The organism is Rhodococcus sp. NyZ502, assembly GCF_041464245.1.
Classification (GTDB): domain Bacteria; phylum Actinomycetota; class Actinomycetes; order Mycobacteriales; family Mycobacteriaceae; genus Rhodococcus_F; species Rhodococcus_F qingshengii.
On the sequence record NZ_CP167155.1, the window covers coordinates 3,791,373 to 4,020,000 of the forward strand.

Annotated in this window: 197 protein-coding genes, 7 tRNA genes, 2 rRNA genes, 1 pseudogene and 1 riboswitch (2 of these 208 only partly in view); of the genes and pseudogenes, 90 read left to right on the plus strand and 117 right to left on the minus strand. The window is 63.1% G+C overall.

From position 1 onward, the window contains the following. Nucleotides 1-68, plus strand: the 3' portion of a protein-coding gene (locus ACBG85_RS17445) for a polyprenol monophosphomannose synthase (protein WP_003944487.1). 670 nt of this gene lie to the left of the window's left edge; only the last 68 of its 738 coding nucleotides appear in the window; its start codon lies beyond the left edge, outside the window; the stop codon is at nt 66-68. On the opposite strand, the gene ACBG85_RS17450 is transcribed toward ACBG85_RS17445, so the two are convergent. Continuing rightward, the gene (locus ACBG85_RS17450) at nt 43-849 is read right to left on the minus strand and encodes a helix-turn-helix domain-containing protein (RefSeq protein WP_054827649.1); all 807 of its coding nucleotides are present in this window, start codon (nt 847-849) and stop codon (nt 43-45) included. The two genes, ACBG85_RS17445 and ACBG85_RS17450, sit on opposite strands and share 26 nt — an antisense overlap. Nucleotides 850-987: 138 nt before the next feature. Here ACBG85_RS17450 and ACBG85_RS17455 point away from each other — a divergent pair, with 138 nt between their 5' ends. Together ACBG85_RS17455 and ACBG85_RS17460 are read left to right on the plus strand one after the other, a co-directional pair. Beyond that, nucleotides 988-1,353 carry a nuclear transport factor 2 family protein gene (locus ACBG85_RS17455; RefSeq protein WP_165638842.1) on the plus strand — a complete coding sequence of 122 codons (366 nt, stop codon included), beginning with the start codon at nt 988-990 and terminating at the stop codon, nt 1,351-1,353. 48 nt (nt 1,354-1,401) lie between these two features. Next, nucleotides 1,402-1,908, plus strand: a complete 507-nt coding sequence (locus ACBG85_RS17460; RefSeq protein WP_165638843.1) for a MepB family protein — start codon at nt 1,402-1,404, stop codon at nt 1,906-1,908. On the opposite strand, the gene ACBG85_RS17465 is transcribed toward ACBG85_RS17460, so the two are convergent. Then, complete coding sequence (locus ACBG85_RS17465) at nt 1,883-2,449, minus strand: dihydrofolate reductase family protein (protein WP_372024157.1); 567 nt, start codon at nt 2,447-2,449, stop codon at nt 1,883-1,885. The two genes, ACBG85_RS17460 and ACBG85_RS17465, sit on opposite strands and share 26 nt — an antisense overlap. 109 nt (nt 2,450-2,558) lie before the next feature. Then, on the minus strand, nt 2,559-3,950 hold the full coding sequence (locus tag ACBG85_RS17470; RefSeq protein ID WP_003944491.1) for a glycine--tRNA ligase: 1,392 nt from the start codon (nt 3,948-3,950) through the stop codon (nt 2,559-2,561). 198 nt (nt 3,951-4,148) lie between these two features. On the opposite strand from ACBG85_RS17470, the gene ACBG85_RS17475 reads away from it, so the two are divergent. Then, nucleotides 4,149-4,532 carry a metalloregulator ArsR/SmtB family transcription factor gene (locus ACBG85_RS17475; RefSeq protein WP_003944457.1) on the plus strand — a complete coding sequence of 128 codons (384 nt, stop codon included), beginning with the start codon at nt 4,149-4,151 and terminating at the stop codon, nt 4,530-4,532. 11 nt (nt 4,533-4,543) lie between these two features. Then, nucleotides 4,544-4,975 carry a Fur family transcriptional regulator gene (locus ACBG85_RS17480; protein WP_003944514.1) on the plus strand — a complete coding sequence of 144 codons (432 nt, stop codon included), beginning with the start codon at nt 4,544-4,546 and terminating at the stop codon, nt 4,973-4,975. Nucleotides 4,976-4,980: 5 nt separating this feature from the next. Here the strand turns inward: ACBG85_RS17480 and ACBG85_RS17485 are convergent, their stop codons facing one another. The 3 genes from ACBG85_RS17485 to recO are packed head-to-tail and all read right to left on the minus strand — an operon-like array spanning nt 4,981 to nt 6,990. After that, the gene (locus ACBG85_RS17485; RefSeq protein WP_019749000.1) at nt 4,981-5,403 is read right to left on the minus strand and encodes a YbjN domain-containing protein; all 423 of its coding nucleotides are present in this window, start codon (nt 5,401-5,403) and stop codon (nt 4,981-4,983) included. Further along, the gene (locus ACBG85_RS17490) at nt 5,400-6,218 is read right to left on the minus strand and encodes an isoprenyl transferase (RefSeq protein WP_003944543.1); all 819 of its coding nucleotides are present in this window, start codon (nt 6,216-6,218) and stop codon (nt 5,400-5,402) included. The genes ACBG85_RS17485 and ACBG85_RS17490 overlap by 4 nt, the downstream gene beginning before the upstream one ends. Then, nucleotides 6,175-6,990, minus strand: coding sequence for a DNA repair protein RecO (gene recO / locus ACBG85_RS17495; RefSeq protein WP_029255636.1), 816 nt, complete (start codon nt 6,988-6,990; stop codon nt 6,175-6,177). The genes ACBG85_RS17490 and recO overlap by 44 nt, the downstream gene beginning before the upstream one ends. Before the next feature lie 96 nt (nt 6,991-7,086). On the opposite strand from recO, the gene ACBG85_RS17500 reads away from it, so the two are divergent. Beyond that, nucleotides 7,087-7,836, plus strand: coding sequence for a TetR/AcrR family transcriptional regulator (locus ACBG85_RS17500; RefSeq protein ID WP_007731095.1), 750 nt, complete (start codon nt 7,087-7,089; stop codon nt 7,834-7,836). On the opposite strand, the gene ACBG85_RS17505 is transcribed toward ACBG85_RS17500, so the two are convergent. Beyond that, nucleotides 7,833-8,822, minus strand: a complete 990-nt coding sequence (locus tag ACBG85_RS17505) for a diiron oxygenase (protein WP_003944493.1) — start codon at nt 8,820-8,822, stop codon at nt 7,833-7,835. The genes ACBG85_RS17500 and ACBG85_RS17505 overlap by 4 nt on opposite strands. A 103-nt stretch (nt 8,823-8,925) precedes the next feature. Next, nucleotides 8,926-9,366, minus strand: a complete 441-nt coding sequence (locus ACBG85_RS17510; RefSeq protein ID WP_165638846.1) for a DoxX family protein — start codon at nt 9,364-9,366, stop codon at nt 8,926-8,928. 138 nt (nt 9,367-9,504) lie between these two features. Beyond that, a riboswitch (TPP riboswitch) is annotated at nt 9,505-9,598 on the plus strand. Here ACBG85_RS17510 and ACBG85_RS17515 point away from each other — a divergent pair. Both ACBG85_RS17515 and ACBG85_RS17520 read left to right on the plus strand, forming a co-directional pair. After that, nucleotides 9,589-10,380: a 3-oxoacyl-ACP reductase gene (locus ACBG85_RS17515; protein ID WP_214514257.1), complete on the plus strand. Its 792-nt coding sequence runs from the start codon at nt 9,589-9,591 to the stop codon at nt 10,378-10,380. Its footprint overlaps the riboswitch before it by 10 nt. Next, nucleotides 10,380-11,660, plus strand: coding sequence for an LLM class flavin-dependent oxidoreductase (locus ACBG85_RS17520; RefSeq protein WP_007731085.1), 1,281 nt, complete (start codon nt 10,380-10,382; stop codon nt 11,658-11,660). Before ACBG85_RS17515 ends, ACBG85_RS17520 begins: the two co-directional genes overlap by 1 nt. On the opposite strand, the gene dinB is transcribed toward ACBG85_RS17520, so the two are convergent. Further along, entirely contained in the window at nt 11,657-12,955 is a 1,299-nt protein-coding gene (gene dinB, locus ACBG85_RS17525) for a DNA polymerase IV (protein ID WP_372024159.1), read from the minus strand. The genes ACBG85_RS17520 and dinB overlap by 4 nt on opposite strands. Nucleotides 12,956-13,077: 122 nt before the next feature. Between dinB and ACBG85_RS17530 the strand changes: the two genes are divergently transcribed. Together ACBG85_RS17530 and ACBG85_RS17535 are read left to right on the plus strand one after the other, a co-directional pair. Continuing rightward, complete coding sequence (locus ACBG85_RS17530; RefSeq protein ID WP_081558026.1) at nt 13,078-13,539, plus strand: MarR family winged helix-turn-helix transcriptional regulator; 462 nt, start codon at nt 13,078-13,080, stop codon at nt 13,537-13,539. Then, the gene (locus tag ACBG85_RS17535) at nt 13,536-14,516 is read left to right on the plus strand and encodes a zinc-binding alcohol dehydrogenase family protein (RefSeq protein ID WP_372024161.1); all 981 of its coding nucleotides are present in this window, start codon (nt 13,536-13,538) and stop codon (nt 14,514-14,516) included. Before ACBG85_RS17530 ends, ACBG85_RS17535 begins: the two co-directional genes overlap by 4 nt. Nucleotides 14,517-14,525: 9 nt before the next feature. On the opposite strand, the gene ACBG85_RS17540 is transcribed toward ACBG85_RS17535, so the two are convergent. From ACBG85_RS17540 to kdpF, 6 genes are read right to left on the minus strand one after another with little or no spacing between them, the layout of a single operon-like run. Next, entirely contained in the window at nt 14,526-15,206 is a 681-nt protein-coding gene (locus ACBG85_RS17540) for a response regulator (RefSeq protein WP_003944545.1), read from the minus strand. Next, the gene (locus ACBG85_RS17545) at nt 15,203-17,743 is read right to left on the minus strand and encodes a sensor histidine kinase KdpD (RefSeq protein WP_341514418.1); all 2,541 of its coding nucleotides are present in this window, start codon (nt 17,741-17,743) and stop codon (nt 15,203-15,205) included. Before ACBG85_RS17545 ends, ACBG85_RS17540 begins: the two co-directional genes overlap by 4 nt. A gap of 7 nt (nt 17,744-17,750) precedes the next feature. Then, entirely contained in the window at nt 17,751-18,401 is a 651-nt protein-coding gene (locus ACBG85_RS17550; protein ID WP_050654653.1) for a potassium-transporting ATPase subunit C, read from the minus strand. A gap of 6 nt (nt 18,402-18,407) precedes the next feature. Beyond that, complete coding sequence (kdpB, locus tag ACBG85_RS17555; RefSeq protein ID WP_058039413.1) at nt 18,408-20,513, minus strand: potassium-transporting ATPase subunit KdpB; 2,106 nt, start codon at nt 20,511-20,513, stop codon at nt 18,408-18,410. Beyond that, a complete protein-coding gene (kdpA, locus tag ACBG85_RS17560) occupies nt 20,510-22,195 on the minus strand; it encodes a potassium-transporting ATPase subunit KdpA (protein WP_003944472.1) in 1,686 nt (561 codons plus the stop codon). Before kdpA ends, kdpB begins: the two co-directional genes overlap by 4 nt. After that, nucleotides 22,195-22,293 (minus strand): K(+)-transporting ATPase subunit F, encoded by a 99-nt coding sequence (kdpF, locus tag ACBG85_RS17565; protein ID WP_007731078.1) that lies wholly within the window; start codon nt 22,291-22,293, stop codon nt 22,195-22,197. Before kdpF ends, kdpA begins: the two co-directional genes overlap by 1 nt. A 329-nt stretch (nt 22,294-22,622) precedes the next feature. Between kdpF and ACBG85_RS17570 the strand changes: the two genes are divergently transcribed. Then, nucleotides 22,623-24,041, plus strand: a complete 1,419-nt coding sequence (locus ACBG85_RS17570; protein ID WP_058039412.1) for an amidase — start codon at nt 22,623-22,625, stop codon at nt 24,039-24,041. 4 nt (nt 24,042-24,045) lie between these two features. Further along, complete coding sequence (locus ACBG85_RS17575; protein WP_003944561.1) at nt 24,046-24,597, plus strand: TetR/AcrR family transcriptional regulator; 552 nt, start codon at nt 24,046-24,048, stop codon at nt 24,595-24,597. On the opposite strand, the gene era is transcribed toward ACBG85_RS17575, so the two are convergent. The 5 genes from era to ACBG85_RS17600 all read right to left on the minus strand — a co-directional run bounded on the left by era (nt 24,594) and on the right by ACBG85_RS17600 (nt 29,349). Next, complete coding sequence (gene era, locus ACBG85_RS17580; protein WP_003944451.1) at nt 24,594-25,511, minus strand: GTPase Era; 918 nt, start codon at nt 25,509-25,511, stop codon at nt 24,594-24,596. The two genes, ACBG85_RS17575 and era, sit on opposite strands and share 4 nt — an antisense overlap. A 24-nt stretch (nt 25,512-25,535) precedes the next feature. Then, complete coding sequence (locus tag ACBG85_RS17585) at nt 25,536-26,840, minus strand: hemolysin family protein (RefSeq protein ID WP_003944509.1); 1,305 nt, start codon at nt 26,838-26,840, stop codon at nt 25,536-25,538. Nucleotides 26,841-26,861: 21 nt separating this feature from the next. Beyond that, the gene (ybeY, locus tag ACBG85_RS17590) at nt 26,862-27,404 is read right to left on the minus strand and encodes an rRNA maturation RNase YbeY (protein ID WP_003944525.1); all 543 of its coding nucleotides are present in this window, start codon (nt 27,402-27,404) and stop codon (nt 26,862-26,864) included. 48 nt (nt 27,405-27,452) lie between these two features. After that, entirely contained in the window at nt 27,453-28,541 is a 1,089-nt protein-coding gene (locus ACBG85_RS17595; protein WP_372024165.1) for a PhoH family protein, read from the minus strand. 112 nt (nt 28,542-28,653) lie between these two features. Beyond that, entirely contained in the window at nt 28,654-29,349 is a 696-nt protein-coding gene (locus tag ACBG85_RS17600; RefSeq protein WP_007731067.1) for a TetR/AcrR family transcriptional regulator, read from the minus strand. A 128-nt stretch (nt 29,350-29,477) separates the two neighbouring features. Here ACBG85_RS17600 and ACBG85_RS17605 point away from each other — a divergent pair, with 128 nt between their 5' ends. Next, on the plus strand, nt 29,478-31,082 hold the full coding sequence (locus ACBG85_RS17605) for an MFS transporter (RefSeq protein WP_054187677.1): 1,605 nt from the start codon (nt 29,478-29,480) through the stop codon (nt 31,080-31,082). Here the strand turns inward: ACBG85_RS17605 and ACBG85_RS17610 are convergent. The 5 genes from ACBG85_RS17610 to hrcA all read right to left on the minus strand — a co-directional run bounded on the left by ACBG85_RS17610 (nt 31,074) and on the right by hrcA (nt 36,266). Continuing rightward, nucleotides 31,074-31,850 (minus strand): alpha/beta hydrolase family protein, encoded by a 777-nt coding sequence (locus ACBG85_RS17610; RefSeq protein WP_372024167.1) that lies wholly within the window; start codon nt 31,848-31,850, stop codon nt 31,074-31,076. The genes ACBG85_RS17605 and ACBG85_RS17610 overlap by 9 nt on opposite strands. A 14-nt stretch (nt 31,851-31,864) precedes the next feature. Next, complete coding sequence (locus tag ACBG85_RS17615) at nt 31,865-33,103, minus strand: Ig-like domain-containing protein (RefSeq protein ID WP_372024168.1); 1,239 nt, start codon at nt 33,101-33,103, stop codon at nt 31,865-31,867. Nucleotides 33,104-33,226: 123 nt separating this feature from the next. After that, entirely contained in the window at nt 33,227-33,988 is a 762-nt protein-coding gene (locus ACBG85_RS17620) for a 16S rRNA (uracil(1498)-N(3))-methyltransferase (RefSeq protein ID WP_003944495.1), read from the minus strand. Between the two features lie 2 nt (nt 33,989-33,990). Then, nucleotides 33,991-35,142: a molecular chaperone DnaJ gene (dnaJ, locus tag ACBG85_RS17625; protein WP_003944460.1), complete on the minus strand. Its 1,152-nt coding sequence runs from the start codon at nt 35,140-35,142 to the stop codon at nt 33,991-33,993. A gap of 80 nt (nt 35,143-35,222) precedes the next feature. Beyond that, the gene (gene hrcA / locus ACBG85_RS17630; protein WP_003944583.1) at nt 35,223-36,266 is read right to left on the minus strand and encodes a heat-inducible transcriptional repressor HrcA; all 1,044 of its coding nucleotides are present in this window, start codon (nt 36,264-36,266) and stop codon (nt 35,223-35,225) included. Between the two features lie 157 nt (nt 36,267-36,423). Between hrcA and ACBG85_RS17635 the strand changes: the two genes are divergently transcribed. Next, a complete protein-coding gene (locus ACBG85_RS17635; RefSeq protein WP_003944521.1) occupies nt 36,424-36,747 on the plus strand; it encodes a type II toxin-antitoxin system VapB family antitoxin in 324 nt (107 codons plus the stop codon). Nucleotides 36,748-36,750: 3 nt separating this feature from the next. Here ACBG85_RS17635 and ACBG85_RS17640 read toward each other — a convergent pair whose 3' ends face one another. Further along, a complete protein-coding gene (locus ACBG85_RS17640) occupies nt 36,751-37,371 on the minus strand; it encodes a hypothetical protein (RefSeq protein ID WP_372024171.1) in 621 nt (206 codons plus the stop codon). 35 nt (nt 37,372-37,406) lie between these two features. Next, complete coding sequence (gene hemW, locus ACBG85_RS17645; RefSeq protein ID WP_372024173.1) at nt 37,407-38,633, minus strand: radical SAM family heme chaperone HemW; 1,227 nt, start codon at nt 38,631-38,633, stop codon at nt 37,407-37,409. A gap of 502 nt (nt 38,634-39,135) precedes the next feature. On the opposite strand from hemW, the gene ACBG85_RS17650 reads away from it, so the two are divergent. The 7 genes from ACBG85_RS17650 to ACBG85_RS17680 all read left to right on the plus strand — a co-directional run bounded on the left by ACBG85_RS17650 (nt 39,136) and on the right by ACBG85_RS17680 (nt 46,374). After that, the gene (locus tag ACBG85_RS17650; protein ID WP_125051439.1) at nt 39,136-40,863 is read left to right on the plus strand and encodes a nitrite/sulfite reductase; all 1,728 of its coding nucleotides are present in this window, start codon (nt 39,136-39,138) and stop codon (nt 40,861-40,863) included. Further along, nucleotides 40,860-41,573: a phosphoadenylyl-sulfate reductase gene (locus ACBG85_RS17655; protein WP_042924073.1), complete on the plus strand. Its 714-nt coding sequence runs from the start codon at nt 40,860-40,862 to the stop codon at nt 41,571-41,573. The genes ACBG85_RS17650 and ACBG85_RS17655 overlap by 4 nt, the downstream gene beginning before the upstream one ends. Beyond that, complete coding sequence (gene cysD / locus ACBG85_RS17660) at nt 41,570-42,505, plus strand: sulfate adenylyltransferase subunit CysD (protein ID WP_007731054.1); 936 nt, start codon at nt 41,570-41,572, stop codon at nt 42,503-42,505. Before ACBG85_RS17655 ends, cysD begins: the two co-directional genes overlap by 4 nt. Further along, nucleotides 42,505-43,791: a sulfate adenylyltransferase subunit 1 gene (locus tag ACBG85_RS17665; RefSeq protein WP_020969973.1), complete on the plus strand. Its 1,287-nt coding sequence runs from the start codon at nt 42,505-42,507 to the stop codon at nt 43,789-43,791. The genes cysD and ACBG85_RS17665 overlap by 1 nt, the downstream gene beginning before the upstream one ends. Before the next feature lie 4 nt (nt 43,792-43,795). Then, nucleotides 43,796-44,551, plus strand: a complete 756-nt coding sequence (locus tag ACBG85_RS17670) for a sirohydrochlorin chelatase (RefSeq protein ID WP_054782398.1) — start codon at nt 43,796-43,798, stop codon at nt 44,549-44,551. A 94-nt stretch (nt 44,552-44,645) separates the two neighbouring features. Next, a complete protein-coding gene (locus tag ACBG85_RS17675) occupies nt 44,646-45,422 on the plus strand; it encodes a DUF998 domain-containing protein (protein WP_030536614.1) in 777 nt (258 codons plus the stop codon). Nucleotides 45,423-45,477: 55 nt separating this feature from the next. Next, nucleotides 45,478-46,374, plus strand: coding sequence for a universal stress protein (locus tag ACBG85_RS17680; RefSeq protein WP_372024176.1), 897 nt, complete (start codon nt 45,478-45,480; stop codon nt 46,372-46,374). Between the two features lie 125 nt (nt 46,375-46,499). Here the strand turns inward: ACBG85_RS17680 and ACBG85_RS17685 are convergent, their stop codons facing one another. From ACBG85_RS17685 to ACBG85_RS17710, 6 genes are all read right to left on the minus strand, one after another. Next, the gene (locus ACBG85_RS17685; protein WP_007731046.1) at nt 46,500-47,549 is read right to left on the minus strand and encodes a sulfate/molybdate ABC transporter ATP-binding protein; all 1,050 of its coding nucleotides are present in this window, start codon (nt 47,547-47,549) and stop codon (nt 46,500-46,502) included. Further along, nucleotides 47,546-48,352 (minus strand): sulfate ABC transporter permease subunit CysW, encoded by an 807-nt coding sequence (gene cysW / locus ACBG85_RS17690; RefSeq protein WP_003944503.1) that lies wholly within the window; start codon nt 48,350-48,352, stop codon nt 47,546-47,548. Before cysW ends, ACBG85_RS17685 begins: the two co-directional genes overlap by 4 nt. Next, nucleotides 48,349-49,197, minus strand: coding sequence for a sulfate ABC transporter permease subunit CysT (gene cysT / locus ACBG85_RS17695; RefSeq protein ID WP_030536617.1), 849 nt, complete (start codon nt 49,195-49,197; stop codon nt 48,349-48,351). Before cysT ends, cysW begins: the two co-directional genes overlap by 4 nt. Before the next feature lie 7 nt (nt 49,198-49,204). Beyond that, nucleotides 49,205-50,236 (minus strand): sulfate ABC transporter substrate-binding protein, encoded by a 1,032-nt coding sequence (locus ACBG85_RS17700; RefSeq protein ID WP_003944569.1) that lies wholly within the window; start codon nt 50,234-50,236, stop codon nt 49,205-49,207. A 196-nt stretch (nt 50,237-50,432) separates the two neighbouring features. Next, nucleotides 50,433-50,522, minus strand: coding sequence for an Ms4533A family Cys-rich leader peptide (locus ACBG85_RS17705; protein WP_309599318.1), 90 nt, complete (start codon nt 50,520-50,522; stop codon nt 50,433-50,435). Nucleotides 50,523-50,645: 123 nt separating this feature from the next. Beyond that, nucleotides 50,646-50,852 carry a hypothetical protein gene (locus ACBG85_RS17710; RefSeq protein ID WP_311093653.1) on the minus strand — a complete coding sequence of 69 codons (207 nt, stop codon included), beginning with the start codon at nt 50,850-50,852 and terminating at the stop codon, nt 50,646-50,648. An 82-nt stretch (nt 50,853-50,934) separates the two neighbouring features. Between ACBG85_RS17710 and ACBG85_RS17715 the strand changes: the two genes are divergently transcribed. Beyond that, entirely contained in the window at nt 50,935-52,893 is a 1,959-nt protein-coding gene (locus ACBG85_RS17715) for a glycoside hydrolase family 15 protein (protein ID WP_003944557.1), read from the plus strand. 57 nt (nt 52,894-52,950) lie between these two features. Here the strand turns inward: ACBG85_RS17715 and ACBG85_RS17720 are convergent, their stop codons facing one another. From ACBG85_RS17720 to lepA, 3 genes are all read right to left on the minus strand, one after another. After that, nucleotides 52,951-53,931 carry an ABC transporter substrate-binding protein gene (locus tag ACBG85_RS17720; protein ID WP_207624322.1) on the minus strand — a complete coding sequence of 327 codons (981 nt, stop codon included), beginning with the start codon at nt 53,929-53,931 and terminating at the stop codon, nt 52,951-52,953. 80 nt (nt 53,932-54,011) lie between these two features. Continuing rightward, entirely contained in the window at nt 54,012-54,941 is a 930-nt protein-coding gene (locus ACBG85_RS17725) for a nitronate monooxygenase family protein (protein WP_030536619.1), read from the minus strand. Between the two features lie 6 nt (nt 54,942-54,947). Beyond that, nucleotides 54,948-56,840 carry a translation elongation factor 4 gene (gene lepA, locus ACBG85_RS17730; protein WP_003944564.1) on the minus strand — a complete coding sequence of 631 codons (1,893 nt, stop codon included), beginning with the start codon at nt 56,838-56,840 and terminating at the stop codon, nt 54,948-54,950. Between the two features lie 72 nt (nt 56,841-56,912). Between lepA and ACBG85_RS17735 the strand changes: the two genes are divergently transcribed. Continuing rightward, complete coding sequence (locus ACBG85_RS17735) at nt 56,913-57,446, plus strand: type II toxin-antitoxin system PemK/MazF family toxin (RefSeq protein ID WP_372024180.1); 534 nt, start codon at nt 56,913-56,915, stop codon at nt 57,444-57,446. Nucleotides 57,447-57,476: 30 nt separating this feature from the next. Here ACBG85_RS17735 and ACBG85_RS17740 read toward each other — a convergent pair whose 3' ends face one another. The 4 genes from ACBG85_RS17740 to ACBG85_RS17755 are packed head-to-tail and all read right to left on the minus strand — an operon-like array spanning nt 57,477 to nt 61,802. Then, complete coding sequence (locus ACBG85_RS17740; protein WP_003944482.1) at nt 57,477-58,250, minus strand: aquaporin; 774 nt, start codon at nt 58,248-58,250, stop codon at nt 57,477-57,479. A gap of 59 nt (nt 58,251-58,309) precedes the next feature. After that, complete coding sequence (locus ACBG85_RS17745; RefSeq protein ID WP_007731033.1) at nt 58,310-59,140, minus strand: transglutaminase family protein; 831 nt, start codon at nt 59,138-59,140, stop codon at nt 58,310-58,312. A gap of 8 nt (nt 59,141-59,148) precedes the next feature. Beyond that, nucleotides 59,149-60,120, minus strand: coding sequence for an alpha-E domain-containing protein (locus ACBG85_RS17750; RefSeq protein ID WP_003944483.1), 972 nt, complete (start codon nt 60,118-60,120; stop codon nt 59,149-59,151). A gap of 56 nt (nt 60,121-60,176) precedes the next feature. Continuing rightward, nucleotides 60,177-61,802, minus strand: a complete 1,626-nt coding sequence (locus ACBG85_RS17755; protein ID WP_003944471.1) for a circularly permuted type 2 ATP-grasp protein — start codon at nt 61,800-61,802, stop codon at nt 60,177-60,179. Nucleotides 61,803-61,999: 197 nt separating this feature from the next. Here ACBG85_RS17755 and rpsT point away from each other — a divergent pair, with 197 nt between their 5' ends. Both rpsT and ACBG85_RS17765 read left to right on the plus strand, forming a co-directional pair. Beyond that, nucleotides 62,000-62,260 (plus strand): 30S ribosomal protein S20, encoded by a 261-nt coding sequence (gene rpsT / locus ACBG85_RS17760; RefSeq protein ID WP_003944567.1) that lies wholly within the window; start codon nt 62,000-62,002, stop codon nt 62,258-62,260. A 158-nt stretch (nt 62,261-62,418) separates the two neighbouring features. Next, nucleotides 62,419-62,844, plus strand: coding sequence for a hypothetical protein (locus tag ACBG85_RS17765; protein WP_209447727.1), 426 nt, complete (start codon nt 62,419-62,421; stop codon nt 62,842-62,844). A gap of 87 nt (nt 62,845-62,931) precedes the next feature. Here the strand turns inward: ACBG85_RS17765 and holA are convergent, their stop codons facing one another. The 11 genes from holA to ACBG85_RS17820 all read right to left on the minus strand — a co-directional run bounded on the left by holA (nt 62,932) and on the right by ACBG85_RS17820 (nt 74,463). Next, on the minus strand, nt 62,932-63,909 hold the full coding sequence (gene holA / locus ACBG85_RS17770) for a DNA polymerase III subunit delta (RefSeq protein ID WP_003944476.1): 978 nt from the start codon (nt 63,907-63,909) through the stop codon (nt 62,932-62,934). Further along, nucleotides 63,906-66,266 (minus strand): ComEC/Rec2 family competence protein, encoded by a 2,361-nt coding sequence (locus ACBG85_RS17775; protein ID WP_064689235.1) that lies wholly within the window; start codon nt 66,264-66,266, stop codon nt 63,906-63,908. Before ACBG85_RS17775 ends, holA begins: the two co-directional genes overlap by 4 nt. Then, nucleotides 66,263-67,141: a ComEA family DNA-binding protein gene (locus ACBG85_RS17780; RefSeq protein WP_050654644.1), complete on the minus strand. Its 879-nt coding sequence runs from the start codon at nt 67,139-67,141 to the stop codon at nt 66,263-66,265. Before ACBG85_RS17780 ends, ACBG85_RS17775 begins: the two co-directional genes overlap by 4 nt. Nucleotides 67,142-67,222: 81 nt before the next feature. After that, nucleotides 67,223-68,065, minus strand: a complete 843-nt coding sequence (locus ACBG85_RS17785; RefSeq protein ID WP_209447729.1) for a DegV family protein — start codon at nt 68,063-68,065, stop codon at nt 67,223-67,225. A 4-nt stretch (nt 68,066-68,069) separates the two neighbouring features. Further along, nucleotides 68,070-68,867 carry a diglucosylglycerate octanoyltransferase gene (octT, locus tag ACBG85_RS17790; RefSeq protein ID WP_124569244.1) on the minus strand — a complete coding sequence of 266 codons (798 nt, stop codon included), beginning with the start codon at nt 68,865-68,867 and terminating at the stop codon, nt 68,070-68,072. After that, on the minus strand, nt 68,854-69,528 hold the full coding sequence (locus ACBG85_RS17795; protein WP_075833651.1) for a histidine phosphatase family protein: 675 nt from the start codon (nt 69,526-69,528) through the stop codon (nt 68,854-68,856). The genes octT and ACBG85_RS17795 overlap by 14 nt, the downstream gene beginning before the upstream one ends. After that, a complete protein-coding gene (gene rsfS, locus ACBG85_RS17800) occupies nt 69,525-69,971 on the minus strand; it encodes a ribosome silencing factor (protein ID WP_003944502.1) in 447 nt (148 codons plus the stop codon). The genes ACBG85_RS17795 and rsfS overlap by 4 nt, the downstream gene beginning before the upstream one ends. 46 nt (nt 69,972-70,017) lie before the next feature. Continuing rightward, entirely contained in the window at nt 70,018-70,734 is a 717-nt protein-coding gene (nadD, locus tag ACBG85_RS17805; protein WP_003944462.1) for a nicotinate-nucleotide adenylyltransferase, read from the minus strand. Nucleotides 70,735-70,752: 18 nt separating this feature from the next. Next, the gene (locus ACBG85_RS17810) at nt 70,753-72,216 is read right to left on the minus strand and encodes a VWA domain-containing protein (RefSeq protein WP_209447730.1); all 1,464 of its coding nucleotides are present in this window, start codon (nt 72,214-72,216) and stop codon (nt 70,753-70,755) included. An 8-nt stretch (nt 72,217-72,224) separates the two neighbouring features. Further along, nucleotides 72,225-73,136, minus strand: a complete 912-nt coding sequence (locus tag ACBG85_RS17815; RefSeq protein WP_003944506.1) for a MoxR family ATPase — start codon at nt 73,134-73,136, stop codon at nt 72,225-72,227. A 40-nt stretch (nt 73,137-73,176) separates the two neighbouring features. Next, the gene (locus tag ACBG85_RS17820) at nt 73,177-74,463 is read right to left on the minus strand and encodes a glutamate-5-semialdehyde dehydrogenase (RefSeq protein ID WP_063316232.1); all 1,287 of its coding nucleotides are present in this window, start codon (nt 74,461-74,463) and stop codon (nt 73,177-73,179) included. 149 nt (nt 74,464-74,612) lie between these two features. On the opposite strand from ACBG85_RS17820, the gene ACBG85_RS17825 reads away from it, so the two are divergent. From ACBG85_RS17825 to ACBG85_RS17865, 9 genes are all read left to right on the plus strand, one after another. Continuing rightward, nucleotides 74,613-75,716: an NADH:flavin oxidoreductase/NADH oxidase gene (locus ACBG85_RS17825; protein ID WP_070161359.1), complete on the plus strand. Its 1,104-nt coding sequence runs from the start codon at nt 74,613-74,615 to the stop codon at nt 75,714-75,716. Nucleotides 75,717-75,959: 243 nt separating this feature from the next. Further along, on the plus strand, nt 75,960-77,402 hold the full coding sequence (locus tag ACBG85_RS17830; protein WP_003944479.1) for an MFS transporter: 1,443 nt from the start codon (nt 75,960-75,962) through the stop codon (nt 77,400-77,402). Further along, nucleotides 77,399-78,280, plus strand: a complete 882-nt coding sequence (locus ACBG85_RS17835) for a ribokinase (RefSeq protein WP_042450215.1) — start codon at nt 77,399-77,401, stop codon at nt 78,278-78,280. The genes ACBG85_RS17830 and ACBG85_RS17835 overlap by 4 nt, the downstream gene beginning before the upstream one ends. Before the next feature lie 53 nt (nt 78,281-78,333). After that, nucleotides 78,334-79,155 (plus strand): MerR family transcriptional regulator, encoded by an 822-nt coding sequence (locus ACBG85_RS17840; RefSeq protein WP_054826237.1) that lies wholly within the window; start codon nt 78,334-78,336, stop codon nt 79,153-79,155. 40 nt (nt 79,156-79,195) lie between these two features. Further along, a complete protein-coding gene (locus ACBG85_RS17845) occupies nt 79,196-81,295 on the plus strand; it encodes a DEAD/DEAH box helicase (RefSeq protein WP_030536630.1) in 2,100 nt (699 codons plus the stop codon). A 160-nt stretch (nt 81,296-81,455) separates the two neighbouring features. Continuing rightward, a complete protein-coding gene (gene ectA, locus ACBG85_RS17850) occupies nt 81,456-81,971 on the plus strand; it encodes a diaminobutyrate acetyltransferase (RefSeq protein ID WP_003944572.1) in 516 nt (171 codons plus the stop codon). 48 nt (nt 81,972-82,019) lie between these two features. After that, on the plus strand, nt 82,020-83,282 hold the full coding sequence (gene ectB / locus ACBG85_RS17855; protein ID WP_003944528.1) for a diaminobutyrate--2-oxoglutarate transaminase: 1,263 nt from the start codon (nt 82,020-82,022) through the stop codon (nt 83,280-83,282). Nucleotides 83,283-83,297: 15 nt separating this feature from the next. After that, on the plus strand, nt 83,298-83,696 hold the full coding sequence (locus ACBG85_RS17860) for an ectoine synthase (RefSeq protein WP_003944463.1): 399 nt from the start codon (nt 83,298-83,300) through the stop codon (nt 83,694-83,696). A gap of 9 nt (nt 83,697-83,705) precedes the next feature. Further along, nucleotides 83,706-84,638 (plus strand): D-isomer specific 2-hydroxyacid dehydrogenase family protein, encoded by a 933-nt coding sequence (locus ACBG85_RS17865; RefSeq protein ID WP_050654639.1) that lies wholly within the window; start codon nt 83,706-83,708, stop codon nt 84,636-84,638. Between the two features lie 44 nt (nt 84,639-84,682). Here the strand turns inward: ACBG85_RS17865 and ACBG85_RS17870 are convergent, their stop codons facing one another. Beyond that, entirely contained in the window at nt 84,683-85,204 is a 522-nt protein-coding gene (locus tag ACBG85_RS17870; protein ID WP_081305478.1) for a VOC family protein, read from the minus strand. 50 nt (nt 85,205-85,254) lie between these two features. Here ACBG85_RS17870 and ACBG85_RS17875 point away from each other — a divergent pair, with 50 nt between their 5' ends. After that, complete coding sequence (locus tag ACBG85_RS17875) at nt 85,255-86,112, plus strand: NAD-dependent protein deacetylase (protein ID WP_042450219.1); 858 nt, start codon at nt 85,255-85,257, stop codon at nt 86,110-86,112. On the opposite strand, the gene proB is transcribed toward ACBG85_RS17875, so the two are convergent. The 9 genes from proB to ACBG85_RS17920 form a co-directional block, all read right to left on the minus strand. Next, complete coding sequence (gene proB, locus ACBG85_RS17880; RefSeq protein WP_003944552.1) at nt 86,085-87,188, minus strand: glutamate 5-kinase; 1,104 nt, start codon at nt 87,186-87,188, stop codon at nt 86,085-86,087. The genes ACBG85_RS17875 and proB overlap by 28 nt on opposite strands. 44 nt (nt 87,189-87,232) lie before the next feature. Beyond that, on the minus strand, nt 87,233-88,684 hold the full coding sequence (gene obgE / locus ACBG85_RS17885) for a GTPase ObgE (RefSeq protein ID WP_003944579.1): 1,452 nt from the start codon (nt 88,682-88,684) through the stop codon (nt 87,233-87,235). 231 nt (nt 88,685-88,915) lie between these two features. Continuing rightward, the gene (gene rpmA, locus ACBG85_RS17890) at nt 88,916-89,185 is read right to left on the minus strand and encodes a 50S ribosomal protein L27 (protein ID WP_003944532.1); all 270 of its coding nucleotides are present in this window, start codon (nt 89,183-89,185) and stop codon (nt 88,916-88,918) included. Nucleotides 89,186-89,227: 42 nt separating this feature from the next. Further along, on the minus strand, nt 89,228-89,539 hold the full coding sequence (gene rplU, locus ACBG85_RS17895; protein ID WP_003944533.1) for a 50S ribosomal protein L21: 312 nt from the start codon (nt 89,537-89,539) through the stop codon (nt 89,228-89,230). Nucleotides 89,540-89,858: 319 nt separating this feature from the next. Next, nucleotides 89,859-93,107 (minus strand): translation initiation factor IF-2 N-terminal domain-containing protein, encoded by a 3,249-nt coding sequence (locus ACBG85_RS17900; RefSeq protein ID WP_372024188.1) that lies wholly within the window; start codon nt 93,105-93,107, stop codon nt 89,859-89,861. A 448-nt stretch (nt 93,108-93,555) separates the two neighbouring features. Continuing rightward, nucleotides 93,556-93,975 (minus strand): nucleoside-diphosphate kinase, encoded by a 420-nt coding sequence (gene ndk / locus ACBG85_RS17905; protein ID WP_003944527.1) that lies wholly within the window; start codon nt 93,973-93,975, stop codon nt 93,556-93,558. 18 nt (nt 93,976-93,993) lie between these two features. Then, on the minus strand, nt 93,994-94,434 hold the full coding sequence (locus ACBG85_RS17910) for a DUF4233 domain-containing protein (RefSeq protein ID WP_003944448.1): 441 nt from the start codon (nt 94,432-94,434) through the stop codon (nt 93,994-93,996). Beyond that, complete coding sequence (locus tag ACBG85_RS17915; RefSeq protein WP_030536635.1) at nt 94,431-95,870, minus strand: folylpolyglutamate synthase/dihydrofolate synthase family protein; 1,440 nt, start codon at nt 95,868-95,870, stop codon at nt 94,431-94,433. The genes ACBG85_RS17910 and ACBG85_RS17915 overlap by 4 nt, the downstream gene beginning before the upstream one ends. Then, nucleotides 95,867-98,548: a valine--tRNA ligase gene (locus tag ACBG85_RS17920; protein ID WP_039973213.1), complete on the minus strand. Its 2,682-nt coding sequence runs from the start codon at nt 98,546-98,548 to the stop codon at nt 95,867-95,869. Before ACBG85_RS17920 ends, ACBG85_RS17915 begins: the two co-directional genes overlap by 4 nt. A 172-nt stretch (nt 98,549-98,720) precedes the next feature. On the opposite strand from ACBG85_RS17920, the gene ACBG85_RS17925 reads away from it, so the two are divergent. Then, nucleotides 98,721-99,422, plus strand: a complete 702-nt coding sequence (locus tag ACBG85_RS17925) for a hypothetical protein (protein WP_019749074.1) — start codon at nt 98,721-98,723, stop codon at nt 99,420-99,422. Nucleotides 99,423-99,493: 71 nt separating this feature from the next. Here the strand turns inward: ACBG85_RS17925 and ACBG85_RS17930 are convergent, their stop codons facing one another. The 3 genes from ACBG85_RS17930 to ACBG85_RS17940 form a co-directional block, all read right to left on the minus strand. Then, the gene (locus ACBG85_RS17930; protein ID WP_030536637.1) at nt 99,494-101,527 is read right to left on the minus strand and encodes a S9 family peptidase; all 2,034 of its coding nucleotides are present in this window, start codon (nt 101,525-101,527) and stop codon (nt 99,494-99,496) included. A gap of 12 nt (nt 101,528-101,539) precedes the next feature. Next, on the minus strand, nt 101,540-102,154 hold the full coding sequence (locus ACBG85_RS17935; RefSeq protein ID WP_372024190.1) for a GNAT family N-acetyltransferase: 615 nt from the start codon (nt 102,152-102,154) through the stop codon (nt 101,540-101,542). A gap of 63 nt (nt 102,155-102,217) precedes the next feature. Next, complete coding sequence (locus tag ACBG85_RS17940; protein WP_030536639.1) at nt 102,218-103,225, minus strand: iron-siderophore ABC transporter substrate-binding protein; 1,008 nt, start codon at nt 103,223-103,225, stop codon at nt 102,218-102,220. A 121-nt stretch (nt 103,226-103,346) separates the two neighbouring features. Between ACBG85_RS17940 and ACBG85_RS17945 the strand changes: the two genes are divergently transcribed. Together ACBG85_RS17945 and fdhD are read left to right on the plus strand one after the other, a co-directional pair. Next, nucleotides 103,347-105,656, plus strand: coding sequence for an FdhF/YdeP family oxidoreductase (locus ACBG85_RS17945; RefSeq protein WP_372024192.1), 2,310 nt, complete (start codon nt 103,347-103,349; stop codon nt 105,654-105,656). Between the two features lies 1 nt (nt 105,657). Beyond that, on the plus strand, nt 105,658-106,527 hold the full coding sequence (gene fdhD, locus ACBG85_RS17950) for a formate dehydrogenase accessory sulfurtransferase FdhD (protein WP_064113167.1): 870 nt from the start codon (nt 105,658-105,660) through the stop codon (nt 106,525-106,527). Here fdhD and ACBG85_RS17955 read toward each other — a convergent pair. From ACBG85_RS17955 to aroQ, 3 genes are read right to left on the minus strand one after another with little or no spacing between them, the layout of a single operon-like run. Next, nucleotides 106,478-108,391 (minus strand): TIM barrel protein, encoded by a 1,914-nt coding sequence (locus tag ACBG85_RS17955; protein ID WP_372024194.1) that lies wholly within the window; start codon nt 108,389-108,391, stop codon nt 106,478-106,480. The two genes, fdhD and ACBG85_RS17955, sit on opposite strands and share 50 nt — an antisense overlap. Further along, on the minus strand, nt 108,388-109,266 hold the full coding sequence (locus ACBG85_RS17960) for a shikimate dehydrogenase (protein ID WP_136471181.1): 879 nt from the start codon (nt 109,264-109,266) through the stop codon (nt 108,388-108,390). Before ACBG85_RS17960 ends, ACBG85_RS17955 begins: the two co-directional genes overlap by 4 nt. Beyond that, entirely contained in the window at nt 109,266-109,715 is a 450-nt protein-coding gene (gene aroQ, locus ACBG85_RS17965) for a type II 3-dehydroquinate dehydratase (RefSeq protein WP_042923833.1), read from the minus strand. The genes ACBG85_RS17960 and aroQ overlap by 1 nt, the downstream gene beginning before the upstream one ends. A 127-nt stretch (nt 109,716-109,842) precedes the next feature. Here aroQ and ACBG85_RS17970 point away from each other — a divergent pair, with 127 nt between their 5' ends. The 3 genes from ACBG85_RS17970 to ACBG85_RS17980 all read left to right on the plus strand — a co-directional run bounded on the left by ACBG85_RS17970 (nt 109,843) and on the right by ACBG85_RS17980 (nt 114,339). Next, the gene (locus ACBG85_RS17970; protein WP_007730968.1) at nt 109,843-110,517 is read left to right on the plus strand and encodes a TetR family transcriptional regulator; all 675 of its coding nucleotides are present in this window, start codon (nt 109,843-109,845) and stop codon (nt 110,515-110,517) included. A gap of 71 nt (nt 110,518-110,588) precedes the next feature. Next, a complete protein-coding gene (locus ACBG85_RS17975) occupies nt 110,589-112,811 on the plus strand; it encodes a glycoside hydrolase family 3 C-terminal domain-containing protein (protein WP_372024196.1) in 2,223 nt (740 codons plus the stop codon). Between the two features lie 190 nt (nt 112,812-113,001). After that, nucleotides 113,002-114,339, plus strand: a complete 1,338-nt coding sequence (locus ACBG85_RS17980; RefSeq protein ID WP_042450291.1) for an MFS transporter — start codon at nt 113,002-113,004, stop codon at nt 114,337-114,339. Between the two features lie 117 nt (nt 114,340-114,456). Here ACBG85_RS17980 and clpX read toward each other — a convergent pair whose 3' ends face one another. From clpX to ACBG85_RS18005, 5 genes are all read right to left on the minus strand, one after another. Beyond that, nucleotides 114,457-115,737 carry an ATP-dependent Clp protease ATP-binding subunit ClpX gene (gene clpX / locus ACBG85_RS17985; protein ID WP_003944582.1) on the minus strand — a complete coding sequence of 427 codons (1,281 nt, stop codon included), beginning with the start codon at nt 115,735-115,737 and terminating at the stop codon, nt 114,457-114,459. 332 nt (nt 115,738-116,069) lie between these two features. Further along, nucleotides 116,070-116,732 carry an ATP-dependent Clp protease proteolytic subunit gene (locus ACBG85_RS17990; RefSeq protein ID WP_003944539.1) on the minus strand — a complete coding sequence of 221 codons (663 nt, stop codon included), beginning with the start codon at nt 116,730-116,732 and terminating at the stop codon, nt 116,070-116,072. Nucleotides 116,733-116,780: 48 nt separating this feature from the next. After that, entirely contained in the window at nt 116,781-117,368 is a 588-nt protein-coding gene (locus ACBG85_RS17995) for an ATP-dependent Clp protease proteolytic subunit (protein ID WP_007730960.1), read from the minus strand. 216 nt (nt 117,369-117,584) lie between these two features. Continuing rightward, a complete protein-coding gene (gene tig, locus ACBG85_RS18000) occupies nt 117,585-118,958 on the minus strand; it encodes a trigger factor (protein WP_007730958.1) in 1,374 nt (457 codons plus the stop codon). A 115-nt stretch (nt 118,959-119,073) separates the two neighbouring features. Then, nucleotides 119,074-119,147, minus strand: a tRNA-Pro gene (locus ACBG85_RS18005). A gap of 396 nt (nt 119,148-119,543) precedes the next feature. Here ACBG85_RS18005 and ACBG85_RS18010 point away from each other — a divergent pair. Together ACBG85_RS18010 and ACBG85_RS18015 are read left to right on the plus strand one after the other, a co-directional pair. Next, nucleotides 119,544-119,617, plus strand: a tRNA-Gly gene (locus ACBG85_RS18010). A gap of 192 nt (nt 119,618-119,809) precedes the next feature. Continuing rightward, entirely contained in the window at nt 119,810-120,583 is a 774-nt protein-coding gene (locus ACBG85_RS18015) for a DUF1542 domain-containing protein (RefSeq protein WP_372027872.1), read from the plus strand. On the opposite strand, the gene ACBG85_RS18020 is transcribed toward ACBG85_RS18015, so the two are convergent. Together ACBG85_RS18020 and ACBG85_RS18025 are read right to left on the minus strand one after the other, a co-directional pair. Beyond that, complete coding sequence (locus tag ACBG85_RS18020; RefSeq protein ID WP_003944531.1) at nt 120,580-121,377, minus strand: Fpg/Nei family DNA glycosylase; 798 nt, start codon at nt 121,375-121,377, stop codon at nt 120,580-120,582. The two genes, ACBG85_RS18015 and ACBG85_RS18020, sit on opposite strands and share 4 nt — an antisense overlap. A gap of 15 nt (nt 121,378-121,392) precedes the next feature. Then, a complete protein-coding gene (locus ACBG85_RS18025; protein WP_003944571.1) occupies nt 121,393-121,866 on the minus strand; it encodes a ribose-5-phosphate isomerase in 474 nt (157 codons plus the stop codon). Between the two features lie 100 nt (nt 121,867-121,966). Here ACBG85_RS18025 and ACBG85_RS18030 point away from each other — a divergent pair, with 100 nt between their 5' ends. Next, on the plus strand, nt 121,967-122,845 hold the full coding sequence (locus tag ACBG85_RS18030; RefSeq protein WP_269613734.1) for a M48 family metallopeptidase: 879 nt from the start codon (nt 121,967-121,969) through the stop codon (nt 122,843-122,845). Here the strand turns inward: ACBG85_RS18030 and ACBG85_RS18035 are convergent. Further along, nucleotides 122,833-123,456: a DsbA family protein gene (locus ACBG85_RS18035; protein WP_372024200.1), complete on the minus strand. Its 624-nt coding sequence runs from the start codon at nt 123,454-123,456 to the stop codon at nt 122,833-122,835. The two genes, ACBG85_RS18030 and ACBG85_RS18035, sit on opposite strands and share 13 nt — an antisense overlap. A 166-nt stretch (nt 123,457-123,622) precedes the next feature. Here ACBG85_RS18035 and ACBG85_RS18040 point away from each other — a divergent pair, with 166 nt between their 5' ends. Together ACBG85_RS18040 and pepN are read left to right on the plus strand one after the other, a co-directional pair. Continuing rightward, nucleotides 123,623-124,858: an NAD(P)/FAD-dependent oxidoreductase gene (locus ACBG85_RS18040; protein WP_081558050.1), complete on the plus strand. Its 1,236-nt coding sequence runs from the start codon at nt 123,623-123,625 to the stop codon at nt 124,856-124,858. Between the two features lie 65 nt (nt 124,859-124,923). Next, on the plus strand, nt 124,924-127,503 hold the full coding sequence (pepN, locus tag ACBG85_RS18045) for an aminopeptidase N (protein WP_030536648.1): 2,580 nt from the start codon (nt 124,924-124,926) through the stop codon (nt 127,501-127,503). Nucleotides 127,504-127,574: 71 nt separating this feature from the next. Here the strand turns inward: pepN and ACBG85_RS18050 are convergent, their stop codons facing one another. From ACBG85_RS18050 to ACBG85_RS18060, 3 genes are all read right to left on the minus strand, one after another. Further along, a complete protein-coding gene (locus tag ACBG85_RS18050) occupies nt 127,575-128,054 on the minus strand; it encodes a DUF5130 domain-containing protein (protein ID WP_003944512.1) in 480 nt (159 codons plus the stop codon). Beyond that, nucleotides 128,041-128,304 carry a hypothetical protein gene (locus ACBG85_RS18055; protein ID WP_007730943.1) on the minus strand — a complete coding sequence of 88 codons (264 nt, stop codon included), beginning with the start codon at nt 128,302-128,304 and terminating at the stop codon, nt 128,041-128,043. Before ACBG85_RS18055 ends, ACBG85_RS18050 begins: the two co-directional genes overlap by 14 nt. 146 nt (nt 128,305-128,450) lie before the next feature. Beyond that, nucleotides 128,451-129,149, minus strand: coding sequence for an HNH endonuclease (locus ACBG85_RS18060; protein ID WP_372024203.1), 699 nt, complete (start codon nt 129,147-129,149; stop codon nt 128,451-128,453). A 182-nt stretch (nt 129,150-129,331) separates the two neighbouring features. Here ACBG85_RS18060 and ACBG85_RS18065 point away from each other — a divergent pair, with 182 nt between their 5' ends. Next, complete coding sequence (locus ACBG85_RS18065; RefSeq protein ID WP_003944464.1) at nt 129,332-129,739, plus strand: globin; 408 nt, start codon at nt 129,332-129,334, stop codon at nt 129,737-129,739. Nucleotides 129,740-129,743: 4 nt separating this feature from the next. On the opposite strand, the gene ACBG85_RS18070 is transcribed toward ACBG85_RS18065, so the two are convergent. Beyond that, nucleotides 129,744-130,172: a cupin domain-containing protein gene (locus ACBG85_RS18070; protein WP_228401110.1), complete on the minus strand. Its 429-nt coding sequence runs from the start codon at nt 130,170-130,172 to the stop codon at nt 129,744-129,746. 170 nt (nt 130,173-130,342) lie between these two features. Between ACBG85_RS18070 and ACBG85_RS18075 the strand changes: the two genes are divergently transcribed. Beyond that, a complete protein-coding gene (locus tag ACBG85_RS18075) occupies nt 130,343-131,941 on the plus strand; it encodes a glycoside hydrolase family 13 protein (protein ID WP_058039386.1) in 1,599 nt (532 codons plus the stop codon). A 27-nt stretch (nt 131,942-131,968) separates the two neighbouring features. Here the strand turns inward: ACBG85_RS18075 and ACBG85_RS18080 are convergent, their stop codons facing one another. The 7 genes from ACBG85_RS18080 to ACBG85_RS18110 form a co-directional block, all read right to left on the minus strand. Beyond that, the gene (locus ACBG85_RS18080; protein ID WP_030536651.1) at nt 131,969-132,655 is read right to left on the minus strand and encodes a hypothetical protein; all 687 of its coding nucleotides are present in this window, start codon (nt 132,653-132,655) and stop codon (nt 131,969-131,971) included. Continuing rightward, nucleotides 132,648-133,067 carry a thioesterase family protein gene (locus ACBG85_RS18085; protein WP_003944573.1) on the minus strand — a complete coding sequence of 140 codons (420 nt, stop codon included), beginning with the start codon at nt 133,065-133,067 and terminating at the stop codon, nt 132,648-132,650. The genes ACBG85_RS18080 and ACBG85_RS18085 overlap by 8 nt, the downstream gene beginning before the upstream one ends. Continuing rightward, the gene (locus ACBG85_RS18090) at nt 133,064-137,911 is read right to left on the minus strand and encodes an NAD-glutamate dehydrogenase (protein WP_064689251.1); all 4,848 of its coding nucleotides are present in this window, start codon (nt 137,909-137,911) and stop codon (nt 133,064-133,066) included. Before ACBG85_RS18090 ends, ACBG85_RS18085 begins: the two co-directional genes overlap by 4 nt. A 99-nt stretch (nt 137,912-138,010) precedes the next feature. Then, on the minus strand, nt 138,011-138,430 hold the full coding sequence (locus tag ACBG85_RS18095; protein ID WP_003944475.1) for a thioesterase family protein: 420 nt from the start codon (nt 138,428-138,430) through the stop codon (nt 138,011-138,013). A gap of 4 nt (nt 138,431-138,434) precedes the next feature. Continuing rightward, the gene (ettA, locus tag ACBG85_RS18100) at nt 138,435-140,114 is read right to left on the minus strand and encodes an energy-dependent translational throttle protein EttA (RefSeq protein ID WP_007730925.1); all 1,680 of its coding nucleotides are present in this window, start codon (nt 140,112-140,114) and stop codon (nt 138,435-138,437) included. A 166-nt stretch (nt 140,115-140,280) separates the two neighbouring features. Further along, the gene (locus ACBG85_RS18105) at nt 140,281-141,459 is read right to left on the minus strand and encodes an acyl-CoA dehydrogenase family protein (RefSeq protein WP_372024208.1); all 1,179 of its coding nucleotides are present in this window, start codon (nt 141,457-141,459) and stop codon (nt 140,281-140,283) included. Between the two features lie 95 nt (nt 141,460-141,554). Continuing rightward, nucleotides 141,555-143,372: an ABC transporter ATP-binding protein gene (locus tag ACBG85_RS18110; RefSeq protein WP_372027873.1), complete on the minus strand. Its 1,818-nt coding sequence runs from the start codon at nt 143,370-143,372 to the stop codon at nt 141,555-141,557. A 106-nt stretch (nt 143,373-143,478) separates the two neighbouring features. On the opposite strand from ACBG85_RS18110, the gene ACBG85_RS18115 reads away from it, so the two are divergent. Further along, complete coding sequence (locus tag ACBG85_RS18115; protein WP_003945320.1) at nt 143,479-143,937, plus strand: MarR family winged helix-turn-helix transcriptional regulator; 459 nt, start codon at nt 143,479-143,481, stop codon at nt 143,935-143,937. A gap of 4 nt (nt 143,938-143,941) precedes the next feature. On the opposite strand, the gene ssb is transcribed toward ACBG85_RS18115, so the two are convergent. Both ssb and ACBG85_RS18125 read right to left on the minus strand, forming a co-directional pair. Next, nucleotides 143,942-144,355, minus strand: coding sequence for a single-stranded DNA-binding protein (gene ssb / locus ACBG85_RS18120; protein WP_020908245.1), 414 nt, complete (start codon nt 144,353-144,355; stop codon nt 143,942-143,944). A 182-nt stretch (nt 144,356-144,537) separates the two neighbouring features. Continuing rightward, the gene (locus tag ACBG85_RS18125) at nt 144,538-146,673 is read right to left on the minus strand and encodes a cytochrome c oxidase assembly protein (RefSeq protein ID WP_372024211.1); all 2,136 of its coding nucleotides are present in this window, start codon (nt 146,671-146,673) and stop codon (nt 144,538-144,540) included. 97 nt (nt 146,674-146,770) lie between these two features. On the opposite strand from ACBG85_RS18125, the gene ACBG85_RS18130 reads away from it, so the two are divergent. From ACBG85_RS18130 to ACBG85_RS18155, 6 genes are all read left to right on the plus strand, one after another. After that, nucleotides 146,771-146,846: transfer RNA gene (locus ACBG85_RS18130), tRNA-Arg, on the plus strand. Nucleotides 146,847-146,964: 118 nt separating this feature from the next. After that, entirely contained in the window at nt 146,965-147,123 is a 159-nt protein-coding gene (locus ACBG85_RS18135) for a hypothetical protein (RefSeq protein WP_003945304.1), read from the plus strand. A 452-nt stretch (nt 147,124-147,575) separates the two neighbouring features. Then, on the plus strand, nt 147,576-147,719 hold the full coding sequence (locus ACBG85_RS18140; RefSeq protein WP_372024214.1) for a hypothetical protein: 144 nt from the start codon (nt 147,576-147,578) through the stop codon (nt 147,717-147,719). 1,131 nt (nt 147,720-148,850) lie between these two features. Next, nucleotides 148,851-153,443, plus strand: coding sequence for a DUF5979 domain-containing protein (locus tag ACBG85_RS18145; protein WP_372027875.1), 4,593 nt, complete (start codon nt 148,851-148,853; stop codon nt 153,441-153,443). 127 nt (nt 153,444-153,570) lie between these two features. Beyond that, nucleotides 153,571-153,714, plus strand: coding sequence for a hypothetical protein (locus tag ACBG85_RS18150; RefSeq protein WP_197492819.1), 144 nt, complete (start codon nt 153,571-153,573; stop codon nt 153,712-153,714). A 66-nt stretch (nt 153,715-153,780) separates the two neighbouring features. Then, nucleotides 153,781-154,596: a class E sortase gene (locus ACBG85_RS18155; RefSeq protein WP_058038880.1), complete on the plus strand. Its 816-nt coding sequence runs from the start codon at nt 153,781-153,783 to the stop codon at nt 154,594-154,596. 364 nt (nt 154,597-154,960) lie between these two features. On the opposite strand, the gene ACBG85_RS18160 is transcribed toward ACBG85_RS18155, so the two are convergent. Beyond that, complete coding sequence (locus tag ACBG85_RS18160; RefSeq protein WP_231915233.1) at nt 154,961-155,230, minus strand: putative quinol monooxygenase; 270 nt, start codon at nt 155,228-155,230, stop codon at nt 154,961-154,963. Between the two features lie 225 nt (nt 155,231-155,455). Between ACBG85_RS18160 and ACBG85_RS18165 the strand changes: the two genes are divergently transcribed. Beyond that, entirely contained in the window at nt 155,456-157,633 is a 2,178-nt protein-coding gene (locus tag ACBG85_RS18165) for a glutamine synthetase III (RefSeq protein WP_372024218.1), read from the plus strand. An 83-nt stretch (nt 157,634-157,716) separates the two neighbouring features. Here the strand turns inward: ACBG85_RS18165 and ACBG85_RS18170 are convergent, their stop codons facing one another. Then, nucleotides 157,717-159,051 carry a DUF4185 domain-containing protein gene (locus ACBG85_RS18170; RefSeq protein ID WP_372024221.1) on the minus strand — a complete coding sequence of 445 codons (1,335 nt, stop codon included), beginning with the start codon at nt 159,049-159,051 and terminating at the stop codon, nt 157,717-157,719. A 270-nt stretch (nt 159,052-159,321) separates the two neighbouring features. Between ACBG85_RS18170 and gdhA the strand changes: the two genes are divergently transcribed. The 4 genes from gdhA to ACBG85_RS18190 all read left to right on the plus strand — a co-directional run bounded on the left by gdhA (nt 159,322) and on the right by ACBG85_RS18190 (nt 163,327). Next, a complete protein-coding gene (gene gdhA, locus ACBG85_RS18175; protein ID WP_003945368.1) occupies nt 159,322-160,665 on the plus strand; it encodes an NADP-specific glutamate dehydrogenase in 1,344 nt (447 codons plus the stop codon). A gap of 484 nt (nt 160,666-161,149) precedes the next feature. Continuing rightward, a complete protein-coding gene (locus ACBG85_RS18180) occupies nt 161,150-162,409 on the plus strand; it encodes a CdaR family transcriptional regulator (protein ID WP_003945374.1) in 1,260 nt (419 codons plus the stop codon). 363 nt (nt 162,410-162,772) lie between these two features. Continuing rightward, nucleotides 162,773-162,916 carry a hypothetical protein gene (locus tag ACBG85_RS18185; protein ID WP_003945326.1) on the plus strand — a complete coding sequence of 48 codons (144 nt, stop codon included), beginning with the start codon at nt 162,773-162,775 and terminating at the stop codon, nt 162,914-162,916. A 243-nt stretch (nt 162,917-163,159) separates the two neighbouring features. Beyond that, nucleotides 163,160-163,327, plus strand: coding sequence for a hypothetical protein (locus tag ACBG85_RS18190; protein ID WP_003945367.1), 168 nt, complete (start codon nt 163,160-163,162; stop codon nt 163,325-163,327). 154 nt (nt 163,328-163,481) lie between these two features. Here ACBG85_RS18190 and ACBG85_RS18195 read toward each other — a convergent pair whose 3' ends face one another. The 3 genes from ACBG85_RS18195 to ACBG85_RS18205 are packed head-to-tail and all read right to left on the minus strand — an operon-like array spanning nt 163,482 to nt 166,082. Then, a complete protein-coding gene (locus ACBG85_RS18195; RefSeq protein WP_003945295.1) occupies nt 163,482-163,727 on the minus strand; it encodes a hypothetical protein in 246 nt (81 codons plus the stop codon). A gap of 13 nt (nt 163,728-163,740) precedes the next feature. Then, nucleotides 163,741-164,913, minus strand: a complete 1,173-nt coding sequence (locus ACBG85_RS18200; protein WP_003945297.1) for an acyl-CoA desaturase — start codon at nt 164,911-164,913, stop codon at nt 163,741-163,743. 35 nt (nt 164,914-164,948) lie between these two features. After that, nucleotides 164,949-166,082, minus strand: coding sequence for a ferredoxin reductase (locus ACBG85_RS18205; protein ID WP_372024227.1), 1,134 nt, complete (start codon nt 166,080-166,082; stop codon nt 164,949-164,951). A gap of 168 nt (nt 166,083-166,250) precedes the next feature. Here ACBG85_RS18205 and ACBG85_RS18210 point away from each other — a divergent pair, with 168 nt between their 5' ends. The 3 genes from ACBG85_RS18210 (at nt 166,251) to ACBG85_RS18220 (ending at nt 168,718) form a co-directional block, all read left to right on the plus strand. Further along, a complete protein-coding gene (locus ACBG85_RS18210) occupies nt 166,251-166,946 on the plus strand; it encodes a TetR family transcriptional regulator (RefSeq protein ID WP_081558060.1) in 696 nt (231 codons plus the stop codon). 35 nt (nt 166,947-166,981) lie between these two features. Next, nucleotides 166,982-167,821 (plus strand): alpha/beta fold hydrolase, encoded by an 840-nt coding sequence (locus tag ACBG85_RS18215; protein ID WP_003945355.1) that lies wholly within the window; start codon nt 166,982-166,984, stop codon nt 167,819-167,821. 75 nt (nt 167,822-167,896) lie between these two features. Then, nucleotides 167,897-168,718 carry an acyl-CoA thioesterase II gene (locus tag ACBG85_RS18220; RefSeq protein ID WP_083060078.1) on the plus strand — a complete coding sequence of 274 codons (822 nt, stop codon included), beginning with the start codon at nt 167,897-167,899 and terminating at the stop codon, nt 168,716-168,718. On the opposite strand, the gene ACBG85_RS18225 is transcribed toward ACBG85_RS18220, so the two are convergent. Further along, on the minus strand, nt 168,708-170,069 hold the full coding sequence (locus ACBG85_RS18225) for an MFS transporter (RefSeq protein ID WP_372024232.1): 1,362 nt from the start codon (nt 170,067-170,069) through the stop codon (nt 168,708-168,710). The genes ACBG85_RS18220 and ACBG85_RS18225 overlap by 11 nt on opposite strands. Nucleotides 170,070-170,197: 128 nt before the next feature. On the opposite strand from ACBG85_RS18225, the pseudogene ACBG85_RS18230 reads away from it, so the two are divergent. The 5 genes and pseudogenes from ACBG85_RS18230 to lysA form a co-directional block, all read left to right on the plus strand. Further along, a pseudogene (locus ACBG85_RS18230) lies at nt 170,198-170,722 on the plus strand (PadR family transcriptional regulator); the annotation flags it as partial. A 110-nt stretch (nt 170,723-170,832) separates the two neighbouring features. Beyond that, nucleotides 170,833-172,863: an NADPH-dependent 2,4-dienoyl-CoA reductase gene (locus tag ACBG85_RS18235; protein ID WP_007733329.1), complete on the plus strand. Its 2,031-nt coding sequence runs from the start codon at nt 170,833-170,835 to the stop codon at nt 172,861-172,863. Nucleotides 172,864-172,882: 19 nt separating this feature from the next. After that, on the plus strand, nt 172,883-173,686 hold the full coding sequence (cmrA, locus tag ACBG85_RS18240; protein ID WP_007733327.1) for a mycolate reductase: 804 nt from the start codon (nt 172,883-172,885) through the stop codon (nt 173,684-173,686). 172 nt (nt 173,687-173,858) lie between these two features. Further along, complete coding sequence (locus tag ACBG85_RS18245; RefSeq protein ID WP_372024235.1) at nt 173,859-174,296, plus strand: hypothetical protein; 438 nt, start codon at nt 173,859-173,861, stop codon at nt 174,294-174,296. Nucleotides 174,297-174,431: 135 nt separating this feature from the next. Beyond that, on the plus strand, nt 174,432-175,775 hold the full coding sequence (lysA, locus tag ACBG85_RS18250) for a diaminopimelate decarboxylase (RefSeq protein WP_054187164.1): 1,344 nt from the start codon (nt 174,432-174,434) through the stop codon (nt 175,773-175,775). Nucleotides 175,776-175,794: 19 nt separating this feature from the next. Here the strand turns inward: lysA and ACBG85_RS18255 are convergent, their stop codons facing one another. Continuing rightward, nucleotides 175,795-177,534, minus strand: a complete 1,740-nt coding sequence (locus ACBG85_RS18255) for a helicase HerA-like domain-containing protein (protein ID WP_372024238.1) — start codon at nt 177,532-177,534, stop codon at nt 175,795-175,797. 120 nt (nt 177,535-177,654) lie between these two features. Here ACBG85_RS18255 and orn point away from each other — a divergent pair, with 120 nt between their 5' ends. Both orn and ACBG85_RS18265 read left to right on the plus strand, forming a co-directional pair. Further along, entirely contained in the window at nt 177,655-178,254 is a 600-nt protein-coding gene (orn, locus tag ACBG85_RS18260) for an oligoribonuclease (protein WP_024487359.1), read from the plus strand. Nucleotides 178,255-178,338: 84 nt separating this feature from the next. Then, a tRNA-His gene (locus tag ACBG85_RS18265) sits at nt 178,339-178,411 on the plus strand. Nucleotides 178,412-178,703: 292 nt separating this feature from the next. Here the strand turns inward: ACBG85_RS18265 and ACBG85_RS18270 are convergent. Continuing rightward, entirely contained in the window at nt 178,704-179,114 is a 411-nt protein-coding gene (locus ACBG85_RS18270) for a MerR family transcriptional regulator (RefSeq protein ID WP_372024241.1), read from the minus strand. Nucleotides 179,115-179,169: 55 nt separating this feature from the next. Between ACBG85_RS18270 and ACBG85_RS18275 the strand changes: the two genes are divergently transcribed. Further along, nucleotides 179,170-180,132 (plus strand): oxidoreductase, encoded by a 963-nt coding sequence (locus tag ACBG85_RS18275; protein WP_372024244.1) that lies wholly within the window; start codon nt 179,170-179,172, stop codon nt 180,130-180,132. A gap of 134 nt (nt 180,133-180,266) precedes the next feature. Here ACBG85_RS18275 and ACBG85_RS18280 read toward each other — a convergent pair whose 3' ends face one another. After that, nucleotides 180,267-181,436, minus strand: coding sequence for an Ig-like domain-containing protein (locus ACBG85_RS18280; RefSeq protein WP_125052658.1), 1,170 nt, complete (start codon nt 181,434-181,436; stop codon nt 180,267-180,269). Nucleotides 181,437-181,804: 368 nt separating this feature from the next. Between ACBG85_RS18280 and ACBG85_RS18285 the strand changes: the two genes are divergently transcribed. From ACBG85_RS18285 to ACBG85_RS18295, 3 genes are all read left to right on the plus strand, one after another. Further along, a tRNA-Lys gene (locus tag ACBG85_RS18285) sits at nt 181,805-181,877 on the plus strand. Nucleotides 181,878-181,988: 111 nt separating this feature from the next. Continuing rightward, complete coding sequence (locus ACBG85_RS18290) at nt 181,989-183,419, plus strand: amidase (protein WP_372024248.1); 1,431 nt, start codon at nt 181,989-181,991, stop codon at nt 183,417-183,419. Between the two features lie 93 nt (nt 183,420-183,512). Further along, a tRNA-Lys gene (locus ACBG85_RS18295) sits at nt 183,513-183,585 on the plus strand. A 66-nt stretch (nt 183,586-183,651) separates the two neighbouring features. Here ACBG85_RS18295 and ACBG85_RS18300 read toward each other — a convergent pair. Further along, entirely contained in the window at nt 183,652-183,873 is a 222-nt protein-coding gene (locus ACBG85_RS18300; protein WP_003945299.1) for a DUF3618 domain-containing protein, read from the minus strand. A 145-nt stretch (nt 183,874-184,018) separates the two neighbouring features. Between ACBG85_RS18300 and bcp the strand changes: the two genes are divergently transcribed. Then, nucleotides 184,019-184,492 (plus strand): thioredoxin-dependent thiol peroxidase, encoded by a 474-nt coding sequence (bcp, locus tag ACBG85_RS18305; protein WP_007733290.1) that lies wholly within the window; start codon nt 184,019-184,021, stop codon nt 184,490-184,492. On the opposite strand, the gene ACBG85_RS18310 is transcribed toward bcp, so the two are convergent. Next, nucleotides 184,489-185,838: a dipeptidase gene (locus ACBG85_RS18310; protein ID WP_372024253.1), complete on the minus strand. Its 1,350-nt coding sequence runs from the start codon at nt 185,836-185,838 to the stop codon at nt 184,489-184,491. The two genes, bcp and ACBG85_RS18310, sit on opposite strands and share 4 nt — an antisense overlap. Before the next feature lie 290 nt (nt 185,839-186,128). Between ACBG85_RS18310 and ACBG85_RS18315 the strand changes: the two genes are divergently transcribed. Further along, the gene (locus ACBG85_RS18315) at nt 186,129-186,830 is read left to right on the plus strand and encodes a TetR/AcrR family transcriptional regulator (RefSeq protein WP_372024256.1); all 702 of its coding nucleotides are present in this window, start codon (nt 186,129-186,131) and stop codon (nt 186,828-186,830) included. A 58-nt stretch (nt 186,831-186,888) separates the two neighbouring features. Here ACBG85_RS18315 and ACBG85_RS18320 read toward each other — a convergent pair whose 3' ends face one another. Beyond that, entirely contained in the window at nt 186,889-187,287 is a 399-nt protein-coding gene (locus tag ACBG85_RS18320; RefSeq protein ID WP_003945362.1) for a holo-ACP synthase, read from the minus strand. A gap of 10 nt (nt 187,288-187,297) precedes the next feature. Continuing rightward, on the minus strand, nt 187,298-196,609 hold the full coding sequence (locus ACBG85_RS18325) for a fatty acid synthase subunit beta domain-containing protein (RefSeq protein WP_372024259.1): 9,312 nt from the start codon (nt 196,607-196,609) through the stop codon (nt 187,298-187,300). Between the two features lie 419 nt (nt 196,610-197,028). On the opposite strand from ACBG85_RS18325, the gene ACBG85_RS18330 reads away from it, so the two are divergent. Together ACBG85_RS18330 and ACBG85_RS18335 are read left to right on the plus strand one after the other, a co-directional pair. Then, nucleotides 197,029-197,745 (plus strand): hypothetical protein, encoded by a 717-nt coding sequence (locus tag ACBG85_RS18330; protein ID WP_372024262.1) that lies wholly within the window; start codon nt 197,029-197,031, stop codon nt 197,743-197,745. A gap of 73 nt (nt 197,746-197,818) precedes the next feature. Next, a tRNA-Leu gene (locus ACBG85_RS18335) sits at nt 197,819-197,900 on the plus strand. A gap of 57 nt (nt 197,901-197,957) precedes the next feature. Here the strand turns inward: ACBG85_RS18335 and ACBG85_RS18340 are convergent. Then, on the minus strand, nt 197,958-198,677 hold the full coding sequence (locus ACBG85_RS18340; RefSeq protein WP_372024265.1) for an aspartate/glutamate racemase family protein: 720 nt from the start codon (nt 198,675-198,677) through the stop codon (nt 197,958-197,960). Between the two features lie 210 nt (nt 198,678-198,887). Here ACBG85_RS18340 and ACBG85_RS18345 point away from each other — a divergent pair, with 210 nt between their 5' ends. Both ACBG85_RS18345 and ACBG85_RS18350 read left to right on the plus strand, forming a co-directional pair. Next, complete coding sequence (locus tag ACBG85_RS18345; protein ID WP_020970031.1) at nt 198,888-199,295, plus strand: hypothetical protein; 408 nt, start codon at nt 198,888-198,890, stop codon at nt 199,293-199,295. Then, nucleotides 199,292-199,672 (plus strand): DUF3817 domain-containing protein, encoded by a 381-nt coding sequence (locus ACBG85_RS18350; protein WP_003945334.1) that lies wholly within the window; start codon nt 199,292-199,294, stop codon nt 199,670-199,672. The genes ACBG85_RS18345 and ACBG85_RS18350 overlap by 4 nt, the downstream gene beginning before the upstream one ends. 60 nt (nt 199,673-199,732) lie before the next feature. Here ACBG85_RS18350 and rdgB read toward each other — a convergent pair whose 3' ends face one another. The 7 genes from rdgB to clpS all read right to left on the minus strand — a co-directional run bounded on the left by rdgB (nt 199,733) and on the right by clpS (nt 204,813). Then, nucleotides 199,733-200,341: an RdgB/HAM1 family non-canonical purine NTP pyrophosphatase gene (gene rdgB, locus ACBG85_RS18355; protein WP_064444087.1), complete on the minus strand. Its 609-nt coding sequence runs from the start codon at nt 200,339-200,341 to the stop codon at nt 199,733-199,735. A 3-nt stretch (nt 200,342-200,344) separates the two neighbouring features. After that, nucleotides 200,345-201,130 carry a ribonuclease PH gene (gene rph / locus ACBG85_RS18360; RefSeq protein ID WP_003945332.1) on the minus strand — a complete coding sequence of 262 codons (786 nt, stop codon included), beginning with the start codon at nt 201,128-201,130 and terminating at the stop codon, nt 200,345-200,347. 52 nt (nt 201,131-201,182) lie between these two features. Further along, entirely contained in the window at nt 201,183-201,941 is a 759-nt protein-coding gene (locus tag ACBG85_RS18365; RefSeq protein ID WP_007733274.1) for a cyclic nucleotide-degrading phosphodiesterase, read from the minus strand. 97 nt (nt 201,942-202,038) lie between these two features. Then, complete coding sequence (locus tag ACBG85_RS18370; RefSeq protein ID WP_372024270.1) at nt 202,039-202,698, minus strand: rhomboid family intramembrane serine protease; 660 nt, start codon at nt 202,696-202,698, stop codon at nt 202,039-202,041. A 92-nt stretch (nt 202,699-202,790) separates the two neighbouring features. Then, nucleotides 202,791-203,858 (minus strand): P1 family peptidase, encoded by a 1,068-nt coding sequence (locus ACBG85_RS18375; RefSeq protein ID WP_003945309.1) that lies wholly within the window; start codon nt 203,856-203,858, stop codon nt 202,791-202,793. Continuing rightward, the gene (locus ACBG85_RS18380; RefSeq protein ID WP_064444086.1) at nt 203,855-204,445 is read right to left on the minus strand and encodes a DUF2017 domain-containing protein; all 591 of its coding nucleotides are present in this window, start codon (nt 204,443-204,445) and stop codon (nt 203,855-203,857) included. The genes ACBG85_RS18375 and ACBG85_RS18380 overlap by 4 nt, the downstream gene beginning before the upstream one ends. A gap of 56 nt (nt 204,446-204,501) precedes the next feature. Further along, nucleotides 204,502-204,813 (minus strand): ATP-dependent Clp protease adapter ClpS, encoded by a 312-nt coding sequence (gene clpS / locus ACBG85_RS18385; protein ID WP_037132099.1) that lies wholly within the window; start codon nt 204,811-204,813, stop codon nt 204,502-204,504. A 121-nt stretch (nt 204,814-204,934) separates the two neighbouring features. Here clpS and ACBG85_RS18390 point away from each other — a divergent pair, with 121 nt between their 5' ends. From ACBG85_RS18390 to ACBG85_RS18400, 3 genes are read left to right on the plus strand one after another with little or no spacing between them, the layout of a single operon-like run. Beyond that, nucleotides 204,935-206,275: a nicotinate phosphoribosyltransferase gene (locus tag ACBG85_RS18390; RefSeq protein WP_030537905.1), complete on the plus strand. Its 1,341-nt coding sequence runs from the start codon at nt 204,935-204,937 to the stop codon at nt 206,273-206,275. Further along, complete coding sequence (locus ACBG85_RS18395) at nt 206,272-206,919, plus strand: nicotinamidase (protein ID WP_042925786.1); 648 nt, start codon at nt 206,272-206,274, stop codon at nt 206,917-206,919. Before ACBG85_RS18390 ends, ACBG85_RS18395 begins: the two co-directional genes overlap by 4 nt. 9 nt (nt 206,920-206,928) lie before the next feature. Beyond that, nucleotides 206,929-208,977 carry an ATP-dependent DNA helicase gene (locus ACBG85_RS18400; protein WP_064689273.1) on the plus strand — a complete coding sequence of 683 codons (2,049 nt, stop codon included), beginning with the start codon at nt 206,929-206,931 and terminating at the stop codon, nt 208,975-208,977. A gap of 68 nt (nt 208,978-209,045) precedes the next feature. Here the strand turns inward: ACBG85_RS18400 and glgP are convergent, their stop codons facing one another. After that, nucleotides 209,046-211,646 (minus strand): alpha-glucan family phosphorylase, encoded by a 2,601-nt coding sequence (gene glgP, locus ACBG85_RS18405; protein ID WP_372024273.1) that lies wholly within the window; start codon nt 211,644-211,646, stop codon nt 209,046-209,048. A 176-nt stretch (nt 211,647-211,822) separates the two neighbouring features. Here glgP and ACBG85_RS18410 point away from each other — a divergent pair, with 176 nt between their 5' ends. From ACBG85_RS18410 to ACBG85_RS18420, 3 genes are read left to right on the plus strand one after another with little or no spacing between them, the layout of a single operon-like run. Next, a complete protein-coding gene (locus tag ACBG85_RS18410) occupies nt 211,823-213,847 on the plus strand; it encodes an alpha-1,4-glucan--maltose-1-phosphate maltosyltransferase (RefSeq protein ID WP_234552673.1) in 2,025 nt (674 codons plus the stop codon). Next, the gene (gene glgB, locus ACBG85_RS18415; RefSeq protein WP_003945366.1) at nt 213,847-216,048 is read left to right on the plus strand and encodes a 1,4-alpha-glucan branching protein GlgB; all 2,202 of its coding nucleotides are present in this window, start codon (nt 213,847-213,849) and stop codon (nt 216,046-216,048) included. The genes ACBG85_RS18410 and glgB overlap by 1 nt, the downstream gene beginning before the upstream one ends. Further along, nucleotides 216,048-217,496 carry a neutral zinc metallopeptidase gene (locus ACBG85_RS18420; RefSeq protein WP_050656792.1) on the plus strand — a complete coding sequence of 483 codons (1,449 nt, stop codon included), beginning with the start codon at nt 216,048-216,050 and terminating at the stop codon, nt 217,494-217,496. The genes glgB and ACBG85_RS18420 overlap by 1 nt, the downstream gene beginning before the upstream one ends. Before the next feature lie 18 nt (nt 217,497-217,514). On the opposite strand, the gene ACBG85_RS18425 is transcribed toward ACBG85_RS18420, so the two are convergent. The 3 genes from ACBG85_RS18425 to ACBG85_RS18435 form a co-directional block, all read right to left on the minus strand. Further along, complete coding sequence (locus ACBG85_RS18425) at nt 217,515-218,411, minus strand: co-chaperone YbbN (protein WP_372027876.1); 897 nt, start codon at nt 218,409-218,411, stop codon at nt 217,515-217,517. 105 nt (nt 218,412-218,516) lie between these two features. Continuing rightward, a complete protein-coding gene (locus ACBG85_RS18430) occupies nt 218,517-218,879 on the minus strand; it encodes a DUF3817 domain-containing protein (RefSeq protein WP_007733255.1) in 363 nt (120 codons plus the stop codon). Nucleotides 218,880-218,979: 100 nt separating this feature from the next. Beyond that, a complete protein-coding gene (locus ACBG85_RS18435; RefSeq protein WP_007733254.1) occupies nt 218,980-220,173 on the minus strand; it encodes an acetyl-CoA C-acetyltransferase in 1,194 nt (397 codons plus the stop codon). A 107-nt stretch (nt 220,174-220,280) separates the two neighbouring features. On the opposite strand from ACBG85_RS18435, the gene mce reads away from it, so the two are divergent. Both mce and ACBG85_RS18445 read left to right on the plus strand, forming a co-directional pair. After that, complete coding sequence (gene mce / locus ACBG85_RS18440) at nt 220,281-220,754, plus strand: methylmalonyl-CoA epimerase (protein ID WP_007733251.1); 474 nt, start codon at nt 220,281-220,283, stop codon at nt 220,752-220,754. 40 nt (nt 220,755-220,794) lie between these two features. Next, nucleotides 220,795-221,853 (plus strand): hypothetical protein, encoded by a 1,059-nt coding sequence (locus ACBG85_RS18445; RefSeq protein ID WP_007733248.1) that lies wholly within the window; start codon nt 220,795-220,797, stop codon nt 221,851-221,853. Between the two features lie 7 nt (nt 221,854-221,860). Here the strand turns inward: ACBG85_RS18445 and ACBG85_RS18450 are convergent, their stop codons facing one another. Next, nucleotides 221,861-222,205, minus strand: a complete 345-nt coding sequence (locus ACBG85_RS18450) for an ATP/GTP-binding protein (protein ID WP_372024276.1) — start codon at nt 222,203-222,205, stop codon at nt 221,861-221,863. Between the two features lie 19 nt (nt 222,206-222,224). Then, on the minus strand, nt 222,225-222,899 hold the full coding sequence (gene nucS / locus ACBG85_RS18455; protein WP_007733244.1) for an endonuclease NucS: 675 nt from the start codon (nt 222,897-222,899) through the stop codon (nt 222,225-222,227). A gap of 42 nt (nt 222,900-222,941) precedes the next feature. Here nucS and ACBG85_RS18460 point away from each other — a divergent pair, with 42 nt between their 5' ends. Both ACBG85_RS18460 and ACBG85_RS18465 read left to right on the plus strand, forming a co-directional pair. Continuing rightward, on the plus strand, nt 222,942-224,534 hold the full coding sequence (locus ACBG85_RS18460; RefSeq protein ID WP_042452409.1) for an adenylate/guanylate cyclase domain-containing protein: 1,593 nt from the start codon (nt 222,942-222,944) through the stop codon (nt 224,532-224,534). Between the two features lie 142 nt (nt 224,535-224,676). Further along, nucleotides 224,677-225,303, plus strand: coding sequence for a dihydrofolate reductase family protein (locus tag ACBG85_RS18465; protein WP_372024278.1), 627 nt, complete (start codon nt 224,677-224,679; stop codon nt 225,301-225,303). Between the two features lie 281 nt (nt 225,304-225,584). Here the strand turns inward: ACBG85_RS18465 and rrf are convergent. Further along, nucleotides 225,585-225,701: ribosomal RNA gene (rrf, locus tag ACBG85_RS18470) — 5S ribosomal RNA — on the minus strand. A gap of 153 nt (nt 225,702-225,854) precedes the next feature. Further along, a 23S ribosomal RNA gene (locus ACBG85_RS18475) occupies nt 225,855-228,628 on the minus strand (it continues 361 nt past the right edge of the window).

Consider the following 228,628-nt stretch of genomic DNA (forward strand, 5'->3'; position numbering starts at 1 on the left):
GTCTCTCGGTTCAGTTGGAGTCTGCTCTGGTGCCGTGGAAGCTCAAGTTCGGCAAGAAGTCCCTGTGACCTCGGCGGCCGATCGAAAGTAGTCGGCCGTCTGCGTGTCCGACGGGTAGAACGATTCGATCGCAATCTCTGCGAGCGTGACGTCGCGCGGCGTACCGAACACGGTGGTGGTGCTGAACATCGCCAGTTCGGTATCGCCGACGCGTACACGCAACGGAACCAGCAGGGAATTCGCGCGGTCGTCGTGCCAGTCTCCGCCGCTCGGATAGGCGCGCAGCTCGTCGAGCAACGACGACAGCTGCGCATCCGCACTGACCTCCACTTCCCGAGCCAGCCTTGTGAGCAGGTGGGCCCGCCACTGCGCGAGGTTCACGATCCGCGGCGCCATGCCCTCGGGATGCAAGCTCAGACGCAATACGTTCACCGGTGGTTCCAGGAGGAAATCAGCGGCGCCCGCGGTCAAGATTCCCACGGCCTGGTTCCCGGCGACCATCTCCCACTGCTGATCGACCACCACGGCCGGATACGGGTCATGCGCGTCGATGATGCGATCGATGGCCTCACTCACCGCTGACATCGGCGCTTCTGCCAACGACTTCTGCGAGTACTCCGGCGCGTGGCCACTTGCCAGCAGAAGCGTGTTCTGTTGTCGTAGAGGAACATCCAGACATTCGGACAGGTGAAGAATCATGTCCCGGCTCGGCTTGGAGCGGCCGGTTTCGATGAAGCTCAGATGCCTGGTCGACACTCCTGCCGCCGCCGAGAGTCCCAACTGAGTGAGCCTTCGCCGCTCCCGCCACCGCTTGAGTTCGGAGCCCACGTCCATCGTCTCGAAGGTCATTCTTTCAAGTTAGCGACCCGAGGTAGCCGAGGCCATGACCTCAGAGGTAATCGACCCGAAGCAGTTTCGGAGGAACAGTGGTCTCAGCCGGCGAGGCCGCCGGACATTCACCACCGGAAACTGATCAAGGGAGCGACCATGAGCGACTTCGACGCAATCGCCGACGCCTACATCGACATGTGGAACGAAACCGATACCACCGCCCGTAAAGCACGGGTCGAGCAATTGTTCGCACCCGGCGGTCGCTACACCGATCCGCTCGCGGACGTCACCGGACACGATCAGATCGACGCGATGATCCACGCTGTGCAGCAACAATTTCCGGGCATGCACTTCACCCTCGTCGGACCGGTGGACGCGCACCACCGACAGGCCCGATTCGGTTGGGCTCTCGGCCCGTCGGGGGCCGAGTCACTGATCGACGGATTCGACGTACTCGAACGCGACGACGACGGCCGGGTGACGCTTGTCCTCGGGTTCCTCGACAAGGTGCCTTCGGCCTGAATCGGGACTACCACCGACAGCGTTCGTCACGAAGGCTGTCGGTGGTTCGTGGCATCATCGGTGCCGATGAACGCCGACGGATTTACCTGGTCCACACCGATTCCCGAGTCCGAGGGTGCTGAGTACGGCGCTCACACGTTGACCGTCAACGGCCTTCCCACCGTCTATCGAACCGCCAAGACGACGCCGACCAAGCTCGGTCAGTTCGTCACACTGTGGCGCCGTTCCGAGGCCGGGCCCATCCGCCCATTCGACGCCAGCGACCGCGTGATGCTGTTCGTGGTGAAGGTATACGACGAAGAGCATTCGGGGCACTTCGTCTTTCCCGTCGAAACCCTCGTCGAACACGACATCGTCTCGACGAACTTCTCCGGCGGTAAGCGCGCTGTCCGGGTCTATGCGCCCTGGGTTACGCCGACCAGCGCGCAAGCAGTCAGAACTCAGCGCTGGCAGATTCGGCATTTCGGCGAGTTCCCTGATGTACTCAGCTCGACTGTGTTCAGCTCAACTGCGTTCAGCTCAACTGCGTTCAGCTCAACTGATACGTCGCGATGATGACGCCTGTTGTCGTAGGGACGCTGTCGGTGAGGGTGAACTGAGCGAGCGCAGCTCCGTCGGGGAATAATCTGCGCCCGGTTCCGAGAACCAGCGGATGTATCAGCAGAGTGTAGGTGTCGACGAGACGCCGATCGGCCAAGGACGTGATCAAGTCGCCACTGCCCAGAATCACCAGATCCGGGCCCTCACTTTCCTTGAGCGTGGTGACCGCGTCGGCGGCATCGCCTTTCAACAAGGTCGAGTTCTTCCACGGCAGCGGTTCACCCAAAGTCCTTGAAACTACGTATTTCTGCGTGTTGTCGAGCACCTCGGTAAACGGATTGTCGGTCTGAAACGGCCAGTACGAGGCGAAGTTTTCGTAGGTTCTGCGTCCGAACAGCAACTCCGATTTCTTCGCCATCCCCTCCCCCATCTTCTGCGCCATGACGGAATCGTTGAAGGGTGCTGCCCACCCACCGTGCTCGAATCCGCCACGACGGTCCTCGTCCGGCCCACCAGGTGCCTGCATGACACCGTCGAGAGTCACGCTGTTGGTCACGCTGAGTTTTCTCATAACTTCGATCCTGCGCCTGAAGGACCATCGGGGAAAGAGAAAACGGGCGGTCCTTCTCGATTGAGAAGGACCGCCCGTCAGCTTCGAACGAGAATCAGGAGCCGATCAGCCGTGCGGCCAGGTAGCTTTCCACCTGATCGAGGGCGACGCGTTCCTGCGCCATGGAGTCACGCTCACGCACCGTCACAGCCTGGTCTTCGAGAGTGTCGAAGTCGACCGTGATGCAGAACGGTGTGCCGATCTCGTCCTGGCGACGGTAACGACGACCGATGGCGCCGGCGTCGTCGAACTCGACGTTCCAATTCTGACGCAGCTGCGCTGCAAGATCTTTGGCCTTCGGCGTCAGGTCCGCGTTACGCGAGAGCGGCAGAACGGCAGCCTTGACGGGAGCGAGTCGACGATCCAGGCGGAGCACTGTGCGCTTGTCGACGCCGCCCTTGGAGTTGGGCGCCTCGTCCTCGGTGTAGGCGTCGACCAGGAAGGCCATCAGCGAACGCGTGAGACCGGCCGCCGGCTCGATGACGTACGGCGTGTACCGCTCGCCCGTCGTCTGGTCGTAGTAGTTCAGCTCGGTGCCCGAGTGCTTGGAGTGCGTCGAGAGATCGAAGTCGGTACGGTTCGCGATACCTTCGAGCTCGCCCCATTCGCTGCCCTGGAAGTGGAAGCGGTACTCGATGTCGGTCGTGCCCTTCGAGTAGTGCGAAAGCTTCTCCGGCGCATGCTCGTACAGACGCAGGTTGTCCTTGTTGATACCGAGGCCGGTGTACCAGTCAAGGCGGTAGTCGATCCAGTACTGATGCCACTGCTCGTCCTCGCCCGGCTTGACGAAGAATTCCATCTCCATCTGCTCGAACTCACGGGTGCGGAAGATGAAGTTGCCGGGGGTGATCTCGTTGCGGAAGCTCTTGCCGATCTGGCCGATGCCGAACGGCGGCTTCTTACGCGAGGTGGTCAGCACGTTGGCGAAGTTCACGAAGATGCCCTGTGCGGTCTCGGGGCGAAGGTAGTGCATACCCTCTTCGCTCTCGACGGGGCCGAGGTACGTCTTGAGCATCATGTTGAAGTCGCGCGGCTCGGTCCACTGGCCGACGGTGCCGCAGTCGGGGCAACCGATGACATCCATCGAGACGTCGTCCGGGTTGTCGAGCTTCTTCTTCTCCGCGTACGCCTCCTGCAGGTGATCCTGACGGTGACGCTTGTGACAGTTGAGGCACTCGACGAGCGGGTCGTTGAAGACACCGACGTGACCGGACGCGACCCACACCTCGCGGGGCAGGATCACCGACGAGTCGAGGCCGACGACGTCCTCGCGGCTGGTGACCATGTTGCGCCACCACTGGCGCTTGATGTTCTCCTTGAGCTCGACACCCAATGGGCCGTAGTCCCATGCGGACTTGGTACCGCCGTAGATCTCACCGCACGGGTAGACCAGGCCTCGCCGCTTGGCGAGATTGACAACGGCTTCGATCTTGGACTTGGGTGCCACTCGATTGCTCTCCATCTGGGTAATAGATGCATGATTTTCGTGCGCTTTTCGCACCATCAGCCTATCTGGCGGCTGCCACGCACTTCCGTCCAAGGTTGACATGCATACTTGTGCATATCAAAATGAAAGTGATTTGCAATAATGTGGTGAGATGGCTATGCCCGGACATCATGATCTACCCCTCGAAGGAGCCTCGCTGTGAGCATTGCGGATACCGGCGATCTCCACAAAAGCCATGATCATTCCGACCTCGGACACACGCACGACCCGTTCGAAGCCGCACCGCCCGCGCCCGTGCCGCCCAAGGAAACCCTGGCGGCCGCCGGCGAAATTCTGCGGGCGCTCGCTGCACCCGTTCGGATCGCGATCGTGCTTCAGTTGCACGAGTCGGAGCGTTGCGTTCACGAACTCGTCGGAGCTCTCGGTGTCACTCAGCCACTCATCAGCCAGCATCTGCGCGTACTCAAAGCAGCGGGCGTCGTCCGCGGCGAGCGCAACGGACGAGAAGTTCTCTATCGACTCGTCGACGATCACCTCGCACACATCGTCGTCGACGCTGTCGCCCACGCCGAAGAAGGATGAGATTCCACCGCATGAACACCCCGGGCAGTACGACCTCGAAACGTGGACCGGCCACAGTCGGCGTTCGTTCCACGAAACAGCGCAGCGCCATCTCCGCCCTGCTCGACGACATCGACGAATTCAAGTCGGCACAGGAATTGCACGACGAACTGCGCAAGCGAGGTGAAGGCATCGGCCTGACCACCGTCTACCGCACGCTGCAGGCACTCTCCGACGCCGGAACCATCGACGTCCTACGCACCGACACAGGTGAGTCCGTCTACCGACGCTGCTCCTCCGGGCACCACCATCACCTGGTGTGCCGCAACTGCGGATTCACCGTCGAGGTCGAGGGCCCGACAGTCGAGCAGTGGTCACAGACCATCGCCGAGGACAACGGTTTCACCGAAGTGAGTCACACCGTCGAGATCTTCGGCACCTGCCGCGACTGCGCCGCCGCCTGAGAGCGTCAGGGAATCAAACCCTGCCGGGCGGTATCGGCACCGGTGAGCGCCAGTAGCAACATCGTGGTCAGTGCCTCGTCGTCCAGTCCGGCGGCAGGGAACGTGTAACGCAGGATGACGTCCGCCAGACTGCCGTGGCCGAACACCGCGATGGAGCCGAATTGGATGGTGCGATTTCGCTCGGCCACCTTGCGATGCAGTGCCGCGCTGACCGGTCGGTCCCATGCGAGAACGCACGTCATGGACAGCACGTCCAGACCCTCGGACAGATTCATCGCCTGGATGGAACACAGCGCGCCGGAGTACTGGAAACCCAGTGATCCGTCGGCAGCCACATCGACCGTCACGAAATGCGCCAGCGAGGCGGCCGCGCGTTCTTGTAGGCGGGCTGCTTCGTCGGTGGTGTCGGTCATGTTCTCCCCTGTCATTTGACGCCACCGAATCTACGGTCACGTGAGGCGTACTCGACGCAGGCGGCCCAAAGGTCGCGGCGGTCGAAATCGGGAAACAGCTTCTCCTGGTACACCATTTCGGCGTAGGCGGATTGCCAGATCAAGAAATTGGACGTCCGCTGTTCCCCCGACGGACGCAGGAAGAGGTCTACGTCGGGCATGTCGGGTTCGTCGAGGTACTTGGCAACCGTCGCCTCGGTGATCTTGTCCGGATTGATCTCACCGGCCGCGACACGCTTCGCGATTTCCTTTACCGCATCGGCAATTTCGGCCCGGCCGCCGTAGTTCACACACATGGTCAAGTTCATGACGGTGTTGTTCTTGGTCAGTTCTTCGGCGATCTCGAGTTCCTTGATCACGCTGGCCCACAGGCGTGGCTTACGACCGGCCCAGCGAACACGCACACCCATTTCGTTCATCTCGTCGCGTCGACGGCGGATGACATCACGGTTGAAGCCCATCAGGAATCGAACCTCGTCGGGACTGCGCTTCCAGTTCTCGGTGGAGAAGGCGTAAGCGGAGAGCCACTCGACACCCATCTCGATGCACCCGCAGACGGTGTCCATCAGGACAGCTTCGCCGCGTTCGTGCCCGGCGGTTCGGGGCAGACCGCGCTCCTGCGCCCATCGTCCGTTGCCGTCCATCACCAAAGCGACGTGGCGCGGGATCAGTTCGGTTTGCAGGATCGGCGGGGTTGCCCCGGACGGATGTGGGTCCGGTGGTCGGATCACCCGGTCAGCAGCAGAATCAAGCGGAGTTCGCGGTTCGCGTCGTCGAATCACGTGTTCCATCCTGCCTCACGGGCAAGTCGACCTCGACGGCTGCATGCGGCCTCGAACGCTCGATCAGCGGCAACGTCCGCAATTGGCGCTCGAGATGCCACTGCAGGTGTGCCGCGACCAGTCCGCTGGCTTGCGTCCGCAGCGTCGCGGGCGCCGAATCGGTACCCTCCCACTCCCCTCGGAGCAGGGCTTCCATCAAGTCGAGCACTCCGGGCGACGGCGTCGCAGCACCCGCCGGGCGGCAATAGGTACACACGGCTCCGCCTGCGGCGACATGAAAGGCCCGGTGCGGTCCAGGAGCACTGCAGCGGGCGCACTCTTCGAGGGCAGGCGCCCAACCCGCATAGCCCATGGCTCTCAACAAGAACGCGTCGAGCACGAACTCGACCGGTCGTGCCTGCTCGGCGATCGCACGCAGTGCTCCCACCGTCAATCGCTGAAGCTGCGGGGCCGGCGCGCGTTCCTCGCCGGCCAACCGCTCGGCAGTTTCGAGTACGGCGCAGGCCGTGGTGTACCGGCTGTAGTCGTCGACGATGTCGGTGGCGAATGCGTCGACCGTCTGCACCTGAGTGATGATGTCGAGATTCTTGCCCGGAAGTAGTTGCACGTCGATGTGAGCAAACGGTTCGAGTCTGGCACCGAATTTGGAGGTGGTTCGGCGGACACCTTTGGCCACGGCACGTACCAACCCGAACTGACGGGTGAGCAACGTGACGATGTGGTCGGCTTCGCCCAGTTTGTGCAGGCGCAGCACCACCGCCGTGTCTCGATACAACCTCACTCGACCAGTGTCCCACGTTGTACCGAGGACCGATCCCGATGCCGCGCCCGATGACAAGTCGGAAACACGGCAGGTCCGTCCGGATAGACTGGCGCGATGCCGAGCGACGCAATTGCGCAACCTGTCACTGCAGAGTTGACCGGTCGCGAAGCGCGGTGGGAGCGACACAACTCCGAGCGTCAGAAACGGATACTCACCTCGGCGGTCGAACTGATCGAAGAGCGTGCGGCAGGTGCCGAGGTGTCCGTCCAGCAGATCGCCGATCGTGCCGGCCTCGCCAAGTCGGTGGTGTACCGCCAATTCAGCGGCCGAGACGACCTCGATCGACGAGTCCGAGCGTTTGTGCTCGGACAATTTGCGGCGGCCCTGGACGCGTCGATGAGCATTTCGGTAGGCACTCTCGACCAGATCCTGACCCGAACCATCAGCGCCGTCGCCGAGTGGATCACCGAGCATCCGCGGATTCACGAGTTCATGGGTACCGGCCCCACCGACTACGACGACGAGAGCATCGACGCGATCAGCAGTCTGAAGGCCACAATCGCCGACTCCGCCCGCACCACTATCACCGAAGTCGGTCGATCCGTGGGGATCGACTCCTCACCCTTCGATTCACTACCGTTCGCAGTGGTGACAATGGTCGAGGGCACGCTCACCCACTGGGTCCGAAGCACCGATCCGAAGCCGAGCCGCGAAGAGATCGTCGCCGACCTCGCGAAATACACCTGGTACATGTTCGACGGCGTTGCCCGCTCGAGCGGACTACAGATCGATCCCCATGTCGAATTGTCCACGCTCATAGCCGAGCTGGTGTCCTCCGACGGAGGAACTTCGCGGCCGGACTAGATCCGGGTCTTGTCGGAACGCTTCGGCTCGCCGCGGTAGCGGGCGTAGTCGCCGTCGATGCGCAGCTTTCGCCACGCACGCTTCGACACCGGATTCATCAATCCGAGTTCGTCTGCCAGGGCTCGCATTTCGCCGAAGTAGTTACCCAGGATGCGGCGTGAATGCGGGCTCCCCCAGAAGGCGCTCTTCATCACCTCGTCCGGGATTCCGAATTCTTCGGCGAATTCCTTTGGCGGTGACATGATTTCACCCGCAAGCCAACGCATCGCGCCGGGGAAGGCGACCGATGTGATGGCTCGACTCGTACGACTGAGTCTGGGGACGTGATTGCGCAGGAACTCGTGAGCAAACGAGATGTGTCTCGCTTCTTCGGCGATGTGAATCTCCATGGTGCGGAGCATCGCCGGCGGCGTGTCCTTACCCTCACGGATGAGATCCTTCTGGAAGTGGTCGATCGGTTCTTCACCAGCCAGAATGCCGATGAAGAAGATGACCGGGAACTTTGCTCCCAGCACTCCGATGATCGGCGACAGCCGCCGGAACATCGGACGCATACCCGGCACGTCGATATCCATGCGATTGACGAGTTCCTGGAACATCTGGATGTGATTGCACTCTTCGGTCATCTCGTGCAGGCAGTACCGGAACTCAGGCGACTGGTTGGGTAGCGCCATGATATATTGCAGCATTCCCCGGATCAAGATGCTCTCGAAGGCCGAACCCACCTTGGTCACGTTCGCCTGACGCCACATTCCCATGGCGATTCGACGCTCCAACGACTGATCCTGGTACCACTGCGTCGCCCCGAGGGGGTCCGACACGGACGAGAGCACCCATCTCGGATCATGCGGATCGATCGCGAACTCTGGTGAATCCCAGTCGATGTCGAGATAGGGATCGAAACTGCGGGCAACTGAGCCCTCGGACAAAGTCTGCAGTACCTGGTGGTACGGCTTTTCCACTTCGATCGACGCTGACCGAGCCATCGGTGTCTCCTCACGGCCAGTCCGTCGATTGCAGTCGACGGACTTGAATGAGGTCAAACATAATGGGACACCGCGTCCCACGCAACCCCCTCGGGGGCCTATTTCAGGCCCGACGCAGCGGGATGATCTCGCGAACCTTCTCGTCCCGGAGATACAGTCCCGCCCACATGACGATTCCGGTGTAGACGGCAAACAGGGTCGTGCTCAGCAGAGGCTGTTCAGCTCGAAGGTTGGTCAACACCGCTCCCCCCAGGTAACCGGTGAGCAGAATCGCGCCGAGTATCGACGTTCGCGGAATCACGTACAGCGCAAGGCAGATCAGTTGCACCACCCCAGCCGTCAATGCCAGCGAGTCCGGCAACCCAAGTTCAGCCGACGCATCCTTGACTGTCTGAAGGTTGAGAATGTGGATAATGCCGTCGAAGAGCATGAAAACGACGAACAGCCCACTCAGGACGTATCCGAGCTTGCGAGCCGTGGCCGAAGGTGTCGTCGTCGTGGCGCTACCGGAAACAGTTTCGTTGTGGACGGGCTGGGTGGTCATCGGAATCTCCTGGGGCGAAGGCGAGCGGCCGGTTGCCACTTCGCTTGCAATTACGACTCCCGAGCGATCGAAAACTCATCGCGCCGGCCGTTACAACGCACCCGGCGTTCAGGACGATTCACCTCACGTGGTCTGATGGACGGTGACACGGGGTGCCGAAAAAGTCGGCTGAGATCAGACCCGATGAACCTGACCAGTTAGCACTGGCGGAGGGATGTCGACATGACCGAACAGCAATTTCAGCGCGCACTCAGCCTGGACGAGCAGATCGTTCTGATCACCGGTGGCGCCCGCGGGCTCGGCGCCGCACTGAGCCGAGCATTCTCCCGCTCGGGGGCCCGGGTGATCGTGAACTACAACAAGAGCCGTGACGCCGCCGAGACCCTGGTCACCGAACTGGGTGAGGATCGTGCCTTCGCAGTCCAGGCGGACGTGACGGACCGCAGTTCCGTCGACCAGTTGTTCTCCGCTGCACGCGAGCGATTCGACGCACCGATATCGACCGTGGTCGACAATGCACTCGTCGACTTCTCGTTCAACGGCGACGCCCGGCCGAACGCGGACACGATCACCTGGGCCGACTTCGACTCTCAACTACGCGGAGCCGTAGCCGGAACACTCAATACCACCCAGGCAGCCCTCCCCGGCATGCGCGAACTCGGCTTCGGCCGAATCATCACTGTCGGAACCAATCTGGTCCAGAATCCGGTAGTTCCGTACCACGACTACACCGCTGCCAAGGCCGCACTGTTGGCACTGACACGGACGCTGTCCGCCGACCTCGGTCCGGACGGGATCACAGTCAACATGGTCTCGGGCGGCTTGCTCCGCACCACCGATGCGAGCGCCGCAACACCGGAAGCCGTGTTCGACATGATCGCGGCAAGCACTCCCCTGCGCCGAGTCACCACGCCGGACGAATTTGCCGACGCTGCACTCTTTTTCGCCTCCCCATGGTCGCGGGCCGTGACCGGCCAGAACCTGGTTGTCGACGGCGGACTCGTCAAGAACTGATGGGCGCACAGCTGCGGATAGGTGCGTTCCTGCTCGGTTGCGGACATCACAGTGCGGCATGGCGTCATCGCGACTCACCGGTCGAAAGTCTCGGCGACATCACGTATTACGAGTCGCTCGCCCAGATCGCCGAACGCGGCAAGCTGGACGCCGTCTTCTTCGCTGACGGTCACAGTGTTCGCGAACCCGAGTCGGGTGCGTCGTGGTTTCTCGAGCCGATCACCGCATTGACTGCCATGGCACGAGCGACAGCGGACATCGGCCTGGTGACCACCATTTCCACCACTTTCTACACGCCGTTTCACGCGGCGCGACTGTTGGCCTCGCTCGACCACATCAGCGGCGGACGGGCCGGCTGGAACGTCGTGACCTCGATGTTCGACCAGGAGGCGCGCAACCACGGACTCGAGGCGATGCCCGATCACGCATCCCGATACGAACGAGCCGACGAATTTGTCGAAGTGGCCCTCGCATTGTGGGATTCATGGTCGGAAGACGCGCTGATTCTCGACCGGTCGGGGCGTTTTGCCGACGCGAACAGGATTTCTCGAATCGATCACGACGGCAAGCATTTTCGGGTGGACGGGCCGTTGACGGTTCCGCGCTCCCCGCAAGGCCGGCCGGTGTTGTTCCAGGCCGGGGCGTCCGAGCAGGGCCGCGATCTGGCGGCGCGTCGCGCCGAGGCAATCTATTCGGTTGCCTACGACTTACCCAGCGCACAGGCCTACTACGCGGACGTGAAATCGAGAATCGAGCGAGCCGGCCGGGATTCGAACTCTGTCGCCGTGATGCCGGGACTGGTCACCTACGTCGGCAGCACCGTCGCCGAGGCCAGGGCGAAGAAGGCCGAACTCGATCTCCTGCTGCCCACCGAACAGTCGATACGCCAACTCTCGTTGTTCACCGGACAGGATTGCGAGAACTGGGATCTCGACGGGCCCGTGCCCCCGTTGCCTCCACTCGAAGCGTTCACAGGGCCGCAGGGACGCTACGCCACTATTTTGCGGATCGTCGAGAAGGACGCACCGACTGTGCGGGAGCTCCTCGGGACGCTCGCTGCGGGTGGTGGTCACGCAACGATGATCGGAACACCGGAGTCGATTGCCGACGAGATGGGATCCTGGTTGAACGGCCGCGGTGCCGACGGTTTCAATCTGATGCCGCCGACCTATCCGCAGGGTCTGGAAGATTTTGTCGATCACGTGATTCCGGTGCTGCAGGCGCGTGGGTTGTTCCGTCGCGAATACGAGGGAGCGACTCTGCGAGAAAACCTCACCTAGTCCGGCAGTAGCGGCACCGACAGGTCCGGATCGCGTCCCAGGAGCACTCCCCTCGTGAGGGCCGCGGAGCCGAACTTCTTCCGGACACTGTCCATTGCCGAGTCGAGGGCGGCAGTGTCCGGACCCGCGAATCCTCGACCGTCGAAGGGCAATTCGAGTTGTTCGGCGCCGTCCCGATCCAGGTTGGAGACAGCGACACCGATCAACGTGATGCCCTTGTCCGCGATCATCGGTATCGCTTCGTCCAGCAGCACCATCGAGGCGCTCAGCAATTCCGCTGTGTCGGCGGTGGACCGGCGCAGCGTGTGAGATCGAGTTGCCCGCGTGAAATCCGCGAAGCGGAGCCGGAGCGTGACCGTGCGCCCCGTCCGCTGCGCCGAACGCATGCGTCGACTGACACGGTCGACAAGGGACATCAACGACGCATCGAGTTCTGCGCGGGGATGGGATCCGCGACCCAGCGCATGCTGAGCACCCATCGAACTGCGGCCACGATAGGCGCGGACGGGGCGCGGATCTCGATTGTGTGAGAGTGCGTAGAGATGGCGACCGGCGCCGCCCCCGAGAATCGAGACGATCGAGGATTCGTCGTGCCGAGCGATGTCACCCACCGTCACGATGTCGAAGTTTCGCAGCTTCTGGGCCGTGATCTTGCCGACGCCCCACAGCTTCTCGACCGGCAAGGGATGCAGGAACTCGGTCTCGCCCTCCGGCGGCACTCGCAGCAATCCGTCGGGTTTCGCGAATGCACTGGCGACCTTGGCCAGGAACTTGGTGCGTGCGATTCCGACCGTGATCGGTAGTCCGACCTGCTCGGCCACATCGCGTCTGAGGTTGGCTCCGATCTGCAGCGGGTTTCCCACGATCTTGGCGAGCCCGCCGACCTCGAGAAAGGCCTCGTCTATGGAGATTCCTTCGACCAGCGGCGACGTGTCGTGAAAGACGTCGAACACGTCTTTGCTCGCCTGCGAGTACGCCGACATTCGCGGAGGGACAACTATCGCCTGAGGACACAGTGATCGAGCCTGACCACCGCTCATGGCTGTGCGAACCCCGAACGCCTTGGCCTCGTAGCTTGCCGCCAAAACCACCCCACCGCCGACGATGACCGGCCTGCCGGCCAGAGTCGGGTCGTCGCGTTGCTCGACTGATGCGTAGAACGAATCGAGGTCCGCATGCAGGATCGTTGCGTCACCCGTGGGCCGACTACCGCCAGAACAGTTCCCGCCAGAACGAGTATCGCCGGGGTGCTCACCTGGCGTTTCTTGGTCCAGCGGTTCATATGACACGAACATATGTTCCCATGCCCCACCGACACTGCGTAAGGTTCGGAAATAGATTCCATGGAATTAATCACGAATCGGGCGTACGGTGAGAAAATGATTCCACGGAATGCATATCGGTTCGGAGTCTGCTCGTGACCAGATCAGCCCTGAGCAGGCACTTCGACAACCTCATCCGCTTCGAAACCGAACTGTGGACGGCCGTCGACCAGCGACTCCGAATCGAGCACGACCTGCCACTGAGTCGATTCGAGCCGATGCAGATCATCGACAGGCTCGGCTCCTGCCGGGTCTTCGACATCGCCGAGGCCCTCGCGATCACCGTCGGTGGCACGAGCAAGCTGGTGGATCGAATCGAAGCGGCTGGGCACTGCCGTCGAAAATCCAATCCCACCGACAAACGATCCTCACTCATCGAGTTGACACCCGAGGGCAATGAGCTGTTGCGGCGGGCGAAGGCAACGTTCGACGACGAATTGGAGCGCCGTCTCGGTTCCGTGCTGACGCCCGACGCTCTCGATCGGTTCGGCGCCACACTGGCCACGCTGCGTGAAGCCAACCGAATCCTGACACCGACCACGAAGGAAAAAGCATGACCGACACAATGCGCGCAATCGTGCTCGACGCCCCCGGCCCGCCAGAAGCATTGACTATCAGAGTGATTCCGATACCCGTGCCGATTGCGGGCTGGGTACTGGTCCGGGTGAAGGCTTTCGGCCTCAATCGATCCGAACTTCACACCCGCCTCGGCCTCGCCGAAGGCGTGACATTCCCGAGGGTGCTGGGCATCGAGGCCGTCGGCGAAGTGGTGAACTGCCCCGGCGGGGAGCTCACCGAAGGCCGGCAAGTCGCCGCCATGATGGGTGGGATGGGGAGGACGTTCGACGGCGGTTATGCCGAGTACACGTGCGTTCCCGTCAGTCAGGTCGTTCCCTTCTCGAGCGAACTGGACTGGTCGACAGTGGGAGCTGTTCCCGAGATGCTGCAGACGTCCTACGGCTCGCTGACGGTAGGACTGGACGCGAAATCCGGTCAATCCCTGTTGATCCGGGGAGGAACCTCCTCGGTCGGCATGGCAACCGCAGTCCTGGCGAAGCAGTGGGGACTCACTGTCCTTGCGACCACCCGAGATGCGAGCAAAGCGTCGTCGTTGACCGCGATCGGGGTTGACCACGTTATCGTCGACGACGGTGCTGTGGCCGGCCAGGTTCGAGACATCCTCCCGGGCGGTGTTGATCTGGCCCTCGAATTGGTCGGAACACCAACACTTCCCGACACGTTGCGCGCGACCCGCGTTCACGGCACCGTGTGTTTCACGGGAATGCTGTCCAACGAGTGGACAGTCAAAGACTTTTATCCGATCGACTACATTCCACGCGGAGTGCGATTGACCTCGTACGGTGGGGACGCGTCCGACCTGCCTGCCGACGTACTGCAAGACTTCCTCTCCGCTGTGGCGTCAGGCGAGGCGGTGGTACCGATCGACGAGGTGTTCGCGTTCGAGGACATCGCGCGAGCACATGCCAAGATGGAAGCCGGTACGGCACGTGGCAAATTGGTAGTTGTGCTCTGACCTGGCTTCTCACACCACGAATCGATAACCCATTCCTGCCTCGGTGATCAAATGCTTGGGGTTCGCCGGGTCATCCTCGAGCTTCCGACGAAGTTGAGCCAGGTAGACACGTAGATAGTGGGTCTCGGTGTCGTACGCCGGTCCCCACACTTCCCGAAGCAACTCCTTCTGCCCGACCAGCTTTCCGCGGTTGCGCACAAGCATCTCGAGCATGCCCCACTCGGTCGGAGTCAGGTGCACCTGTTCACCGCGCCGACTCACTGTTTTCGCAGCCAAGTCCACCGTGAAGGACGCGGTCTCGACCGACGGTTCCGAAGTGTCCGCCGCGGAGGTTCCCCGCCTCGCCGCAGCGCGCACGCGGGCCAGAAACTCGTCCATCCCGAAGGGCTTGGTGACGTAGTCGTCCGCACCGGCGTCGAGAGCCTCGACCTTGTCCGCGGAATCCGTGCGCGCCGACAGCACGATGACCGGCGCCGTGCACCAGCCACGCAGGCCGGCAAGCACTTCGGTGCCGTCCATGTCGGGCAGTCCGAGATCGAGTACCACGACGTCCGGTGGACGCTCGGCAGCAGCCCGCAAGGCACCGGCGCCCGTCGACGCGGTCACCACCTCGTACCCGCGCACCGAAAGATTGATACGCAGAGCTCGCAGAATCTGCGGTTCGTCGTCCACTACCAGGATTCGACTCATGATCCATTCCCATTCGTACCGGCCGCAGCCAACTCCACGATCATCGTCAATCCCCCACCAGGTGTGTCTGTGGCGCTGACCGTTCCGCCCATCGCATCGACAAATCCGCGCACCACGGAAAGTCCGAGGCCCACTCCGCCGGTGTTGTCGCGATCTCCCATCCGTTGGAACGGCTGGAACATCGTTTCGGCCTCACCTCGCGGAACACCTGGGCCCGTATCGGCAACACTGATCACCACACGATCACCGAGTTGCGCCGCCCCGACGCGCACCGGGGTTTCTCCCCCGTAGCGCAGAGCGTTGTCGACGATGTTCGCAATCACCCGCTCGAGCAGACCTTGATCTGCTTGCACTGCAACGGTACCCACGTCGACGACTACACTTCGAGCCCGCGAATCCGAGCGTCCACCGATGCCGAGGCCCAGCAACGCGCGGTGAACCACCTCGTCCAGATACACCGGCCGCAGCGTGGGTTTCACCACCCCGGCGGCAAGTCGGGACGAGTCGAGCAAGTTCCCGACCAGCGCCGTCAACTGATCCGCCGACTCCTCGATGGTTGCCAACAATTCAGCGGTGTCTTCGGGCGAGAACTCGATGTCGTCGCTGCGCAGACTCGACACCGCCGCCTTCACTCCGGCGAGAGGCGTTCGCAGGTCATGGCTTACCGCTGACAGCAGGGCTCGACGCAGTTGATCAGCCTCGGTGAGCGCGGCAGCCTTGCTCGCCTCGACTGTCAGTTTCTCCTGGCGGATCATCCCAACTGCTTGGTGAGCCACCACCGTCAGCACTCGTCGATCCCGCGCACTCAGGTCGGGCCCAGCCAACAACAGCGCGTATTCCCCGTCGTTGACCTCACAGACCGTATCCGCTTCGTCGTCCGTGGTCGGCGGCTGCGTACCCACGGCGGCGATGACTCCGTCGTCGTGATGAATGACGGAAACCCCTCGCTGGCGATAGATTTCGAGTGCCTTCGCCAGAAGTGTCGACAGATCCGCTCCGCGGAGAACTGATCCCGCGAACAGTGTGAGCAGTTCGGCTTCCTCGGATGCGCGCTTCGCCTCGCGGGCGCGTTTTGCTGCGGCGTCGACCAGAACGGCAACTGCCACAGCCACGATCAACAGCACGACAGTGGTGATGAAGTTGTCAGGTTCGGCGATGGTGAAGCTGTACCGCGGATCGGTGAAGAAGTAATTGAGCAGCAGTCCCGAGATCAGGGCCGACAATATCGCCGGGCCGACGCCGCCGAGGAGGGCGACCAGAACGACCACGACGAAGAACAGTGCGTTCTCGCCGTTGACCCCGGAGATTCGGTCGACGAGACCCATGATCGCGGCCGCGAGCGAAGGCACGACGAGCGCCGCAATCCACGACAGGACCCGGCGCTCCGAGCGCCCCAGCACCGAAATGCGTCGTCGCGCCGTCGCTTCCTCGTGCGTGACCATGTGAACGTCGATACCACCGGACTGCTGAACCACAGCAGCGCCGATCCCCTCGTCGAGGATGCGAGCCAGGCGGGAACGCCGCGACGTTCCCAGCACCAACTGTGTGGCGTTCTCCTCACGCGCGAACTCGAGGAGCGTCGACGGTACGTCGTCACCGACAACGGTGTGAAGCGTGGCGCCGACTCCGACAGCCAACGCGCGCACCTTGCCCATCTCTGGGGCCGAGACGCCGGTGAGTCCGTCACCGCGTACGACGTGGACCACCATCAGCTCGGCGCTCGACTTCGACGCGATTCGAGATGCGCGTCGTACCAGGGTTTCCGACTCCGGTCCCCCGGTCACGGCAACGACGACACGCTCGCGCGCTTCCCAGGTATCGGTGATCTTGTTCTCGGCCCGGTATTTCGCCAGTGCGGCGTCCACCTGATCGGCCACCCACAGCAGAGCCAGTTCGCGTAGCGCCGTGAGGTTTCCGCGTCTGAAGTAATTGCCCAAGGCCGCATCGACCCGTTCCGGTGAATACACGTTTCCGTGAGAAAGTCTGCGGCGCAGCGCCTCCGGGGTGATGTCGACCAGCTCGACCTGCGCCGCACTACGCACTACCGCGTCCGGAACCGTCTCCTGCTGAACCACGCCGGTGATGTGCGCGACAACGTCGTTGAGGCTTTCGAGGTGTTGCACGTTGACCGTGGACAGAACGTCGATCCCGGCTTCGAGCAGTTCCTGTACGTCCTGCCAGCGCTTGTGATTCTTGCTCCCTGGCGTGTTGGTATGTGCCAACTCGTCCACCAGGACAAGGGCCGGACGCCGAGCCAACACGGCCTCGACGTCCAGTTCCGGCATCCGTGTTCCGCGATAATCCACCAGCTTGGGCGGCACTATTTCGAGGTCTCCGATCTGCGCCGCGGTGCGGGCGCGGCCGTGTGTCTCCACGACGGCCGCGACCACGTCACAGCCACGATCTCGACGCCGATGAGCCTCACCGAGCATCGCGAAGGTCTTTCCGACGCCGGGCGCAGCGCCGAGGTAGATACGCAATTCACCACGTTTGCGTGCCCTACCGAAAGATTGACCGACCTTCTCCGAAGAACTCACGTGACAATCATCCACCAGTCGTCGGCGCAGCACACGTAGGTGCCGTCAATCCGAGTGCCAGGTTCAATTCCAGTACGTTGACTCGCTCGGCTCCGAGAAATCCGAGTTGCCGACCGTCGGTGTGCTCGGCCACCAAGTCCCGCACCTGGTCTTCCGAGATGCCGTTGTTCGCCGCCACCCTCGCGACCTGCAGTTGGGCGTACGCCGGACTGATGTGGGGATCGATACCCGAGCCCGAACCGGTGACTGCGTCGACGGGAACCGATGCAGGGTCGACACCCTCACGTGCCGCGATGGCTGCCCGGCGCTCGATGACGAATCCGGCCAGAATCTCGCTGCTCGGCCCCTGGTTGGACGGCAGTGCCGCAGCGGGATCACCGGTGGCAAACGGATCCTCGTCCGAAACGGATCCGACAACACGATTGTGGAAGAACGGGTCCTGCTGCCCTTCGGCGACCTGCGGATCGACACCCACCCAGGCACTGCCGACCACGCAACCGGCGGCATCGGTGACCGGTGAGCCTTCGGCAGATCCGGAGCTGATCCGGCTGACACCCCACACCGCGGCGGGATAGACCACACCGAGAACGACGGTGAGCGCGAGCAATACGAGCAAACCCGCCCACACCTGTTTGGCAAAACCGATAGTGAAACGCATGTCAGGTCACCCAATTCCAGGAATCAAACGTACGACGAGATCGATCAACCAGATACCGACGAACGGTGTGATCACACCGCCGAGACCGTAGACGAGCAGGTTACGTCCGAGCAACTGCGATGCCGTCGACGGTCGGTATCGAACACCCTTGAGTGCCAACGGAATCAAACCGATGATCACCAAGGCGTTGAAGATCACGGCCGAGACGATCGCCGATTCGGGGGTGGCGAGACGCATGATGTTCAACGCGTCCAGCTGCGGGTAGATGCCGCTGAACAAGGCCGGCAGGATTGCGAAATACTTCGCCAGGTCGTTCGCCAACGAGAATGTGGTCAACGCGCCGCGGGTGATCAGCAATTGCTTGCCGATTTCCACCACCTCGATCAGCTTGGTGGGATCGGAATCGAGATCGACCATGTTCCCGGCCTCTTTGGCTGCCGAGGTTCCCGTGTTCATCGCGACCCCGACATCCGCCTGGGCAAGGGCGGGAGCATCATTGGTCCCGTCACCGGTCATCGCGACGAGACGTCCGCCTTCCTGTTCCTTCCGAATCAGGGCCAGTTTGTCTTCCGGGGTGGCCTCCGCCATGAAGTCGTCGACGCCCGCCTCGTCGGCAATCGCCTTCGCGGTCAACGGATTGTCGCCGGTGATCATGATCGTGCGAATACCCATCGCCCGGAGTTCGGCGAACCTGTCAGCCATTCCCGGCTTGACGACGTCGGACAACGCGATCACGCCGAGGATCGAGATACTCTCACCTTGCTTGACGGCAACTACCAGCGGCGTTCCGCCGGCTTGGGCGATGTCGCCCACGGTGTCGGTCACCGCGGTCTCCGCGTGTCCACCACCACTGACGACCCAGTTCATCACCGCATCTGCTGCACCCTTTCGGATTTGGCGTCCGGAGTGGTCGAGTCCGCTCATCCGGGTTTGTGCCGTGAACGGAACGAACTCTGCGCGTTCCTCGTCCAGCGTCGGCTCGGCAGCAAGACCGAACTCCGCTGCGCACAGCTCGACGATGCTCCGTCCCTCGGGAGTTCCGTCGGCCAGGCTCGACAAGCGAGCTGCCGCAGCAAGATCGTCGGCGGATACACCGGGCGCCGGATGGAGTGCGGTGGCCCGGCGGTTACCGAAAGTGATGGTTCCGGTCTTGTCCATCAACAGGGTGTCGATGTCGCCCGCAGCTTCCACCGCGCGTCCCGACATCGCGAGAACGTTGCGCTGGACGAGGCGGTCCATGCCCGCGATACCGATCGCCGAGAGCAGCGCTCCGATGGTCGTCGGGATCAGGCAGACGAGAAGTGCGATCAGCTTGATCGGATCCTGCTCGTGCCCCGCGTACAAGCCCATCGGGCCGATGGCTACGACGGCGAGGAGGAAGATGACGGTCAACGACGCGAGCAGGATGTTGAGCGCAATCTCGTTGGGTGTCTTCTGACGTGAAGCACCCTCGACGAGCGCGATCATCCGGTCCACGAACGAACTGCCCGGTGCTGCGGTGATTTCCACGACGATGCGGTCCGAGAGAACCGTCGTACCACCGGTGACGGCGCACCGGTCACCACCGGATTCACGGACCACCGGCGCGGATTCACCGGTGATCGCCGATTCGTCTACGGAGGCAATACCTTCGACCACGTCGCCGTCGCCGGGGATGACCTCGCCGGCAACCACTATCACCCGATCGCCGACCACCAGTTCGGTGCCGGAAACCGATTCGATCGCACCGCTCATCGTGATCCGATGTGCTGTGGTGTCCTGCTTCACCTTTCGCAGGCTCGCCGCCTGCGCCTTGCCGCGCCCTTCGGCCACGGATTCAGCGAGGTTCGCGAAGATCACCGTGAACCAGAGCCACAGGGTGATCACCCAGGAGAACACCGAGGGATCGGCGATCGCCATGACAGTGGTGATGACGGAACCGACGAACACCACGAACATGACCGGGTTGCGGGCGAGGTGGCGTGGGTCGAGTTTGCGCACGGCCCCCGGCAACGCGGTGATCATCTGCCGCGGGTTGAAAACGCCTGCGTGTACTTGACGGGACTGCCCTGGATCAGCCTTGTCGGCGGCGTCTTGCGCTACCACGGGTTTCTCACTGATACGCACGGTCATTGAAGAGCCTCCGCTAGCGGGCCCAGCGCGAGGGCCGGGAAGAATGTAAGTGCAGCAACAAGAACGACGGTGCCGGTCAACAAACCGGTGAACATCGGTCCGGACGTCGGGAGGGTGCCGGCCGTCGGCGCCACCTTCTTCTGCGAGGCAAGAGCACCGGCCAAAGCGAGAACGAAGATGATCGGCAGGAATCGGCCGAGAAGCATGCAGATTCCGAGAGACGACTGGAACCAGTCGCTGGTGACCGTCAGACCGCCGAAGGCGCTGCCGTTGTTGTTGGAGGCGGAGGCGAAGGCGTAAAGCACCTCACTGAACCCGTGGATCGATCCCGGCGTGCCCGGATCTCCCCCATTGCCTTGATAACCGGTGGTAGAACCGAGGATGACGGTGATGGCGGTACCGATCAAGACCAGCGCGGGCATGACCAGAATCGACAGCGCCGCAAGGGTGATCTCGCGTCGACCCAACTTCTTGCCGAGATATTCGGGCGTGCGACCGACCAGCAGTCCGCCGACGAACACTGCGATCAATGCCAGCACAAGAATCCCGTAGAGGCCGGTTCCGACTCCACCTGGCGCAATTTCGCCGAGCAACATGTTGAGCAGGACCGCGCCGCCGCCGAGGGGTGACATGCTGTCGTGGGCCGAGTTCACCGCGCCCGTCGACGTTCCCGTGGTCGCCACCGCGAACAACGCCGATCCGGGGATTCCGAAGCGAACTTCCTTGCCCTCCATCATCGAACCAGCTGCTGTGGCGGCAACACCGCGTGCGCCGGATTCGGCAGCGAGCGTGACTGCGAGCAGCCCGCTCCACAGGATTCCCATCACTGCCAGCAGGGTGAGGCCTTGCCTACGATCCCCGACGAGAGTTCCGAACGTTCGGGTGAGGCAGACCGGAATCAACAGGATCGCCAGGATCTCGACGACATTGCTCAACGGGGTGGGGTTCTCGAACGGGTGCGCCGAGTTGGCAGCCAAGATCCCGCCACCGTTGGTGCCGAGTTCCTTGATCGCTTCCTGGGACGCGACGGGGGCCAGTGCATTGGTCACCGCATTGCCGTCGAGGCCGGTGGAGGCGAAACCGCTGTGGAACGACTGGATCACTCCCTGGCTCAACAGGATCAGGGCGATCACGAAGGAGAACGGGAGGAGGATGCGCAGAGAACCACGCGTCAGATCGACCCAGAAGTTGCCGATCTCGCCGCCCCTGGCCACCCGAATGAAGCCGCGAACCAATGCGATGGCCACCGCCATGCCGACCGCTGCCGAGACGAAGTTCTGCACCGCCAGACCGACGGGCTGAACGAAGTTGCTCATCGTCGTTTCCGGCGTGTACGACTGCCAGTTGGTGTTCGCCACAAACGAAATCGCGGTGTTGAACGCTACGGCAGGACTGACCCCGGACAGACCGTCACTCAGCGGCAGTACTCCCTGAATCCGTTGCAGGAAGTACAGGAACAATGCGCTGGCCAGCGAGAATCCGAGAACGCTTGCGGCGTAGCCGTACCACGTCTGCTCGGCCCTGGAGTCGATCCGACCGACGCGGTAGATCACACTCTCGACCCGAAGATCTCGCGTCGACGAGTAAACACGCGCCATGTAGTCGCCCACCGGAACGTAGGCGATTGCCAGAACGACGAGGACAAAAGCGATCTGCAGGCCGGCTGCAAGAGCGGGCGACATCAGAACCTCTCAGGATCTACGAGTGCAACGAGCAGGTAAATGACCAATGCCGCGGCGACGGCGATCAGAACCACGCTGACCACACCGGCAACCGTCATTTGGGAGCGCTCGCCTGTAGGGCGCGCAGTACCAGCGCGCACACGAGAAAACCGCCGAGAATCAGAGCAACGTAGGCCAGATCGGCCATGAGCTTCCCTCTTCGAAATCTTTTGCCGTGCTGCTGTGCATCGCAGCCATGACGCGCGGTCGCCCTCGACCGGATGCGCTCTCTCAGCTTCGACCTCCGGAAAGGCCGATTCCGCGTCTCTGACGATCCGCTTACGCACCGACCTGGCGTCTTGACGCGATCTTGACGCGAAACCGAAGTTCACTAATACTGAAACAAGTTACTGTTCGTTCGAACGAACAGTTTTGCGAAGGGAACCTGATGACTTCTCGAACCGACCACGATCTCGCCCCCGGTCTTGTCGACCAGGTTGCGAGTCTGGCCTCGGGCGCCACCTCGTCCGTCGCGGCCACCGAGGCAACGCTGAGCCGGATCGAGGCCACTCAGCCTCACCTCAATGCGTTCAAGATCGTGCGGCGAGAGAAGGCACTCGAGGAAGCTGCCGAGGCCGACAGACGTCTCGCACTCGGCGAGCGTCTGCCGCTACTCGGTGTGCCGATCGCAGTGAAGGACGACGTCGACATCACCGGCGAACCCACGGCCTTCGGTTGCCCTGGCGATTTCCCGGCCAAGACCGAGGACTCGGAGATGATTCGACGCCTCCGCGACGCCGGCGCAGTGATCGTGGGCAAGACCAACAGCCCGGAATTGGGCCAGTGGCCGCTCACGAGCGGTTCAGCCTTCGGTTACACGCGCAATCCGTGGTCGCGTCACCACACTCCAGGCGGATCGTCGGGCGGCACCGCCGCGGCCGTCGCCGCCGGATTGGTCAGCGCCGGAATCGGTTCCGACGGAGCCGGTTCCATCCGAATCCCCGCGGCCTGGACCAACCTCGTCGGAATCAAACCGCAGCGCGGGCGCATCTCAACCTGGCCCGACGCCGAAGCGTTCTACGGCCTGACGGTCAACGGACCGCTCGCTCGCACCGTCGCCGACGCGGCACTGCTGCTCGACGTCGCTGCCGGCAACCATGACGGCGATCTCCACAAGCCGACACCGGTCACCGTCAGCGACGCGGTGGGACGCGACCCCGGAAAACTGAAAATCGCGCTTTCCCTTCGCAATCCGTTCACCGCCACTCCCGTGAAGCTGGACCCGGAAGTGCGCCTGGCCGTGCATTCGATCGCCGACACGCTGCGGGAGCTCGGACACCACGTCGTCGTCGACGATCCCGCATACGGCCTGATCTTCGGCCTGAACTTTCTGCCCCGCTCACTCGTCGGGGTCCACGACTGGCTCGGACGCGTTCCCGACCCGACACTGGTCGATGCCAGAACACGCGGAAATGCCCAGAACGGCAAGCTACTTCGCGGCGCACCTCTGCGCGCGGCCCGCGCGGCCGAGCCACGGATGCGAAAGCGGATCGGAGCGATCTTCGACACCTACGACGTCGTCCTGGCACCCACGACGGCAACTCCACCGATCATGGCGACCGCGATCGACGGCATCGGTGGCTGGGACACAGACAAGGTCATGACCGGCGCCTGCCCGTACGCGTGGCCGTGGAACGTCCTCGGCTGGCCCTCGGTCAACGTACCGGCCGGATTCAGCAACACCGGCCTTCCCATCGGTGCGCAGTTGATGGGCAACGAGAACACCGAACCTCTGTTGGTCTCCCTCGCTTCACAATTGGAATCGGTCCTGCGTTGGGATCAGGTCCGCCCCGAGCCGTGGTGGTGACTCGATGAGTAACCGGGACGTCCGCGCGCGAATACTCGACGCCGTTCTGCACGTCGTCGGTACCGACGGCATCCCGGGTGTGAGCAACCGGCGCATCGCCGCGCAGGCCGGCGTCTCACTCGGATCGATCACGTATCACTTCGCCAGCCAGTCGGACATGCTCCGCGCTGCTCTGTCTCGTTTCGTGACAGACGAGACGACGCGCCTGCGCGCCTTGGCCGAGGAGTACCGCGACAAAGGTCTGAGCGTCGAGGACGCCGCGGCAATAGCCGAAAAGGTGACGCGAGATCTTTCGTTCTCGGCCGAGCGGATCGCGCCGTTCGAGATGTACATCGCCGCCGGGCGCGACCACGAACTCCACGAAGTCGCCGTCGAATGCTTCGCCGCCTACGACGATTTGACCGTCACGATTCTGACGGCACTCGGTGTACCTGATCCGGAGTCGATTGCATCGACGCTCGTCGCCGTCATCACCGGCCTCCAACTCCGACGCCTGGCCACCGGCGTCGACGAGCAGGACATCGGCGCGGCGATCCTCAGGGTCCTCCGGCCCTAGAAGCCCAGCCGGCCGAGCTGCTTCGGGTCGCGCTGCCAGTCCTTGGCGACCTTGACGTGCAGCTCCAGGAAGATCCGCACACCGAGCAGCTTCTCGATCTGCAGGCGCGCACTGGTACCGACTTCCCGCAGACGCGCTCCGCCCTTACCGATGACGATGCCCTTCTGACTGGGCCGCTCGACGTAGAGCAACGCATGCACGTCGAGCATCTCGCCCTGCTTCTCGGTGCGTCCCTCGCGCGGGATGACCTCCTCGATCACCACAGCCAGGGAGTGCGGCAATTCTTCGCCGAGCCCCTCGAGCGCAGCCTCACGGATCAGTTCGGCCATGAGCACCTCTTCGGGCTCGTCCGTCAGTTCCCCGTCCGGGTAGAAGGCCGGGCCCTCGTCCATCAGACCGGCGAGGACGTCGACCAGGATCTCGACCTGTTCACCCGACTTCGCGGACACCGGAACGACCTCGGATTCGGGGCCGAGCAGGGTGGACAGCGCGAGCAACTGCTTTCCGACGGCGTCGCGGCTGACCTTGTCGATCTTGGTCACGATGCCGACCAGCTTGGTCTTGGGCGCCATCTGACGGACCTGCTGCACGATCCAGCGGTCTCCGGGCCCGATGGCCTCGTCGGCCGGGATGCACAGGCAGATGACGTCGACCTCGGAGTACGTGTCGCGAACCAGGTCATTGAGGCGCTGCCCGAGCAAAGTGCGGGGCTTGTGCAGTCCAGGGGTGTCCACCAGGATGAGCTGCGCATGCTCGCGGTGAACGATGCCGCGAATCGTGTGGCGCGTCGTCTGCGGGCGCGAGGACGTGATCGCGATCTTGCTGCCGACCAACGCGTTGGTCAGCGTGGACTTGCCCGTATTGGGTCGACCCACGAAACACACGAAGCCTGACCGGAATTCGTTCTTGCTCATAACTGCTCCTCGCTGAACTCTCGCTCAGTCATCGGTGTCTTCTGTCTCTTCGTCTTCCGACGGCGGGATGCGCTGCACGAACACCGTGCTGATGCGTACCCGGCCTCGGCCCGTATTGGTTCCCTCGCCGCGCAGGATCAAACCGTCGTACTCCACTTCGGAACCGGGAAGTGGCACTCGGCCGAGTACGTATCCGATCAGCCCGCCGACGGTCTCCACCTCGTCGAGTTCGAGTTCGAGATCGAACAATTCACCGAGGTCTTCGATGGGAAGTCTCGCGGATACGCGGAACATTCCGTCACCGAGATCCTCGATGGGCGGCGTCTCGTCCTCGTCGTACTCGTCGGCGATCTCACCGACGATCTCTTCGATGACGTCCTCGATCGTGACGAGCCCGGCGATTCCGCCGTACTCGTCGACGAGTATCGCCATGTGGTTGCGGTCGCGCTGCATCTCGGCCAGCAAGCTGTCGAGCGGCTTCGAGTCGGGAACGAAGACGGCGGGCCGCATGACGTCGCAGACGTTGACGTTCCGGCCGCCGTCGGGCAGGTGGTAGGTCTGCTTGACCAGATCCTTGAGGTAGACGACACCGAGCACGTCGTCGACGTTCTCCCCGATGACCGGCAGGCGCGAGTGACCACTGCGGACGGCCAACGACGTTGCCTGCCCGGCATTCTTGTCGTTCTCGATCCACACCATGTCGGTGCGGGGCACCATCACCTCGCGCGCCGACGTGTCTCCGAGTTCGAAGACGGACTGGATCATTCGGCGTTCTTCGTCGGCCACGACGCCGCGTTCCTGCGCCATGTCCACGAGTTCACGCAACTCGATTTCCGACGCGAACGGGCCGTTGCGGAAGCCCTTACCCGGGGTCAATGCGTTACCCACGAGGATCAGGACGCGACTGATCGGCCCGAGCAGAACCCCGATCCACAGCAGTGGCAGCGACGCGGCCATCGCGATGGAGTACGCATGTTGGCGCCCAAGCGTTCTCGGTCCGACGCCGATGACCACGTACGAGACGAGAACCATGATCACCGCGGTGACGGTCAGTGCCCAGCCCAGCGAGAGGACGTCGATCAGGCCGCCCACGAGTACGACGGTGGCCGTGATCTCGCACAAAATGCGAAGCAGGACCATCAGATTCACGTATCGCGGACGATCGGTCAGGATGCGTTGCACTCGCGCGGCGCCGGCTCGCTCTTCCTTTGCCATCTCGTCGATCCGCGCCGACGAAATGGTGTTGAGCGCCGAGTCGACGGCCGCGAAGACACCACCGACCGGGACAAGAGCAATCGCCAGAACAAAGAGCGCTATGGCGCTACTCACTACAGAACCCCCGGATAACTGTTATCGGTCCACTCCGTCGACGAAACCGGTCTTACCGAGCAGCTTCTGATCGCGTTCGGCCAGTGCTGCTTCGCGGTCGATACGGCGAAGGTCTTCGTACCACTCTTCGAGGAGGCTGTTCTGCAAGCCGAACATCTCCTTCTCCTCTTCCGGCTCCGCATGGTCGTAGCCGAGAAGGTGCAACACACCGTGGACGGTCAGGAGGGCAAGTTCGTGAGCCAGTGAATGCCCGGCCTTGTCAGCCTGATCCGCGGCAAAAGACGGACACAGCACGATGTCGCCGAGCATCGACGGCCCCGGCTCGGGGGAATCGGGACGGCCACCCGGCTCGAGTTCGTCCATCGGGAACGACATGACGTCGGTCGGACCCGGCAGGTCCATCCAGCGAACGTGCAGATCCGCCATCGTCGCGGAGTCGACGAGAACCATCGACAGCTCGGCCGCCGGATGGACATCCATCCGAGCGATCACGAAACGGGCAACGCTGATCAACTCCGGTTCGGAGATGTCCATGCCCGATTCGTTCGAGACCTCGATGCTCATGTGCGACGCTCTTTCCTGGGAAAAGTAGGGGTTGATGCGTCGCTCAGCCTACCGTCGCGGTGAATGAGCATGTGCAGCGCGGCGCTGCGCCCGGTTTCCGACCGCCAACTCGCCGGACCGATCCGATTCGTGACGCTCGTAAGCGTCGACGATGTGAGAGACCAGCCGATGACGTACGACGTCGCTGCTGTCGAGAGTGGCGAAATGAATATCGTCGATCCCGGTGAGGATTTCGGATGCCGCGCGCAGACCCGAACGGGCCCCGCCCGGCAGATCGACCTGGGTCACGTCTCCGGTGACCACGATCTTGGAACCGAACCCGAGGCGGGTCAGGAACATCTTCATCTGCTCGGCCGTGGTGTTCTGCGCTTCGTCCAAGATGATGAAGGCGTCGTTGAGCGTCCGGCCACGCATGTAGGCGAGCGGAGCGACCTCGATGACTCCGGCCTGCATCAACTTCGGAATCGCCTCGGGATCCATCATGTCGTGCAATGCGTCGTGCAGCGGGCGGAGATACGGATCGATCTTCTCGTGCAGCGTGCCGGGCAGAAAGCCCAGTCGCTCGCCGGCCTCGACTGCCGGCCTGGTCAAGATGATCCGAGAGATCTGCTTGGCCTGCAACGCCTGAACGGCCTTGGCCATGGCGAGGTAGGTCTTGCCGGTACCGGCCGGGCCGACTCCAAACACGATGGTGTTCTCGTCGATGGCGTCGACGTAGCGTTTCTGGTTGAGGGTCTTCGGCCGAATCGTCTTGCCCCGACGCGAAAGAATGTCCAGGGAGAGCACCTCGGCCGGAGACTCGCCGACCTCGTTGGTGAGCATGCCGATGGTTCGTCGAACAGCGTCCGGGGCAATGGGCTGCCCCCGACCGGCCAGCGACGCCAATTCACTGAACACACGTTCTGCCAGCGCCACGTCTGCAGCCGTCCCCGACAAGGAGATGGTTCCGCCACGTACATGAATGTCGGCACGAAGCTCACGTTCTATCGCGGTGAGATTCTCGTCCGTCGCCCCCAGGATTTGACGCACGGTCTCCGGCGCCAGATCCATACTCGAACGGACGGTGCGCTCTGCGGGCAGAGCGCGCTCGGTGATGGTGGTTACACGGTTCCCGTCGAGTTCACTGTGTTCACTCACGTGGTGAATATGGCCTGCTTTCTGGTCCGATCAGCCCACTCGACTCGTGAGCCTCGATACTTCGAAGTCTAGCGCCAGAGTCGGACACGGCCCACTTGTTAATCGTCCCGGCCTAATCCTCGCGGCGACCGGACGGCAGCGATTCGCGGATCCACTCCGACGCTTCGGCGACGATCTCGGAGCTTCTGTCCGGACTGATACCCGCGATGACCAGGCACACGGCGGCAAAGGATTCGCCCGAGTCCGTGATGAGCCCACTGTTGGCCTGATCGAACAAAGTGATCGTGATCGCCTCGGTCATCGCTACCAGAGTCTCGGCCGGCAGGTATTTCGAGAAGGTTCCGTCACGCTGACCGCGCTCGACGACGCTGATACTCACGGCACGCGCGGGCTCCATCAGATCGAGAATCCGCTGCTCCCCCAACTCTTTGCGAGCAAAGCTGAGCAGCATCCGGAAGCGATCACCGACCGGCCATGACAGCAATGCCAGTACGGCAGTCGCCAGATCCGGGCGCTCGGGCGGCTCGCCGGCTTGGCTCAGCGCAGCTACGAGATCGGTCGACGCCTCGTCCACGATGCCGTTGATCAGCGCCTCTCGGCTGTCGAAATGCGCGTACACGGTTCGCCTGACCACACCGGCAGCCTTTGCGACATCGTCCATGCTCGCATCCGGATCAGCAGCGAACGCCGTGATCGCCGCCTCGATGATGCGATTGCGATTGGCCGCGGCCTGACTACGACGCTGCCGTCCGCCCGATTCGGCAGTTCCCGAAACGACTGTGCCCGAATGCGTCAACGCGCGTTCCACCTCTTTCGACTGCCCAACTGTGATCTAGGTCAATCATAGTTGCACATCGGTGTGCAAGTTATTAACTTACACATCAGTGTGCAAATAGATCGAGGAGTGTCTTCGATCATCAGGAACGGAGTCGCGTCATGACGACACTCATGAGCAAACCTGTCTCGGAGATGGACCAGCCGTACTCACGGCGGTGGGCCGCGCTCGGGGTGTTGTGCCTGAGTCTGCTGATCGTCGTGATGGCGAATACCGCGCTGATCGTCGCGGCGCCGGACATGACCAGAGACCTCGGCCTCACCAGCACGCAACTTCAATGGGTCATCGACGGCTACACCGTTCCCTACGCCGCATTGATGCTGCTGTTCGGCGTGATCGGTGACAAGTACAGTCGCCGCGGCGCACTTCTCGCCGGACTCGCCGTGTTCGCCGGCGGCGCCGTCTTCGGCAGCATCGCGGACACCACCAACGCCGTCATCGCGGCACGAATGATCATGGGCGTCGGCGCCGCGATCATCATGCCCGCGACGCTTTCGCTTCTGGTCGCTACCTTTCCCAAAGCGGAGCGATCACGCGCCATCGCGGCGTGGGCGGCGACGTCGGGTCTCGCGATTGCACTCGGTCCGCTGTTGGCCGGATGGATTCTCGACAGTCATTCCTGGAGCATCACTTTCCTGATCAACGTCCCGATCGCCGCAGTCGCTGCCGTCGCCGCCGTAATTCTGGTGCCGCCGAGCAAGGCCGAGCACCTGGGCCGGATCGACTGGATCGGCGGCGCACTCTCGGTGGTCACCATCGGCTCGCTCGTGTACTCGATCATCAACGGATTCCACTTCGGGTGGACCGGCGGACCCATCGGTGCCGCGGTACTCGCTGCGATCGGCCTCGTCTCGTTCGTCGTCTGGGAACTGCGTCACCCGCAGCCACTGCTCGACGTCCGTAAGCTCGGCCAGCGCATGGTCGGCGGCGCGACGCTCGCCGTACTTCTGCTGTTCCTGGCCGCCTTCGGCGCCATCTACTTCATCTCACAGCAGTTCCAGTTCATCCTCGGCTACGGCGCACTCGAAACCGGTGTTCGTTTGCTGCCCTTGGCAATTGCCGTTTCGATCGGCGCCGTTGTCAGTGGGCGGATCACTCCGCTGATCGGCGTCCGGGCGTCCATCGTCGGCGGCATGGTGGTCGCCGCGATCGGCGTTCTGATTCTCACGCAGGTCGACGGCGATTCGGGCTACTGGATGTTCGCAGTCCCACTGATCCTGCTCGGCCTGGGCATCGGTCTCAGCGAACCGCCGGCCACCGACGCCATCATGGACAACTTCTCCGAGGACGATCTCGGTGCTGCGGGTGGCCTCAACGACACCGCCATCGAACTCGGCGGCTCGCTGGGTATCGCGATCCTCGGCTCGATCCTCGCTGCGAGCTACAAGGATTCGATTGCCGGATTCATCGATGGAATGCAGGTTCCGCAGTTGACGGGCGAACTTGCGCAACAGGCCGCGTACGCGATGGAGGTGTCGGGCGAATCCGTCGGCGGCGCTTCGTTGGTCGCCGAAGAGATGGCAGGCAACCCGTTGGCTGCAGCTCAGGCAGGGCCGTTGCTCGACGCCGCAGGCAGTGCCTACGCCGACGCGATTTCGGCGGCCAGTTGGGCGGGCGGTCTTGCACTGTTCGTGGGGGCAGTTGTCGTGGCGTTCATCCTGCCGGGCAAGAAGGCCCCTGTGGAAGTAGACCCCGCGTCAGTCTGACGTGCCCGGAGCCAGCGGGTCTTCGGCGAGAACCAACTCGCGGGAGACCCGCCACGACTCGGTCGAGGGTGAGAGAAATGCGTCGTGTCCTTCGCCCTCGATCACACGCAGTGCCACGGGATCACCAGCCGCTTCCGCGGCTTTCGCGTACCGGGAGCTCACCTTGGCCGGCACCTGCAGATCGTCCGCACCCGTGACGCACACAACGGGGACGCCGATCGGCAATCGATGCTGCGGCGACGCACTGCGATACAGATCCGGGTCCGCGTCGAACGGAACGCCGAACAGATCCTCGATGAAGCTGATCCGTCGTCCACGCTCGCCTGCCGACGCCAGATCGAGTGCGGCCGCCTGTGCGATGACCCGTTCAGGCCGGGTGAACGTGTCCTTCTCCCCCGCCAGCCACACTGCAAGATGTCCTCCGGCCGAATGCCCGAGCAAGCGAATCTGATTCAGATCCAATTCGGCCGAGGACTTCGCGGCAACCAGTCCGGGGATTTCGTCGTACGCCGTTTTCACGTCGGCGGACATCTCCGGCCAACCACCGCCCGCCCCGAGACGGCGGTATTCGATGTTCCACACCGCGACGCCGTGCCGCGCGAGTTCGACGGCAAATGCGGTGCCCAGAGTCAATCCGTACTGCCCGCTCCAGAAGCCGCCGTGGATCTGCATGACGACCGGGATCGGGCCATCAGCGACTCCGTCGGGAACGTAGAGATGCCCGAACTGCTGCTCGTGTCGGCCGTACGGAATCTTGAATCGAGGCACCGAGGAAATCTATCTCAGGCGAGGGCGCTGCCTGCGGCCCAGTCTGCCCAGGAAAGGGTCCAGTCGCCGTTCTGCCACACCTCCAGCGGAGCGCCGCCGGTGTTCTTGATCTCGACGACATCTCCCGGCTGCGAGAAATCGAAGAACCATTTGGCATTGGCCGCACTGAGATTGAGGCAACCGTGCGAGGTGTCGGTGTTTCCCTGCGCCCAGACGGTGCTCTCCAACTCGTGAAGATAGATACCGTCGGTGCTGATGCGGGTGGCCCAGTTGATGGATTCCTTGTAGCCCAGGCGCGAGTTGATCGGCAGACCGTAGGTCGACGAATCCATGATGACGGGGTTGGCCTTGTCCATCACGGTGTACGTGCCGGGCTGGGTCCAGAACGAGAGCGTCGTGCCGCCGATCGTCTCGGTGCCGCCCATTCCCATCGAGGTCGGCATTTCCTTGATCACCTGACCGTTTTCGTAGACGGTCACCATCTTGGTGTTGTCGTCGGCGACCGAGACGTGGGAGTCGCCGATCTTGAAGGACACGGTGTCGTCCTGCTGGCCGTACAGTCCGTTGCCGAGCTGCTTGCCGTAGATGTTCGCGTTCACCGAGACCGTCGTGCCTGGTGCGTAGTAGTTCTGCGGTCGCCAGTGAACGTTCTGACCGTCGACCCAGTACCACGATCCCTGTACGGGCGGATCGGTTGTGACCAGCAGAGACTTCTCGGCCGCGGCCTTGTCACCGATCAACTCGTCGAAATGAACGGCGACGACGGTGCCGACACCGTACGTGCCACCGTCCGATATCGAGGCGCCACCGGTGGTGTTGATATACGCCCGGGTCTGGTTACTCGGCGCGACGGTGGTCAGCGTCGTGTTCTTGGTCGTGGCAACACCGTTCGCGTCGACGGCGTCGACGACCAGCTTGTAGGTCTTGCCGTATCCGAGTGGTTCGCTCGGTTTCCAGGACGTCTTGTCCGGCGTGGTGATACCGGCGACTTCCTTACCCTCGGGATTGGTCAGCGCGACGGTCGTCAGTGTTCCCTTCGCGACCTGGACCTCGATGGGGTCGAGTGGACTCACCGGAGTTCCGCCGTCCGCCGGTGTGACGGTGACGAGCGCCTCGCTGGTCGGAGTAGTGGTGACGGCGCTGCTGGAGGAACCCGTGTTGTCTCCGGTGGAGACCGTGCACCCCGCGACGAGCATCAACGCCGCCGCGGCACACACCGCTCCAACGATTCGCATATGCGCACGTGACGACATCTGGCCTCCTGAAATCCCCGAACCAACTCACGCCGAAGGCGACCCCCGACGTCTTTACGATAGTGCGCAAATCTGACACTTCGCTGAGCGCCGGATCCGATTCAGCTCGGGATCACAACAAGATCAGTGCAGTGGCCGTGGTCCCCAGCGATCGGTCAGCACTCCGATCGCGCCCAGAGCAACAGCCCCGGCGGTCGACGTGCGCAGGACCGTCGGGCCGAGAAGCACCGGAGTGGCCCCGGCCTCCGACAACGCGCTGATCTCCGAATCGTCCAGCCCACCTTCGGGACCGACAACCAGAAATACCTCGTCCGCGCTCGCCAGCGGCAAACCGGCCAACGGCGTCGTCGCCGATTCGTGAAGCACCGCAACCACAGCGCCACGGGCAACGGCGTCACGAACCAACGCGATCACCGCCGGCGTCTTGTGCAGTTCCGCAATTTCCGGGACGAACGCGCGTCTGGACTGCTTTGCCGCAGACACTGCCGCACTTCGCCAGCGTGCGACGCCCTTGGCGAGCTTGGGGCCCTCCCACTTGGCGACACACCGCAAGGACTGCCACGGGATCACCGCGTCGATCCCCGCCTCGGTCGCCAGTTCGACGGCCAACTCGGAACGCTCGGCCTTGGGAAGTGCCTGAACGAGGGTCACCAACGGCTTGGGCTGCTCGAGAACCTGAACGTCACTGACCAACAGTTCCAGGCGGTCCTTGCCGACGCTCGTCACCTCGGCGTCGGCTACCCGGCCACGGCCGTCGGCCAACACCAATCGCTCGCCGACGCCGATCCGGCGGACAGTGGCCGCGTGGCGACCCTCCTGTCCGTCCAGAACTGCGATTTCACCGACGCCGGGAACCGGGTCGAGAAAGAAGACCGTTGCGGCCACCGTCAGCGGCCGCTGAATGCTTCGCGAAGACGCGAGAACAATCCACCGCTGTTCTGCGAGGCCGTCGAGACAACCTCGGCCTCGTCACGATCGCGGAGCAGCTTGAATTCCTTGAGCAGCTTGGACTGCTTGTGATCGAGACGGCTCGGGATGACCACCTCGAGGTGAGCGTGCACGTCGCCGCGCACTCCCGACCGCAGTTTCGGCATGCCATGACCGCGAAGAACAGCAACGTGTCCGGGCTGGGTGCCTGGCTCGATGGTGATTTCCTTGGGGCCGTCGATGATGGTGTCGACGGTGACAGTCGTACCGAGCGCTGCGTCGACCATCGGAACGCGGATCGTGCAGTGCAGGTCTTCACCGTCTCGAACGAAGACATCGTGCTGCTGCTCGACGATCTCGACGTAGAGGTCGCCGGGGTGTCCGCCGCCCGGGCCCACTTCACCCTGCGCGGTCAAACGGATGCGCATGCCACCGGCGACGCCCGCGGGAACCTTCACGGTGATGTCACGCTTGGCCCGAACTCGGCCGTCGCCGCCACACTTGTGGCAGGGATCCGGGATGGTCTCACCGGCACCGCGGCACGTCGGGCAGGGACGCGAGGTCATGACCTGACCGAGGAACGAGCGCTGGATGGATTGAACTTCGCCGGCACCGTTGCAGGTCTCACAGCGGACAGGCTTGGAGTCGCCGTTGGTTCCGGCTCCGGTGCAGCTGTCGCACAGAATGGCCGTCTCGACGGTCACGTGCTTGCTGACTCCCGTCGCACATTCTGCGAGGGTCAGCTTGGTGCGAAGCAACGAGTCGGCTCCGGGCTGAACGCGACCGCGCGGCCCACGACCTGCGCCGCCACCGCCGCCGAAGAATGCTTCGAAGACGTCGCCGAGGCCGCCGCCACCGAATCCGCCGCCGAAGCCACCACCGCCGCCACCACCGGACTCGAGCGGGTCTCCGCCGAGATCGACGATGCGACGCTTCTCCGGGTCGGTCAGGACCTCGTAGGCCGTCGAGATCTCCTTGAACTTGGCCTGCGCCGCCTCGTCAGGGTTGACGTCCGGGTGCAGTTCGCGTGCCAGCTTGCGGTAAGCGCGCTTGAGCTCCTGGTCTGTCGCGTTCTTGTCGACGCCGAGCAATCCGTAGTAATCCCGTGCCACGTTGAGTCTCTCGTCCTTCTCTTACTTCTAGGTTTTCCTCAGTCCTCGCGAGGAGGCGTGCCGACGAATGTCGACGTCCGTCATCGCTCGGAGAGAACTTCGCCGATGTATCTGGCAACGGCGGCAACCGATGCAATTGTTCCCGGATAGTCCATCCGAGTGGGTCCGAGCACACCGACACCACCGAAAACGGTACCGGCCGCGCCGTAGCCAGTCGAAATCACGGAGGTTCCGCGCATCTGTTCGACCTGCGTCTCTTCACCGATCTGAACGGTGACCGTGCCGGAGTTCTGCGTCGCAGCGAGCAGTTTGAGGACCACTACCTGCTCTTCCAGTGCTTCGAGCACTGCGCGCAGCGAACCGGGGAAGCCGGCCAGACCGGAGAAATCGGCGGCGTTGCGCGTGAGATTCGAGGTTCCGCCCAGAACGAGACGATCTTCCGGATGTTCGACCAGGGTCTCGACCAGAACCGTTGCCGAGCGGATCACGGCGTCGCGAAGGTCGGCCGGAGACTCGTCGGCCAGTTCCGCCACGGCAATCGACGCGGCGGCCAGGCGCTTGCCTTCCAGTGCTCCGCCGAGAAGCGTGCGCAACCGGGAAAGGTCTTCGTCTTCGAGGACGTCTCCGAGTTCGACGATTCGCTGATCGACGCGGCCGGAATCGGTGATGAGAACGAGAAGCAGGCGCGCCGGCGTCAACGCGACCACCTCGAGGTGGCGAACCGACGACGCGGACAGCGACGGGTACTGGACAACCGCGACCTGACGGGTCAGTTGCGCGAGCAGTCGCACACCGCGGCGCAGAACGTCGTCGAGATCGACACCCGACTCCAAGAACTCGAGGATCGCTCGACGCTCGGGCCCGGACATGGGCTTGACGTCGGCGATGCGATCGACGAATTCGCGGTATCCCTTGTCGGTGGGGACGCGGCCGGAACTGGTGTGCGGTTGGGCGATGTAGCCCTCGGCCTCGAGGAATGCCATGTCGTTGCGCACAGTGGCGCTCGACACTCCGAGGTTGTGACGCTCGACCAGTGCCTTGGATCCCACCGGGTCCTGGGTGGAGACGTAATCGGCCACGATTGCACGTAAGACCTCGAAACGCCTGTCGTCGGTACTCGACATCGTTGCCACCTCCGTTTCCTGAAAAGAACGAACACCGACATTTACACATCGGTTTCCACTGGCAGTCTAATCGCCCGAGCGCCAGAGACGGCTGTTGCCCTTACTGTGGAGTGAGATCGGCGAAAGGTCGATCGCACAACCATGGACAAGGCGGCACATGATCTTCAAAGGCGTGATGGACGGCAAACCGTATCCCGATCACGGACTGTCTCTACGCGACTGGTCGAAGTTCCCTCCACGTCAGGTTCGACTCGACGAGATCGTGACCACCACGAAGGTCCTCGAACTCGATCGCCTGCTGTCGGAGGACTCGACCTTCTACGGCGATCTGTTCCCGCACGCAGTGCAGTGGCGCGGCACTCTCTACCTCGAGGACGGTCTGCACCGAGCGGTTCGTTCGGCCCTGCGAAACCGCGTCGTGCTGCACGCGCGTGTCTTCGACTTCGACGCGATGCCCGGTGTCATCGAGGGAGTCCGCTGACGCTCAGGCGATAGTCACGAGCAACGCAGGTGTCGTTTGCCCCGGCCAGGTTCCGGTGAGCGTCGCCGAGCCCGACACTCGATCTGCGTCGATCACTCTCACCACGGTCAATTCCAGATCTCCCGCGCTGATGATCGTGTCGGTGCCGACTGTCGAGCAGGTCACGGATTCGACTGCCGGTACGGAAGCGCCGGCCGTACCGCTGCCTACTACGTGAGCCGTCACGGGGATGCGATCGGCGGTGTCCGCGAAGACCAGTTCGACTCCGGCCCCACCGGTCAGAATCGCGGTCGCCACCGCGCTGACGTAGACCGGATCACAGCATGCGTCGTACACCCACCGTTCGCCGAGTACCGAATGATCCATGGTCGCGATCAGTGCGGCGTCCGCCCCGTCCAGCGGAGCACCACGATAAGTGAGCGGGACCTGAAGAATTCGACCGTCGGCAGAGCGCATCAGGTGCGTCTCGATTCCGACCTCACCGTCCGGGTCGTCGAAACGATAGGCGTCGACGCGTTCGAGCGTCGAACAGTCGACCGACCCGAGCCACGGCTGCTTGGGCACCCACGCTCGGAGCAGGTCGTTCTTGGACGGATTCAGCTGCGCACGATGAATGATGGCCACCACGGCCACATTACGCGGCGAAGGATGGTGGCGCGTCAGGTCAGGATCGTGCGAATCACCGCATCGGCGAGCAGGCGACCACGGTCGGTGAGAACCACGTGATCGTTCTCCATCACGGCCAACCCGTCGACTACCACCTGTTCGGCCGAAAGACGTTCGGATGCAGACAGTTCCGACAACGGAAGTCCCGTACGCAACCGTGCGGTCAGCATGACGCGCTCCATGTGTTCGTCCTCGGCGGTCAGTTCTTCGCTGCCGCCGACGGGAAGTTCGCCGAGCGCCAACTGTTCCGCGTACCGCGCCGGGTGCTTGACGTTCCACCACCGCACTCCGCCGACGTGGCTGTGCGCGCCCGGACCGGCACCCCACCAGTCACCGCCGTCCCAGTAGCCGAGGTTGTGACGACACCGGGTGTCACCGGAGTCCGCGGTTTCCGCCTTTGCCCAGTTGGAGACCTCGTACCACCGCAAGCCTGCCTCGGACAGGCGTGAATCGATTCGTTCGTACCGCGAGGCCAGCACGTCGTCGTCCGGGGCGGGCAGCTCGCCGCGCCTGACCTTGCGAGCCATGGCGGTGCCGTCCTCGACAATCAACGCGTAGGCCGAGACGTGATCGACATCGGCGGAAAGGACCGCATCGAGTGAGGCGTCCAGGTCTTGATCGCGCTCCCCCGGGGTTCCATAGATCAAATCGAGATTCACGTGCGAAAAACCAGCTGCGCGAGCCTCTTTCGCGGCAGCGACAGCGCGACCGGGGGTGTGCGTGCGGTCGAGGATCTTCAGAACGTGCTGGGCGGCCGACTGCATGCCGAGGGAAATCCGGGTGAATCCGGCACTGCGGAGAGCACCGAAGAACTCCGGCGACGTCGATTCGGGGTTCGATTCCGTGGTTACTTCGGCGCCGGACGCCAGGCCGAAGCTGCTCCGCACCGCCGACAGCACGTCGGCCAATCCGTCACCACCGAGCAGCGACGGCGTTCCACCGCCCACGAACACGGTCTCCGCCGCCGGGGCGCCCGTCATCTCGGCCGCGAGATCGAGTTCGCGCCGCAGACCTTCCAACCACGACTGCGGCGAGGCGGAAGTTCCGAGCTCTCCGGCCGTGTAGGTGTTGAAATCGCAGTACCCACACCTGGTGGCACAGAACGGGACGTGGATGTAGATCCCGAACGGCCGTTTCCCGACACCCTCGAGCGATCGCGCGGGCAAGGCGAAGGGCGTCGCCTCGCTCTGTCGAGTGGGAGTCGTGCTGGTGGCATTCACGCCTCCAGTGTCCCAGCATCCGGAACGCACACCTATTCAGCCTGCGATGCAGGTCGGCGTACGGCTTGAACTCGATATTTCCCCCGTTTTTCGTGGAAATACGCACCCGAGTCGGAATTATCGAGTTGACGTGGCACAATGGTCCGCATGACCGGACTCGGAGTGCGACTTGTGGCGCGTCGCCATGTCGACTTCAAGCGTGTGTGCAGCTCGTCGTGTCTGCACCTGTGTAGCTGTTGATCTTTCACTGATCTTCCAGCCTTTCCCGCTCATCTCCATCTGCTTCACCGAAACACTCTCTGCAGAGAAATGCCTTTTCAGGGACGCAGCTTCTCCAGCTGTTCGTTTTCGTGAGCACACCTGCCGGCCGCGAGCTTTCCGAGACCGAGGACAGCCCCCTCGATTTCCGACACGGACCGGTGCGTCCCGATCAGACACCGCCACAGTTCATCGATAGTGCGTGCCGCGTGCCGATCAACCGCCCAGATCCAGGAGTTCATCGATGACGTCGACCACCGACGCCGCCACACCCGCCGATTCGGCAGCTGCCGAAGCCCGGCCTGCACGCGCTGCGCGTCCCGCCAAGCGTCGCGCCGAAGGTCAGTGGGCCCTCGGTTACCGCGAGCCTCTCAACGCCAACGAGCAGGCCAAGAAGGACGACAACCCGCTCAACGTTCGGGCCCGCATCGAGAACATCTACTCCAAGCAGGGCTTCGACAGCATCGACAAGGGCGACCTTCGCGGCCGCTTCCGCTGGTGGGGTCTCTACACCCAGCGCGAAGAAGGCTACGACGGCACCTTCACCGGCGACGAGAACATCGACCTGCTCGAGGCCAAGTACTTCATGATGCGCGTGCGTTGCGACGCCGGCGCTCTCAACGTCGAGCAGCTGCGCACCATCGCCGGCATCTCGAAGGAATTCGGCCGGAACACCGCCGACCTGTCCGACCGCGAAAACGTCCAGTTCCACTGGATCGAAGTCGAGAACGTTCCGGAGATCTGGAAGCGCCTCGAAGCCGTCGGACTCAAGACCACCGAAGCGTGCGGTGACTGCCCCCGCGTCGTCCTCGGTTCTCCCCTGGCCGGCGAATCGCTCGACGAGGTCCTCGATCCCACCCCGGCGATCGACGAGATCGTTCGCCGCTACATCGGCGACCCCAAGTACTCCAACCTGCCGCGCAAGTTCAAGACCGCCATCTCCGGCCAGCAGGACGTCGTTCACGAGATCAACGACATCGCCTTCATCGGCGTGAACCACCCCGAGCACGGCCCGGGCCTCGACCTCTGGGTCGGCGGCGGACTGTCCACCAACCCCATGCTGGCGCAGCGCGTCGGCGCCTGGATTCCGCTCGACGAGGTCCCCGATGTCTGGGAGGGCGTCGTCTCGATCTTCCGTGACTACGGCTACCGCCGTCTGCGCGCGAAGGCCAGGCTCAAGTTCCTCGTCAAGGACTGGGGTATCGAGAAGTTCCGCGAGGTTCTCGAGACCGAGTACCTCGAGCGCCCGCTCATCGACGGCCCCGCGCCCGAGAAGCCCAAGCGCCCGATCGATCACGTCGGCATCCAGAAGACCCGCAACGGCCACAACGCAGTCGGTTTCGCTCCGATCGCCGGCCGCGTCTCGGGAGACATCCTGGCTCAGGTCGCCGACGCCGCGGAGAAGGCCGGCAGCGACCGGATCCGCTTCACTCCGTACCAGAAGCTGATCATCCTCGACGTCGCCGACGAGACGCTCGAGCCGCTCATCGCCGATCTCGACGCGCTGGGCCTTCCCGCCCGACCGTCACACTGGCGCAAGAACCTGATGGCCTGCTCCGGCATCGAGTTCTGCAAGCTCTCGTTCGCCGAGACCCGCAAGCGTTCGCAGGTGCTCGTGCCCGAACTCGAGCAGCGTCTCGCCGACATCAACAGCCAGCTCGACGTGCCGATCACCATCAACATCAACGGTTGCCCCAACTCCTGCGCTCGCTCGCAGATCGCCGACATCGGCTTCAAGGGCCAGCTCGTCGACGACGGTGAGGGGAATCAAGTCGAGGGTTTCCAGGTTCACCTGGGAGGCAGCCTCGGATTCGACAGCGCCTTCGGACGCAAGCTGCGCCAGCACAAGGTCACCAGCGTCGAGATGGGTGACTACATCGACCGCGTCGTACGTCAGTTCGTCAAGAACCGCAACGAAGGTGAACGGTTCGCCGAATGGGCAGTGCGCGCAGACGAAGGAGATTTGCGATGACAGTGGACATTTCGCGAGCAACTGCCGACGAGCTTCGGTCCATCGCCGAGCGCGGTGCAGTAGAACTCGACGGAGCCAGCGCGCAGGAACTGTTGCAGTGGACCGAGGACACGTTCGGTGACTCGTACATCGTGGCGTCGAACATGCAGGACGGGGTGTTGGTTCACCTTGCCGCACAGGTGCATCCGGGCGTCGACGTCCTATTCCTCGACACCGGCTACCACTTCCCCGAAACCATCGGCACGCGTGACGCGGTCGAGCAGGTGTACGGCGTCAACGTCATCAACGCTCGTGCGCTGGCAAGCGTCGCCGAGCAGGATGTCGCCGAGGGCAAGGATCTGTTCGCCCGTGATCCCAACCGCTGCTGCGCACTACGCAAAGTCGCGCCGCTCAAGCAGACACTGTCCGGGTACAGCGCGTGGGTGACCGGCATCCGCCGCGTCGAAGCGCCCACCCGCGCCAACGCTCCCCTGATCTCCTTCGACGAAGCCTTCGGACTCGTGAAGATCAACCCGATCGCTCCCTGGTCGGACGAGGAGATGCAGAACTACATCGACACCAATTCCATCCTCGTCAATCCCCTTGTCGACGAGGGATATCCGTCCATCGGCTGCGCACCCTGCACCAGCAAGCCAGCCCCCGGCAGCGATCCGCGTAGCGGTCGTTGGGCCGGTGCCTCCAAGACAGAATGCGGGTTGCACGCATCATGACAGTTGACTTGACACCTTCACGGCCTCAGCTCGACGGCACACAGTTCGATACTCTCGACGCCCTCGAGTCCGAAGCGATCCACATCTTCCGAGAGGTGGCCGGCGAATTCGAACGCCCGGTCATTCTCTTCTCGGGCGGTAAGGACTCCACCGTGCTGCTGCACCTGGCGATCAAGGCCTTCTGGCCTGCGCCGTTGCCGTTCACCCTGCTGCATGTCGACACCGGCCACAACCTGCAGGAAGTCCTCGACTTCCGCGACCACGTGGTGGCCAAGTACAACCTGCGCCTGCACGTGGCCAGCGTCGAGGAGTACATCGCGGACGGCCGCCTCACCGAGCGTCCCGACGGTATCCGCAATCCTCTGCAGACCGTGCCGTTGCTGGACGCGATCTCGGAGAATCGCTTCGACGCCGTCTTCGGTGGCGCTCGCCGCGACGAGGAGCGGGCACGTGCCAAGGAGCGGATCTTCTCACTGCGCAACGCTTTCGGCCAGTGGGATCCCAAGAAGCAGCGCCCGGAGCTGTGGAACCTGTACAACGGTCGCCACTCCCCCGGCGAGCAGGTGCGCGTCTTCCCGCTCAGCAACTTCACCGAACTGGACATCTGGCGTTACATCGCTCGCGACAACGTCGAACTCGCCAGCATCTACTACGCCCACCAGCGTCCGGTGTACCAGCGCGACGGCATGTGGATGACCCCCGGAGTCTGGGGTGGGCCGGCTGACGGCGAAGAGCTGCAGACCCTTTCGGTGCGATACCGCACCGTCGGCGACGGTTCGACCACCGGTGCTGTTCTCTCCGATGCGGCTGACAACGAAGCGATCCTCGCCGAGGTTGCGGCATCACGTTTGACCGAGCGCGGCGCGACCCGTGGCGACGACCGAGTTTCCGAAGCGGCCATGGAAGACCGCAAGCGAGAGGGCTACTTCTGATGAGCGATCTGCTCAGACTGGCAACTGCCGGCAGCGTCGACGACGGAAAGTCCACCCTCGTGGGCCGCCTGTTGTACGACACGAAATCCGTTCTCGCCGACCAGATCGACGCCGTGACCCGTGCGTCGGTGGACCGCGGTCTCGACACCCCTGACCTCTCGCTCCTGGTGGACGGACTGCGCGCCGAGCGTGAGCAGGGCATCACCATCGACGTGGCGTACCGCTACTTCGCGACCCCCAAGCGCACCTTCGTGCTCGCCGATACACCGGGCCACGTGCAGTACACCCGCAACACTGTCTCCGGTGCCTCGACGGCTCAGCTCGTGATCCTGCTGGTCGATGCTCGCAAGGGCGTCATCGCGCAGACTCGCAGGCACGCAGCGGTTCTCGCGTTGCTCGGTGTCCCGAAGCTCGTTCTCGCCGTGAACAAGATCGACCTCGTCGAGAACCCCGAAGAGGTCTTCACCTCGATCTCCGCCGAGTTCAACGAACTCACCAGCTCACTTGGCTGGGCAAGCGAAGACGTCGTCGAGATCCCGGTGTCGGCACTGCACGGTGACAACGTCGCCATCCGCTCCGACAAGACCCCGTACTACACCGGCCCCACGCTGATCGAGCACCTCGAGTCGATTCCGGTCGACGCCGAGCCACATCGCGTCGGTCTGCGTTTCCCGGTGCAGTACGTGATCCGCCCCCGCACCGCAGAGTTCCTCGACTACCGCGGCTACGCCGGTCAGGTCGCTGCCGGTTCCGTCGTGCCCGGCGACGAAGTGGTGATCCTGCCCTCGGGTACGCGCACCACCGTCACACGTATCGACACGGCCGACGGCGAACTGGACGTCGCCCACGCCGGACGCAGCGTCACGCTGATCCTGGCCGACGACGTCGACGTCTCACGCGGCGACACCATCGCATCGCCGTCCGACGCACCCGAGCCGATCGGCGAATTCGACGCCACTGTCTGCTGGCTGGCCGAGAAGTCGCTGCGCCCCGGTGCACGTCTGCTGCTCAAGCACGGCACGCGAACGACGCAGGCCATCGTGGGCAGCTTGGTGGAACGCTTCAACGAGCAGGACCTCACCACGGATCAGGGCCCGGACACTCTCGAGCTCAACGAGATCGGCAAGATCTCGATCCGGGTGGCCGAGCCGATCGTGGCTGACGACTACGCCGTCAACCGCCACACCGGCAGCTTCCTGCTGATCGATCCCGCTGGTGGAAACACTCTCGCAGCCGGCCTGGTGGGCGACGTCATTTCCGCTGTCGAATTGGGCGAGCGCGTCTAAGTCGATGGTTCCGCTCATCGCTGTTGCGCACGGCAGCCGTGACCCCCGTTCTGCTCGGGTGATCGCGGCTGCTGTGGCAGCTCTTCGTGAAGTCCGGCCAGACCTCGATGTCCGGCTGGCGTTCCTCGACCTCAATGCACCGTCCATCGATCAGGTCCTGGACGGAGTTGCACACGACGGCCACACTCACGCCGTTGTTGTTCCGATGCTGCTGGGCAATGCCTTCCACGCCCGGGTAGATCTGCCCGGACTCTTGGCCGCTGCCGCGACACGCCACCCCCAGTTGACCGTGTTCCAAGCAGACGTGCTGGGTCGCGATGCTCGGCTGATCGAGGCAGTACGCGAGCGAATTCTCGAAGTGGGTGCCCGGCCGGACGATCCGTCGGTCGGTGTCGCTCTTGCGGCAGTCGGCTCGTCCGACGCGCGCGCCAATGCCGCGACCGCAGAATTGGCGTCCACTCTCCTCGGCGGAACCAACTGGTCGGGCGTTCGAATCTGTTTCGCGACATCCGCGGAACCGACAGTTACCCAGGCGATCTCCGCACTCGAGCAGGACGGCGCCGAACGTGTTGTCGTCGCGCCGTGGTTCTTGGCTCCCGGCCTACTGACCGATCGACTCAGCGCTGCCGCAGCAACTGCATGTCCGCGCGCGCGTTTCGCCGACACGATCGGTGGGCACTCTCTACTGATCGAAACGATGATCGACCGTTACCGACAAGTCGCTGATGCACTACCCGGCCGTCTGGTCCGCTCCGCCTGATCCGGTTTCACAGGCCGTTATCAGATTGTTACCGTAGTGTTGGATCTGTCCAGCTCGCGAAGGTACCTCCTTCGCCTGCGAAACAGATCTTTGGGTGCAATCCCCTCAGAGCGCCGCGAGAGGGAACACCATCACTCACAATCTTCGCCTCGGCACAGCCGGCATCGCATGGGTCCTGTCGGTGCTCTACCTGCTTGTCGAAATCTTCACAGCCGGAGCATGGAAGACGCCGTACAGCTTCGCGCGCGACTCCATCAGTTCGCTGGGCGTGACGACATGCAGCGTGGATTCATGTTCGCCGATGCACGACGTGATGAACGCGGCCTTCATGATCCTCGGTGCGCTCACCATCCTCGGTGCGGCCTTGCTGCACAAGTACATTCCGGACGGTCGTGCGAAGAAGTGGATTCTCGGTCTTGCCGTCGTCGTTGCATTGAGCACCGCGGCCACCGGCCTCTTCCCGGCGAACGACGGGACCTTCGTTCATTGGACCGCCGTACTTCCCGGCTTCGTCGCACGTCATGCCGTTCTCGTCCTCATGGCAATTCAATTCTGGAAGCACAGCAAATGGATCGCAGTGTGGTCAGGGTTGTGCGCGGCTACCGGAATCGTCGGTGCCGTACTGCTTCTCGGACGAACCCTCACTTTCGGCCTTGGTGAACGCCTGACGCTGTACCCGCTGCCTATGTGGATGGCCGTCACCGGCGTCGCGGCCCTGCTCGCGTTGATGCGCCGAACCGTGTTGAAGAACGTGGAACTGACACTGTCCGGTAACGGATTCATCACCGCTCTGTTGTCGTTGCGCCCGCGTCGATCTCGCGCGGCAGTGCCCACCGACGTTCTCGCACCACGGGAGCTGACCGGTTTGTAGCGAACCGGGGGTGAGCAGGGACACACTGGTAAGGAGGCGACGCGAGGAGACTTCCATGACCAGTGCATCTGTTCGACACGGAATCGTGGCCGGTATCGACGGCTCGGCAAGCGCGGTCAACGCCGCGAGGTGGGCAGCTTCGGCTGCAAAGAGATTCGACGAACCACTTCGCCTGACCCACGTGCTGCCAGGACAACCCGAGTCCGGTGGCGGTACAAACGTCACCGACGAAGAGATGTTCGACCACCACCTTCGCGTCGAGGGTGCAAAACTGCTCGACGAGGCCGAGGACGCCATCCGCGATGATCACACCGACGTCACCGTCGAACGTGGCCTCGTGACCGGTACTCCCGCAACCACACTCGTCGAACTCTCGAAGTCGGCTCGCATCGTTGCACTGGGTCAGGCCGGCACCAGCGAAATGCAGTCCGTGTTTCTCGGATCCGACACCATTCGGATGGTCAACCGCGCGCACTGTCCCGTGGCCGTATTCCGCGGTACGGGTGATCACGCGATGGCCGACACCAGGCCCATCGTCGTCGGCGTCGACGGGAGCAAGCTCAGCGAACTCGCCGTCGCGCATGCCTTCGAGTTTGCCGCGTTCCTCGGCGCACCTTTGGTTGCGGTCCACACGTGGAACGAGCACGCCTCGCTGGGCGGGTATTCCGAAGCCAGGCGCTTCGTCGACTGGGGACCGTACGAACAGCATGAGCATGCACTGCTGTCCGAGTGCCTCGCCGGCTGGACGGAGAAGTACCCCGATGTCGAGGTCACCCGCAGTGTCCAGCGCAGCGGACCGATGAAGGCACTGCTCGAGCACTCGGCGGAAGCCCAACTCGTAGTCGTCGGTAGCCACGGCCGCAGCCCGTTCATGGCGTCGATAGTCGGTTCGACCAGTCAGAGCCTCATCCACCACGCCCAATGCCCGGTCCTCGTCTGCCGAGAGGGCTGAACTCGTCTCGCTGTTGCCCGGCCCCCAACTCTGAGCGAACGGCACTTTCGGCGCCATCAGGAGGCCGAAAGTGCCGTTCGCTCAAACAGGAGTGGGGGTACAACAGGTCAAACAGGGCGAGCGGGTCATACCTGGCCGACCACGCTCACCGTGACCGGCTCCTGCACCGGCGTCGACACCGGGGTCTCCGGCAGATCCGGCACCCGGGTAGCACGCGCGTACACCGTCTCCCCCGCCTCGAGGTGCAGCGCTGCACTGTCACCGCGCGTGACCTGAGCCGAGAAGAGCTCGCCGGTTGCCTCGTTGCGCAGGTCCACTCGAACCTCGAAGCCGAGATACACGACGCGCTCGACTGTTGCGCGTGTGACGCCGAGCGACTCGGCCGTTCCGGATTCCTGCGCGAGAGCCATGCTCGGATCCCGGCCGAGACGGATGTCATGCGGACGGACCAACTGCCCGTTGAGCTTCGCGACGGATCCGAGGAAGGACATCACGAAGTCGTTGGACGGGCGGTCGTACAGGTCGGCAGGTTCACCGATCTGCTCGATCCGCCCCTTGTTCAGCACCGCGATGCGGTCGGCGACGTCGAGAGCCTCTTCCTGGTCGTGGGTGACCAGGACGGTGGTGACGTGCACCTCGTCGTGCAGGCGACGCAACCACGTGCGCAGGTCGGCACGCACCTTCGCGTCGAGCGCGCCGAAGGGCTCGTCGAGCAGGAGCACCTGCGGATCCACAGCCAGAGCGCGTGCCAACGCCATGCGCTGACGCTGACCGCCGGAGAGCTGCGCGGGGTACCGATGCTGAAAGCCGTCGAGACCGACGATCCCCAGTAGTTCGTTGACCTTCTTCTCGATCTCCGGCTTCGGGCGCTTGCGGATCTTGAGCCCGAACGCCACGTTGTCCCGCACGGTCATGTGCTTGAACGCCGCGTAGTGCTGGAACACGAAACCGATGTCACGCTTCTGCGGCGACACGCCGGTGACGTCCTTGCCTGCGATGGTGATGGTTCCCGAATCGAGTTCTTCGAGCCCTGCGATCGAACGCAGCAACGTCGACTTTCCCGAGCCACTGGGCCCGAGCAATGCCGTCAACGAACCCGAGGGAATGTTGACCGTCACGTCGTCGAGCGCCGCGAAATCACCGTAGTTCTTGCGGGCCCCGGTCACTGTGATCATGTGGTGCTCCTCTTACGGTCCAGCAGCGTCATCAGCAACAGGACAATGATGGCGATGCCCATCAGCAGCGTTGCCGCCGAATACGCACCAAAGGTGTTGTGGTCGTCGATGTATCGCGAGTGCACCAGCAACGTCAGTGTCTGGGATACCCCCGGGAAGCCGGAAGAGACCATGATGACTGCGCCGAATTCACCGAGCGAACGCGCCACCGTCAACACGATTCCGTATGTCAGGCCCCAACGGATCGCGGGCAAGGTGATCCGCCAGAACGTCTGCCAGCCCGAGGCACCGAGCGTCGCGGCTGCTTGTTCCTGCTCGTCGCCGATCTCGTGAAGTACGGGTTCGACTTCCCGGACGACGAAGGGCAGCGTCACGAAAATCGTCGCGATCACCATGCCTGGCAAACCGAAGATGACCTTGAACCCCAACGATTCGATTCCGCCGAACCAACCGTTGGCACCCCACAGAAGAATCAACGACACACCGACGACGACGGGCGAGACCGCGAAGGGCAGGTCGACCACCGACTGCAGAACTCCGCGGCCCGGGAAACGCCCACGCACGAGTGCCAGAGCAGTGACGACGCCGAACACGACGTTGATCGGGACCACGATCGCCACGATGATCAGCGAAAGATTCAGCGCGGAGATCGCTGCCGGTGTCGTGATCGATTCGAGAAACGGGCCGATTCCGTTCTCGAACGTTCGCGTCAGGATCACACCGATCGGCACGACCAGCAACACGAACAGGTAGACGAGAGCGATGGTCCGCAGACCGATCTTCGATCCTCTGGACACGTTCATCGGGAACTCTCCTCACGTCGCTGTCCCCGCGATGCGAAGATTCGCAGGACGAACAGCGTCACGAATGCGATGGCCAGCAACGCTACCGAGACGGCAGCGGCGTTGGTCGGACGATCGATCTCGATCTGCTGCTGAATGTACTGCGACGTCATCTGTGTCACGCGTGGGATGTTGCCGCCGATCAGAACGACCGAGCCGTATTCACCGATCGCTCTGGCGAACGCGAGGCCCGCACCGGAGATGACGGCAGGCGCCAACGTCGGGAGAACAACCGAGCGAAAGATCGTCCAGTTGGAAGCTCCCAACGACGCAGCGGCTTCCTCGACTTCGCGGTCGACCTCCATCAGCACCGGCTGCACGGAACGGACGACGAACGGCAAGGTCACGAAGGCCAATGCCACGATCAGTCCGGGCTGAGTTGCATTGAGATGGATGTCGATCGGTGACTGCGGGCCGTAGAGGGACAGCAGCACGATCGATGCCACGATGGTCGGTAGCGCGAACGGCAGATCGATCATCGAGTTGACGATGCGCTTGCCCGGGAAGTCGTCCCGGACCAGCACCCACGCGATGATCGTGCCCATCACGACGTTGATCAATGCCACGATCACCGAGACCAACAACGTCACGCGCAACGACGCCAAGGCGACGGGTGCGGTGACGGCGTCCCAGAATCCGGAGATCCCCTCGTCGAACGCGGTGGCGGTCAACGCGGCGAGCGGAAGCAGAACGATGACGGAGAGCCACAGGGTGGCCACTCCGATTCCGAGCGGCCCCACACTCCCCGTGACCCGCGCGAGTTTTCGCCGACGAGCCACGGGGGTGGGGTCAATAGTGTCAGTCACGTCAGTCTTACTTGGTCGCGTTGTCGTAGATCACTGCGATCGAACCGGTGTCCTTGGTGAACAGAGCACTGTCCACGGCCTTCCAGCCGCCGAGGTCTGCAATGGTCCACAGCTTGGTCGGCTCGGGGAACTTGTCGGTGAACTTGGCAGCGACGGCGGGATCAACGGGACGGAATCCTGCTTCGGCCCAGAGCGTCTGACCCTCGGTCGTGTACAGGTAGTCCTTGAACGCGGTCGCCTTGTCGAGGACCTTGCTGTTCGAGATCACGGCAACGGGGTTCTCGATCTTGAAGGTCGTGGGCGGGGTGACGTGCTCGACCGGGTCGCCGTTGCCTTCGATGAACAGTGCTTCATTCTCGTAGCTGATCAGAACGTCACCGCTGCCCTGCAGGAAGGCTTCCGAAGCCTCGCGTCCCGACTTGGGCTGGATCTTGACGTGATCGTTGACCAAGGCGGTGACGTAGTCGAGCCCCGCCTGCGGGTTCTTGCCACCGTCGCTCTTGGCGGCGTACGGCGCCAAGAGGTTCCACTTGGCCGAGCCGGAGCTGAACGGGTTCGGCGTGACGACCTCGAGGCCGGGCTGAAGCAGGTCGTCCCAGTCCTTGATGCCCTTCGGGTTCCCCGGACGCGTCACGATGGTGACTACCGATCCGAACGGAATTCCGTTGTAGGCGTCCTGGTTCCAGTTCTGATCGACCAGACCGGCATCGACCAGGCGGGTGATGTCGGGCTCGACGGAGAAGTTGACGAAGTCTGCCTCGGCGCCGTCCTTCACCTTGCGCGACTGGTCGCCCGAGGCGCCGTAGGAAGGATTGAAGTTGACGTTCTTGCCCTCGTCGGTCGCCTGGAAGGCTGCGGTGAGCTTGTCGAAGCCAGGCTTCGGCACGGCGTAGGCGAACAGGTTGATCGTGCCGGCGCTACCGTCGCTGGCGGCGCTGTCACCACCCACGGTGTCGCTCGAGCCACCACTGCACGCTGTGAGTACCACGGCCCCCATGGTCGCGATAGCAGTGAGAAGTGTGCGGGAACGGCGTTTCATTGCAGATACCTTCCTGAAAGGACTGACAAACGAGGGTTGGTCAAACGACAAGTCCGAGACCTCTGGGGCTGATTCCATCGGGATGTTCAGACATGGAGAGCCGACGGGCGATGAGCCCTGAATCGGGGGCGCGAGTTACGCGCAGAGAAGTTCGAGTGGGGTGCGCAGCACCACCGGAGAGGTCGAACTCAGGAAATCAACAACAGGCGACGTCAGCGACGTCGAGCATGCCGACAGCAATCAACGCCAACTGGTGGCGGATTACGGGAGCTGTTGCTTCGGACACGCGGTGGACTTTAGCAGAGCACCGGCGCCCGCTCTAATCGGGAGAACTAACGGGTGAGAAGCCACGCGACGATCACGAGGAGAATCAGGGCTATCAGGGCGAGAGTGACCCGTGAGCGGGGCATCAGCTTTCCTCTACTTCTCGAGAATTCCTACGCAACCAGCCGAAGAGCGGCAGAGCGAGAACGGCGGCCAACGCGCGATCCAGACCGATGGCCACCAGGCGGCACAGCGGAACGACGACGACCAGGACCAACGCGACCTGCGGGATGAACGGGAGCCCCGCCATCCACAGCTCGAAGCTGTCCCACCAATCCGCAATCCGATCCACGCCAACACCCTATCCTTCGGACGATACGGTCCCGACAGCGTGTGGATTGGACGTGTGCCGATTCTGGCCGGATGATGGCCGAATGAGTGCTGACGACGAAGTGGTGCAGACGATTCCTCCCGCCTCCACGGGTCACCATCGAAGCAACTTTCCCCCGATCGACGACTATGCGTTTCTTTCCGATTGCGAAACCTCGTGCCTGATTGCCCGTAACGGATCTGTCGAGTGGATGTGCGTTCCCCGCCCGGACTCCCCCAGCGTGTTCGGTGCCATCCTCGACCGCAGCGCAGGCCATTTCCGTATCGGCCCCTACGGCCAGAACGTGCCGGCCGCTCGGCGCTATCTGCCGGGTGGACTCATTCTCGAGACCACCTGGCAGACCGAGACCGGCTGGCTCGTCGTCCGCGACGCCCTGGTTCTCGGTCCCTGGCACAACGTCGACAAGCGATCGAACACGCACAAGCGCACACCGACCGACTGGGATGCCGAACACACCCTTCTCCGTACGGTCAAATGCGTCAGCGGCACCGTCGAACTCGAGATGAGCTGTGAGCCCGCGTTCGACTATCACCGTGGCACGGCGAATTGGGAGTACACCGGAAAGGTCTACGAGGAAGCAACGGCAACGTGTCGCTCCGCCAAGCCCGGCGACCATCCCACTCTGCGCTTGACCACCGATCTCCGACTGGGTCTGGAAGGTCGTGAGGCACGGGCCCGGACGCGACTGGTCGAAGGCGACAACGTGTACGTCGCGCTCTCGTGGTCGGATCTTCCCGCGCCGCAGACGTTCGACGAGGCCGCCGACAAGATGTGGCAGACGTCCAAGTCCTGGCGTGAGTGGGTGACGATCGGCAAGTTCCCCGATCACCCGTGGCGCGGATACCTACAGCGCAGTGCGCTCACACTCAAGGGGCTCACCTACGCACCGACCGGAGCCCTGCTTGCGGCTTCGACGACCTCGCTACCGGAAACACCAGGCGGAGAACGCAACTGGGACTACCGCTACGCGTGGGTTCGCGACTCCACCTTCGCACTGTGGGGCCTTTACACGCTCGGGTTGGACCGTGAGGCCAACGACTTCTTCAACTTCATCTACGACGTGTCGAGTTCGGACAACGGTCAGCCGCATCCCTTGCAGGTGATGTACGGCATCGGCGGCGAGCGCACACTCGAGGAATCCGAACTCAACCATCTGTCCGGCTACGACGGCGCCCGTCCGGTGCGTATCGGCAACGGGGCGTTCGATCAACAGCAGCACGACATCTGGGGCACCATGCTCGACTCGGTGTACCTCCACATCCGTACCCGCGAGCGTGTCCCCGAAGCGCTGTGGCCGCTGCTCAAGAAGCAGGTCGAGGAAGCGATCAAGCACTGGCGTCAACCCGACCGCGGGATCTGGGAGGTGCGCGGTGAACCGCAGCATTTCACGTCGTCGAAGATCATGTGCTGGGTCGCACTCGATCGCGGCGCCAAGCTGGCAGAGATGCAGGGCGAGAAGAGCTTTGCGCAGCAATGGACGGCCATCGCGGACGAGATCAAGGCCGACATCCTCGCGCACGGTGTCGACTCGCGCGGAGTTCTGACACAGCGGTACGGCCACGATTCACTCGACGCGTCGCTCTTGTTGGCACCGCTGCTGCGCTTCCTGCCGGCCGACGATCCGCGCATCCGGGCGACGGTGCTGGCGATCGCCGACGAGCTCACCGAAGAGGGGTTGGTCCTGCGCTATCGCGTCGACACCACCGACGACGGATTGAGCGGAGAGGAGGGCACGTTCACCATCTGTTCCTTCTGGTTGGTGTCCGCCCTCGTCGAGATCGGCGAACTGGATCGCGCAAAGCATCTCTGTGAGCGCCTGCTCGGGTTCGCGAGCCCGCTCAAGCTGTACGCGGAGGAGATCGACGCGCACACCGGTCGCCATCTGGGTAACTTCCCGCAGGCGTTCACACACCTGGCGCTGATCAACGCCGTGGTCCACGTGATCCGCGCCGAGGAAGCTGCCGAAGCCGGAGCTTTCCAGCCCGCGCACAACGCAACCTAGACCCCCTGCTGTGCGCCTTTATTAACCGCCCGCGGTTAATAAAGGCGCACAGCAGGTCTAGCCGGCCACCGCTTCGAGCTGCGGCGTGATCGATTCGAGCGAGTACTTCAGCGACAGCGACGACGGAGTGTTCAGGCCGGCAACAGTCGGATAGTCGACGATGGCCAATCCGCCACCCTTGACTGCAGGCAGGTCGGCAAACCCCGGCAGCTTCATCATGTCGTCGAGCGACCCGCCGTTGGGCAGCAGCACCACGACGTCGGCGCTGAGAGCGTCGACCCGTTCCGGGCTGAGTATCAGCCGGCCACCGGTCACACCGGCCTCGTCGACCAGCTTGGGCGGCAACGACATTCCCAGACGCGTGAACAGTCCCGAAGCACCGTCCTTGGGATCAGCGACGATCACCAACTGCGACGTCGGGAAGACGTACTGCGACAAAAGAGCGGTCTTACCCTTCAGCCCCGGCAACCGCTGTGCGAGCGCATCGATCTGCCCGTTTGTCGCCTCGACGATCTCGTCGGCTCGCGACTCCTTGTCGAGAACCCGGCCGAGAATCTCCACCTGGTCCTGCCACGGATCGACCTGGACGTCGGACAGACCGGCAATTGTCGGAGCGATCTTGCTCAACTGGTCGAAATCGTCCTGATCGGCGACGGAGAACCCGCCGAGAATCAGATCGGGATCCAAGGCTGCAATTTCTTCAGCTTTGAGCGGGACACCGAACTGCTGGATCGCCGAGCGATCGAGTTCCTTCGCCGACGCGTCCACGCCACTCTCCCACGGGAACAGACCACGCTCGTCGCCCATCGGGCCGGCAGCCAGGTACCCCACCGGCTGGATTCCGAGTTCGAGCAGAGCGTCGAGCCACTGGGTGTCGGCCGCGACGATGCGCGTCGGCGTCCCGGTGATCGTGGTGGCGCCGAACTTGTGGTCGATCGTGGTGACCCGACCGCCCGCGATCTCGTCGGCGTCCGAGGACGAACATCCGCTGATACCTACGACCAGCGCTCCCAAGAGAGCCACCGCCGAAAACTTCATCGCACGCACGAAAATACTCCTCCACTAGTTAGCAGAGGCTTACCTTCTCATATGGGCCCCGGTTGTGTCCGACCTTGCTTTCAGGCGAAACGAGAGAGCAGACGCTCCGCATCGGCGCCGATGCGTCGAACCACGTCGCCGGCCGGATGGGTTCCGTGTACGAGTCCGACAGCTTCTCCGGCGTAGACGACTCCGCTGTGGGGATCCGACGGGTCGTACGCCTTCGCCAGCATTTCCTCATCGGCGTCGACTCCGTGCCAGGCGGCAGTGAACTCGTTGGCCACCGCGCGGCCACCCCACCGCTGCGGCCACGGTTGACTGCGCGCTCGGTCGAACACCGAGGTGTAAATCGTGTCGGCACTTCCGGCTTCGACGACGCGGTCGCGGGCATAGTCCGGCCCGACCGTCTCCGGGCTGGCGAGCAGCGCCGTTCCGATCATCACGCCTTCCCCGCCGGCTGCCAGGACTGCGGCCAAACCGCGGCCGGTCCCGATTCCGCCGGCCGCCAGTACTGGAAGTGATGTCGTTTCGAGGATCTCCTGCAGCAGCGGCAAGGTTCCGATTCGGCCCGTGTGACCGCCTGCCTCACCGCCTTGCGCGATCACGCCGTCGACACCCGCGGCCTCGACAATGCGAAGGTCTTCGAGCGTATTGATCTGTGACACAACGGGAATGCCCGCATCGTGGATTCGTCCGACATACGAGGCGGGATCACCGAACGACAAGGTGATCATGGTCGGCTCGACGGCAATCGCGGCGTCGAGCATCAACTCGTTCTCGGGCAGCGACCACGTCATCAGGCCGACGCCGAATTTTCCGCCGATCGACCGGGCCACCTCGGCTTCGGCCTCGATCCACTCCGGTGTGTTGTACCGAGCCGCGCCGAGCAGACCCAACCCGCCGGCCGCCGATACAGCTCCGGCGAGCGCGCCGCCCGCGCGCCCACCCATGGGCGCCCCGAGAACCGGGATTTCGATTCCGAACTCTCGGGACAACCAGGTGGTGACCATGCGCTCCTACTTCTTGGGCTTCTCGCCGACCGATTCCGACGTCAGGGCCGCCACGAATGCTTCCTGCGGCACCTCGACGCGACCGATGGTCTTCATGCGCTTCTTGCCTTCCTTCTGCTTCTCGAGCAGCTTGCGCTTACGGCTGATGTCGCCGCCGTAGCACTTGGCGAGAACGTCCTTGCGGATTGCGCGAATGTTCTCGCGCGAGATGATCTTCGCGCCGATCGCGGCCTGGATCGGAACCTCGAACTGCTGGCGAGGAATCAGCTCACGAAGCTTCGACGTCATGCGTCCGCCGTAAGCGCCGGCGTTGGAACGGTGCACGATCGAGGAGAACGCGTCGACCGCCTCGCCCTGCAGCAGGATGTCGACCTTCACCAGGTCGGCCTGCTGCTCACCGGCCTCTTCGTAATCGAGGCTGGCATAACCCTTGGTGCGGGACTTGAGGGCGTCGAAGAAGTCGAACATGATCTCGCCCATGGGCAGTTCGTATCGCAGCTCGACACGAGTCTCGGAGAGGTAGTCCATGCCGCCGAGCTCACCGCGACGGGACTGGCACAGCTCCATGATGGCGCCGACGTACTCACTCGGGGCGATGACGGTGCATTTGGCGACGGGCTCGTAGACCTCGCGAACCTTGCCTTCCGGCCAGTACGACGGGTTGGTGACGATGACCTCGGCCCCGTCCTCCATCACGACGCGGTAGACGACGTTGGGCGCGGTGGAAATCAGTTCGAGGCCGAACTCACGCTCGAGGCGGTCGCGGGTGATCTCCATGTGGAGCAGGCCGAGGAAGCCGCAGCGGAAGCCGAATCCGAGGGCAACCGACGTCTCGGGTTCATACGCCAGGGCCGCGTCGTTGAGACGGAGCTTGTCGAGGGCATCGCGCAGCACGGGGTAGTCCGAGCCGTCCATCGGGTAGAGGCCCGAGTAGACCATCGGCTTGGGATCGCGGTAGCCGACCAGCGGTTCGGTCGCGCCGTTGCGGGTGGTGGTGACGGTGTCACCGACGCGCGACTGACGGACGTCCTTCACACCGGTGATGAGGTAGCCCACCTCGCCGACGCCCAGACCGATACTGGCCTTCGGCTCGGGGGAAATGATGCCGACCTCGAGCAGTTCGTGTGTAGTACCCGTGGACATCATCGTGATCTTCTCGCGGGGACGGATCCGACCGTCGACCACACGCACGTAGGTGACCACGCCGCGGTAGGCGTCGTAGACGGAGTCGAAGATCATCGCGCGGGCGGGACCGTCAGCATCGCCGACAGGCGCAGGTACCTGCTTGATCACCTCGTCGAGCAGTTCCTTGACGCCCATACCGGTCTTACCCGAGACGCGCAGGACATCACCGGGCTCGCAGCCCGTGATGTGCGCGATCTCTTCGGCATAGCGGTCGGGATCCGCGGCCGGGAGGTCGATCTTGTTGAGGACGGGAATGATCTTGAGATCCTTCTCCATCGCCAGGTAGAGGTTCGCCAGCGTCTGAGCTTCGATGCCCTGAGCTGCGTCGACCAGCAGAATTGCGCCCTCGCATGCTTCGAGCGCGCGGGAGACCTCGTACGTGAAGTCGACGTGGCCGGGTGTGTCGATGAGGTGGAGGACGAACTCTTCGCCGTCGACGGTCCAGGGCAGACGAACGTTCTGAGCCTTGATGGTGATGCCGCGTTCACGCTCGATGTCCATACGGTCCAGGTACTGCGCACGCATCGCCCGCTCTTCGACCACACCGGTGAGCTGAAGCATGCGATCTGCCAGCGTCGACTTACCGTGGTCGATGTGCGCGATGATGCAGAAGTTCCGGATCTGCGCAGGATCCGTGAACGTCTTGTCGGCGAAGCTGCTGATGGGAGACCCCTTAGTCGGACCGGCACCGGCCCGGATCCGGGCCACTGTCAACCCTCAGGATATCCAAGTCTCGGCGCCGCCGTACCAGGGGTTCCCACGGGTGGGTGATTATGCTCGAACGCTATGGCAAGCATGTGGAAGCAGATCGGCAGAACCCTCGGCGCCCTCACGGTGGAGAAGGGCCCTGCGTTGCTGCGCCAGCTGCAGTCCTCCACGTCTCAGTCGTCTGCCTCGAAGCCGGGTCCGACAGGCCGCCCGATCGCCGCGCGAACGTCTCCGACCGCACATCGCGCCCGCAAGGTCGAGTACTCCCCCGACCTCGACGGCAAGGCCGATCCGGGCGAAATCGTCTGGACCTGGGTTGCCTACGAGGAGGATCCGACCCAGGGCAAAGACCGCCCGGTGCTGGTTGTCGGCCGCGACGGCGACACGCTGCTCGGCCTGATGTTGTCTTCGCAGAGTAAACGCGAGGGTGAGCGCGATTGGCTCGCAATCGGTTCGGGTCCATGGGACGGCGAGGGAAGGCCCAGCTGGGTCCGGCTCGACCGGGTGCTCGACGTTCCCGAGAGCGGGATCCGGCGCGAGGGCGCCGTCATGGATCACAAGAAGTTCGACGCGGTCGCGGCAAAACTTCGGGCCGACTTCAGCTGGAGCTGAAGCCGACCCGGACGATGGAAACAGTGTCGATCAGCTGTCCATACGGTTGAACCGTCCGAAGAGTGCTCGATAGATGAGTGCACCGAGCGCACCGCCGATGAGCGGGAACACGATGAACAACCACACCTGGCCGAGTGCACCGTCCTGGAACGGCGCGACAGCGAGGCTTCGAGCGGGGTTGACGGAGGTGTTGTCGATCGGGATCGAGATCAGGTGAATGACGGCCAGGGTGAAGCCGATGGACACCCCGGCGAGAGGCACGTCGGAGATCTGGTCGGTCGACGCGAGAACGACGAATACCAGCAGTGCTGTCAGCAGGATCTCGATGATCATGGCGGCACCGATGCCGTAGCCGTCGGAAACCACGTTTCCGAGAAGATTCTTCTCGGCAGACGGACTGTGTGCGCCCCAACCGTTTGCACCCAAACCGTCAGCAGCACGGTTGTACGCCGGGAGACTGTTGGCCACCGTGTAGATCACGACGCCTGCGACCAAGCCGCCGATCACTTGCGCGACAACGTAAATCGCCGCATTGACGGCTGAGATTCGCCCGATCACGAATTGGCCGAGAGTCACGGCTGGGTTGACGTGGCAACCGGAAATCGGGCCGATCGCATATACGAGGAACAGCAGGGTCAGGCCGAATGCGAAGGCAACTCCGAGGTTGCCGACTTTCGCACCTGCAAAGACGGCAGTTCCGACTGCGGAGAACACGAGCACGAATGTTCCCACCGCTTCGGCCGCATACTTCTTCACATCCGAGATCGGTTCGATCTCAGTCAATTCCTGTGCAGTTGGAGACATATTCCCACCTTCTTCTCATCGAACGGTAGTAATGCTCACGCGCCTAGATTTGCCGGACTTTACGCAAGCCTGGTGATCTCCACAACAACTTCGAGATCTGTGGAGCGTCCACCGGAAAAGATTCCCTTCAATGGCGGCACATCCGAATAGTCCCTTCCTATTCCGACCGAGACATGCTGTTCATTCACAGCTATCGCATTGGTCGGGTCGTATCCCCACCACGCGCCGGTCCACGCTTCGATCCACGCGTGCGATTCGCCGACCACCGTGTCCCCGACTGCCGCATCACGTTTGGGGTGGAGATAGCCGGAAACGTATCGACACGGTATTCCCATCGTTCGAAGCAATACCAAGGTCAGATGCGCATAGTCCTGGCAGACGCCTTTCCGTGCCGACCACGCCTCGACCGCCGACGTATGCACTCCGGTCGTACCCGGAACATATGACATTTCGCCGTAAACCCATTGCGACGCAGCCACTACTGCATCTTCAGGTGATTTATCTTTGCGCAATTCCTTGGCAATTGTCGCCAGCTTACGATCACGCGGAACATATCTCGTGAAACTCAGTTGTTCGTTGAATCGATCTTTAATCGCGTTTCCCGACAATTCATCCCAGTCGACGGTTTCCTCGGGCTGAACGAACGGTTCCGTCTCCACCACCGACAGTCCGGTCACTTCGAGTTCCGTGTGCGGGGCGTGCAAGTCGAAGGCGGTCACCGCGGTGCCCCAGTAATCGGTGTATCGGTAGGAACGTGTGGCCGGCTGGGTTTCGACGCGCGTGAGTATCACCGTCTGCCTGGTGTCGCCGCGAGGTGTCAATCGCGCTTCGTTGTACGACGACGTCACCGGGGCGTCGTACGCATATCCCGTGGTGTGCACGACCCTCATTCGCCAGCTCACAGCTCTCCCTCCACCGTCGACTCCGCATACGCGGCGCCGGCATCCGTCCACGCGACCCACGGCGCAGCGTGGAAGTACTGCAATGCAATTGCCTCACCCAGTTCGCGGCAGGTCTCCTGCCAACCGAGCAACCGTCCCTGCAGATCCTCGAGCAACACGCCCTGCGGCAGGAACTCGAGTTCGCTGCGTGCGCGGCCCAGAAGCCGCGGCGCCTCCGCCCGGATTCCGACGCGACTGCCCGGCTGCGGGTCGAGCTCCTGCAGGCACTTCTCGGCCTGCCTGATCGAATGGAACACCGAGCGCGGAAAGAGTCTGTCCAACAAGATGAACTCGACGACGCGATTGGCGTCGAGTGCTCCGCGATACGTACGCAGATACGTGTCATGTGCGCCCGCCGAGCGAAGAACGCTGACCCATGCCGGCGACGACGGGCGGTCACCGGCGCGCGCCAGAAGCATCCGCACGATCATGTCGACACGTTCGATCGACCTGCCCAGCAGAAGGAACCGATAGCCGTCGTCGCGACTGAGCGTGGAATCCGCCAGGCCCGCGAACATCGCTGCGCGTTCCTCCACATAGCGGAAGAACTCGTGTGGCCCCAGCCTGCGTGAGGCACGTTCACGCTCGGCCAGTCCGTTGTACGTGGTGTTCAGGCACTCCCACATCTCACTCGACGTGACCTCACGCGCCCCGCGAGCATTCTCACGAGCACTTGCCAGCGAGTCCACGATCGAACCAACCTGGTTGCGGCTGAACGCAACCAGATCGGTGAGCGAGCGCACGTCGAGCTTGCCCTCCGGCGCCTCGATGCCGAGGACACGCAGGAGCAGACGCGACGTGCGGTCCGGGTCGACGGTGGCGTCGTCGAGCAATTGATGGACGGCGACGTCGAGGATCCGAGCAGTGTCGTCGGCGCGCTCGACGTAGCGGCCGATCCAGTAGAGGGACTCTGCGTTGCGAGCAAGCATCGGTCACCACGCTCCGTTCACTGATAGTTCTTGGTAGCTGGGCACTTCCGAGGTGTTCACTGTTGCTGCTGCTGTTGTTGCTGCGAGGTGCTCAGTTCGGGACCCTGCACCGGCTCCGCGGATTCCGGGGGCTCGGACACCAGTTCCTCGCCTGACAACTCTGGGTCTTCGTCAGAGGTGCGACTCGCAAGCACCCACGTGTCCTTGCTTCCGCCGCCCTGGCTGGAGTTGACCACCAGCGAACCTTCCGGAAGTGCCACCCGGGTCAGGCCGCCGGGCAACACCCACACGTCCTCACCGTCGTTGACGGCAAAGGGCCGCAAGTCCACGTGGCGCGGCGAGAGAACATCGTCGATCTTGGTCGGCACCGTGGACAACTGCACGAGTGGCTGCGCAATCCACCCGCGCGGGTCTGCCTTGATCTTGCGGGTTATCGCGGCCAGTTCCTTGGGGCTCGCGTCGGGTCCGAAGACGATTCCGTAGCCGCCGGACCCTTCCACCGGCTTGATGACCAGTTCGGCGACGCGGTCGAGGACTTGCTCGCACTCCTCGTCCAACCAACAGCGGAACGTGTCGACGTTCTGCAAGAGCGGCTTCTCACCGAGGTAGTAGTCGATGATCTGCGGAACGTAGGTATAGACGAGTTTGTCGTCACCGACTCCGTTGCCGACGGCGCTCGAGATCACCACGTTGCCCGCCCGCGCCGCATTCAGTAGGCCTGCGACGCCGAGAATCGAATCCGGACGGAAGTGCATCGGGTCGAGATACTCGTCGTCGATGCGGCGATAGATGACATCGACCTGGCGCTCGCCTTCCGTAGTGCGCATGTACACCATGTTGTCGCGGCAGAACAGGTCGCGACCTTCGACGAGTTCCACACCCATCTGACGAGCGAGCAACGAATGCTCGAAATAGGCGGAATTGGCGATACCCGGTGTGAGAACAACCACTGTCGGGTCCGCTTCGTTGAGTGCAGCACCCGCACGCAGCGCCCTCAGCAGGTGTGTTGCGTAATCACCGACCGCCCGCACCTTGTGGGACATGAACAGATCCGGGAACACCCGAGTCATGGTGCGACGGTTTTCCATCACATAGGAGACACCGGACGGAGATCGCAGATTGTCCTCGAGAACTCGGAACTCTCCCGCCTCGTCTCGGACCAGGTCGATACCCGCGACGTGAATTCGCACACCGTTGGGCGGCACGATGCCTGCCGCTTCACGGTGGAAGTGCTCACACGAGGTGACCAGGCGGCGCGGCAACACGTGATCGCGCAGGATTCGCTGCTCTCCGTAAATGTCCGCGAGAAACAACTCGAGCGCCTTCACCCGCTGTTTGATGCCCTTTTCCAGCCGCGACCACTCCTGGGCAGCGATGACGCGTGGCACCAGATCCAACGGGAAGGGTCGTTCCTGCCCGGACAGCGAAAACGTCACACCTTGGTCGATGAATGCGCGTCCGAGTGCGTCGGCACGCGCGGCGAGGTCGGCGCTGCTCGTCGGCGCCAGGGCTTTGTACACACCCTTGTACGGACCACGCACCGAGCCGTCGGGCTCGAACATCTCGTCGAAAGCCAACTCGTAGCGACCGATGTCTGAATATCCGTCGAACACTGCGGCAGGACGCGCTCGGGTGGTGGTCGAACCTGTTTTACTCGAACTTTTCGAAGGCGGCGGCGTCATAGGGCAACATGCTGCTACAAGTGGGGCTATTCGGCAGCGCGGCGAGAAATCGGGCGCTCGGTGTACCCTTCTCGACAGACGCAACGTGCGACGGTTTGGGTTCTTGGGCCCTCGGCTGGTAATCTTGCCAGTCGGTGCATCAGTGCGCCCACAGCTTTCTCGACCGTAACCAGCTAAAGACGACAAGGATTTTACGCGTGGCCAACATCAAGTCCCAGGTGAAGCGAATCCGTACCAACGAGGCGGCCCGACTCCGTAACCAGTCGGTGAAGTCCTCGCTGCGTACCGCGATCCGTTCATTCCGCGAGGCTGCGGCAGCCGGTGACAAGGACAAGGCCAACGAGCTCCTCGTCTCCACCAGCCGCAAGCTCGACAAGGCAGCCAGCAAGGGCGTCATTCACGCCAACCAGGCTGCCAACAAGAAGTCTGCACTCTCGCAGGCTGCCAACAAGCTCTGACGTTTCCACTGTGACGGTTCGCCGTCACACTGGATCGTCTCGATAGCCGCCAGGTCGAAAGACCAGGCGGCTATTTTGCGTATTCAATCGGGTCAGTGCGAAGACCCGCCATCCATGTCTTGCAGCGAATATGTGGAGCGGGCTGCAACCATCTGATGATGGCGATCAACGGGCACGGGAAGCGCCCTCGCAGCTGGTTGTTCACGACTGTCTTCTGGGCGGTCGTCGCTTTCGGCGTAGTGGCCGCCCTGGGAATCCCTCGTTGGTGGGAATCATTGACGGTTGCAGTCGTCGGAGGTGCCGCAAGCTACGGATGGTGTAAGCGCAGGCAACGTAGCGAATTCCGGATCTTCCTCGGCGTGATGTGTTCACTCGTTGCGATTCTGGCGTTTCTCGCCGTTGGACGAGCGCTACTCACCACCGTGAAGGTGCCGGTGGACAGCATCGGCCAAGAAACCATTGTCTGCGGCAGTGTGGTGAATCCGGTGTCGCACGACTCACTACGGGTGACCGACATCAGAACAGGTGAACCAACGACACGACCTCAGGCCATTCCGCTACTCAGTTGGAGCAAGCCTGCGTGAAATGCCTCGACTACCGGGCGGGTGAGGCCACGGCCGCCACTGTCGTCGGACTACTTCTGGCCGGACGCGCAGTAGGCCACGTTGTACTCAGTTCTTCCGCAACGCGCACACTTTCCGCACTGCCATCTCCAGGGCGAAGGACGAGTCGACTGCGGCACCCTTCACGTCGGCATTGAGGGCGGCGACGATCTGCATCGCAGCGCCGATCGACGTGGGATCCCAGCCGCCGACCTCCTTGATCGCCTTCTTGACCTTCCACGGCGGCATTCCGAGATCCGACGCCAACCGGAACGGGTCACCGCCCCGTGCAAACGGGCCGACCTTCGCGATGGTGTGGACTGCGTCGGCGAGGGCATCCGCGAGCAGAACATGGGCTGTTCCGATCTGATCTGCCCATCGGAGCGCCTCGAGCGCACCCCGGGTATCGCCGACGATGACTTTGTCGGCCACGTCGAATCCGGAAACCTCGGCCTTGCCCGAGTAATACTTGTGGACTGCATCCACGTCGATCTTGCCGCCCGTATCTGCCGCCAATTGCGAGCAGGCCGACGCGAGTTCGCGGAGGTTGGAGCCGACGCTTTCGATCATCGCGGCGATCGCATCTGGCGCAACCCTGACGTCTGCGGTCCGAAACTCACCCCGGACGAAGTCGACAAGCTGACTCTTGTTCAGTTTTCCGCAGTTGTGAACCGTCGCCCCGAGCTTCTCGAGGGCCGGTGCCAACGCTTTCGCGCGACCGCCGCCCGAGTGCACGACGATCAGAACCACACCTTCTGCCGGCTCGCGTGCAGCCTCCAGGACAAGCGCTACGGCATCTTTGCCTGCTTCTGCAGCCGATTCCAAGACGATCACACGGTCTTCGGCAAAAAGAGAAGGGCTGAGCAACTCGGCCAACTCGGGAGCATTGGTGTCGCCCGCGCGCATCTTGGTCACCGGGAGATCCGAAATACCCTGTCCGCGGTCACCGCGGACAGCTCTGATGAGCTGCGATACCGTGCGGTCGATCAGGAACTCGTCGTCCCCGAGAACAAGATGCAGCGGATCGACTCCAGACGGATTACTCACCCGAAGATGGTCCCACGAGGAACCGACACGATCGACACAGACCCGCCGCCCCCGCCGTACACAGCGACGGTGCCGTCGACGTCGGTCCGAACCACCGCCCCGCCCAATGAATCCAGTTCATCGAGAACCTCCGCATTCGGGTGCCCGAAACTGTTGCCGACGCCGACGCTGATCATCGTCAACCTCGGACGCACCGCTTCCAGAAATGCCGACGACGTGGTCCGAGAACCGTGATGGGGCAGCTTCAACACATCGGCCTTCACGTCCGCTCCCGATCGGAGGATCGCCTCCTCCCCCGCAACTTCGGCGTCGCCCGTCAACAGAATTCGACCCGCGCCCGTGTGCGCCATCACCACCAGCGACTGATCGTTCGCGGCGTCCGCGCCGTCCCCCGCATCGCGGGGAGCCGGAACCAACGGACCGAGAACCTCCACGTTCACCGATCCCAACGTCAACTCCATACCTGCGCGCAACGAGACAACCGGAACGGCCTGCGAGTCGGCGGTATCCTTCACCGCCCGAAAACCTGACTCCGGCAACAACATCGACCCGACTCCGATCGCAGCGACCGAACGCCCACTCAGGACTGCTTCCAATCCACCGATGTGATCGGCATGAAAATGACTGATCATCAGCAACGCGATGTCGTTGACGTCCAACATGTTCAGGCAACGATCCATCGATGTGGGATCAGGACCGACATCGATCACGATCACCCTGCCGTCTCCAGTCGAGAGCACAAGACCGTCCCCCTGACCGACGTCGCACATCACCAGCGCCCACCCCGGAGCAAAACGGCCACCCCCGAACACGTGTTGAAAGATCAGGGCCAGAACAACTCCCAGAACAAGAACGCCGAGCACCCATCTCGAAATCCGATTCCACAGCGTCAGGGCCGCGGCCAGTAGGACTCCCACGACGACGAGGGCACCGATGAGTCCTGACGGCACTACCACCGACGCTCCGGGAAGCGCCGCCGCCCGCTCGGACACGCACAGCAGCCACCCCATCGGCGGCCGCACCAATGGCGCGACGAACACCGCGATCGGTGGACAGATCAGCGCACACAAGGCAATCACCGCACCGAACACCGTGATGATTCCGATCACGGGCGCCACCGCCATGTTCGCGGCAATCGTGACTACGCTGAAGGTTCCCGCCATGGCGCCCACCAACGGTGCAGTCACGACAAACGCAGCACCCGAGACAGCTGTCATCTCCGAAAACCAACGGGGCCAGCCTCTTCGGCGAAGCACGTCCACCCACACCGGCGCAATGATCACCAGCGCGCCCGTGGCAGTAGTCGACAGCGCAAACCCCCAGTCGACGGCCAGCTCGGGCATCACGACTACCAGAACGATGACGGCGGCGGCAAGCGCAGGCAGCGCCTGTTTGCGCCGACCAGTGACCAGACTGAGCAGGCCTACCAAGCCCATCACCGACGCGCGTAGAACACTCGGCGACGGCCTCGCGACGACAACAAAGGCAACGAGGGCTACCACCGCCAAAGCGGCGCCGACCCGTGGACTGAGCGCCGCGGCTCTGACCAACAGCAGAACGGCCCCGAGCAGAATGCTGATGTTGGCGCCGGACACCGCGGTGAGATGGGAAAGTCCGGCAACGGTGAAGTTGTCCTTCACCACCGGCGACAGCGCCGACGTGTCTCCGACGACGAGGCCAGGCAGCAGACCCGCCTGATCCGGCGGGAGTGCAGCCGAGCACGCAGCCGCGAAACGAATGCGCACCACACTTGCCCATCGCTGATACCAGGGCACTTCTCCCACCGCGACGGGAGGCCCTTCGGACGTGATCACGGCGAGCGTGGAATCGCTACGCCATGGCTGACTCGCCCGGCCACGAACCGTGAGGCTCTGCCCTGGAACAACTTCGAGCCACGACGAACTGGGCGCCCGGATGGTGACCAAGCCGCCTCCGGAGTACCTGCGGTTCTGGGCAGTCACCGAATTGACGGTTGCCCTGAAGACGACCTGACCTTGACCCACCGCGCCGGAGACCGCGTGCGGATCCTCCGAGGGTTCCACTTCGACACTCACCCAAGCTCCCTCGAGAGAAGCTCGGGTCAGTGGGTGCCTCTCCGCCTCGGACGCCCGCCACCCGCCGACGGCACTACACCCGGCACCGAACAGCAATGCAACCAACATGATTCGTACCCACCCCGCTGATGTCCGGCGCACAACCACGTAAGTGAGGAGTGCCGCTGGAACCGCACACGCCACCGCCAGTACCCACGCGGCGACCGGGCCAAACAGGATCCCCACCGCACTGCTCCCCCACACCGCGACGGCAGACGGAAGCAGTCGAGCGTCGAGGACCGGCGAGGCTTCCGGTTCGTTCACACCGACACCAGCACTCGCAATTTGGCCAACCTTGCCGGGCCGATCCCGTCGACTTCCCCCAATTGTTCTATGTCCGTGAATTTTCCGTTGGATGTGCGCCAGGAGATGATCGCCGCAGCCGTTACCGGCCCTACCCCGGGAAGCTCGTCCAGTTCGGCCTCGGTGGCGGTATTGAGGTTCACCAGCCCAGCCCCGCCGGATTCCCCCGTAGCTGCGGGGCTGGTCCCTCCTGCAGTGGTACTCGAAGAAACACCACCGGACTGATCGGCCGCACCAACCACGATCTGATCGCCGTCGACAAGTTTCTGAGCCAGATTCAGGCCCACCGTCTCCGCTCCGTCGAGCACGCCACCTGCCGCAGCAAGCGCGTCGGCGATGCGCGAGCCCGAATGAAGATTGACAAGCCCAGGCGTGCGCACGAGCCCGACGACACTGACCACCACAGCCTCGGGCGGCTGCTCTGCCACGACGCCGGTCGGTACAGGACTGGCTGATTCACCATCGCCGGCAGTCACATTCTTCTCCGTGACATTCTGGGGCGAGGGCAACGTTGGGACCGCCTGCATGCTCGGAGAATCCCACCACACGGCGAACAAGCCGATTCCCGTGGCCAGAACTGCAACGATCGCCAACACCCAGGTCGCCGACCGACTCGGGCGCCAACGTGTACCGCGCCAATGTTCGGGCAATCGGTCGAACCGTGACGAGTCGGGCTGAGCGTCGTAGTCGTCCTCGTCGAAGTCCCGAAGCCACTCGGGGGACCTCTCGAAAGACCCTGAATCCTCGAATTCGTCGACGGCCGGTCGCTGCCGGTAGTTTCCGTCCATCGCCGCGAGGCGATCACGCGCCCGCTCGCGCTCCTCGCTGATCCTCATGACTGGACGCTAGCGAGAGACCTCGCCACCGAAGACGATGAATTTCGACCTGTGGAGAACTCGGGGATTGTGGAGAAACGATCAGGTGTTCGCGTCGATCTCCGGCAACGGGCACACCACAACACCGATCGCGCCGACACCGACGTGCGCTCCGATAACCGCGCTGAAGTCGGTAACCACGGATTCCGCTACATCGGGAATGCGCTCGGCCAACTGTTCGGCTATCCCGTCGGCACGCTCTCGTGCTCGCATGTGATGCACGGCTATCGCCACGCGGCCGAGACCGGCGCGCTCGACTGCCGAATCAACCAAGCGTGCAAGCGCTTTGGTGGTGGTGCGCGTTTTTTCGCCGAGCACGAGTTTGCCGTCCACCAGATGCAGGATCGGCTTCATCGCCAATGCAGTACCCAGCAACGCAGCGGCGGTTCCGATTCGTCCGCCCCGACGCAATTGATCAAGTTTGTCGACGACGATGTAGCAGCGCCCACGGCTGGCGACGTCGACCGCCCGGCCGTACGCCTCTTCGAGTGAAGCGCCCTTCTCGGCCAAGCGTGCAGCTTCGAGAGCCGGATAGCCCAAACCCATACCGGCGGACTGTGAATCGACGATCCGGACGGCGCCACCGAATTCCTGGGCTGCGACTCGTCCGGCTTCCCACGTTCCCGACAGTTGACGTGAAATGTGAACGGCGAGAACGCCGTCACCGTCGCTCATGTCCAGGGCGCGTGCATACGCTTCGGACAACTCGGCGGGCGACGCTCCGGCCGTTGTCACTCCCGACAGGTCGCTCGGCATTGCGTCGACGCCCTCTCGCAAGTCGCAACCGTCATGGAGCACGTGGAGCGGAACAACCTGAATGCCACATGCGTCGGCCGACTCCTGCGGGATGCAGGCGGAGGAATCCGTGACGACGACGACCGGCATTCTGCTACCCGACTTCGCTCGGCGGTGATACCAGTTCCGGCGAAACCAGTTCCGGCGAAACCGTTTTCTGCGACTCGACCCCGCGAATCGCAGCGATCATCGCGCGGGCTACACCGACGTGACCGTCCCAACCCCAGTGAATGCCGTCAGGATTGCCGTTCTCGGAAAAGACGTTGTCACGCACTGCATCTGCAAGGTCGACTACGGGAACGTCTTTCTCCGTAGCCCACTCGGTGATCGCGGACACCGCGGCAGGTCGTCCGGCATGCACGCTGGCGTAGGCATCACTGCGGTGCACTGACGGCAAGGTCGCGATCATCGGCAGTTCCGGCCGCATGTACTCCAACGCATTTCGCGAGCTTTCCAGATACTCGACGCTCAGCTTGGGAGGAAGTGCGACCGGGCGGCCCAGAGGTGCAAGCCGCGGCTGCAGCCATTGATAACCCTCGCGCACCACGCGTCGAAGCGCGGGTGGCCGAACGTAGCGAATGGTCTCGCGGAGCGCGGTAGGCAGCGGAGACGGTAGCGAGTCCATACCGCCGACCGCGAACACGACGGCGCCTGCCCGCGGCACCGCCGCCCACACACGAGGATCCTGAGTCAGTGCCCACCACGCATCGCGGCACGTCCAGCCGATACGGGCGACCAGCTCGACGTCCCAGCCGAGTTCGTCGGCCACGATGTTGGGCCAGATCCGTGGGTGGTCTGCCGCGAGGCCGCCTTTGGGGCCGAAATACGACAGCGAATCCGCGAGTACGAGGAGGACGGGGCGCTGCCCGTCGGCACTTTCAGAGGACGTCATTTGCGACACTCGCAGAAGCATTCCATACGTCGAGTCGCCACTCGATCGACTTGACGTCCCCGTGTCCGCTGAGTTGCACCCAACTGGTGTTTCCCAATCCGCCGAGGACGGCCCAGCGATCGACGGGTAGGTCGAGCAATGCCGCTGTCAGTGCCGCGATCAAGCCTCCGTGCGCCACCAGAACCACGGGCCGTTCGGCCCAGTCCGGGTGCGTCTCGAGCAATTCGTGAACTACGGGGAGGCTGCGATTCGCGACGTCGATTCGGCTTTCGCCGCCGGGCGGCGCCAACGTGGCATCCGCCCGCCAGGCAGATCGCACACCGGGAGTGCGCTCGTCGACGTCGTGATGAGTCAGGCCTTGCCATTCGCCCAGGTGTGTCTCACGCAGACGCGTGTCGGTGAGTACCGGAAGTCCGGCGGCATCACCGACTGCGACGGCCGTGAAGTACGCCCGACGCAGATCCGAGGACACGATCGTCAACGGCCTGCGATCGGCGATCACCGGACCTGCACTCTTGGCCTGCGTGCGTCCCAACTCCGACAGGTCGGTGTCGAGTTGCCCCTGCATCCGAGAGTCGGCGTTGTATTCGGTCTGTCCGTGACGCAGCAGGATGAGCCGGCGGACAGGGTTCGACGCCGCACTGGGCGCCGGCGAAGTCACAGCGAGGGATCCTGCGCGTCCGGCTCGGAAACCGTGTCGGTCTCGAACACCGTGTTGGCGTCGGCGGGGCCGGGACGGTTCTGTCCGAGGCCTTCGACCTCGACCGTCGGGCAGTCCTTCCACAGACGATCGAGAGCGTAGAAGTTGCGCTCCTCGTCATGCTGGACGTGGACGACGATGTCGGCGTAGTCGAGCAGTGCCCAGCGGCCCTCGCGGGTGCCTTCACGGCGGACCGGCTTGTGTCCCGCTTCGCGGAGACGGTCTTCGATGTTCTCGACAATCGAGTTGACCTGACGCTCGTTCGTCGCAGATGCGATGACGAAGCAGTCCGTGATGACCAGCTGTTCGGACACATCGAGCACCACCACTTCGGTGGCCAGCTTCTCGTCGGCTGCCAAGGCCGCGATGCGTGCCATGTCGATGGCTTCGGTGTTTGCGCTCACTCGATGTTCTCCAGTTTCGTCTTCAGAAAGTACTTGTTGTGCTCGGCTAGCTCGATTCGGCGCCCGGGACGGCTTCCGACTTCCCCGGTGCGGGCTCCGACATCGTTGTAGCTCCGTCGCGGCGCTCCGCGTCGACAGGTCGATACAGGTTCCGCTTCGAGATGTACTGCACCACTCCGTCCGGCACCAGGTACCAGACGGGGCGGTCTTCACTTGCCCGACGCCGACATTCGGTCGACGAAATGGCAAGTGCCGGAATCTCTATCAACGTGACCGCGTCGGCGGGCATGGTGTCGAGGTGACCGGCCAGGTGCTCTGCATTGAGATCGAAACCCGGTCGCGATACCCCGACGAACTTCGCCAATGCGAACAACTCTTCCCAATCTTGCCAGGAAAGGATGCTGGCCAGCGCATCGGCACCGGTGATGAAGAAGAGTTCGGCGTCAGGGTGGTAGGCCCGGAGGTCTCGCAGCGTGTCCACGGTGTACGTCACTTTTTCACGGTCGACGTCGACCCGAGAGACGGAAAACCGCGGGTTGGAGGCGGTGGCGATGACCGTCATGAGGTACCGGTCCTCGGCAGGACTGACGCCCTTCCCCTGCTTCTGCCAGGGCCGCCCGGTGGGGACGAAGATCACTTCGTCGAGTCCGAACCGGTCGGCGACCTCACTGGCCGCAACGAGGTGGCCATGGTGAATGGGGTCGAAGGTGCCACCCATCACTCCTAGGCGTCGAGCACGTTCCACCGATAGTCCCTTCTGCACGAGTGTCGAGCTTACGGGTCAGACCGGCAGCAGACGGGACACGACGTCGGCAAGCTGCTGGGCCGAGCGGCACTCGTGCATGCTGATGACCTCGTTGTAGACCTTCGCCGCGGAGTCACCCGTTCCCCATTGCCCCTTCGGCTCGGGGTTGAGCCAGTGCGCGTGCTTGGCTACTGCCACCATCTGCGACAGCGACTGAAGGTTGGGATCGCGGTAGTTGTTGCGACCGTCGCCGAGTACCAGTAGCGACGTGCGACTGGTGATCGACTGCGCAAACTTCTCCTGGAACACTCCGAAGGCGTGTCCGTAGTCTGAGTGGCCGTCGTAGGTGATCAGTTCGGCCTCACGCACCATCCGTGACATCGCTGATCCGAGGTCTGCGTTCGAGTCGAAGAACCGCGTGACCTCGTCGGTCGTGTCGATGAACGCGAACACCCGCACGCGCGAGAACTGCTCACGCAAAGCGTTCACGAGCAGCAGAGTGAAATGGCTGAACCCCGCCACCGAGCCGGATACGTCACACATCACCACAAGTTCGGGCCGCGCCCGCTTCGGCTTGCGCTGCACCAGATCGATCGGCACTCCGCCCGTCGACATGGACTTGCGCAACGTACGACGTAGGTCGATCGAACCCGCGCGAGAGCGGCTGCGACGCACGGCGAGACGACTGGCCAACAAGCGAGCCAGGGGTGCGACGTTCTTCTTCAGCGTGGTGAGTTCGGCATCGGACGCTCGCAAGAAGTCGACTTCCTCGGCGAGTTTCGGAACGCCGTACGTGGCGACCCGCTCCTTGCCCAAATTCTCGGCTGTGCGTCGACGCGTTTCCTTCTCGACCATCTTGCGGAAGTCCGCGATGCGCTGCGCTGCCGTGCGCTTGGCGACCTCGGACTGATAGTCGGAGTTGTCCTTGCCCTCTGACCCGGAACCCTCCTGGTTGCCGAGCAGGCCCTGCAGGATCTTGTTGAGCAACGCCTCCGGGGCGACGTCACGCAGCGCCTGATAGGCGGAGAACGACGGGCCGTTACTCGACTGGTACTGCCCGAGTTCCTCGACCATCGCGGCGGTCAGGAGTTCGGTCATCTCCATCGCCTCGTCACTGCCGTCTGTCAGCAGTTCGGCAATGAGCTCACGCAATGCCTGCAGGTCGATCGAGCCGTCTGGCTTGCGCGGCAGTGTGACGTCGACGTCGCCGACCGCACGGTCACCGATCGCCTTGGGGAACCACAGGTCGAAGACGGCGTCGAACGTCGCCCGGTGGGTCGGCCTGCGCAGGAGCGAGCATGCCAGCCCTTCACGAAGCGCTTCACGATCGAGCAGGTCGAGAACAGACATGACCTGACCGGCGTCGACTGTCTCGGACGGGCCGACCATGATTCCGCGTCGTCGCAAAGCCTCGACAAAATCGACGAGGTGACCGGGAATCCCGTGCGGCGCTGCCAGGCCGCCAGGTGAGAGCGGCGACGTCGATGCTGCGGGAGCCATGTCAGACCTCAGTTCAGCCGAAGTTCAGCGGCGGCACGCACCTGGTCCGACTGGTGCTTGAGGATCACGCCGAGCGTGGCGCGAACGGCATCGTCGTCGAGAGTGTCCATGCCCAGAGCAAGAAGGGTGCGTCCCCAGTCGATGGTCTCGGATACCGAAGGGACCTTCTTGAGCTGCATTCCGCGAAGAACACGAATGGTGTTGACCAGCTGCTCGGCAATCGCTTCAGGAAGCTCCGGCACACGGCTTGCGAGGATGCGACGCTCGAGGTCGGCGTCCGGGAAGTCGAGATGCAGGAAGAGGCAACGACGCTTCAGAGCCTCCGAGAGTTCGCGAGTGGCATTCGAGGTCAACACCGTGAACGGCTTGCGGGTGGCGGTAATGGTTCCGAGCTCGGGGATCGTGACCGCGAAGTCGCTGAGCACTTCGAGGAGCAGACCTTCGATCTCGACGTCTGCCTTGTCCGTCTCGTCGATCAACAGCACCGTCGGGTCCTCGCGGCGAATGGCCTTGAGCAGTGGACGTGCGAGCAGGAACTCCTCCGAGAAGACATCCGCCTTCGTCGAATCCCAGCTGTGGTCGACCGCGACATCACCCCTCGCTCCGCTCGCCCCGCCCGACTGAATCCGAAGAATCTGCTTCGCGTGGTTCCACTCGTAGAGTGCACGAGCCTCGTCGACGCCCTCGTAGCACTGCAGACGCACCAGTTCTGCGCCCGTGGTCTGGGCGACTGCGCGGGCGAGTTCCGTCTTTCCGACACCGGCCGGGCCCTCGATGAGCAGCGGCTTGCCCAGACGATCGGCCAGGAAGACTGCCGTCGCGGTGGCCTTGTCGGACAGATAGCCGGTTTCGGCCAGCCGTTCGATCACGTCGTCGACGGTCGAGAAGAACGGCGTCGTGTCGGGAAGTGCTCGGTCCACGGTTAACTCCTTGAGAGGTGGGGCAAGTCTGGTGAACTTTTCAGGCGGGTCGGGTGTGCCCGTCGCCCCAGACGATCCACTTGGTGGACGTCAGTTCCGGCAGCCCCATGGGGCCACGCGCGTGCAGTTTCTGGGTGGAGATGCCGATCTCGGCGCCGAACCCGAACTGCTCACCGTCGGTGAAGGCAGTCGACGCGTTGACCATCACTGCCGCAGCGTCGACTCGAGCGGTGAACTCGCGGGCAGCCGAGAGATCGGACGTCACGATGGCTTCGGTGTGGCCGGTTCCGTACTGGTCGATGTGCTCGACGGCAGCGTCCAAGTCCTTGACGACCTTGAGGGCGACGTCGAGGGTGAGGTATTCCTTCGACCAGTCGTCCTCGGTCGCGGGAACCAGTCCCGGCAGATCACCGTGCACGACGACGTCGTGCATCTGGAGCGCTTGGAGCAGCTTCGGCACGGCAGTCTCGGCGATCGCAGCGTCGACCAGGACGGTTTCGGCTGTATTGCAGACACTGGGCCGACGGGTTTTGGAGTTGAGAAGAATCTTCTCGGCCATCAGTAGATCGGCGGCCGAGTGAACATAGACGTGGCAGTTACCGACACCGGTCTCGATGGTGGGCACGGTGGCATCACGCACGACGGCGCTGATCAAGCCGGCACCGCCGCGCGGGATGACGACGTCGACGAGGCCGCGGGCCTGGATGAGGTGCGTGACCGTCGACCGATCCGCACTCGGCAGAAGTTGAACGGAATCCTCGGGCAGTCCCTGGTCAATCAACGACGCGCGCAGAGCCGCCACTAACGCTTCGTTGGACTTGACCGCCGAGGACGAACCACGAAGCAGCGCAGCATTTCCCGACTTGAGAGTGAGCCCGAAAGCGTCGACGGTAACGTTGGGGCGAGCCTCGTACACCATGCCGACGACACCGAGCGGAACGCGCTGCTGGCGTAGCTCCAAACCGTTCGGCAAAGTAGATCCACGAAGCACTTCACCGATCGGATCGGGTAGTCCGGCAACCTGACGCAAACCCGACGCGATGCCCTCGATCCGCTCAGCGGTCAGACGAAGACGGTCGAGCAGCGATTCCTCGGTGCCGCCCGCCTTCGCGGTGTCGATATCGAGAGCGTTGGCCGCGAGAATCCGATCACTTGCCGCGAGTACCGCGTCGGCTGCGGCGTTGAGCGCAGCATCCTTCTGCGCGGTGGTCAGCAGAGCCAGGACGCGCGAAGCCTTACGGGCTCGGCGTGCGGCGTCGTGCACGACGGACTTGGTGTCGGACGCGTTCGAGTCGACGGTTTCTGCGTTGGAAGTCACAGCGGTCATGAATACACATTAACCACCCACCGTGACGGCCTGCTCGGCGGAACGAGGCTGTGACCACCCGGGACCATTCCGGCGGACCGCCGGGGAACAATTCCGATGCGGGGCGCTGTTGCACCCACCGACCTTCTTCTTCGAGTCAGGAGCCATCCGTGAGTGTGTTGTTCGAGCCTTTGACCCTGCGCGGCGTCACCATCCCGAACCGCGTCTGGATGGCACCGATGTGCCAGTACTCCGCTGACGTCATCGGCGACCAGGTCGGAGTGCCCAACGAGTGGCATCGCACGCATCTGGTGAGCCGTGCAATCGGCGGCACCGGCCTGATTCTCACCGAGGCGACGGCCGTCAATCCCGAAGGCCGCATATCGGCAGCTGATCTGGGGATCTGGAACGACACGCAGGCGCAAGCCTTCGCCGAGATCAACGCGCAACTCGCGTACTTCGGCGCAGTGCCCGGAATTCAGCTGGCCCACGCCGGACGCAAAGCGTCGACGCAGGTTCCGTGGCGCGGCGGCAAGAGTCTGCCCGCCGACGACCGACTCTCGTGGCAGACGGTTGCCCCGAGCGCGGTTCCGTTCGGTCACCTTGCCGATCCGGTCGAGCTCACCACGGAAGGCATCGAGAAGGTCGTCGCGGACTTCGCAGCGGCGGCTACCCGCGCATTGAAGGCCGAATTCAAGGTCGTGGAAATTCACGCGGCCCACGGATACCTGATCCATCAGTTCCTCTCCCCCGAGAGCAACAAGCGAACGGACCGCTACGGAGGCAGCTTCGAGAACCGCATCCGATTGCTCCTCGAAATCCTGAGCGCAGTCCGCGAGGTGTGGCCGGCCGAGCTACCGCTCTTCGTCCGGGTCTCGGCGACCGATTGGCTCACGGAAGAACGTGGGCTCGACGTCGACAGCTGGACCGCGGATCAGACCGTTGCCCTCGCCAACATCCTCTCCGACTACGGCGTCGATCTCGTCGACGTGTCCACCGGCGGTAATTCACCGGCGGCCAAGATTCCGGTGGAGCCGGGATACCAGGTTCCGTTCGCCCGTCGCCTGCAGAACGAGAGCCTGCTACCGGCCGCCGCCGTCGGCCTCATCACCGAACCCGAACAGGCCGAGAAGATCGTCGAAGACGGAAGCGCAGTGGCGGTGCTCCTCGGCCGCGAACTGTTGCGTGATCCCTACTGGGCGCGCCGGGCGGCCCGTGAACTGAACGCCGAGGTAGGACCGCATATCCCGTCGCAGTACGCCCGCGCCTTCTAGCCCGAAAATCGGCTCCCGCGCACAACTTTGATAGCGTAAGCGTCTTACTTGCCGGTAGTCCGGAGCCCTGTGGGCTCCGGACACTGCCGCGGGCCAGAGCCGTGCGACGGGGGTCGCAACGAGCCACAGGGCACGCGGACGCTCGATTTCCCGACCGGCTCATCGGCGAGTGGGCAACGAAAAGATGCGTGCATCAGGTACGTGCCCCGCTCGGTTCGATGATTGCGCTGGGGAGCGCATGTCATGACTACACCAGAGAACTCGATCAGCGCTCTCGAAGTGGCCGAATCACCCGATGTCTGCGTCACCGACAATGCGTCCGTCAAGCGCGCTGTCAAGGCAACGATGCTCGGAAATGCCATGGAGTGGTTCGATTTCGGCGTTTACGCATATCTAGCTACCACTATCGGAAAAGTGTTCTTCCCGGACGCGAGCGGCAGCGCTCAACTCCTCTCTACCTTTGCAATTTTTGCGGCAGCCTTCATCGTCCGCCCACTCGGCGGATTGTTCTTCGGTCCACTCGGTGACCGCATCGGACGCAAGAAAGTCCTGGCCACCACCATCATTCTGATGGCGGGCAGCACCTTCGCCATCGGCCTCATCCCGAGCTACGAATCCATCGGTATCGCCGCCCCGATCCTGCTGGTACTCCTACGCCTACTGCAGGGCTTTTCCACCGGCGGCGAATACGGCGGAGCCAGTACGTTCGTCGCCGAATACGCACCGGACAAGCGCCGCGGTTTCTTCGCCAGCTTCCTCGAATTCGGGACTCTGGCAGGATATGTGGCGGCAGCGGGCATCGTGACGATCATCCAGACCGTCGTCAGTGCCGAGGACCTACTCCAGTGGGGCTGGCGCATCCCCTTCCTCATCGCCGGACCTCTGGGTCTCATCGGCCTGTACCTCCGTCTGCGTTTGGAGGAAACTCCCGCATTCCAGATGATGGAGCAGGCCGAAGAGCGCTCCCTCGCAGATGAATCCACAGGCAAGAAACTACGCGAAACTCTCGTCGACAACTGGCGTCCGCTTGTTCTGTGCATCGTCCTGGTGGCCACGTACAACATCGCTCACTACGGACTGCTCAGCTACATGCCGACGTATCTGACCAACACGTTGGGTTACGACGAATCCCACGGACTCGTTCTGATGATCATCGTCATGATCGTGATGATGATGGGAATCAGCTACGTCGGAAAGTTCTCGGACCGCGTCGGGCGTAAACCCTTGCTGCTCAGCGGTTTCATCGGATTCTTCGTCCTGTCCCTGCCTGCCTACCTTCTGATCGGCGTCGGCAACTACGTGACGGTCTTCCTGGGACTCGCAATTCTCGGTGGCTTGCTCCTGCTGTTCGTCGGAGTGTTCCCGTCCGTGCTTCCCGCACTCTTTCCGACCGGAATCAGGTACGGCGGCTTGGCAATCGGATACAACCTCGCGGTCTCCATCTTCGGCGGGACCACTCCCCTGGTGCTCACCGCCCTCGAAAGTGCAACGGGCAGCAACTTGGTCGCACCGATGTACATGATGATCGCCGCCGTGATCGGCGGTATCGCAGTCCTGATGATCCCCGAGACCGCACGCAAGCCACTCGACGGCTCTCCGCCCTCCGTCGCCACCGACGAGGAAGCACGTCGGATCATCCGCAAGGTTCGTCGAAAGAGAATGAAGGCCGATAACCTCGAGGTATGAGCACGCCTCGAATCGTCGTCGTCGGCAGTATCAACATGGATCTGACCACGTCAGTATCCAGATTCCCAGCTCCGGGAGAAACGCTGCTCGGCACTGCCTTTGCCACCGCGGCGGGAGGCAAAGGCAGCAACCAGGCCATCGCCGCCGCGAAAGCCGGTGGGGACGTGTCGTTCGTCGGCGCGGTCGGCGACGACGGTTTCGGCACCCAATTGCGCGAGACCCTGCAAGACGCCGGGGTCGACACCGCGTTGCTTCGTAGTGTCGACGGCCCGAGTGGCGTTGCCGCCATCACCGTGAGCGAGGACGCGGAGAACAACATCATCGTCGTCCCGGGCGCCAATTCCTCGGTCACCTCGTTGTCAGAAGCAGACCTCGACGCGATCGCACACGCCGACGTTCTCCTGTGCCAACTCGAAATACCCCTCGACACGGTCACCGCAGCGGCCCGGCACGCGCGTGCCAACGGAACAACTGTCATCCTCAATCCTTCGCCGGTACAAGACCTTCCGGGCGCCCTGATCGAGTCTGTCGACATCCTGATCGTCAACCAGACCGAGTCGGAGCAGTTGGCCGCGGTCACCGGTCGCGTCCGATACCTCGTCACGACGCTCGGGGCCGGCGGCGCGGATCTCCGGTCGGGCGAGGAGACAATCCACGCCGACTCCCCGGCCGTGACACCCGTGGATACAACTGGCGCAGGCGATGCTTTCACCGGCGCCTTCGCCGTGGAGTGGGTGCAGGGCCAGGACCGCGCCCTGCAGTTCGCTGCCACGGCGGGAAGTCTGGCGACGACGGTCCGCGGCGCGTCGGTGTCGTCACCCACTCGCGCTGCGATCGAAAAAGTCCTGAACCGACAGCTTGACTCTGACACCGTGTGAGGTCGTAAAGCTGTAGGTATCGGGTTCGTGAGAGAGAAACGGGGCGAGCAATAATGTTGAGCATCGGAGACTTCGCGAGAGCAGGTCGTGTGTCGGTGCGCATGCTCCGCCACTACGACGCCATCGGCCTGCTCACACCCGCGAGGGTCGACGCATCCACCGGGTATCGCTCGTACACCGCGGGCCAGTTGGCGCTGCTCAACCGCATCGTCGCTCTCAAGGAGTTGGGCCTGACTCTGGCCCAGGTCCAGCAAGTGGTGGAGTCGGCGGTCACCGTCGACGAGATCCGCGGGATGCTCACGCTTCGCCGAGCAGAACTCGAAACCCGAATCCAGGAAGACACCGCGCGACTGGCGCATGTACAGGCGCGCCTCCGCATCATCGAAAGTGAGGGACAGATGTCCGCATACGAGGTTGTGATCAAGTCCGTTCCGGCGCTGCGGGTCGCGGAGTTGACCGGTACCGCCAAGACGATGGATCCGTCGTCGATCGGCCCGGTGGTTCGCGGGTTGTACGAGCGGCTTTGTACCGGTTTGGATCGCGCCGGTATCGCCGCGATCGGACCCGCCGTCGCGTATTACGAGGATGCCGGTGACGACGAGAACGTCGTCGTGCATGCCGCGCTGCCGGTAGACGCGGATCCCGAGGGCGACTACGAGTTCGCTGTGGTGGACCTGCGAGCCGAAGAGCACGTGGCCTCGCTGATGCACAAGGGTTCGATGGACAACTGTCTGCCCGCCTATCAGGCACTGGCTCAATGGATCGACGCAGCGGGATACCGCAATGCCGGCCCCAGCCGTGAGGTGACGCTGGCGTGCCCGGAGGATGTCGACGGCTGGGTCACCGAGCTACAGGAACCTGTTGCCAAGGCCTGAAGCCCCGCACGTGTCGGCAGGGTCGTGCACCATGGGGTCCATGACCACCGCCACTGCCCCAGCCATGCGCGACGAAGCCGAGCGGCTGCTCCGCGAACTCGCGGGGCCGGATGCCCGGCTACGCGAGGACCAGTGGACGGCCATCGAGGCGCTGGTGGTGCAGCGCAAACGCGCGCTCGTCGTACAGCGGACCGGCTGGGGCAAATCTGCGGTCTACTTCATCTCGGCGAAGCTGCTCCGGGCAACGGGCCACGGCCCCACCGTCATCGTCTCTCCGTTGTTGGCCCTGATGCGAAACCAGGTCAGTTCTGCCGAACGTGCCGGAGTGCGCGCCGCAACCATCAATTCGGGCAACGTCACCGAATGGGACGACATCCATGCCCGCGTCGCAGCCAATGATCTCGACGTCCTTCTGGTCAGCCCCGAGCGCCTGAACAACCCTGACTTCCGCGATCAGGTGCTCCCGGCCCTGGCAGCTGATGCCGGCTTGGTAGTGGTCGACGAGGCTCACTGCGTTTCCGACTGGGGCCACGACTTCCGTCCCGACTACCGCCGCATCAGGACCTTGATCGCCGAACTCGGCGAGGGCATTCCCGTCCTCGCAACCACGGCGACGGCCAACAACCGCGTCGTCGAGGACGTGTCCGCCCAACTCGGCGTCGGCGGTGAGGAAACCCTCGTCCTTCGCGGCGGGCTCGAACGCGAGTCGCTTCACCTCTCTGTAGTCCACATTCCGGAGGCGACGGCGCGCGCTGCCTGGCTTGCCGACATGCTCGAGACGCTGCCGGGATCGGGCATCATCTACACGCTGACGGTTTCGGCCGCGCGCGACCTCGCAAGCCTGCTCTCCGAGCGCGGCCATACTGTCGCCGCCTACACGGGCCAGACCGATCCCACTGAACGTGAATCTCTCGAGCAGGACTTGTTGGGTAATCGCGTCAAGGCTCTGGTGGCCACCTCGGCACTCGGGATGGGCTTCGACAAGCCTGATCTCGGGTTCGTCGTCCACCTCGGCGCACCGTCGTCGCCGATCTCGTACTACCAGCAGGTGGGCCGCGCCGGTCGTTCCACCGACAGGGCAGACGTGATCCTCCTGCCTGGCGCCGAGGACAAGCAGATCTGGAGTTACTTCGCCTCGGTCGCCTTCCCCCGCGAGCACCTGGTCCGCAGCGTCATCGAACACCTCGACACCGAAAAGGCTACGTCGACACCGGCACTCGAACCTCTGGTGGAGCTCAATCGCACGCGTCTCGAGATGGTCCTCAAAGTCCTCGACGTCGACGGCGCGGTCAAACGCGTCAAGGGCGGGTGGATCAGCACCGGCGAACCCTGGGTGTACGACGCCGAGCGCTACGGCCGACTCGACGACGCTCGCCAGGCCGAGCAGGCCGCAATGGTCGAGTACCAGAGCATCACGACGTGTCGAATGACCTTCCTGCGTGAACAACTCGACGATCCTGGTCTGACCTCGGAGAACTCACAGTGCGGTCGCTGTGACAACTGCACAGGCAATCGCTACGACACCACTGTCGACACCGCTGCCCTCGACGAGACTCGGGCGCGCTTGCAGCGCCCCGGATTCGACCTGGAGCCGCGCAAGATGTGGCCGACCGGCCTGAGCAAGCTGGGCGTCAAGCTGTCCGGGAAGATCACCGAGGGGCCCGAAACTGGGCGCATTCTCGGACGGATGTCGGACCTGGGCTGGGGTCAACGTCTCCGCGCGCTTTTCGACGGTCCCGACGCCGAGGTACCCGATGCGGTGGTCAGCGCGTGTATCAGCGTTCTGGCGGCCTGGAATTGGGCCGAGCGCCCCACCGGTGTCATGGCCCTCGAATCCACGACGCATCCGTTGCTGGTGTCGAGCCTGGCTGCCAAGCTGGCCGAGGTCGGGCGATTGACCGACCTGGGCACCCTTCGCTTGCGCCCCGACCACCCTCCGGTGTCGGCAGCGAACTCCGCCTATCGCGTGTCCGGACTGGTCGATGTTTGGGAAGTCCCGGACATGAGCATCCACCAGGGACCGATACTACTTGTCGACGCAATCGCCGATACCGGTTGGACTTTCACGATGGCCGCACGCGCACTTCGACAGGCTGGTGCTCACTCTGTACTTCCGTTGGCGCTCGCAAGCCCGAAATAGCGAGTTTTTGCCCGAAATAGTCGCTCCGACAACGGCAAAAGTTACATAATGTGAGCACCATCACATTCATGTCCTCACCTGGGGCGCAACGGGTTCCACACGGCCCGAAACGGACATCTGCATGACTTCGACAGCAATGATTGTTACGTTCAGATGACCGATGAAGCCTGTTGATACGAGAGCTATCCCGACCACCGCGCCGGACGCGGTGTTGTTCAGAAGCCCACAGATCGATGACGGAGTCCGGCTCTGGGAGATCGCACGTGATTCGAAGGTGCTCGACCTCAATTCGAGTTATGCATACCTGTTGTGGTGCAGGGATTTCAGCGCGACGTCCATCGTCGCGGAGGTAGACGGCCGCGTAGTCGGATTCGTTTCCGGTTATACCCGTCCCAGCGCTCAGGAAACCCTGTTCGTGTGGCAAGTTGCGGTCGACGAAGACCAGCGCGGCAAGGCAATTGCTGCCCGCATGCTGTCCGACTTGATGGATCGCACTGCCCCACTGGGTGTTACACATCTGGAGACCACGATCAGCCCCGACAACGAGGCTTCGATCGCACTCTTCACCGCGCTCGCACGTCGGCGCGAAGTACCGATAACCAGGCAGACCTTGTTCTCGCCCAACGATTTTCCCGATGGACACGAAGCCGAAGATCTTTACACGATCGGCGCCTAGCGCACTTCGCGCTCGGCATACAGCATGCCCCGGAGGAACAAAGAAGATATGAATATCAACGAAGCAAGCATTTTCGAAACCCTCGAGTCCGAGGTTCGCAGCTACTGCCGTGACTGGCCCGCAGTGTTCACCAGCGCATCCGGATCCTGGATTCGTGACGAGAACGGACGCGACTACCTCGATTTCTTCGCCGGCGCCGGCGCACTCAACTACGGTCACAACAACCCGGTGCTCAAGTCCGCACTGGTCGACTACATCATGAACGACGGCATCACGCACGGCCTCGACATGTCCACTGTCGCCAAACGCGAATTCCTCGAGACCTTTCAGCGCAACATCCTCGAGCCACGCGGACTGGACTACAAGGTCCAGTTCCCCGGCCCGACCGGCTCGAACACCGTCGAGGCTGCATTGAAGCTGGCTCGCAAGGTCACCGGACGTTCGGCAGTCATCAACTTCACCAACGCATTTCACGGAATGACACTTGGTGCACTCTCCGTGACCGGTAACTCGATGAAGCGCGCGGGCGCCGGTGTCCCCCTCGTGCACACGACACCGATGCCCTTCGACAACTACTTCGACGGCGTCACCGAGGACTTCCAGTGGTTCTCCCGCGTTCTCGATGATTCCGGCAGTGGAATCAACCGCCCCGCGGCAGTGATCGTCGAAACCGTGCAGGGTGAAGGTGGCGTCAATGTCGCTCGCCCCGAATGGCTTCGGGCGCTGGCAACACTGTGCTCGGATCGCGGAATCCTGTTGATCGTCGACGACGTCCAGATGGGTTGCGGCCGTACCGGCCCGTTCTTCTCCTTCGAAGAGGCCGGAATCGTTCCCGACATCGTCACGTTGTCCAAGTCGATCAGCGGCTACGGAATGCCGATGGCGCTCACGCTGTTCAAGCGTGAACTCGACGTCTGGGGACCGGGCGAGCACAACGGCACATTCCGCGGCAACAACCCGGCGTTCGTCACCTCCAAGGTGGCACTCGACCACTACTGGTCCGACGACGCCCTCACCAAGACGACGCTGAAGAAGGGCGCACGCATCAGCGAATGCTTCGCCAACCTCTCCGATCAGTTCCCCGGCGAGGTCTCGCACCGCGGGCGTGGCTTGGTTCAGGGCCTCGTCTTCGAACAGCCCGAGCGCGCCGGCAAGGTCTGCCAGTTGGCATTCGACGAGGGATTGCTCGCCGAGACCTCCGGACCCTCCGACCAGGTTGTGAAACTGCTTCCCGCACTGACGATTACCGACGACGAGCTCGAGCACGGCCTCTCCATTCTGGCCGAGGCGACACTCAAGGTCTGCAGCTAGAGGAAGGACTCTCCCATGATCGTTCGCACCACCACCGAGATCACCGACACCGACCGCGACATCACGAGTGAGGACGGAAACTGGCGCAGCAAGCGCATCGTCCTCGGCGGCGACCGCGTCGGGTTCTCGTTCCACGAGACCACCATCAAGGCGGGTTCGGTCAACGAGTTCCATTACGCCAACCACGTCGAGGCTGTCTGGCTCGTCGAGGGCACCGGCAAGCTGATCGACCTCGACAACAACAAGGAATACGATCTCGCACCGGGGTCGATGTACCTGCTCAACGGCCACGAGCGTCACCGCGTCGAGCCGGACACGCAGATGCGCATGCTGTGCGTGTTCAATCCGCCGGTCACCGGGCGTGAGGTGCACGACGAGAACGGTGTCTACCCACTGGTGGAGGTCCCCGCGTAGCGTCTAGTCATGGCGACTGACACCTCTCCACGCGTAGCGATCGGCCCCGTCCCCGATGCACTGCTCGACAGCGCGGTGCTTCGGGGCGGTGGTCTGATCAGTCCGATCGACACTGCGGACGCCCTGATCTGGGCGGGCTCACCCGAGACCTTTCCGTCGGAGTTACCGGCGTCGGTCAGGTGGGTGCAGCTTCCGTCGGCGGGAATCGAGGATTGGTTCGACTCCGGTGTGATTCCGAGGGACACAGAAATCACGTGGACCTCGGCGGCCGGTGCGTTTTCGGCGTCGGTGGCCGAGCATGCACTCATGCTTCTCTTGGCCGGAGTTCGCCACTTGCCTGCACACATCGAGGCTCGAACGTGGCGTCAGTTCGAGTTCTTTCCCAAGATCGGCACCCTTCGTGGCTCGACGGTTGCGATCATCGGCGCAGGCGGTATCGGCCGCGCGCTGATTCCGATGCTGGCCGCGCAGGGGGCGGACAGCATCGCAGTCAATCGTTCCGGTAGCCCGGTCCCCGGGGCGATCTCGACGCACCCCGCATCCAGGATGGATGAAATCTATTCTCGCGCAGATCACTTCGTGATTGCTGCGCCCGCCACCCCGGCCACCCGTCACCTCGTGGGCCGTGCGCAGTTGGCGGCGATGCAACCCCATTCCTGGGTGATCAATGTCGCGCGCGGATCACTGGTCGACACCGACGCACTGGTCGAGGCCATCGAGTCGGAACAGATCGGCGGCGCCGGTCTCGACGTCACCGATCCCGAACCCCTCCCGGACGGTCACCCACTGTGGGATCTGACGAATGCGATCATCACACCCCACGATTCCAATCCGCCAGGCGTTCGCCCCGCCGCGTTCGCGGATCACGTCTCCAAGAACGTGACCCGCTTCGCGAAGGGTGAGGCGCTGGCTGCCCTCGTGGACCCCGTAGCCGGATACTGAGCACGCCGCCGAAGCTCGAATGCTCGGACGACGGTTGCCACAAATTACTGTGACGACTGCGTCTCCGGAAAGAAAAGCGCCCGCGCCCGGCGAGCGACCTCTTCGGCAGGTACATCCTCGACCTTCGTGCATACTGCCCACCTGTGGCCGAACGGATCGAGAAACACTCCATGCCGGTCGCCCGAAAATGTATCGGCCACAGCCGTGACCAGCGTGCCTCCCTCGGCGACTGCCCGAGCGACAAACTCGTCCGTGTCCTCGGTGTAGACGACGATCGACGAATGCACCCAGCCGTCCTGCGGTGATTTGAGACCGAAGTCCGGCATCTCCTGCGAAAGCTGCAGCATCGAATCGCCGATCCGGATCTCCGCATGCATGAGGGAGCCGTCAGGTGCGTTCATCGCATCGACTATCTCAGCTCCAAGTGCTCGTTTGTAGTAGTCGAGTGCGGCATGGCCGTCCGGCACCGCAAGGTAGGGAGTGATCGTGCGGTAACCAGCAGGGATCGGGTTCACTGTGTTCATGTGTACGAGTATTGGCGATCGCACACGTGTTCTATTGAACATTTCGGACTTCCTCCGCGCCTCCGTCTCGCACACGCGCCTATCCTGGAACGGTGCCTACCGACAACAGCCGCCTCGACGCCCTCCCCGAGCTCCTGGCCGGCCGTCGCCTGGCAGTTCTGACAGGCGCCGGCATCTCGACAGACTCCGGAATCCCGGACTACCGCGGCCCTGATTCGCCACCGCGCAATCCGATGACGTTCCAGCAGTTCATCGGCGATCCGGCGTTTCGGCGGCACTACTGGGCGCGCAACCACATCGGCTGGCGATACATGGACAGCTCCCGCCCCAACCAGGGCCACCGGGCCGTCGCGGCACTGGAACGAACAGGGCGAGCCGTCGGCGTGATCACCCAGAACGTCGACCTCCTGCACACCAAGGCCGGCGCGCGAAACGTCATCGACCTCCACGGCACCTACGCGCAGGTTCGATGCCTGAGCTGCCAGCGGCTGATCTCCCGTACCACTCTCGCGGAGAGACTGGAAGAAGCCAATCCTGGATTCGCCGAAACAGTCGCTGCTGCAACAGGAGTCGAAATCGCACCCGACGCAGATGCCGTGATCGAATCCACCGCACACTTTCGCGTCGTGGATTGCGCCGTGTGCGGTGGCTTACTCAAACCGGACATCGTCTACTTCGGCGAATCCGTCCCCAAGGAACGCGTCGCCCGTGCGTACAGCCTCGTCGACCAATCCGACGCACTGTTGGTAGCCGGGTCGTCGTTGACCGTGATGTCCGGCCTACGTTTCGTCCGGCATGCCGCCAAGACCGGGAAGCCGATCGCCATCGTCAATCGAGGCACGACTCGCGGCGACGAATTCGCCGACCTCAAGCTCGAAGTCGGTTGCGCTGAAGCACTTTCCGCCCTCGTCGAGCACGAAAGCTACAGCGCCACCAAGTCGTCCGCGTGAACCACAGGACGCTGCATGTCGGCCGGTAGATCGGTGGTGGAGCGCCCCAGGATCTCCTCGATCTCCGCAGCGTCGAACGCAACGACACCCCGGGCGACGGGCTTCTCCCCCGGCCCCATCAGGGACACGACGTCGCCGGCGTGGAAGTCACCGGATACACCGACGATGCCAGCGGACAGAAGGCTTCGACGCTTGGACACGACCGCGCGGACGGCGCCTTCGTCGAGGTGGAGGTCACCCGATGTGTCAGCGGCGTGACGAACCCAGAATCGGCGGGCCGACAATCGCGTCGGCCGGGGCGCAAATGCCGTTCCGACATCGGCACCACTGAGTGCCTGCGCAGCGTCCGATGCTGCCGCGAGCAGAACTGGCACGCCGGAATCAGCGGCCAGGCGTGCTGCTGAGAGCTTCGACGCCATGCCTCCGGTACCGAGGGCGCCACCCGAACCGGCAACCACACCGTCGAGATCCTCGGGACTGTTGACCTCGGGAATCAGTGTGGCATCGCCCTTTCGGGGATCCCCGTCGTACAGTCCGTCCACATCCGACAACAGGATCAACGCGTCGGCGCCGACCAGATGAGCAACCAGAGCAGCCAGCCGATCGTTGTCACCGAATCGAAGTTCGGTGGTGGCAACGGTGTCGTTCTCGTTCACGATCGCCACCGCGTGCAATGCCCGTAGACGATCGAGTGTCCGTTGGGCGTTGCGGTGCTGCGTCCGTCGAGCGATGTCGTCAGCCGTGAGTAGAACCTGCCCGACGGTACGGCCGTAACGGGCGAACGACGTACCCCAGGCGTGAGCCAGAGCCAACTGACCGACGCTGGCCGCAGCCTGCTTGGTCGCGAGATCCCGCGGTCGCTTGGTCAGTCCCAGCGGCGCCAGTCCGGCCCCGACGGCACCGGACGAGACGACGACGACATCGGAACCCGCACGCATGCGAGCCTCGATGGCATCGGCCAACAGATCGAGTCGGTGAGTATCGAGTCCCGCCACCAGACTGGTGAGCGCAGACGACCCGATCTTCACGACGATACTGTGAGCCGACGCTATCGACTCCCTGGTGGACCCGAGCACAGTCCCGTTCCCTCTCTTCGGTTTTCGTCCTGAAATCGCGTGGGTCAGGCGTCTTCGTCGAGCAAGCCGCGGCGGACACGACGCGCGTGCTTGCGCTCGTCCGCGCCGATGCGCTCCACCTGATCGAGACGCGGGTCGGTTCCACGGCCCGTGCGGGTCAGATCGATACCGGCCGGCGTCATCGGCTCCCACTCGAAGCTGACGTCACCGATGGTGACGGAAGCTCCTGGCTGAGCGCCCTTCTTGACCAATGCGTCCTCGACGCCCAATCGAGCAAGACGGTCGGCGAGGTAACCAACGGCCTCGTCGTTGTCGAAGGCGGTCTGACGAATCCACCGCTCCGGGCGGGTGCCTCGGACGACGAACCCACCGGGAATATCGGGATCCTTCTCGATGGTGAAGCTGGAATCCTTGACCTTGACCGGGCGAATGACCTGGCGCTTCGGCTCGGGCTTCGGATGAGCTTCGCGGTAGTCGCGGACCATCTTCGCCAGCGCGAATGTCAACGGTCGCAATCCTTCTCGGCTCACCGCCGAGATGGTGAAGACCGGCCATCCGCGAGCTTCGATCTCAGGCGTGACCATTTCGGCCAATTCGGCGGCCTCGGGAACGTCGGTCTTGTTGAGGATGACGACGCGCGGGCGCTTGTCGAGGTCACCGAGTCCCGAATCGCCGGAGAGCGCAGGCGTGTACGCAGCCAGCTCTGCTTCCAAGGCGTCGATGTCGGAGATCGGGTCACGTCCCGGATCGAGGGTGGCGCAGTCGATCACGTGCGCCAATACGGCGCAGCGTTCGATGTGGCGCAGGAAGTCCAGGCCCAAACCGCGGCCTTCGCTGGCACCGGGGATCAGCCCTGGCACGTCGGCGACGGTGAAGGTGGTGTCGCCGCTCGAGACGACGCCGAGGTTGGGGACCAGAGTGGTGAAGGGGTAGTCGGCGATCTTCGGCTTGGCCGCAGAGAGAACGGACACAAGCGAAGACTTACCGGCGGAGGGGAATCCGAGCAGACCGACGTCGGCTACCGACTTGAGTTCGAGAACCAGGTCACGCTCGACACCGTCCTCACCGAGGAGTGCGAAACCGGGAGCTTTGCGGGCTTTCGACGCCAGCGCTGCGTTGCCGAGTCCGCCGCGGCCGCCCTGAGCGGCGTCGAAGCGTGAACCGACTCCCACGAGGTCGGCAAGCACGTTGCCGTCGGTATCGAGAACCACAGTTCCATCCGGAACCTTGAGGATGAGGTCTTCACCGTTTGCACCCTCGCGGTTGCTGCCGGCGCCCTGCTTGCCGTTGGTCGCCTTCGCGTTGGGATGGAAGTGAAAGTCGAGGAGGGTGTGGATGTTCTCGTCGACCACGAGGATGACGTCGCCACCGCGACCTCCGTTGGCACCGTCCGGACCGCCGAGCGGTTTGAACTTCTCGCGGTGTACGGAGGCGCAACCATTGCCGCCTTTTCCAGCGCTGACGTGCAGCACAACACGGTCAATGAATCGGGACATGACTGCCGGATCCTTCCTCAGTCAATTGCGGGTCTCACGCGATGAGCTGAACTTCTGGTGAGCAGGGTTGCTCGGGGCAAAACGGGTACTGCTTAAACAAACGATAGGGGCGGACCGGGTTATTTCAACCCTGGTCCGCCCCTATCGGGAGCTTGGAACGCGTCACTCTCTTACCGAAAGCAGAACCGGCTTACCGAAGTAGAACCGATGACGCACAACTAGCGAGAAAGACTAGACCTCAGCCGCAACGACGGCCGGAACGATGTTCACGGTCTTGCGTCCACGCTTCTGGCCGAACTCGACTGCGCCGGCAGCGAGAGCGAACAGGGTGTCGTCGCCGCCACGGCCGACGTTGACGCCGGGGTGGAAGTGCGTGCCGCGCTGGCGAACCAGGATTTCGCCTGCGCTGACCGACTGGCCGCCGAAGCGCTTCACGCCGAGGCGCTGGGCGTTTGAATCGCGACCGTTACGGGAGCTGGATGCACCCTTCTTATGTGCCATGCTATTGACCCTCCTCGGGTGAAATTAGCTAGAAAGAACTGGTTACTTGATGCCCGTGACCTTGAGCACCGTGATCGGCTGCCTGTGGCCCTGACGCTTGTGGTAACCGGTCTTGTTCTTGAACTTGTGGATGCGGATCTTCGGGCCCTTGGTGTGCTCGACGATCTCACTGGTGACTGCGACCTTGGCCAGCTTGGCCGCGTCGGTGGTCAGGTCAGATCCGTCGACCACGAGAACGGGAGCAAGCGAGACAGCAGTGCCGGGCTCACCCTCGATCTTCTCGACCTTGACGAGGTCACCAACAGCGACCTTGTACTGCTTTCCGCCGGTCTTGACGATCGCGTACGTTGCCATCGGAGGGCTACCCCTTGCTTCTTCGAACTTGCTCGCGCTGCTGCCTGAGGCTTCAAATGCATCGCGACTGGTCTGGTTTATGTCACCTCGGCTCGGCACTGACGTACCGGGACATTCACGCGCACTCTAGGCACACGGAATCTCTACCGCCGGGTGGCGACCCTCCAAGGTTACGGGAAAGCAACCGTCAGGGTCAAACCGCCCCGCCGAGGGGTGGTGCTTACTACTCTGTACTGCTTCTACCAGCTGAAACTTCGGATAACGGTTGGATGTCCTCGCTCATCGCGAAGTCATCCAACCGACCGAAAGCCAGTAGTTCTTACTCTCCGTCTACCGGAGGCCCTGCGGGACGTGCTGCTGCACGCCTGCGACGGGGTCGCTTGACGACGACAACTTCTTCCTCAGCCGGAGCTTCGGTGGCCGGAGCCGGAACGTTTTCCACGACCGCTTCTGTCACGGGTTCCGGAGTCGGAATCACGAAGACCGTGCCCACCTCGGGAGCTGCCTCGGCAACCGGTGCCGACGCTGCCCGCGACGCCCGGCGACTACGCCGACGACCGCGCGGAGCTGCTTCGGTCGAAGCTGCGGCCGACTCGTTGTCCACTGCGGATACTTCTTCCGCAGCAGAGTCCACAACAGGAACGTCATGGTGCTCAGCAGCAGCAGGAGTATCGATCGGCCGATCTTGTTGCCGATCGGCACTTTTGGATGCATCGTCCCCCGAAGACACACCGGCGGAATCAGACTCGGTCGAGTCGGCCGCGACGGTCTCGTCGTCGTCGTGGTGATGCGAGGCCATCGCCAATGCCACCGGATGAGCCCGCTTGACCGTCGCGTCGACGGCCGGAACCTCCGGCGCCGGAGCTTCCTGTCCGTTGGACTCGGTCGAAGCCGACTTGTCTCCGCGGCCACGCTTGTTCTTGCGCGAGGTACCGGAATCACTGCGCTGCGAGCCCGAACGCGATCCTCCGTCGTCCGAGGACTTCACCTCGACGGGCTCGGAATGGACGATGATGCCGCGGCCGTGGCAGTGCTCACAGGTGGTCGAGAAGGCCTCGACCAATCCGGTGCCCAACTTCTTGCGCGTCATCTGCACGAGCCCGAGTGACGTGACCTCCGACACCTGATGGCGCGTGCGATCGCGACCCAGGCATTCGGTGAGCCGACGCAGGACCAGGTCCCGGTTCGATTCGAGAACCATGTCGATGAAGTCGACGACGATCATTCCGCCGATGTCCCGCAGGCGCATCTGGCGAACGATCTCCTCGGCCGCTTCGAGGTTGTTACGGGTGACGGTCTCTTCGAGGTTTCCGCCGGCTCCGGTGAACTTGCCTGTGTTGACGTCGACGACGGTCATGGCCTCGGTGCGGTCGATCACCAGGGTGCCGCCGGACGGCAGCCACACCTTGCGATCGAGTGCCTTGGCCAACTGCTCGTCGATACGGCGAGCGGCGAAGACGTCGATACCGTTGTTCGGCGTGTACTTCTCGAGCCGCGGAAGCAGGTCGGGCGCAACGGAGTTGATGTAGTTCTCGACCGTCGTATGCGCCTTCTCGCCCTCGATGACCAGCTTGGAGAAGTCCTCGTTGAACAGATCGCGAATGACCTTGACCAGCATGTCAGGCTCTTCGTACAGCGCCTGCGGGTTGCCGGACTTACCGGTGTCCGCAGCCGCGGCCTGCTCCTCGATGCCGGCCCACTGAGCCTGCAGACGAGTCACGTCGCGCGCCAACTCTTCTTCGCTGACGCCCTCGGACGCCGTGCGAATGATCACGCCGGCGTCGGCGGGAACGATGTCGCGCAAGATTTCCTTGAGACGCTTGCGCTCGGTGTCCGGAAGCTTGCGGCTGATACCCGTGGACGTACCACCGGGCACGTAGACGAGGAAACGACCGGCAAGCGAAATCTGTGTCGTCAGTCGAGCACCCTTGTGGCCGACCGGATCCTTGCTGACCTGAACGAGCACCTGATCGCCAGGCTTGAGAGCCTGCTCGATCTTGCGCGAGTTGCCACCGAGACCGGCAGCCTCCCAGTTGACCTCACCGGCGTAGAGAACACCGTTGCGGCCACGTCCGATGTCGATGAACGCAGCTTCCATGCTGGGGAGCACGTTCTGGACACGTCCGAGGTACACGTTGCCGACCATCGACGCGGACGCCGAGTTGGTGACGAAGTGCTCGACCAGCACTCCGTCTTCGAGGACTGCTACCTGTGTAGTCGCATGCGGCTGACCGCTGTCTGCCCGATCGCGCACGACCATGACGCGATCGACGGCCTCACGACGCGCGAGGAACTCCGACTCGGTCAGGATCGGTGGGCGACGTCGGCCGGCGTCACGACCGTCGCGGCGACGCTGACGCTTCGCTTCCAGACGTGTCGAACCACTGATGCCCTGGACCTCGTCCTTGACGCGGGTCTTGTTGCGAGGTTCGCGCTCGTGAACGACGGTGTTCGGCGGATCGTCCTCGGACGTCGCAGTCGCGTCGGTGGCGCCGTCGGTGCCGGTCTTGCGACGACGACGACGGCGGCGACGGCGGCTCGATCCGTCGGCATCGAGATCGGAATCGTCGGCATTCTCGGAATCCGCATCAGCGGTGGACTCGGACTTATCACCGGATTCTTCGCCGGCAGCATCGTCGGTTTGCTTCTCGACTGCCGCAGGGGCAGATTCCTGCTCCGATTCGGTAGCGGTATCCGACTCTTCGTCCGACCCCTGCTCGCCACCCTGTTCACCGCGACCACGTCCACGTCCACGGCGTCCACGACGACGGCGACGCGGCTGATCGTCGTCCTCGTCCTCGGACTCGGCGCTCTCGCCCTCGGTTTGCGGTGCGGTCACAGCCGGCTCTTCGACGGCAGGAACTGCAACCGGCGCTGCCTCGGGAACGACGGTTTCGGCTTCCGCGGTTGTCTGCTTCTCTTCGACGACCGCCGGTGCAGCAGGCTCGCGGCGTGCGCGACGGCGACGCGGAGCTACCTCGGCGGCTTCGAGATCCGGCTGCAGGAACAGCGGGACCTGCGGCGCGGCGGGAGCCACCTCGGGCTGATGGGTCTGCGGTGCTTCGAAGGAAGTGAACAGATCGGACTGCTCGGCTTCCTTGCTCGGCAGCGCAGCTGCGGCGTCGAGTCCAGCGCTGATCTCGGCGACAGCCGGATCCACTGTTTCTTCTGCTGCAGGTTCTTCGACGACGACCTTTTTGCGAGTGCGACGAGCCCTGACAGGCTTCTCGGCCGGAGCCTCTGCAACAGGAGCAGCCTCCACGGGAGCTTCTGCAGCAGGCTCCTCGGCAACCGGCGCCTCGACAACCGGGTCGATGAGGGTGTCGAGCTCGGCGACGACGGGCTCGATGGCCTCGGCCGCGGAAGTCAACGAGGCATGAATCCGCTGAGCGACGTCACGGTGGAGACTCGACTGCGCGCTGCGCAATTCGGTACCGAGCGCTGCGGCTTCGGCAAGGACCTGCTTGCTGGTGACGCCGAGCAACTTCGCCAGCGCGTGTACGCGCATCTTGTCGGGAAATTCCGGGGTGGTGCTGGAATCTGATTCGGTTGGGGATTGATCGGCCACGTAAGTCTCCTCAGCCCCCGGGCGCGTCCAACCCAGAAGTCGAGTTGTCACGCGGCCACGCGGGAGCGTGCTGTGTGTACTCGCACTCAGAAGTGAGTACGAGATTGTAAGGTCTCGCTCCGCATGGTCCGCAATGCCCGTTATTCACTGCGAGCACATGAAGTGCCTGGCTGGATGGCCGTTGTCCTGTGCGCGAGCGCCTGATCATCCAGCGTGCAGAGGTCCAGGGATTTCCTGTTGACCTGGAGCAGCGATGAAAGGGCATCGAACCTAGGTGTCATCCGGTTGAACGTGCGTAAAACAAATTGCGGTTCAACTGAAAGCAGTATCCCACACCAACGCGCCTGCAACTGCAAAGGGCGCACCGATGTGGGATACGTGCCGAGAATTCGCTGTGGAGATGTGGGCCGAAGGCCCGTTCATGTGGGCCAGAGGCCCGATCGGAGATTCAGATGGACGACAGCGCGGGGAACCACAGAGCGATTTCACGCTCTGCCGACTCCACGGAGTCGCTGCCGTGAACGAGGTTCTGCTGCGCTTCGAGTCCGAAGTCGCCGCGGATCGTACCCGGAAGAGCCTTGTCGACCGGGTCGGTTCCGCCGGCCAACTGACGGAAAGCAGCGATGGCTCGGGGGCCTTCGAGCACTGCGGCCACCAGCGGACCGGAGGTGATGAACTCCAACAAGCTCGGGTAGAACGGACGCTCGGCGTGTTCTGCGTAGTGGCTACCAGCCACCTCTTCGGAAGCTACGCGGAGGTCGAGTGCTGCAATTGTCAGGCCTTTGCGCTCGATACGGCTGAGGATTTCTCCTACGTATCCACGGGCAACGGCGTCGGGCTTGATAAGTACGAGGGTGCGCTCAGTCACAGCGGACAGCCTAAATGGTCAGTCCCGCTGACCGGGAAGCAGGCCCTTGTCCATCCGGCGCTTGATGTCTCTCTGCAGGTAGACGAGGTATCCCCAGACGATCCCGAAGGTGATCGCCACACCGGCGATCGACGGGTGGACGAAGAAACCGAACAGAAGAATCACCTGCAGCGCGACGTTGAACCCCATCGCCCACGGCTTGCCCTGGATGCCCGCACCCAGAATCATCAGTACCGCCAACCCGATGATGAATCCCGCGGAGGCCGCGGTGAGGCCTCCGCCGACGACCGCGACAACCGGCAAAGCCAGCAGCACGACGATCGCCTCGAGGATCAGGGTTCCGGCCATCACTCCGCGGAAGCTTTTCCACGGGTCCTTGGTCGGCGGCCCGAACTCGCCGGCAGTGTCTCCGGGCTCGTGGTCTCCGGACTCGGGATTGGCATCTGACGGGGTACTCACGCGGGGTCCTTTCCGAACAGCGTGCGGGCGGCGCCTGCGGTCACGACGGATCCCGTCACCACCACACCCGCCCCTGATACGGCCTCACCGGGTTCGGCGACCTGCTCGGCGATTTCGATCGCGACTTCCAAGGCGTCGGCAAGCACCGGCGCAACGACGACGCGCTCGTCGCCGAACTTCGCGACGGCGATGTTCGCCAGTTCTTCGACGTCCATCGCCCGGGGTGACCCGTTGTGGGTGACGACGATCTCGTCGAAGACGGATTCGAATGCAGTCAAGATGGCGTCGACGTCCTTGTCCGCCATGACGCTGACCACTCCCACGAGCTTGCGGAAGTCGAACTCGGCGGACAGTGCGGCCGCGAGAGCGCGAGCACCGTCTGGATTGTGGGCGGCGTCGAGAAAGACCGTCGGCGCACTCCGAACACGTTCGAGGCGACCGGGATTGACGACCGAGGCGAACCCGTTGCGGATTGCATCCTGATCCAGTTGTCGATCCGGACCGGCACCGAAGAACGCTTCTACGGCAGCGAGCGCGAGCGCGGCGTTGCGCGCCTGATGCTCACCGTGAAGGGGGAGGAAGATGTCGGTGTACACACCGCTCAAGCCTTGAAGTTCGAGCTGCTGTCCGCCCACCGCGATCTGGCGAGCAAGCACCTTGAACTCCGAGCCTTCACGAGCGACCGCGGCCTCCACCTCGACAGCACGCCGCAGCAATACCTCCATGACTTCGGGAGTCTGCTCGGCGATGATCGCGACGGTGTCCACCGGAACCAGGTCCTCGCGGCCCTTCTTGATGATCCCGGCCTTCTCCTCCGCGATCCCGGCCAGGTCGGTGCCCAGGTACTCGGCGTGATCGAGGCTGATCGGGGTGATCACCGCAACCTGCCCGTCGATCACGTTGGTGGCGTCCCAGCGTCCGCCGAGGCCGACCTCGACCACGGCGACGTCGACCGGCGCCTCCGCGAAGGCCGCATAGGCCATGGCGGTGAGCACTTCGAACTTGCTCATCGCCGGTCCCCCGGCTTCCTCCGACTGTGCGTCGATCATCTGCACGTACGGCTCGATCTCGCGGAACGTGTCCACGTAGAGCCGCGGCGAGATCGGATGACCGTCGATGCTGATCCGCTCGGTCGCGATCTGCAGATGAGGGCTGGTGGTTCGCCCGGTGCGACGATGCAGAGCCGTCATCAACGAATCGATCATGCGCGTCACCGACGTCTTACCGTTGGTTCCCGTGACGTGCACCGACGGATAGTTGTGCTGAGGCGAGCCCAGGACATCCATGAGCGCCTCGATACGAGTCAGTGACGGCTCGATCTTGGTCTCGGGCCAACGTTTGTCGAGTTCTGCTTCCACCAGCGCCAGTTCGGCGATGTCGACCGGAGTCGGAACCGAACTCTGAGCGTCGAATTGGGACGGTTCGTACGAACTCACTTGTCGGCCAACTCCTTCAGACGTCCCGTGATGCGCTCGATCTCTTCGACGGCGATCTGGCGACGTGTCTTGATCTTGTCGACGACGGCGTCGGGCGCCTTCGCCAGGAAGGCCTCGTTCGCCAGCTTGTTGTCAGCGGTGACGAGCTCCTTCTGCGCTGCCGCGAGGTCCTTTTCGAGCCGCTTCTTCTCCGCGCCGAGGTCGATGGTGCCCGAGGTGTCGATGTCGACAGTGACGGTGCCCTGGCTCAGGCGCACCTCGACGGAGATCGACGCGGTGAATCCCTCTTCGGGTTCGGTCAGCTTGGCCAGCGCCGCCACGTAGGCGAACTGGCCGTCCATGCCGGCCTCCGAGAGCCCGGACGCACGAGCCGGGACCTTCTGGGAAGGCTTGAGTCCCTGATCGTTTCGGAATCGTCGCACCTCGGTGATCAGCTTCTGCGTGTCTTCGATCCTGGTTGCGGCCTGGGCGTCGACTGCCTCACCGGACAACGTGGGCCATTCGGCGACGACGACGGACTCGCCGCCGGTGAGCACCTTCCACAGGGTTTCGGTCACGAACGGAATGACCGGGTGCAGGAGGCGGAGCAGTGCATCGAGAACGTTGCCGAGCACGGCGCGGGTGTTCGCGGCGACGGCCTCGTCGGCGGCGAACTGCACCTTGGCGAGTTCGAGGTACCAGTCACAGACCTCGTCCCACGCGAAGTGGAACAGGCCTTCGCACGCCTTGCTGAACTCGTAGCGATCGAATGCGGCGTCCGCCTCGGCCTGGACCGTGTCGAGACGGTCGAGGATCCAACGATCGGCGTCGGTCAGTTCGCTTCGAGCGGGCAACGGCGCGGGAGCAGCGCCGTTCATCAGAGCGAACTTGGTCGCGTTGAACAACTTGGTCGCGAAGTTGCGCGAGGACTGCGCCGAATCCTCACCGACGGACAGGTCGCTGCCCGGGTTGGCGCCGCGTGCAAGTGTGAATCGCAGGGCGTCGGCGCCGAAACGATCGACCCAGTCGAGTGGGTCGATACCGTTGCCGCGAGACTTCGACATCTTCTTGCCGTACTGATCGCGGACCAGTCCGTGCAGGAACACGTCCTTGAACGGCATCTGCGCGCCGGACTTACCCGGACCGGCGGTGATCGACTCGTCCTCGGACACGTAGGTGCCGAACATCATCATGCGGGCGACCCAGAAGAACAGGATGTCGTAGCCGGTGACGAGAACGCTGGTGGGATAGAACTTTTCGAGTTCGGGCGTATTGTCCGGCCAGCCCATCGTCGAGAAGGGCCACAGTCCGGAGGAGAACCAGGTATCGAGGACGTCGGGATCCTGGACCCAGCCTTCCGGCGCCGTTTCGTCAGGACCGAAGCACGCAACTTCACCCTCGGGGCCGTACCAGACCGGAATGCGGTGACCCCACCAGAGCTGACGGGAAATGCACCAGTCATGCATGTTGTCGACCCAGTCGAACCAGCGTGGCTCCTGGCTCGCCGGGTGAATGACGGTGTCCCCGTTGCGAACCGCGTCACCCGCAGCCTTGGCGAGCGTCTCGACCTTGACCCACCACTGCAACGAGAGACGAGGCTCGATGGCCTCGCCACTGCGCTCGGAGTGCCCGACGCTGTGCAGGTACGGGCGCTTCTCGGCGACGACGCGTCCCTGCTCGGCGAGAGCTTCGCGAACCTTGACGCGAGCCTCGAAGCGGTCCATTCCGTCGAATTCGGTTCCGGTGTCGGCAATCTTGCCGGTCTTGTCCATGATGGTGGGCATCGGCAGGTTGTGCCGCAGGCCCATCTCGAAGTCGTTGGGATCGTGAGCCGGCGTGATCTTCACAGCGCCGGTTCCGAACTCGGGGTCGACGTAGTCGTCGGCGATGATCGGGATCTGACGCCCGGTGAACGGATGATCGAGAGTGGTGCCGATGAGGTGCTTGTAGCGCTCGTCCTCGGGATGGACCGCTACTGCGGTGTCACCGAGCATTGTCTCGACGCGAGTGGTCGCGACGATGACGTGCGGCTCGTTGTCGTCGAGCGAGCCGTAGCGCAGGGAAACCAGCTCACCCTCGACGTCCTCGAACTTCACCTCGATGTCGGAGATCGCGGTCTGCAGCACCGGCGACCAGTTCACGAGACGCTCGGCGCGGTAGATCAGGCCCTCGTCGAACATGCGTTTGAAGACTGTCTGGACTGCGCGGGAGAGGCCCTCGTCCATCGTGAAACGATCACGACTCCAGTCGACGCCGTCACCGATGCGCCGCATCTGGCCACCGATGGTTCCACCGGATTCGCGCTTCCAGTCCCAGACCTTGTCGATGAACAGCTCGCGGCCGAAATCTTCCTTGGTCTTTCCGTCGGCAGCGAGTTGCTTCTCGACGACGGACTGCGTGGCGATACCGGCGTGGTCCATGCCTGGCAGCCACAGCACCTCGTAGCCCTGCATCCGCTTGCGACGGCTGAGCACGTCCATGAGGGTGTGATCCAGGGCATGGCCCATGTGCAGGCTGCCGGTGACGTTCGGGGGCGGCAGCACGATGGAGTAGCCGGGCTTGTCGCTGGTCGCGTCGGCCTGGAAGTACCCGGCGTCTACCCAGCCTTGATACAGATCGGCCTCTACCGCGCTGGGGTCCCAGCTCTTGGGTAGGGCGTCGGCGGGGGTCTGGGGGTTCTCTGGAGCTGCACTGGTCACCACTTGATCCTAATGACTCCCCCGTCGTGAACGAATTCGCCCGTCGGCCGCCGCAGCGCACACGAACGACTGCCCCGCAGTCCGGGGTCAGCCGAACAAACGATATTCACCGATCCGCTCCGCTGACAGGATCGCTCTGAAGGACGACCGACCAACGACCTGTGGAGCAAATATGTTGAACAACTGGAGTTCTCGCCGTCCCGGCGTTCGAACCTTGGCGGCGGCCGCGACGATCGGAGCGGCGGTTGCCCTCGTGCTTCCGGCGACTGCGTCTGCTGCCCCCGGCATCGAAGAAAGTGTGCAAGGAAGCATCGACAGTGGCAGCGCCACGATCAACGGAAGCGTCGGCGATATCGGGAACGACATCGCAAACGGCATCGCCAGCGGCAGCGTGGGTGACATCGTCGGCGGGATCGCCACTGGGAACCTCAACGACGTCCTCGGCGGCCTGAACGCCGGCTCGACCAGCGCGACGGACATCGTCAACGGCCTGGCCAGTGGCAACGTCAGGGACATTCTCAGTGGCCTGGCCAGCGGCAGCGGCGGCGGCGGATCATTTGCGCCCACGCAGCGCTGCGACGCCTCGACCGTCTCGGGCGGCGCAGGAATCACCAGCACCAAGCACGAACTCGGCCGCGGTGGCCCGACCTCGTTCGTGCTCGGCTACGAGACCGAAAACGTCCCGGACCTGATCGAGGTGTACTACGAAGGTCGGTTGATCCACAGCACCGGATACATCGGCGACAACATCAACGAGGGAACTGGTTCAGCTGTCGTCAACGTGCCCGCCGGTGGGGCGTCGTCCGTTCTGGTTCGCGTCACGGGCCCTGACCACACCGAGTGGTCGTACACCGTTCGTTGCCCCGGCGCCTGATTCCGGTCCGGATCCACGCGAAGACGCTCGTGCCTCGTTCGGTGTTTCATCCGAACGAGGCACGCGCGGGTTCAGCCCAGAATCTCCGGTAGCGCGACATCTTCGCCGAGAACGTGCTCGGAGAGGAACGCGGTGACCACCTCGTACCAGATCTTGGTGTGCTGCGGCTTGAGCACCCAATGATTCTCGTCGGGGAAGTAGAGGAAGCGATGGTCCGTTTTCCCGTCGTCGTCGGCGGGCAGACCTGACTCGGCAAGCAGTTCGTACCAGAGTCGCAAGCCCTCACCGATCGGAACCCGGTAGTCCTTGTCGCCATGGATGACCAGCATCGGAGTCGTGATGTCCGCGACGTACAGATGCGGCGAATTCTCGACGGCCATCTCAGGCGACATCTCGCGCTGCCAGTACCAGGCAGCGTCCGTCGTCGGGCCGAATTGATCGAGTGCCCACAGACTCGCGTGGGTGACGATGGCGTCGAAACGGTTGGTATGTCCGGCAATCCAGTTGGCCATGTAACCACCGAACGAACCACCCATCGCGCCTGTTCGCTTGGGGTCGATCTCGGGCTGGGCGACAGCAGCATCGGTGATCGCCATCAGATCGGTGAAGGGCGCCTTGCCCCACTGACCCCACCCCCGCTGGACGAAGTCCTGGCCGTATCCGGTCGAGAGCGCGGGATCTGGTAGCAGTACTGCATAGCCCTTGGCGACGAGCAGCCACGGATTCCACCGCCAGGACCAGGTGTTCCACGAACCGAGTGGGCCGCCGTGGACCCAGAGAAGCAATGGCACCGGTGCATGCGGCGCGGCGCCCGTCGGCAGCGCCAACCAGCTACGCACCGTCGAACCGTCCTCGGCACGCGCGGTGATCTCGGTCAGTGTTCCCGGCAGCTCCGGCAAAGTGTCGGGCCCACGAAGTGCGGTGATCTCACCTGATCGCAGATCGACCCGCACCACGTGCGGGGGCGCTTCGTACGAGGCTCGCAACGCGTAGATCGACTCACCGTCCGGCGCCACTCGAACGTCGGTGTACGCCGCGTCGTCGGCTGTCAGGCGCACTGGTTGGCCCCACAGGTCGATGGTGAAGATCGGACCGCGGCCGCCGTCGTCAGCGGTGACGACCAGCCCGGATCCGTCGGGTAGCCAGGCAAGTGAGGTAGGCCAGCGATCCCAGCCGTCGGCGACGCCGGTCACGGCACCGGATCCGAAGTCGTAGAGCTGCAGAGTCATTCGTGGTGCGGACTCCGGTGTGGTGAGTGTCTCCCGGATGAACGCGAGCTTGGTTCCGTCCGGCGAGAGCACCGGGTTGTAGACGTCCGCGTCGGCCTCGTCGACAAGCGTGACTCGGTCACCGGTCACCGTGTCGATCCGAACCAACGTCGATCGGCGGGCGGCACTCGCATCGCCGACAGTCCACGTGGTCACGACGAAGAGACCGTCGTCGGAAATCGTGGTCGACGTCTCCCGCAGCGCTGCGCCTGCCGTCGGTGTGATGTCCCGCAACTCGACGGATTCCTTCGAATCCGTCTCGGCCACAACCAGATGCGGATGATCGGGGCCCAGGTCGTGGTCCCAGTGGCGCACCGGATAACCGGTGTGCAGCATCGCCGTGACTTTCTTGTCCTTGCGCGCCGATCGCACCTGATCGTCCTGGTCGAGGCTGATCGCCGAAGCCATGACCGACGTCTGGGCCACGAACGTCGGCGCCGCCTTCGCCGCTGATACCGACGAGACACCACCGGGACGCGAGATCAGCAGCTGAGCTTCTCCGCCCGCCGCTGGTAGGCGCCAGAGTGCTGGTTGCGGATCACTCTCGCCCGGCACGGCTCGCGTGGCAGTGAAGAGCACGTCGCCGTCGAACGCGAAGGCAGCACCGGACTCGCTGGTCGAACCCCAGGTCAACCGACGCGCAGGACGCCGGCCTTCCGGGTCGATCTCCCACAACGAGGACACGTATTCGGCGCTCTTGTCGTCGAGAACGGCGCGCGCGCAGATCAGCAGCGAGCCGTCAGGTGACAACACCAGGCCGGACAACCTGGCCAGAGCGATGTAGTCGTCGAGTTCGTCGAACGGTGTGCCTGCGTGGAGCTCGGGAATCTGGGTCACCACTAGTTCGTATCACGCGCCCCGCGGTTGACGCATCATTGCGTAGATCGTCGGCCCGCCGCCTGGCATGACGATGTCACGGGTCACTTCGAAACCGAAGCGGTTGTAGTACGGGATGTTCGATTCCTTGCTGCTCTCGAGGTAAGCGTCGACATGTTGACGGTCACAACGCTCCAACCGAGAGTTCAGCAGCGCTTTGCCGTATCCCCCACCGCGCGCCGCGCTGCCGGTCCCGACGGTCGCGAGATACCAGTGCGGCGAATTCGGGTGTGCTCCTTCGAGAACGGAGCTGACCTCGGCCGCGTGTCGTAGGCCCCTGCCGAAGACACGCACCATTGCGGGCAGGCTCACGAGCCCGGAAATCCACGACTGCTTCCACCGCCCCGGCGGATCCCACAGAGTTGCCCCGCCGATCAGGCCGTTGTCGTCGGTGACCACCTCGACGCCGCCCCCGGCGAGGTGGTGGTAACGAGCTTCTGCGGCAAACAGTTTCGTCAGGCGATCAGCCCTGGTGGCCTCGTCCGGCAACATCCACGCCATCAAGGGATCATCTTCGAACGCCTCGGCCAACACTGCCGACAGTGCCGGAATATCGGATCGGACAGCCGGCCGTACGTGTACACCCATGAGGCGAGAGTACCGCCGACTGTCCGAATCACTGGACTTTGAACAGCGCTGTCCTTGAACCGATCAGACGAGCAAGCCCGCAATCCGCGGCGGAATCTGTTCGAGCGCGTACGGCAAGCTCAGTACGGTGCTCCACGTCATGGCTTCGGCAGCAGCGTCTTCCAGAATGATCGCGCGGCCGTCCTTCACGACGTCGAGTTCCTGGTAGATCGGGGTCTTGTCCAGCTCCGCGCGAAGCTTGTCGCCGTAGCCGCCACCGGCGTACCAGACGAGTACGTCGACGTCCGCGAGCGAGAGTTGCTCGGTGCTGATCTCGGCGAAGTTACCCGTGATCTGATCGGTGACAGGCGGATTCACGAATCCGAGTTCGGTGAAGAACCGCACCTTCGGGTCTTCCGGTCCGTAGACCCCGAACTGCCCCGGCCCCTTCAACGCGCCGACCAGAACGGTCTTGCCGGCAAACGCCGGATTGGCCGTCTTCACGTCGGCGAACTTCTGGTCGACGCCGGCGATCAGCTCGGTGGCCTTACCCTGCTGCCCCAACGCTTCGCCGATGATGGTCGTCTGGTTCTGCCAGGGGATTCCGTAATCCGCGAACTCCTTGGGCTGCGCCACCGTCGGCGCAATGGCACTGAGTTTGTCGTATTGCGCCTGAGTGAGCCCGGAGTAGGTGCCGACAATGAGGTCGGGTGTCGTGGCAGCGACCTTCTCCATCTGAATGGTGGTGCCCGCAGTTCCGATGATCTCGGGAGTCGCCCCGTTCAGCAGCGGCTGCGCCCAGGGCCACACTCCGTAGGGGTAATCGCCGTACCAGTCGAAGGTTCCGACCAAGGTCCCACCGAGCGCCAGGATCGCATCTTGATCGTTGTATCCGACACTGACGATCCGCTGCGGATCCTTGGGCAACTCCGTAGCCCCGAACTTGTGGGTGATCGATTCCGCAGAGTCACCGCTGGGAGGTGTGTCCTCGTCGTTCGAACTGGAGCAGGCTGCGGCGAATGCCAGCAACGCTCCCGACGTGCCGATCAGAAATCCGCGCCGGGTCAGCCGACCTGCGTCCGTTCGATCCATGTTCCTACCCCTTAAAGTCTGCTGGTTCGGTAGGTAAGGCTAGCCGATGAAAGCTTCATTCCGGCTAGTTCGACCGGCCCATTCGATGGCAGTACCGCGCCGTTCGGGCCACTATGGAGACATGACGCGCCAGGGCCCCTCGAAGGACATCGACGAATCGGATCTCGAAGTCACGCACCCCAAGGACTACGCCGCCGGAGTTCCGGCCGTTCTGGTGTCGCTGCAACGAGGAATCGAGCAGATGGGAGCCTTGCGGACCGCCCGAACGCTCACCAGACTCAACCAGCGACACGGCTTCGACTGCCCGGGGTGTGCGTGGCCGGAGACTCCCGGACATCGCAAGCCCGCCGAATTCTGCGAGAACGGAGCGAAGGCTGTTGCCGAGGAAGCAACGCTTCGCACCGTCACACCCGAATTCTTCGCGGAGCACTCGATCGCCGATCTCGAAGGCAAGACCGACTACTGGCTCGGACAGCAGGGGCGACTGACGCACCCGATGGTCCTGACGCCGGGAGCAACCCATTACCGGCCGATCGACTGGGACGGCGCGTACGCACTGATCGCCGAACATCTGAACGGCCTCGCATCGCCGGACGAAGCGGTGTTCTACACCTCCGGTCGCACGTCCAACGAAGCCGCGTTTCTCTACCAGTTGATGATTCGCAGCTACGGCACCAACAACATGCCCGACTGTTCCAACATGTGTCACGAGTCGTCCGGAAGCGCACTGACCGAATCCATCGGCATCGGCAAAGGCTCGGTGACGGTTCCCGACCTCGAGAACGCCGATCTCATCCTCATCGCCGGACAGAACCCCGGCACCAACCACCCTCGAATGCTCTCGACGCTGGAGAAGGCAAAGAGCAACGGCGCCAAGATCATTGCCATCAATCCTCTACCCGAGGCGGGATTGCGCAGGTTCAAGGATCCACAGAAGGTGTCCGGCGTGATCGGGCACGGAGTCGACATCGCGGACGAGTTCCTGCAGATCCGGCTGGGCGGCGACATGGCGCTGTTCCAAGGCCTGGGGAAGCTGCTGCTCGAGCAGGAAGATCGCGCTCCCGGGACGGTCGTCGACCGCGCTTTCGTCGACCGGTACTGCGCCGGTTGGGACGAATACGAGAAGCACATCCGCGCGGTCGATCTCGACACGGTACTCGAGGCAACGGGTCTGTCGATGGCACAGCTCGAGGAAACGGCTGCCGCACTTGCCCGATCCGAGCGAACCGTCACCTGCTGGGCCATGGGGATCACTCAGCACACACACGGAGTCGCCACCATCGAAGAAGCAGTCAACCTGCTGCTCATGCGTGGAATGATGGGCAAACCCGGTGCCGGCGTTTGTCCGGTGCGAGGACACTCCAATGTCCAGGGTGACCGCACGATGGGCATCTGGGAAAAGATGCCGGAAGAGTTCCTGGCCGCGCTCGATACCGAGTTCTCGATCTCGAGTCCCCGCAAGCACGGATGGGACACCGTCGACGCGATCCGCGCCATGAACGCAGGCAAGGCAAGCTTCTTCATGGCGATGGGCGGCAACTTCATCCAGGCAAGCCCGGACACCGCAGCGACTGAAACAGCGTTGCGTCAATGCGAACTCACCGTGCAGGTGTCCACCAAGCTGAACCGCAGTCACGTGGTCCACGGGCAGACCGCGATCATCCTCCCCACCCTCGGACGCACCGACCTCGACGTCCAAGCCGGCGGAAAGCAGCTTGTCTCCGTGGAGGATTCGATGTCCATGGTGCACCTGTCGCGCGGACGCCTCACACCGGTCAGCCCCTACCTGCGTAGCGAAGTCGCCATCATCTGCCAACTCGCCCGCGAACTACTCGGCAACGATCACTCCGTCCGCTGGTCGGCCTTCGAGGGCAACTACGATCTGATCCGCGATTCCATCTCACGGGTAGTGCCAGGCTGCGAAAACTACAACTCCCGCGTTCGAGAGCCAGACGGATTCCAACTCCCCCACCCGCCGCGTGACTCGCGTGAGTTCCGCACGCAAACCGGCAAAGCCAACTTCGGCGTGAACGACCTGCACTGGATACCCACTCCGAGTGGGCGCCTGATTCTGCAGACGATGCGCAGCCACGACCAGTACAACACCACGATCTACGGCCTCGACGACAGATACCGCGGCATCAAGGGCGGACGCAAAGTCATCCTCGTCAACGCCGAAGACATCACCGCGCTCGGATTCCGTGACGGCGATCTCGTCGACATCGTGTCCGAGTGGACAACACCCGACGGCACACTCGAAGAGCGTCGGGTCACGGAATTCCGCATCGTCTCCTACGACACCCCGCGCGGCAATGCTGCGGCGTACTACCCGGAGACAAATCCGCTCGTTCCCCTCGAACACGTTGCGGCCAAGTCGAACACGCCGGTGTCGAAGGCCGTCACCGTTCGACTCGAAGCATCGGGCGCCTGAGATGGGACGAGTCACCGCACGAACACCGGTCGTTCGAATCTCGGGTGATCGGGTCGTCACGCGCCCCGACACGCTGGCCGTCGAGGAACCACTCGAAATGAGAGTGGGCGGTCAGGTGCTGGCAGTGACGATGCGGACCCCCGGCAACGACGTCGACCTCGTGCACGGATTCCTTCTCAGCGAAGGTGTCATCGCCACCCGCGACGACGTGAGCGTCGTCCGCTACTGCGACGGCGTCGACGAATCCGGTGCGAACACGTACAACGTCCTCGACATCGCTCTCGCTCCCGGAGTGCCGTTGCCCGACCACACCACCGATCGGAACACCGTCGTCAGTTCCGCGTGCGGCGTGTGCGGCAAGACCTCGCTCGACGCCGTCCGAACCACGACGCGACATCCGCTGGTCGGTGACACGACTTCCGTCACCTCGACCATCCTGTCGGCCATGCCGGTCACACTGCGGGAGAGCCAACGGATCTTCGAGCGCACCGGTGGCCTGCACGCGGCCGGATTGTTCACCGCCACCGGCGAACTCCTGGCACTGCGCGAGGATGTCGGCCGTCACAACGCCGTCGACAAGGTGATCGGTTGGGCCATCACCGACGGCCGAGTGCCCCTCTACGACACGATCTTGATCGTCAGCGGTCGGGCGTCGTTCGAACTCGTCCAGAAGGCCGTCATGGCCGGCATTCCGATCCTCGGTGCTGTCTCCGCGCCGTCGTCGCTGGCCGTGGAACTAGCGCAGGAGTCCGGGCTGACTCTCGCCGGTTTCATCCGCGGCGATTCGATGAATATCTACTCGCACCCGCACCGAGTCGAGGTCACGTCGAACTCGCGCGCAACTGAGCCGACAGTCGCACAGCGGAGTTGACTTCCCCGTAGCCCTCGTATCCACCCACCCGCTGCACGACCTCGAAGAACAGGTCTCCCCCGACGGTCGGGGTGAACAGGTGGAAGAACTCGCCGTGAGCGTCCGCGTCGTAAAGAATTCCGGTGCTGCGCATCCGGTCGAGCAGTTCCGGATTCAGTCCGAAACGCGCGTCCAGATCGTCGTAGTAGTTCGGGGAAATGGGTAGCGGAGCAAATCCCCAGTCCTGCATGGACGCAGCGGCACCGAAGATGTTCTCACACGCGAAGGCGACGTGGCTGACGCCGCCGCGACGGACCGTCGGCAGCCCACTTCGACTTCCCTCCACCATGTTCAGCGAGATGCGCAGGGTATGTCCGTCACCGCCTTGAACGAGCGTGAGCGCCTGGCTTCGCATGAGGCCGACAGAATCGGTGACGTCCTGCCCCTCGTGTGGTTGCATCTCGAACACGGACCGCAGGAGCAGCATGATGCCGTCCCAGCTCTCGGCCGGAACCGCCAGTGCCACGTGGTCGATCCCGGTGAACACTGCGCCCTGTTCACGATTGCGCTCGGCGGGCAGCGGGTAGATCTCGAATGCCGATTCCCACGCTGCAGCGCTGCCGGGGCCACGAAGGTCGATCGATGTCGCATCGGTGACCTTCAGGCGTACGACGTCCGGTACCTCGGAGTTCTCGTCGCTCGACCCCGGCAACTGCACGCGCGTCGCCGGCACTTCGAGAGCCAGAGCGCGCTCTCCCCACACCTCGGGTTCGGTTGCCCTGATGCCGATCTGAGTCAGAACCGGTAGATCCGCAGGCAGCCCGGGCGCCGTCCACACCGTGCCCGCAGTCGCATCCACGGCAACGGTGAGCGGTCCGTGCCGCCACAACTGCAAATCGTGATCGTGGTGCCGTCCGACAAGATGAAAACCGACGCGGGAGAGCATCGAGTGCACGTGGTCCTGTTTAGCCGGACCCGCAGCGATTCGCAGAGACACGATCCCTTCGAGCGGGGTGCGCTCCGGAGCGGTGAACAGCGTGGGTCCACCGGCGGCAGGGTTCGCGGCAGCGACCTGTTCTTCCAGATGCAGGAGCGACCGATGAGCGTCGATTGCCGTCCGCTGGGTGTCGGCGCGGCGGAATACGTCGTTGAAGATCTCGAGCGACCACGGTCCGTCGTAACCGGTGGCGTAGACATGCTGAGCGAACGCATTGAGATCGAAGCTGCCCTGCCCCGGGAAGTTTCGGTGATGCCGGCTCCACTGGAGGATGTCCATCGCCAAGAACGGAGCGTCCGCCAACTGGAGGAAGAAGATCTTCTCGCCGGGAATCTCGCGAATTCCGGCGGGATCGTCACCGCGCGAGAGGATGTGAAAGCTGTCCAGACAGGTACCGAGCGAAGGATGGTCGACGCCCTCGACGATCTGCCACGCATGGCCGTACGTGTTGACGTGGGCACCCCACGCGAGCGCCTCATAGGCAACCTTCTTGCCGTGCTCGGACGCCAGTTCGGCGAGAGCTCCGAATTGCTCTGTCAACTGACCGTCATCGTGACTCGCGGTCTTCAGGGGCGAGGAGCACACCAGGAGCGTCTCGCACCCCAGTTGATCCATGAGCTCGAATTTGCGTTGCACTCGAACAAGATTCCGAGCAAATTGGGCCTCGTCCACCGTGTCGAAGTCACGGAACGGCTGATACAGATCGAGGGTCAAGCCCAGATCCGCAGCCCTCGTTCGTAATTCCTTCGGGGACCACGGCGAAGCAACAAAATCCGGCTCGAACACCTCGAAGCCGTCGAAGCCGGCAGCAGCGATGGCGTCGAGCTTCTCCTCGAGAGTGCCACTGAGCGATACCGTCGCGATCGACGTCCGGACCGGGGCACTCACAGCGCTGCCGCAGTCTGTTCGCCGTGTACAAGTTCCGTCATGTGCGCGAGCATCCGCTTACTGTCGGGCTCGATGCCCGTGAAGATCCGGAACGCGTCGACGGCCTGGAAGACAGTCATTCCGCCTCCGCTGAGCGTCGGGGCTCCGATCAACCTTGCCTGACGCAACAGTTCGGTTTCGAGTGGACGGTAGACGATTTCGGCCACCCACAGATCAGGGCGAAGCAGATCCGGCGAGAATGCCATTCCGGGATGAGCCGCCATTCCCATCGGCGTCGCGTGGATCAATCCGTTTGCCTTGCCGAGCACTTCGGCGAGGTCGCTCGTGTGCCGCGCCTCGACAACCTGCGCCGGAAACTGCTGCGCGAAGGTTTGTGCAAGTTCCTGCGCGCGAGGCAGGCTCGAATCGACCAACGTCAGCGTCCCGACGCCACGGGTGAGCGCGGCATAGGCAACCGCCGCACCAGCTCCGCCGGCACCGAGCTGCACGACACGATCGAGCTGTGCTCCGGGAAGTCCGTCGTCGAAATTTCGGCCGAAGCCCGACCAATCGGTGTTGTGTCCGATCGCCTTGCCGGCGTCGAAGAGGACCGTGTTCACCGCTCCGAGCCGGCTCGCATCCGGCGAGAGCTCGTCGAGGTGCTCGATCACCAACTGCTTGCACGGGTGAGTGATGTTGAGGCCGCGGAACCCGAAACGTCTTGCATAGGTGAGAAGTTCACCGATGTCCGACGGCGCCATCCCCATCGCATCGAGATCGAGGATGCGGTAGACGTACGGCAGGCCCTGTCTGCGCCCTTCCTCCTCGTGCATGATCGGAGTCAAGGAGGCTCCGATGCCGGTGCCGATCAGACCGCAGAGGATCGAATCACTCATCAGTTCTTCCCTTCTCGGACGCAGACGAATTCGACTGCGGCGCTGTAACCGTCGATTCCCAATCCGCAGATGACAGCGTCGGCGATCCCGGACACGTAGGAGTGGTGACGGAATTCTTCGCGGCCATGGATGTTGCTGATGTGCACCTCCACGACAGGGGCATCGAGTGTGACCAGAGCGTCACGCAACGCAATGGAGGTGTGCGAGTACCCACCGGGATTGATGACGATGCCCGCAACGTTTCCCCTGGCCTCGTGGATCCAATCGATCAGTTGGCCCTCGTGGTTCGACTGCTTTGCCTCGACCATCGCCCCGAACTTCTCGGCCGCCGCTACACAGCGGGAAACTACGTCGTCCAGCGTGTCTCTCCCGTAGAACTCCGGTTGGCGCTGGCCCAACAAATTCAAGTTGGGCCCGTTGAGGACCAGAACCGGTAGAGATGAAGTCATCAGGGGCACCTCGGGGTTGACGCTCGAAACTAATGTACGAACTAGTGAGTTAGTTCACTGGACGTTACTCCCCCGACGCGGACTCGACAAGCAAAGTCGACAAACTGCTGACAGATAGAGTGAACACATGGTTTCCGAGCAGTCAGTGAACTCCGTGGTGTCGAAGCCGGAGAAACGACGCCGAAACAGCGATCTGACCAGGGTGAACATCATCGCCGTCGCCACCGAGGAGTTTGCCGACAAAGGCTTTGCCGGCGCCCGAGTGGACGAGATCGCAACCAAGACTCACACCACCAAGCGCATGATCTACTACTACTTCACCGACAAGGAAGGGCTGTACAAGTCCGTCCTCGAACACGCGTACAGCGTCATTCGTGCGCAGGAACGTGAACTCGACCTCGAGGGATTGAAACCCACGGCAGCAGTCCGCGCCTTGGCCGAACTCACCTTCGACCACCACGAACAACACCCGAACTTCATTCGGCTGGTAGCCAACGAGAACATGCTCCGCGGTGAGCACATCGAGAAATCCGAGCTACTCAGCGGTCTCGGCGCCCCCGCCGCCGACCTGGTCTCGCAGATCCTCCACGACGGACAGCAGTCGGGAGCATTCCGCTCCGACGTAGATGCTCTCGATATTCACATGTTGATCAGCAGTTACTGCGTCTTTCGTATCGCCAATCGTTACACCTTCAAAGCGCTCTTCGACCGCGACCTGACCGACTCGACGCATCGTGAGCATCTTCGAACAATGCTCGGCGACATGGTTGTTGCGTTCTTGACCTCGAAGGCGCCGTCCTGACCCACCCCGAAGTCCGAAAAATCCCCCTACGGTGGTGAGTGGAACTCACAGCTGCCACCGGGAGGAATGACGTGACCGAGAATTACGTAGACGGGCTTTCACTCGAGGAGAAGGCGTCGTTGACGTCGGGCTCGGATTTCTGGCACAGCCAGTCCGTTCCCGGAATCGAATCGATACTCCTGACCGACGGTCCGCACGGAGTCCGGAAACAACCCGAGGGCGGCGACGCACTCGGACTCGGCCACAGCATTCCAGCGACATGTTTCCCACCGGCGGTCGGGTTGGGCTCGTCGTGGAACCTCGACCTCATCCGCCAGGTCGGTGAGGCTCTGGGCGACGAGGCCAAAGCCGAACAGGTCTCGGTCCTCCTCGGCCCAGGCATCAACATCAAACGATCACCCTTGTGTGGCAGGAATTTCGAATACGTCTCCGAGGACCCATTCCTCTCCGGCCGCGTCGCGGCAGCGCTGATCACCGGCATCCAGTCTCGCGGCGTCGGAACCTCGCTCAAGCACTTCGCTGCCAACAACCAAGAACACGACCGGATGAGAGTCAGTGCCGACGTCGACGAACGGACGCTGCGCGAGATCTATCTGGCCGGCTTCGAATACGCCGTCAAGACCGCGGCCCCGACGACGGTCATGTGCTCGTACAACAAGATCAACGGTGTGTACTCGAGCCAGAACCATTGGCTGCTCACCGAGGTACTCCGCGAACAGTGGGGCTTCGACGGCCTCGTCGTTTCGGACTGGGGAGCGGTCAACGACCGCGTGGCGGCACTCGCAGCGGGCCTCGACCTGGAAATGCCGCCGACCGGAACCGATACCCAGATCGTCGACGCCGTGCGCGGCGGCGACCTGGACGAATCAGTGCTCACCACTGCCGCCGAGCGCCTGGCGACGCTGGTGGCACGCACCGCCGCCGCGCGCACCGAAGGCCACACGTACGACGTCGAGCGTCACCACGAACTGGCACGGACCGCTGCAGCGGAGTCCGCTGTCTTGCTGGCCAACGACGGAGAACTGCTGCCGCTGACCCCCGGCGGGCAAACCGTCGCGGTGATCGGCGAATTCGCGTGCAGCCCGCGGTACCAGGGAGCCGGCAGTTCACAGGTGGTCCCGACCAAGCTCGACAATGCTTTGGACGCGATCCTCGACCTCGAAGGCGCCGACCGCGTCACTTTCGCACCGGGCTTCACCTTCGACGGCACTCCGGACGACGACATGGTCACCGAGGCTGTCGACGCCGCACGCCGCGCCGACGTCGCGGTGCTGTTCCTCGGACTACCGTCCGCCACGGAATCCGAAGGATTCGACCGAACCGACATCGAACTGCCGGCTGACCAGATCGCCCTGCTGGAAGCGGTCCACGGCGCGAACCCGAACACGGTCGTCGTGCTCGCCAACGGCGGTGCGGTTGCGATCGAGCCTTGGAAGGATCATGCCGCCGCAATCCTCGAGGGCTGGCTACTCGGCCAGGCGGGCGGCTCGGCGATTGCCGATCTTCTGTTCGGCATCACGAATCCGTCCGGCCGCCTGACGGAGACCATTCCGCTTCGCCTCCAAGACAATCCGTCGTATCTGCATTTCCCGGGATCACAGCAGCACGTCCGCTACGGCGAAGGCCTGTACGTGGGATACCGCTACTACGACTCCGCACTGCGTGAAGTGGCGTACCCGTTCGGGTTCGGGCTGAGCTACACCACCTTCGACATCACCGATACCTCCGTCGAGGCCGGTGAGAACTCCGCCGAAGTGACCGTCACCGTGCGCAACAGCGGCGACCGATCGGGCAGCACCGTCGTTCAGGTCTACGTCCACGACGCCTCGGCAAGCATCGATCGACCCGCGCAGGAATTGAAGGGCTTCGCCAAGGTCCACCTCGACCCCGACGAATCCGCGACTGTGACCATCACGCTCGACACCAGGGCATTTGCCTATTGGTCCGTCGCGGCGCAGGACTGGGCGATCGAACCTGGCGACTACGAGATCCGCGTCGGCTTCTCGTCTCGGGACATCGCAACCACCGACACGATCACCCTGGCCGGGAACGTCGGCGTCGGCACGCTCGACGCCATGTCGACCATCGGCGAATGGCTCGCCCATCCCGTCGGCAGCGCAGTTCTCGGCGCCGCCATGGCTGCCGCAGCGGGCGACGGTGCACAGGCGGTCGGCCCCGAGATGATGGCACTCGCAGGCTCGATGCCGCTCGGAAAACTCGCCACCTTCGGCCTCGGGATCACCGAGGAACAGGTGGAGCAGTTGGTGGCGGCCGCAGCACAGCCGGCCTCCTAACTCTCTGAACTGCGGTTTCGACGAGCAGCGTGACCGCCAGTAGATTTTTATGAACTATTTGGTTAATAATCTTGTGTAGTTGCTGTGGCGTCGGTTACATTCCTTGTATCGCTCTCCGCACAGACGTTCTTTATACGAACACAATCGGCGGATGTAGAGCCTCCACGACGCTTCCACCCAGGAGATGAGCATGTCAGCTAGCACGGTTACACCGTCCGGGCCCGAGGCGGGATCCTTGGCAAGGCCGGATACGACCAAGGTCAAGCGCGCCGCAACATCGTCGTTTCTCGGCAGCATGCTCGAGTACTACGACTTCTACATCTACGCCTCCGCCGCTGCGCTCATCTTCCCCACGGTGTTCTTCCCGGACAGCGGGCATGCGGCTCTACTTTCGCTGGCCACCTTCGGTGTCGCGTACGTCGCGCGTCCCCTCGGCGCTGTAGTCCTCGGCCATTTCGGTGACCGCGTCGGCCGCAAGAAGATCATGCTGCTCACGCTCATTCTGATGGGCGCAGCCACCTTCCTCATCGGATGTATTCCCAGCGCCGATTCGATCGGAGTTCTTGCACCGATCCTTCTCGTCCTGATGAGAATCGCCCAGGGCATCTCCGCTGCCGGTGAACAGAGCGGTGCCAGCTCACTGACGCTCGAACACGCCCCCGAAGGCCGACGCGCGTTCTTCTGCAGTTGGACCCTCAACGGCACCCAGGCCGGCTTCATCCTCGCCAGCCTCGTATTCCTGCCCATCGCCGCGCTCCCCGACGACATCCTTTACACGTGGGGCTGGCGAATCCCGTTCTGGGGCAGCCTGATCGTTCTGGTCGCGGCATACATCATGCGTCTCAAGCTCGAAGAGCCCGAAGAGTTCACCGAGCAGCAGGAATCCAAGACCGTCGCCAAATTGCCTGTTGCCGATCTTCTTCGCACCCACAGCGCAAATCTGATTCGCGTGATCTGCTGCGCTTTCATCGCCGTCGTCTCGACCATCTTCTCCGTCTTCGGTCTCGCTTTCGCCACCACCGAAGAAGTGGGGATTCCGAAGTCGACCATGCTCTGGGTTGCCATCGCAGCCAACGCCGTAGCCCTGCTCAGTCAGCCCGCCTGGGCGATGCTCTCCGACCGGATCGGTCGCAGGCCGCTGTTCATCGGTGGCGCCCTCGGTAGCGCGGTGTTCATCTACGTGTACTTCGGCGCAATCGCCAGCGGCAACGTTCCCCTGATCTTCCTCGCCGCAATCGGATTGATGTCCGTCTTCTACGCTGCCCCGAATGCCATCTGGCCGTCGTTCTACTCCGAGATGTTCAACACCAAGGTCCGCTACTCGGGCATTGCGATCGGCACCCAGGTCGGCTTCGCCCTCGCAGGCTTTGCCCCCGCCATCGGCAACGCCCTCATGGGCGGCGACAAGACACACTGGATGCCCGTTGCCATTCTGACTTCGGTGGCCTGCGTCATCTGCGCGCTCTCGGCGTTCACCGCCAAGGAGACGTTCCGCACTCCCCTCAAGGAACTCGGCAACCCGATCTAGCCGAATACCCGACAGACATCCTGCACGAACCACTGTGTTGCACGAACCACTGTGTTGCACGAACCACTGTGGCCCGGCATCTCGCGAGAGATACCGGGCCACAGTCGTTTTGAAGTTCTACGCCGTCTTGTCGCGACGCTCGCCACGTTCCGGCTTACGCGGAACGATGGTCGGAAGTACGTTGTCGTTGACGGTCTCCGCGGTGACGACCACCTTTTCGACGTCGTCACGGCTGGGAATGTCGTACATCACGGGAAGAAGAACCTCTTCCATGATGGCGCGCAGGCCACGAGCGCCGGTTCCACGCAAGATCGCCTGATCGGCGATAGCGTCGAGCGCTTCTTCGGTGAACTCGAGCTCGACGCCGTCCATGTCGAACAGGCGACGGTACTGCTTGACGAGAGCGTTCTTGGGCTCCGACAAGATCTGAACGAGCGATTCCTTGTCGAGGTTGGTCACCGACGCGATCATCGGCAAACGGCCGATGAACTCGGGAATCAGACCGAACTTGATCAAATCCTCCGGCATGACCTCGGCGAAACGATCGACCGTATCCAGTTCGGCCTTCGACCGAACCTCGGCGCCGAAACCGATACCGCGCTTGCCGACACGATCGGAGACGATCCGCTCGAGACCTGCGAAAGCGCCCGCGACGATGAACAGCACGTTCGTGGTGTCGATCTGAATGAATTCCTGGTGCGGATGCTTACGGCCACCCTGCGGCGGGACGCTCGCCTGCGTACCTTCGAGGATCTTCAGCAACGCCTGCTGAACGCCTTCGCCGGAGACGTCACGCGTGATCGACGGGTTCTCGCTCTTACGGGCGATCTTGTCGACCTCGTCGATGTAGATGATTCCGGTCTCGGCGCGCTTGACGTCGTAGTCGGCAGCCTGAATCAGTTTGAGCAGAATGTTCTCGACGTCCTCACCGACGTAACCGGCCTCGGTCAACGCCGTCGCGTCAGCGATGGCGAACGGGACGTTGAGCATCTTCGCGAGAGTCTGAGCGAGATACGTCTTGCCACAGCCGGTGGGGCCGAGCATCAATATGTTGGATTTCGCGAGCTCAACCGTCTCACCCCGCGCGTCACGGCCCTTGTCGCCGGCCTGAATGCGCTTGTAGTGGTTGTAGACGGCCACGGCCAACGTCCGCTTGGCGGAGTCCTGACCGATGACGTAGTTCTCGAGGAATTCTCGGATCTCCGCAGGCTTGGGAAGCTCGTCGAGCTTGACCTCGCTCGATTCGGCCAATTCCTCTTCGATGATCTCGTTGCAGAGGTCGATGCACTCGTCGCAGATGTACACCCCGGGTCCTGCAATGAGCTTTTTGACCTGCTTCTGACTCTTACCGCAGAAAGAGCACTTGAGCAGATCCCCGCCGTCGCCGATGCGTGCCATCTCGTGAGGTCCCTACTTTCCATCATGTACGTGCACTCGCCGCCACTCGATCGGTCGAGACGCTCCGCAGTACTTCGGTAGTTGTCAGATCAGACAAACTGATCGAACAAATCTGGTCGAACAATCGCAGAACGCCGGTCGAGAACCAGCCCGTGAAGTGACGGTACCCGCAGATCCCGAACGGGGTCGACCTGTTCTCGGCGTTTCGTCTGCGGATAAAAAAGAAAAGAGTCGAGATTTCAGCCTGGCAAGCGCTCCACCAGGCACTTCTCGACGTGTCCGCCTCGTGTCGGGAATCGGGTAACAGATCCTCGACACGAGGCGGAAATCGACTACTTCTGTGCGCTGAGCTTCCGGTAAGCCAGCACGTCGTCGATGATGCCGTACTCCTTGGCCTGCTCGGCCGTGAGGATCTTGTCGCGATCGGTGTCGACGCGGATGGTCTCCGGATCCTTACCCGTGTGCAGCGACAGCGTGCTCTCCATGAGCCGACGCATACGCTCGATCTCCGCAGCCTGGATCTCCAGATCGGAAACCTGACCCTGGATACCGCCCGTAGCCGGCTGGTGGATCAGAATGCGCGAGTTGGGGAGCGCGAAGCGCTTGCCCGGCGTACCGCCGGCCAGAAGCACGGCAGCTGCCGAAGCAGCCTGACCGAGGCAGACGGTGGAAATGTCGGCACGGACGTACTGCATCGTGTCGTAGATCGCCATCAGCGCGGTGAAAGAACCACCGGGCGAGTTGATGTACATCGTGATGTCGCGGTCCGGATCCTGCGATTCGAGAACCAGCAACTGCGCCATGAGGTCGTTGGCGGACACGTCGTCGACCTGCGAGCCGAGGAAGATGATGCGCTCCTCGAACAGCTTGTTGTACGGGTCGGACGTCTTGACGCCGTAGCTGGTCTGCTCCGTGAACTGGGGCAGGATGTAACGCGATTGGGGGCCCGACGGCGCCTGGCCGCCCAGCGAGTTAGCTCCGAAAAGATTGGTCATCAGTTCTCCAAAGTATGAATTGGGCAGCGAAAGGACGGGCGAACCGGCTCAGTTGCCGGTGCCGCCGGCCTGATTCGCACGGGAGACGACGTGGTCGACGAAGCCGTACTCGAGAGCTTCCTTCGCCGTGAACCAACGGTCACGATCGGAGTCCGCGGTGATCTGCTCGACCGTCTGGCCGGTGTGCTGAGCAATCAGCTCGGCCATTTCGCGCTTGGTGTGCTTGAACTGCTCGGCCATGATCGCGATGTCACTGGCGGAACCACCGATGCCGGCGGACGGCTGGTGCATCATGATGCGGGCGTGAGGCAGTGCGTAGCGCTTGCCCTTGGTGCCTGCCGAGAGCAGGAACTGACCCATCGACGCCGCAAGGCCCATGCCGAAGGTGGCGATGTCGCACTCGGCGAACTGCATCGTGTCGAAGATCGCCATACCTGCGGTCACGGATCCACCGGGCGAGTTGATGTAGAGCGAGATGTCTCGCGTCGGGTCCTCGGCCGAGAGCAGCAGGATCTGTGCGCACAGCTTGTTGGCGATGTCGTCGTCGACCTGGGTACCGAGGAAAATGATGCGCTCTCGCAGCAAGCGCTCGTACACCGAGTCGCTGAGGTTCAACCCAGCGGTCGCTGAAGTCATGGCGGGACTCTGCAAAGTCTCCAGGTGATTGGAAGTCACGGTACCTGCCTTCTATGTGGATCTACTTGTGCGGTGGATCGTCTATGCGAAACACTTCTACTGACACAGACAGTAACGAAGTAGGGCGGCACCGGAGTCCCGGTGCCGCCCTACTTCGCTCAAAGCGGAAAACTCAGCGCAGTCGATCGTGGTGAAAACACCCGTCCGCCTGCGTTTTTACTTGTCTTCGCTCTCGGCGGAATCAGACTCGTCCGCTTCGGTTTCGGCCTCACTGCTGCCGAACAGCTCTGCGGTGTCGACAACTGCGCCGGAGGTGTCCTTGACACCGGCCGACTCGACGACGGACGCGAGAGCCTTGCCACGACGGACGTCTGCGAAGACGGCGCCGAGCTGGTTGGCCTGCTGGATCTGCTGGATGAACTGCTCAGGAGCCATGCCGTAACGCTGCGCCTGGAACAGGATGCGCTCGGTGAGCTCGTCCTGACCGACGGTGACGTTGCCCGCATCGGCAATCGAGTCGAGCAAGAGCTGCGTCTTGACGGAGCGCTCAGCGGCTTCCTGTGCATCCTTGTCGAACTCTTCGCGGCTGCTGCCCTGCTCTTCGAGGAGCTTGTTCAGTGCCTCTTCGTCGTGATCGAGACCGTGAACGGCGTCGTGCAGTGCAGCGTCGACCTCAGCCTTGACGACAGCCTCCGGCAACGGAACCTCGACGGTCTCGAGCAGCTGCTCGAGAACCTTGTCGCGGATCTGACCGGCCTGCTCGACCTTGCGGACGCGTGCGACGCGCTCACGGAGGTCAGCCTTCAGTTCTTCCAAGGTGTCGAACTCGCTGGCGAGCTGAGCGAACTCGTCGTCCTCAGCCGGAAGCTCGCGCTCCTTGACCGTCTGCACGGTCACGGTGACAACAGCTTCCTTGCCTGCGTACTCGCCGGCGACCAGCGTCGACGTGAAGTCCTTGGACTCCCCCGCCTTGAGGCCGATGATGGCTTCGTCGAGGCCCTCGATGAGCTGGCCCGAACCGACCTCGTGCGACAGTCCGCTCGCGGTTGCCTCGGCAACGTTCTCGCCGTCGACGGTGGCCGACAGATCGATGGAGACGAAGTCGCCGTCCTCGACTGCGCGGTCGACGCCGGTGAGGGTGCCGAAACGCTGACGCAGCGAAAGCAGCTGCTCTTCGATGGCTTCGTCGGTGATCTCGATCGGATCGACCTCGACGTTGATGGAGCTGAAGTCAGGGAGCTCGATCTCCGGGCGCACGTCGACCTCGGCGGTGAACTCGAGGAGCTCGCCGTCTTCGATCTTGGTGACCTCGATCTCGGGCTGGCCGATGGCCTTCACGCCGGCGCTGGTGACAGCCTCGGAGTAACGCGACGGCAGAGCGTCGTTGACGACCTGCTCGAGCACAGCGCCGCGACCGACACGCGCTTCGAGGAGGCGGGCCGGAGCCTTGCCGGGACGGAAGCCGGGGAGACGAATCTGCTGCGCGAGGGCCTTGTAGGCCTTGTCGAAATCAGACTTGAGTTCCGCGAAGGGCACCTCAACGTTGATACGGACTCGCGTCGGGCTGAGCTGCTCGACGGTGCTCTTCACGAAACTTCGCTCCTTCGTCTGGTCTTGCTCACAACTTGTGTTGAATCGGTACTGCTGTCTGGCGCGGCACTTCACTCCCGGACTTACTGGAGGTGAAGTGCCATGTACGTACTTGTCGGGATGACAGGATTTGAACCTGCGACCCTCCGCTCCCAAAGCGGATGCGCTACCAAGCTGCGCTACATCCCGTTTCCGATCACATGAAACACACGATACGGCCATCCGAGGCCACTAAGACAGCGGGCCACCAAGGGCAGCCACCATCGGTGACCGCGCACAACCCTATCGCGCTCACTACTCTCTCACGAACCCGACCGCCATTTGTACACGGCCCGGCTGTCGACCCCGTCAGTATGTCATCCGACGGCAGCCACATACAGCCTTGCCTCAACTGCCATTCAGAGCCGGAATCAGAAGTCGCGCCTGCGGCCGAGACACCCCGACTCGCCGAGCAATTCGCCAATTCCCCAGGTGAACGACGGTCTCGAACTTCTCTGACCCCCCGATTATGAAATCCGGTGGGGCATTGGGTACAGTTTCGTATCGCAGACGACGAACACGGCGATCCCGAGTTGTCGTATGCACGGGGATGTAGCTCAATGGTAGAGCCTCAGTCTTCCAAACTGATCACGCGGGTTCGATTCCCGTCATCCCCTCCATCAGGAGGGAAACTCCACAAAAGATCCGCATCGGCCCAGCCGGTGCGGATCTTTTGTATTCCGACTTTGTCCACTCAGACCACTCCCCTGCGGTACGTATCCTGGAGTTGTCCGGATCGATTCTGCTCGGGAGGCCACGTGACCACGATTCTTCTCATACTCGTCGTTCTGGCCGTAGTCGTATTCCTGGTCATGAAAAGCCAGCAACGCGGTTCCGGCCACAGCGCAACACAACTCGACGATGCGAAAGCCGATGCCCGGCAGTCGATCGAACGCCTCGGCGGTCAGGTCTACAACCTGACCGGCAGTGACGACGCGTCGCGCCAAGCCCTCGCCGACGCGGCCGAACGGTACAACGCCGCAGGCTCGCAGATCGATCAGGCCGCAACGCCGGTCCAAGCACGTCTCGCGAAACAGACTGCACTGGAAGGGCTTTACTACATCCGCGCGGCACGGGTGGCGATGGGCATGGATCCGGGACCGGAAGTTCCTTCCATCGACGGACAGAAGGCTGCCGGTTCGGTCACCGAAGACCGTGAGGTCGAATTCGAGGGCCGCAAGGTCGCCGCATCACCCAATCCGTCGTCGCACACACCCAACTACTACCCCGGTGGCCGAGTCGCCGGACGCCCGGTCCCGGCCGGCTGGTACTCCGAACCCTGGTGGAAGCCTGCCCTCGTCGCCGGCGCCTGGGGTCTGGGTTCGATGATGCTGTTCTCGACCATGTTCTCCGGCATGGCCGGGGTTCCTTACGGCGCAGAAGCTTTCGCCCAGGGTGGCGATCCCGGCGCCGATACGGGAGCCGGCGACTCCGGCGATCAGGGCATGGACGCCGGTGATTCCGGTGCGGACCAAGGAAGTATGGACAACACGGATTACACCGCAGACGGCGGCTACGACGGTGAGGGCAGCGACTTCGGGGACTTCGGTGGTGGTGGTGGGGACTTCGGCGGCTTCGACTTCTAAGCCGACTGACACACCGGGCACCAGAACAGGTTTCGCGCCTTCATGACGGAATGCAGGATCGGTGTGCCGCACACGCGGCACGGCGATCCTGCTCTTCTGTAGACATAGGTACGCGGACGATCCTTCGCGTACGCCGGATCTCCGTTGTCGTGCTCGGCGCGAACGACGTGCATCTTCCCCCGCCTGACGCCGACTTTCATCAATTCGACTAGGTCTGCCCACATGGCGGTCCACTCGCCGTGAGAGACGAGATTCCCCGGTCGTTCAGGGTTGATTCCGTGACGAAAGAGAAGTTCGGCGCGATAGACGTTGCCGACACCCGCCAGGACCGCCTGGTCCATCAGCAGGGCGCCGATTGCCGTCTTGGACTTGGAGATTCGCAACCAGGCCTTCTCTGGATCCGCGTCGCGGCGCAGTGGGTCCGGCCCGAGTCTGGCCTCGATCGCGGCGACCTGAGGAGGTAGCAGGACTTCGCAGGCGGTGGGACCACGAAGGTCGGTGCCGAAGTCGGCACCGACCATTCGCATCCGGACCTGGCCTACCGGTTCTTCCATCGGCAGGGCGGCGTCGGTGAACTTTCCGTACAACCCGAGGTGTACGTGAACTGTCAGACCGTTGTCGTACGTGTGCCAGAGGTGCTTTCCCCAGGCATCCGAGGACGTGAGTACGTGTCCGTCCACCAGGCGCGCGTCCTCGGCGAATCTGCCTTGCGGACTGAGGACGCGGACCGGTGAACCGACGAACTTGCGGGCATGCAACCGTGCCAGCCGGTGCAGGGTATGACCTTCAGGCACGGAACAACTTTCGGATCAGGCTTGCGGCAGAGCCGGTGCGACGCCGGTCTTCTCGTACTCGGACAGGATGTCAATACGACGCTGGTGGCGCTCTTCACCCGACCATGCGGTGGCGAGGAAAGCGTCGACGATGGCAAGCGATTCCTCGAGGGAATGCATACGCCCGCCGATGCCGATCAGCTGAGCGTTGTTGTGCTCACGTGCCAGCTTCGCCGTTTCGACGCTCCAAGCGAGGGCGCACCGTGCGCCGGGAACCTTGTTCGCTGCGATCTGCTCGCCGTTGCCACTGCCACCCAGGACGATTCCCAGGCTGCCTTCGTCGGCGACGACGCGCTTTGCGGCTTCGATGCAGAAAGCCGGGTAGTCGTCCACGGCGTCGTACTCGTGAGCACCACAGTCGATGGCCTCGTGGCCGTTCGCTTTCAGGTGTTCGATGATCTCGTTCTTACGTTCGAATCCGGCATGGTCGGCACCCAGGTATACGCGCATGGCGACAATTCTCTCAGGCCCGACCAGCCGGGCGCACCCGGGTCGACGTCACACTTTCAGGAACACGCATCACCGCGCGAGCACACCTATCGTGGTGCCCATGTACCCCGTCAACGGCCAGGCCGCTGCACCCGCCGTTCGTGTGTCACCGGGCAGTGACGCCGTTCGCCACCCGTGGGAAATCCCGCTACTCGTGCTCGCGGTGCTGACGACGGTCGTCACTTATGTGGTGGCGATCGTTCTGATCGCTGCGGGTGATCTGTCGACGTGGATCCTCGTGGTGCTCGCGGCTCCGATCCTGCTGTTCCTCGCGCGAGGTCAGCTGTACGGATCGCAACAGGTCAACGGAATCAAGATGACGCCTTCACAGTTTCCGGAGGGGTATCAGCTGGTTGCCGAGGCTGCGGCACGATTCGGCATGAAAACTCCGCCGGATGCCTACGTCGTGCTGGGGAACGGACGGATCAACGCGTTCGCGTCGGGGCACGGATTTCGCCGTTTCGTCGTCGTCTACAGCGACCTGTTCGAAGTCGGTGGGCAGGCACGCGAGCCCGATGCGCTCGCATTCATCATCGGCCACGAGGTCGGCCACATCGCTGCCGGGCATGCGTCGTACTGGCGCCAGTGGGGACAGTTCGCGTCGAACTACATTCCGGTGATCGGGTCTTCGCTGTCGCGTTCCATGGAGTACACGGCGGACAACTTCGGCTTTCACATGCGTCCGCAGGGTGCACCGGGCGCGATGGGCGTCCTCGGCGCGGGAAAGTATCTGGTGGGTCTGGTCGGGTTCGACGAACTGGCCGATCGGGCGACACTCGAATCCGGGTTCTTCCCGTGGTTCGTCAACATCTTGTCGTCGCATCCTGTGCTGACCTGGCGTGCGGCTGCACTTCGCAACCGCACGCACTCAGGGCATCTGTTCTTCCGGCCGGGCCAGCTCTACCGAAATCCGACGCTCACTGCCGCTCAGTCGAACTGAGGATCCTCGTTGCGGGTCCGCTTGAGCTCGAAGAAGTGGGGGTAGCCGGCCAGCGCGACTGCGCCGTCCCACACCTTGCCTGCGTCCTCGCCGCGCGGGATGCGTGAGAGCACGGGGCCGAAGAACGCCACGCCGTTGACATGGATCGTCGGGGTTCCGACGTCGGGTCCGACGGCGTCCATGCCCTTGTGGTGGCTCTCGCGCAGAGCCTCGTCGTACTTGTCGGTGTCGGCGGCCTCGGCCAGTTCAGGTGGCAGGCCGACCTCGGCGAGGGACGACTTGATGACGTCGGCGAAGTCCTTGTTGCCCTCGTTGTGAATCTTCGTCCCCATAGCCGTGTACAGCGGCAGCAGGATCTCGTCACCCTTCAGCTGCGCTGCAGCGATGGCGACACGGACCGGGCCCCAGGCCTTGGCCATCATCTCCCGGTACTCGTCGGGAAGGTCACGGCCCTCGTTGAGAACCGCAAGGCTCATCACGTGGAACTTGGCCTCGATGTCGCGTACCTGCTGGGCCTCGAGAATCCAGCGTGATGTGATCCAGCACCACGGGCAGAGCGGATCGAACCAGAAGTCAGCAGTGTCCGTGGTCTTGCTCGAGGTTGCGCTCACGAAGAAACTCCCTATCAGTTCATGTCGGTCAGGTCATATCAGTTCCGGGACATACTCCCGTCCTGCCAACAATCATGAACCCGCAATCCTTCCCGCGCTTTCCCCCGAACCACCTCCCGATCGCAGTAGTGTCGAAAAGAAACGAGTACGAAGGAGTGGTTCAGTAATGAGCACCAACCGGAGATTCGTGATCGTCGGCGGCGGGCTCGCGGGCGCAAAGATCGCAGAAGCCCTGCGTGACAGAGATTTCGACGGTGAGATCACCGTATTGAGTGAAGAAGACCACCTCCCGTACGAGCGTCCGCCGCTGTCGAAAGAGTTCTTCGCAGGCAAGAAGACACTCCCCGAATTCACCGTCCACGACGGCGAGTGGTTTCGGGACCATCATGTCGATCTTCGCCCGGGAACGACGGCAACGGCCATCGACCCCGCTGCGCACACCGTGTCACTTCCGGACGGTTCCACGATCAGCTACGACAAGCTCGCCTTGGCCACCGGTTCGCGGTCGCGGCGCCTCGACATCCCGGGATCCGACGCCGAGGGCGTTCACTACGTGCGAACAGTCGATCAGGCCGCCGCGCTGCTGCGCACCCTGGCCGCCGACAAGAAGCTCGTCGTGATCGGTGCCGGCTGGATCGGCCTCGAAATTGCCGCGTCAGCTCGCGGTTTCGACGTCGACGTCACCGTGCTCGAGCATGCCGGACTTCCGCTCGAATCGACCCTCGGCCCGGAAATGGGTGAGGTCTTCGCCGCACTGCACCGCCAGAACGGGGTGGACTTACGCACCGGCACGGACGTCACCGCAATCTCTGTCGACGGCGGTCACGCCTCGGGCGTCACTTTGAGCGATGGAACCGTGATTCCGGCCGACGCCGTGTTGATCGCTGTCGGCGCATTGCCGAACACCGAGTTGGCATCGGAGGCGGGTATCGACGTCGACAACGGGGTTCTCGTCGACGCCGGTCTGCAGAGCAGCGACCCCGACGTGGTCGCAGTGGGTGACATCGCGGCCGCACAGCATCCGATTCTGAATGCACGAATTCGGGTGGAGCACTGGGCAAACGCACTCAACCAACCCGAGACGGCCGCAGAGACCATGTTGGGACGGCCCGCCGAGTACGTCCGCATGCCGTATTTCTTCACCGATCAGTACGACCTCGGAATGGAATACGTAGGTCACGCACCGCACGGCGGCTACTCGAGTGTCGTCACTCGCGGCGACGTTGACAAGCGCGAGTTCCTGGCATTCTGGCTCGATTCCGCGAACAAGGTGCTCGCCGGCATGAACGTGAACATCTGGGATGCCGGTGACGCCATCAAGGAATTGGTCGCGTCTTCGCGTCCCGTCGATCCGGAGCGGTTGGCCGATCCGGAGATTCCGCTGGCAGAAGTGTCCGCTTGAGTGAAGTCGTTCTCTTCGTGATGGGATGGACGTAATAGATCCGCACCATCTACGAGGAGATCTTTGTGGTCGCACCGAACCTGACACGCGAAACCGCAGCGCAACGGTCAGCAATCCTGACCGTCGAGAACTACCTGATCGAACTCGATCTCACCGACGGCAAAGACGCACCCGGCGAGGAGACGTTCTCCTCGAAGACCACCGTCACGTTCACCGCCACGGCCGGAGCAAGCAGCTTCATCGACATCGTCGCGGCCAGAGTCCATTCCGCGGTCCTCAACGGCACCGCGCTCGACGTCTCCGGCTACGACGAGTCGACGGGCATCAGCCTGCCTGATCTCGCTGCCGACAACGAGTTGGTCATCGAGGCCGATTGCATCTACTCCCACACCGGCGAGGGACTGCACCGATTCGTCGACCCGACCGATGACTCCGTCTACCTCTATTCACAGTTCGAGACGGCCGACGCCAAGCGCATGTTCGCGTGCTTCGATCAGCCTGATCTCAAGGCCACGTTCGACGTCCGCGTCACCGCTCCCACGTCGTGGAAGGTCATCTCCAACTCCGCGGTCGTCGAGACCCTTGCCGCCGATCCCGGCAAGCACGTCTTCAGGACCACCCCGAAGATGAGCACGTACCTGGTAGCGCTCATCGCCGGTCCCTACGCGCAGTGGACCGACAACTACTCCGACGAGCACGGCGACATCCCGCTCGGAATCTTCTGCCGCGCTTCGCTGGCCGAGTTCATGGACGAGGAGCGACTGTTCACCGAGACCAAGCAGGGATTCGACTTCTATCACCGCAACTTCGGTGTTCCCTATGCTTTCGGCAAGTACGACCAGCTCTTCGTCCCCGAATTCAATGCCGGCGCGATGGAGAATGCCGGCGCCGTGACATTCCTCGAGGACTACGTCTTCCGCTCCAAGGTGACCCGCTACTCGTACGAACGTCGTGCCGAAACGGTCCTGCACGAAATGGCGCACATGTGGTTCGGCGACCTCGTCACGATGGCGTGGTGGGACGACCTGTGGCTCAACGAGTCGTTCGCGACCTTCGCTTCGGTCCTGTGCCAGACCGAGGCCACGGAGTACACGAACGCCTGGACGACGTTCGCCAACGTCGAGAAGTCGTGGGCGTACCGCCAGGACCAGTTGCCGTCGACGCACCCGATTGCCGCGGACATTCCGGACCTGGCCGCCGTCGAGGTGAACTTCGACGGCATCACGTACGCGAAGGGCGCCAGCGTCCTCAAGCAGTTGGTGGCATACGTCGGACTCGAGCCGTTCCTCGCCGGACTGCGTGAGTACTTCCGTGAGCACGCATTCGGAAACGCAACCTTCGACGATCTGCTGGGCTCACTCGAAAAGTCCTCGGGCCGTGACCTTTCCGACTGGGGTCGGCAGTGGCTCAAGACCACCGGTTTGAACATCCTGCGCCCCGACTTCGATGTCGACGCAGACGGAAAGTTCACCCGCTTCGCCGTCCTGCAGGACGGTGCTGCACCAGGCGCCGGCGAGCGGCGAATCCACCGGATCGCCATCGGCATCTACGACGACGTCGACGGCAAGTTGGTACGAAGCCATCGCGTCGAACTCGACCTCGATGCTGTGGAAAGCACGGATGTCCCCGAACTTGTCGGCGTCGCCCGCGGTGCACTCGTGTTGGTCAACGACGACGATCTCACCTACGGCTCCGTGCGACTCGATCCCGAATCGTTGGCGACGGCGATCGAGCGGGTCGGCGACATCACCGACTCACTCCCCCGCACCCTGGTCTGGTCGGCGGCGTGGGAAATGACCCGTCAAGCCGAACTGAAGGCACGCGACTTCGTCGCGCTGGTCGAGCGCGGCATCAGTTCGGAGACCGAAGTCGGTGTGGTGCAACGTCTCTTGCTCCAAGCCCAAACCGCCATCGGCTCCTACGCAGATCCGGCCTGGGCCGAGGCCGAAGGCGCGGCGAGCTTCGCCAATCGGTTGCTCGAACTCGCACGTGAGGCAGAGGCCGGGTCCGACCACCAGCTGGCATTCGTCAACGCACTCACCGGCGCAGCACTCTCCCCGTGGCACACCGAGGTACTGCGCGAATTGCTCGACGCCGATCCCTCCACCGTTGGGCTCGACGGCCTGATCGTCGACACGGACCTGCGCTGGCGCATCGTCGGGGCACTCGCGGCCGCCGGTGAGATCGACGCCGAAGGAACCGCAACTCCATTCATCGACGCCGAAGCTCAGCGTGACCCGACCGCTGCGGGCGCTCGTCAAGCCGCGGCGGCCGCGGCCGGACGTCCGCAGGTCGCTGTCAAGGAAGAGGTCTGGGCAAAGGTCGTCGGCGACGACTCCGTGCCCAACATCACCGCGCGATCGATCATCGGCGGGTTCGCTCGCGAAGGCCAGGACGAATTGCTCGAGCCCTTCGTCTCCCGCTACTTCGCCGATATCGCGGCGGTGTGGGAACGACGCTCGAGCGAAGTGGCACAGACGGTCGTCATCGGGCTGTACCCGTCGTGGTCGATCTCGGACGAATCCGTAGCGGCAGCAGACCGGTTCCTCGAAGGCGACATCCCTCCCGCGTTGCGTCGCCTGGTCGTCGAAGGCCAGGCCGGCGTGGTTCGTTCACTCGCAGCACGAAAGTTCGACGCGAGCTGACATGCGAAAGGCCGGTGACCGCGTCGATTCTCACGAATCGACGCGGGCACCGGCCTGTGTCTGACAAACAGTTACGGCGCTGAAATTGCGGCTGCCATAACGCGGATAGCGCTGATCAGTCCGTCGATCAGGTTGCCTTCACTGAAGGATGCAACAGCTGCCGTTGCTCCGAGCTGGGTAACACGATCGGTGACCCGATCGGCGATTGCCCGACCGCTGCGAACCTCGACGGTGCGCTGGTTGGGCGAAACGGCGATCAGGACGGAACGCTCGGCTTCGGGCGTGGTCGGGAACAATGCGTCGGCACCCGCTGCCGGATCAGAACCGAGATCACCGACGTACGCGTTGAACCGCACCTTGGTGGCCCGCGTCGCTTCGGTCATCGCGACGTCGAGCGCGACCAGATCCATGGTCTCGAACGGAAGATCGTCGGTGAACGGCTCGCCGATGCGATGCACACCGGATACGCGTCCACTGGACGTGACGACGCTGCCGACGGGCAGGTCCTCGGGCGCTACTGCGAGCGCGGTCGAATGATCACCACTTGCCACTTGCGGACCCTCCGATCAGATCAGCCGAACCGGCTTCGATTGCGTGTGCACTGCCGTGATGGCCACCGCGAACGGTGACCTCGTCGACAGCACTCCACAGCACGGGAGCGTGATCCCACGACTCACCGAGATGGAACGCCGGCGGAACCGGTCCCGGCGTCTTCTTCCCGAGGAAGGACGCAGCCGCGAAGAACGCGGTGATCAAGGCCGGAATCCCAACGTATATCAGTACTACCTCGAGAATGCTCACACCAGATAACGTAGCCCAGAACGCCAGGAAGGAAAGCGTCAGGGCCACAAATTCTCGGGCAATTTCGTTTCGGTGACGCTAGAACTCAATTCAGGCTGCGCCCACGCCGACACATAGCTCAGGCTGCGCCCACGCCGACACATAGCTCAGGCTGCGCCCACGCCGAGATAAGGCATCCACGCCGGATGCAATTCCTTGGTCGCCGCGAGCAGACGCCAGTGAGGTCCGGACGGCGGGACCAATTCCGCACGGAGGGTCCATCCGAGTTCGCTGAGCATCTTGTCGGCCTTGCGGTGATTGCAGGGGGCACAGCACGCGACGCAGTTCTCCCACGAATGCCCGCCACCTCTGCTGCGAGGAACGACGTGGTCGATGGTTTCGGCTTTGGCTCCGCAGTACGCACATCGGAAGTGGTCACGATGCATCAGCGCGGCACGAGTCATGGGGATGCGGGCGCGATATGGAACGCGCACGTAGGTGCGCAATCGAATGACCGAGGGAACCTGCACCGACCAGTCCGCGGAATGGACTACCGGGCCCTGTTCGTCCTCGTGGACGGTATCGGCCTTGCCGCAGGCCATCAGTACGACCGCGCGCCTGGCAGGAAGGGCGGTCAGCGGTTCGTACGTGACGTTGAGCAGTAGCACCCGACGTTTCACCCACTCGGGGACGACGCGATCGGGAGGGAACATCTCGAGGTGAGAATGCTCGTCGGAAAAGAGTGGGTCGGTAGTGTGCGCGAACCCGTCAGGAACAACTTCCAGAACAGCCCCTAACGCGTGGTCGTTCCGCGCGCTAGTGGGCTGGAGTTGTCGGTGATTGCGTGCAGTATGTCGGTTCTTCATACGACCTCCGGGAGACTGCCCCCAAGTTGACCACGGATGATCGCGTTACGCACTCCCATTTCGAACAAAATTGCCAGGACGGCCGGTGAATTTCCGGTGAATGGGTACGCACTCCGACTCGATACAACCGTCGTCGACCCGGAAACCGACCACTACGGCCGTCAGGCACAATGGAACTTGCCATGAATGACGTACAGCACGACGTGCAGCAGACCTTCTACGACGCCGTCGGCGGAGCCGAGACGTTTCACAAGCTCACCGCGCGATTTTACGAAGAGGTCGCGAAGGACGAGGTTGTGCGCCCGCTCTACCCCGAGGCCGATCTCGGCCCGGCCGAGCGGCGGATGCGGATGTTCCTCGAGCAGTACTGGGGCGGACCGCACACGTACTCGGAGGAACGTGGACACCCGCGTCTGCGGATGCGCCACAATCCATTCGTGATCGGCCCGATCGAGCGTGATGCGTGGCTGCGGTGCATGCACGTCGCCATCGCGTCCATCGACGAGAAGACTCTGAGCCCGGTGCACCGCAAGCAGTTGATCGACTACATGGAGATGGCTGCCGCGTCCATGGTGAACTCCGCTATCTGACCGTCTACCTAGCCTTCGGCCTGAACACGCGCGCGACCCGGCGGACTGCTCGTACCCCGAACGACACCGTGGGATGCAGGGGCGAACTCAAGATTGCATGCTTGCGCACGTACTCTTCGACCTCCCACTCCGACCAACTGCCCGCACGGAAGAGTGCGGCATCGCCGACACTCAGGGTTCGCTCGGCGATTCCGTCGGCCTGAACGGTGACCGACCCTTCGATGATGTGCACGATTTCGTCCGCGTGGAAGTACCAGCGGAAGCGCCCCTTCGTGCAATCCCAGACGTGTGTAGTCGTGGTCCCGTCTTTACTCGCCGACCATTGCGCCGACCGTGCAACCGGTGTGCCGAAGATTATCCAGTCGCGGTTGATGGGATCATCTTCGAGCAGTACATGATCCAAACTGACCGCTTCGATTGCCGACAAAGTCAAGGCCAAGCCCCCTTGGTTGAATTCCCGAATACTTCTCCCCCGGCAGTAACACCAAAGTTGCCACATGGTGTCACCGCGTGAATGCAAAGTACACCAAGGCTAGGTAAAGAGTCACGCTTTTGCCGTGTCCAAGTCGTGAGAGTGCCAGACGTTTGGCACTATGAACTGCTGTGAGCACCCCCGCGGATTCGTCCTCTGTAAGCCGGCCCGAAGCCCCGTGGTGGAACGAGGCGGTCTTCTATCAGATCTATCCGCGTTCCTTTGCCGATTCGGGCAGTGACGGTATCGGCGACCTCGGCGGAGTCGAGGAGAAACTCGGCTACCTCGAACTGCTCGGCATCGACGCGATCTGGTTGAGCCCGGTGATGAAGTCACCGATGGCAGACCACGGCTACGACGTCTCGGATCCTCGCGACATCGATCCCCTGTTCGGTGATCTGGCGACGATGGATTCGCTGATCACGTCGGCCCACGAGCGCGGAATCAAGGTCACCATGGACTTGGTCCCGAACCACACGAGTGATCAGCACGAGTGGTTCAAGGCAGCCCTGGCGTCGGCGCCAGGTTCTGCGGAGCGATCCCGCTACATCTTCCGAGACGGCAAAGGTGAAAACGGCAACGAACCGCCGAACAACTGGCCGAGCATCTTCGGCGGCCCGGCATGGACCCGCGTCAGCGAAGCCGACGGAACACCCGGCCAGTGGTACCTGCACATCTTCGCCAAGGAACAGCCCGACCTGAACTGGGACAACCCCGAGGTCTTCGACGACCTCGCCAAGACTCTGCGCTTCTGGCTCGAGCGCGGAATCGACGGATTCCGCATCGACGTGGCCCACGGAATGGCTAAGCCCGACGGTTTGCCGGACCACGACTGGGAGCTCAACGAGCTCATGCGCAATTCCGACGACGACCCGCGGTTCAACAACCCGGCAGTTCACGAAATCCACCGCGGCATCCGCAAGGTCATGGACGAGTTCCCGGAGGCGATGACCGTCGGCGAGATCTGGGTGAAGGACAACCAGAAGTTCGGCGAATACATCCGGCCAGACGAACTGCATCTCGGATTCAACTTCCGACTTGCAGAAACCGAATTCTCCGCCGAGTCCGTCCGGGAGGCCGTGGAGAACTCTCTTGCGGCCGTCGCCGAGGTCGGGGGTGTGCCCACGTGGACGCTGTCGAATCACGACGTCGAACGTGAAGTCACGCGCTACGGCGGGGGTGAGATCGGAACCCAACGCGCACGGGCGATGATCCTCGTCGAACTGGCGCTTCCGGGCGCGAGCTTCATCTACAACGGAGCCGAACTCGGCCTGCCGAACGTCGACCTGCCCGACGAGGCACTACAGGACCCGGTCTGGGAACGATCCGGACATGCCGAGCGAGGACGCGACGGCTGCCGAGTGCCCCTTCCGTGGGAAGGAAGCGAACCCCCGTTCGGATTCACCACCGGTGCGAGCACCTGGTTGCCGATGCCACGCGAGTGGTCGACACTCACGGTGGAGGCGCAGATCGAGGACGTCGACTCGATGCTCTCGCTTTATCGCGCCGCCCTCGAACTTCGTAGCGCCAGGCCGGAGTTCTCCGGCGCCGACATCGATTGGTACGGCAGTCCCCCCGGCTGCCTCGCTTTCCGTCGACGCGGTGGTCTGATCTGTGCTCTCAACACCACGGAGGTGCCGATCGCACTGCCGAACGGGCAGCTGCTGTTGAGCAGCGCACCACTCGTCGACGGTCAACTACCCGTCAACGCTGCGGCGTGGCTGATCTGAGAGAACACGCACCCGCCACCTGAACTCCTATCGTGCGACCATCAGCGGTATCGAACCACCGCGGTGACGGTAGATCGAACCGAACCGTGCATCGAGCCGCACCCAGGATTTGCTCGCCCGCACCCGAACCAGTTCCGAGGCGTCGATCTGCTCGAGGTCGATGTCGGCGGTCATCGCCTCGGACCCGGCGTGCGGAACGAATCCCATTGCGGTCAAGGCAAAAACAACCCGCATCGAGATCCCGACCGTGCCGGACGGACCACTGACCTCGAGCACGTCCTGATCGAGCAACGACGCCGGCGGACCGTGACTACTTCCATGCTCCAGTGCCAAGGCGTTGCCCCGCTGCGCCAGTTCGATCAGCACCCGGGCGGGTACGTCGTCCAGGTGCTCGAAGCCGTCCATCGGCGGCAACGCCCCACGCCACGCCGAATCCATGGCGAACCCCGGATCGATCAGCTCACTTGTCGCCTGCTCCACCGCCGAGAGCAACTGATCGCCGGCAGCCGAGGTGTCGTCAGGGTTGATGGTGCCCGCCACGGTTCGCGTAGCGAGAGCGTCGAAACCCGTTGACGCCCAAACGCTCAGGTGAGCATCTCCGCGTCGACGCATCCGGATGACCGTGGACTCGTCCAAACGCAAGGCATGACCGATGAAGCCGGCCAAGTTCTTTCGCTCGGCCTCCTCGGGCACGGTCAGTACACGTTCATGCACGTTGCCAGCTCTCCAAGTACTCGCGCTCGGGCCCGCTGAGGCGACGCAAACGTTGAGTGTCGATATCGAAGGCCGCGATCTGAGTCGACGCCACGATGGACGGCGGGACACTGAGATCCGCACCGCGGGGGCGAACCTCGTACGCGATGGTGAAGTCCACCGCGCGCACCTTTTCCACCCACATGAAGACGTCGAGCGGCGAATCGTCGTGCCGCAGTTGCCCGCGGTACCGCACATGGAGATCGGCAATCACGGCCCCGTCACGCAGGGTGACCGTCGGGCGCGAGTCTTCGAACAACCAAGGAATCCGCGCCTCTTCGAGCAACGTCACCATCCGTGCGTGGTTGATGTGCTGGAAGGCATCCATGTCGGACCACCGAACCACAACTTCGGCGTGGAATCCTTCGCTCAACGTCCTACCTCCGATCGGGTGCCCATGCTGCGCACCATGCTACGAACCTGACGCGCCGCCACCGAGAGCGTCGCGAGGTCAAGCGTCCCAGACTCGAAGATCTCGACGAGAGCTGCCCTCGCCCGACTCAGCCGCGAGGCGTTGGTCGACTCCCATTCGTCGATCTTCTCCTGCGGCGACTCCCCCGGCTCGCCGCCGGCCAGAACCTCCATCGTCAACTGCCGCAGCGAACTGTAGAGGTCGTCTCGCAACGCGAGCCTCGCGAGCGAGTGCCATCGATCGCCGCGCTCGAGTCCCGAGACCGCGCTCAGCAACCAGTCGATTCCCAGATGCGCGTCCAAGGCGTAGTACAGCTCCGCAACTTCGGCGATGTCGTGATCTGCGATGTCGGCGATATCCGCGATGTCGAGCAGGCAGTAGACATCCAGCAGTCGGAACACGTCCAGCGCCAACGCTTCCGGAGCCCCGCGATCGATCACCGATTGAGCCCGCACCAGCAGATCGTCGAGTTGATGGCCCGCAAGCAGCCCCGGGACCAGAGGTGCCGTAGCCCGATACGCCGCCGAGTAACGCGCAACCTCGGCGCCGACGGCGATCGGCTGGGGCCGATTGGCCAGGAACCACCGCGACGCGCGGTCGAGCAAGCGGCACGACTCAACGATCAACTCGTTTTCGATCTCTGCACTGACGCCCGCCGAGCGGATTCGCGACCACACCTCGTCGAGCGCAAACACCTCTCGCACAGCGGCGTAGGCACGGATCGAGTCCGTACTGCTCGCTCCGGTCTCCTCGGCCAATCGGTAGGCGTACGTGATTCCGCCGTTGTCGATCACTTCGTTCACGAGCATCGTCGCGACGATCTGCCGCCGCAACGGGTGTGCCTTGATCTCCGTTTCGAACCGATCGCGAACAGCGGTCGGGAAGTACTGCGGGATCTGCTGGGCGAAGAAATCGTTGTCCGGCAACTCGGTTGCGAGCAGATCGTCCTTGAGTGAAAGCTTCACGTGCGCCGTCAGCGTCGCCAATTCCGGCGACGTCAGACCCACACCGGCCTCGAGTCGACGCTCGATCTCCTTGTCGGTCGGCAACGCCTCGAGCTTGCGGTCAAGGCCACGTGCCTTGGTCAGATCCGTCAACTGACGGCGGTGAACACCGAGCATCTGAGAAGCGGTCACGCGGGAGATTCCGAGCAGCGCGTTCTGAGCAATGTTGTCCGCCAACACCAGCGCCGCCACGTCGTCGGTCATCGACGCCAGCAACGGATTCCGTTCCTGCGTGGGCAGTAACTGCGAACGCACGAGCGAATCGAGAAGAATCTTGATGTTCACTTCGTGATCGGAGCAGTCGACGCCGGCCGAGTTGTCGATGGCGTCGGTGTTGATGTGACCGCCGCTGGCGCTGAACTCGATTCTTCCCAGAGCAGTGACGCCGAGGTTGCCGCCCTCCCCGATCACCTTGACCCGCAGATCTTGACCGTCGACACGCACGGCGTCGTTGCTCTTGTCGCCAACCTGCGCATTGGTCTCGGTCGACGCTTTGACGTATGTACCGATTCCGCCGTTCCACAGCAGATCCACCGGTGCCGACAGAATCGCCTGCATCAATTCCGGCGGCGAGAGCTTCGTGACCCCCTCGGCCAGACCCAGTGCGATCCGGACGCTTTCGGCGATCGGAACCGACTTGACCGTGCGGTCCCAGACGCCGCCACCTTCACTGATCAGGCTCTTGTCGTAGTCGGCCCATGACGACCGTGGCAACTCGAAAAGTCGTTGACGTTCGACGAACGAGCTCGCTGCATCCGGGTTCGGATCGAGGAAGATGTGTCGATGATCGAACGCGCCCACCAGACGGATGTGCCGACTGAGGAGCATTCCGTTGCCGAACACGTCTCCGCTCATGTCGCCGACGCCTACCGTCGTGAAATCCTGCGTCTGCGTGTCGACCCCGAGTTCGCGGAAGTGCCGCTTGACGCTTTCCCAGGCGCCGCGAGCGGTGATACCCATGCCCTTGTGGTCGTATCCCACGGAGCCACCGGAGGCAAACGCGTCGCCGAGCCAGAAGTCGTACTTGGCGGCAACCGAATTGGCGAGATCCGAGAACGTCGCCGTGCCCTTGTCCGCGGCGACCACCAGGTAGCGATCCTGATCGTCCTTGCGCACCACTCGATCCGGCGTCACAACTTCGCCGGTAGCCGCGTGCACGTTGTCGGTGATGTCGAGCAATCCGGAGATGAAGGTGGTGTAGCAGGCCTTGCCGGTTTCCAGCGTCGCCATTCGATCAACGGCCGGATCACCCGTCGGCAGAGGCGGATTCTTCACGACGAAGCCGCCCTTGGCGCCGACCGGCACGATCACCGCGTTCTTGACGGCCTGAGCCTTCACCAAGCCGAGCACCTCGGTGCGGAAATCCTCGCGCCGGTCGGACCAGCGGAGCCCGCCGCGCGCGACTGCGCCGAATCGCAGGTGGACGCCTTCGACCTCGGGTGAGTACACGTAGATCTCGAAAGCCGGCCGCGGCTTGGGCAACTCGCTGATCCGTGAGGGATCGAGCTTGACCGACAGGTAGTCGCGAGAGCGGCCATCGGCGTCGACGACGTAGAAATTGGTACGCAAGGTCGCCTTCACCAAGGAGAACATTCCACGCAGAATGCGATCGGCATCCAAGCTGAGTACCTCGTCGATGGACGCACGCAACTGCTCGTCCAATTCGGCGACGCGAATGTCGTCCTGCTTCTCGGGGTCGAACATCGCCTCGAACAACTGCACCAATGCAAACGCGGTCTGCGGGTGTGTAAGCGCGATTCCTTCGATGTGGAACTGACTGTACGGAAATGTGGCCTGGCGCAGATACTTTGCGTAAGCACGCAGCACCACGGCTTGCCGCCAGGACATTCCGGCCCGCAGCACCAACTCGTTGAATCGGTCAGCTTCTGCCCGGCCGAACCAGACTGCACCGAATGCAGCCGTGAATCGCTTCTGGACCTCGGTCAGCGGGGCGGTACTGGTCTCGAGCGGCACCTGCGCATCGAGGTCGATCTCGACCGACGCCCGAAGATCCGCCGGTACCGACAATCCGAAATCGTAGATCCAGCACTGAACACCGTCGAGTCGCTGCACGACGTGCGGCCGCTCGTCGAGAACTTCGACGCCGAGTGACTGCAGCACCGGTAGCACCTGGCTCAACGAGATACCGTCGCCGCCGACGAAGAGCGTGAAGCGCCAGGCACCGGGCGCGGAGTCCACAGCACGATAGAGCAGTACGTCGATCGCGCCTGGCGCCAACGCCTCGAGTCTGGCGATGTCGGCCAACGCGCGTGACGGTTCGAAGTCCTCCTTGTATCCATCGGGAAGCACCCGCGAATACCGCTGCACCAGTTCCGGATCCACACCTGGACTTTCACGAACAAGGTCGTTGATGCGGTCGTCCCAGCTACGACTGACTTCGGTCAACAGAGCCTGAACTCGCTCGCGGTTGGCCTCGGAGACATCCAGATGAACCGGCTCACTGTCCGGATCGCGCCGGATCGTCACGTGCAACAGCGCAAGATCGTTCTCGGTAACCCGGGCGGTGTAATCGACTGTGCCTGGTCCGAATTCGCGCCACAACAGGTTTTGCATCGCCAGTCGCACCCGCGTCGTGTACCGGTCGCGGGGTAGATACACCAAGCAGGATACGAACCTTCCGAACGTGTCCTCGCGGACAAAGAGTCGCACCTGTCGACGCAGCCCGATGCTGTGCACGGCGTGCACAGTCTCGAACAAGGTCTCGGCATCGCTCGAGAACAACTCGGTGCGCGGGAACGACTGGATGACCTCGAGCATCGCCTGACCGGAGTACGAATGCAGGTCGACACCGGCACGCGCGATTACTTCGCGGACGCGGCGCTCGATCAGGGGAATCGCGAGGACGTTCTCGTGGAGGGCGACAACGGTGAACACTCCCAGGAACCTGTGCTCCCCCACAATGTTTCCGTTGTCGTCGAGGATCGAGACGCCCACGAAGTACGGGTAGACAGCGCGGTGCACCGTGGCGGGGAACGATCCCTGAGTCAGGACCAGAAGCGGTCGATCCGGGAGATCTGCGACGGGAGGCAAGCTCATCGGGCCCTCGGTGACCGCGTCGGAGCGCAGCACACCGAGTCCACTACCCGCGACCGTACGTGAACCGTCCTTCGTGCCCTCGAATCGCCGGTATCCGAGCACGGCATAGTTTCCGTCCGCCATCCACCGCAGCAGCCGGGCGGTGTCGGAGAATTCTTCGGGGGTGATCCTCCCGGAGGCAGTTTCTGCGGCACTCTCCAACTCGTCGGCAACGCGCAGTTGCAATGCCTTCATGTCCGGGGTGTCACCAACCACCTGGCGGACGTCCGCGAGCACCTTGCCGAGGTGTGCTTCGATCGCGTCGAGAGCGGAATCCTCGACTTCGGAGTCCAACTGGACGTGCATCCAGGATTCTTGGATACCGCTGTCGCCCAAGGACATCAGATTGCCCGAGTCATCGCGTTCAACCGTCAGGATCGGATGGGCGAATTGACTGATTCCCACACCTTGTCGGTTGAGCATCGCGGTAACGGACTCGACGAGCAACGACATGTCGTCGGTGACGATCTGGACGGCAGCGCCGAGACCCTCGGATCCTGACGGGCGGTACACACGCCATACGGCCGTGCCCGGGGTCCGCTGCCTCCCGAGCGCAAGATGCGCGAGCAGGACTCGATCCGATCGACCGTTGATGACGTCGTCGCTGTCACCCTCGTCGATATGCGTGAAAAAGGCCTCGCGAAGACGCGTCAACAACGTCGCTTCGTCGAGGCCTGTGCCCTGCTGCCGTACACGGTCTGTCATTCCTGGCTCACATCCTTGTGGGTTCTGATCGCCGCGACCAATCTCTGACTCGAGACTAGCCGCGGCAACCAGTACCTAGGGTGAACTGAGAAACGAAATCTACGATGTCGTCATCTGAACAAGCGATGCTTCGAGCACCGCGCGTTCGCTGTCCGCCAGCGGTCTGGACTTTTCGGACACCGTGTCGAATCCGACCATCAACGCGTCGCCGAAAGCGCATTCGACACCCGCGTTGTCACGGATGACGTGCCGAACCGTGAACGAGGAAGTCCCGACGTGAGTCGTGAAGATCTCCACATTCAAGGGACCGGACCGATCGGTGACCGGCTTGAGGAACTCGACGGTCATCTTTCGAACCACGAGGTATCCCGGCCGGCCGCCGAGCGGCGCCAGTTTCGCTTCCAGGAACTGGATGCGCGCTTCCTGCATGTACTCGACGTAACGCGTGTTGTTGACGTGACCCAACCGGTCGGAATCGCCCCACCGGACCTGGATCTGCGCTGTGTACACGTCGGACACCGGATCAGTCCCTGGTGAGCTTGCGGTGAGTCACGCGGTGCGGGCGTGCGGCGTCGGGGCCGAGTCGCTCGACCTTGTTCGCCTCGTAGCCCTCGAAGTTGCCCTCGTACCAGTACCAAGCTGCCTCGTTGTCGCCGAAGCCACCTTCCCACGCGAGGATGTGGGTACAAGTCCGGTCCAGGAACCAGCGATCGTGCGAGATCACGACGGCGCAGCCGGGGAACTCTTCGAGAGCGTTCTCCAGCGAGCCGAGGGTTTCGACGTCGAGGTCGTTGGTGGGCTCATCGAGCAGGATCAGGTTGCCGCCCTGCTTGAGCGTCATCGCCAGGTTTAGGCGGTTGCGCTCACCACCGGAGAGGACGCCGGCCGGCTTCTGCTGATCGTGGCCCTTGAAACCGAACGAGCTGATGTACGCGCGGGAGGGGAACTCGGTCTGGCCGACGACGATGAAATCGAGCCCGTCGGACACGGTCTCCCAGACCGTCTTCTTGGGGTCGATTCCGGAACGGTTCTGGTCGACGTAGCTCAGCTTGACCGTCTGACCGATCTTGACCTCACCGGCGTCAGGCTCCTCGAGACCGACGATGGTCTTGAACAGCGTCGTCTTACCGACGCCGTTGGGGCCGATGACGCCGACAATTCCGTTGCGCGGCAACGTGAACGAGAGATCCTTGATCAGAACGCGACCGTCGAAGCCCTTGTCGAGGTTCGAGACCTCCACGACCACGTCACCCAGGCGCGGCGGTGCCGGGATCTGGATCTCGTCGAAGTCGAGCTTGCGCGTCTTCTCGGCTTCGTTCGCCATTTCCTCGTAGCGATCGAGACGAGCCTTGTTCTTGGCCTGGCGGGCCTTGGCGCCGGAACGAACCCATGCGAGCTCGTCCTTGAGGCGCTTCTGCAGCTTCTGATCCTTCTTGCCGGCAACTTCGAGGCGTGCAGCCTTCTGCTCCAGGTAGGTGGAGTAGTTGCCCTCGTACGGGTACAGGCGTCCGCGGTCGACTTCACAGATCCACTGCGCGACGTGATCGAGGAAGTAGCGATCGTGAGTCACGGCGAGGATTGCGCCGGGGTAAGCAGCGAGATGCTGCTCGAGCCACAGGACAGATTCGGCGTCGAGGTGGTTGGTGGGCTCATCGAGGAGCAGGAGGTCGGGCTTGCTCAGCAGCAGCTTACAGAGCGCAACGCGTCGCTTCTCACCACCGGAGAGGTGGGTGACCATCTCTTCCGGCGGGGGGCAGCGCAGGGCGTCCATAGCCTGCTCGAGCTGCGAGTCGATCTCCCACGCATCTGCGTGATCGAGCTTCTCCTGCAGCTCGCCCATCTCTTCCATGAGCTCGTCGGAGTAATCCGTAGCCATCAGCTCGGCGATCTCGTTGTACCGCTTGAGCTGGACCATCGTCTCTCCGAGACCGTCCTCGACGTTCTCGCGAACAGTCTTGGTCTCGTCGAGCTCCGGCTCCTGCATGAGGATGCCGACGGTCGCGCCCGGGGCCAGGAATGCCTCGCCGTTGCCCGGCTGGTCCAGTCCGGCCATGATCTTGAGGATGCTGGATTTACCAGCGCCGTTCGGTCCGACGACACCGATCTTCGCGCCGGGGTAAAAGCTCATCGTGACGTCATCGAGGATGACCTTGTCACCGTGCGCCTTGCGCACCTTCTTCATCGTGTAAATGAACTCAGCCATGACCGCCAGCCTATCGGTGTTTGCCCTATAACCCACATTGCGCGTTGGCCGTCACTCCGATGCGGGTTCTGCGGACAGTCCGAGGTCATCGACCAGATTCACCGACATGCTCATCGACCCCCACGAAAACCGCGATGGGGACACCTCCGGGTGTCCCCAGGACGGCTCAGATCATTGCCCTGTGGATGCCCTTCGGCTCGCCACCGAGCTGCGAGAGCGTCGACGCATGGAAAATGGAACCGGGTACGTGGATCGCATGTGCCAAACCGGCATGAGCATCACGCCAGAACCGCTGCATCGGCGTGTTCAACTGCAAAGCCCCACCACCGGAACGAGCAAAGATCTCGTCCACCGCCCGCACCGCCCGCCACGCCGCAGCAGTCTGCGTACGCCGACCGATCGCACGAAGCTCGAACGAAACTTCCTGCCCCTTCTCCGTCATGTCCCAAAAACGATCCACCGTCTCCAAGATCGCAGCCCGAGAAGCAGCGATCTCGGCCGCCGCCTCACCGATCGCGAACAGCACGTACGGATCTTCCTTGATCGGAACACCACTGACCGTCACACGCTCACGCTGCGCCGCCATGTTGCACGCCAACGCACCCTCGGCGATACCGATCAACGACGAAGTGATCCCCAACGGGAAAATGCACGAGAACGGGAACTTGTACAACGTCTCCGTACGACCCGCTTCCTTCCACGCCGTCCCGTCGAAAACCTTTCCGGCGTCGATCGTGCGGTACGTCGGCAAGAACGCATCCTTGACGATCAGATCCTTCGACCCCGTACCGCGCAGACCCACGACATTCCAGCTGTCCTGGTCGATGTCGTAATCCGAACGCGGCAACAACACGTGCAGAATCATCGGCGGCATCAACGGCTTACCGGACTCGTCACCGACCATCGCACCGATCATGATCCAGTCACAATGATCGGTACCGGACGAGAACGACCAACGACCGTTGAGGATGTACCCACCCTCGACCGGCCTCGCCACACCCATCGGCGCATACGGCGACGCCATCCACGTATCAGGATCGGTTCCCCACACCTCTTCCTGAGCCTTGCGGTCAAAGAACGCAAGCTCCCACGGATGCACACCGACGATGCCGCTGACCCAGCCCGTGGCACCATCCATCGCGCCGATAGCCATTGCCGTCTCGGCGAATTCACGCGGATGCGCCTCGAGGCCACCGAACTCCTTCGGCTGCAACATCCGGATGACGCCGGAGTCGCGCAAACGCTTCGCGCTGCCGTCCGTCAAGCGCATCAGCTTGTCGCCCTCGACCCCGTCAGCGCGGATCTCGTCGGCGAACTGTGAGATGTTGTCCAGAACCTGACCCATGATCTTTCCGCCTCCACTGATAGTCGATCAACGACCATTAAAGTAGAACACGTTCTAGAAACTTGCGGAAGTGAAATGGCCGACATTTCTTACACTCACACGGTCTGCAGTTCCGACGGGAGTTCGACGGCGTCGCTACCCGAGGCCGCAAGCAACTGTGCGTATCGCCCACCTTGTTGCACAAGTTCGTCGTGGGTGCCCTTTTCCACAACCACGCCCTGGTCGAGGACCGCGATGAGATCCGCATCTCGAACCGTGGAAAGCCTGTGCGCCACAACAAGAGTGGTGCGTCCGACCATCAGCTCGTCGAGCGCGTCCTGCAACGCACGTTCAGTGCGATTGTCCAAGGCGCTCGTCGCCTCGTCGAGGACGAGGATCGGCGGATTCCGCAGGACTGTGCGCGCGATCGCTATGCGCTGTTTCTCACCGCCGGAGAATCGGTAGCCGCGCTCGCCGACCATGGTGTCGTACCCGTCGTCGAGACCGGAAATGAACTCGTGGATCTGCGCGATGCGCGCTGCCTGCTCGATCTCGGCGTCCGTGGCGTCGGGTTTCGCGAACCGAAGATTCTCACGAATAGTCGTGTGGAAGAGATACGTCTCCTGCGACACCACACCTACCAGGTCGGAGACCGTCGCCAGATCGAGGTCCCGCTGGTCGACGTCGTCGATTCTCACCGATCCCGCAGTCGGGTCGTACAGACGTGCGGCCAAGTATCCGAGAGTGGTCTTGCCCGAACCCGTGGAGCCGACAAGCGCCAAGGTTCCGCCGGCCGGGACCGCGAGGTCGATGTTGTCGAGGGTCTTGCTGTCGGTTCCTGGATACGAGAAGTCGACGTGGTCGAACCGAAGTTCGCCGGACATCTTGGTGCGGTCGAAGCTCTTCGACTCTTCCGGATCCGCGATGTCGATCGGCAGATCCAGGTACTCGAACACGCGACTGAACAGTGCCATCGAGCTCTGCACCTCGACGCCCGTGTTGAGCAGCATCATGGTGGGGCGGAACAATTGTGTTTGCAGCGTGGTGAATGCGACGAGGGTGCCGACGGTGATGGTGTTGCCGTGATCGAGAGTGAATCCGGCAAACCAGTAGACCAGTGCAGGCATGGCTGCGAAGGTGATCGACATGGTCGCCATGCGCCACTTGCCGGCCATCATGGCCCGGAGTTCGACGTCTGCGACTTCCGCTGAACGCTCGGTGAATCGATCCGTCAGAGCCGACTTCGCGCCGGTCGTCTTGCCGAGGAGAATGCCACTGACGGAGAGAGATTCCTCCACCTGGACCGACAGATCACTGAGTAGCTTCTGCCGCTTACCCGAGATCTTGCGGCGCTCGTCACCGATCTTGCGTGCGATACGGATGAACACCGGCAAGATCGCCAGCGAGAAGATGGCAAGCCGCCAATCCAGAAGGAACAGAGCAACAATGGTGGCTGCCACGGTCGTTGCATTCTGCGCGATGGACGTTGCCGTGTTGGTGACCACCGACTGCATACCGCCGATGTCGTTGGCAATACGCGACTGAACTTCTCCGGTTCGGGTTCGAGCGAAGAATCCGAGCGACTGATTCTGCAGATGCGAGTAGACCCGCACGCGCAGTTGGTGCATCAGTTTCTGGCCGATGCTGTTGGACATCCAGGTCTGCGCCACGCCGAGACAGCTCGTGATCACGGCAATAGCGATCATGCCGATGGCCAGAACGCTCACGAGTCCGAGGTTCTTGTCCGGGATCGCCTTGTCGAGCATTTCGCGTAGGAGCAGCGGGCTGCCCAGCGCCACGATCGCGCTGAGTGTGATGACCGCGGTGACGATGGCGATCTGAGTTCGATACGGCGCAAACAGTCCGAGTACGCGCTTTGCCGGTACGGATTCCGCCGGAGTGATCTCGACAGCGGATCGTTCGATGTTTCGCATGTGATCTGGTTTCACGTTCTACCTCCTGGAGGCTTTCTCACCCTAGTTTCATATTGATGAGGTTACCTCACTATGAGGCTGACACCAACAACGCTAGACTGACGCCATGCATTCCCGAGAGCGCGAACTCACCGACGTCGTGATGTCCGTGGCACGGCTCATCCGCCGACGTCAGGTGGCAGCGCTGGAACCATTCGGTCTCTCGCCGTCGCAAAGCCGAGCGCTGCGAGTACTGACCCGAGTGGGCGAGCCGGTTCGACTCGGGTTTCTTGCCGAGCGATTGCGCATCGTTCCGCGGTCGGCGACCGACGTCGTGGATTCCCTCGAAGAGGCCGGATGGGTGCGCCGCACTCCCGATCCGAACGATCGGCGAGCTGTATTACTCGAGCTCACCGACGCCGGCGCTACCCTCGCTGCCGACGTCGCGAAAGCTCAACGACGCGAATCCTCGGATGTGTTCGACGACCTCGACGAGTCGGAGCGAGCAACTCTCACCGAACTTCTCGAGCGGGTGGACGCGGGGCACGACTCTCGGCCCCGCGACTGCCCGAAACCTTCGGTGTGAGTCCTCACGCAGCGACGGTGTCGACTGCGTCCTCGACATTCTCCGCCGACGTCGGCTTACTCTGACGCTCGATCTTCGAGATGCAACGAGCAAGGTCCGCGCCTACCGCAGTCGCCCGTAGCTCGAGATCGGAACGAGGCACACCCTCTTTGGTCGTGTACTCGTTGGTGCGCAACTCCCCCGCCACCATGACCGGATCACCCTTCATGATGGATGCGCCGACGCCGGTGACCAACCGCCGCCAGCAGCTGACCGTGAGATAGAGGGTCGCTCCGTCCGTCCACTCTCCGGTCACCGCGTCTTTGCGACGCGTGTTGCTCGCCATCCGAAAGCTCAGCACCTCTTCGCCACTGGTGGTCTGCCGCTTCACCGGATTGGTGATGACGGTTCCGACAACCGTTGCATGCGTTTCGTACATGTCCGATCCCCCTTCGAACTCCAGAACCCGCCAACTGCCGCGGGGCCGATCATTGCGTCGGCAGTTTCGATTGTGGAACGGCAAACGCCCGGCTCGGGATCTTCGATTTACACCTGTGCATCGGTGGAACAGCTGTGGAGAAACAGCACTGCCCGGACCGAATGGCCCGGGCAGTGTCGGAGCTAAGTGCTAGTGGAGGATTCGTCGGATTTCTTCTCGCTGGGTGTCCCGTCCGCAGAGTCCCCGCTTGTAGTCTCCGTGTCAGCAGCCTCACGGGGTTTCCACCCTTCGCGGTCCCGCCTGGCCAATTCGGCGAACATGGCGTTGTGAGCAGCGAGGTCGGCGTCGTGGTCACGCTCGGCCGCACGGTCGGTTCGGCGCGCTGTCCTGCCATCGCTGCGCGACCACTGAACCAGTAGCGCGAGCATGACCACCATGAGCGGGATCTCGCCGGTCGCCCACGCGATGCTGCCGCCCAGCTGCTGATCGCCGATCAGGTCGTTGTTCCAGCCGAGGCCGAGCGAACGGAAGTACGCGCCGCCCATGACGGCGGTGGTGCTCATCAATGCCACGCCGAAGAAGGCGTGGAACGGAAGTGAGCCGAAGACCATTGCCAGCTTGGTCACTGGCTGCAATTGACGTGGTGACGGGTCGATTCCGATCGCCACCCAATAGAAGAGATAGCCGCTGAGGATGAAGTGCAGGTTCATCAGCAGGTGAGCGCTGTGCGAGTCGACCGTCGCACCGTAGATTCCGCCGAGATACAGCGCGTAGAAACCGCCGACGAAGAGAACTGCCGCCACGATCGGGTGGGTGATGAATCGCGAGAACGGGCTGTGCAGAGCGGTCAGAATCCACTCGCGAATGCCGGGCACGCCGTCCTTGCCTGCCGGATCCAGGGCCCGCAGAGCCAAAGTGATCGGCGCACCCAGAACCAGCAGGACTGGGCCCAACATCGACAGCGCCATGTGCGCACCCATGTGAACGCTGAATACTGCCGGCGCGTACTTGCCGACGCCCGACGACGTGGCGATCAGGAGCACCGCACAACCGCTCATCCAGGCGATGGTTCGGCCAACAGGCCAGGAATCCCCACGCTTGGCCAGCTTGCGCAGACCGATTCCGTACAGAATCGCCGCGGCGATCGCGGCGGTGCCGAACATGAGGTCGAATCGCCAGTCCGTCACGAAGGCCATGAACGACGGCGGGTCCGGAAGGTTGTAACCGAGTTCGACCTCGGGGATCGAGGGAATCGACAGCGGCGGGGGCGGCGGGGTACGACCGAGGCCGATCGCGAGACCGATGGTTGCCGCCATCACGATGCCTTCAGCGCCGGCAAATCGAATCAGGGCAGAGCGACTCTTCGGATTCTCCGCCAGCGCCGGTAGCGCCCGACTCCGCTGAGCCCAACCGAAGAACCCGAGGATGATCAGTGCAACTGTTTTCGCGACGATCAATCGTCCATACGTCGTGGTGAAAACGTCGTCGAGAGGCAGACGGACAATCGCGTTGATGACGCCGCTGAATCCCATGACGACGAAGCAGATGGATGCGACCGTCGAAAAGCGTCGGGCTGCTACGTCGGTGTAATCGCCGCCGCGGCGCGCGTGTGCCAGTAGCGCGAACAACCCGCCGGCCCAGAGCGAAGCCGCCACGAGGTGCAGGATCAGACTATTGGTAGCGATGTCATGCGAGCCGCCCGAAGACGAGTGACCGGTGAGAGCAAGCGGCATCAGTCCGAGGAGACCGACCAGCAGCAGGAGCGGAGTCCACCACCAGCGCAGTGTCAGTCGGGCCAGGATCGCCAGAACAACCGCGATGATCGCCGTCCAACGCCAAGCGCCGGCGATCTCGACCTGATCGAGTCCCGACCACAGGTTCGCCGGTTTGATCGCTTCGGCAAACGGCTGACCCGACGTGTCAGAGAGCGTCAGAGGCACCATCATGAACGAACAGATCGCCCACACGATCGCGGCGTGCGATGCAGTTCGGACTGCCCGATAGCCGTCGACGTCGAGGACACCCGACTTCTGCGGCGGCACGAAGAACGCGGCCAGCAGCAGTGACCCGATCGCGATGACCGCGGCGATCTCCCCCAGTGCGCGCATCGCGGGCAGGCCGTATGTGGTGATCGGGCCTGGATCCGGGATGCCCAGAAGAGTCAGTGCCTGCGACGCGGAGAATCCCACCACGATGGCTGCGGTGAGCCCTGCGATGAGTCCACTGACCACGAATATCGCGGTCGAAGAAGCGGGTGCACCGCTGTGCTGTGTGGACTCCGGTGGGGAATCTGTCGGCGCGAGGTCGGGTGTAGCCATACCTCAAGGGTAGGACCTTCGCGAACCGACTACGACAACGCGTCGGAGTTGGGCGGCGCGCGTCACATCCCGAACCCTCGAGTATGATGTTCCACGCGCCTCCGTAGCTCAGGGGATAGAGCAAGAGCCTTCTAATCTCTTGGTCGCAGGTTCGAATCCTGCCGGGGGCACCACAAGATTTGATTCACGGATAGTCACACTGCGTGGACGAGCGGCCACTGGGCAGAGCAGTCCGATACGGACCGAAACCTAGCCCACAAATTACGTGCCGTCCGCAGTAATCTGCCTCGCATGAAGAAGGCACTTCCGAAGACCCTGAAGTCACTCGCCCGGACCGTTGGAATCCTGGCACTCGCGATCGTCGTTGTATCCGTCGTCGAGCGGTTCACCGGCGCACACCAACCGACGACCGGTCCCGCGTCGTTGACCGGGCCCGACCAATCGTTGTAGCCCTTCCGTTGCGGCAAAGGTCGTCTGACGAAGTTCTGCGACGACGAGTCGGTGGGCAAGAGTCCACCAATGGCGGCTGAGTCGCGTGCAACACACTGTGCGGAGCGGCCCGCGAGTGTCACAGAATCTCTGGGCTCCGGATCCCAGGGCGTAACAGCAACCGGGGCAGTCAAACCTTGCGGGCAGCCGTGGGTGTAGCGCCATTGACACAAGCTGCGTCAGAATGGTTGCGCGAGAACTTGATTCGAAGGTCCGATTTCGCGAAGTGTCCAGAGAGCTGCGAAAAGTACCGTCTGTGGGACCTCGCGGCCACTCGGTACGGTTGCTCGGATGTGGCGACTGCGCACCGATCGAACCGGCCGCATCCGCCGTCAGCGACTACGCAACGACCGTCACCATTTGACTCCGGGCATCGAAAGCGCTTGAAAAGTAAGCCATTTCATCGTGCCGAGATGCGCGAGAACGACCTGAACTTGCGAGGTCTCGAGATCTTCGAAGAAGCCTCCGACGTGGCATTTTCCGAGATCCACACACATCCCAGGCAGTGCCTCATCCGTGCGCACAAGAGCGTCGCCAATAGTCGCCGCGACGCGTGATCAGCTGGACTGACGTAACCGTACCGAAGGCTTTCTACGAAAAGCTGGGCGAACCTTTGTCTAGAATGGCCATGTCGGCCCCAGAAGCATTATCGACGGTTAACTCAGGCCGGAATCCAATCTGCTAAGAAAACGAATCTAATGTGACCCCTATCTCTGAATCCTTTCAGAACAGGGGTTTCGATGACCAGCGACTGAATTCACCCCCAAATTCACCCTCCTCCTATACGCAGAAACATGATTTGCATTTATGCCGAGCGTGTGCGCACAGATAATTCGCTCCACGCCTTGTCGTTCCGACAGCAAATAAGGGGCGGTGAACTGCATAAAGGCCCATTCGGTACAGCAGCGCCGACCCGGCTCGGCCGCTCACCGATTGTCGACAGGGGCCAAGGCAGGTATATAACTGATGGTCGAGATCGAATTGTGATGAACCAGCCAGTTAACTCGAAATAAATCAACGGAAGATAGATATAGCCAGGTAAGCGCAGTTCTTCTTGCATGGACGCACGTCCATGGCGTGTCCAGCTATGCGATTTGCTCGTGTTAGATTCCAGATTGCGCATCGCCCGGTTTGCGCCTTCTGCGTTGTTTGCGCGGAATTTGCATCTTCTCGCGAACGGCCCCGCGCACATTTCTTTACGTTGTGCCAAAGAAAGGAATTTCATGAAAACCGTCACGGCAGCGAAGCACGCAGCACGAAGACTCCCCCTCGGAGCCATCGCACTGTTGCTATTGCTATCCGGGATGGTGCTCATGCCCGAACTGCAATGAATCGCGCAGGAAAGATCCTCGGCCGCAGCCTTTAGTACCTCGTAGGTCGTCGCGTTAGGTAATACCGGCGGTCGATCTTTCTTGGAATTTCCTGGCCTACCCAGAGCCGGCCGTCGGTCTGCGCTGGCGCCAACCAGGTCCGATTATCAACTGTTCGGCTCCGCAATAGGACGCCTGAGAATCACCAACGCTCGCATCCAGGCTCCAGAGCTGCTCAAAGGTCTTGTTTCGCTATTCGCCGGCCCCGGAAACGGGGCCCAAATCATGTGTTCTGAACGAAAGGTGTTCGTCATGCGTAACCGTGTCTTCCCGCGTCGTGCCGGGGAGGGGGTGGTGTCTCGGTGGGCGGCGTTGGGGATGCTTGTTGCGGTCCTGGCGCTGGTCATATCGTCGTTCTCATTCGTCCAAGTTGCCTCGGCAGATGACATCGGGACCTCGACCACCACAGGTCCGACCACCACAGTTCCGAACACAACGAAGCCGCCCGTAACTACGACGGAGGCGCCACTGAAAACGACGGCGCCGCCTACTTCCACGTCGGAGTCACCCACTTCTGCGAAACCGCCGATCACAACCACAGCGCCCCCGTCTACGACTTCTGTGGCGGCGCAGCGACTGGCCGCACGCGGAGTCAATCCCGGCATCGATGTGAAAATCACCGACGTCCAGGTCGAGGGAAAGAACGACCAGCAGATCACGGTCGGGGACTCCGTCACGGTGAAGGGCACCTGGGACGCGTCAAGCGCGAGCCCGCAACCGGGCGACCAGTTCACCATCGGATTCCCTGACGAGTTGAAGCTCCAGTCCAACCCGACGATCGCGCTCGAGGGCGACGACGGGACGGTTTGGGGCACATGCGATCTGGTTGCTTCCACCAATCTGATGACGTGTGTTCTCTCCGATGCCGTGGCGGATCGCCCGGACGAGGTGAAGGGCGATTTCTTCGTCTACACCAAGGCGGTCGCGTACACCACGTCAGAGACTGTGGATTTCACGATCAACAACAAGGTCACGCCGGTCGAACTGCCCGGCACGGGCGGCATCACCGACGGCCGCGTAATCGGCGAGTCGACGAAGTCCGGCAAACTCCAGGACAACAAGCAGTCAGTGCGGTGGACCATCGACATCCCCGGCGCCGATCTGGCCAAGTTGGACGCAGGCAACACCGGTTCGGTGACCCTGAGCGACGAGCTCTCCGACAACATGAAGGTGTGTGCGGGCAGCCTGCTCAACGCGAAGCTGTGGTCCGGTCGCCCGGGCGATCTCAAAGAGACCCCCGGCGGCGTCACCGTCACCCAACCCGACGCGGGTGATCAGGTCACCATCAAGATCAACAACGGCGCGCCCTTCGAGGGCAACAAGCTCTACCGCATCGAGTACACCTCATGCACGACCAGCGGCGTGGTGGATCTCAAGGGGACTCAGTACACCAACTCCGTGACGATCGGTGACAACACGGTCGCTTCGGATGGCGTGGGACAGGACTATGCGCCGCAGACCGAGCCTTGGAAGGGTGGCTACCTCGACGGCGGCAAGCGCAATATGGAAGCCGTCTGGACGATTGTGGTCCCGGGCACCGACATTGCCGCCAACAACCACAAGATCGACATCACCGACACCTTCGGCGGCCCCCATGCGGTCTGTGCCTCGGGCGTGCAGGTAGTCATCGAGAAGTCTGACTACCTCCCAGGGCGGGAGAACGAACCCAACTACCGCACTCCTGCCGCAGGATTCACCATTGCTCCCATCGGCGCAGTAGCCGGCGCGAGTACCTTCACCGCGGCGATCACTGTGGATAACCCGGCCACGTTTAACGAAGAGCAGTATTACTACTTCACGTACCGGACCTGCCTGACCACCACAGAGGTGCCGGACTCCGAGGACCATCTCACCAACTCGGCGGTCGTCAACAAGACGTCGATCACGGGAAAGACTGAGGGGCCTGGGTTCACGAGCGGCAAGAACGGCGCGATCAACACCACGTCGCAGCCTGTCGGCGGTGTGGAGCAGCCGGCAGGCACCACCCTCAATTGGACCGTGGAAATCTCAGGACACGATCTCGAGGGCCTTACGGAACCGGCGGTCATCAACGACAGGTTCTCACCGAACATGACGGTGTGTGAAATCGGCGGCGATCTCAAGAGCAACCTCAATCTCAAGGTCGTCGCGCAAGACTTCTTCGACGGCAACAAGAAACGCGATATAACCGACGCCACCTCGGTGGCGCGCGCCGACGGCGGTTTCGATCTCACCCTCCCTCGGGACGCGGACGGTTACAGCCGTCAGACGAAGTACCTCGTCAGCTACACCCTGTGCACCAGCAGCGGCGGACTGGACCAGCGCGACACGGAATACTCCAACACCCTCACCTATGCCGGCAAGCAGACGCTGTCGAAGAGCGTCAAGCAGGAATGGGGCGGCGGCGGCACAGGTCAAGGTGTGTCGCGGGGCTCGTTCTCGCTGCTGAAGGAGATCGCTCCCTTCTCCGAGAAATTCCCGGAGGACACCGAGTTCACTGTGAAAGTCGAGGAGTTCGCCCCCGGGCAAGATCCAGCGACCGACGCCCCGGTGAGCTCCTACGAGATCAAGGTGAAGGCTGACGGGACACCGGTCAGTGGGATCAACCCCCGCGGAACCGGCTGGCAGATCCGACTGTCCGAGATCAACCTCCCCACCGTTGACGGCGTGTACTTCGAGAGAGGGACGTTCCGCCCGTCGGAGGGTGTGACGCTCAACGGGGACCGCACCGAGGCACTGGTGACCATCACGCCGAAAAGCAATGTCGGTGTCACACTGCTCAACAAAGCGAGTCTGGGATCGGCGCGGATCACCAAGTCCGTCATCGGTGACGGAGCGCGCACGGGACTCGAGGCTTTCGTTGTCAACGCAGAGATCGCCTTCGGTGACGACGCCGCCGGCAACGAGTTGCGTCAATTCACCCTGAAGGACGGTCAGCACTACGACCTGGGCAAATTGCCCATCGGAGCGAAAGTCACCTTCACCGAGGTCCAACCGATGAACACCGACCTCGTGACGTGGTCGCTGCCGGTGATCAGCCCGAAAATGCTCACCATCGGCACCGATGCGTCGGCGAACACGGTCTCCGTCACCAACGAGGCCACGATCACGCAAGGCACCTTCGAAGTGAGCAAGAAGCTCACGGGCCCGAAGGCGTTCGACAAGGCCGTACCGGCCAGCTTCGACGTGATTGCCACCTGGCTCGACACGGACGACAACCCGCAGAGCAAGACGCTGTCTCTTCCGTCCGACGGCACGGCGGTTTCGTTCGGCGAGAACCTGCCGGGCGGCACCGAAGTCACACTGACAGAGCTGGTTCCGGCAAACGGTGACGGTCTCGCCTATGGCGTGCCCGCATACTCCGGGAATGTCAGGATCAGTCCGGACAACGACGCGGTGGTGACCATCGGCAAGGATCTGCGCAAGATCGAGGTGTCGAACTTCGTCGACGTCAACGACGGCACTCTACGCATCGCAAAGCAGGTCGGCGGTGAGGCCGCCGAGGCCGTCGGCGACGACGTGGAGTTCACGGTCGAGGCGCGTTGGCGCGACGGTGTGGGGTACCGCACCCAGGTGCTGAGCGTCAAGCAGGGACAGACCACACCGCTCGGCGTCGACCTCCCTGTCGGCACCGAGGTGACCTTCACCGAGACCGGCCGTCCCGATGTCGACGGAGTCGAGTGGGGCGCGATCTCCTGGGGCACCAGCCCGGAAGGCGAATCGTGGCTGCACTCGAACCTCGACGGCACCGCGACGGGCATAGTCTCCGACGACCCGACCGACGGTCGGCTGATCACGCTGTCGAACGAGGCGCTGTGGAAATTCGGATCGGTCGAATTCACGAAGTTCATCCTCGACGCTGACGGCAACCCCGTCCGCGCACCCGAGGCCGACCTGCCTGACAGCGCGACGTTCGAGGTCCGTATCGACGGGATCGATCCGGCACTCCCCGCTGGAACTGATTTCCCGGCAGTGGGCCACACCATCACCCTCGATGCCGCAAACGACTGGAGCTGGACGTCCGACGAGGTTGTGCCGCGGAACACCGTGATCACCTTCTCCGAGGTCGACCCCAAGCCACTGGCCGGTATCGACTGGGCGCGGCCGTACTACTACGTCTCCGCGGATGCCGGTGACGCCGATTACCGCGACACCGTCAAGGCGGTGGCCGGTGAGAAGGCTGTGGTGGAGATCTACAACCGCCCGATCCCGACCACCGAGGTGGATATCGACAAGATCGTGACCGGCCCCAAGGGCAGCCAGGTGGCCAAGGACGGATCCACGATCTTCCAGGTCACGGCTACGTGGACGGACATCGACAATGAGGCGCGGTCTTGTGTTCTCGATGTCAAGCCGGGCGCTTCGGTCACTCCGACCGCCCAGTGCGACGCAGCCGTCATCGACGGCCGGGTCCAGTTCCCGCTGAACACCGACATCACTTTCACAGAAACCGGTGCTCACACCGACGTCACCAACGTCAAGTGGGGTGAAGTGATCTGGGGCGTCAAGGAAGGCAAGGCGGATGTCTCGAAGATCGACGGCGAACCGACCGCAACTTCCGTCAAGCTCACCGGCGAAGCAAACAAGTCGGTGGTCCTGGGACTCGAGAACAAAACCAGCAGCAATGGGCTGATCATCATCCCGATCCCGATCCCGCTGCCGCCGTGGGAAATCCCGACATGGCCGGGCTCTGAAGTACCCGGAGGATCAGGCACTGACGTGTCGACTCCCGGCAACAACGGTGGTGGACACAACGGTGCTCCGGGCACACCTGCTCCGGGAAATCCTGCTCAGGCCAAACCGGACCAGTCATCGTCCCTGCCGGTAACCGGCGCGAACGTCATCTGGCTCGCCGGTCTAGCGCTGGCACTGATCGGCGGTGGCGCATGGCTCACCCTGCGTAACCGCAAGCGTGCACCCGGCCAGGAGTAACTCCCAACCAGAAATACCGAAACAGGGCGGGTGCGACATACACCTGGTCGCACCCGCCCTGTTTCACCGTCACGACGCATCTATCTCGCGGCCGCCGCCGCGGCCCACCCCTCGAAGGAGAAACACCATGTCATTCCCCCCGTTCCCGATCGTCATCGAAGGCATCGAGACCACTGGTTCTGCCGCGATCGACGGCCTCGGTCGCCTGTCCGTACTCCTTTACGATCTCCTCGGCGGTACCGGAAGCGCCACGATCAACGCGGGCAGCTAGTTCGATACGGCACCAATTCGACCCATCAGCTAGCTCGGTAGATCTGTGAAGAGGAGACCCCGGTCCGTGAGCGATACCGAAGTTCCAGGGCGTCGTCGGCCGGGCGCAGGCCAGGTAATCGGCGAACTGCTCCTCACGGCCGGGGTCGTCATCCTGCTGTTCGTCATCTATGAGGCGTTCTGGACCAATATCGTCTCAGGGCGGCTGCAGGACGAGCTCAACAACAGTCTGGAGGAATCCTGGGCCGAAGTCCCCGAAGCCTCAGGAGCGATCGATGGTCAGCCGGTGTCCCCGCTGATCCCTGTGCTCGGCGAGGGATTCGCGCGCGTGCATTTCCCCACACTCGGCGCCGCGTACGCAATCGTCGAGGGCACACGCAACGAGGACCTGCGGGCCGGCCCCGGCCACTACCCGGACTCGCAGATGCCCGGCGAAGCCGGAAACTTCGCGCTCGCCGGGCACCGCAATGGTTCCGGCGCAGTCTTCCAACACCTGGATCGACTCGATGCATGCGATGCCGTCGTCGTGGAGACCGAGTTCCAATGGATGACGTACCGGTTGCTCCCACTCGACCAGGCCTCGCCCGAACGTCGCGCTGCGGCGAAAGCCTGCTTGAATCCCGAGCAAGCCGATCGTGTTTCCGAAGGCGACTACGTCCATCTCCTCGGGCGGCACATCACCGTGCCCGGGGATGTTGCGGTCGTCAACCCGCTGCCCGGAAACCCTTGGGCCGAGCCCGACGCCACGCTGGAAAGTATGTTGACACTGACCACGTGCCATCCGCTCTACTCGAACAGCGAACGCTTGATCGTCCACGCGGTTCTCGTCGAAACAATCTCGAAGACTTCGGGCACCATTCCCGCGGCATTCCAGGAGCAATGAATGTACGGATACCTCTGGGGAGCGCTCCCCGGCCCCCGACCAGTGAAGGCCCTGCTGGCGATCGTTCTCGTGGTCGCGGTGGTGCTGCTACTCATGGAATTCGTATTTCCTTGGATGTCAGAGCATATGCCCTACTCCGACGTCACCGTATAGAGCGCCCGTGCAGGTCGGCCGACACCGGCACGAGGCCCGGCTGGCGCCCGAAGGCGCTGTCCTACAGCGGACTCGACGGACCTACGATGATTCTGGCGTGTCGATGCAAACCAGTTTCCGCGTGTGTCGGAACGGGTCGCCTAGTTGACACTCGAGGCTCTCCGGAATGTTCGTTCGACGCCTGAGCGAGCACTGAGACCTGACTCCGCCGCTACAGAACCTTCGTGAAGATCTGCGCCGGCGCTGCCGTCTCGAGCTTGGCCAGCGCCTCAACCAACCTGACGAAGTGCTCGGTATGGGTGTGGGCGTCGAGGTGCTCCTGAGATTCCCATTCCTCCACCAACACGAGCTCGCAGGGATTGTCGGTGCGCTGCAGTAACTCGTAATTGATGCAGCCGTCCTCTTTTCGGGTCTCGGTGACAAGTTCGTCGTACAACCGAAGCACTTCCGCGAGATCGCCCTGCTCCACTGTGGTTGGCACCAAAACCCTGATCACAAAGACTCTCCGATTCGACTGTCCTGCAATAGCCCGTCGGCTCGAAGTCTGCCGTAGACCTCCGACAGATCGACATTTCCGTTGTGACTCGAAGTTTGCGGACAGGCGCAATATCTACGAAACACCCCCGATACCGGAGGTTCGTAGGGTTTGCCGAAGTCGGGCTCGCAATCAGCAGCGCAGCCCTGGGCCCGGGCGAGGGGTAAGCACATGAGTGGAAATGCAGTTCGCTTGCAAGCGATCAAGGACGTCGAGGCCTACACACCTCCGGTGGTCAGTTTCACCACCGACGAGACACCCGGCGAGGTGTTCGGTGCCAACGTCTTCAACAAGGTGGTCATGCAGAAGCGACTGCCCAAGCTCGTCTACAAGTCGGTGATGGCGACGATCGAGCAAGGCAAACCGCTTGATCCCATGGTCGCCGATGCGGTCGCGTCGGCGATGAAGGACTGGGCGTTGGAGAAAGGCGCAACCCACTACGCCCACGTCTTCTATCCACTGACCGGGTTGACCGCCGAGAAGCACGACAGCTTCCTCGAGCCGGTCGGCGACGGCAGTGCACTGGCGGAGTTCGCCGGCAAGACCTTGATCCAAGGTGAACCCGACGCTTCGAGTTTCCCGAACGGCGGGCTGCGCAACACGTTCGAGGCTCGCGGATACACCGGCTGGGATGTCACGAGCCCGGCCTACGTTCTCGAAAACCCCAACGGCAACACACTGTGTATCCCGACCGTGTTCGTTTCGATGACCGGCGAAGCGCTCGACCACAAGACTCCCCTGCTGCGTTCACAACAGGCAATGGGTTTCCACGCCGAACGAATCCTTAAGTTGTTCGGCCATACCGATCCCGAGCACATCGTGTCGTTCTGCGGACCCGAGCAGGAGTACTTCCTGATCGATCGACACTTCTTCCTCGCCCGCCCCGACCTCCTCAACGCCGGCCGAACACTCTTCGGCGCAAAGCCGCCCAAGGGCCAGGAGTTCGACGACCACTACTTCGGGGCGATCCCGGAACGTGTGCTCGGATTCATGATGGACACCGAGCGGGAACTTTTCAAACTCGGCATCCCCGCCAAGACGCGGCACAACGAGGTTGCGCCCGGCCAGTTCGAAATCGCCCCGATGTTCGAGCGAGGCAACATCGCCGCGGACCACCAGCAGTTGCTGATGACCACTTTCAAGACCATCGCCAAGAAGCACGGCATGGAATGTCTGTTCCACGAGAAGCCGTTCGACGGTGTCAACGGCTCCGGCAAGCACGTCAACTTCTCACTGGGCAACTCCGAACTCGGCAGTTTGCTTGTCCCCGGCGACAATCCGCATGACAACGCCCAGTTCCTCGTATTCTGCGCCGCAGTCATCCGGGCCGTCCACAAATACGCCGGCCTCCTGCGCGCGTCGGTCGCATCGGCAACCAACGATCACCGCCTCGGCGCCAACGAGGCTCCCCCGGCCATCATTTCGATCTTCCTCGGCGATCAACTGGCCGACGTCTTCGAGCAGATCGCCAAGGGCGCCGCGACATCGTCGAAGGACAAGGGCACCATGATGATCGGCGCCGATACCCTTCCCGTCCTACCGACCGACCCGGGCGATCGCAACCGTACGAGCCCATTTGCCTTCACCGGCAACCGTTTCGAGTTCCGCGCGCCAGGATCGCTGCAAACAGTCAACGGCCCGATGGTCACCATCAACACGATCATGGCCGAGGCCTTGGACTACATGGCCACCGAACTTGAGGCCGCGGTCGCCGACGGCGCCGATTTCGACACCGCCGTCCAGAATCTGCTCACCGAGATCATCACCAACCACGGTGCGGTTGTCTTCAACGGCGACGGTTACTCGGAGAACTGGCAGATCGAGGCCGAGTCTCGCGGCCTGCCGAACCTTCGCACGACGCTGGACGCCCTTCCTGAACTGATCACCGAATCCTCGATGGAACTCTTCGAGAAGTACAAGGTCTTCAACCACCGGGAGATGCACAGCCGCTACGAGGTCGGACTCGAACAGTACGCACTGAGCATCGGCGTCGAGGCACGCCTGGCCGCCGAAATCGGTACGACGCTGATTCTTCCGGCTGCAGTGCGCTACCAGACGGAAGTTGCGCAGAACTTCGTCGCACTGAAGTCTGCCGGCCTCGAACCGGATTCAGCACCGCTCGAAGAAGTGTCGGCGCCCGTTGCGGCTCTGCGCACAGCGCTCGCGGCCCTGCGCGCAGCAATCGACACCGACGCCGGCGAGTCGCCATTCGATCAGGCCAAGCACGCACAGGACGCACTCCTGCCCGCCATGGCAGAGGTACGTGCAGCGGCCGACTTCCTCGAAACCATCGTCGCCGACGATCACTGGCCACTCCCGACGTATCAGGAAATGCTCTTCATTCTCTGAGTATCACCCGAATATCACTACCCACAGAACTATGGCCTGCAACTCGATCGAGTTGCAGGCCATAGTTGTCGAATCTTGCTCGGCTAGCGGTCTTCCGGCATCGTGACTTCGAGTACGCGAGCCTCACCGGTGGTCGCGGGGTCAGGACGATCGCGCGAATCCGACGACGCCATCTGGAGTCCGTTCAAATCGGTCCGCATGTAGATGACGTTGTAACGGTCCCACGTGGGGGCGACGAATTCGAGGAACTGTCCGCTCGCCCACGGGTGCATGAATCCGCCGTACAACGCGGGCAACGTGATTCCACTCAACAGGGTCTGCGTACCACTCCACGGGCCTTGCGGTTGGTCGGCCTGACGGATCACCAGGTTGCCCTCGGCACTGGTGTACATGGCAACGTACTTGTTCAGGTAGTCGTTCCACTGCACTGCGAGTTCACTGACCGGTGCCTTGATGACCTGAACGGCATCGGTATCTCGCGGACTCCAACCGGAGCCGTCCCAGTATTCGTAGGCGCCGAGATTTCTGATGTCGGCGCCGGCCACTCGCGCCAGGATCGCCTTACCGAAACGACCTGAGGGAGTTCCGTATTCGTAAATGTAGCCGTCCCGACCGTCGAGGAAGGCGCTCTGCTGGAAGTTGGAATTGATCGGCGATACTGCCGGAATCCCCGGAATGCCAAGTCCTTCGGTATTGGCGCGAACTGTCGCCGGATCGAGTTCCCAGTTCTCACCGTTGTCCGTGGAGAAAGCCAGAGCCGAGTAGTTGGTGGTCCAGGCTCCAGGTTCGTCCCACGACCGAACGGACATGAATCTGATGTACTGCACACCACCGTAAGAGATTCCAGCGGTCGGGATGGTGGTGAACTCACCCGGAATGCCGAATCCCGGAATGATCTCCTTGGAATGATTGGGGCCGTCCAAAGGAGAACTGTCGATCTTCATCCCGTCGGCAATGGCGGTGTCGTTGCTGCGGAACAATACGTTGCTGCGCCAGTCGTCACCAGGGGTGTCGCAGTCGCCCACCGTGTCGCCGAATGCCATCAGCACGTCGTGATCCGGCCCCGAAAGACCGTTGTCCCACATGATTCCGAGGTCGGTACCCGACACGTTGAACCGCTCGATGGTGTTGTTGGGACTGCCTGGGCCAGTGACCATTTCGATCGCCTTGGTGCGGCCGGTCAGCACCGGCAGAGCACCGTTGGGGGCGCCGGTGATCCAAGGCAGCGCGTTGGCGAGGGAGCCGGTACCGGCGGATCCACTGCCGAGCGATCCGGTCAGCGAGCCGAGCGAACCCGTCATCGATCCGGCGGAACCACTTCCTCCCGAACCGCACGGTCCGCCGATCGCCGACGCAGACGGTGCTGCGGCAATCGTCGCGGCAATCGTGACGACGCCTATCGACAACATCGCCGACATGGAGTGTTTTTTACGCACGTGCAGCCCCTCTGATCATTTCGACTCCCGTTCGGACCACAGGCACAGTGATCCCCGACCGCAGAAGCAAACCATTTGGACTGTGTTAAGAGAGTGAAAGCTGAGCAAATTGTTATAAATCGCCCGTTCAACTGACACAAGTGACAGCTGTGTCCGATTTCACCTTCACAGGACAGTTGTCCGATACAGCAATAAAGGCGCCTAGTATGTAACGGAAATGTAAAAGAGTTCTCACAACGAGGTAGGTGAGCGGTGTCCGTACGTGACCGCGTAGCGCAGATTTACGATCAGGTTTTGGTTCGCAATGCAGGAGAGCCCGAGTTCCATCAGGCCGCCGCAGAGGTCTTCGAGTCTCTTCACGTAGTGCTCGAACGCCACCCCCGCTACGCCGACGCCGGACTCATCGAGCGGCTCTGCGAGCCGGAACGCCAGATCATCTTCCGCGTGCCGTGGACCGACGACCAGGGCAACGTTCACGTCAACCGTGGCTTCCGCGTTCAGTACAACAGTGCACTCGGCCCCTACAAGGGCGGCCTGCGCTTCCACCCCAGCGTCAACCTGGGCATCGTGAAGTTCCTCGGCTTCGAGCAGATCTTCAAGAACTCACTGACCGGCCTGCCCATCGGCGGCGGCAAGGGTGGCTCGGACTTCGATCCCAAGGGCCGCTCCGACGCAGAGGTCATGCGCTTCTGTCAGTCCTTCATGACCGAACTGCAGCGTCACATCGGTGAATACACCGACGTTCCGGCCGGCGACATCGGCGTCGGCGGTCGCGAGATCGGCTACCTGTTCGGTCAGTACAAGCGGCTGACCAACACGTACGAGTCGGGCGTCCTCACCGGCAAGGGCATCACCTGGGGCGGATCGCAGGTTCGCACCGAGGCCACCGGCTACGGCGTCGCGTACTTCGTCGCCGAAATGCTCAAGGCGAAGGGTGAAGGCCTCGAAGGCAAGAACGTCGTGATCTCCGGATCCGGCAATGTCGCCATCTACGCAATCCAGAAGATCCACCAGCTCGGCGGCGTCGCGATCGCCTGCTCGGATTCCTCGGGATACATCGTGGACAAGAAGGGCATCGATCTCGACCTCCTCAAGGAGATCAAGGAAGTTCGCCGCGGCCGCATCAGCGAGTACGCCGACGCAGTTCCGCATGCCGAGTTCATCGCCGACGGTTCCATCTGGGACGTGCCGTGCGACGTCGCACTCCCCTGCGCGACTCAGAACGAGCTCGACGAAGATGCCGCAAAGACCTTGATCGCCAACGGCGTTCAGGCCGTTGCCGAAGGCGCGAACATGCCCACCACCCCCGGTGGCATCCAGCTCTTCCGTGACGCGAACGTAGCCTTCGCACCCGGCAAGGCGGCCAACGCCGGTGGCGTTGCAACCTCCGCTCTCGAAATGCAGCAGAATGCTTCGCGTGATTCCTGGAGCTTCGAGTACACCGACGAGCGTCTCGCCGGAATCATGCGCGGCATCCACAAGCGCACCATCAACACCGCTGCCGAGTACGGAAAGCCCGGCGACTACGTGCACGGCGCGAACATTGCCGGCTTCGTGAAGGTGGCCGACGCCATGATTTCACTGGGCGTCATCTAGAGATTTCCGCACCACAGACAGCAGTACAAAAAGGGTGATTTCACCCTGAACCGGTTCCCGTACATCGGACTGGTCGAATCAATACCTAGGCCTCGAGGGCCCTGGGTCCGCGAGGACCCAGGGCCCTCGAGCTTGCTCCGAGCAAATCGCCCGCGACGAGCACCGTAGGCGCGGCAATGATCCCAGACGGAACTCGTGGTGTCCTCCGAAACCGTTTTCCGCTCTGACGTCGAAAAACACCGTAAGTGGACGATTGTTTAGGTCCGCAGCGCGTGGGGCATATGGACTTATCTTCACATTTGTCCATTTCACAGTTGGACGATCGTTCATGTGGTAGAAATCACAACGCCTGGCGCAATTCGATCCGCAAATTTCAGCGGCGAGTATGCCCCCGAACAAGGCCTCAGCGTGTACCCCGCTTCGTAACGCGCCGAGCCTCCGGGTGCCTGTGCCAGGCGACGCACCTGTCTAGAGGAGGCCACCCATGTCCCCAGCGCTGCTGAACAACCCGGGACCGCTCATGTTGGGAGGCAAGCCCGCCTCCACAGCGGTCAACGACGTCATCCCACTGGCAAGCGATCTCGTAGATCACCTGTCCCGTGCCAACCCGACGTTGACTTCCCTCCAAACGGAGGCAGTACGTCGGGAACTGATTGCGGTGATCGTGCAGGGGCTCCAAGTGGGGATCCAGCTATTGGATCACCGCAAACTTCCCACCGACCAAGAGTTGGACGGCATTCACACGATGACCGTCCAACAAGCATTGAAAGGCGTGCCACTCAGCGCGATCCTCAACTTGACCAACGAGGGCATCAGCACTTTTCGCACCCTCATCCTCAGCCGGGCCGACGCCGAGGACTCCGCCAATCTCGGGGATCTCAACGAGTTCTTGTTCGCACTTGCGCAGCGGCTTCACTCGTTCATCTCGATCAGCTATCTTTCGGCTCTTCCTGCCGGTTCCCAACTCGGGGAATACTCCGCCGGCGCTCTCGTGAAAGCCATGCTGGACGGCGACGATCCCACCCAGCTTGCGTTGCAGATGGGCGTTGAACTCGCACCCCGCTATCTCGTCCTGCGGCTCCTGGTGAACCTGCCGCCCATCCGCCCGGGAGCACGCAACGGCAACCACCAGCGCATACAGGCCTACCGTGACCTCTCCGTCGCTCAATCGAAAATCGCGGCCCACTTCGGGTCGGCGCTGCTCGAAGCTCCTGCACCGCAACGTGGTCTGGTCCTGATCGAGGGCACACCCGACTGGGGAACAGTGTGCGAGGTCATCCAACGCGCACGCGCAACGGTCGGGGTGGAGATCACAGCAATCGCCGAGAACGCCGCGGTACGAGATATCGCCGCCGCCCAAGCAACCACTCACGAATTGGCGCAACTCGTGCGGCGCCTGAGACTGCCGGCGCGGTCCTACCGAATGGAAGACCTCGCGCTCGAGTATCAACTCACTCGGGGTGGCGCAGGCCGCGACAGCTTGATCAATCTTCTCAAGCCACTCGACGGCAATCCGGAACTGCTGCAGACATTGTCCATACATCTCGCCAACGGCCAGCATCGTCAGCGCACCGCGTCGGCGCTCGGCCTGCACACCAACACCGTCGACAATCGAATCAAGCGCATCGCAACCCTGACCGGATTGGATCCGGCCCTGCCCTCTGAACTGCTCAAACTGCGCGCTGCCATGATCTCGCTGACCTTCGCAAGCACTGATGTGGACAATCGTCCAGCGAAAATGTGAACACTCACATCCTCGCTATTAGCTGTCCACGTGTGGCGCCTGGACCCCACTTTTCCGCTCCGAACCGGGCTATAAAAGTGTGGTGCGAATCACCGCGCAAACCAGTAACAATTAAGGGGAAACACATGATCAACGGCCAGGATAACGCTCTCCTCGGTGCCTTCTTCGACACCATCCTGCAGCTCTTCAACGCGGGCAGCACCGGCACGGGCTCGACGGATGGCGGCGGCGTCTCCTAGGACGAATCTCGGGCCCTGTGCGAGAGAATCTCTCGCACAGGGCCCGCTCCAAGCCGCCTGACACTGTGATGGCGGTGACCACGGTGACCACCACGTCGCCACCGCTGAAACCAGGAGCAAGCACATGATCGCCGCACCAACCACAGGCGCTTTGGCCGTCGTCTTGAACACCGTCCTACAGATGTTCAACGCCGGCAGCAGTTTCCTCTACACCGACAACTCTCCGATTGGCGGCGGCGGCGAAACTCCCACGACGCCTGCTCCCTGATCGACTTACCCGCTCGCATCACACAGTCGCGGCACAGACAGGAACCACCGTGATAAACCAGCACACCCTGGGCAGCCTGGTCATCGACTTCGGCTCACTCTCCCGAGCACTCGGCTTCGGCAACGGCTCCATCGTGTCGCTCGGCAGCACCGGAAGTGGCTGAAACAGCCCGCCTGACCACGTCGACGATCCCGTCGCCGCTCACCTTCTCACCACATCTCGAAACAGAAAGCAGGTCCCCCTGTGCCTACAATTCCGCTCACCGGCGACCCCATCGTCATCAACATCATCGTCCAGCTACTGAGCGCGGGCAGCAGCAATGCACTCGCACTGGGCGGAGTCGGTAGCAGCGGTCTCGGTAGCACCGGGCTCGGCAGCTTCGACTCGGCGAGCCTCGGCAGCGCTGCTTAGGACCTCACTTGTGATCGGCGTTCGATCCGCGTCTTCGGCCGCCGAGGCAGTCCACGAAACCCGCGTTGCCCTCCGTCATCTGTGACGGAGGGCAACGCGGTCGTTCAGGCGAGACGGCTCGCGGTTACGCGATCAGGCCGTCCGCCGCGGTGAATCAACGCCAGTCTTCAGGTGGATCGCTGTCGTCGTGCTCGATGGTCACGGACTCCGAACGATCGTCAGCTGCAGCCTTTTTCGCTGCTTCACGCATCTCGATTCCGTCGGACACCCAGTCGCCGATCTCGCGCGTCACGTCTCGAACGGCCCCGGCGATGATCATCGCGATCGAGCCCACGTGGTTGGCTGCACTTTCGGTCAGTTCCTGGACCGTGTCCTTGCGGCGTTCGAATTTCCCGACCATCAGTGTGTGCCTCTCAGGCTGCAGTTCGCTGGCGCTCGACGATAACACCGGGAGGGGTCGTCGACTTGACCAAACCGGGCGGAAGAGCGAGCTTGAAGATCTTGCCCCATACCGAACCGATCTGCTTGAAGAACCCACCGGTGTTGTACGGCAAACCGTACTTCCCGCACAATTCTTTCACCTGGGGAGCGAGTTCCGGATAACGATGCGCAGGCAGGTCCGGGAACAGGTGGTGCTCGATCTGGTGCGAGAGGTTGCCGGACATGATGTGGAAGAGCGGGCTTCCCTCGATGTTGGCGCTGCCGAGCATCTGACGCACGTACCACTGCCCGCGAGTCTCGTCGGCCGTCTCGTCCTCGGTGAAACTCTGGACACCGGTGGGGAAATGGCCACAGAAGATGATCGAGTACGTCCACACGTTCCGGACCAGGTTGGCGGTGACATTCCCCGCGAGAGTGGTCACGAACAGCGGCCCCGTGAGAACCGGGAAGATGACGTAGTCCTTGAGGACTTGCTTGCCCGCCTTGTTCCACCAGCCCTTCAGGAGCGGCTTGACGTCGTGCCACTTGCGTTTGCCCTGGATGACGTTCTCGATCTCGAGATCGTGCATCATCACGCCCCACTCGAAGAGCACCATCAAGGCGAAGGCCCAGACCGGATTACCGAGGTAATAGGGGTTCCACTTCTGCGCGTCGTCGATACGCAGGATGCCGTATCCGATGTCACGGTCTTTGCCGAGAATATTGGTGTACGTGTGATGCATGTAGTTGTGCGAGTGACGCCACTGGTCGGCCGGGCACACCGTATCCCATTCGAAGACTTCGGAATTGAGCCCTGGTTCACGCATCCAGTCGTACTGACCGTGCATGACGTTGTGGCCGATCTCCATGTTGTCGAGGATCTTGGACACGCTCAATGCACCGACTGCCGCGAGCCACACCGGAGGCAGGAAGCCGAGGTACATCAAGCCGCGACCTGCGACCTCGAACCCGCGCTGAGCCTTGATGATCTTGTAGATGTACTCCCGATCCTCCGCTCCGAGCGAGGCGACGGTGCGATCGCGCAATGCGTCCAACTCGCGGCCGATCTCCTCGACCTGCTCGTACGTCAGGACGACGGGAGCGTCGTCCTTCGCATCGGAACCGTTGCCGAGGAACGGGAGGGTGGGAAGTGAAAGTCCAAACATGTCGGTCTCCAGACAGTCGTGTGGAAAATGGGACTTCAGATGTCGACGGTGACGTCGCCGACGGGAGCACTGACGCACAGCTGGATCTTCTTGTCCGGCTCGTCGTCTGTCTCACCGGTGCGCACGTTTCGGGTACGGCCCGCCTTCTTGACGGAGGTGCAGGAGAAGCAGATTCCCATCCGGCATCCGTACTCGGGATTGAGGCCCGCAGCTTCTGCTTGTTCGAGAAGTGTTTCGCCGGAGTTCTCGGCCGCCACCCCACTTTTGGTGAATGACACCTCGCCGCCGGCCTCCCCCGGCTCGGCCACCGCCGGCGCGAACTCCTCGGTGTTGAGCAAGTGCTCGACGTCGACCTCACGGAACACCTCACGCACTCCCCGCATCAGTCCGGGAGGTCCGCAGAGATAAGCCTGAGCGTCGATCGTGTCCGGATCGGCGATCCAAGGAGCCACCGCGTCGAGGTGCCCGCGATCGAAGAAACCTTCGAGGTCACCTCCACCGCTTTCGGTGTACACGAGTACCAGTTTCACGTTCGGGTTCTGCTCGGCGATGGTCTTCAGCGCGCGCGTGTACGCCACGTCGGCATCGGTGTTCGCGTAATGCACGAACACGATCTCGCCCGAGTGCTGCTCCTCCACCAGCGTCCGAAGCATCGACATGACCGGGGTGATTCCACTGCCGCCACTGATCAACAACACCCGACGCGGGCGGTCGCCGGGAAGGGAGAACACCCCGTCTGCCTGCGAGAGGCTGACAACGAGCCCGGGCGCTGCGTTGGCGTACAGATACTGCGACACCAAGCCACCCGGATGGGCTTTGACGGTGAGCTCGATCAGCCCGCTGCGCGTAGACGCGCCCCCGGCCGGCGAGTAGCAGCGAGTGTGACGAACACCGTCGATCACCACGCCCAACTGCACGAACTGGCCCGCCTGAAAACCGCGCCACTGGCGCGTCGGGCGCAGCGTGAGAGTGACGGAGTCAGCCGTCGGATGGTCGACAGCGACAACCTGCGCGCGAATGTCACGAACGGTCGCCATCGGGTTGACCAACTCGAGGTATCGGTCGATCTGATGTGGAGCAGCCATGGCTTCGATCAGTCCCACCAAGGACAGTCCGCGCCGAGGTGTGGACTTCGGTGTCGTGTTCTCAGGAGCAGATGCGATTGTCATGACCCTCCTCGTACTTCGATTGCCGGGTATCTCGATTGCTGCGCTAGCTTCCCCCGACTGCGTGAATTCAGTGTACAAATGTTCACCGAAGATAGTGTGACAGGTGCACACAAGTACATGTCAACAAGAATGTGATCCGAGTTACACGAGTTGCCGAAAGGAGCCGGAATGCCTGTACCTACACTCGACGTCGTGACGAAGGCCGGACCGGTGAACCCAGAGCGCAGGGAACCCGACAACAGGGAGCCGGAAAGTCGTGCCGCAAAGAAGGAACGCACACGCCAAGCGCTCCTGGACACTGCCATGGACCTCTCGGCCGATCGGGGCTTCGCCGGAATCAGCTTGCGAGAGGTAGCCAGGGAAGCCGGGATCGTTCCGACTGCGTTCTACCGCCACTTCGCTTCACTGGAGGACGTCGGTGTCGTCCTCGTCGAAGAGAGCATGCGCATGTTGCGCCAGATGCTGCGCGACGCAAGGCGTAATCCCAGCACCAAGGACGCCGCTCCGTCACTGGGCATCCTTGTGCGACAAGTGCATACACACGAGCGACAGTTTCGGTTCCTCTGCCGCGAACGCTACAGCGGCGTCAGTGAGGTACGACGTGCGATAGCCACTGAAATGCGGTTGTTCGTCAGCGAACTGACCATCGACCTCTCCAGAATTGCCGGACTGGAAAGCTGGTCGTCGGACGATCTGGAAATGGCTGCCGACCTGATCGTCTCGACGATGTTCAGCGCTGTCGTCGAACTGCTGGACGCCGGGACGGCCGGGTATCGCGACGAAGCCGCCGTCATCACACGAGCCGAGAAGCAACTGCGAGTCATCATGCTCGGAATGGCCACCTGGAATCCACCTCGAAACTGACCTCGGGTTCACCTTTTCGACGTACGGTGAGAGTCATGTCTTCCACGAGTACATACGAAATCCCCGTTGGCGACCTCACCTTCGACGTACTGATCTCGGGCCCGGACGACGGCATTCCGCTGGTAGCGCTGCACGGCTTCCCGGAGAGCGCCGCATCCTGGGGCAAGGTCACACCACTGCTCACCGCAGCGGGCTACCGCGTTATCGCACCGAATCAGCGCGGTTACTCCGCCGGCGCACGCCCCGAAGGGGTGGATGCCTACAAGATCGAGCACCTGGTAGCCGACGTCGTCGGATTGCTCGACGCACTCGGCCTGTCCGACGCGCATCTGGTCGGCCACGACTGGGGTTCGGCGGTCGCCTGGCAGGTCGCCGGTCGCCATCCGAACCGGATCCGCAGTCTGACCGCGATCTCGGTCCCCCACCCCACCGCCTTCGGCTGGGCACTCCGCGAGGACGAGGACCAAAAACAACGCTCGTCGTACATCGGACTTCTCCGACAGGAGGGCAAAGCCGAGGAAGTGTTGTCGGAGGACAACTTTCGCCGGCTGCGCGCCATGTTCGACGGCCAGATCGATCCTGAATTCGCCGACGAGCACATTCGTGTCCTGAGCGGGGAGGGCGCGCTGACCGGCGCCTTGAACTGGTACCGCGCGATGACCCGCGACTTCGGCGATATCGATCGCACCACCGTGCCGACCACGTATGTCTGGAGCACCGGCGACACAGCGCTCGGCCGCGCAGGCGCAGAACGCTGTGGTGAATTCGTGGACGCCCCCTACGAGTTCGTCGTGCTCGACGGCGGAAGTCACTGGATTCCGGAAGAGCGAGCCGAAGAGTTGGCCGAGGCGATCCTCGCACGTGCAGGATCCTGATCGCCGCGACGAATTCGGCTCTATGTATGTTGTCATACATAGAGCCGAATTGATTCCATCACCAGGAGTTCTGCGATGACCGAGACCGTTGCACCACCCCATCCTTTCGACGCTGCTGTCGGATTGACGCCACTCACCGCCGGCTTGTCGACCGGCGAGACCAAACCGGCGTACAACAACATGGTCGGGCCGTTCGGCGGCGTCACCGCTGCCACGTTGCTCGAATCCGTACTGAAGCACCCCGAACGCCTCGGCGATCCGCTGTCGTTGACCGTCAACTTTGCCGGTCCGATCACCGAGGGCGCCTTCGAGATCTCCGCCCGGCCGGTGCGCACCAACCGCTCGACGCAGCACTGGTCCATCGAACTGTCTCAGGACGGAACCGTCGCCACTACCGCGACGGCAGTGTTCGGTACCAGGCGTGAAACCTGGTCGTCTACCGAGATCACGATGCCGGAAGTTCCGTCGGCCGAAGACGTTACGCTGCTGCCGTTCCCCGAGTTCATCGCCTGGGCACAGAACTACGAGATGCGCTTTGTCGAGGGTGCGATCCCCGACCTGGAGTCGGGCGAGCATCCCGACTCGACCACGACACTCTGGGTGCGCGATCAACCGGCACGCGCTCTCGACTTCACGTCGCTGACCGCACTGTGCGATGTCTTCTTCCCACGAGTCTTCTTGCGCCGAGGCAAGATGGCTCCGGCTGGAACGGTCTCGATGACCATCTACTTCCACGCCGACGCTCAGACGCTGACCGAACAGGCAGACAATTCCGTCCTGGGAACGGCGCGGACCCAACGGTTCGGAAACGGATACTTCGATCAGTCGGCCGAAATTTGGGGCAGTGACGGCGCATTGCTCGCTACGACACACCAGTTGGTCTACTTCAAGGATTGACGGGAAGCGCACTGTCCCCTTCCGGCGCTTTCACCATCGACAATGCGGCAAGGCCGACGCCGAGAACCACCAGCAGTCCGATGATGCCGGCACGGTCTGCACCGAAGAGCCATGCGAACAGGCCGAACAGTGTCGGTGCCAAAAACGACACTGCTCGGCCTGTGGTCGCATACAGGCCGAACATCTGACCTTCACGCCCAGGCGGGGTGATGCGCGCCAGGAAGGTTCGTGCCGAAGACTGAGCGGGCCCGACGAAGAGGCAGAGCGCGAGACCGAAGATCCAGAACATCACCGGCCCTGACACCGCGATCAGGATCGCGCCGACCACGATCATCGACGCCAGCGAGACGGTGATGACCTGTTTCGGTCCGATCCGATCGTCGAAACGTCCGGCCACCAATGCACCGATTGCGGAAATCACGTTGGCCGCAACACCGAACAACAGCACGTCGGCCGCACTGATTCCGTAGACGTTGACAGCCAGCACGGCTCCGAAGGTGAACACGCCCGCGAGACCGTCACGAAAGAGCGCGCTCGCGATCAGGTACCAGATCGTGCGCCTGTCGACGTTCCAGAGTTCGCGCAGATCGCGCCACAACACCCGATAGGAGTCGAGGAACCCGGCCTTGGACGCTCCCGGATCGACCGCGGGGCTGGGCAACTCGGGAACCTTGAAGAACACCGGAATCGCGAAGACCGCGAACCACACTGCAGCCAGCAGTGCCACCATCCGGATGTTCATGCCGCCGTCGGTGGTCAATCCGAGGAATCCCCGAGTGTCGCCGTCGCCGACGATGAACCCGAAGTAGCACAGCAACAGCAGCACGATTCCGCCGAAATATCCCATGGCCCAGCCGAAGCCGGAGACTCTACCCAGATTCTCCGGTGTCGACACCTGCCGCATCATGGCGTTGTAGGGAACGCCGGCCAGTTCGAAGATCACCGAACCGATTGCGAGCAGAACCAATCCGAGCCACAGATAGCGGTAGTTGTCTTCGACGAAGTAGAGGCCCGCCATCGAGAGCACGGTGATGCCGGTCAGTATCGCGAGCGAGAGTTTACGTTGACCCGACGCATCGAAACGTTGTCCGGTGATCGGAGCGAGAATCGCGATGAAGAAGCCGGCGATTCCGAGTGCCCAGCTGAGCCACGTAGTTGCCGAAATCGTGCCGGGAAGGTCGTCACCGACCGCGTCGGTGAGATAAACCGAGAAGACGAACGTGAGGATCACTGCGTTGAATGCGGCCGATCCCCAATCCCACAGCCCCCATGCGAACACTTGACTCTTCGTGGCCGCACCGCCGATGCCTGCGGGTGGCTCTGCCTGCGTGCTCGTGGACTCGGCGCTCATACGGCGAAGCCTAACTGCGCGCGGGCGACTCGGCGCCTCTCTCCGAAGTCGACATACAAGACGCTCTATGCACCCGAGTTAGTACGCACTTAGTTGCATACGCACCTGAGTGCATAGATACTTTTTCCATGGCACTCGAACATGCGTTGCTCGTCTCCCTTTCCGAACAGGATGCGTCGGGATACGACCTCACACGCCGGTTCGACAAGTCGATCGGCTTCTTCCACAGCGCGACGCACCAGCAGATCTACCGAGTCCTCAAGCGAATGGACGAGGCAGGCTGGGTGGAGGTGGAAGCCATCGCGCAGGACGGCCGACCGGACAAGAAGATGTACCGCGTCAGCGATGCCGGCCGCGCCGAACTGACCCGATGGATCGCAGAGCCGTCCGAACCGAACCACCTGCGCAACGAGTTGGCCATCAAGATCAGGGCCGCTGCGCACGCCGATCTCCCCGCTCTACGACGCGAAGTCGCTCGCCACCGCGAGGGCCACGCCGCCCGCCTCGACGTCTACCGACTCATCGAAAAGCGTGACTTCCCCAATCCAGCAGCGCTTTCCGGCTCTTCACTGCACCAGTACCTCGTACTTCGCGGCGGCATCCGCGTCGAAGAAGGATTCACCGACTGGTGCCAGGAAGTTCTGGACGCATTGCCCACTGGCGAGTACGCCATCGAAGACACCGGCGAGTACGCCACCGAAGACACTGGCGAGCCCGCCACCGAAGACACTGGCGAGTACGCCACGGAAGGACATCTTCAGTCATGACGGATACACAGTTCCCCCGCCTGCTCGAACCGCTCGACCTCGGATTCACGACGCTGAAGAACCGCGTCGTCATGGGATCGATCCACACCGGCCTCGAAGATCGCGCGAAGGACACCGACCGCTTGGCCGAGTACTTCGCCGAACGTGCCCGTGGCGGAGTCGGCTTGATCATCACCGGCGGCTACGCGCCCAACCGCACCGGTTGGCTCTTACCCTTCGGCGCCAAGCTGACCAACCGCATCGAAGCGCGCCGTCACCGCCGGATCACCAAGGCGGTTCACGACGCGGGTGGAAAGATCGCCATGCAGATCCTGCACGCCGGTCGCTACAGCTACCAGCCGTTCAGTGTCTCCGCGTCGTCGATCAAGGCCCCCATCAATCCGTTCCGTCCGCGCAAGCTGACCGGCCGTGGGGTGCGTTGGCAGATCCGCAACTACGTTCGCTGCGCGCGTCTGGCCAAGTCCGCGGGTTACGACGGCGTCGAAATCATGGGCGGTGAGGGCTACTTCATCAACCAGTTCCTCTGCGAGCGCACGAACAAGCGCACCGACCAGTGGGGCGGCAGTTCCGAGAACCGTCGACGCATGGCAGTCGAAATCGTGCGACGCACACGCAAGGCCGTCGGCCCGAACTTCATCATCGTGTTCCGGTTGTCGATGGCAGACCTGGTCGAGGGCGGTCAGACCTGGGATGAAATCGTCTCGTTGGCAAAGGAAGTCGAAGCTGCCGGCGCCACGATCATCAACACCGACATCGGATGGCACGAGTCACGGGTGCCCACCATCGTCACCTCGGTTCCCCGAGCAGCCTTCGTGGACATCACGAGCAAGCTCGAGAAGCACGTCGACATTCCGGTAGCCGCCTCGAATCGGATCAACATGCCCGAGACTGCCGAAGAGATCCTCAACCGCGGTGACGCGCAGTTGATTTCGATGGCCAGGCCGATGCTCGCCGATCCCGACTGGGTGAACAAGGCAGAACGCGGAGCGTCCGACGAGATCAACACGTGCATTGCCTGCAACCAAGCCTGCCTCGACCACGCCTTCGTTCACAAGCAGGTCTCCTGCCTGCTCAATCCGCGCGCGGGCCGTGAGACCACGCTGATCCTCTCCCCCACTCGGCGGACCAAGAATCTCGCCGTCGTCGGCGCCGGTCCTGCCGGACTTTCCGCAGCACTCAATCTTGCTCAGCGTGGTCATTCGGTCACGTTGTTCGAGGCCTCGGACAAGATCGGCGGGCAATTCGGGATCGCACAGCTCATTCCGGGTAAGGAAGAGTTCGCCGAGACCATTCGCTACTACACCCGCATGCTGGACGTGGCCGGAGTGACGGTCAAGCTCGAAACCCGCGTCGCACCGGCAGATCTCATCGGCTCCTTCGACGAAGTCGTGGTTGCCACCGGCGTGACGCCGCGGGTTCCCAAGATCCCCGGCATCGAGAACCCGAAGGTGCTGACCTACGCCGAGGTCGTCCGAGAGGGCAAGCCCGTCGGCAAGTCCGTCGCCGTCATCGGTGCCGGCGGCATCGGCGTCGACGTGAGCGAATTCCTCACGCACCCCACTTCCCCCACTCTTCATCTCAAGGAGTGGAAGCAGGAATGGGGCGTCACCGAGCCCGAAATGGCCCCGGGCGCTCTCACCACTCCGGTACCAGAGCTCTCCGAGCGGGAGGTCTATCTCCTCCAACGCAAGCCAGGACGCATCGGCGCCGGCCTCGCGAAGACCACCGGCTGGGTCCACCGGGCGGCCCTCAAGAACAAGGGCGTCCACGAGCTCTCGGGCGTCAACTACGAGCGCATCGACGACGCCGGCCTGCATATCACCTTCGGTGAGAAGCACGAGAAGCCCCGACTTCTCGAGGTCGACACCATCGTCATCTGCGCCGGGCAGGAGTCGGTTCGCGATCTCGTGGACGAACTGACCGTCGCGGGTGTGGTGACCCACATCATCGGCGGCGCGGATGTCGCTGGCGAACTCGACGCCAAGCGTGCCATCGAACAGGGCACACGACTGGCCGCGAAGATCTGACCGGCTACGCTGACTGATCGTGAGCCTGCCGACACCCACAACCACAGCCCGCGCCGTAGTGACCGGCGCCTCCTCCGGCATCGGAGAGGCACTGGCCGCTGATCTGGCATCACGCGGACACTCCCTGATCCTCGTTGCCCGTCGTGGCGAGGTCATGGAGGCCCTCGCCGAGAAGCTTCGCGCCGCGCACGGCGTCGAGGTGGAGGTCCGTGCATCGGACCTCTCCGACAGCGCGGCGCGTGCCGTTCTGGTCGAGGAACTCGGTGGCCGCGACATCAGCATCCTGTGCAACAACGCCGGTATCGCCACCTTCGGGCCGATCGCCGAGCTGGACCCGGCCTACGAGCGCGACCAGGTCGAGCTCAACGCCGTTGCAGTGCACGATCTCACGCTGGCCGTGCTGCCCGGCATGCTCGCGCGCAAGTCCGGAGCCATCCTGATGGTCGGGTCCGCGGCCGGCAACATGCCGATCCCCAACAACGCGACGTACGCAGCCACCAAGGCGTTCGTGAACACCTTTGCGGAATCGTTGCGAGGTGAACTCAAGGGCACCGGAGTGAACGTCACCCTGCTCGCCCCAGGCCCCGTACGCACCGAAACCCCGGACCCGGCCGAAGCGTCGATCGTCGACAAGCTCGTCCCGGACTTCTTCTGGATCTCGAGCGAGTACACCGCCAAGGTCTCGCTCGACGGCCTGGCCGAGAACAAGATGCGCGTCGTACCGGGCATCTTGAGCAAGGCGATGTCCGTCGCGGGCGGTTACAGCCCGCGTGCCGTCGTTGCGCCGATCGTGGGCACGTTCTACAAGAAGCTTGGCGGCTGATTCACTCAAACTTCTCAGAGCAGGCCATAGCAGACCATATAGTCGGTTAATGGCGATGCGAAGAACACTGGCAGTCGGGGCAATCCTTCTTTTGACCGGAGGGTTGCCCTTACTGCTGCCCACGGCAGCGAATGCATGTTCGTGCGCATCATCGGCTACCCCGGAAGAAGCCGTGAGCGTCTCCAGCACCGTTTTCCTCGGGACTCCGACGGAGAAAACTTCGGACGGGCTCGAGGACACCTACCTGTTCGACGTCAGCCGGGTCTACAAGGGCGATCTGGCATCGGTGACGTCGGTGGGGACACTCGCGAACGGGAACGGTTGTGGCACAAGCTACGTGCTCGGCACCGAGCAGCTGATGTTCGTTTCTGCGCCGTACGACGTCGACGCCGAGCACGAGGGGCACAGCTGCGGGCCGGCTACCGAAACCGGGTTCGACATCCAAGCGGCGGTCGAGTCCGTGTACGGCGCCGGTTACGCCCCGAGTGCCGGCGGAACTCCGTCCGTTGGTGTGTCCGCCGACCGATCGACGGTCATCGGCGGAGGCGCCGCGGTGGCATTGCTCGCGGTGCTCGGTTGGTTCGGATGGAAGCGCCGGCGAGCACAGTAAGTCGAGGACGTCAGAGCCGCGTCAACCTCGTTCGGCGGCGCGTCAAGTAAGCGTCAAGATCCGCCCCACCGGTGATCTTCGGGAGTAGATCTGAAAGTAGCCCGCAACACGGCGGGTCACCTTCAGGAGATCGACGTGACGCTACTCGAAATCTTCCCCTCCCTACGCGGCGCAATGACACCGCGTATGGATCCTGCGTTGTGGCCCATCAGTACTCGCCACGACCACAGCGGGCGTGTCTGCATCGGCGACGTCTCCCTCGAAGAGATCGCGGACCAGTACGGCACACCGACGTACGTCGTCGACGAGGCGGACGTGCGGCACCGCTGCCGCACGTATCGAGAGATCTTCCCCGACTCGGAGATCGTGTACGCCGGCAAGGCACTGATGATTCGAGCGATGGCTACCTGGGTCTCCGACGAGGGACTCGGGGTGGATGTCTGTTCCGCCGGTGAACTCGCCGTCGCGCTTGCCGCGGGCGTGGACCCCCACCGAATCATCCTGCACGGCAATGCCAAATCGGTTTCCGAACTGAGGGCGGCGGTCAACGCGGGTGTCGGCCGGATCGTCCTCGACTCCCCCAGCGAAGCGGTACGGCTCGCGTCGGTGTGCACCCACCGACAGAAGGTGTTGGTCAGAGTCACACCCGGCATCGACATACACGGACACAAGGCAGTGTCCACGGGCATCGTGGACCAAAAGTTCGGCCTACCAGCGTTTTCCGAAGAACTGGAACATACGGTATCCGTCGTCGCCAACGCGACGCACCTGCAGCTCATCGGCCTGCATTGCCATCTCGGCTCCCAGATCACCGATCCCGAACTCTTCCGCCCCGCGATCGAGACGATGATCGCACAGATGGACGACATACGACGCACGCATCGAATCATCCTCACCGAACTCGATCTCGGCGGTGGCCATGGGATCGCCTACGTGCCGGGAGATGCCCAATTGGATCTGACCCGCCTCGCTCACGTCATCGACGAAACTCTCGACGACGCGTGCACCCGAAACCGCTTCCCTCGCCCCGAAATCGTGCTCGAGCCTGGCCGAGCGATCGCTGCGCGGGCCGGAGTCACGCTCTATCGCGTACAGAACATCAAGTCGATCAGCGGGGGACGAACCTTCGTCTCCGTCGACGGCGGGATGAGCGACAACCCTCGGGTGTCGTTGTACGACAGCCACTACGACGTCGAACTGGTGAACCGACATTCGCGCGCACCGCTCCAGGAAGTCACCGTCGCCGGGCGACACTGCGAATCGGGCGACGAAATTGCCGTCGGAGCAAGGCTTCCCGCCGACCTACATGAAGGTGACCTGTTGGCAGTGCCGTGTACGGGCGCATACCACCACAGCATGGCCTCCACCTACAACAGCGTCGGCCGGCCGCCGGTCGTCGCCGTGCTGGGCGGGATTGCGCGGCCGTTGATCAGGCGCGAATCGATCAACGACCTGCTGGCCCGCGAGGTCGGCATCTGACCTCGCGGGCGCCTGAGCCTCAGCGCCTGCGGCGACTACCGGTGCCGAAGATGTTTCGCGAAATCTCGCGTCCCGCAGCCGAAGCCGCCGAGCGCAGGAAACTCTTGACAGCCGAGTTGCCCAAGATCTGCTCGGCGATGTTGGGGCCCTCCGGCTCGGCCGGCGGCGGTGGCGGCAGATCGGGCAGCGACGGAAGATCCAGGGACTGATCCGCTGTCGGAGCACCGGCCACCTTGGCCGTCAGCTTCTCGTACGCCGACTCGCGGTCGATGGTCTGGCCGTACTTCTGATTCAGCGGACTCGACGACGCGGCCGCCTTGATCGCGTCGTTGCCGATGGTGTCCATCAGCGACCTCGGCGGACGAATCTTGGTCCAGGCCACCGGCGTCGGCGCACCCTTTTCCGAGAGTACGGTCACGATGGCTTCACCGATGCCGAGTGAAGTCAGTGCCTTTTCCAGGTCGTAGTGCTCGGTCTTCGGGTACGTGCGGACGGTCTTGTTGAGGGCTTTCTGATCGTCGGGCGTGAAGGCACGCAGGGCGTGCTGAACCCGCGCACCCAACTGTGACAGCACCGAATTCGGAATGTCGGTCGGAAGTTGCGTGCAGAAGAACACGCCGACGCCCTTGGAACGAATGAGCTTGACCGTCTGTTCGACCTGCTGCAGGAAGGCCTTCGACGCGTCCGCGAACAGAAGGTGCGCCTCGTCGAAGATGAACACGAGCTTCGGCTTGTCCAGATCTCCCTCTTCGGGCAGCGTCTGGAACAGGTCCGCGAGCACCCACATCAGGAAGGTGGAGAACATTGCCGGGCGCGCCGCCTGGGCACCGAGTTCGAACAGCGTGATCACACCGGCACCGCCGACGACACGCAGCAGATCCTCGGTTTCGAGTTCTGGTTCACCGAAGAAGGTGTCACCACCATCTGCTTCGAGGTTGACCAACGCGCGCAGAATCACTCCCGCCGTCGCCGAGGAAACTCCGCCGATACCCTTCAGATCGGCCTTGCCCTCAGCGCTTGTCAGGTGGGCAATGACCGAACGCAGATCCTTGAGGTCCAGCAGGGCGAGGCCCTGAGTGTCGGCCCAGTGGAAGATCAGCCCGAGTGTCGATTCCTGAGTCTCGTTGAGGCCCAACACTTTACTGAGCAGGATCGGCCCGAAACTGGTGATGGTCGCGCGCACCGGGATACCGATTCCGTCAGTACCCAACGACAAGAACTCGACTGGCATCCCAGCGGGAGTCCACGAATCGTCGCCCGTCTCGACTGCGCGAGACTTCATCTTCTCGCTCGGATCCCCCGCCTTCGACAGACCCGAGAGATCGCCCTTGACGTCGGCCATCACAACCGGCACACCCGCGGCGGACAGCTGCTCGGCGATGCCCTGCAACGTCTTGGTCTTGCCGGTACCCGTCGCACCGGCGATCAGACCGTGACGGTTGATCGTCGCCAACGGAATCCGCACCCGCGCGGTGGGATCTGCCACACCGTCGATCACCACCGAGCCGAGCTCGAGTGCCCGCCCCTCGGATGAATAGCCCGCCGCGATTTCAGCGGCAGCACCCGAGGGCGCCTGAGCAGCGGGGGTGGCTTCGGCCGATGCTTCGGCCTCAGCGGCAGCCGCTTCCTTCTCTGCTTCCTCAGCTGCTGCAGCGGCTTCAGCTGCAATCCGAGCGGCTTCGGCAGCGGCAGCCTTGGCAGCTTTCGCCTTCTCCGCCGGCGTCAGCGGCGCTGCTCCGTCCTTCGGATCCACGGTCATCGAAAAGCCCTCCTCGTTGCAATGCGGCGAAGTTCTTGTCATCACCCGAACGCCGTCTCACACACGTCGAGTTTCCACCGCAGACCTTATCCCGCGCCCGCGCGCACTACTGTGTTCCTGGTGCAGGACAAATTGGTATGGATCGATTGCGAAATGACCGGGCTGCGACTCGAGTCGGACAAACTCATCGAGATTGCGGCTCTGGTGACCGACAGCGACTTGAACATCTTGGGCGAAGGTGTGGACATCGTCATCCACGCCGACGACGACGCGTTGGCTGCAATGCCCGACGTCGTGAAGAAGATGCACGCAAAGTCGGGACTGACCGAAGAGGTTCGTAAGTCGACGGTCACCCTCGCCGAGGCGGAGAAAGAGGTGCTCGCGTACATCCGCAAGCACGTTCCCGTCGCCGGTACGGCTCCCTTGGCGGGTAATTCAATCGCCACCGACCGCGGATTCATCTCACGGGACATGACGGCACTGGACACATACCTGCACTACCGGATGATCGACGTCAGCTCCATCAAAGAACTCTCCCGCCGCTGGTACCCGCGAATCTACTTCGGCCAGCCCGAAAAAGGTCTCGCCCACCGGGCACTCGCCGACATCAAGGAATCCATCCGCGAACTCAAGTACTACCGCGGCACTGCATTCGTCGCGGCGCCCGGACCGTCGAGCGCGGAGATCGCAGCCGTCGTAGAGGGCTTGGGTCCCGCCTGACCTGCCGATTGGCTTCCTGACCGACTTTCGCGCTAGTATCTCTTTCGTCAAAGCAGCCGGGTCAAACCGGTGGCCGAGGCAATGGTGGGCGTAGTTCAGTTGGTAGAGCACCAGGTTGTGATCCTGGCTGTCGCGGGTTCGAGTCCCGTCGCTCACCCAAGCGGAACCCCCGAAGATGTCGAAAGACATTTTCGGGGGTTCTTTTGGTTTGTGCGCCAGCCCCAATCTCCCCTTCCACAGCCGGGTGAACGTATCGCTCCCCTTCTCTGACGGGGGCAGCGATACGTTCACCCGAAGTGGGTGGGGTGGCGACCGCGACAAATCGCGCGCTCCCGAGCAACCCGTGCCCGGGCCGAGCGAACGTACCTCTCGTCGCCTCAGATAGACCGAAAGCCACTTTCGCTCACATCGGGGTAGCTGGAATTCGCCGCAAATGGCCCAGCCGTCGATCACTCGGGCGACGGTTCCGGCTCCCAGACACCTACGACGGTCCCCTCGCGAACATGTCGCTCGTACGCCGAAACCTTGTCGTGGATGACGTTCAGGTTGTCCTGCATCGCAGCGATCCTGGATCGAATCAACTCCTCATGCGACTGTAAAAGTGAAAGCCGCTCCTTCTCGTTTCCTGGACCTGACCTGACCAGAGCGGCGAATTCGCGGATCGTGGCGATCGGCATACCCGAGTCTCGGAAGCGATTACACAGCTTCAACCAAGCGACATCGCTTTCGGAGTACACCCGACGCCCACCTGCCGAGCGCGCCACCTCGTGAACGAGCAATTCCTCACGTTCGAAGTATCGAAGGGAATCGATACTGATTCCGGTCTGGACAGCGACGTCACCGATTGACATTTCGCGCATTGCCTGGCGACCTTTCCTTGACCTGGAGTGCACTCCAGATTTTACGGTCGCAGCCATGAATTCCATCCAGCGCAAAATCAACACCGGATACTCCCGAGTCTCCACTGCCGACGACGTACTTGCCGGACAAGATTTAACCGGCACAACTGCTTTGGTCACTGGCGGGTACTCCGGACTCGGATATGAGGTTTCGCAGTCACTTTCTTCGGTCGGGGCGCGAGTTGTAGTTCTTGCCCGCCGACCAGAACAGGCACGGAGCGCGGTGGCCGACATTCCGGGTATCGAAGTGCGAGCGTGCGACCTGTCGGACCCGAGCAGTGTCAGATCGTGTGCGCGAGAAATTCTCGAATCCCGGATCACTCCGGACATCATCATCTGCAATGCGGGGGTCATGGCCTGCCCGGAACTCCGTGTCGGCTCCGGATGGGAATCACAATTCGCGATCAATCACCTCGGGCACTTTGTACTGGTGAACCTGCTTGTGCCAGCCATGCCCGCAAACGGCTCTCGCGTAGTAGCGGTCTCGTCGGCGGGACATTTTCTGTCGGGAGTGCATTGGAATGACATACATTTCCGCAACGGTTACGACCGCTGGCTTGCGTACGGTCAAGCCAAGACTGCCAATGCTCTATTCGCTGTACAGCTGGCGAGCTCCGGTGCTTCACGCGGTATCAGTGCGTTCTCCGTCCATCCCGGGAGCATCCTCACTCCCCTTCAACGTCACTTCTCTGCATCGGAGAAACACGATCTCGGATGGACGACGTCGAATGGCGACGCCGTGCCGGGGTTCAAGACTCCCTCCCAGGGCGCCGCTACAACGGTGTGGGCAGCGACGGCACCGATACTCGCCGATCACTCCGGCGCGTACCTCCAGGACTGCAACATCGCGGACGTCGCGCAGACTGATGACATGAGCGTCGGCGGAGTGAAACCTTGGGCTACCGATCCCGCCGACGCACGCAGATTGTGGACACTGTCCGCTGAGATGACCGGAGTGGACGCGTTCGGTCGACGCTGACACCGAGCGAACGTACCTCCCGTCGCCTCAGATAGACCGAGAGGCACTTTCGCTCACAAAAGGCGTGCAGATACAGAAATGCCCCCAACCGGACGGTCGGGGGCATTCTGGCGTTCAGCGCTTCAGGAACGCACTCAGACGTCCGCGTTGCCGGTCTTCCAGACGCTCCAGGGAATGTTCCAGTCACCGAGGCCGTCGGTGCCGGAGAGAGTGCCGCCGACGGTGTTCTTGACGACGACGATGTCCCCACGCTTGGTGTTGTCGTAGACCCACTTGGCGTTGGACGGGCTCAGGTTGAGGCAGCCGTGACTTGTGTTGGAGTAGCCCTGCTGCCCGACCGACCACGGCGCCGAGTGGAAGAAGATACCGCTGTAGGACATTCGGGTCGCCCAGTCGACGGGGGTCTTGTAACCCTGCGCCGAGGTGACCGGGACGCCGTACGTGGACGAGTCCATGATCATGTTCGCGAAGCGGTCACCGATGATGTAGACGCCGTTGTCGGTAGGAGTGCTGTCCTTGCCCATGGAGGTGGGCATGGTCATGACAGTCTCACCGTTGACCTGGAAAGTGACCTGCTTGGTGTTGTCGTCCGCCGTGGCGATGACGGCATCACCGATGGTGAAGGAACTCTTGGCGTCTTCCTGCCCGAAGACGCCCTTGCCGAGATTGCGCCCGTACACGTTGACGCTCACGTCGACCTTGGTGCCCGGTGCCCAGTAGTTCTCCGGACGCCAACGGACCTCACGATTGTTGACCCAGTAGAACGCACCTTCGACGGCCGGAGTCGTGGTGACGGTGATCGCGGCTTCGGCAGCCTTGCGATCTGGGATGTTCTCGTCGAACTGCACCGCGATGGGCTGACCGATGCCGACCACGTCACCCTCGTTGGGCAAGACGTACGGCTTGGTGACGTTGCCGGGTGCGCTGGTGGTGAAGGACGTGACCGTCGTACTTGCGCCACCCAATCCGAATGCGCGGGCCTCGATTTTGTACTTGCGGTTGTAGCCGAGTGGCTCGGTGGTGGTCCACGACGCACCGTCGGCAGCAATCGCGCCGGCAACTGCCTTGCCGTCCTGATTGACCATCGTCACGTCGGACAGAGCGCCGTCAGCGACGTTGATCTTGACCGGGTCGCCCGGCGAGAAGCCGACAGCGCCGTCGGCAGCGGTCGAGGTGAGCTTCGGCTTGATGAGTTCGGTGAGCGGATTGGAATCGATCGGCGCCGACCCTTCGGTACTGACGTCCTTGCCGCCCGACGTGCACGCGGTCATCAGAACGAGAGCACCGAGAGACGCCGCGATCATCGCCGCGCCCTTCGACGCTCGACCGTTCCCCCCGCGCACGGACAGACCCCACCTTTGACGACTCATCGTTCGACTCCGCTTCACAATTTCTCCGACTAACTTCCGCGTCACATGCGAATCCCACTTACCGGAAGGCAAGTGGGACTTGCGGTATGACTGCGCTGCACCAATGATGCCAGGCGCGCTCGTTACCAACGGTCATGAAAGGCCACGCCGTCAGTAACGTTCAAGTATCAATCGCTCCGAACCGTCCGTTTTGTTACCGCTTTCAGCGGATTTCCTCCGATCGGACTACAGCGGTGACGCCTCCACCTGGCGATTTGCTCCCGAACCGGCGATTCGGCTAATGTTCTGTCTCGCAAGAGCGAGCGCCTATAGCTCAGTTGGTAGAGCAAGTGACTCTTAATCACTGGGTCCGGGGTTCGAGTCCCTGTGGGCGCACTTGCAAAGGTCCCCACCTTCTTCGGAAGGTGGGGATTTTTCTTTGTGTCGTGGTGAACAGGTTGTGGTGAATAGACTTCACAGTTATCGGAACCACGGCCTGGAGGATTGATGACCGAGCGCGAAACCACACCGGGCAGCGAGCTGGCATTTGCCGGGGTTGCGGGTCAGGCCGCTCTGATCCGGTCCGGAGAAATATCGGCCCGCGAGCTCACCGAGAACACACTTCGCCGTATCGAACGCCTCGATTCGACGCTCAATGCTTTTGTGCGAGTTCTCGCAGACGAAGCGCTCGACGAAGCGACACGTCTCGATCAGCGCCAGGCCGACGGCCACAGCCTGGGCCCACTGCACGGAGTCCCGATCGCGATCAAGGACGAGAACGACGTCGCCGGAACGCCCACGACTTACGGCGGTGCGGCAGCAACTCGCATCGCCTCCGCTGACTCGGAGGTCGTTCGCCGTTTGCGCGACGCCGGCGCGGTGATCGTCGGCAAGACGACGATGCCCGAGTTCGGCATCTGGCCCTTCACCGAGACCGCCGCAAACGGCTACACCAGAAACCCTTGGGACACTGGCGTATCCACGGGCGGATCGAGCGGAGGATCTGCGTCGGCCGTCGCTTCGGGAATGGTCGCGGCGGCGATAGGCGGCGACGGCGGCGGTTCCATCCGACTGCCTTCGGCGTTCTGCGGGTTGTTCGGACTCAAACCGCAGCGCGGTCGGGTGAGCACCGCGCCGAACCGAAACCTCTGGCGCGGACTCGGCACACTAGGGCCTCTCACTCGTTCCGTCGAGGACAGCGCGCTCGTGTACGACGTGATCACCGGTACCACCGGGATCGACGACTACACAGCCGAAACGCTCCGCACCAGCTTTGCCGAGTCAGCCGCGTCGGCGCCCGCGCCACTTCGCATTGCAGTGTCCACTCGGAGTCCGGTCCGGGGCGTCCGCCCGTCCCCGGAGGTCGTTGCCGCGGTGCATTCGATCGCAGAGATGTTGAGCGCGTTGGGACATCACGTCGAAGAACACGATCCCGAGTACCCGGACGCAACTGCAGCATTTCTCCCGCAGGTACTCGGCGGCGTCCGCGACGAAGCACTGCGCGTCGATCATCCAGCGTTACTCGAGAAGCGCACACGAGCACTCGCGTCGATCGGCCGGATAGCCGCTCCCGCGCGCGTCGGGAAATTCGCTTACCGCAAAGGTGAGCGAATCGCAGCGACGGTCAACCAGGTCTTCGACACCTTCGACCTGGTCCTGATGCCGACCACGCCCGCGCTGCCACGCCCGATCGGACAACTCGAAGGAACCAGCCTTCTGTCAGCAGTCCGCAAGGCGTTGCCGATCGCCGCCTACTGTTCGATCTGGAATGTCTGCGGCAACCCGGCGGCCGCTGTGCCCGCCGGGTTCTCCGAACGCGGACTCCCCCTGAGCGTCCAACTGGTCGGGCGCAGCGGTGGTGAACCGACGATTCTCGCCGTCGCACAGCAGTTGGAAAGCACCGTCCGCTGGCCGGATTCGCACCCTCCACACTCGTGAATTCCGGAAGCGATGTAACCATCGTCACCACGATGAACACGCGTTTTGCAAACTCCTGAGCCTGTCGGCTAATGTTCTGTCTCGCAAGAGCGAGCGCCTATAGCTCAGTTGGTAGAGCAAGTGACTCTTAATCACTGGGTCCGGGGTTCGAGTCCCTGTGGGCGCACTTGCAAGAAGGCCCCCACCTCACCAGGTGGGGGCCTTCTTCATGTTCTGTCTTCGACAACTCGGGTCAGCGAATGATCTTCCGGACCACGAGTAGTCCCACCACTGAACCGACTGCGATCAGCGCGTACTTCACTGCCGGCTCGTTGAGCTTGGCGAGCACCGTCTTCTTGGTGTTCTCGACCAGCCGCTTCGGGTTGGTGCGGACCGTCAGTTCGTCGAGTGTGCTCGCGAGCTGGTTACGCGCCTTCTCGATCTCGCGTTCGATGCTCTCGGTGTCCCTGGGCACGTGTCCTCCAACTTGTCTGTGTTCTGCTGCTCTGTGTGCGGGTCTGCTGTGCGGACGCAGCGCGCCGACACTTCGCTCTACCGTAGAGGAGCAGAATGCCCTCGCGCCCACCTGCCGCGCAATTTCTCGACTAACCTCGATTCCCGTGACCGAGAACAGTAGATTGTCCGCCGGCGACGTCGCGCCGGATTTCACACTCCCAGACGCCGATGGCAACGAGGTTTCCCTTCACGATTACCGCGGCCGCAAGGTCATCGTGTACTTCTACCCGGCGGCCAGCACCCCTGGGTGCACCAAGCAGGCCTGCGACTTCCGTGACAGCCTCGCCGAGCTGAACGGCGCCGGCCTCGAAGTCATCGGAATCTCGCCGGACAAGCCCGCAAAACTCGCGAAGTTCCGCGATACCGAAGAGTTGACCTTCCCGCTGCTCTCCGATCCCGAGAAGGCGACGCTCGAAGCCTGGGGCGCGTTCGGTGAGAAGAAGATGTACGGCAAGACCGTCCAGGGCGTCATCCGCTCGACGTTCCTCGTCGACGAGGAAGGCAAGATCGAGGTGGCCCAGTACAACGTCCGGGCCACCGGCCACGTCGCCAAGCTACGACGCGATCTGTCGGTCTAACTCCCGTACCGGCTCAAGAACAGAGCCTCCGCGAAAGCGAGATTCTCGATCTCCGACGGGTCGACGCTTTCGTCGGGCGCATGAATGCGGCATTGCGGTTCCTCGACGCCGATCAACGCGATCTCCGCGTCGGGGAACTGCTCGGCCAGTGCACTGCACAGAGGTATCGATCCCCCTTGGCCGGCAAATCCGACTTCGCGGCCGTAGGCATCGGTGAGCGCGGACTTCAGCTGCGCGAAACCTGCACCCTCCGTCGAGGACGAGAACGGCGATCCCGTCGATTCCGGAACGACCTCGATGTGGACGCCCCACGGCGCCGCCGCGCGGAGGTGGTCCGTCAACAACTTCTGTGCCTGCGCCGGATCCGTGCCAGGCGGGACACGAAGATTCAGGCGCGCCGACGCGCGGGGCGTGATCGCCGCCGCCGAACCCACGACCGGCGGGCAGTCGATACCCAGGATGGTCAGCGCCGGACGAGCCCACACCTGCTCGGCAACCGAACCGGAACCAGTCAACTGCACCCCTTCGAGCACCCCGGCGTCGGAGCGGAACTGATCGCCGTCATAACTGACACCCGCCCACTCCTGATCGTTGGTCAAGCCTTCGACAGTGGTGTTTCCGGCGCTGTCGTGCAGCGTCGAGAGTATGTGCACCAGCGCGGTGATCGCATCGGGCGCCGGTCCACCGAAGACACCGGAGTGAATCTCACCCTCGAGCGTCGACACGTGGACCACAACGTTCGCGATCCCGCGCAATGACGTCGTGATCGTCGGCTCCCCGACTTCGGTGTTGCCGGTATCGGCGATCAGGATCATGTCGGCTGCAAAAAGTTCAGGCCGCTCTCGCACCAGATCCTCGAGACCGCCAGTGCCCATCTCCTCGGATCCTTCGGCGACGAACGTCAGGTGGGCGCTCGGATCCACACCGGCTGCGGCGAGCGCTCGCAGAGCTGTCAGATGCATGACGACGTTGCCCTTGCAGTCGGAAGCGCCCCGTCCGTACCACCGTCCGTCGCGCTCGGTGAGCGTGAAAGGCGGGGAGCCCCAGAGCTCTTCGTTTCCGGGCGGCTGAACGTCGTAGTGGCAGTACAGCAGAACGGTCGGAGCACCGCCCGGGCCTGGTCGACGCCCGACAACCGCGGCCGAACCGTCGGAGGTCTCGATCGCCTCGATATCGGCGAAACCCTCAGCCCGGAATGCCTCCAGGACCCAATGCGCAGCGGCCGCGCATTCTTCCGGCGGATACTGCCGTGCATCGGCGACGGACTTCATCGCCACAAGTGCACTCAGATCCTCACGGGCACGCGGCATGAGTTCACCTACCGCGGTTCGCAGTTCTTCCGTCATCGTCTCCCTCTCCTCGGCATCGAATCTCGGTGTGCCCGAAGAATCTCAGTCTGCCCGAATCGGACGTAGGCAGGCGCCAGGATCGCCGTTGCGCCACACCGCGCAGCAACCTCTTCGGCTACTGGACAGTTGGTCACCTAGTATCGAGGTGTGGCAACAGCATCGGGACTCGTGTGCGCGCACCTGCGCGGTGCGTTTCGACCGATCACGACCGCCGAAGTAGGTGGCCGATGACACCGGATAATGCACAAGTCCCAAATTCGACAGAAAACACCGATAGCCTGGAAGACGTGCAGCCCACGACTCGTCACCGCGCGCGGCGACGAGTCGACCCAGCACTGGAGAATCCCCAGAGCCTCGAAGAACCGCAGGAACTGCTGCCGCGCAAGCGTCCGACGCAAGAGCGCAGCCAGCGTAAATTCGACGCACTCCTGGCTGCGTCACGGGAACTCCTCACCGATGTCGGTTTCGAATCGTTCACCTGTGAAGAAGTCGCGGCACGTGCTGACGTCCCGATTGGGACGCTTTACCAGTTCTTCGCGAACAAGTACGTCATCGTGTGCGAATTGAACCGCCAGGACCTCGTCGGGGTCCAGCACGAGCTTGCTCAGTTCGGCGGCGAAGTACCCTCGCTCGACTGGTTGCGGTTCCTGAACAGTTTCGTCGATCACATGGCCGGGCTGTGGACGTCTGATCCGTCGCGCCGCGAGGTCTGGCTGGCGATGCAGTCGACGCCGTCCACGCGGGCAACCGGAGTCATTCACGAAAAGCAGTTCGCCGAGACCGTAGCGAAAATGCTCGGCCCGTTGACGCCTCGTACGCGGCGAGATCGTCGCCTGATGATGGCGGAAGTTCTTGTCCACGTGGTGTATTCGATGCTCAATTTCTCGGTTCAGGACGGCCAGTCGCATGCCGACGCCGTCGCCGAACTGAAAAGGTTGATGATCGCGTATCTCCTCGTCGCCGAGAAGGAATCCCGCATGAAGGACTAGTCGAACGACAAAGAGCCGGTCTCCCCTTGGGAGACCGGCTCTTTCGTGTCCGGCAGCGCTACTCCGGGTCGGATTCGATGACCGCGAAAGCGCCCGCCATGTCCCCGTCGTGCGTGAGCGAGATATGAATCTTCACTCCGGTCAGGTGTTTGGCCACGTCACCGCGAAGCCGGATGCCGGGGCGCCCCCAGGCGTCCGAGACGACCTCGATCTGATTGTGGATCATTTCCCCCAGCACCGGTGGGCCGGCGAAGAGAGCAGTTGACCATGCCTTGATCACTGCTTCCTTCGCAGCCCACCGGGCGGCGAAATGTCGTGCCGGTTCGGAGCTCCGGGTAGCGGCGTCTCGACGCTCGCCCGGTGTGAAGTTGTCGAGCATTGCCGTTCCCGGCCTGTTCAATTGCTCGGCGAACTCCGACACCGTCACGAGGTCGAAACCGATACCCAGAACTCCCATACCGTGACTACTACTTGCAGCCGGGCAGATTCGAGCGGTACACCTGGTCTGCGCCGAGTCGTGCGTCCTCGCTCAGCAGCATGTCCGCTTCGAGCTGACGCGACGCCTTGGCCGGCGTTCCGTCGGCACCGAGGCGACGATCCGCCGGGCGCTCGTAGAGGCTGTCGCCACCGCACATCGCCTTCGCGAGGCGACGCTGACCGTCGATCGTCCGCTGCTGGGCCGCAGCAACATAGGCGTCACGCTTGTCGGCCGGAACCGACTCGACGAATGCCTGCGGGTGCACGACTGCGATCAGTCCGGAGACGTGACCGAAGCCGAGGCTGGTCAGCAGGCCCGCGCGCAGCGGAAGATGCTCACCGAACTTGAGCGGCTGACGTGCCCACACGAGGTGCTCGAACTCGGCCATCTTGTCGTCGACGCAGTCGAGGCTGCGGTTCGGCGGGACGATGCCCTGGCTCAGTACCTGGCAGAGCCCGATCAGCTGGAAGGCTGCGGCACCACCCTTGGCGTGACCGGTCAGGCTCTTCTGCGAGACCACGAACATGGGCGCACCTTCACTGCGTCCCAATGCCCCGGCGAGGCGCTCGTGCAGCTCTGCCTCGTTGGGATCGTTGGCGGCAGTGGAGGTGTCGTGCTTGGAGATCACGGCGATATCGTCGGCGCTCACGCCGAGTGCGTTGAGCGAGAGTGCGAGCTGCGAATCCGCTCCCCCACGTCCGGCGCCCAGCGCTCCGAGTCCCGGTGCCGGGATCGAGGTGTGGACACCGTCGGCGAACGATCCGGCCCAGGCGACCACACCGAGGACGGGAAGACCCATCTCGAGTGCCAGGTCACCGCGAGCGAGGAGAATCGTTCCGCCACCGGCCGACTCGACGAATCCGCCGCGGCGACGATCGTTGGCCCGCGAGAAGCGGCGATCCTCGATGCCCTTGGCATGCATGTCCTCGGTCTTGGCAGTGGCCGACATGTCGCCGAAGCCGATGATGCCTTCCGTGCTCAGATCGTCGAACCCGCCGGCAACAACCAACTGCGCCTTGCCGAGTCGGATCTTGTCGACGCCTTCTTCGACGGATACCGCTGCCGTGGCGCAGGCGGCGACGGGGTGAACCATCGCGCCGTAACCGCCGACGTACGACTGAACGACGTGCGCTGCAATGACGTTCGGCAGCGCTTCCTGCAGGATGTCGTTCGGACGGTTCTCGCCGAGCAGCGTGTCGATGTACAGGCTCCTCATGGAGGTCATGCCGCCCATGCCGGTGCCCTGCGTGTTGGCGACCAGGCTCGGGTGTACCCAGCGGAGCAGTTCGCTCGGAGTGAAGCCGCCCGTCAGGAAGGCGTCCACCGTTGCGACGATGTTCCAGAGTCCGACGCGGTCGACCGAATCTGCCATGTCGGCGGGGATGCCCCACTTGGTGACGTCGAAGTTGGTCGGAATCTGACCGCCCACACTACGAGTCAGCTTCATCTTGCGCGGAACGCGGATCTCGGTGCCTGCGCGGCGGGTGACCGTCCAGTCTCCGGACTCGGCGGAAACCGTCGCCGTCGTGTTCTCCGGATCGGATTCGACGAAGGCCTGAGCCTCTGCCTCACTGCCGACCACGAAGCTCAGATCCTTGTCCAGGAACACGGAGGTGAGCAGCGGAGCGGTGTTGTCGATCATCGCGCCCTCGTCGACGTAGCGACGGATGCCGCAACGCTCGACGACTGCGTCGTGGTACTTGTCGGCGATTTCCGCCTCGGGTACCAGGTCACCGGATTCGACGTCGTACCAGCCCGGCTTGGGATCGTTCTCCCAGACGATGAGTCCGGTGTTCCACGCCAATTCGAGAACGCCTGCGGCAGAGAGCTGCTCGTCGACCTCCATCTCGAAGCGGGTACGCGAGGAACCGTAGGGTCCGAGCTCTCCGGCACCCACGATGACCACGAGGTCCGCGGGGGTGACGTCCAGTTCGGGCCAGCTCGGAGCCTTGACCGAGTCGTCGATGCGAGCCGGCGCGGGCAGCGCCAGGATGCTGGACTCGTCCACTACTTCGTCGACAGCCTCGGCGATCTCGGCCACCTCGGCAGCTTCCTTGGCCAGTGCGGCGAGGTCGAGGTTCGCCTCGGCGAGCCCACCGGTCAGGTCGACCTCGAGCGGAGCCTCGGCAGCAGCGCGCCGCGACTCGCGGGTTGCCGTCTTCAGCAGTTCGGTCGCCATCTCCTGGGTGGACCAGGTGCGGACGCCCGCAGCTTCGACTGCGTCGACGATCGGATCGTTGTGACCCATGAGTCCGGTTCCGCGAACCCAACCGATGACCGCATGTGCCAACGTGACCCGCTCGGCCCAGTTGCGCTCGGCCTTCCAGCGATTGACCACGGCGATCAGCGAAGCCTTGGCCTCGCCGTAAGCACCGTCGCCGCCGAACGTTCCGCGGTTCGGCGAACCGGGCAGCACCACGTGCAGGTGCGTGTCGACGTCGCTGTCGTAACCGATCTTCGACAGACCGCCGATGAGGCGCTCCACCGACCAGAGCAGCACGCGCATTTCCATTTCGGCGCGAGCGCCGGCGTCGGAGAGTTCGCCGCCGACACGGGGAGCTGCGAACGGGAAGAGCATCGTCGGCGTCATGGCCGGCTTGATGAGCTTCTTTGCGCCGCCTGCGTTCTCGGTGGCTTCGTTGCCGATCCAGTCGATCAGTGCGTCGACGTCGGTGTACGACGCCATGTTCGCGGGAACCACCCAGAGGGCTGCACCGGCGCGAGCGTACTCGCGGTACAGGTCGCGGTAGAAGCCGAGACGCTGACCGTCGAGCCGCGAGGTGGTCACGAATACCGTTGCGCCACCGGCAAGGAGCTTGCCCGTGACTGCTGCCGCGATGGAACCCTTGCTGGCGCCCGTCACTACTGCGACCTCGCCTGCCCACTCGGGTGCGTCGGATTCTGCCGCAGCAGCCGCATCAGCGATGCGGGTGTAGACCTCGGCGAGTGGGGTGCGGCCTTCGTCGGTTGCACGGGTGGCCCACCACTTCGCCTGTGCGGCGACGGTGGAGCCGGCACCGATGAAGTTCTCGACCGACAACGCGGTGTCACCGAGCCAAATGCGAGCGAGATCCTCACGCGCACTTGCCCAGCGGTCGTCGAGCAGCACTGCCTTCTGCGCGTCGAATGCCGGAGCAACCAGACGCGGCCAGTCGGAGCCGAGTTCAGCCGAGACCAGGTCGACCAGTTCGGTGTCCTCGACCGTCGTGACTGCTGTTTCTTCGTTCAGTCCGAGCTGCTCGAGCACCAGGCGTGCGGCCGAGGCCAGAACGCCGTTGCGACCGGTGATGTTCTCGGTGAACTCACCCAGAGCGGCTGCGTCGACAGTTCCGCCGCTTCCGCCGCCGGTAGCCGGCAACGAGACGCTGACTCCACGAGCAGACCCGACCGAGGCAACTGCGCTGTCGATGACTGCGTCCACTGCTGCAGCGTCGGCCAGTGCGCCGGAGCTCAGGCCACCGAGGTCGCCGCCGCGGATGCTGGCGCCGTCACGAGTACCGAGAGCCACTGCTGCGGTGACGTGGTGTGCCCAGCCGTCGCCCAGTTCCCAGACCTTCTTGACGCGGTCGGCGATGTAGCCGGGACGCTTGCCCGAGGGGCCGAAGACCTTGCGCAGGTGATCGTTGATCGAATCGGAGAGCACCGGTCCGAACGGCTTGTACGTACGGGCGAGCTTGTCGACGGTTGCCCCCAGGGAGCCCATGTCGGCGTCTGCGGCCCCGTCGATGGCACCGAGGGAGAGCTCGGAGCCGAGGTCGACCAGAAGCTGGTTGCGACGCGAGGAAACGCCGTCGCACAGTGCCTCGATCGTGTCCGCAGGGCCGACCTGATCGGGACGGAGCTTGGTCCACAGGCTGATCAGGACCTTCGTGGCGTCGGGCGCCTTGAAGGTGAGGTCGTCCGGACGCGGTCCACCCGAAGGTGCAGCCGGCGCGGCAGCGGCAACCGGAGCAGCGGCCGCGGCGGCCGGAGCAGCCTGCGCGGCAGGCGCTTCGATCTCGTCGTCGTCATCGACAGCGGGGTCGACGTCGGTGCCGTAGACGATCGCAGCTTCGCGCTCGACGTTGAGAACCTCGACCGGGTAGCCGAAGCGGCCCGGCAGCTTGAGGGTCTGCGACGCGAGGTTCGCGACGGTCGGGGCAGCGCCGAGACCGATCTCGACGAAGCGTTCGACCCCGAGCCCTCCTTCGGACTCGTCACCGAAGAGCAGGTCCTGCGTCTCGATCCAACGGACCGGGCTGGCGAACTGCCAAGCCAGCAGCTCGATCAGGATGATGCGGGACAACTCGTGAGTGCGCGTTGCGTAGCTGTCGAAGTCTGCGAGGACTTCCTGCAGCGGCTCGGACGGCACCAGGTCGGCGATTTCCTGAACGAAGTCACGACGCAGCGAGAACGGCTTCGGAACCAGGTTCGGGATGTAGCGGCCGATCAGGATGTCCGGATCGATGTCGTGCGGGAGCAAGTCCTGCAGGCACACGCGGAAGTCCGCCACGCCACCGCGAAGGACGGTGGAGTGGAACGGCACGTCGATGCCGGGAACCTGGATGTATGCCCGCTTGCCACCGAATTCTGCTCGGCGACGGTCGATTTCGACCTCGAGTGCGTCGAGACCGGCTACCGAGCCGGCAATGGCGTACTGGCTGCCGCGCAGGTTCAGGTTGACGATTTCGAGGAACTCACCGGAAGACTCGGCGACACCGGCGACGAAGCCCTGCACGTCGTCGTCGGAAACACCGATCTGCGACGGGCGGATAGCGGCCATGCGGTAGTCGGAGCGTCCGGCTTCGTCGCGGGGAACGAGCTGGTGCATGGCCGAGCCACGCTGGAAGACGACCTCGAGAAGCGCTTCGAGCGGGAAGACCTCGGCGACAGCGGCGAGTGCGTTGTACTCACCGACCGAGTGACCGGCCAGAAGCGAATCCTCGATGAAGGTTCCGGACTCGCGCAGCTCGGCAACCTGGGCAACACCGAGAACGGCCATGGCGACCTGGGTGAACTGGGTCAGGTGCAGGACACCGTCGGGATGCCTGTGCTCGACACCACGGGCCTTGACGGTCACCGGGTTGTCGCGCACGACAGCGAGAATCGAGAATCCGAGTGCCTTACGAGTGTGCTTGTCCGCGCGCTCCCAGACGTCGCGGGCGGCCTTGGAGCGTGCGCGAGCGTCGAGGCCCATGCCCGGGCGCTGAATGCCCTGGCCGGGGAAGGCGTAGACGGTCTTCGGCGCGGCGGTGCGGCCGGTGGCGACCATGACCAGTTCACCGTCGATGCGGCAGCCGACCTCGACGATTTCCGCGCCCTGGTCGATACCGACACGATCGACACGGACGTCGATCTCGGCGCCGGGTCGAACCATCCCGAGGAAGCGAGCGGTCCAGGCGGTCAGGCGGCGCGGCGGGACGCGGGTCTCGGCCGGGTCGACTGCGGTGACTACCTGCTGCGCTGCGGCGGAGAGCCACATGCCGTGCACGATCGGGGTTCCGAGGCCGGCCAGCAGAGCGGCGTTGTCGGAGGTGTGAATCGGGTTGTGGTCACCGGAAACCTGAGCGAAGGCGCCCATGCTGACCGGAGCGAGGATCTTCGCGTCACGGCGACGACGACGCGAGGTGTCGACAGCCGCATCGCTGATCGATCCACCGGCGCGAGCCGGGTCGGCGAGTTCGCCTGCACCGGTGCGTCCGCGGATCGCGAAACGCTCGGTCATGGTGACGACTGCGGGGGCGTCGAGGCCCTCGCCGAGCATGGCACCGACCTCGACCTTGACCTCGACGACACGACCGAGGTCGGTGTCGAGAACCGAGGCGACCTCGGCATTGACCACGAGAATGCTTGTCTCGGAGGGAAGTTCACCGACGAAGTCGACGGTGTGGTCGAGGTGGACCAGGTCGAGCATGCCTTCGATAACGGAAAGACTGTCGAGCTTGGCTGCGCCGAGGACTGCGAACACTGCAGGCCAGCATGCTCCGACGACGACGTCCGGAACAGCCTTGCCGCTGACACTGAGCGTGGTGGGCAGACCGGAACCGGTGACACCGGCGTGATCGGCGATTCGATCGGGAACCCACGCGACGTTGAGGCGAGCCTTGCCGTTCTTGACTGTCGGAAGTTCCTGTCCGGCAGCAACTGCCAGGAGCGCGGACATCGCACCTTCGGCATCGGCTTCGGTGACAACCGGAGCGCCGCCGTCGACGACGGACTCGGGGATCGTGATCGTGATGTCGACGGACTTGCCTGCCACCAACGGAACCGAAAGCAGCACGTGCGAGGAATCGACGACGGTCAGACTGGAACCGGTGGTGCCGTGAACTGCCTTGTCGGCAGACTCTGCACTCCACTCGTCGAGGTCGCCGAGACGACGGACGGGGTTCTGGGTCAGGCGGCCGGCCCACTGGAGGTCAGGAGCCGAGAGAACGGCGTCGAGAAGTCCGGGTGCGGAATCCTGGTGGCGACGGCTCGCGAGTGCCACCGGAGTGGTTCCGGCAGCAACCAATTCGTCGTAGGTCGCCTTCTCGAAGCGATCGAGCAGGTCACCGACCGGCTCGTCGACACGGGTGATGCCGGCGACGGCAACGGTGCCGGGGATGACGCAAACCTGATCGGCGGTGTAGCGGGGGTCGTGTGCCTGCCACAGGGAGTCGCTGCGCCACCAACGACGCACGTCACCGTCGACGACGGGAACGAAGTTGACCGGCTTGCCCGGCGTCTTGCACAGCGAGATGAAGAACGAGACGTCTGCGGGATGCAGAACGGTGGTCGAGTAGTCCGGGTACGACGCCTGCAGTGCGCAGATCGCAGCCTCGGGGCGCTCGAGGGTCTCGGCGTCAGCGAACAGCGTGGGGATCGGGCCGCGGTCGACCGGGTGCAGACGCGCCTCGGTGCGCTGGAGCATCTCGCCGAAGCGAGCACGCCAGGTGATGTCGAGCCACGGGCTCGACGTCGCCTCGACGATGGCGTCCTGAAGATCGGCGCCGCAGTCGAATTCCTTCGCCGCGTCGATGCCGACGGTCAGCTCGAGGTAGCGGCGCAGCCACTGTGCGTACGTCATGGTCTCGACGTCGCCGAAGTACGGCTTGGCGGTGACGTCGAGGGCGGCGATGATCTCGTCGCGGCGCTCGGCCACTGCCTCGGAATCGCCGGCAACCTCGTCGAGGAGGCGCCCGGTACGCGAAGCCGCGTTGTCGATCTCGTGGATGTCGGCACCGAGCTGGCTACGGCCGGAGGCCATTCCGCCTTCAGCGGTACCTGCACCGACCCAGTCCGGCGTACCGGGTGTGTCGACGAGGAGCTGCTTGACCTCGGGAGAAGTGGTGGCCTCGAGAGTCGCCATGGCTGCGGTGCCGACCAGGATGCCGTCGACGGGCATGGCCGGGAAACCGGCTGCGGCGGACCAGCGACCGGTCAGGTAATCGGCTGCGCGCTCGGGTGTTCCGATGCCGCCACCGACGCAGATGACCAGGTTCGGACGTGTACGCAGCTCGGCGTACGTGTCGAGGAGCAGGTCGTCGAGGTCTTCCCACGAGTGGTGTCCGCCGGCGCGGCCGCCTTCGATGTGGACGATGACCGGGAAATTCGGAACCTCGTTGGCGATGCGGATCACGGAGCGGATCTGCGCCACGGTGCCGGGCTTGAATGCAATGTTGGTGATGCCGATCTCGGACAACTCGTCGATGAGGGCAACAGCCTCTTCGAGTTCCGGGATACCGGCGGTGACGATGACGCCGTCGATGGGAGCACCGGCGGTACGGGCACGCTGCACGAGGCGCTTGCCACCGAGCTGCAGCTTCCACAGGTACGGGTCGAGGAACAGGGAGTTGAACTGGACCGCGCGGCCCGGCTCGAGCAGCATCTTCAGCTCTGCGACACGGTCTTCGAAGATTTCTTCGGTGACCTGCCCGCCACCGGCAAGCTCGGCCCAGTGACCGGCATTGGCTGCCGCGGCGACGATCTTGGCGTCGACCGTCGTCGGCGTCATACCTGCGAGCAGGATGGGTGAACGACCGGTCAGCTTCGTGAACGCGGTCTCGACGCCGATACGGCCGCCGGGAAGCGCAACGGGCTTCGGCGCGAACTCGGACCACGAACGTGAGACCTCAGGTGCTGCACCGGGGGTGAGCAGATTGCGGTGTCCGCCGCGGGTGGCTGCGGCAATGATGCCGATGCCCTGTCCACGCAGCGAAGAGGACGTCATACGGGTCAGCTGATCGCTGGGTCCGAGATCGAGAATCCACTTGGCGCCGGCGGAGATTGCGCCGTCGACAGCCTCGACCCAGTCGACCGGATCGACGAGGACACCCTGTGCAAGTTCACGCGCACGGTCCGCGTCGAGACCGCAACGGGTCGCCCAGCTGCCGACGAGTTCGACGGCCTCGGTCAATGCGGGGTGATGGAAGCCGATTTCGGTGTCGAGCGGATCGAAGGACGGCGCGAAGACGGAACCGCCACGCTTCTTACCCTCACGCTCGCGGGCTTCCTCGGCTTCGATCTGTTCACAACGCTCTTGCACGCGTGCCAGCTGAGCGGGCGGCCCGGCGAGAACGACGCGGCGACGGCCGTTGCGGATGGCGAGGACAGCCGCGCGCTCAGGCGCCACACCCTCGGCAAGCTCGGCGACGATGGCGGCGAGACGCTCGGGATCGACGCCCGAGACCGCAACCATCGGCTTCGCGGAGGCGCCGGCGATGACGCCGCGGCGACGGCCGACCAAGCTGGCAGCAGCACCGACTAGCTGTGCGACGGCGAGGAGTTCACCGTCGTCGTTGCCCTGCGCGGCTACGGCAGCCGTGGCCAGAAGGCCCTGCGAGTGGCCGATGACGGCAGCCGGCGGGTTACCGGCTACATCCAGGCCCTGAGCGGAGAGTGCACGCAACGCCGCAAGCTGCGTGAGGAAGACGCCGGGGAGTGACACCGGAGCTGCGGTGAGCGCGGCAGCGGAAGGCCCGGCCGACTTCTCACCTTCTTCTTCGTCGACGATCTCGGCTTCGAGCATCCACGCGATCGGATCGAATCCGACCGGGCGAACCACGAGGAGATCCTGTGCGACGGGCGCGAGGCGTGCTGCTGCGTCGTTGACCAGATCGGTCAGAACGGGCTCCAGTCCGTTGTCACGGCTGAGCTCCTCGAGCGAGGTGAGCCAGGGAGCGCCCTGTCCACCGAAAGCGATTGCGTAGGAAACGCCGTTGTTCAGCGAATCGACGAGGGCACCTTTGCTGGTCGTGCGGGACTGTCCCCCATCGACGCCGAAACGGCGTCCACCCTTCGAGTCGCGTCCGTTTCCTGTAGGTGTCGTGTCATCGATCGTCACGCGTACGTCCTCTCCTGGTCACCTCTGCGGCGAGGTGGGATTTGCGGTGTGCTGCCCGGCTGAAGTGCTCGCGAATTCGTCGAGAGAATCGACGGAGTCAGGGCGTTCGTGCAAGACAAGGTTTACACAGAATCATGAGGATTTCCTCACGTTTGTCGGCACCCTGGAAATCTGGACTTTCGGGGCCGTGATCTTCCTCACGAGACTTCGAGAAAGTGACTCGCGAGTAGGTCGCGAACGCCCTGCCTGGGACTGTTACCGGGATTTCCAGAAACCTGAGGAACCCCTCATATTTATTGTTACCAATTCGTGACCTCCTTGACGGACGGTCGATCCCGTGCGTTCCGGGCCACAATCTGTCGGACCCCCTCGCTACGTTCAGCGCGTCCACACCGGACAACTTCTCGGGGGGAGAAATCATGAAAGACACAGACGTAGTCAGAGCGGCCGAATTCATCGGCGCCGAGCTTCCGCGCGAGGCGTGGCCGCATTGGAATCAGGGATGGCCGCGCGAGTCCGAAGCCGCCCTTCTCGACGCGATCTTCTCGTCGCGCGCCGCCTACGGAACACCGAAGACCGGAGTCCGCGCCGTCGTCGACCGTTGGCGCACACACCGCTCGGTAGCCGCCGACGATCGCCTCGACAGCTTGCCCGCCCTCGCCGCCTTCACCGACCGTGGCGACGAGCTCGCAACGATTCTCGGCAATCGCCAGCGCGTGCCGGGCAACTACTTCACCAAAGCCGAGGGTGCGGCTCGTGCGGCCAAGGCGCTCGTCGATGCCGGTTGCAGGTCCAGTGCCGACGTCGAGGACACCGAAAGCCTCCGTTCGGCAGTCGTCTCCGTTCCGGGGCTCGGCCCCAGGACCTTCGAGACACTGATGTTCCTGTCCGGGAGGTTGACGGTAACTTCGATCGACCTGCTTGCACGGTTCGCCACCGAAGCAAGCAGTAGCGAGAAATTGTTGTCGAGCACCGACGCAGCCGAGTTGCTCGTTGCGGTTGCCGAACATCTCGATGTCGATGTTCAAACGCTCACCCACGCTGCGTGGCGATATCAACGCACCGCTGAGCAACCGCGCCGATCGGAGAGATCCGCTACGCCGCCGGCAGCGGATCCACTTGCCACAACGGCGTGAGAGCGCCCGGGCGCATCCCGACCAGGGTGGTGTGCCCGCGAGCGATTCCACTCGCGTATCCTTTGAATTCCGCGCGCGAGTGGCGGAATTGGCAGACGCGCTGGATTTAGGTTCCAGTGTCTCAGGACGTGGGGGTTCAAGTCCCCCCTCGCGCACAACGAAAAGCCCCGCCGGATCAGATCCGGCGGGGCTTTTTCGGTTCTAGATCAGGCTCAGCGCTTTCGAGCCTTGACCGGCGGGGTCATGTATGTCGTCCGGCTCGGCGTCAGCCCCAGACGGACCGAGCTCTCCAACCACGTGATCGCCGACGCCGTCGGATCCACAACCGGAACGTGAATCCCTTTGCCATGCAGCCTGTCTCGGACTGCACTGGTCACACCGAGCATCCCGGTGCAACCGAGAACGACGGAATCGGCCTCGCCGTTCTCCACTGCCACAGACGCCTGTGCGGCCAGTCGATCGATCAGTTCCTCCCGATCGGTGAGGCCCAGCACCGGCATGTCCACGACTCGAATACTGCCCAGCCGACTATCGAGCCCATACCGCCGAGTGAGCGATCGCAGAATCGGCACGACGTTCGGCAGGATAGTCACGACACCGACGCGATCGCCCAGACTCATCGCTGTCAGAAATGACGGCTCGAAGCCGCCGACCACCGGTGCGCCGATGACCTCTCGGGCGGCATGCACTCCGGGATCGGCGAAACATGTGATGAACACACCGTCCACGCCGTCGGCTGCCGCTTCCTCGACCCTCTGCACTATCCCGGGGCCGGCAAGTGCCTCGTCGTACTCGGACTCGATGCTCGCCGTACCGGTAGGCAGCGAAACGACGTCGACCGTCGTGCCGGGCGCCGCCCAGTGCTCCACCTCGGCTGTCACCGCCGGAGTCAGTGTGGTGTCGATGACCGGGCGAATCACTCTGATGTGCATGAAACACTCCCCTGCTTTCGGATACGCGCCGAGGTTATCGATGCAGTACAGCCGGGAGAATGTGTTCAGTGCCCTGGCGTTGCGGGTGAGAATGGGCATAGCGCACAGGTGCTGTGGAACGGCTCCCACGACACGCCGTGGCACGGCCTCTACGACACCGTGTCGGAGATCGCAGGGCGAGGCACTATAGCTCTCAGGTACCGTCTTAGTGTGTCCAAGAACGCTACTAAACGCCGACCTGCGCTGATTCTGCTGGTCATCGTGTCAGCTGCCGGCTGCCTCGCGCTCGGCTGGTGGCAGTGGGAGCGCTTCGAAGCCGTCGGAGGCTCGGGACAGAATCTCGGGTACGCGTTCCAGTGGCCGCTGTTCGCGGCGTTTGTCGTGTACGCGTATCGCAAGTTCGTTCAGCTCGAAGACGTGGACCCCGAAGAGGCCGAAGCCGAGGAAGCCGCCGCGGAGCCGCGTGAGATTCCCGCCGACCTCTTGCCGCAACGCCCGCGGGCCGAGTTCGACGATGTGAACCTCGACGTCGACGACCCTGAAGCCCGCCAAATGCTGGAATACAACGACTACCTTGCGCAGCTCGCCGCTCGCGAGTCCGATAGGAGCACGACGTGAGTACCGGTTCGGAAGCGAGCATCGCTACCCCCGCGGTCAACGCAGAAAAGCAGAAGAAGGTTGCGTCGGCGCTGGTCCGATACCGCGTTCTCGCCTGGATCACCGGCCTCTGGCTGCTGTTCCTGACCGGTGAGATGGTCTACAAGTACCTGATTCTCGACAATTCGGCGGACGCACCGTCGTGGTTGTTCTACATCGGCCAGATCCACGGCCTGTTCTACATGCTCTACCTCGTGTTCACGATCGACTTGGCGATCAAGGCCCGGTGGAAGCCCGGTACGACGGTTGCCACCGCGCTCGCCGGCACGATCCCGTTCCTGTCGTTCGTGTTCGAGCACAAGCGAACTGCCCAGGTGAAGCAGGCTTACCAGCTCTGAGTTTCAAAAAGTGGAGCCCTGAACGCAGACGCGTTCAGGGCTCCACTTTTCGGATTCGGTTCAGTCGGCCAGCGCCGCCAGAGCCGGAACGAGCTGTACGAGCGCGCGCCCTCGATGTGACGCCGCATCCTTCTCGGCCGGGGTGAGTTCTGCGGCCGAGCGGGTGTCGCCGTCCGGACGGAAGATGGGGTCGTATCCGAAGCCGCCGTCGCCGGCTGGTTCGCGGCCGATCACCCCGCGCCATTCGCCGCGCACGACGGTCTCGTCGCCGCCGGGGATCACCAGTGCACAGGCGGAGACGAATGCCGCGCCTCGACGCTCGTCCGGCACGTCTCCCAGCTGAGCCAGGACCAGAGCCGTGTTGGCGCCGTCGTTTCCGTGAGTGCCCGACCATCGCGCGGACAGCACACCGGGCATACCGTTGAGTGCGTCGATCTCGACACCGGAATCGTCTGCGATGCAAGGCATTCCGGTTGCAGCTGCTCCGTCACGCGCTTTGGCGAGCGCATTCTCCTCGAACGTCGCTCCGGTCTCGGGGGCTTCGGGGAACGGCGGGACCTCGTCGAGCCCGACCAGTTCGATTCCGTTCACTCCAGCGGCGTCGAGCACCCGGTGAAGTTCCTTCAGCTTCTTGGCATTTCGGCTGGCAACCAGTACTCGTACGCTCACAGCTCAGGCACCGAACTTCTTCTTGGGTTCCGGATTCTTCGGTTCGGGTAGCACCCCGGGATACGGCTCGGCCAGCGCTTGACGCTGGATCTCGAAAAGTTGCTCACAACCAGCCAGAGCGGAGTCGAGCAGCTTGTCCAGCGTCGAGCGTGGGAACGTGGCGCCCTCACCGGTTCCCTGGATTTCCACCAGCGTGCCGGTATCGGTGGCCACGACATTCATGTCGACCTCGGCGCGCGAATCCTCTTCGTACGGAAGATCGAGGCGCACTCGTCCGTCCACGACGCCGACGCTGACGGCCGCTATGCCACACGAGATGGGCTGCGGGTCGGAGAGCAGGTCGGCTGCGCGCAGGTACGTCACGGCGTCGACCAGGGCTACGTATGCCCCCGTCACTGCCGCGGTGCGGGTGCCGCCGTCGGCTTGGAGGACATCACAGTCGAGGGCGATGGTGTTCTCACCGATTGCCGCGAGATCGATGCACGCTCGAAGTGATCGGCCGATGAGTCGACTGATCTCCTGCGTGCGGCCGCCGACCTTGCCCTTGACCGATTCGCGGCCACTGCGTGTGTGCGTGGCGGCGGGAAGCATCGCGTATTCGGCTGTCAGCCAACCCAAGCCGGAGCCCTTGCGCCAGCGGGGTACACCCTCTTCGACGCTGGCCGTGCACATGACGCGAGTGTTCCCGAACTCGACCAGAACGGATCCGGCCGGGTGACTGGTGAACCCGCGGGTGATCTTGACCGTGCGGAGCTCGTCGTCCGCCCTACCGTCTTCTCGTGTAGTCACCTTCGTGAGCCTAGCGGTCGCCCGGTGAGCGCTGCACCGAATGTGAGGGGAATCAGATGTCGTAGACACTTCCGGCGGAGACGGCATGCACTGGTCCGGAGAATTCGGATTTCGCTTCGGCGATCACGTCTTCACGCGATGTCCACGGCGGGATGTGCGTTAGGAGAAGTTCCTTGACGCCGGCGAGCGCAGCCACACGGCCGGCTTCCTTACCGGAGAGGTGAACTCCCTCGGGGCGATCCGGACTGTCGGTCCACGACGCTTCGGAGAGCAACACGTCTGCACCACGCGCGAGTTCGACGACGTTGTCGCACATTCCGGTGTCGCCTGTATAGACGAGGACGCGGCCGTCGGCGCCGGTGATCCGGAAACCGTAAGCCTCGGGTGGATGATTCATCCGGCGGGCGACGACGCTCAGTTCACCGAACGTCACCGGCTCGTTCTCGGCCCAGAGCCGGACGTCGATGGTGTCGGAGATGTCGTCCATCTCGCCGGCGCACTCGGCGGAGGACACTCCGATGCGGCACGCGGTGTCGGTGGGGCCGTAAACCAGAGCACGGCCGACCGGCGGGTTGGGGTGATAGCGACGCCAGACGAGCAGGCCGGGCATGTCGAGACAGTGGTCCGCATGAAGGTGCGAAAGCAGGATCGTCACCTCGCCCGGATCGGCGTATCGCTGCAACGCCCCAAGAACTCCCGGGCCGAAGTCGATCACGAGCGGCGGAGTTCCCGGTGCCGTGAGCAGGTATCCCGAAGCCGGTGAATCCGGACCCGTGACGCTGCCGGAACACCCCAGGACGGTCATGCGCATACCGGTCATGCTGCCACGTCTACCCGTCTGGGAAAAAGCTCTTGGTGGTTTTGGCGCGTCGAAGTCACACCGCAGTGAGGGTGTGACCCACGTCCGTTCAGAAACTCGGTGGTCGAACGGCCGGCGCCGACCCGGCGCGCTTGGCCCTCTCCCCCGACGTCAACGCCCAGGCGGCAACCACGCCGCCGATCGCTCCGAACAGATGCCCTTGCCAGGAAACCCGTGGATCGCTCGGCAGAACGCCCCACAGCACTCCGCCGTACACGACGAAGACGGCAACGCCGATCAGGATCTGTGTGAAACTCCGCGTGAAGAACCCGCGCACCAGCAGGTAGGTGACCCAGCCGAAGATCAGCACGGACGCACCGACGTGATTCGAGTTCGAGCCGGCGAACAACCAGGTCCCGACGCCGCCGATCACCCAGATGATGCCGGTCGCCGCGAGTCCCCGCGCAATTCCCGACACCAGCACGAGGTATCCGAGGATCAGCACCGGAATGGTGTTGGCGATCAGATGACCCCAGTCGTCGTGCAGCACCGGGGCGAACAGGATTCCCCACAGGCCGTCGAGCGTGCGCGGGGTGACGCCGGCGTTCTGGACATTCTGACCGGAGATGACATCCACGATCTCGATCACGTAGAGCAGGATCGCGAAGCCGCCCACCAACACGGCCGACTGCTTCCACACCGAGGGCGGACCGGATTTCGGTGCCGGCGTCCGGGTGCCGAAGTCCGGACTGTTGAAATCCATCCTCATCGTGTGCGTCCTCCACCGTCGATCCGGTCTTCTGATCCGGTCACTCGCGACCAGGCTCAATTCGAGATTACCGCCGATTCCAGGAGTGCTGCCTAGAGAAATGCGGACGGGAAGAGTTCGCGGTAGCTCGGGATTCCGGCTACCGACGTGGCGTCGAGAATCGCTGTGACGATCGCACGTTCGACCACCTGGGCCGAAGCCGCGCACACCGCGTCGAGTATCGGCAGATCGTTCGGGAAAGCGTCCGGAACCGTGATCTCCGAATTCGGAGTGTGATCACCGGTGGCGAGCGCAAAGATCGTGTCGCCGTCGAGCGGCGAATGTGCGGGCCGAATCGCTCGGGCCAGGCCGTCATGACCTGCGACGGCGACGCGTCGGCACCCGGCTTTCGTCAAGGCGGCGTCAGTGGCGACCACACCGATCGTGGTGTTGAGGACAGTTCCCTTGGCTGCAACGGCATTGGCCGCCGCGAGTTCGGACGCGTCGGGGAGCCTGAGGCCGAACGACTCCGCGCCGTCCGAGCCGACGCCCCACGGCAGGCCTGTTCTGGGGTCGAAGACCGAACCCACCGGATTCGCCACGATCAAGGCGGAGACCGTAGTCCCCTCGGCGGGGCCGTCGGCGATCACGACGCTGGCCGTTCCCACCCCACCCTTGAGCGCTCCGGCTCTGGCACCTACCCCCGCGCCGACCGTGCCCGTGGCGAATTCGCGCGAAGCAGTGTCGGCAGCGAGGAATCCGAAATCGCCGGTCGGACGAACGGTCCAGTCCCCCACCGGCAGATCGAAGATCACGGCGCCGGGCACGATCGGTACCACCTGGCCGGGAGCGCCCATCGCGATCCCGTGATCGTGTTCCTCGAGCCAGCGCATCACTCCGTCGGCCGCGGCAAGTCCGTAGGCACTACCGCCGGTCAACAGCACGGCATTGACCTGCTGGACCGAATGGCTCGGGTCGAGCAGATCGGTCTCGCGGGTACCCGGACCGCCGCCCCGGACGTCGACTCCGGCGACCACACCGGCCGACGCGAGCACGACCGTGCAGCCGGTGGCTGCGCCGCTTCCGAGAGTGGCTCCCTCGTCGAGCTTGTGGTGATGACCGACGGCGAGGCCGGCGACATCTGTCAGTGAATCAGTGGGCCCGGTCCGCGTTGTGGTCATGGCATGAGCGCCTGGACGAGGGAGTCCTGCATCCACGTCAACCAGTGATAGACGTCGAGATGTGGGGCTCGCGGGTCGTCGGGTTCGAGGCTCTCCGGTGTGTCGGCGTCGATGCCGAGATTGGTTCCGAGCGCGAGACGGACGTCGTTGAGCGAGGACAGCCAGGCGTCGGCCTGTTCCTGCGTGAGAACGACCTTGCCGCCGGCCTCCGGAAGCGAAGCCAACAACGTGCGAGCGGACTCACGCTTGGCGTCGATGATCTCGGGTTCGTGCAAACTGCGCAGCGCGCCGTTGACATTGGCGCCGGCGTCGTCGAGATCGTCACTGTCCGGAGCGACCTTGTCCGGATCGGTGCGCTGGAAGTCGGGAAGCAAACGCGCCAAGACCGGATTGTCGGGCGTCTCCGAATTTCCGGTACGAAGACCCGTCAGCGCGGCGAGCTCGTCTTGCGGCGCCGAAGACGAGCGCTCGTCGAGAAGCCCGGTCACCGACTCCACGAGCGAGCGCAGAACCGCCGCCTCGTGGCCGTCCATCTCGGACTTGAACTTCACTCCGCCGAGTGAACTCTTCCTACTCCACGTCCGCACGCGTCGGACTCCCGTCTACGAGTTAGGCGAACAAATCGGTCGAAAAAGTGCTTTTCTCAGGTGTCGTCGCGTTGCATCGTGGCCCAGAGACCGGCAGCGTGGAGGCGACGAACATCGGCCTCCATCTTGTCGCGCGAACCGCTCGAGACCACGGCCTTGCCCTCCGAATGGACCTGCATCATCAAGTCGGTGGCCTTGGCTTTGCTGTAGCCGAACAACTTCTGGAACACGTAAGTCACGTAATGCATGAGATTGACCGGGTCGTCCCAGACGATGGTCACCCAGGGCCGATCTGCGGCTTCGATGGTCGAAACAGCCTCCGACTGCTCGGGCGTGGCTTGAGGAGAGGAAGCCGTAGCGCCTCTCATCGTTACGTTCGCCGAGTAAGTGCCGGACACGGTCGCGCCGCCGAAAACCATGTATCCAGGGTACGGCGCGACGAGAGGCGACAACACCCACCCACGTCGTCTCGCGCATAGAGTTGTGTGCGTGCCTACGCAAATTTCCGACATCCGCGACGCCGGTGCCAGCACCGCACTGCTCACCGATCAGTACGAACTGACCATGCTCTCGGCGGCTCTCGCCGACGGATCTGCCTTCCGCAACTGCAGTTTCGAGGTATTTGCACGGCGGCTGCCAGACGGTCGTCGCTACGGCGTCGTCGCCGGTACCGAGCGCCTTCTCGACGCACTCGAGCAGTTCCGGTTCGGTGAACCGGAACTGGCGATCGTTGCAAAATTTCTCGACGACACGACCGTCGAGTGGCTGCGCAACTATCGATTCTCCGGTGACATCGACGGCTACCGCGAGGGCGATTTCTACTTCCCCGGATCACCGATCCTTTCGGTCCGCGGAACTTTCGCCGAGTGCGTCATCCTCGAAACCTTGATTCTCTCGATCCTCAACCACGACAGCGCGATCGCTTCGGCCGCAGCCCGCATGGTGAGCGCAGCGGGCGGTCGACGGATGATCGAGATGGGCTCGCGTCGTACACACGAACAGGCCGCCGTCGCCGCTTCACGTGCCGCGTATCTCGCCGGCTTCGACGCCACCTCCAACCTCGAAGCCGCGCGGCGTCACGACGTACCCAGTGCAGGTACCAGCGCGCACGCCTTCACTCTCCTGCACACCACCGAAGACGGTCCGGACGAGGCAGCGGCATTCCGCGGTCAGGTCGCGGCACTCGGCGTATCCACCACGTTGCTCGTCGATACCTACGACATCACCGAGGGTGTGAAAACGGCTGTCGCCGTTGCCGGTCCCGAGCTGGGCGGGGTTCGCATCGACTCCGGCGATCTCGGCGTTCTTGCTCGTCAGGTACGCCAACAACTCGACGATCTCGGTGCTACCAAAACACGCATCGTCGTCTCCGGCGACCTGGACGAGTACGCGATCGCGGCTCTGCGCGCCGAACCCGTCGACTCGTACGGCGTCGGCACTTCCCTGGTCACCGGATCAGGCGCCCCCACCGCCGGCATGGTCTACAAACTTGTCGAGGTCGACGGAATCGCGGTCGAGAAGAGAAGCACCAACAAGGCATCTCGCGGCGGCGCAAAGAAGGCACTGCGCGTAGTACGTCCGACCGGAACGATCGTCGAAGAAGTCATCTACCCCGCCGGATCACCGTCACCTGTCTCCGAGGCGGACGGCGCGACCGAACTGCTGATCCCGCTGGTTCGCGAAGGCAAGGTCGTCGACAGCGCGCCGACGCTCGAAGAGAGCAGAGCAGTTCTGAAGGCAGGGCTCGTGAGCCTGCCGTGGGAAGGCCTCAAACTCTCGCGCGGAGACTCGGCTGTGCCCGTTCGATTCACCGGAGGTGAGCACCAGTGAGTGCAAAAGCACTGATAATTGTCGACGTTCAGAACGATTTCTGTGAAGGTGGCGCTCTCGCGGTCGACGGCGGCGCTGCGGTTGCGGGAGCCGTCAACGATTTCGTCAACTCCCACGAGTACGACGCCGTAGTCGCGACTCGCGATTTCCACATCGACCCTGGGGCGCACTTCTCCGAGAATCCCGACTTCATCGACAGCTGGCCGGTTCACTGCGTCGTCGGGACAGCCGGCGCCGAGTTCCATCCGGCGTTCGACGCTTCCGTCGCCGGGTCGGCGATCTTCTCCAAGGGCGCCTACAGCGCGGCCTACTCCGGTTTCGAAGGAGCAGCCGAGGACGGCACGACGCTCGAGGACTGGCTCCGCGCCCACGAGATCACCGACGTCGACGTGATCGGAATTGCCACGGATCACTGTGTCAAGGCCACGGCCGTCGATGCCGCGCGCGCGGGGTTCGCCACGACTGTCCTTCTCCCCTTCACCGCTGGTGTGTCGACCGCCACGATCGAGTCGGCATTGGTGCAGATGCGGGAGGCGGGAGTGCAGCTGATCGGGCGAGACGAGGCCTCGTCGGAAGAAGACTCGAATGCCGGGGAACTACCCCGGGAATCATCCGTGGACGTTTCTGACGTAGGGATCCATTAACCTTCGTGGGTGGCCGATCAACTCCCGAACGTTCCCGAACTGCTCCAGACAGCGGTGCGGTCGCTCGGCGGTGCCGAACGAACCAGTCAGCTGACGATGGCGTCCGCCGTGGCGCACTCGATCGACACCGGCGAGCATCTGGCCGTCCAGGCCGGCACCGGTACCGGTAAGTCGCTCGCCTACCTCGTTCCGAGCCTGCGCCACGCGGTCGAATCGGGACGCACCGTGGTCGTGTCCACCGCCACCATCGCGCTGCAGCGTCAGCTCGTCGACCGAGATCTGCCTCGACTCGCCGATGCCCTGAAAAAGCCACTCGGCCGACGCGCAGAGTTCGCAATCCTCAAGGGCCGCAACAACTACCTGTGCATGAACAAGATCCATACCGGCGCGTCCGAGCAGCCACCCGAGGACGAGTTGTTCGATCCGTTCACGGTCTCGCGTCTCGGCCGGGAGGTCGTCCGCCTCACCGAATGGTCCTCAGACACCGAAACCGGTGATCGGGACGAATTGGTGCCGGGCGTATCCGATCACGCGTGGCGGCAGGTCAGTGTCACCTCCCGCGAATGCATCGGTAAGAACCAGTGCCCGGTCGGTGAGGACTGCTTCGCCGAGCGCGCCCGAGTCGAGGCGTCGAAGGCCGACGTAGTGGTCACCAACCACGCACTGCTCGCGATCGACGCCATCACCGGCATCCAGATCCTGCCTGACCACGACGTCGTGGTGATCGACGAGGCCCACGAGTTGGTCGACCGCGTCACCGGCGTCGCCACGGCCGATCTCACTGCCGCCTCGATCAGTGCCGCGGCCCGGCGTTGCGGCAAGATCGCCGAAGAGCAGGATGCCGATCGCCTCGAAGCTGCCGGCGAGGGGTGGGCTGGACTCCTCGAGGAATTGCGCCCAGGTCGCTGGGAAGGCCTCCCGGACGGGGCGGCACCCGCACTGGCTGCGATCCGCGACGCGGCCTGGTCGCTGCGCACCGCTATCGGTCCGGCCAAACCGGGAATGGCTGCTGCAGATCCCGAAGCCGCTGCGGCCCGCAACGCCGCACTCTCGTCCGTCGACGACGTCCACGACAGTGCCGTGCGTATTCTCACCGCTTTCGACGAACCCGACCCGGCCAAGCGCAAGGACGTCGTCTGGCTGTCCTCGGACGAGTTCCGCGGATCGGTGCGGCGCTCCGTCCGGATGGCTCCGCTCTCGGTCGGCGGATTGCTGCGCTCGCGACTGTTCGCCGAATCCACCGTCGTTCTCACTTCCGCGACACTGACCGTCGGCGGATCGTTCGACGGTCTCGCCGTCAACTGGGGTCTTCCTGCGGAGTCGTCCGCGCGCCCCGACTCGGGTACCGCCATCGGCACCGAAGCACCTTCTGACGCTTCGGCTTTCCGCTGGAACTCACTCGACGTCGGGTCGCCCTTCGACCATGCAAAGGCCGGCATCATCTACATTGCCCGCCACCTGCCCACGCCCGGCCGCGACGGCCTCTCCCCGGTCTATCTCGACGAGATCGCCGAACTCGTCGAGGCTGCGGGCGGACGCACCCTCGGCCTGTTCTCGTCGATGCGCGCCGCCAAAGCCGCCTCGGAGGCGATGCGTGAACGCCTCGACACCCCCATCCTGTGCCAGGGCGACGACGCCACCGGCACCCTCGTCAAGGCCTTCGCCAAGGACGAACCCACGTCACTGTTCGGCACGTTGTCCCTGTGGCAGGGCGTCGATGTTCCGGGTCCGTCACTGAGCCTCGTCATATTGGACCGGATTCCGTTCCCGCGCCCGGACGATCCACTGTTGATGGCTCGCCAGCAGGCTATCGAATCCCATGGCGGTAACGGCTTTCTCAGCGTCTCGGCCAATCACGCGGCGCTGCTCCTGGCACAGGGCGTGGGTCGCCTGCTTCGAAGCACCGACGACAAGGGCGTGGTGGCCGTGCTCGACCCGCGTCTGGCCACGGCGAGATACGCGGGCTACCTTCGCGCATCACTGCCTCCGTTCTGGGAGACGACCAACCCCGAAGTCGTCCGCAAGGCACTCACCCGCATCCGCGACTCACGTCCCTGACCCAGTTCTCACGCGGGCACAATTCTGCCCCGGTACCGACCGAACGGACCGGGGCAGAATGTATTACGTCAGACGCTCGGAGTGGTCACCAACCCGAGTTCGGAGGCATCGACCAACAACCGGTGATGCGGCAACACCCGCACGGTGTAACCCACGGAGCCGGAGACCGGAAGCGCAGCCTCGGCTTCGAAGATCTCGGCTCCGTCCTCGGTTCCGAAATGTGTCATCGGGAACGTCACCACGTCGGTGAGTTCCTCGCCTGGGCTGACGCGTCCCAGGACTGCCTGAATCTCCACATCCGAGACCGACAAGCCGCCGAGGCGGACCTTGGCTTTCAAAGAGATGGTCGCACCGATCTCCGGAGTGTCCGGCAAGCCGGAACCGTCCACCTGCTCGACGGCGACCGACGGCCACTGCGACTCGATACGGCGACGGAACTCGGCCACCTCACGCGCGCCGGCAAAATCGTCCGCCACTACCGCTCGAGCTGATTCCGCCGAAGGGGCGTAGTAGTCGACGGCGTAGTCACGAACCATGCGTGATGCCAACACCTTCGGGCCCAGATTCTCGAGGGTGTGGCGAACCCTCTCGACCCAGCGCGTCGGCAGATCGGCTGCATCACGGTCGTAGAACGTCGGCAGTACCGCGTGCTCGAGAAGTTCGTAGAGGGCGCTGGCTTCCAGATCGTCACGCCGCACGTCGTCGAGAACACCGTCGGCCGTCGGAATGGCCCACCCGTTCTCGCCGTCGTACATCTCGTCCCACCATCCGTCGCGAATGGAGAGGTTGAGGCCGCCGTTGAGCGCGGATTTCATGCCGGAAGTACCGCACGCCTCGAGTGGGCGAAGCGGGTTGTTGAGCCACACGTCGCAGCCCCAGTACAAGTAGCGGGCCATCGACATGTCGTAATCAGGCAGGAAGACGATGCGGTGACGCACATCCGCTTCGTCGGCGAACCGCACGACCTGCTGGATGAGTGCCTTACCGCCGTCGTCGGCGGGGTGCGACTTGCCGGCCACCACCAACTGCACCGGACGTTTCTCGTCAAGCAACATCGCACGCAGACGCTCGGGATCACGCAGCATCAGCGTCAACCGCTTGTACGTCGGAACGCGCCTCGCGAATCCGACTGTCAAGACGTTGGGATCGAATACTCCAGTGGTCCAGCCGAGTTCGGCCTCGGTCGCGCCGCGTTCGAGCCAGGACGCTCGGACGCGACGACGAACTTCGTCGACCAACTTGCCGCGCAACGCATTACGTGTTTCCCACAGTTCGGTTGCCGACAACTCGTGCAGGCGCTCCCACCCGCGTGCTTCTTCGAGTTGCTCCTGACCGACGATCCGCCTGGCCACGTCCATCCACTCCGGCGCCGCCCACGTCGGCGCGTGAACACCGTTGGTGACCGAACCGATCGGCACCTCGTCGGCGTCGAAGCCCGGCCAGAGACCGTTGAACATGTCGCGGCTGACGATGCCGTGCAACTTCGAGACGCCGTTGGCTCGCTGGCCCAGGCGAAGACCCATGTGCGCCATGTTGAAGATCGACGGATCGGCTTCACGCCCCATCCCGACGATGCGGTCGACGGTCAGGCCGGGAAGCAAACTCGATTCGTTCTCGCCGTTCGCTCCGCCGAAGTAGTGACGGACCAGATCCGCCGGGAAGCGGTCGATTCCGGCGGGAACCGGAGTGTGCGTCGTGAAGACCGTTCCGGCACGGACCGCGGCCAGAGCCGAATCGAAGTCCAGACCGCTGGTGGTGACAAGTTCCCGAATCCGTTCGATGCCGAGGAATCCGGCATGCCCCTCGTTCATGTGGAACACCTCGGGATCGGGCAATCCGTACGCCGCGGTGTAGGCGCGCACCGCGCGGACGCCGCCGATACCCGCGAGGATCTCCTGCTTGATGCGGTGATCCTGGTCCCCGCCGTAGAGACGGTCCGTGACGCCGCGCAGATCCGCGTCGTTCTCGGCGATGTCGGAATCGAGCAGCAGCAACGGCACTCGTCCGACCTGAGCGATCCACACTCGCGCACGCAGCACCCGGCCACCGGGCATGGCGACGTGAATGACGACCGGCGATCCGTCTTCGGAAGCCGGGCCTGCGTCCGTCAGCAAACGAAGAGGCAACCCTTGAGGGTCGTGCGGCGGGTAGTGCTCGGCCTGCCAACCGTCGGCGGTCAGCGACTGGCGGAAGTAGCCGGATCGGTAGAGCAGTCCGACGCCGATGAGCGGCAGCCCGAGGTCGGACGCGGCCTTGAGGTGATCGCCCGCCAGGATGCCCAATCCACCGGAGTAGTTGGGCAGAACTTCGCTGACTCCGAACTCCATGGAGAAGTACGCAATTCCGCCGGGTGACGATGCGCCCTTGGCCTGCTGGGACTGATACCAACGCGGGGTGCTCAGATAAGCGTCGAGATCAGCTGCTGCAGTGTCGAGGTCACCGAGAAATGCCTCGTCACTGCTGAGTTCGTCGAGACGGGTGGGGTCGACTTCCCCGAGCATGCGGACCGGATCGAACTGGACTGCTTGCCAGAGTTCGGGGTCGAGTCGCGAGAACAGATCCTGTGTCTCGGGATGCCACGACCACCGAAGGTTGGTGGACAGGGGGCCGAGCGCGGCAAGGCGCTCCGGAAGGTGGGCTCGGACAGTGAACCGACGCAAGGCTTTCACCCCGCGAACCCTAGTCGAGTTCCTTGCACTCTGTCCGGTGGAACCGAACGCCGAGCCGACCTGACCACCGACAGACCCGAATTCGTCGTTATCAGCACTCCGGCGCCGCACCCACTACGGTTGAACCCGGCGAAAGAACGTTTTACCGCGATCCATCATCAGAAATGGAGCTTCCCGTGTCAGGACGCCTCGGTATCGACGACGTGGTACCCGAGATCTCGGGTAACTATCCGGCAAAGGCCGTGGTCGGTGAAGTCTTCCCAGTGCACGCCACGGTGTGGCGAGAAGGCCACGACGCCATTTCCGCCACTCTTGTCGTGCGTGGTCCGCGCGGTACCAAGCCGCTGCGCATTCCGATGGACCCCGGGACCGAACCGGACACCGTCGACGCGGTGTTCACGCCGTCCGCCGAAGGTATGTGGTCGTTCCGGATCGAGGCGTGGAGCGATCCCATCGCCACCTGGAAGCACGCCGTGGAAGCAAAGCTCGCCGTCGGGCAGGGGGCGGCCGAGTTGGCCAACGACCTGGAAATCGGTGCGCGCCTGTTCGAACAGGCCGCGCACGAGGTACCGCGGGGCAACAGGTCCAGGCTCGAGGCCGTCACGGCGTCGCTGCGCAGCGATCAGGCGCTGACTGCTCGCGTCGCGCCGGCCTTCGCCTCCGACGTCGCCGAACTGCTCCGCGCCACTCCGCTCCGTGAACTGGTCACCAAGGGCGAGTCCCACCCCGTCGTCGTCGATCGCAACCGTGCACTGTTCGGATCGTGGTACGAGTTCTTCCCCCGCTCGACGGGCGGTTGGGACGAGAACGGGGTGCCGCAACACGGTACTTTCCGAACCTCGGCCGAAGACCTACCCCGCATCGCCGCAATGGGTTTCGACGTCGTCTACCTTCCGCCGATCCATCCCATCGGCGAGATCAACCGCAAGGGACGCAACAACACTCTCACTCCCGAACCCGGTGACGTCGGCTCGCCGTGGGCCATCGGCTCGGTCGACGGCGGGCACGACGCTGTTCACCCGCAACTCGGCACGCTCAAGGACTTCAGGGCCTTCGTCGCTGCGGCCCGCAAGCTCGATCTCGAAGTGGCACTGGATCTCGCGCTGCAGTGCGCCCCGGATCATCCATGGGCCAAGAAGCATCCGGAGTGGTTCAACGTCCTTCCCGACGGCACCATCGCCTACGCCGAGAACCCGCCCAAGAAGTATCAGGACATCTACCCGATCAACTTCGACACCGATCCTCGCGGTCTGGACAAGGAAATCCTGCGAGTCGTCCGACACTGGATCAGTGCCGGAGTCAAGATCTTCCGGGTCGACAACCCACACACCAAGCCGCCGAACTTCTGGGAGACGCTCATCTCTGAGGTCAAGAAGACCGACCCCGACGTCCTGTTCCTCGCCGAGGCATTCACTCGTCCGGCGCGCATGTACGGCCTTGCCCGGCGCGGGTTCACGCAGTCGTACACGTACTTCACCTGGCGAGTTGCGAAGTGGGAACTCACCGAATTCGGTAACGAGCTGGCGGCGAAGGCCGACGAAGCCCGACCGAACCTCTTCGTGAACACGCCGGACATCCTGCACGAGTCCCTCCAGCACGGTGGGCCCGGAATGTTCGCTCTACGAGCAGCTCTCGCCGCCACCCTGGCGCCGACGTGGGGCGTCTACTCCGGTTACGAACTCTACGAACACCAAGCCGTTCGCCCCGGCAGCGAGGAATACCTCGACTCCGAGAAGTACGAACTTCGGCCGCGCCGTTTCGCCGAAGCAGCAGCGCGAGGCGAATCTCTCGAGCCGTGGATCACCGCACTCAATCGCATCCGGCGTGCACACCCGGCCCTGCAGCAGTTGCGGAACCTGCACTTTCACCACATCGACAACGACGCGTTGATCGCCTACTCGAAGTTCGACGCCTCGACCGGTGACGCCGTCCTGACGGTGATCAACCTCAACCCGTTCGCTGCAGAAGAGGGCACCGTCTGGTTGGACATGCCGGCGCTCGGACGCGAATGGCACGACCACATGACCGTGCTCGACGAGGTAACCGGTGAGCAGTTCAATTGGGGCCAAGCCAATTTCGTCCGCCTCGAGCCCTGGCGTTCGGTGGCGCACATCCTCGCGCTCCCACCCGTTCCGTATCCGGCCCGGATCTCTCTGGCCTACCAAGCACGCAATGCGCACCGCGCAGGTGGAGGCAAGTGATGTCAACCGAGAAGTTCCCTTCGGGTATCGCACCGGACAATCACGATCTGGAGCTGTTGGCGCGCGGTGAACATCACGATCCGCACAGTGTCCTCGGCGCCCATCCCCACGCCGACGGCACCGTTCTGCGAGCGTTGCGTCCCAACGCCGAGTCCGTCAGCGCCGTCATCGGCGGCAAAAACTTTCCTCTCGAACATGTTTCGAACGGAATCTTCGCGGCTCTGGTCCCCTACCCCGACCTGATCGACTATCGCTATTCCGTGACGTACCCGGGTGGACACACGGTTCTCGCAGCCGACCCTTACCGATTCCTGCCGACTCTCGGTGAACTCGACCTTCACCTGTTCGGCGAAGGTCGGCACGAACGACTGTGGGACATCCTCGGTGCACATCCGCGTTCTTACGAGACACCGGACGGACCCGTCGACGGCACCTCGTTCGCCGTCTGGGCTCCGGCCGCCCGCGGCGTGACCGTCGTCGGCGACTTCGACGGGTGGAGTGGGCAATTCGCCCCCATGCGAGTCCTCGGATCCACTGGGGTCTGGGAACTCTTCCTGCCCGACATCGCAGTCGGTTCGCTGTACAAGTTCCGGGTCCACGGCCACGACGGCTCCGTTCGCGACAAGGCCGATCCCATGGCATTCGGTACCGAGGTCCCGCCGGCGACTGCATCGCGAGTGACCACCAGTTCGCATGAGTGGAACGACGCGGCCTGGCTCGAAACCCGCGCCGGTGTCGATCCTTCGCAGTCCCCGATGAGCGTGTACGAGGTGCACCTCGGATCGTGGCGTCCCGGACTCGACTACCGGCAGATGGCCGAGCAACTCGCCGTCTACGTCACCGAAACCGGATTCACCCACGTCGAACTGCTGCCCGTCTCCGAGCATCCGTTCGGTGGATCGTGGGGGTACCAGGTCACCTCGTACTACGCACCGACCTCCCGCTTCGGCACCCCGGACGACTTCCGCTGGTTCGTCGACCACCTGCACGCCGCAGGGATAGGTGTCATTGTCGACTGGGTGCCTGCACACTTCCCCAAAGACGAGTGGGCCCTGGCTCGTTTCGACGGAACTCCCCTGTACGAGCACGCCGATCCGCGTCGCGGCGAGCAGTTGGACTGGGGCACATACGTATTCGACTTCGGTCGCCGCGAGGTCCGAAACTTCCTCGTCGCCAACGCGCTCTTCTGGCTCGAGGAGTTCCACATCGACGGACTGCGCGTCGACGCCGTCGCATCGATGCTGTACCTGGATTACTCACGCCCGGAAGGTGGATGGACTCCCAACATTCACGGCGGCCGCGAGAATCTCGAAGCCGTTGCGTTCCTGCAGGAGATGAACGCCACCGTCCACAAGAACCATCGAGGAGTCGTCACCGTCGCCGAGGAGTCGACGGCGTGGCCCGGAGTCACTCGGGCGACCAATGTCGGCGGCCTCGGATTCAACATGAAGTGGAACATGGGGTGGATGCACGACACCCTCGGGTTCCTCGGTCACGACCCGGTACACCGGACCTACCACCATCACGAGATCACGTTCTCACTGATGTACGCGTGGAGTGAGAACTACCTGCTACCGATCAGCCATGACGAAGTGGTGCACGGCAAAGGAACTCTGTGGACCCGGATGCCCGGGAACGACTTCGCCAAGGCGTCCGGCCTGCGCTCACTGCTTGCATACATGTGGGCGCATCCAGGCAAGCAACTGCTGTTCATGGGACAGGAATTCGGTCAGAGTGCGGAATGGTCGGAAGAACGCGGCCTCGACTGGTGGCAGCTCGACGATCAGTACACCGGCACTCTCCATCGCGGCGTCCAGCGACTGGTCGGCGATCTCAACTCCGCGTACCGACGTCATCCGGCCATGTGGACCCTCGACACCTCGCCCGGTGGATACTCCTGGATCGACGCCAACGACACCGAGAACAACGTCCTCAGTTTTCTGCGTTACGGTACTGACGGTTCGATTGTCGCCTGCCTGTTCAACTTCTCGGGCAGTGAGCACTCGAGCTACCGCGTCGGGCTACCAGAGCCCGGCCGATGGGTGGAAATTCTCAACACCGATGCCGAGGTGTACGGCGGCTCCGGAGTCGGGAACCTCGGAGCGGTCACAGCAACGTCGCATTCGTGGCACGGTCGGCCAGCCTCCGCACAGGTGGCGCTGCCAGCTGCTGGAGCGATTTGGATAAGTCTGGAGCGTTGATGGTCGGCCGGCGAGTAGTCATTGTCACGTCGTCACTGTTGGCAGTGGCAGCACTGCTCGCCGGTTGTGCCCAGGGAACGAGTGGCCACGCCGTCTCGATTTATCACGATCCCTTCCGCGTCGCCGGACTCGACGCAACGGCAGGACCAAGTGGGTTGCGTCCGGGAGCCCCCAACGCCGACCGAGCAATCACCGGCACCGACGGCGGGGACATCGACGCGCTGGCAGCCAACGCCATCACAGACATCGAAACCTACTGGGCCGCCGAGTACCCGGCTCTGTTCGACAAGCCCTTCGAACCGGTCGACGAGCTGATCTCGTGGGACCCCACCGAATCGAACGGCCCGGACTTCTGTGAGGAGACCACCGAAGAACTCATCAACGCCGGGTACTGCAGCATCGATCACACCATCGGTTGGGATCGTGAATTGCTGCTGCCCGAGGTGCGGGAGAAGTTCGGTGAAGTGGCCGTCGCGTTCATCTTTGCGCACGAGTACGGCCATGCCGTTCAACGCAAGGCCGGGATCGTCGGCGGTAAACGAGACGCAGCCCTGGTGCGCGAACAGCAAGCCGACTGTTTCGGTGGGGCCTTCTTGCGGCACGTCGCCGAGGACAAGGCCGCGCACTTCACGATGAACACCTCCGACGGACTCAACAAGGTGTTGGCGTCGGCGGTCGCCATCCGCGACGAAGACCCTAATGATCCTGAGAGCCACCATGGTTCGGCGTTCGAGCGCGTCACCGCCACTCAGATCGGCTTCACCGACGGCGCCGGTGCGTGCGCGAAGATGGACGCCGACGAAATCGAGTCACGACGTGCAGACCTCCCGCAGCAGTTCGCCGAAGGCAACGATTCCGGAGAACTGCCCGTCACCGAGGCAACTCTCGACGAGTTCGTGAAGACCTTCCAAGCGATCTTCGATCTACCCGAGCCGCCGAAGGTCGTGTTCACCGGCGCAGACACCGGGTGCAGCGATGCCGTTGCGACCGAACCCGTCTCGTACTGCCCGTCGACGAACACCATCGGAATCAGCGTCGACGACCTTGCCGAGCGCGGCACGCCGGGTCGCGTCGGGCGACGCGAGTTGATCCAGACCAACATCACCGGTGACTACAACGCCTATGTCCTGCTCGCGTCGAGGTACACCCTCGCGATGCAGAAGGAGAACGGCCAATCGCTCGACACTCCGCAGACTGCCCTGCGCGCGGCCTGCTTGTCCGGCGTCATCACCGCAGCACTCAGTCCCACCAACGCCGCGGCGTCCGGAGCACAGGTCACACTCTCCCCCGGCGACCTCGACGAAGCCGTATCGGGGCTGCTGACCGACGGCCTGGCTGCCAGTGACGTCAACGGTGAGACGGTTCCGAGCGGGTTCGCACGTGTCGACGCGTTCCGGACCGGCGTTCTCGGTGGTCGGGAAGTGTGCGACAGCCGCTACACGGAGTAGCGACTGCCGGTCCACACGTCAGTAGAGAGCGGAAGCCAACTTACGACGGGCCGCGATGACGATCGGTTCTGCCGGGTCGAACAGTTCGAACAGTTCGAGCAAGCGCGTCCGAGCGGCAGCCTTGTCGTCGCCGGCAGTTCGCGAGACCACCGAGATCAAGCGGGCGAACGACGCCTCGGGTTGCTGGGCGAACATTTCCAGGTCGGCCGCAGCGAACTGCAGTTCGAGATCGGACGGATCAGCATCCGCGGCCGCAATCGACTCGGGATCGACACCCTGAACCCGAGCCATGAACTTCACCTGGCGGACAGCGCTCTTGGCCTCCGCATTGTTGGGTTCGGCGTCGAGAATTTCCTGGTACGCAGCGATGGCGGCGTCGAGATCGCCCTCGTCCAGCGCGGTTTCAGCGGCCACGAAGCGAGGATCCTCGACCTCCTCCACCGGTTCGTCCGCGTCGGAGACCGGCCCACTCAACTTGCCCTCGACAGCTTGGAGGACTGCGTCGAACCACTGGCTGAGCTGCGCCTCTGGCTGAGCGCCCTGAAAATCGGCCAACGGCTGACCAGCCGCGACAGCAACAACCGTCGGAACCGACTGGACACCGAATGCCTGCGCGATACGAGGGCTCACGTCGACGTCGACGTTGGCAAGAATCCACTTGCCGCCGGCTCGCGCTGCAAATGATTCGAGAACTTCGGTGAATACGACCGAGGGCTCGTATGCGCGGCCACCGATGTTGACGATCACCGGCACCTGGCTCGACTTCAGCAGGACTTCGCTTTCGAAGTTCTCCTCGGTCACCTCGATCACTGCCCCGGAGACAGCAGAAACGGCCCCGTCGCCGCTGGTGTCACGCGGCGGTGGTGGGGCCGTGGCCCGCTCTTTGAAGGCGGACAAGTCGACTGCGCCGCTCATGGCGGCAGCAACTGCGGACGAACGCGCGGGGGGCCTGGAACCTGGTCGAGTCACGGCTCCCAGTTTGTCACGAGTTGCGAGAAGCTACGTAGAGGGATGCAGCACTCAGACGAGCGCCGCGTTGCCCTTGGACGCATCGAACTCCGTGGACAGCTCACCGAGCTTGCCGTTTCGCACTGCCCAGCGTTCGAAGATGACGGTGCCGAAGGGCGGAACGCTCGAGATCAGCGCAAGGATCGTGGTCTTGACGTCCCACTTGAGCGACCACGCGGTCAGGAGTGCAACAACGATGAACACCAGGAAGCCGGCGGTTCCGTGGACCATTCCGGGGATGCGAATCGCTTCTTCGTGTCCGAGGACCCACTTGAAGAACATGGCAACCAGCAAGGCCGCCCAGGTCACAGCTTCCCACCACGCCACCAGACGGAAGCGTTTCGCGGGAGTGGATACGTCAAAGATGTTCGCCATGAGGCCATTGTGCCCGAACAACTACGACGCCCCGTAGTTGTGTGAGGAAAACCACGGGGCGTCGCAGAGCGAGAGCGCTCGTTCAGGTGTATTTAGACACTCACGCCTTGGGGACGCGGACGATGAGTGCGTCGCCTTGTCCGCCGCCGCCGCAGAGTGCGGCTGCGCCGATGCCGCCGCCGCGGCGTTGCAGTTCGAGGGCGAGGTGCAGGGCGATGCGGGCGCCGGACATGCCGAGGGGGTGGCCGACGGCGATGGCGCCGCCGTTGACGTTGACCTTGGCGGGGTCGAGGCCGAGTTCGCGGGTGGAGGCGATCCCGACGGCGGCGAATGCTTCGTTGATTTCGACGAGGTCGAGGTCGGTGGGGTCGATGCCTTCCTTCGCGCAGGCTTTGGCGATGGCCCGGGCGGGTTGGGACTGGAGGGTGGAGTCGGGTCCGGCGACGACGCCGTGGGCGCCGATTTCCGCGATCCAGGTCAGGCCGAGTTCTTCGGCTTTGGTTTTGCTCATCACGATCACGGCGGCGGCGCCGTCGGAGATCGGGGAGGCGGAGCCGGCGGTGATGGTGCCGTCCTTGCTGAACGCGGGACGCAGTTTGCCGAGGGATTCGGTGGTGGTGTCGGCGCGGATGCCTTCGTCCTGGGCGAAGACGATGGGCTCGCCCTTGCGTTGGGGGATGGAGACGGGGACGACTTCGTTGTCGAAGAGGCCGTCTTTCCAGGCGCGGGCCGCGTTCTGGTGTGAGGCGGCGGCGAAGGCGTCCTGCTCGGCGCGGGTGATGTGGGCGGTTTCTTGTTGGTTGACTTGTTCGGTGAGCAGGCCCATGGCCTGGTCGGTGAAGATGTCGTGGAGGCCGTCGTAGGCCATGTGGTCGCGGAGGGTGACGTCGCCGTATTTGAAGCCTTCGCGGCTTTTTTCGAGCATGTGGGGTGCGCGGGACATCGATTCCTGCCCGCCGGCGACGACGATGTCGAATTCGCCGGCGCGGATGAGTTGGTCGGCGAGGGCGATGGCGTCGATGCCGGAGAGGCACACTTTGTTGATGCTCAGGGCGGGGACGTTCATGGGGATGCCGGCGGCGACGGCGGCTTGGCGGGCGGGCATCTGGCCGGCGCCGGCGGTGAGGACCTGTCCCATGATGACGTAGTCGACTTGTTCGGGGGCGACTGAGGACTTGTCGAGGGCGCCTTTGATGGCGATGCCGCCGAGGTCGGACCCGGAGAGGTCTTTCAACGATCCGAGGAGTCGACCCATCGGGGTACGAGCTCCCGCAACAATCACAGAACTGGTCACGATTTCCTCCGGCTGCAAAAGAGAGATAGTCGTCGGTTCCGTGCGGCCTAAGAGCCAAGTCACATCCCGACGTGTACTCCTCAAACGGTAGCGCTACCGTGAAAGGTATGACACAGACCTCCCCCAGTTCTGCACTCGCACCTTTGTCGTCCGACCTCGTCGTCGCGATCGATCACGTCGGAATCGCGGTGCCCGATCTCGACGTGGCAATCGAGTGGTACACGCAGCACCTGGGCATGGTGTCGACCCACGAGGAAATCAACGAATCGCAAGGCGTGCGTGAGGCCATGCTCTCCGTCGTCGGCTCCCCCGCCGGATCCACTGCCGTTCAGCTGCTCGCGCCTCTGGACGAGAACTCGACCATCGCCAAGTTCATCGACCGAAGCGGCCCCGGCCTCCAGCAGCTCGCCTACCGGGTCACCGACATCGACGCCATCTCCGCCGAGCTTCGCGACCGCGGGGTTCGGTTGCTGTACGACGCTCCCCGACGCGGTACGGCCAACTCGCGCATCAACTTCATCCACCCGAAGGACGCCGGCGGCGTCCTGGTGGAACTGGTCGAACCCGACGCGAGCCACTAGCAGACCCGACTCCAGCTCGTATGCCAGGTAGATTGTCGCCATGGCATACGAGCAGGACCGCGGTTCGATCCAACTTCCGTTCCAGATCGCACGGAAGGGATACGACCGCGACGAGGTACGTAACTACTTCGAGCGATTCGACGCGGAGCTGCGAGTTACCGCGGCTGATCGTGATGCTGCCGCTGCGCAGGCCCGTGACCTCGCCAAGCAGCTCGACGATGCACGCGACGACATCGACGACCTCCGCAAGGACGTAGACCGCCTCTCGGTACCGCCCACCACTGCGGAGGGCATGAGCGATCGCATCAGCCGCATGCTGCGCCTTGCCTCCGACGAGGCCTCGGAGGTGCGCGCGAAGGCCGAGGCCGACGCAGCCGAGATGACCTCCATCGCCGAACAGGACGGCGCCCGCCTTCGTGGTCACTACGAGTCGCTGATCGCCGAACTCGAGGACCGTCGCAACGCGATGGAAACCATGCACGAGCAGACCATGGCACAGGCCCGTACCGAAGCCGCCCGGATCGTCGAAGCCGCGCAGGCCGAGCGGGATCGACTGGCTGCCGAGTCCGAGGCCAAGCGCACTCAGATCCGCGAAGACTTCGACATCTCGATGTCGGAGCGCCGCGCCAAGGTCGTCGCCGCCGTCAACGAGCTGGAGTCGTCGAGCAAAGCAGAGGCCGAGCGTCGACTCGCCGATGCGTCGCACGAGGCTCAGCGCAGGCTGCAGGCCGCCACTGATCAGTCCGAGCGCAAGATCGCTCACGCGAAGGAACTCACCGAAGAACTGCGCGTTCTCCGAGGCCGAATCCTGGCTCAGCTCTTGGGCATTCGCGGACAACTCGATTCGGTTCCGGCCATGCTCGCATCGGTCAACCGGGAGAGCGAACTCCTCGATGCACCGCCCGCTCCGGTCATCGTCGAAGCCGAGGAAGATCTCGAGATCGAAGACAAGAAGGCCGACGCAGATAAGGTCGACGCAGATCCGGTCAAATCAGAACCGAGTATCGACGAAGACGACGTTCTCGAGGACTCGGACGAGACGAACACCGCCGAGATCGACACCCGCGCCGTCGAGCAGCGAGCCCAGTCCAGGAACTGATCGACGCTCAGGACCACCGTCTGGTCAGGCTGCGCGTACCGCGGCCTGACCAGCATCCGGTGTGCCAGTGTCGACGCTCGTTCGCGCCGCCCGGTTCCGAAGGCCACGTGACCACGTGAGCGACGCCGGGTCTGATGTCGTGATCACAACCGGGGCATCGATAGAACTTCGTCGCGTTGGAGCCGGGTATCGGCCTCACCATGTATATTTCACCGCCCGGACCGGGTTCCTCCCGGACCAGCGCTCCGCCGAACAACACACCGCTTGGTGACGCCGACTCCGCGCTCGAATCCCGCGCACGCCGAGTATCCGTTCGACGGGATTGCTTCGGCGAAGGTTTGCGGCGCGGCATGGTTCGAGTCTAAACAGCGTCAGAAGAGGCGGAACTCGGTGCTTTCGGTGCCCCGCAAGGCCTCGTAGTCAAGGACCAGGCAACGGATCCCACGGTCGTTGGCCAAAGTCTTTGCCTGCGGCTTGATCTGTTGCGCTGCAAAAACTCCCGTGACCGGCGCGAGCAGCGGATCGCGGTTGAGCAATTCGAGGTAGCGCGTCAACTGCTCGACGCCGTCGATCTCGCCGCGACGCTTGATCTCCACCGCCACCGATGCACCGTCCGCGTCTCGGACCAGAAGGTCGACCGGCCCGATGGCCGTCATGTACTCACGCCGCACCAACGTGTAGCCGGGGCCGAGTGTCTCGACATGCTCCGCCAGAAGTTCTTGAAGGTGTGCCTCGACACCGTCCTTGATCAATCCCGGATCGAGACCGAGTTCATACGACGAATCGTGCTCGACCTCTTCGAGAGTGATCCGCAGTTCCTCGCCCGCCTTGTTGGTGACGACCCACAGGATGTCGTCGCCGTCCCCGGTGGTCTCGACCAACCAGCACGGCGGACTCATCCAGTTGAGCGGCTTGTACGCCCGATCGTCGGCATGGATACTGACCGAGCCGTCGGCTTTGACCAACAGCAGTCGTCTTGCGGTAGGGAGGTGGGAGGTCAGGCGTCCCACATAGTCGACACGGCAACGAGCAATAACTAGGCGCACCGGACCACCCTAAGCGATCATTACGACTACTCTCGACACACTATGCAGCGAAGCCGTGTCCCGAGTGCGCCCCTGGGGTCGTGGCTGCTCGGATCCACCGACGAAAGCCCCAGGCGCCGCCGAATCCGCGTCCAGGCACTACTCACCGCGCCCCTCCTGGTCACAAACCTGATCGGAGCGGTACTGGCGATCGTGCTCATCGGATTCGTGGTTCCCGGACCCGCGATCATCCACCCCGAATTCGCATGGATCAACTTCATTGCCGTGCCCGTCTTCATCGGGTGTGTCTTTCTCATCGGACTGCTGTGGGGCACCAAACGGCTGATGCGGGATCTTCGATGGGCCACCGAGGATCACCCACCGACAGAGCAGAATCAACGCGCGGCGCTGCGCGGGCCCTGGCGACTGACCCGAGTGCAAGCCGTCCTGTGGACGGCCGCGCTCATCACCTTCACGACCATGTACGGAATCGTCGACCCCGACACCATTCCGAAAGTTCTGTTCACCGTGGCTTTCAGCGGTATCACCACGTGCGCTTTCTGCTACCTGCTCAGCGAGTTCGCACTCCGCCCGATCGCCGCGCGTGCACTCGAATCCGGAGCACCCCGCAAGGCTGCCGTTCTCGGACTGACCGGCCGGACAATCCTCGTCTGGCTGCTCGGAAGCGGAGTTCCCGTCACCGGCCTGATGCTCGTAGCGGTCTTCAGCTTCATCCGGCCTGCTTCGTGGCAAGCCCTCGCGACCGCGATCCTCGTCATCGGCGGGATCACTCTGTGCGTCGGACTCGGGCTGACATACATCAACATTCGGTCCGCCGCGGCCCCCATTCGGTCCGTGCGACGAGGAATGGAACAAGTCACCCGTGGCGACCTCACCGCGTCCGTCGTCGTGTACGACGGAACGGAACTGGGACTACTGCAGGCCGGCTTCAATCGCATGGCCGAGGGTCTGCGCGAGCGAGAGCGAATACGCGACCTCTTCGGGCGCCACGTCGGACACGAGGTTGCCGCAAACGCGGTTCGCCGAAACCCGGAACTCGGCGGTGAAGAACGTGACGTTGCCGTACTCTTCGTCGACGTCATCGGATCGACCACGATCGCGGCCACCAACTCCCCTACGGCGGTGGTCGCTCTACTCAACCGTTTCTTCGACGTCATCGTCGACGAGGTCGACGCACACGGCGGATTCGTCAACAAGTTCGAGGGCGACGCAGCGCTGGCGATCTTCGGAGCGCCGACGACACTCGACGATCACGCCGGCAGCGCACTCGCCGCTGCCCGCAAGATTCAGCAGCGCCTGCGTGCCGAGGTTCCGGAAGTGAGCGCGGGAATCGGCGTCGCCGCAGGTGTTGCCGTAGCCGGGAACGTCGGTGCGCGAGAAAGATTCGAGTACACCGTCATCGGTGATCCCGTCAACGAAGCGGCGCGACTGTCCGAAGTTGCCAAGACGGTTCCGGGTAACGTCGCCGCATCCGGTCGGGCTGTGGCTGCCGCTGACAGCGCCGAGGCTGCACAGTGGTCGATCACCGAGAACATCACCCTTCGCGGCCGCCTCGAACAGACCGAGCTCGCGATTCCGTGCGACGCCCTGGAGTCCGAGACCAGCCCGTCAGACTCCGTGCCCGTTCAGCCCTGACCCCACCTCCCCCCTGAGCGAACGGCACGTTCGGTCGATCCAAGGCGATCAACGCCACGTTCGCTCGATGACTTTCCCGCTTCCCGACCGTCTTATATCGAAACAGCGGAAATCCGACGATGCCGGGGAGATGGGTACGACTATGAAACTGACAACATTTACCATCGTCACTCTCGACGGGGTGATGCAAGGACTCGGTGGGCCGGACGAAGATCGACGCGGCGGATTCGAACGCGGCGGATGGTCCGCGCCACTGGTGGACACAGAAGCCATGTCTTACCTCGTCCAGGTCTACCAGCGCGCCGACGCCTTCCTGTTCGGTCGGCGGACCTATGACATCTTCGCCGGTTATTGGGGCGCGTTCGAGAATCCAGAGGTCAACCCGATCGCAAGCGCCTTGAATACGCGGCCCAAGTATCTTGCCTCGAAAACGGTCACCGATCCGGAATGGAAGAACACGACAGCCCTTTCAGGTGACACCGCCGCAGCGATCGGCGAACTGAAAGCCAGACCCGGCGGCGAGCTTCAGGTGCACGGCAGTGGCGAGTTGTGCCGCTGGCTTCTCGCGAACGATCTCGTCGACGAGATGATCCTGCTGATCGTTCCGGTGGTGGTAGGCCAGGGCACGCGACTGTTTCCCGACACCGGACCGGACATCGCACTCGAGCTGGCCGAATCGCGAGCCACATCAAAGGGCGTGACGATTCAGAGGTATCTGCCGGCTGGCCGGCCGAAGTATGCGACTGCCACCGCCGACGGCATCGACTGATCCGGGCAAAGCGCCTGTCGTCCTCAGGCGTGTTCCCGCCCCTGATGGTGTGAACGTACCGTTCCCCTCGTCTAGGAGGGTGAGTGTGTCGTTCACTCGATCCCGGACGGGGTGGTGTGCCGGCGGGGGTGCTTCCGCCCTTTGATGGTGCGAACGGTGCGTTCGGTCGATCTGAGGCGACGACAGTGCCGTTCGCCCGAAGTCGGGGGGTGTTTCGGGGGGTGTTTTGGGTACGAGAAAGCCCCCCAACCAGTACTGGTTGGGGGGCTTCTCTAATGTGTGTTCGGCGGTGTCCTACTCTCCCACACCCTGTCGAGTGCAGTACCATCGGCGCTGAAGGGCTTAGCTTCCGGGTTCGGAATGGGACCGGGCGTTTCCCCTTCGCTATGACCGCCGTAACTCTATGAAACTGTCACAGTAACCTTCTTCTGATCACCTGGTTTCACCACCCGTCAACACCAGTTTCTGGTGTTGGGGGATGGAGAAAACAGGGTTTCTCATCAGTATCTGTGTGTTGTTTCAGATACCGCACAGTGGACGCGTAGCTTCTTTGTGGTAAGTCCTCGGCCTATTAGTACCAGTCACCTGCATGCATTACTGCACTTCCAGTTCTGGCCTATCAACCCGGTGGTCTGCCGGGGGCCTTACCCCCTCGAGGGGGTGAGAAACCTCATCTTGGAACAGGCTTCCCGCTTAGATGCTTTCAGCGGTTATCCCTTCCGAACGTAGCTAACCAGCGGTGCTCCTGGCGGAACAACTGGCACACCAGAGGTTCGTCCGTCCCGGTCCTCTCGTACTAGGGACAGCCTTCCTCAAGTTTCTAACGCGCGCGGCGGATAGAGACCGAACTGTCTCACGACGTTCTAAACCCAGCTCGCGTGCCGCTTTAATGGGCGAACAGCCCAACCCTTGGGACCTACTCCAGCCCCAGGATGCGACGAGCCGACATCGAGGTGCCAAACCATCCCGTCGATATGGACTCTTGGGGAAGATCAGCCTGTTATCCCCGGGGTACCTTTTATCCGTTGAGCGACACCGCTTCCACTTGCCGGTGCCGGATCACTAGTCCCGACTTTCGTCCCTGCTCGACCTGTCAGTCTCACAGTCAAGCTCCCTTGTGCACTTGCACTCGACACCTGATTGCCAACCAGGCTGAGGGAACCTTTGGGCGCCTCCGTTACATTTTGGGAGGCAACCGCCCCAGTTAAACTACCCACCAGGCACTGTCCCTGAACCAGATCATGGTCCGAGGTTAGAGGTCCAATTCGATCAGAGTGGTATTTCAACAACGACTCCACGATAACTGGCGTCACCGTTTCACAGTCTCCCACCTATCCTACACAAACCGAACCGAACACCAATACCAAGCTGTAGTGAAGGTCCCGGGGTCTTTTCGTCCTGCCGCGCGTAACGAGCATCTTTACTCGTAATGCAATTTCGCCGAGTCTACGGTTGAGACAGCTGAGAAGTCGTTACGCCATTCGTGCAGGTCGGAACTTACCCGACAAGGAATTTCGCTACCTTAGGATGGTTATAGTTACCACCGCCGTTTACTGGGGCTTAAATTCTCAGCTTCGCTCCCGAAGGAACTAACCGGTCCTCTTAACCTTCCAGCACCGGGCAGGCGTCAGTCCGTATACATCGTCTTACGACTTCGCACGGACCTGTGTTTTTAGTAAACAGTCGCTTCTCACTGGTCTCTGCGGCCCCACCCAGCTCAGACAGTAAATGTCGTCACCAGACAGGGCCCCCCTTCTCCCGAAGTTACGGGGGCATTTTGCCGAGTTCCTTAACCATAGTTATCTCGATCGCCTTAGTATTCTCTACCTGACCACCTGTGTCGGTTTGGGGTACGGGCCGTGTGAAAGCTCGCTAGAGGCTTTTCTCGGCAGCATAGGATCACTGAATTCGCCTCAATCGGCTACGCATCACGTCTCAGGCTATGTGCGACCCGGATTTGCCTAGGTCACGCCCTACACGCTTACACCAGTATTACCACTGACTGGCTCAGCTACCTTCCTGCGTCACCCCATCGCTTGGCTACTACCAGATCAGGTCCCATGCATCCACCAACTCGAGACCCGAAGGTCTTCTCGTGGCTTCAGGATGGTTAGTATCACTGATTCACCATGGGCGCGTTCACACGGGTACGGGAATATCAACCCGTTGTCCATCGGCTACGCCTGTCGGCCTCGTCTTAGGTCCCGACTCACCCTGGGCGGATTAACCTGGCCCAGGAACCCTTGGTCATTCGGCGGACGAGTTTCTCACTCGTCTTTCGCTACTCATGCCTGCATTCTCACTCGTGTGGCCTCCACGGCTAGGTCACCCTGCCGCTTCCATGGCCACACGACGCTCCCCTACCCATCCACACACCTGCCCAACACTCCGCAGAGTGAAGGGGGGCTATTGCGTGAATGCCGCAGCTTCGGTGGTGTACTTGAGCCCCGCTACATTGTCGGCGCAGGATCACTTGACCAGTGAGCTATTACGCACTCTTTCAAGGGTGGCTGCTTCTAAGCCAACCTCCTGGTTGTCTTCGCGACCCCACATCCTTTTCCACTTAGTACACGCTTAGGGACCTTAGCTGGCGATCTGGGCTGTTTCCCTCTCGACTACGAACCTTATCGCCCGCAGTCTCACTGCCGCGCTCTCACTCACCGGCATTCGGAGTTTGGCTGATTTCGGTAAGCTTGTGGGCCCCCTAGACCATCCAGTAGCTCTACCTCCGGTGAGAAACACGCGACGCTGCACCTAAATGCATTTCGGGGAGAACCAGCTATCACGGAGTTTGATTGGCCTTTCACCCCTACCCACAACTCATCCCCTCAGTTTTCAACCTAAGTGGGTTCGGTCCTCCACGACGTCTTACCGTCGCTTCAACCTGGCCATGGGTAGATCACTCCGCTTCGGGTCTAGAGCATGCCACTACGATCGCCCTATTCGGACTCGCTTTCGCTACGGCTACCCCACACGGGTTAACCTCGCGACATGCCACTAACTCGCAGGCTCATTCTTCAAAAGGCACGCCATCACCCCCAGCAGTAAACTGCTCGAAGGCTCTGACGGATTGTAAGCGCACGGTTTCAGGTACTATTTCACTCCCCTCCCGGGGTACTTTTCACCTTTCCCTCACGGTACTAGTCCGCTATCGGTCACCAGGGAGTATTCAGGCTTATCGGGTGGTCCCGACAGATTCACACCAGATTTCACGGGCCCGGTGCTACTTGGGTTTCCATTACAACAGTCACAAAGTTTTCGTGTACGGGATTCTCACCCTCTACGACAGGCCGTTCCAGACCACTTCCACTAACCCTGTGATTTC

What these genes read in the sequence shown, in the direction of transcription:
- octT (WP_124569244.1), bottom strand. Translation starts at nt 68,867, where the DNA reads ATGACGTCCTCTGAAAGTGCCGACGGGCAGCGCCCCGTCCTCCTCGTA.
- ACBG85_RS18445 (WP_007733248.1), top strand. Translation starts at nt 220,795, where the DNA reads ATGGCATACGAGCAGGACCGCGGTTCGATCCAACTTCCGTTCCAGATC.
- ectB (WP_003944528.1), top strand. Translation starts at nt 82,020, where the DNA reads ATGAATATCAACGAAGCAAGCATTTTCGAAACCCTCGAGTCCGAGGTT.
- ACBG85_RS17540 (WP_003944545.1), bottom strand. Translation starts at nt 15,206, where the DNA reads ATGAGTCGAATCCTGGTAGTGGACGACGAACCGCAGATTCTGCGAGCT.
- rplU (WP_003944533.1), bottom strand. Translation starts at nt 89,539, where the DNA reads ATGGCAACGTACGCGATCGTCAAGACCGGCGGAAAGCAGTACAAGGTC.
- ACBG85_RS18165 (WP_372024218.1), top strand. Translation starts at nt 155,456, where the DNA reads ATGAGTGGAAATGCAGTTCGCTTGCAAGCGATCAAGGACGTCGAGGCC.
- ACBG85_RS17940 (WP_030536639.1), bottom strand. Translation starts at nt 103,225, where the DNA reads ATGGATCGAACGGACGCAGGTCGGCTGACCCGGCGCGGATTTCTGATC.
- glgB (WP_003945366.1), top strand. Translation starts at nt 213,847, where the DNA reads ATGTCAACCGAGAAGTTCCCTTCGGGTATCGCACCGGACAATCACGAT.
- cysD (WP_007731054.1), top strand. Translation starts at nt 41,570, where the DNA reads ATGACAGTTGACTTGACACCTTCACGGCCTCAGCTCGACGGCACACAG.
- ACBG85_RS17535 (WP_372024161.1), top strand. Translation starts at nt 13,536, where the DNA reads ATGACCGACACAATGCGCGCAATCGTGCTCGACGCCCCCGGCCCGCCA.
- ACBG85_RS17745 (WP_007731033.1), bottom strand. Translation starts at nt 59,140, where the DNA reads ATGAGGGTCGTGCACACCACGGGATATGCGTACGACGCCCCGGTGACG.
- clpS (WP_037132099.1), bottom strand. Translation starts at nt 204,813, where the DNA reads ATGAGAGGCGCTACGGCTTCCTCTCCTCAAGCCACGCCCGAGCAGTCG.
- ACBG85_RS17520 (WP_007731085.1), top strand. Translation starts at nt 10,380, where the DNA reads ATGGGCGCACAGCTGCGGATAGGTGCGTTCCTGCTCGGTTGCGGACAT.
- ACBG85_RS17725 (WP_030536619.1), bottom strand. Translation starts at nt 54,941, where the DNA reads ATGGTCACCACCTGGTTGTCCCGAGAGTTCGGAATCGAAATCCCGGTT.
- ssb (WP_020908245.1), bottom strand. Translation starts at nt 144,355, where the DNA reads ATGTACGAAACGCATGCAACGGTTGTCGGAACCGTCATCACCAATCCG.
- ACBG85_RS17935 (WP_372024190.1), bottom strand. Translation starts at nt 102,154, where the DNA reads ATGGGTGTACACGTACGGCCGGCTGTCCGATCCGATATTCCGGCACTG.
- ybeY (WP_003944525.1), bottom strand. Translation starts at nt 27,404, where the DNA reads ATGAGCATCGAGGTCTCGAACGAATCGGGCATGGACATCTCCGAACCG.
- ACBG85_RS17665 (WP_020969973.1), top strand. Translation starts at nt 42,505, where the DNA reads ATGAGCGATCTGCTCAGACTGGCAACTGCCGGCAGCGTCGACGACGGA.
- kdpB (WP_058039413.1), bottom strand. Translation starts at nt 20,513, where the DNA reads ATGACCGTGCGTATCAGTGAGAAACCCGTGGTAGCGCAAGACGCCGCC.
- ACBG85_RS18105 (WP_372024208.1), bottom strand. Translation starts at nt 141,459, where the DNA reads ATGGGTCAGGTTCTGGACAACATCTCACAGTTCGCCGACGAGATCCGC.
- ACBG85_RS18215 (WP_003945355.1), top strand. Translation starts at nt 166,982, where the DNA reads ATGTCTTCCACGAGTACATACGAAATCCCCGTTGGCGACCTCACCTTC.
- ACBG85_RS17755 (WP_003944471.1), bottom strand. Translation starts at nt 61,802, where the DNA reads ATGACGCCGCCGCCTTCGAAAAGTTCGAGTAAAACAGGTTCGACCACC.
- ACBG85_RS18040 (WP_081558050.1), top strand. Translation starts at nt 123,623, where the DNA reads ATGAGCACCAACCGGAGATTCGTGATCGTCGGCGGCGGGCTCGCGGGC.
- obgE (WP_003944579.1), bottom strand. Translation starts at nt 88,684, where the DNA reads ATGTCCCGATTCATTGACCGTGTTGTGCTGCACGTCAGCGCTGGAAAA.
- ACBG85_RS18185 (WP_003945326.1), top strand. Translation starts at nt 162,773, where the DNA reads ATGATCGCCGCACCAACCACAGGCGCTTTGGCCGTCGTCTTGAACACC.
- hrcA (WP_003944583.1), bottom strand. Translation starts at nt 36,266, where the DNA reads ATGTCGAGTACCGACGACAGGCGTTTCGAGGTCTTACGTGCAATCGTG.
- ACBG85_RS18255 (WP_372024238.1), bottom strand. Translation starts at nt 177,534, where the DNA reads ATGACCGTGGATCCGAAGGACGGAGCAGCGCCGCTGACGCCGGCGGAG.
- ACBG85_RS18030 (WP_269613734.1), top strand. Translation starts at nt 121,967, where the DNA reads ATGTACCCCGTCAACGGCCAGGCCGCTGCACCCGCCGTTCGTGTGTCA.
- ACBG85_RS17995 (WP_007730960.1), bottom strand. Translation starts at nt 117,368, where the DNA reads ATGACTTCAGCGACCGCTGGGTTGAACCTCAGCGACTCGGTGTACGAG.
- ACBG85_RS17550 (WP_050654653.1), bottom strand. Translation starts at nt 18,401, where the DNA reads ATGCGTTTCACTATCGGTTTTGCCAAACAGGTGTGGGCGGGTTTGCTC.
- ACBG85_RS18430 (WP_007733255.1), bottom strand. Translation starts at nt 218,879, where the DNA reads ATGGCGAACATCTTTGACGTATCCACTCCCGCGAAACGCTTCCGTCTG.
- ACBG85_RS18220 (WP_083060078.1), top strand. Translation starts at nt 167,897, where the DNA reads ATGACCGAGACCGTTGCACCACCCCATCCTTTCGACGCTGCTGTCGGA.
- ACBG85_RS17970 (WP_007730968.1), top strand. Translation starts at nt 109,843, where the DNA reads ATGGTTTCCGAGCAGTCAGTGAACTCCGTGGTGTCGAAGCCGGAGAAA.
- ACBG85_RS17980 (WP_042450291.1), top strand. Translation starts at nt 113,002, where the DNA reads ATGTCAGCTAGCACGGTTACACCGTCCGGGCCCGAGGCGGGATCCTTG.
- ACBG85_RS17480 (WP_003944514.1), top strand. Translation starts at nt 4,544, where the DNA reads ATGAACACCCCGGGCAGTACGACCTCGAAACGTGGACCGGCCACAGTC.
- ACBG85_RS17575 (WP_003944561.1), top strand. Translation starts at nt 24,046, where the DNA reads ATGAGTAACCGGGACGTCCGCGCGCGAATACTCGACGCCGTTCTGCAC.
- ACBG85_RS17780 (WP_050654644.1), bottom strand. Translation starts at nt 67,141, where the DNA reads ATGAGGATCAGCGAGGAGCGCGAGCGGGCGCGTGATCGCCTCGCGGCG.
- ACBG85_RS18225 (WP_372024232.1), bottom strand. Translation starts at nt 170,069, where the DNA reads ATGAGCGCCGAGTCCACGAGCACGCAGGCAGAGCCACCCGCAGGCATC.
- ACBG85_RS18065 (WP_003944464.1), top strand. Translation starts at nt 129,332, where the DNA reads ATGAATGACGTACAGCACGACGTGCAGCAGACCTTCTACGACGCCGTC.
- ACBG85_RS17735 (WP_372024180.1), top strand. Translation starts at nt 56,913, where the DNA reads ATGGCAAGCATGTGGAAGCAGATCGGCAGAACCCTCGGCGCCCTCACG.
- ACBG85_RS18200 (WP_003945297.1), bottom strand. Translation starts at nt 164,913, where the DNA reads ATGTTTGGACTTTCACTTCCCACCCTCCCGTTCCTCGGCAACGGTTCC.
- ACBG85_RS18210 (WP_081558060.1), top strand. Translation starts at nt 166,251, where the DNA reads ATGCCTGTACCTACACTCGACGTCGTGACGAAGGCCGGACCGGTGAAC.
- ACBG85_RS17865 (WP_050654639.1), top strand. Translation starts at nt 83,706, where the DNA reads ATGGCGACTGACACCTCTCCACGCGTAGCGATCGGCCCCGTCCCCGAT.
- ACBG85_RS17515 (WP_214514257.1), top strand. Translation starts at nt 9,589, where the DNA reads ATGACCGAACAGCAATTTCAGCGCGCACTCAGCCTGGACGAGCAGATC.
- ACBG85_RS17765 (WP_209447727.1), top strand. Translation starts at nt 62,419, where the DNA reads ATGGCGATCAACGGGCACGGGAAGCGCCCTCGCAGCTGGTTGTTCACG.
- ACBG85_RS17700 (WP_003944569.1), bottom strand. Translation starts at nt 50,236, where the DNA reads ATGAAACGCCGTTCCCGCACACTTCTCACTGCTATCGCGACCATGGGG.
- cysW (WP_003944503.1), bottom strand. Translation starts at nt 48,352, where the DNA reads ATGAACGTGTCCAGAGGATCGAAGATCGGTCTGCGGACCATCGCTCTC.
- ACBG85_RS18195 (WP_003945295.1), bottom strand. Translation starts at nt 163,727, where the DNA reads ATGGTCGGGAAATTCGAACGCCGCAAGGACACGGTCCAGGAACTGACC.
- ACBG85_RS17605 (WP_054187677.1), top strand. Translation starts at nt 29,478, where the DNA reads ATGACGACACTCATGAGCAAACCTGTCTCGGAGATGGACCAGCCGTAC.
- ACBG85_RS17860 (WP_003944463.1), top strand. Translation starts at nt 83,298, where the DNA reads ATGATCGTTCGCACCACCACCGAGATCACCGACACCGACCGCGACATC.
- ACBG85_RS18135 (WP_003945304.1), top strand. Translation starts at nt 146,965, where the DNA reads ATGAAGAAGGCACTTCCGAAGACCCTGAAGTCACTCGCCCGGACCGTT.
- ACBG85_RS17615 (WP_372024168.1), bottom strand. Translation starts at nt 33,103, where the DNA reads ATGTCGTCACGTGCGCATATGCGAATCGTTGGAGCGGTGTGTGCCGCG.
- ACBG85_RS17450 (WP_054827649.1), bottom strand. Translation starts at nt 849, where the DNA reads ATGACCTTCGAGACGATGGACGTGGGCTCCGAACTCAAGCGGTGGCGG.
- ACBG85_RS18235 (WP_007733329.1), top strand. Translation starts at nt 170,833, where the DNA reads ATGACGGATACACAGTTCCCCCGCCTGCTCGAACCGCTCGACCTCGGA.
- ACBG85_RS18170 (WP_372024221.1), bottom strand. Translation starts at nt 159,051, where the DNA reads ATGTCGGCGATGTTGTCGATAGGCGTCGTCACGATTGCCGCGACGATT.
- ectA (WP_003944572.1), top strand. Translation starts at nt 81,456, where the DNA reads ATGAAGCCTGTTGATACGAGAGCTATCCCGACCACCGCGCCGGACGCG.
- ACBG85_RS17990 (WP_003944539.1), bottom strand. Translation starts at nt 116,732, where the DNA reads ATGACCAATCTTTTCGGAGCTAACTCGCTGGGCGGCCAGGCGCCGTCG.
- ACBG85_RS17785 (WP_209447729.1), bottom strand. Translation starts at nt 68,065, where the DNA reads ATGCCGGTCGTCGTCGTCACGGATTCCTCCGCCTGCATCCCGCAGGAG.
- ACBG85_RS18125 (WP_372024211.1), bottom strand. Translation starts at nt 146,673, where the DNA reads ATGGCTACACCCGACCTCGCGCCGACAGATTCCCCACCGGAGTCCACA.
- ACBG85_RS17740 (WP_003944482.1), bottom strand. Translation starts at nt 58,250, where the DNA reads ATGTCTCCAACTGCACAGGAATTGACTGAGATCGAACCGATCTCGGAT.
- ACBG85_RS18320 (WP_003945362.1), bottom strand. Translation starts at nt 187,287, where the DNA reads ATGGGAGTTCTGGGTATCGGTTTCGACCTCGTGACGGTGTCGGAGTTC.
- ACBG85_RS17945 (WP_372024192.1), top strand. Translation starts at nt 103,347, where the DNA reads ATGACGCGCCAGGGCCCCTCGAAGGACATCGACGAATCGGATCTCGAA.
- kdpA (WP_003944472.1), bottom strand. Translation starts at nt 22,195, where the DNA reads ATGTCGCCCGCTCTTGCAGCCGGCCTGCAGATCGCTTTTGTCCTCGTC.
- ACBG85_RS17820 (WP_063316232.1), bottom strand. Translation starts at nt 74,463, where the DNA reads ATGACCGCTGTGACTTCCAACGCAGAAACCGTCGACTCGAACGCGTCC.
- ACBG85_RS17925 (WP_019749074.1), top strand. Translation starts at nt 98,721, where the DNA reads ATGTTGAACAACTGGAGTTCTCGCCGTCCCGGCGTTCGAACCTTGGCG.
- era (WP_003944451.1), bottom strand. Translation starts at nt 25,511, where the DNA reads ATGAGCAAGAACGAATTCCGGTCAGGCTTCGTGTGTTTCGTGGGTCGA.
- ACBG85_RS18290 (WP_372024248.1), top strand. Translation starts at nt 181,989, where the DNA reads ATGACCGAGCGCGAAACCACACCGGGCAGCGAGCTGGCATTTGCCGGG.
- ACBG85_RS17505 (WP_003944493.1), bottom strand. Translation starts at nt 8,822, where the DNA reads ATGGCTCGGTCAGCGTCGATCGAAGTGGAAAAGCCGTACCACCAGGTA.
- ACBG85_RS17715 (WP_003944557.1), top strand. Translation starts at nt 50,935, where the DNA reads ATGAGTGCTGACGACGAAGTGGTGCAGACGATTCCTCCCGCCTCCACG.
- ACBG85_RS18090 (WP_064689251.1), bottom strand. Translation starts at nt 137,911, where the DNA reads ATGACAGACCGTGTACGGCAGCAGGGCACAGGCCTCGACGAAGCGACG.
- kdpF (WP_007731078.1), bottom strand. Translation starts at nt 22,293, where the DNA reads ATGACGGTTGCCGGTGTGGTCAGCGTGGTTCTGATCGCCGTCGCCGCG.
- fdhD (WP_064113167.1), top strand. Translation starts at nt 105,658, where the DNA reads ATGGGACGAGTCACCGCACGAACACCGGTCGTTCGAATCTCGGGTGAT.
- ACBG85_RS17635 (WP_003944521.1), top strand. Translation starts at nt 36,424, where the DNA reads ATGATCTTCAAAGGCGTGATGGACGGCAAACCGTATCCCGATCACGGA.
- ACBG85_RS18115 (WP_003945320.1), top strand. Translation starts at nt 143,479, where the DNA reads ATGCATTCCCGAGAGCGCGAACTCACCGACGTCGTGATGTCCGTGGCA.
- ACBG85_RS17845 (WP_030536630.1), top strand. Translation starts at nt 79,196, where the DNA reads ATGACCACCGCCACTGCCCCAGCCATGCGCGACGAAGCCGAGCGGCTG.
- mce (WP_007733251.1), top strand. Translation starts at nt 220,281, where the DNA reads ATGACACAGACCTCCCCCAGTTCTGCACTCGCACCTTTGTCGTCCGAC.
- ACBG85_RS17960 (WP_136471181.1), bottom strand. Translation starts at nt 109,266, where the DNA reads ATGAGTGATTCGATCCTCTGCGGTCTGATCGGCACCGGCATCGGAGCC.
- ACBG85_RS18145 (WP_372027875.1), top strand. Translation starts at nt 148,851, where the DNA reads ATGCTTGTTGCGGTCCTGGCGCTGGTCATATCGTCGTTCTCATTCGTC.
- ACBG85_RS18460 (WP_042452409.1), top strand. Translation starts at nt 222,942, where the DNA reads ATGCAGCGAAGCCGTGTCCCGAGTGCGCCCCTGGGGTCGTGGCTGCTC.
- ACBG85_RS18205 (WP_372024227.1), bottom strand. Translation starts at nt 166,082, where the DNA reads ATGACAATCGCATCTGCTCCTGAGAACACGACACCGAAGTCCACACCT.
- ACBG85_RS17650 (WP_125051439.1), top strand. Translation starts at nt 39,136, where the DNA reads ATGACGTCGACCACCGACGCCGCCACACCCGCCGATTCGGCAGCTGCC.
- ACBG85_RS18375 (WP_003945309.1), bottom strand. Translation starts at nt 203,858, where the DNA reads ATGACCACAACGCGGACCGGGCCCACTGATTCACTGACAGATGTCGCC.
- ACBG85_RS17655 (WP_042924073.1), top strand. Translation starts at nt 40,860, where the DNA reads ATGACAGTGGACATTTCGCGAGCAACTGCCGACGAGCTTCGGTCCATC.
- ACBG85_RS17870 (WP_081305478.1), bottom strand. Translation starts at nt 85,204, where the DNA reads ATGTTCAATAGAACACGTGTGCGATCGCCAATACTCGTACACATGAAC.
- ACBG85_RS17490 (WP_003944543.1), bottom strand. Translation starts at nt 6,218, where the DNA reads ATGGAACACGTGATTCGACGACGCGAACCGCGAACTCCGCTTGATTCT.
- ACBG85_RS18330 (WP_372024262.1), top strand. Translation starts at nt 197,029, where the DNA reads ATGAAAGACACAGACGTAGTCAGAGCGGCCGAATTCATCGGCGCCGAG.
- ACBG85_RS17500 (WP_007731095.1), top strand. Translation starts at nt 7,087, where the DNA reads ATGCCGAGCGACGCAATTGCGCAACCTGTCACTGCAGAGTTGACCGGT.
- clpX (WP_003944582.1), bottom strand. Translation starts at nt 115,737, where the DNA reads ATGGCACGCATCGGCGACGGCGGGGATCTGCTCAAGTGCTCTTTCTGC.
- ACBG85_RS18420 (WP_050656792.1), top strand. Translation starts at nt 216,048, where the DNA reads ATGGTCGGCCGGCGAGTAGTCATTGTCACGTCGTCACTGTTGGCAGTG.
- ACBG85_RS18110 (WP_372027873.1), bottom strand. Translation starts at nt 143,372, where the DNA reads ATGCGAAACATCGAACGATCCGCTGTCGAGATCACTCCGGCGGAATCC.
- ACBG85_RS17570 (WP_058039412.1), top strand. Translation starts at nt 22,623, where the DNA reads ATGACTTCTCGAACCGACCACGATCTCGCCCCCGGTCTTGTCGACCAG.
- ACBG85_RS17720 (WP_207624322.1), bottom strand. Translation starts at nt 53,931, where the DNA reads ATGAAGTTTTCGGCGGTGGCTCTCTTGGGAGCGCTGGTCGTAGGTATC.
- ACBG85_RS17485 (WP_019749000.1), bottom strand. Translation starts at nt 5,403, where the DNA reads ATGACAGGGGAGAACATGACCGACACCACCGACGAAGCAGCCCGCCTA.
- ACBG85_RS18270 (WP_372024241.1), bottom strand. Translation starts at nt 179,114, where the DNA reads ATGCGCGAAATGTCAATCGGTGACGTCGCTGTCCAGACCGGAATCAGT.
- ACBG85_RS17830 (WP_003944479.1), top strand. Translation starts at nt 75,960, where the DNA reads ATGACTACACCAGAGAACTCGATCAGCGCTCTCGAAGTGGCCGAATCA.
- ACBG85_RS17840 (WP_054826237.1), top strand. Translation starts at nt 78,334, where the DNA reads ATGTTGAGCATCGGAGACTTCGCGAGAGCAGGTCGTGTGTCGGTGCGC.
- ACBG85_RS17510 (WP_165638846.1), bottom strand. Translation starts at nt 9,366, where the DNA reads ATGACCACCCAGCCCGTCCACAACGAAACTGTTTCCGGTAGCGCCACG.
- ACBG85_RS17455 (WP_165638842.1), top strand. Translation starts at nt 988, where the DNA reads ATGAGCGACTTCGACGCAATCGCCGACGCCTACATCGACATGTGGAAC.
- aroQ (WP_042923833.1), bottom strand. Translation starts at nt 109,715, where the DNA reads ATGACTTCATCTCTACCGGTTCTGGTCCTCAACGGGCCCAACTTGAAT.
- ACBG85_RS18310 (WP_372024253.1), bottom strand. Translation starts at nt 185,838, where the DNA reads ATGACGGAAGAACTGCGAACCGCGGTAGGTGAACTCATGCCGCGTGCC.
- ACBG85_RS18180 (WP_003945374.1), top strand. Translation starts at nt 161,150, where the DNA reads ATGTCCCCAGCGCTGCTGAACAACCCGGGACCGCTCATGTTGGGAGGC.
- ACBG85_RS18370 (WP_372024270.1), bottom strand. Translation starts at nt 202,698, where the DNA reads ATGAGGATGGATTTCAACAGTCCGGACTTCGGCACCCGGACGCCGGCA.
- ACBG85_RS17750 (WP_003944483.1), bottom strand. Translation starts at nt 60,120, where the DNA reads ATGCTTGCTCGCAACGCAGAGTCCCTCTACTGGATCGGCCGCTACGTC.
- dinB (WP_372024159.1), bottom strand. Translation starts at nt 12,955, where the DNA reads ATGTTCGTGTCATATGAACCGCTGGACCAAGAAACGCCAGGTGAGCAC.
- rpmA (WP_003944532.1), bottom strand. Translation starts at nt 89,185, where the DNA reads ATGGCACATAAGAAGGGTGCATCCAGCTCCCGTAACGGTCGCGATTCA.
- ACBG85_RS18150 (WP_197492819.1), top strand. Translation starts at nt 153,571, where the DNA reads ATGTCATTCCCCCCGTTCCCGATCGTCATCGAAGGCATCGAGACCACT.
- ACBG85_RS17685 (WP_007731046.1), bottom strand. Translation starts at nt 47,549, where the DNA reads ATGATCACAGTGACCGGGGCCCGCAAGAACTACGGTGATTTCGCGGCG.
- ACBG85_RS18465 (WP_372024278.1), top strand. Translation starts at nt 224,677, where the DNA reads ATGAAACTGACAACATTTACCATCGTCACTCTCGACGGGGTGATGCAA.
- ACBG85_RS18060 (WP_372024203.1), bottom strand. Translation starts at nt 129,149, where the DNA reads ATGAAGAACCGACATACTGCACGCAATCACCGACAACTCCAGCCCACT.
- ACBG85_RS18340 (WP_372024265.1), bottom strand. Translation starts at nt 198,677, where the DNA reads ATGCACATCAGAGTGATTCGCCCGGTCATCGACACCACACTGACTCCG.
- ACBG85_RS18025 (WP_003944571.1), bottom strand. Translation starts at nt 121,866, where the DNA reads ATGCGCGTATACCTGGGTGCCGACCATGCCGGATTCGAACGTAAGAAC.
- ACBG85_RS18450 (WP_372024276.1), bottom strand. Translation starts at nt 222,205, where the DNA reads ATGCCGCGCCGCAAACCTTCGCCGAAGCAATCCCGTCGAACGGATACT.
- ettA (WP_007730925.1), bottom strand. Translation starts at nt 140,114, where the DNA reads ATGGCTGAGTTCATTTACACGATGAAGAAGGTGCGCAAGGCGCACGGT.
- ACBG85_RS18015 (WP_372027872.1), top strand. Translation starts at nt 119,810, where the DNA reads ATGAAAAGCCAGCAACGCGGTTCCGGCCACAGCGCAACACAACTCGAC.
- ACBG85_RS17835 (WP_042450215.1), top strand. Translation starts at nt 77,399, where the DNA reads ATGAGCACGCCTCGAATCGTCGTCGTCGGCAGTATCAACATGGATCTG.
- ACBG85_RS18365 (WP_007733274.1), bottom strand. Translation starts at nt 201,941, where the DNA reads ATGCGCATGACCGTCCTGGGGTGTTCCGGCAGCGTCACGGGTCCGGAT.
- ACBG85_RS18275 (WP_372024244.1), top strand. Translation starts at nt 179,170, where the DNA reads ATGAATTCCATCCAGCGCAAAATCAACACCGGATACTCCCGAGTCTCC.
- ACBG85_RS18280 (WP_125052658.1), bottom strand. Translation starts at nt 181,436, where the DNA reads ATGATCGCGGCGTCTCTCGGTGCTCTCGTTCTGATGACCGCGTGCACG.
- ACBG85_RS18140 (WP_372024214.1), top strand. Translation starts at nt 147,576, where the DNA reads ATGCGCGAGAACGACCTGAACTTGCGAGGTCTCGAGATCTTCGAAGAA.
- ACBG85_RS18425 (WP_372027876.1), bottom strand. Translation starts at nt 218,411, where the DNA reads ATGAGCGGCGCAGTCGACTTGTCCGCCTTCAAAGAGCGGGCCACGGCC.
- ACBG85_RS17670 (WP_054782398.1), top strand. Translation starts at nt 43,796, where the DNA reads ATGGTTCCGCTCATCGCTGTTGCGCACGGCAGCCGTGACCCCCGTTCT.
- ACBG85_RS17810 (WP_209447730.1), bottom strand. Translation starts at nt 72,216, where the DNA reads ATGGCTCCCGCAGCATCGACGTCGCCGCTCTCACCTGGCGGCCTGGCA.
- ACBG85_RS17680 (WP_372024176.1), top strand. Translation starts at nt 45,478, where the DNA reads ATGACCAGTGCATCTGTTCGACACGGAATCGTGGCCGGTATCGACGGC.